Source organism: Acinetobacter johnsonii CIP 64.6, from assembly GCF_000368045.1.
Lineage (GTDB): Bacteria > Pseudomonadota > Gammaproteobacteria > Pseudomonadales > Moraxellaceae > Acinetobacter > Acinetobacter johnsonii.
In genome coordinates this window covers 257,016-487,701 of the sequence record NZ_KB849235.1, presented here as the reverse complement: position 1 = coordinate 487,701, position 230,686 = coordinate 257,016, and the positions used below count along the sequence as shown (strand labels likewise).

Annotated in this window: 229 protein-coding genes, 4 tRNA genes, 7 pseudogenes and 1 other annotated feature (1 of these 241 running past the window's edge); of the genes and pseudogenes, 145 read left to right on the top strand and 95 right to left on the bottom strand. The window is 40.9% G+C overall.

Translation table 11 applies throughout. From position 1 onward, the window contains the following. Together F986_RS08195 and F986_RS08190 are read right to left on the bottom strand one after the other, a co-directional pair. A protein-coding gene (locus F986_RS08195; protein ID WP_004693936.1) for a PepSY-associated TM helix domain-containing protein crosses the window boundary here: on the bottom strand, positions 1-103 show its 5' portion. Its footprint begins 1,625 nt before the window's first position; the window shows 103 of its 1,728 coding nt (coding positions 1-103); it begins with the start codon at positions 101-103; its stop codon lies off the left edge, out of view. 7 nt (positions 104-110) lie between these two features. After that, complete coding sequence (locus F986_RS08190) at positions 111-461, bottom strand: hypothetical protein (protein ID WP_004693934.1); 351 nt, start codon at positions 459-461, stop codon at positions 111-113. A 275-nt stretch (positions 462-736) separates the two neighbouring features. Between F986_RS08190 and F986_RS08185 the strand changes: the two genes are divergently transcribed. Continuing rightward, positions 737-997, top strand: coding sequence for a hypothetical protein (locus F986_RS08185; protein ID WP_004693932.1), 261 nt, complete (start codon positions 737-739; stop codon positions 995-997). Positions 998-1,094: 97 nt separating this feature from the next. Here the strand turns inward: F986_RS08185 and F986_RS08180 are convergent, their stop codons facing one another. Both F986_RS08180 and lipA read right to left on the bottom strand, forming a co-directional pair. Next, complete coding sequence (locus F986_RS08180) at positions 1,095-3,569, bottom strand: acyl-CoA dehydrogenase (protein WP_004693930.1); 2,475 nt, start codon at positions 3,567-3,569, stop codon at positions 1,095-1,097. 291 nt (positions 3,570-3,860) lie between these two features. Continuing rightward, positions 3,861-4,874 (bottom strand): lipoyl synthase, encoded by a 1,014-nt coding sequence (gene lipA / locus F986_RS08175; RefSeq protein WP_004693928.1) that lies wholly within the window; start codon positions 4,872-4,874, stop codon positions 3,861-3,863. A gap of 208 nt (positions 4,875-5,082) precedes the next feature. Between lipA and sthA the strand changes: the two genes are divergently transcribed. Continuing rightward, positions 5,083-6,498, top strand: coding sequence for a Si-specific NAD(P)(+) transhydrogenase (sthA, locus tag F986_RS08170; protein WP_004693926.1), 1,416 nt, complete (start codon positions 5,083-5,085; stop codon positions 6,496-6,498). Positions 6,499-6,809: 311 nt separating this feature from the next. On the opposite strand, the gene F986_RS18395 is transcribed toward sthA, so the two are convergent. Then, positions 6,810-6,950: a hypothetical protein gene (locus tag F986_RS18395; RefSeq protein WP_004693924.1), complete on the bottom strand. Its 141-nt coding sequence runs from the start codon at positions 6,948-6,950 to the stop codon at positions 6,810-6,812. Between the two features lie 420 nt (positions 6,951-7,370). Next, positions 7,371-8,303, bottom strand: coding sequence for a hypothetical protein (locus F986_RS08165; protein WP_004693922.1), 933 nt, complete (start codon positions 8,301-8,303; stop codon positions 7,371-7,373). A gap of 265 nt (positions 8,304-8,568) precedes the next feature. Between F986_RS08165 and F986_RS08160 the strand changes: the two genes are divergently transcribed. Further along, a complete protein-coding gene (locus F986_RS08160) occupies positions 8,569-9,039 on the top strand; it encodes a YaiI/YqxD family protein (RefSeq protein WP_004693920.1) in 471 nt (156 codons plus the stop codon). 13 nt (positions 9,040-9,052) lie between these two features. Beyond that, complete coding sequence (locus tag F986_RS08155) at positions 9,053-9,964, top strand: DMT family transporter (RefSeq protein ID WP_004693918.1); 912 nt, start codon at positions 9,053-9,055, stop codon at positions 9,962-9,964. A gap of 15 nt (positions 9,965-9,979) precedes the next feature. Here the strand turns inward: F986_RS08155 and F986_RS08150 are convergent, their stop codons facing one another. Beyond that, positions 9,980-10,549, bottom strand: a complete 570-nt coding sequence (locus tag F986_RS08150; RefSeq protein ID WP_004693916.1) for a PilZ domain-containing protein — start codon at positions 10,547-10,549, stop codon at positions 9,980-9,982. 24 nt (positions 10,550-10,573) lie between these two features. Between F986_RS08150 and F986_RS08145 the strand changes: the two genes are divergently transcribed. The 3 genes from F986_RS08145 to F986_RS08135 all read left to right on the top strand — a co-directional run bounded on the left by F986_RS08145 (position 10,574) and on the right by F986_RS08135 (position 15,058). Beyond that, entirely contained in the window at positions 10,574-11,809 is a 1,236-nt protein-coding gene (locus tag F986_RS08145; protein ID WP_004693914.1) for a lipoprotein-releasing ABC transporter permease subunit, read from the top strand. After that, positions 11,802-12,485, top strand: coding sequence for a lipoprotein-releasing ABC transporter ATP-binding protein LolD (gene lolD, locus F986_RS08140; RefSeq protein WP_004693913.1), 684 nt, complete (start codon positions 11,802-11,804; stop codon positions 12,483-12,485). The genes F986_RS08145 and lolD overlap by 8 nt, the downstream gene beginning before the upstream one ends. Positions 12,486-12,586: 101 nt before the next feature. Next, positions 12,587-15,058, top strand: a complete 2,472-nt coding sequence (locus tag F986_RS08135; RefSeq protein ID WP_004693911.1) for a DNA internalization-related competence protein ComEC/Rec2 — start codon at positions 12,587-12,589, stop codon at positions 15,056-15,058. Here F986_RS08135 and F986_RS08130 read toward each other — a convergent pair. After that, positions 14,958-15,947, bottom strand: a complete 990-nt coding sequence (locus tag F986_RS08130; protein WP_004693909.1) for a lysophospholipid acyltransferase family protein — start codon at positions 15,945-15,947, stop codon at positions 14,958-14,960. The genes F986_RS08135 and F986_RS08130 overlap by 101 nt on opposite strands. 127 nt (positions 15,948-16,074) lie before the next feature. Between F986_RS08130 and sppA the strand changes: the two genes are divergently transcribed. Both sppA and F986_RS08120 read left to right on the top strand, forming a co-directional pair. Further along, positions 16,075-17,094 (top strand): signal peptide peptidase SppA, encoded by a 1,020-nt coding sequence (sppA, locus tag F986_RS08125; RefSeq protein WP_004693907.1) that lies wholly within the window; start codon positions 16,075-16,077, stop codon positions 17,092-17,094. Continuing rightward, positions 17,091-17,891 (top strand): alpha/beta fold hydrolase, encoded by an 801-nt coding sequence (locus tag F986_RS08120; RefSeq protein WP_004693906.1) that lies wholly within the window; start codon positions 17,091-17,093, stop codon positions 17,889-17,891. The genes sppA and F986_RS08120 overlap by 4 nt, the downstream gene beginning before the upstream one ends. Before the next feature lie 54 nt (positions 17,892-17,945). Here F986_RS08120 and purN read toward each other — a convergent pair whose 3' ends face one another. Together purN and purM are read right to left on the bottom strand one after the other, a co-directional pair. Further along, entirely contained in the window at positions 17,946-18,575 is a 630-nt protein-coding gene (gene purN, locus F986_RS08115; protein ID WP_004693903.1) for a phosphoribosylglycinamide formyltransferase, read from the bottom strand. Between the two features lie 5 nt (positions 18,576-18,580). Continuing rightward, a complete protein-coding gene (purM, locus tag F986_RS08110) occupies positions 18,581-19,651 on the bottom strand; it encodes a phosphoribosylformylglycinamidine cyclo-ligase (protein WP_004693901.1) in 1,071 nt (356 codons plus the stop codon). 132 nt (positions 19,652-19,783) lie between these two features. On the opposite strand from purM, the gene cxpE reads away from it, so the two are divergent. The 4 genes from cxpE to F986_RS08090 all read left to right on the top strand — a co-directional run bounded on the left by cxpE (position 19,784) and on the right by F986_RS08090 (position 26,089). Continuing rightward, positions 19,784-21,004: a chloramphenicol efflux transporter CxpE gene (gene cxpE / locus F986_RS08105; protein WP_004693899.1), complete on the top strand. Its 1,221-nt coding sequence runs from the start codon at positions 19,784-19,786 to the stop codon at positions 21,002-21,004. 15 nt (positions 21,005-21,019) lie between these two features. Beyond that, the gene (gene hda / locus F986_RS08100; protein WP_004693897.1) at positions 21,020-21,724 is read left to right on the top strand and encodes a DnaA regulatory inactivator Hda; all 705 of its coding nucleotides are present in this window, start codon (positions 21,020-21,022) and stop codon (positions 21,722-21,724) included. A 122-nt stretch (positions 21,725-21,846) separates the two neighbouring features. Further along, entirely contained in the window at positions 21,847-23,652 is a 1,806-nt protein-coding gene (gene rbtA / locus F986_RS08095; RefSeq protein WP_004693895.1) for a rhombotarget A, read from the top strand. Positions 23,653-23,716: 64 nt separating this feature from the next. Further along, on the top strand, positions 23,717-26,089 hold the full coding sequence (locus F986_RS08090; protein ID WP_227555139.1) for a CSLREA domain-containing protein: 2,373 nt from the start codon (positions 23,717-23,719) through the stop codon (positions 26,087-26,089). A 78-nt stretch (positions 26,090-26,167) separates the two neighbouring features. Here F986_RS08090 and F986_RS08085 read toward each other — a convergent pair whose 3' ends face one another. The 5 genes from F986_RS08085 to F986_RS08065 form a co-directional block, all read right to left on the bottom strand. Further along, complete coding sequence (locus tag F986_RS08085; RefSeq protein ID WP_004693891.1) at positions 26,168-26,572, bottom strand: DUF3106 domain-containing protein; 405 nt, start codon at positions 26,570-26,572, stop codon at positions 26,168-26,170. Continuing rightward, entirely contained in the window at positions 26,562-26,879 is a 318-nt protein-coding gene (locus F986_RS08080; RefSeq protein ID WP_004693889.1) for a hypothetical protein, read from the bottom strand. The genes F986_RS08085 and F986_RS08080 overlap by 11 nt, the downstream gene beginning before the upstream one ends. Beyond that, positions 26,876-27,490, bottom strand: a complete 615-nt coding sequence (locus tag F986_RS08075) for an RNA polymerase sigma factor (protein WP_004693886.1) — start codon at positions 27,488-27,490, stop codon at positions 26,876-26,878. Before F986_RS08075 ends, F986_RS08080 begins: the two co-directional genes overlap by 4 nt. 161 nt (positions 27,491-27,651) lie before the next feature. Beyond that, positions 27,652-28,428 carry a TrmH family RNA methyltransferase gene (locus tag F986_RS08070; protein ID WP_004693884.1) on the bottom strand — a complete coding sequence of 259 codons (777 nt, stop codon included), beginning with the start codon at positions 28,426-28,428 and terminating at the stop codon, positions 27,652-27,654. 52 nt (positions 28,429-28,480) lie between these two features. Continuing rightward, positions 28,481-29,455, bottom strand: a complete 975-nt coding sequence (locus F986_RS08065; protein WP_004693882.1) for a class 1 fructose-bisphosphatase — start codon at positions 29,453-29,455, stop codon at positions 28,481-28,483. Positions 29,456-29,636: 181 nt separating this feature from the next. On the opposite strand from F986_RS08065, the gene F986_RS08060 reads away from it, so the two are divergent. Continuing rightward, positions 29,637-29,837 (top strand): NF038105 family protein, encoded by a 201-nt coding sequence (locus tag F986_RS08060; RefSeq protein WP_004693880.1) that lies wholly within the window; start codon positions 29,637-29,639, stop codon positions 29,835-29,837. Positions 29,838-29,897: 60 nt separating this feature from the next. Here the strand turns inward: F986_RS08060 and pal are convergent, their stop codons facing one another. From pal to ybgC, 6 genes are all read right to left on the bottom strand, one after another. Then, on the bottom strand, positions 29,898-30,467 hold the full coding sequence (gene pal, locus F986_RS08055; RefSeq protein ID WP_004693879.1) for a peptidoglycan-associated lipoprotein Pal: 570 nt from the start codon (positions 30,465-30,467) through the stop codon (positions 29,898-29,900). 52 nt (positions 30,468-30,519) lie between these two features. Then, positions 30,520-31,803 (bottom strand): Tol-Pal system beta propeller repeat protein TolB, encoded by a 1,284-nt coding sequence (gene tolB, locus F986_RS08050; protein ID WP_005399723.1) that lies wholly within the window; start codon positions 31,801-31,803, stop codon positions 30,520-30,522. A gap of 360 nt (positions 31,804-32,163) precedes the next feature. Next, positions 32,164-33,399, bottom strand: a complete 1,236-nt coding sequence (tolA, locus tag F986_RS08045; RefSeq protein WP_004693874.1) for a cell envelope integrity protein TolA — start codon at positions 33,397-33,399, stop codon at positions 32,164-32,166. Positions 33,400-33,402: 3 nt separating this feature from the next. Further along, complete coding sequence (tolR, locus tag F986_RS08040) at positions 33,403-33,855, bottom strand: protein TolR (RefSeq protein WP_004693872.1); 453 nt, start codon at positions 33,853-33,855, stop codon at positions 33,403-33,405. Further along, positions 33,855-34,553 (bottom strand): protein TolQ, encoded by a 699-nt coding sequence (tolQ, locus tag F986_RS08035; protein ID WP_004693871.1) that lies wholly within the window; start codon positions 34,551-34,553, stop codon positions 33,855-33,857. The genes tolR and tolQ overlap by 1 nt, the downstream gene beginning before the upstream one ends. A 26-nt stretch (positions 34,554-34,579) precedes the next feature. Then, positions 34,580-34,987, bottom strand: coding sequence for a tol-pal system-associated acyl-CoA thioesterase (ybgC, locus tag F986_RS08030; protein ID WP_004693869.1), 408 nt, complete (start codon positions 34,985-34,987; stop codon positions 34,580-34,582). Positions 34,988-35,208: 221 nt separating this feature from the next. On the opposite strand from ybgC, the gene F986_RS08025 reads away from it, so the two are divergent. Next, on the top strand, positions 35,209-35,790 hold the full coding sequence (locus F986_RS08025) for a hypothetical protein (RefSeq protein ID WP_004693867.1): 582 nt from the start codon (positions 35,209-35,211) through the stop codon (positions 35,788-35,790). Between the two features lie 76 nt (positions 35,791-35,866). Then, positions 35,867-36,655, top strand: a complete 789-nt coding sequence (locus F986_RS08020; protein ID WP_004693865.1) for a hypothetical protein — start codon at positions 35,867-35,869, stop codon at positions 36,653-36,655. Positions 36,656-36,683: 28 nt separating this feature from the next. Here the strand turns inward: F986_RS08020 and ruvB are convergent, their stop codons facing one another. The 3 genes from ruvB to F986_RS08005 all read right to left on the bottom strand — a co-directional run bounded on the left by ruvB (position 36,684) and on the right by F986_RS08005 (position 40,071). After that, the gene (gene ruvB, locus F986_RS08015) at positions 36,684-37,688 is read right to left on the bottom strand and encodes a Holliday junction branch migration DNA helicase RuvB (RefSeq protein WP_004693863.1); all 1,005 of its coding nucleotides are present in this window, start codon (positions 37,686-37,688) and stop codon (positions 36,684-36,686) included. Between the two features lie 313 nt (positions 37,689-38,001). Beyond that, on the bottom strand, positions 38,002-38,604 hold the full coding sequence (gene ruvA / locus F986_RS08010) for a Holliday junction branch migration protein RuvA (protein ID WP_004693861.1): 603 nt from the start codon (positions 38,602-38,604) through the stop codon (positions 38,002-38,004). Positions 38,605-38,730: 126 nt separating this feature from the next. Further along, positions 38,731-40,071 carry a deoxyguanosinetriphosphate triphosphohydrolase gene (locus F986_RS08005; RefSeq protein ID WP_004693859.1) on the bottom strand — a complete coding sequence of 447 codons (1,341 nt, stop codon included), beginning with the start codon at positions 40,069-40,071 and terminating at the stop codon, positions 38,731-38,733. Between the two features lie 436 nt (positions 40,072-40,507). On the opposite strand from F986_RS08005, the gene purL reads away from it, so the two are divergent. The 4 genes from purL (at position 40,508) to F986_RS07990 (ending at position 45,899) form a co-directional block, all read left to right on the top strand. Beyond that, positions 40,508-44,344, top strand: a complete 3,837-nt coding sequence (gene purL, locus F986_RS08000) for a phosphoribosylformylglycinamidine synthase (protein WP_004693857.1) — start codon at positions 40,508-40,510, stop codon at positions 44,342-44,344. Positions 44,345-44,559: 215 nt separating this feature from the next. Next, complete coding sequence (locus tag F986_RS18685; RefSeq protein WP_004693854.1) at positions 44,560-44,688, top strand: KGW motif small protein; 129 nt, start codon at positions 44,560-44,562, stop codon at positions 44,686-44,688. A gap of 124 nt (positions 44,689-44,812) precedes the next feature. Beyond that, a complete protein-coding gene (locus F986_RS07995; RefSeq protein WP_004693852.1) occupies positions 44,813-45,583 on the top strand; it encodes an abortive infection family protein in 771 nt (256 codons plus the stop codon). Between the two features lie 4 nt (positions 45,584-45,587). Continuing rightward, complete coding sequence (locus F986_RS07990) at positions 45,588-45,899, top strand: YqfO family protein (RefSeq protein WP_004693851.1); 312 nt, start codon at positions 45,588-45,590, stop codon at positions 45,897-45,899. Positions 45,900-46,146: 247 nt separating this feature from the next. Here F986_RS07990 and F986_RS07985 read toward each other — a convergent pair whose 3' ends face one another. Both F986_RS07985 and F986_RS07980 read right to left on the bottom strand, forming a co-directional pair. Next, entirely contained in the window at positions 46,147-46,902 is a 756-nt protein-coding gene (locus F986_RS07985; RefSeq protein WP_004693849.1) for a nitroreductase family protein, read from the bottom strand. 103 nt (positions 46,903-47,005) lie between these two features. Further along, positions 47,006-47,806, bottom strand: a complete 801-nt coding sequence (locus F986_RS07980; RefSeq protein ID WP_004693847.1) for an enoyl-CoA hydratase-related protein — start codon at positions 47,804-47,806, stop codon at positions 47,006-47,008. A 104-nt stretch (positions 47,807-47,910) separates the two neighbouring features. Here F986_RS07980 and F986_RS07975 point away from each other — a divergent pair, with 104 nt between their 5' ends. Together F986_RS07975 and F986_RS07970 are read left to right on the top strand one after the other, a co-directional pair. Beyond that, positions 47,911-48,480 carry a nicotinate-nicotinamide nucleotide adenylyltransferase gene (locus F986_RS07975; RefSeq protein WP_004693846.1) on the top strand — a complete coding sequence of 190 codons (570 nt, stop codon included), beginning with the start codon at positions 47,911-47,913 and terminating at the stop codon, positions 48,478-48,480. Positions 48,481-48,523: 43 nt separating this feature from the next. Beyond that, the gene (locus tag F986_RS07970) at positions 48,524-49,120 is read left to right on the top strand and encodes a YceI family protein (protein ID WP_004693844.1); all 597 of its coding nucleotides are present in this window, start codon (positions 48,524-48,526) and stop codon (positions 49,118-49,120) included. A 37-nt stretch (positions 49,121-49,157) separates the two neighbouring features. Here the strand turns inward: F986_RS07970 and F986_RS07965 are convergent, their stop codons facing one another. Further along, a complete protein-coding gene (locus F986_RS07965; protein WP_004693842.1) occupies positions 49,158-50,048 on the bottom strand; it encodes a LysR family transcriptional regulator ArgP in 891 nt (296 codons plus the stop codon). Positions 50,049-50,166: 118 nt separating this feature from the next. Between F986_RS07965 and F986_RS07960 the strand changes: the two genes are divergently transcribed. After that, positions 50,167-50,766: a LysE/ArgO family amino acid transporter gene (locus tag F986_RS07960; protein WP_004693840.1), complete on the top strand. Its 600-nt coding sequence runs from the start codon at positions 50,167-50,169 to the stop codon at positions 50,764-50,766. Positions 50,767-50,841: 75 nt separating this feature from the next. Here the strand turns inward: F986_RS07960 and F986_RS07955 are convergent, their stop codons facing one another. Continuing rightward, positions 50,842-51,300 (bottom strand): peroxiredoxin, encoded by a 459-nt coding sequence (locus F986_RS07955; protein WP_004693838.1) that lies wholly within the window; start codon positions 51,298-51,300, stop codon positions 50,842-50,844. A gap of 9 nt (positions 51,301-51,309) precedes the next feature. Then, positions 51,310-52,002, bottom strand: a complete 693-nt coding sequence (locus F986_RS07950) for a Dph6-related ATP pyrophosphatase (protein WP_004693835.1) — start codon at positions 52,000-52,002, stop codon at positions 51,310-51,312. 114 nt (positions 52,003-52,116) lie between these two features. On the opposite strand from F986_RS07950, the gene F986_RS17840 reads away from it, so the two are divergent. Continuing rightward, positions 52,117-53,354 (top strand): IS3 family transposase gene (locus F986_RS17840; protein WP_115613872.1). Its coding sequence is split into 2 segments (ribosomal slippage): positions 52,117-52,453 and positions 52,453-53,354, totalling 1,239 coding nucleotides; the frame shifts between segments, so codons are not numbered across the junction. A 50-nt stretch (positions 53,355-53,404) separates the two neighbouring features. Here the strand turns inward: F986_RS17840 and F986_RS07935 are convergent. The 4 genes from F986_RS07935 to dapD all read right to left on the bottom strand — a co-directional run bounded on the left by F986_RS07935 (position 53,405) and on the right by dapD (position 56,168). Then, positions 53,405-53,812: a hypothetical protein gene (locus F986_RS07935; protein ID WP_004693833.1), complete on the bottom strand. Its 408-nt coding sequence runs from the start codon at positions 53,810-53,812 to the stop codon at positions 53,405-53,407. Between the two features lie 16 nt (positions 53,813-53,828). Then, the gene (queC, locus tag F986_RS07930; protein WP_004693831.1) at positions 53,829-54,497 is read right to left on the bottom strand and encodes a 7-cyano-7-deazaguanine synthase QueC; all 669 of its coding nucleotides are present in this window, start codon (positions 54,495-54,497) and stop codon (positions 53,829-53,831) included. A 43-nt stretch (positions 54,498-54,540) separates the two neighbouring features. Then, complete coding sequence (gene queE, locus F986_RS07925) at positions 54,541-55,251, bottom strand: 7-carboxy-7-deazaguanine synthase QueE (protein ID WP_004693829.1); 711 nt, start codon at positions 55,249-55,251, stop codon at positions 54,541-54,543. Positions 55,252-55,346: 95 nt separating this feature from the next. After that, entirely contained in the window at positions 55,347-56,168 is an 822-nt protein-coding gene (gene dapD, locus F986_RS07920) for a 2,3,4,5-tetrahydropyridine-2,6-dicarboxylate N-succinyltransferase (RefSeq protein ID WP_004693827.1), read from the bottom strand. Between the two features lie 302 nt (positions 56,169-56,470). Here dapD and carO point away from each other — a divergent pair, with 302 nt between their 5' ends. Next, positions 56,471-57,217 carry an ornithine uptake porin CarO type 2 gene (carO, locus tag F986_RS07915; RefSeq protein ID WP_004693825.1) on the top strand — a complete coding sequence of 249 codons (747 nt, stop codon included), beginning with the start codon at positions 56,471-56,473 and terminating at the stop codon, positions 57,215-57,217. A 56-nt stretch (positions 57,218-57,273) separates the two neighbouring features. Here carO and F986_RS07910 read toward each other — a convergent pair whose 3' ends face one another. The 7 genes from F986_RS07910 to F986_RS07880 all read right to left on the bottom strand — a co-directional run bounded on the left by F986_RS07910 (position 57,274) and on the right by F986_RS07880 (position 64,165). Continuing rightward, the gene (locus tag F986_RS07910) at positions 57,274-58,470 is read right to left on the bottom strand and encodes an outer membrane protein transport protein (RefSeq protein WP_004693823.1); all 1,197 of its coding nucleotides are present in this window, start codon (positions 58,468-58,470) and stop codon (positions 57,274-57,276) included. A 189-nt stretch (positions 58,471-58,659) separates the two neighbouring features. After that, entirely contained in the window at positions 58,660-59,583 is a 924-nt protein-coding gene (locus tag F986_RS07905) for a CysB family HTH-type transcriptional regulator (RefSeq protein WP_004693821.1), read from the bottom strand. Between the two features lie 57 nt (positions 59,584-59,640). Then, positions 59,641-60,702: a sulfate/molybdate ABC transporter ATP-binding protein gene (locus F986_RS07900; RefSeq protein WP_004693820.1), complete on the bottom strand. Its 1,062-nt coding sequence runs from the start codon at positions 60,700-60,702 to the stop codon at positions 59,641-59,643. A gap of 12 nt (positions 60,703-60,714) precedes the next feature. Next, entirely contained in the window at positions 60,715-61,596 is an 882-nt protein-coding gene (cysW, locus tag F986_RS07895; RefSeq protein WP_004693818.1) for a sulfate ABC transporter permease subunit CysW, read from the bottom strand. Continuing rightward, positions 61,593-62,426 carry a sulfate ABC transporter permease subunit CysT gene (gene cysT, locus F986_RS07890; protein WP_004693816.1) on the bottom strand — a complete coding sequence of 278 codons (834 nt, stop codon included), beginning with the start codon at positions 62,424-62,426 and terminating at the stop codon, positions 61,593-61,595. The genes cysW and cysT overlap by 4 nt, the downstream gene beginning before the upstream one ends. Positions 62,427-62,511: 85 nt before the next feature. Further along, complete coding sequence (locus F986_RS07885) at positions 62,512-63,117, bottom strand: RBBP9/YdeN family alpha/beta hydrolase (protein ID WP_004693814.1); 606 nt, start codon at positions 63,115-63,117, stop codon at positions 62,512-62,514. 37 nt (positions 63,118-63,154) lie between these two features. Next, the gene (locus F986_RS07880; protein WP_004693812.1) at positions 63,155-64,165 is read right to left on the bottom strand and encodes a sulfate ABC transporter substrate-binding protein; all 1,011 of its coding nucleotides are present in this window, start codon (positions 64,163-64,165) and stop codon (positions 63,155-63,157) included. Between the two features lie 164 nt (positions 64,166-64,329). Here F986_RS07880 and pabC point away from each other — a divergent pair, with 164 nt between their 5' ends. From pabC to F986_RS07860, 4 genes are all read left to right on the top strand, one after another. Then, on the top strand, positions 64,330-65,142 hold the full coding sequence (pabC, locus tag F986_RS07875) for an aminodeoxychorismate lyase (protein WP_004693811.1): 813 nt from the start codon (positions 64,330-64,332) through the stop codon (positions 65,140-65,142). 1 nt (position 65,143) lies between these two features. Continuing rightward, on the top strand, positions 65,144-66,199 hold the full coding sequence (mltG, locus tag F986_RS07870; RefSeq protein WP_004693810.1) for an endolytic transglycosylase MltG: 1,056 nt from the start codon (positions 65,144-65,146) through the stop codon (positions 66,197-66,199). Continuing rightward, on the top strand, positions 66,200-66,799 hold the full coding sequence (tmk, locus tag F986_RS07865) for a dTMP kinase (RefSeq protein ID WP_004693808.1): 600 nt from the start codon (positions 66,200-66,202) through the stop codon (positions 66,797-66,799). 88 nt (positions 66,800-66,887) lie between these two features. Then, on the top strand, positions 66,888-67,304 hold the full coding sequence (locus tag F986_RS07860) for a PaaI family thioesterase (protein WP_004693806.1): 417 nt from the start codon (positions 66,888-66,890) through the stop codon (positions 67,302-67,304). A 45-nt stretch (positions 67,305-67,349) separates the two neighbouring features. Here the strand turns inward: F986_RS07860 and nadB are convergent, their stop codons facing one another. Beyond that, on the bottom strand, positions 67,350-68,984 hold the full coding sequence (gene nadB, locus F986_RS07855; RefSeq protein ID WP_017397087.1) for an L-aspartate oxidase: 1,635 nt from the start codon (positions 68,982-68,984) through the stop codon (positions 67,350-67,352). Positions 68,985-69,213: 229 nt separating this feature from the next. Here nadB and F986_RS07850 point away from each other — a divergent pair, with 229 nt between their 5' ends. The 4 genes and pseudogenes from F986_RS07850 (at position 69,214) to F986_RS07840 (ending at position 72,828) form a co-directional block, all read left to right on the top strand. Beyond that, positions 69,214-70,593 (top strand): Do family serine endopeptidase, encoded by a 1,380-nt coding sequence (locus F986_RS07850; protein ID WP_004693802.1) that lies wholly within the window; start codon positions 69,214-69,216, stop codon positions 70,591-70,593. A 111-nt stretch (positions 70,594-70,704) separates the two neighbouring features. After that, positions 70,705-71,181 (top strand): acyl-CoA thioesterase, encoded by a 477-nt coding sequence (locus F986_RS07845; RefSeq protein ID WP_004693800.1) that lies wholly within the window; start codon positions 70,705-70,707, stop codon positions 71,179-71,181. A gap of 145 nt (positions 71,182-71,326) precedes the next feature. Continuing rightward, positions 71,327-71,392 (top strand): annotated as a pseudogene (locus F986_RS18765) (hypothetical protein); the annotation flags it as partial. A 212-nt stretch (positions 71,393-71,604) separates the two neighbouring features. Next, positions 71,605-72,828, top strand: a complete 1,224-nt coding sequence (locus tag F986_RS07840) for a tyrosine-type recombinase/integrase (RefSeq protein ID WP_004693798.1) — start codon at positions 71,605-71,607, stop codon at positions 72,826-72,828. Here F986_RS07840 and F986_RS07835 read toward each other — a convergent pair. The 10 genes from F986_RS07835 to F986_RS07795 form a co-directional block, all read right to left on the bottom strand. Then, positions 72,817-73,068: a hypothetical protein gene (locus tag F986_RS07835; protein WP_004693796.1), complete on the bottom strand. Its 252-nt coding sequence runs from the start codon at positions 73,066-73,068 to the stop codon at positions 72,817-72,819. The genes F986_RS07840 and F986_RS07835 overlap by 12 nt on opposite strands. After that, entirely contained in the window at positions 73,065-73,274 is a 210-nt protein-coding gene (locus tag F986_RS07830; RefSeq protein ID WP_004693794.1) for a hypothetical protein, read from the bottom strand. The genes F986_RS07835 and F986_RS07830 overlap by 4 nt, the downstream gene beginning before the upstream one ends. Beyond that, positions 73,267-73,629 carry a hypothetical protein gene (locus F986_RS07825; protein ID WP_227555138.1) on the bottom strand — a complete coding sequence of 121 codons (363 nt, stop codon included), beginning with the start codon at positions 73,627-73,629 and terminating at the stop codon, positions 73,267-73,269. The genes F986_RS07830 and F986_RS07825 overlap by 8 nt, the downstream gene beginning before the upstream one ends. 75 nt (positions 73,630-73,704) lie before the next feature. After that, positions 73,705-73,869, bottom strand: coding sequence for a hypothetical protein (locus F986_RS18390; RefSeq protein ID WP_004693792.1), 165 nt, complete (start codon positions 73,867-73,869; stop codon positions 73,705-73,707). A gap of 16 nt (positions 73,870-73,885) precedes the next feature. Continuing rightward, entirely contained in the window at positions 73,886-74,257 is a 372-nt protein-coding gene (locus tag F986_RS07820) for a hypothetical protein (RefSeq protein ID WP_004693791.1), read from the bottom strand. A gap of 16 nt (positions 74,258-74,273) precedes the next feature. Then, positions 74,274-74,468: a hypothetical protein gene (locus tag F986_RS07815; protein WP_004693790.1), complete on the bottom strand. Its 195-nt coding sequence runs from the start codon at positions 74,466-74,468 to the stop codon at positions 74,274-74,276. Continuing rightward, positions 74,468-74,707 (bottom strand): hypothetical protein, encoded by a 240-nt coding sequence (locus F986_RS07810; protein WP_004693788.1) that lies wholly within the window; start codon positions 74,705-74,707, stop codon positions 74,468-74,470. Before F986_RS07810 ends, F986_RS07815 begins: the two co-directional genes overlap by 1 nt. A 130-nt stretch (positions 74,708-74,837) precedes the next feature. Beyond that, positions 74,838-75,965 carry an ATP-binding protein gene (locus F986_RS07805; protein WP_004693787.1) on the bottom strand — a complete coding sequence of 376 codons (1,128 nt, stop codon included), beginning with the start codon at positions 75,963-75,965 and terminating at the stop codon, positions 74,838-74,840. A 12-nt stretch (positions 75,966-75,977) separates the two neighbouring features. Then, complete coding sequence (locus tag F986_RS07800; RefSeq protein WP_004693785.1) at positions 75,978-76,283, bottom strand: hypothetical protein; 306 nt, start codon at positions 76,281-76,283, stop codon at positions 75,978-75,980. Beyond that, the gene (locus F986_RS07795) at positions 76,283-76,711 is read right to left on the bottom strand and encodes a hypothetical protein (RefSeq protein WP_004693783.1); all 429 of its coding nucleotides are present in this window, start codon (positions 76,709-76,711) and stop codon (positions 76,283-76,285) included. The genes F986_RS07800 and F986_RS07795 overlap by 1 nt, the downstream gene beginning before the upstream one ends. A gap of 279 nt (positions 76,712-76,990) precedes the next feature. Here F986_RS07795 and F986_RS07790 point away from each other — a divergent pair, with 279 nt between their 5' ends. Then, positions 76,991-78,274 carry a DNA cytosine methyltransferase gene (locus tag F986_RS07790; protein WP_004693781.1) on the top strand — a complete coding sequence of 428 codons (1,284 nt, stop codon included), beginning with the start codon at positions 76,991-76,993 and terminating at the stop codon, positions 78,272-78,274. Here the strand turns inward: F986_RS07790 and F986_RS07785 are convergent. From F986_RS07785 to F986_RS07770, 4 genes are all read right to left on the bottom strand, one after another. Then, positions 78,248-80,386, bottom strand: coding sequence for an ATP-binding protein (locus F986_RS07785; protein ID WP_004693779.1), 2,139 nt, complete (start codon positions 80,384-80,386; stop codon positions 78,248-78,250). The genes F986_RS07790 and F986_RS07785 overlap by 27 nt on opposite strands. A 134-nt stretch (positions 80,387-80,520) precedes the next feature. Beyond that, positions 80,521-80,823, bottom strand: a complete 303-nt coding sequence (locus F986_RS07780; protein WP_004693777.1) for a hypothetical protein — start codon at positions 80,821-80,823, stop codon at positions 80,521-80,523. Between the two features lie 27 nt (positions 80,824-80,850). Continuing rightward, complete coding sequence (locus tag F986_RS18565; protein WP_004693775.1) at positions 80,851-81,066, bottom strand: hypothetical protein; 216 nt, start codon at positions 81,064-81,066, stop codon at positions 80,851-80,853. A 77-nt stretch (positions 81,067-81,143) separates the two neighbouring features. Continuing rightward, on the bottom strand, positions 81,144-81,809 hold the full coding sequence (locus F986_RS07770) for a LexA family protein (protein WP_004693773.1): 666 nt from the start codon (positions 81,807-81,809) through the stop codon (positions 81,144-81,146). 126 nt (positions 81,810-81,935) lie between these two features. Here F986_RS07770 and F986_RS07765 point away from each other — a divergent pair, with 126 nt between their 5' ends. The 42 genes from F986_RS07765 to F986_RS07565 all read left to right on the top strand — a co-directional run bounded on the left by F986_RS07765 (position 81,936) and on the right by F986_RS07565 (position 113,755). Then, positions 81,936-82,154, top strand: a complete 219-nt coding sequence (locus F986_RS07765; RefSeq protein WP_004693771.1) for a YdaS family helix-turn-helix protein — start codon at positions 81,936-81,938, stop codon at positions 82,152-82,154. A gap of 9 nt (positions 82,155-82,163) precedes the next feature. After that, positions 82,164-82,520 carry a helix-turn-helix domain-containing protein gene (locus tag F986_RS07760; RefSeq protein WP_004693768.1) on the top strand — a complete coding sequence of 119 codons (357 nt, stop codon included), beginning with the start codon at positions 82,164-82,166 and terminating at the stop codon, positions 82,518-82,520. 62 nt (positions 82,521-82,582) lie between these two features. Next, positions 82,583-82,873, top strand: coding sequence for a hypothetical protein (locus tag F986_RS07755; RefSeq protein ID WP_004693766.1), 291 nt, complete (start codon positions 82,583-82,585; stop codon positions 82,871-82,873). Further along, the gene (locus F986_RS07750) at positions 82,870-83,178 is read left to right on the top strand and encodes a hypothetical protein (protein ID WP_004693764.1); all 309 of its coding nucleotides are present in this window, start codon (positions 82,870-82,872) and stop codon (positions 83,176-83,178) included. The genes F986_RS07755 and F986_RS07750 overlap by 4 nt, the downstream gene beginning before the upstream one ends. Further along, the gene (locus F986_RS07745; protein ID WP_004693761.1) at positions 83,175-84,098 is read left to right on the top strand and encodes a hypothetical protein; all 924 of its coding nucleotides are present in this window, start codon (positions 83,175-83,177) and stop codon (positions 84,096-84,098) included. Before F986_RS07750 ends, F986_RS07745 begins: the two co-directional genes overlap by 4 nt. Beyond that, positions 84,095-84,841, top strand: coding sequence for an ATP-binding protein (locus F986_RS07740; RefSeq protein ID WP_004693759.1), 747 nt, complete (start codon positions 84,095-84,097; stop codon positions 84,839-84,841). Before F986_RS07745 ends, F986_RS07740 begins: the two co-directional genes overlap by 4 nt. After that, complete coding sequence (locus F986_RS07735) at positions 84,838-85,104, top strand: helix-turn-helix domain-containing protein (RefSeq protein ID WP_004693757.1); 267 nt, start codon at positions 84,838-84,840, stop codon at positions 85,102-85,104. The genes F986_RS07740 and F986_RS07735 overlap by 4 nt, the downstream gene beginning before the upstream one ends. After that, positions 85,101-85,286, top strand: coding sequence for a hypothetical protein (locus F986_RS07730; protein WP_004693755.1), 186 nt, complete (start codon positions 85,101-85,103; stop codon positions 85,284-85,286). Before F986_RS07735 ends, F986_RS07730 begins: the two co-directional genes overlap by 4 nt. Next, positions 85,279-85,479 (top strand): hypothetical protein, encoded by a 201-nt coding sequence (locus F986_RS07725; protein WP_004693752.1) that lies wholly within the window; start codon positions 85,279-85,281, stop codon positions 85,477-85,479. Before F986_RS07730 ends, F986_RS07725 begins: the two co-directional genes overlap by 8 nt. Then, positions 85,457-85,861, top strand: coding sequence for a DUF559 domain-containing protein (locus tag F986_RS07720; RefSeq protein WP_004693750.1), 405 nt, complete (start codon positions 85,457-85,459; stop codon positions 85,859-85,861). The genes F986_RS07725 and F986_RS07720 overlap by 23 nt, the downstream gene beginning before the upstream one ends. Further along, positions 85,858-86,346 carry a hypothetical protein gene (locus F986_RS07715; protein WP_004693748.1) on the top strand — a complete coding sequence of 163 codons (489 nt, stop codon included), beginning with the start codon at positions 85,858-85,860 and terminating at the stop codon, positions 86,344-86,346. Before F986_RS07720 ends, F986_RS07715 begins: the two co-directional genes overlap by 4 nt. A gap of 159 nt (positions 86,347-86,505) precedes the next feature. Continuing rightward, positions 86,506-86,745 carry a hypothetical protein gene (locus F986_RS07710; RefSeq protein ID WP_004693409.1) on the top strand — a complete coding sequence of 80 codons (240 nt, stop codon included), beginning with the start codon at positions 86,506-86,508 and terminating at the stop codon, positions 86,743-86,745. A 636-nt stretch (positions 86,746-87,381) separates the two neighbouring features. Beyond that, positions 87,382-87,458: transfer RNA gene (locus F986_RS07705), tRNA-Arg, on the top strand. Between the two features lie 401 nt (positions 87,459-87,859). Next, on the top strand, positions 87,860-88,033 hold the full coding sequence (locus F986_RS18385; RefSeq protein ID WP_004693744.1) for a hypothetical protein: 174 nt from the start codon (positions 87,860-87,862) through the stop codon (positions 88,031-88,033). Positions 88,034-88,297: 264 nt separating this feature from the next. Next, entirely contained in the window at positions 88,298-88,735 is a 438-nt protein-coding gene (locus F986_RS07700) for a PDDEXK family nuclease (RefSeq protein WP_004693741.1), read from the top strand. Continuing rightward, positions 88,695-89,336 carry a putative metallopeptidase gene (locus F986_RS07695; RefSeq protein WP_004693738.1) on the top strand — a complete coding sequence of 214 codons (642 nt, stop codon included), beginning with the start codon at positions 88,695-88,697 and terminating at the stop codon, positions 89,334-89,336. Before F986_RS07700 ends, F986_RS07695 begins: the two co-directional genes overlap by 41 nt. Before the next feature lie 52 nt (positions 89,337-89,388). After that, entirely contained in the window at positions 89,389-89,895 is a 507-nt protein-coding gene (locus F986_RS07690; RefSeq protein WP_004693735.1) for a DUF2280 domain-containing protein, read from the top strand. After that, positions 89,892-91,568, top strand: coding sequence for a terminase large subunit (locus F986_RS07685; RefSeq protein WP_004693733.1), 1,677 nt, complete (start codon positions 89,892-89,894; stop codon positions 91,566-91,568). Before F986_RS07690 ends, F986_RS07685 begins: the two co-directional genes overlap by 4 nt. Positions 91,569-91,582: 14 nt before the next feature. After that, positions 91,583-93,049, top strand: a complete 1,467-nt coding sequence (locus tag F986_RS07680; RefSeq protein WP_004693732.1) for a phage portal protein family protein — start codon at positions 91,583-91,585, stop codon at positions 93,047-93,049. 3 nt (positions 93,050-93,052) lie between these two features. Beyond that, a complete protein-coding gene (locus tag F986_RS07675) occupies positions 93,053-94,258 on the top strand; it encodes a phage head morphogenesis protein (protein ID WP_004693730.1) in 1,206 nt (401 codons plus the stop codon). Positions 94,259-94,481: 223 nt separating this feature from the next. Further along, positions 94,482-95,444 carry a hypothetical protein gene (locus F986_RS07670; RefSeq protein WP_004693729.1) on the top strand — a complete coding sequence of 321 codons (963 nt, stop codon included), beginning with the start codon at positions 94,482-94,484 and terminating at the stop codon, positions 95,442-95,444. A gap of 3 nt (positions 95,445-95,447) precedes the next feature. Then, on the top strand, positions 95,448-95,822 hold the full coding sequence (locus F986_RS07665) for a hypothetical protein (RefSeq protein ID WP_004693727.1): 375 nt from the start codon (positions 95,448-95,450) through the stop codon (positions 95,820-95,822). A gap of 5 nt (positions 95,823-95,827) precedes the next feature. After that, positions 95,828-96,907 (top strand): major capsid protein, encoded by a 1,080-nt coding sequence (locus F986_RS07660; protein WP_004693725.1) that lies wholly within the window; start codon positions 95,828-95,830, stop codon positions 96,905-96,907. 10 nt (positions 96,908-96,917) lie between these two features. Further along, positions 96,918-97,271: a hypothetical protein gene (locus F986_RS07655; RefSeq protein WP_004693723.1), complete on the top strand. Its 354-nt coding sequence runs from the start codon at positions 96,918-96,920 to the stop codon at positions 97,269-97,271. 8 nt (positions 97,272-97,279) lie between these two features. Beyond that, positions 97,280-97,735 carry a gp436 family protein gene (locus F986_RS07650; protein ID WP_004693721.1) on the top strand — a complete coding sequence of 152 codons (456 nt, stop codon included), beginning with the start codon at positions 97,280-97,282 and terminating at the stop codon, positions 97,733-97,735. Positions 97,736-97,743: 8 nt separating this feature from the next. Beyond that, entirely contained in the window at positions 97,744-98,292 is a 549-nt protein-coding gene (locus tag F986_RS07645; RefSeq protein ID WP_004693719.1) for a phage virion morphogenesis family protein, read from the top strand. Next, the gene (locus F986_RS07640; protein WP_004693717.1) at positions 98,285-98,737 is read left to right on the top strand and encodes a phage tail terminator protein; all 453 of its coding nucleotides are present in this window, start codon (positions 98,285-98,287) and stop codon (positions 98,735-98,737) included. The genes F986_RS07645 and F986_RS07640 overlap by 8 nt, the downstream gene beginning before the upstream one ends. A gap of 8 nt (positions 98,738-98,745) precedes the next feature. Continuing rightward, a complete protein-coding gene (locus F986_RS07635; RefSeq protein ID WP_004693715.1) occupies positions 98,746-98,925 on the top strand; it encodes a hypothetical protein in 180 nt (59 codons plus the stop codon). Continuing rightward, on the top strand, positions 98,918-99,661 hold the full coding sequence (locus F986_RS07630; protein ID WP_004693713.1) for a phage tail tube protein: 744 nt from the start codon (positions 98,918-98,920) through the stop codon (positions 99,659-99,661). The genes F986_RS07635 and F986_RS07630 overlap by 8 nt, the downstream gene beginning before the upstream one ends. 72 nt (positions 99,662-99,733) lie before the next feature. Beyond that, positions 99,734-100,300, top strand: coding sequence for a hypothetical protein (locus F986_RS07625; RefSeq protein WP_004693712.1), 567 nt, complete (start codon positions 99,734-99,736; stop codon positions 100,298-100,300). 65 nt (positions 100,301-100,365) lie between these two features. Next, the gene (locus tag F986_RS07620) at positions 100,366-100,650 is read left to right on the top strand and encodes a DUF2845 domain-containing protein (protein ID WP_004693710.1); all 285 of its coding nucleotides are present in this window, start codon (positions 100,366-100,368) and stop codon (positions 100,648-100,650) included. 9 nt (positions 100,651-100,659) lie between these two features. After that, a complete protein-coding gene (locus F986_RS07615; RefSeq protein WP_004693708.1) occupies positions 100,660-101,196 on the top strand; it encodes a hypothetical protein in 537 nt (178 codons plus the stop codon). A 35-nt stretch (positions 101,197-101,231) separates the two neighbouring features. Further along, positions 101,232-104,408: a tape measure protein gene (locus F986_RS07610; RefSeq protein ID WP_004693706.1), complete on the top strand. Its 3,177-nt coding sequence runs from the start codon at positions 101,232-101,234 to the stop codon at positions 104,406-104,408. Further along, a complete protein-coding gene (locus tag F986_RS07605) occupies positions 104,408-104,821 on the top strand; it encodes a hypothetical protein (RefSeq protein WP_004693704.1) in 414 nt (137 codons plus the stop codon). The genes F986_RS07610 and F986_RS07605 overlap by 1 nt, the downstream gene beginning before the upstream one ends. After that, positions 104,811-108,422, top strand: a complete 3,612-nt coding sequence (locus tag F986_RS07600) for a hypothetical protein (RefSeq protein WP_004693702.1) — start codon at positions 104,811-104,813, stop codon at positions 108,420-108,422. Before F986_RS07605 ends, F986_RS07600 begins: the two co-directional genes overlap by 11 nt. Positions 108,423-108,474: 52 nt before the next feature. Beyond that, on the top strand, positions 108,475-109,734 hold the full coding sequence (locus F986_RS07595) for a hypothetical protein (RefSeq protein WP_004693700.1): 1,260 nt from the start codon (positions 108,475-108,477) through the stop codon (positions 109,732-109,734). 4 nt (positions 109,735-109,738) lie between these two features. Then, positions 109,739-110,026, top strand: coding sequence for a hypothetical protein (locus F986_RS07590; RefSeq protein ID WP_004693698.1), 288 nt, complete (start codon positions 109,739-109,741; stop codon positions 110,024-110,026). Beyond that, positions 110,023-110,409: a hypothetical protein gene (locus tag F986_RS07585; protein WP_004693696.1), complete on the top strand. Its 387-nt coding sequence runs from the start codon at positions 110,023-110,025 to the stop codon at positions 110,407-110,409. Before F986_RS07590 ends, F986_RS07585 begins: the two co-directional genes overlap by 4 nt. A gap of 18 nt (positions 110,410-110,427) precedes the next feature. Further along, a complete protein-coding gene (locus F986_RS07580; RefSeq protein ID WP_004693694.1) occupies positions 110,428-112,506 on the top strand; it encodes a hypothetical protein in 2,079 nt (692 codons plus the stop codon). Beyond that, positions 112,499-112,729 (top strand): hypothetical protein, encoded by a 231-nt coding sequence (locus F986_RS07575; protein WP_004693692.1) that lies wholly within the window; start codon positions 112,499-112,501, stop codon positions 112,727-112,729. Before F986_RS07580 ends, F986_RS07575 begins: the two co-directional genes overlap by 8 nt. A 64-nt stretch (positions 112,730-112,793) precedes the next feature. Then, positions 112,794-113,165, top strand: coding sequence for a hypothetical protein (locus tag F986_RS07570; protein ID WP_004693690.1), 372 nt, complete (start codon positions 112,794-112,796; stop codon positions 113,163-113,165). Positions 113,166-113,176: 11 nt separating this feature from the next. Further along, positions 113,177-113,755, top strand: a complete 579-nt coding sequence (locus F986_RS07565; RefSeq protein WP_004693688.1) for a lysozyme — start codon at positions 113,177-113,179, stop codon at positions 113,753-113,755. A 104-nt stretch (positions 113,756-113,859) separates the two neighbouring features. Here F986_RS07565 and F986_RS07560 read toward each other — a convergent pair whose 3' ends face one another. The 4 genes from F986_RS07560 to F986_RS07545 all read right to left on the bottom strand — a co-directional run bounded on the left by F986_RS07560 (position 113,860) and on the right by F986_RS07545 (position 117,767). Continuing rightward, the gene (locus F986_RS07560) at positions 113,860-115,122 is read right to left on the bottom strand and encodes a GNAT family protein (protein WP_004693686.1); all 1,263 of its coding nucleotides are present in this window, start codon (positions 115,120-115,122) and stop codon (positions 113,860-113,862) included. A gap of 41 nt (positions 115,123-115,163) precedes the next feature. Then, a complete protein-coding gene (locus F986_RS07555) occupies positions 115,164-116,462 on the bottom strand; it encodes a Y-family DNA polymerase (protein ID WP_004693684.1) in 1,299 nt (432 codons plus the stop codon). After that, positions 116,459-117,025: a LexA family protein gene (locus F986_RS07550; protein WP_004693682.1), complete on the bottom strand. Its 567-nt coding sequence runs from the start codon at positions 117,023-117,025 to the stop codon at positions 116,459-116,461. Before F986_RS07550 ends, F986_RS07555 begins: the two co-directional genes overlap by 4 nt. Before the next feature lie 91 nt (positions 117,026-117,116). Next, positions 117,117-117,767: an SOS response-associated peptidase family protein gene (locus F986_RS07545; RefSeq protein WP_004693680.1), complete on the bottom strand. Its 651-nt coding sequence runs from the start codon at positions 117,765-117,767 to the stop codon at positions 117,117-117,119. Positions 117,768-117,830: 63 nt separating this feature from the next. Here F986_RS07545 and F986_RS07540 point away from each other — a divergent pair, with 63 nt between their 5' ends. Continuing rightward, the gene (locus F986_RS07540) at positions 117,831-118,088 is read left to right on the top strand and encodes a hypothetical protein (protein ID WP_004693678.1); all 258 of its coding nucleotides are present in this window, start codon (positions 117,831-117,833) and stop codon (positions 118,086-118,088) included. Positions 118,089-118,201: 113 nt separating this feature from the next. Here F986_RS07540 and chrA read toward each other — a convergent pair whose 3' ends face one another. After that, entirely contained in the window at positions 118,202-119,551 is a 1,350-nt protein-coding gene (gene chrA / locus F986_RS07535; protein WP_004693676.1) for a chromate efflux transporter, read from the bottom strand. Continuing rightward, positions 119,548-120,474, bottom strand: coding sequence for a chromate resistance protein ChrB domain-containing protein (locus F986_RS07530; RefSeq protein WP_004693674.1), 927 nt, complete (start codon positions 120,472-120,474; stop codon positions 119,548-119,550). Before F986_RS07530 ends, chrA begins: the two co-directional genes overlap by 4 nt. Positions 120,475-120,831: 357 nt before the next feature. Between F986_RS07530 and lepA the strand changes: the two genes are divergently transcribed. Genes lepA through miaE form a run of 9 tightly spaced genes read left to right on the top strand, consistent with a single transcriptional unit; the run spans position 120,832 to position 127,962 of the window. Continuing rightward, positions 120,832-122,649, top strand: a complete 1,818-nt coding sequence (gene lepA, locus F986_RS07525) for a translation elongation factor 4 (RefSeq protein ID WP_004693672.1) — start codon at positions 120,832-120,834, stop codon at positions 122,647-122,649. A gap of 20 nt (positions 122,650-122,669) precedes the next feature. After that, complete coding sequence (lepB, locus tag F986_RS07520; protein WP_004693669.1) at positions 122,670-123,497, top strand: signal peptidase I; 828 nt, start codon at positions 122,670-122,672, stop codon at positions 123,495-123,497. A 21-nt stretch (positions 123,498-123,518) separates the two neighbouring features. Further along, positions 123,519-123,893: a DUF4845 domain-containing protein gene (locus F986_RS07515; RefSeq protein ID WP_004693667.1), complete on the top strand. Its 375-nt coding sequence runs from the start codon at positions 123,519-123,521 to the stop codon at positions 123,891-123,893. Then, a complete protein-coding gene (gene rnc, locus F986_RS07510; RefSeq protein WP_004693665.1) occupies positions 123,865-124,557 on the top strand; it encodes a ribonuclease III in 693 nt (230 codons plus the stop codon). The genes F986_RS07515 and rnc overlap by 29 nt, the downstream gene beginning before the upstream one ends. Before the next feature lie 6 nt (positions 124,558-124,563). Beyond that, positions 124,564-125,592, top strand: a complete 1,029-nt coding sequence (gene era / locus F986_RS07505) for a GTPase Era (RefSeq protein WP_004693663.1) — start codon at positions 124,564-124,566, stop codon at positions 125,590-125,592. A gap of 35 nt (positions 125,593-125,627) precedes the next feature. Then, the gene (locus F986_RS07500; protein ID WP_004693662.1) at positions 125,628-125,825 is read left to right on the top strand and encodes an NF038104 family lipoprotein; all 198 of its coding nucleotides are present in this window, start codon (positions 125,628-125,630) and stop codon (positions 125,823-125,825) included. Between the two features lie 10 nt (positions 125,826-125,835). Further along, entirely contained in the window at positions 125,836-126,546 is a 711-nt protein-coding gene (gene recO, locus F986_RS07495) for a DNA repair protein RecO (protein ID WP_004693661.1), read from the top strand. A gap of 13 nt (positions 126,547-126,559) precedes the next feature. Further along, positions 126,560-127,285, top strand: coding sequence for a pyridoxine 5'-phosphate synthase (gene pdxJ / locus F986_RS07490; protein WP_004693660.1), 726 nt, complete (start codon positions 126,560-126,562; stop codon positions 127,283-127,285). A 23-nt stretch (positions 127,286-127,308) separates the two neighbouring features. Further along, positions 127,309-127,962 carry a MiaE family protein gene (miaE, locus tag F986_RS07485; protein WP_004693658.1) on the top strand — a complete coding sequence of 218 codons (654 nt, stop codon included), beginning with the start codon at positions 127,309-127,311 and terminating at the stop codon, positions 127,960-127,962. A gap of 829 nt (positions 127,963-128,791) precedes the next feature. Here miaE and F986_RS07480 read toward each other — a convergent pair. After that, positions 128,792-128,867, bottom strand: a tRNA-Asn gene (locus tag F986_RS07480). 251 nt (positions 128,868-129,118) lie between these two features. On the opposite strand from F986_RS07480, the gene F986_RS07475 reads away from it, so the two are divergent. Further along, positions 129,119-129,577: a hypothetical protein gene (locus tag F986_RS07475; protein WP_004693656.1), complete on the top strand. Its 459-nt coding sequence runs from the start codon at positions 129,119-129,121 to the stop codon at positions 129,575-129,577. A gap of 69 nt (positions 129,578-129,646) precedes the next feature. Here the strand turns inward: F986_RS07475 and F986_RS07470 are convergent, their stop codons facing one another. Continuing rightward, positions 129,647-130,081 (bottom strand): PaaI family thioesterase, encoded by a 435-nt coding sequence (locus tag F986_RS07470; protein WP_004693655.1) that lies wholly within the window; start codon positions 130,079-130,081, stop codon positions 129,647-129,649. Between the two features lie 341 nt (positions 130,082-130,422). Here F986_RS07470 and F986_RS07465 point away from each other — a divergent pair, with 341 nt between their 5' ends. Both F986_RS07465 and F986_RS07460 read left to right on the top strand, forming a co-directional pair. Then, positions 130,423-130,845, top strand: coding sequence for a GFA family protein (locus F986_RS07465; RefSeq protein ID WP_004693653.1), 423 nt, complete (start codon positions 130,423-130,425; stop codon positions 130,843-130,845). Positions 130,846-130,973: 128 nt separating this feature from the next. Further along, a complete protein-coding gene (locus tag F986_RS07460; RefSeq protein ID WP_004693650.1) occupies positions 130,974-131,843 on the top strand; it encodes a DMT family transporter in 870 nt (289 codons plus the stop codon). Positions 131,844-131,945: 102 nt separating this feature from the next. On the opposite strand, the gene F986_RS07455 is transcribed toward F986_RS07460, so the two are convergent. Next, the gene (locus tag F986_RS07455; RefSeq protein WP_004693649.1) at positions 131,946-133,172 is read right to left on the bottom strand and encodes a pyridoxal phosphate-dependent aminotransferase; all 1,227 of its coding nucleotides are present in this window, start codon (positions 133,170-133,172) and stop codon (positions 131,946-131,948) included. A gap of 217 nt (positions 133,173-133,389) precedes the next feature. On the opposite strand from F986_RS07455, the gene F986_RS07450 reads away from it, so the two are divergent. Next, positions 133,390-133,569, top strand: coding sequence for a hypothetical protein (locus F986_RS07450; protein WP_004693646.1), 180 nt, complete (start codon positions 133,390-133,392; stop codon positions 133,567-133,569). A gap of 43 nt (positions 133,570-133,612) precedes the next feature. Here F986_RS07450 and F986_RS07445 read toward each other — a convergent pair whose 3' ends face one another. From F986_RS07445 to F986_RS07435, 3 genes are all read right to left on the bottom strand, one after another. Beyond that, complete coding sequence (locus tag F986_RS07445; protein ID WP_004693645.1) at positions 133,613-135,079, bottom strand: sensor domain-containing diguanylate cyclase; 1,467 nt, start codon at positions 135,077-135,079, stop codon at positions 133,613-133,615. A 234-nt stretch (positions 135,080-135,313) separates the two neighbouring features. Next, positions 135,314-136,021, bottom strand: coding sequence for a hypothetical protein (locus tag F986_RS07440; RefSeq protein ID WP_227555137.1), 708 nt, complete (start codon positions 136,019-136,021; stop codon positions 135,314-135,316). Positions 136,022-136,287: 266 nt separating this feature from the next. Next, positions 136,288-137,079, bottom strand: a complete 792-nt coding sequence (locus F986_RS07435) for an A1S_2505 family phage non-structural protein (RefSeq protein ID WP_017396815.1) — start codon at positions 137,077-137,079, stop codon at positions 136,288-136,290. Between the two features lie 175 nt (positions 137,080-137,254). On the opposite strand from F986_RS07435, the gene uvrB reads away from it, so the two are divergent. The 6 genes and pseudogenes from uvrB to F986_RS07405 all read left to right on the top strand — a co-directional run bounded on the left by uvrB (position 137,255) and on the right by F986_RS07405 (position 144,517). Next, positions 137,255-139,276 carry an excinuclease ABC subunit UvrB gene (gene uvrB / locus F986_RS07430; protein WP_026056433.1) on the top strand — a complete coding sequence of 674 codons (2,022 nt, stop codon included), beginning with the start codon at positions 137,255-137,257 and terminating at the stop codon, positions 139,274-139,276. A 103-nt stretch (positions 139,277-139,379) separates the two neighbouring features. Continuing rightward, the gene (locus tag F986_RS07425; protein ID WP_004693638.1) at positions 139,380-139,964 is read left to right on the top strand and encodes a lipocalin family protein; all 585 of its coding nucleotides are present in this window, start codon (positions 139,380-139,382) and stop codon (positions 139,962-139,964) included. A 147-nt stretch (positions 139,965-140,111) separates the two neighbouring features. Next, a complete protein-coding gene (gene rarD, locus F986_RS07420) occupies positions 140,112-141,047 on the top strand; it encodes an EamA family transporter RarD (RefSeq protein WP_004693635.1) in 936 nt (311 codons plus the stop codon). A gap of 322 nt (positions 141,048-141,369) precedes the next feature. Continuing rightward, entirely contained in the window at positions 141,370-142,827 is a 1,458-nt protein-coding gene (locus F986_RS07415) for a glyceraldehyde-3-phosphate dehydrogenase (RefSeq protein WP_004693633.1), read from the top strand. 283 nt (positions 142,828-143,110) lie between these two features. Beyond that, positions 143,111-143,826: pseudogene (locus F986_RS07410) on the top strand (MFS transporter). Positions 143,827-143,834: 8 nt separating this feature from the next. Beyond that, a pseudogene (locus tag F986_RS07405) lies at positions 143,835-144,517 on the top strand (hypothetical protein). Between the two features lie 54 nt (positions 144,518-144,571). Here F986_RS07405 and F986_RS07400 read toward each other — a convergent pair. Continuing rightward, entirely contained in the window at positions 144,572-145,423 is an 852-nt protein-coding gene (locus tag F986_RS07400) for an SDR family oxidoreductase (RefSeq protein WP_004693626.1), read from the bottom strand. 112 nt (positions 145,424-145,535) lie between these two features. Here F986_RS07400 and F986_RS07395 point away from each other — a divergent pair, with 112 nt between their 5' ends. The 3 genes from F986_RS07395 (at position 145,536) to proB (ending at position 148,590) form a co-directional block, all read left to right on the top strand. After that, positions 145,536-145,916 (top strand): winged helix-turn-helix transcriptional regulator, encoded by a 381-nt coding sequence (locus F986_RS07395; protein WP_004693624.1) that lies wholly within the window; start codon positions 145,536-145,538, stop codon positions 145,914-145,916. Positions 145,917-146,215: 299 nt separating this feature from the next. Further along, positions 146,216-147,430 (top strand): Obg family GTPase CgtA, encoded by a 1,215-nt coding sequence (gene cgtA, locus F986_RS07390; protein ID WP_004693620.1) that lies wholly within the window; start codon positions 146,216-146,218, stop codon positions 147,428-147,430. A gap of 26 nt (positions 147,431-147,456) precedes the next feature. Further along, entirely contained in the window at positions 147,457-148,590 is a 1,134-nt protein-coding gene (proB, locus tag F986_RS07385; RefSeq protein WP_004693618.1) for a glutamate 5-kinase, read from the top strand. A 56-nt stretch (positions 148,591-148,646) separates the two neighbouring features. Here proB and F986_RS07380 read toward each other — a convergent pair whose 3' ends face one another. The 3 genes and pseudogenes from F986_RS07380 to F986_RS07370 form a co-directional block, all read right to left on the bottom strand. Then, positions 148,647-149,243 (bottom strand): phosphatase PAP2 family protein, encoded by a 597-nt coding sequence (locus F986_RS07380; RefSeq protein WP_004693616.1) that lies wholly within the window; start codon positions 149,241-149,243, stop codon positions 148,647-148,649. 128 nt (positions 149,244-149,371) lie between these two features. Continuing rightward, positions 149,372-151,572 (bottom strand): annotated as a pseudogene (locus F986_RS07375) (TonB-dependent receptor family protein). Positions 151,573-151,765: 193 nt separating this feature from the next. Then, positions 151,766-152,467 (bottom strand): SIMPL domain-containing protein, encoded by a 702-nt coding sequence (locus F986_RS07370; protein WP_004693610.1) that lies wholly within the window; start codon positions 152,465-152,467, stop codon positions 151,766-151,768. A 473-nt stretch (positions 152,468-152,940) separates the two neighbouring features. Here F986_RS07370 and F986_RS07365 point away from each other — a divergent pair, with 473 nt between their 5' ends. From F986_RS07365 to sohB, 8 genes are all read left to right on the top strand, one after another. Further along, complete coding sequence (locus F986_RS07365) at positions 152,941-154,314, top strand: diaminobutyrate--2-oxoglutarate transaminase (protein ID WP_004693606.1); 1,374 nt, start codon at positions 152,941-152,943, stop codon at positions 154,312-154,314. A 2-nt stretch (positions 154,315-154,316) separates the two neighbouring features. Next, positions 154,317-155,849 carry a pyridoxal phosphate-dependent decarboxylase family protein gene (locus F986_RS07360; RefSeq protein WP_004693604.1) on the top strand — a complete coding sequence of 511 codons (1,533 nt, stop codon included), beginning with the start codon at positions 154,317-154,319 and terminating at the stop codon, positions 155,847-155,849. Continuing rightward, a complete protein-coding gene (locus F986_RS07355) occupies positions 155,821-156,480 on the top strand; it encodes a hypothetical protein (protein ID WP_004693601.1) in 660 nt (219 codons plus the stop codon). Before F986_RS07360 ends, F986_RS07355 begins: the two co-directional genes overlap by 29 nt. Before the next feature lie 982 nt (positions 156,481-157,462). Next, positions 157,463-158,488 carry a substrate-binding domain-containing protein gene (locus tag F986_RS07350; protein WP_004693599.1) on the top strand — a complete coding sequence of 342 codons (1,026 nt, stop codon included), beginning with the start codon at positions 157,463-157,465 and terminating at the stop codon, positions 158,486-158,488. Positions 158,489-158,592: 104 nt separating this feature from the next. After that, positions 158,593-159,972 carry a phosphate ABC transporter permease subunit PstC gene (pstC, locus tag F986_RS07345; protein WP_004693596.1) on the top strand — a complete coding sequence of 460 codons (1,380 nt, stop codon included), beginning with the start codon at positions 158,593-158,595 and terminating at the stop codon, positions 159,970-159,972. Beyond that, positions 159,972-161,360: a phosphate ABC transporter permease PstA gene (pstA, locus tag F986_RS07340; RefSeq protein WP_004693595.1), complete on the top strand. Its 1,389-nt coding sequence runs from the start codon at positions 159,972-159,974 to the stop codon at positions 161,358-161,360. The genes pstC and pstA overlap by 1 nt, the downstream gene beginning before the upstream one ends. 13 nt (positions 161,361-161,373) lie before the next feature. Continuing rightward, entirely contained in the window at positions 161,374-162,288 is a 915-nt protein-coding gene (gene pstB, locus F986_RS07335) for a phosphate ABC transporter ATP-binding protein PstB (RefSeq protein WP_004693593.1), read from the top strand. A gap of 281 nt (positions 162,289-162,569) precedes the next feature. Beyond that, positions 162,570-163,541 carry a protease SohB gene (sohB, locus tag F986_RS07330; RefSeq protein WP_303620934.1) on the top strand — a complete coding sequence of 324 codons (972 nt, stop codon included), beginning with the start codon at positions 162,570-162,572 and terminating at the stop codon, positions 163,539-163,541. A gap of 79 nt (positions 163,542-163,620) precedes the next feature. On the opposite strand, the gene F986_RS07325 is transcribed toward sohB, so the two are convergent. Then, positions 163,621-164,832: an aspartate aminotransferase family protein gene (locus F986_RS07325; protein WP_004693590.1), complete on the bottom strand. Its 1,212-nt coding sequence runs from the start codon at positions 164,830-164,832 to the stop codon at positions 163,621-163,623. Positions 164,833-164,994: 162 nt separating this feature from the next. Here F986_RS07325 and grxD point away from each other — a divergent pair, with 162 nt between their 5' ends. After that, complete coding sequence (gene grxD / locus F986_RS07320) at positions 164,995-165,336, top strand: Grx4 family monothiol glutaredoxin (protein WP_004693588.1); 342 nt, start codon at positions 164,995-164,997, stop codon at positions 165,334-165,336. Positions 165,337-165,392: 56 nt separating this feature from the next. Here grxD and F986_RS07315 read toward each other — a convergent pair whose 3' ends face one another. Further along, entirely contained in the window at positions 165,393-168,026 is a 2,634-nt protein-coding gene (locus F986_RS07315) for a Lon protease family protein (protein WP_004693586.1), read from the bottom strand. Between the two features lie 181 nt (positions 168,027-168,207). Between F986_RS07315 and F986_RS07310 the strand changes: the two genes are divergently transcribed. The 4 genes from F986_RS07310 (at position 168,208) to rpmE (ending at position 172,456) form a co-directional block, all read left to right on the top strand. Next, positions 168,208-170,349, top strand: a complete 2,142-nt coding sequence (locus F986_RS07310) for an AmpG family muropeptide MFS transporter (protein ID WP_004693584.1) — start codon at positions 168,208-168,210, stop codon at positions 170,347-170,349. Between the two features lie 124 nt (positions 170,350-170,473). After that, complete coding sequence (gloA, locus tag F986_RS07305; RefSeq protein WP_004693583.1) at positions 170,474-170,875, top strand: lactoylglutathione lyase; 402 nt, start codon at positions 170,474-170,476, stop codon at positions 170,873-170,875. A 167-nt stretch (positions 170,876-171,042) separates the two neighbouring features. Beyond that, positions 171,043-172,023, top strand: a complete 981-nt coding sequence (locus F986_RS07300; protein ID WP_004693581.1) for a bile acid:sodium symporter family protein — start codon at positions 171,043-171,045, stop codon at positions 172,021-172,023. Between the two features lie 205 nt (positions 172,024-172,228). Next, positions 172,229-172,456, top strand: a complete 228-nt coding sequence (rpmE, locus tag F986_RS07295; RefSeq protein ID WP_004693579.1) for a 50S ribosomal protein L31 — start codon at positions 172,229-172,231, stop codon at positions 172,454-172,456. A gap of 145 nt (positions 172,457-172,601) precedes the next feature. Here the strand turns inward: rpmE and F986_RS07290 are convergent, their stop codons facing one another. From F986_RS07290 to epmB, 3 genes are read right to left on the bottom strand one after another with little or no spacing between them, the layout of a single operon-like run. Further along, entirely contained in the window at positions 172,602-174,728 is a 2,127-nt protein-coding gene (locus F986_RS07290; RefSeq protein WP_004693577.1) for a sensor domain-containing phosphodiesterase, read from the bottom strand. Further along, positions 174,710-176,455, bottom strand: coding sequence for a hypothetical protein (locus F986_RS07285; protein WP_026056434.1), 1,746 nt, complete (start codon positions 176,453-176,455; stop codon positions 174,710-174,712). The genes F986_RS07290 and F986_RS07285 overlap by 19 nt, the downstream gene beginning before the upstream one ends. A gap of 17 nt (positions 176,456-176,472) precedes the next feature. Continuing rightward, entirely contained in the window at positions 176,473-177,489 is a 1,017-nt protein-coding gene (epmB, locus tag F986_RS07280; RefSeq protein ID WP_004693575.1) for an EF-P beta-lysylation protein EpmB, read from the bottom strand. Positions 177,490-177,798: 309 nt separating this feature from the next. Between epmB and efp the strand changes: the two genes are divergently transcribed. From efp to F986_RS07240, 8 genes and pseudogenes are all read left to right on the top strand, one after another. Next, positions 177,799-178,368, top strand: a complete 570-nt coding sequence (gene efp, locus F986_RS07275; protein ID WP_004693574.1) for an elongation factor P — start codon at positions 177,799-177,801, stop codon at positions 178,366-178,368. Between the two features lie 168 nt (positions 178,369-178,536). Continuing rightward, the gene (locus F986_RS07270; RefSeq protein ID WP_004693573.1) at positions 178,537-180,639 is read left to right on the top strand and encodes a carbon starvation CstA family protein; all 2,103 of its coding nucleotides are present in this window, start codon (positions 178,537-178,539) and stop codon (positions 180,637-180,639) included. 10 nt (positions 180,640-180,649) lie between these two features. Then, positions 180,650-180,952: a YbdD/YjiX family protein gene (locus F986_RS07265; protein WP_004693572.1), complete on the top strand. Its 303-nt coding sequence runs from the start codon at positions 180,650-180,652 to the stop codon at positions 180,950-180,952. A 252-nt stretch (positions 180,953-181,204) separates the two neighbouring features. Beyond that, positions 181,205-182,224, top strand: a pseudogene (locus tag F986_RS07260) (2-dehydropantoate 2-reductase). Positions 182,225-182,344: 120 nt separating this feature from the next. Further along, positions 182,345-183,301: an AAA family ATPase gene (locus F986_RS07255; RefSeq protein WP_004693570.1), complete on the top strand. Its 957-nt coding sequence runs from the start codon at positions 182,345-182,347 to the stop codon at positions 183,299-183,301. A gap of 16 nt (positions 183,302-183,317) precedes the next feature. Continuing rightward, entirely contained in the window at positions 183,318-184,217 is a 900-nt protein-coding gene (locus F986_RS07250) for a DUF58 domain-containing protein (protein WP_004693569.1), read from the top strand. Positions 184,218-184,227: 10 nt separating this feature from the next. Then, a complete protein-coding gene (locus F986_RS07245; protein WP_004693568.1) occupies positions 184,228-186,219 on the top strand; it encodes a transglutaminase TgpA family protein in 1,992 nt (663 codons plus the stop codon). Between the two features lie 43 nt (positions 186,220-186,262). Next, positions 186,263-186,339: transfer RNA gene (locus F986_RS07240), tRNA-Val, on the top strand. Positions 186,340-186,539: 200 nt separating this feature from the next. Here F986_RS07240 and F986_RS07235 read toward each other — a convergent pair. The 3 genes from F986_RS07235 to F986_RS07225 all read right to left on the bottom strand — a co-directional run bounded on the left by F986_RS07235 (position 186,540) and on the right by F986_RS07225 (position 190,300). Next, a complete protein-coding gene (locus F986_RS07235) occupies positions 186,540-187,865 on the bottom strand; it encodes an ISNCY family transposase (protein WP_080631517.1) in 1,326 nt (441 codons plus the stop codon). A 161-nt stretch (positions 187,866-188,026) separates the two neighbouring features. Then, positions 188,027-188,695, bottom strand: coding sequence for a hypothetical protein (locus tag F986_RS07230; RefSeq protein ID WP_004693567.1), 669 nt, complete (start codon positions 188,693-188,695; stop codon positions 188,027-188,029). A gap of 385 nt (positions 188,696-189,080) precedes the next feature. Further along, positions 189,081-190,300, bottom strand: a protein-coding gene (locus F986_RS07225; RefSeq protein WP_100222796.1) for an IS3 family transposase whose coding sequence is annotated in 2 segments (ribosomal slippage) — positions 189,081-190,024 and positions 190,024-190,300 — 1,221 coding nt in all. Because the reading frame shifts where the segments join, the coding sequence is not laid out codon by codon here. After that, positions 189,909-190,025: a sequence feature (AL1L pseudoknot), on the bottom strand. (Overlaps the previous gene by 117 nt.) 381 nt (positions 190,301-190,681) lie before the next feature. On the opposite strand from F986_RS07225, the gene F986_RS07215 reads away from it, so the two are divergent. Together F986_RS07215 and F986_RS07210 are read left to right on the top strand one after the other, a co-directional pair. Continuing rightward, positions 190,682-192,664 carry a TonB-dependent receptor domain-containing protein gene (locus F986_RS07215; RefSeq protein ID WP_004693564.1) on the top strand — a complete coding sequence of 661 codons (1,983 nt, stop codon included), beginning with the start codon at positions 190,682-190,684 and terminating at the stop codon, positions 192,662-192,664. 334 nt (positions 192,665-192,998) lie between these two features. Then, a complete protein-coding gene (locus F986_RS07210) occupies positions 192,999-195,860 on the top strand; it encodes an autotransporter domain-containing protein (protein ID WP_004693563.1) in 2,862 nt (953 codons plus the stop codon). Between the two features lie 96 nt (positions 195,861-195,956). Here the strand turns inward: F986_RS07210 and F986_RS07205 are convergent, their stop codons facing one another. The 7 genes and pseudogenes from F986_RS07205 to F986_RS07175 all read right to left on the bottom strand — a co-directional run bounded on the left by F986_RS07205 (position 195,957) and on the right by F986_RS07175 (position 201,045). After that, positions 195,957-196,310: a hypothetical protein gene (locus tag F986_RS07205; RefSeq protein WP_004693562.1), complete on the bottom strand. Its 354-nt coding sequence runs from the start codon at positions 196,308-196,310 to the stop codon at positions 195,957-195,959. Between the two features lie 209 nt (positions 196,311-196,519). Further along, positions 196,520-197,026, bottom strand: coding sequence for a GNAT family N-acetyltransferase (locus F986_RS07200; protein ID WP_004693561.1), 507 nt, complete (start codon positions 197,024-197,026; stop codon positions 196,520-196,522). A 61-nt stretch (positions 197,027-197,087) separates the two neighbouring features. Then, entirely contained in the window at positions 197,088-198,383 is a 1,296-nt protein-coding gene (locus tag F986_RS07195) for a Y-family DNA polymerase (protein ID WP_004693560.1), read from the bottom strand. A gap of 20 nt (positions 198,384-198,403) precedes the next feature. Next, a complete protein-coding gene (locus tag F986_RS07190) occupies positions 198,404-199,027 on the bottom strand; it encodes a LexA family protein (protein WP_004693559.1) in 624 nt (207 codons plus the stop codon). A gap of 230 nt (positions 199,028-199,257) precedes the next feature. After that, positions 199,258-199,911: pseudogene (locus F986_RS07185) on the bottom strand (linear amide C-N hydrolase); the annotation flags it as partial. A 40-nt stretch (positions 199,912-199,951) separates the two neighbouring features. After that, positions 199,952-200,473 carry a chromate transporter gene (locus F986_RS07180; protein WP_004693555.1) on the bottom strand — a complete coding sequence of 174 codons (522 nt, stop codon included), beginning with the start codon at positions 200,471-200,473 and terminating at the stop codon, positions 199,952-199,954. Next, positions 200,470-201,045, bottom strand: coding sequence for a chromate transporter (locus F986_RS07175; protein ID WP_004693553.1), 576 nt, complete (start codon positions 201,043-201,045; stop codon positions 200,470-200,472). The genes F986_RS07180 and F986_RS07175 overlap by 4 nt, the downstream gene beginning before the upstream one ends. 108 nt (positions 201,046-201,153) lie before the next feature. Between F986_RS07175 and F986_RS07170 the strand changes: the two genes are divergently transcribed. Further along, a complete protein-coding gene (locus F986_RS07170) occupies positions 201,154-202,038 on the top strand; it encodes a LysR family transcriptional regulator (protein ID WP_017397050.1) in 885 nt (294 codons plus the stop codon). A 153-nt stretch (positions 202,039-202,191) separates the two neighbouring features. Then, a complete protein-coding gene (locus F986_RS07165) occupies positions 202,192-203,946 on the top strand; it encodes an amidohydrolase (protein ID WP_004693549.1) in 1,755 nt (584 codons plus the stop codon). Here F986_RS07165 and F986_RS07160 read toward each other — a convergent pair. After that, positions 203,937-204,572, bottom strand: a complete 636-nt coding sequence (locus F986_RS07160; protein WP_004693547.1) for a TetR/AcrR family transcriptional regulator — start codon at positions 204,570-204,572, stop codon at positions 203,937-203,939. The genes F986_RS07165 and F986_RS07160 overlap by 10 nt on opposite strands. Positions 204,573-204,682: 110 nt before the next feature. Here F986_RS07160 and F986_RS07155 point away from each other — a divergent pair, with 110 nt between their 5' ends. The 8 genes from F986_RS07155 to F986_RS07120 all read left to right on the top strand — a co-directional run bounded on the left by F986_RS07155 (position 204,683) and on the right by F986_RS07120 (position 214,985). Further along, positions 204,683-205,705, top strand: a complete 1,023-nt coding sequence (locus tag F986_RS07155; protein WP_004693545.1) for an HlyD family secretion protein — start codon at positions 204,683-204,685, stop codon at positions 205,703-205,705. 17 nt (positions 205,706-205,722) lie between these two features. Further along, a complete protein-coding gene (locus tag F986_RS07150) occupies positions 205,723-207,534 on the top strand; it encodes an ATP-binding cassette domain-containing protein (RefSeq protein WP_004693542.1) in 1,812 nt (603 codons plus the stop codon). A gap of 10 nt (positions 207,535-207,544) precedes the next feature. Further along, entirely contained in the window at positions 207,545-208,675 is a 1,131-nt protein-coding gene (locus F986_RS07145) for an ABC transporter permease (protein ID WP_004693541.1), read from the top strand. 19 nt (positions 208,676-208,694) lie between these two features. Next, complete coding sequence (locus F986_RS07140) at positions 208,695-209,810, top strand: ABC transporter permease (protein ID WP_004693538.1); 1,116 nt, start codon at positions 208,695-208,697, stop codon at positions 209,808-209,810. 176 nt (positions 209,811-209,986) lie between these two features. Continuing rightward, positions 209,987-210,631, top strand: coding sequence for an RluA family pseudouridine synthase (locus F986_RS07135; RefSeq protein ID WP_019509732.1), 645 nt, complete (start codon positions 209,987-209,989; stop codon positions 210,629-210,631). 136 nt (positions 210,632-210,767) lie between these two features. Then, positions 210,768-213,605, top strand: a complete 2,838-nt coding sequence (gene rapA / locus F986_RS07130) for an RNA polymerase-associated protein RapA (RefSeq protein ID WP_017397052.1) — start codon at positions 210,768-210,770, stop codon at positions 213,603-213,605. Between the two features lie 160 nt (positions 213,606-213,765). Then, on the top strand, positions 213,766-214,032 hold the full coding sequence (locus F986_RS07125) for a PAAR domain-containing protein (RefSeq protein ID WP_004693532.1): 267 nt from the start codon (positions 213,766-213,768) through the stop codon (positions 214,030-214,032). A 137-nt stretch (positions 214,033-214,169) separates the two neighbouring features. Beyond that, complete coding sequence (locus tag F986_RS07120) at positions 214,170-214,985, top strand: alpha/beta fold hydrolase (protein WP_004693529.1); 816 nt, start codon at positions 214,170-214,172, stop codon at positions 214,983-214,985. Positions 214,986-215,023: 38 nt separating this feature from the next. Here F986_RS07120 and fabR read toward each other — a convergent pair whose 3' ends face one another. Then, positions 215,024-215,719 (bottom strand): HTH-type transcriptional repressor FabR, encoded by a 696-nt coding sequence (fabR, locus tag F986_RS07115; RefSeq protein WP_004693528.1) that lies wholly within the window; start codon positions 215,717-215,719, stop codon positions 215,024-215,026. Between the two features lie 140 nt (positions 215,720-215,859). Between fabR and F986_RS07110 the strand changes: the two genes are divergently transcribed. Both F986_RS07110 and F986_RS07105 read left to right on the top strand, forming a co-directional pair. After that, positions 215,860-216,927 (top strand): ferredoxin reductase, encoded by a 1,068-nt coding sequence (locus tag F986_RS07110; RefSeq protein WP_017397054.1) that lies wholly within the window; start codon positions 215,860-215,862, stop codon positions 216,925-216,927. Positions 216,928-216,941: 14 nt separating this feature from the next. Next, positions 216,942-218,036: a fatty acid desaturase family protein gene (locus tag F986_RS07105; protein ID WP_004693525.1), complete on the top strand. Its 1,095-nt coding sequence runs from the start codon at positions 216,942-216,944 to the stop codon at positions 218,034-218,036. A 36-nt stretch (positions 218,037-218,072) separates the two neighbouring features. Here the strand turns inward: F986_RS07105 and F986_RS07100 are convergent, their stop codons facing one another. From F986_RS07100 to F986_RS07090, 3 genes are all read right to left on the bottom strand, one after another. After that, positions 218,073-218,273, bottom strand: a complete 201-nt coding sequence (locus tag F986_RS07100; protein WP_004693524.1) for a hypothetical protein — start codon at positions 218,271-218,273, stop codon at positions 218,073-218,075. Between the two features lie 160 nt (positions 218,274-218,433). Next, entirely contained in the window at positions 218,434-219,090 is a 657-nt protein-coding gene (locus tag F986_RS07095) for an HAD family hydrolase (RefSeq protein ID WP_004693522.1), read from the bottom strand. After that, positions 219,057-220,262 carry a DUF1615 family protein gene (locus F986_RS07090; RefSeq protein ID WP_004693521.1) on the bottom strand — a complete coding sequence of 402 codons (1,206 nt, stop codon included), beginning with the start codon at positions 220,260-220,262 and terminating at the stop codon, positions 219,057-219,059. The genes F986_RS07095 and F986_RS07090 overlap by 34 nt, the downstream gene beginning before the upstream one ends. A gap of 416 nt (positions 220,263-220,678) precedes the next feature. Here F986_RS07090 and F986_RS07085 point away from each other — a divergent pair, with 416 nt between their 5' ends. Next, positions 220,679-221,860, top strand: coding sequence for a type I restriction endonuclease (locus F986_RS07085; RefSeq protein WP_004693519.1), 1,182 nt, complete (start codon positions 220,679-220,681; stop codon positions 221,858-221,860). A 27-nt stretch (positions 221,861-221,887) separates the two neighbouring features. On the opposite strand, the gene F986_RS17820 is transcribed toward F986_RS07085, so the two are convergent. Next, a protein-coding gene (locus F986_RS17820; protein WP_115613872.1) for an IS3 family transposase occupies positions 221,888-223,125 on the bottom strand; the annotation gives its coding sequence in 2 pieces (ribosomal slippage) (positions 221,888-222,789 and positions 222,789-223,125; 1,239 coding nt in all). 330 nt (positions 223,126-223,455) lie between these two features. On the opposite strand from F986_RS17820, the gene F986_RS07070 reads away from it, so the two are divergent. The 7 genes from F986_RS07070 to F986_RS07045 all read left to right on the top strand — a co-directional run bounded on the left by F986_RS07070 (position 223,456) and on the right by F986_RS07045 (position 226,938). Continuing rightward, positions 223,456-223,671 carry a hypothetical protein gene (locus tag F986_RS07070; protein WP_004693517.1) on the top strand — a complete coding sequence of 72 codons (216 nt, stop codon included), beginning with the start codon at positions 223,456-223,458 and terminating at the stop codon, positions 223,669-223,671. A 278-nt stretch (positions 223,672-223,949) separates the two neighbouring features. Then, on the top strand, positions 223,950-224,159 hold the full coding sequence (locus tag F986_RS07065) for a cold-shock protein (RefSeq protein WP_004693516.1): 210 nt from the start codon (positions 223,950-223,952) through the stop codon (positions 224,157-224,159). Positions 224,160-224,377: 218 nt separating this feature from the next. Beyond that, positions 224,378-225,142 carry an IS5 family transposase gene (locus F986_RS07060; protein WP_004693281.1) on the top strand — a complete coding sequence of 255 codons (765 nt, stop codon included), beginning with the start codon at positions 224,378-224,380 and terminating at the stop codon, positions 225,140-225,142. Between the two features lie 217 nt (positions 225,143-225,359). Further along, entirely contained in the window at positions 225,360-225,647 is a 288-nt protein-coding gene (locus tag F986_RS07055) for a head-tail connector protein (RefSeq protein WP_004693515.1), read from the top strand. Positions 225,648-225,899: 252 nt separating this feature from the next. Further along, positions 225,900-226,169 (top strand): hypothetical protein, encoded by a 270-nt coding sequence (locus F986_RS07050; protein ID WP_004693514.1) that lies wholly within the window; start codon positions 225,900-225,902, stop codon positions 226,167-226,169. Positions 226,170-226,273: 104 nt separating this feature from the next. Further along, positions 226,274-226,399, top strand: a complete 126-nt coding sequence (locus F986_RS18560; RefSeq protein ID WP_017397253.1) for a hypothetical protein — start codon at positions 226,274-226,276, stop codon at positions 226,397-226,399. A gap of 462 nt (positions 226,400-226,861) precedes the next feature. Continuing rightward, positions 226,862-226,938: transfer RNA gene (locus tag F986_RS07045), tRNA-Met, on the top strand. A 190-nt stretch (positions 226,939-227,128) separates the two neighbouring features. Here the strand turns inward: F986_RS07045 and F986_RS07040 are convergent. Next, complete coding sequence (locus tag F986_RS07040) at positions 227,129-227,500, bottom strand: winged helix-turn-helix transcriptional regulator (RefSeq protein ID WP_004693511.1); 372 nt, start codon at positions 227,498-227,500, stop codon at positions 227,129-227,131. A gap of 99 nt (positions 227,501-227,599) precedes the next feature. On the opposite strand from F986_RS07040, the gene F986_RS07035 reads away from it, so the two are divergent. After that, the gene (locus F986_RS07035; RefSeq protein ID WP_004693509.1) at positions 227,600-228,601 is read left to right on the top strand and encodes a zinc-binding alcohol dehydrogenase family protein; all 1,002 of its coding nucleotides are present in this window, start codon (positions 227,600-227,602) and stop codon (positions 228,599-228,601) included. Between the two features lie 380 nt (positions 228,602-228,981). Here the strand turns inward: F986_RS07035 and F986_RS07030 are convergent, their stop codons facing one another. Then, positions 228,982-229,563, bottom strand: a complete 582-nt coding sequence (locus tag F986_RS07030) for a hypothetical protein (protein ID WP_004693507.1) — start codon at positions 229,561-229,563, stop codon at positions 228,982-228,984. 436 nt (positions 229,564-229,999) lie between these two features. Between F986_RS07030 and F986_RS07025 the strand changes: the two genes are divergently transcribed. Both F986_RS07025 and F986_RS18555 read left to right on the top strand, forming a co-directional pair. Further along, positions 230,000-230,209: a cold-shock protein gene (locus tag F986_RS07025; RefSeq protein WP_004693506.1), complete on the top strand. Its 210-nt coding sequence runs from the start codon at positions 230,000-230,002 to the stop codon at positions 230,207-230,209. 106 nt (positions 230,210-230,315) lie between these two features. Then, the gene (locus tag F986_RS18555; RefSeq protein WP_017397251.1) at positions 230,316-230,546 is read left to right on the top strand and encodes a hypothetical protein; all 231 of its coding nucleotides are present in this window, start codon (positions 230,316-230,318) and stop codon (positions 230,544-230,546) included. Here F986_RS18555 and F986_RS17810 read toward each other — a convergent pair. Then, positions 230,514-230,686 (bottom strand): annotated as a pseudogene (locus tag F986_RS17810) (IS5/IS1182 family transposase); the annotation flags it as partial. The gene F986_RS18555 and the pseudogene F986_RS17810 overlap by 33 nt on opposite strands.

Below are 230,686 nucleotides of genomic sequence, written 5' to 3'. Positions count from 1 at the left end.
TCACAAAAATTGCATACAGCAGCCACCCTAAAATGAGACTGGCCCATGTATGCAACCATGACATGGATTGGCGCGGTCCTTCCGCTTTTTGATCAACACGCATTGAAAAACTATCCTAAAAATTTGAGTAGGGCATACAGTGCAATACATGGCACAGCAATGCCGAGCGTTGCTTTTAAGGTTTTTGGAACCATAAAGACCCAAATAAAGGCAGCACAGTTAAGACAAAATGCAATGAGTGTGGCGCTCATGGCCGCATTCACAGGATTTGCAATAAAGACTTTAGCAATGGTTAACGCAGAGAGCGCAGCAAGGAGATAACCTCCGAGCAACGCAAGTGCAAATCGATACAACACCATTAGACGGTAGCTAAGTGGTGTGTCGACTTTCTTCTTTTTGGCAGGCTTCGGACGGACTTTTTCCGAATGAACCAAGGCATCAATTTGAGTGGTGCTATTCATGAGAAGAGAGTTGGTGTATTTAGTAAACAATATTGCAAATGATAACAATTATTATTTAAATAAAATAGATGGTAACTTTATTTATTTTTTCTGTAACGGTAAGTGAGTTTGGTGAACAGAAAAATTTGGGTTGTAGTGGATGACTTTTTAAATAGATTTGATTCTTATTGTTATTTCTCTAAGGAATGGCTACACAGTGTTACCAAATCACGTTATACGTTGTTTTGATCTGCGTTAGTTTCATAGTCAATACTTGGGCGAATTTGGAGGAAAAGATGGCTGCTTTTATTAATGCCGAACAGGCAAAAATTATGTCCAACCAAGCGTATTTAGATATTGAAATCTATAAATTACGTTTAGCATCACTAATTGAGGAGAGTGCGAAACAGGGAAATACTGCGGTATTTACCGTATTGCCAAAACATTTACCCTTAGAAGATATTCGTCATCTTTCAGCAGAACTGACCCAACTGGGATATCAAGTCCGTTTGGAAGTGGAAGAGTTCTATTACCGTTTAAACGTATATTGGATTTAAAACTTCGCTTTGATGTCTTGGTTTATATTGTGTGGATAAAATAAAAGCCCGTAAACGGACTTTTATCTTTTAGGAGTTTCGAAAACCGATGAGATGGTTATGGTTGAATATCGGAAGCCTTTGTATGGTAGGGATTCTTTAAAGCGAGTGTTTGTTCAAGCTCATGGTCGAAAATATCGGTGAGCATACTATCGAAGCGTTGAGCATTGTAATGAATCAACTGATCTGCTTCTTCAGGACTGATGAATCCTATTTCAAGTGCATGTTGAATATGTGATTCAAAATCTAAGCCTTTAAATTGTCCTCTAGACTCCGCTTTTTTAAACTTCGTCCACAGTGGATCAATTTTTAATGCTGCTTGGAACGCATTTTCCATACGCCCAAAGACGTCATTGGGATCGGTATTGTAAAAAACATGCTGCTTTAGTTGTTCACGGAAAGGATTATTTTCCATGATCGCACGTCCTAATTGTGTTTTTAGCTGATCACTTGGTTGCTGGGCAACACGACCAAAAGGGAAACAGATGAATTTGGCTACACAAGCTGCGGCTCGCATAGGAAAGTTTGCGAATAGTCCATCAAATGCATCCTGAATTTGGACAAATGCTTTTTCTAAAGCCAGTTGAGCATGTTGTTGTTCAGCTTCACTACGTTGTCCTTTTTCATAAAACTTCAAAATAGCGGTCGCGATAAATAGATGGGCATGAATGTCAGCCAAACGTCCTGAAAGCATTTCTTTGCGTTTAATATCGCCTGCAAGTAAGCCTAAACACAGGTCTGCGGTTAAGGCGAAGTTTGCACTGTAACGGTTAATGGTTTTGTAAAAAGGACGTGAAAAAGCATCTGTCTGTGCGGAAGCATCTGAAGGACCACCGAATATGCCATAACTCAATGAACGTGCTGCGCGGTTAAAAGTATAAGCTAAATGTTTAAAAAGTAGCGTGTCGAAAGGCGCTAAAGCTACCTTTGTATCTTCTGCTTGGAGGAGTTGTAGCTCTTCATATAAATAAGGATGACAGCGCATTGAGCCTTGACCAAAGATCATTAAAGAACGGCTTAAAATATTGGCCCCTTCAACGGTAATTGAAATGGGGATGGCCTGATAATTCAGTGCTAAAAAATTGCGCGGACCCATTTGTACCGCCCGTCCACCAACGACGTCCATCCCATGATTGACAATTTTACGCATGGTTTCGGTGGCATAGTATTTGGCCATAGCTGTCATAACAGCAGGTTTTCCACCTTCATTTAAACCACAGGTCACCATATAGCGAAAAGCTTCTAACATATACGCACCACTAGCAATATCACTGGTGGCTTCTTGCACGCCTTCAAAATGTCCTACAGAAATTTTAAATTGTTGGCGGACTTTGGCAAAAGCACCGACACTTAAATAGGCCATTTCAGCGGAAGCAGTGGAGAGCGCTGGCAAAGAAATCCCACGACCTACGGCTAAGCATTCCATCAGCATGCGCCAACCTTTACCTGCATTTTCCACCCCACCAATAATCCAATCGAGTGGAATAAAAATATCTTGTCCATCGACCGTGCCATTCATAAAGGGTGAACCAGGATTATGTCGTGCACCGACTTGGACACCGTCATGACTGGCAGGTAATAATGCGCAGGTGATGCCGTATTCAGTTTTGCTTGCATCGCCTAATAGTCCATCAGGGTCATAGAGTTTAAAAGCGAGACCAATCACAGTCGCAATAGGCGCCAGTGTAATCCAGCGTTTTGAAAAGTTCATACGTAAACCAAGCACTTCTTGGCCTTCAAACACACCATAGCAGACCACGCCTGTATCCGGTATTGCACCCGCGTCTGAACCAGCCTCAGGACTGGTTAAACCAAAGCAGGGGATTTCTTCGCCTTTGGCGAGTCCGGGTAAGTAGCGTTGTTTTTGTTCCTCAGTTCCATAATGTAAAAGCAATTCACCTGGGCCTAGAGAGTTGGGCACCATACAACTGACGGCAGTGGTCAGTGAACGTGAAGAAATTTTGCTCATGATGCGGCTTTGTGCAAAGGAGCTAAAGGCACGACCGCCGTATTCTTTGGGAATAATTAAACCTAAAAAGCCTTGTTCTTTGATATATTGCCATGCTTCAACAGGAAGATCTTTTAAGTGATGATGAATTTCCCATTCATTGAGTAAACCACAAAGGTGTTCAACTTCATGATCTAAGAAGGATTGCTCTTCAGCAGACAGAGTAGGGTAGACATAACCATCAAATTTTTTCCAGTCAGGCGCGCCCATAAATAACTCTTTTTCCCACCAACTGGTGCCTGCATCCAATGCTTCACGTTCGGTACTGCTCATACTCGGCATTGCTTTGGCTAAAGCTTTATAGGCAGGTTGAGTGATTAAAGACTTTCGTAATGGATCAATAACCACAATCAGGCTGAGAATAATTAAGGGCAGACCTAGAAGTAATGACCACGGACTGATAAAAATAGCAGCGAAGAGGGATGCAAAAATAATGATTGCAGTTGCCATTAAGCGACTGAGTTCAAAATAAAAAATAGCCCAGAGGATACAGATTAAAAACAGAATGGCGAAAATGAAACCCATTGAAACCTCCCGTTGTTTACACCGTGAGGTGAGTCATACGTTTTATAGAATTCCACGGAAAATAAGGCAAAACGTAGACTAAAAAGGTGTAATAAAATGAATTTGATGTGATGTGTAGCATCACGATTATTTTAGACTTTGAATTAGATTAGGGTGTTTATTGAACAATGACTGTGTTAGAAATGTATGAATACGTAATTGAAAAATATAAAGAACGAAGATCGTAATAAAAAAAGCCCTCATATGAGGGCTTTTAATTTTTGCGTTTTAACTGTTTAACACCACAGCAAATTAAGCTTCAATTGTTTGAACAGCAATCTTTTTCGCAGGATCTGCTTTGCGACGTACTGCTGGTACAGGTTCACCATAGTATTGGCGGTCAGCGAAGTAGCTTGAACGAACCATCGGCGCTGCCCAAATATTTCTAAAGCCCAGCTTTTGACCATGCGCAGTGTAGCGTTCAAATTCTTCTGGTGTAACGAAGCGGTCAATCGGCGCATGCTCTTTTGAAGGCTGTAAATACTGGCCAATTGTTACATAGTCAACGCCGTGTGCATGCAAATCATCTAAAAGTGAAATGACTTCTTCTTCAGTTTCACCAATACCGACCATCAAACCACATTTGGTTGGAACGTCAGGGCAATATTCTTTAAACATTTTCAGCAAATTTAAAGAGTGTTGGTAGTCTGAACCTGGACGCATCGCTTTGTATAAACGCGGCACAGTTTCAATGTTATGGTTAAACACATCAGGTGGACACTCAGTCATAATGCGAAGCGCAATGTCCATACGACCACGGAAGTCAGGTACCAAAATCTCAAGTAAAGTATTCGGGCTTAATGCACGTGCTTCTTTAATACAGTCAACAAAGTGCTGTGCGCCACCGTCAAGTAAGTCATCACGGTCTACAGAAGTGATCACGGCATATTTTAAACCTAAGTTTGAAATCGTTTCAGCCATGTGACGTGGTTCGTCTGCGTCAAGTGCATTTGGACGGCCATGTGCCACGTCGCAGAAAGGACAACGACGTGTACAAATGTCACCCATAATCATAAAGGTTGCAGTACCGCCACCAAAACATTCGGGGAGGTTTGGACATGCAGCTTCTTCACAAACGGTATGTAGTTTTTGTTCACGTAGGGTTGATTTAATGCGTTGTACTTCTTCGGGTGCTGCCATTTTCACGCGAATCCAATCCGGCTTGCGTGGCGTTTCAACCGTAGGAATAACTTTTACAGGTATACGCGCGACCTTTTCTGCGCCACGAAGTTTGATACCCTGCTCAGGTTTACGGTTTTCAGACATATTCAACTATTCCACTGTTTTTGACGGGGGAGATGCTAAAAATAGCAGTATTAGTATAGCGGAAATGCGAATTGATAGGGCGGAAATACTATTCATTTACTAAATGTGGTTATCACTTAATATATGTAAGCTAAATACAGCAAATTGCCTGCAATTACGTCATAATATGCCCAAGATAAGTAATAAGTTTTTGAAGAAGGAGCGTTGAATGCCACGTAAAAAAGAGGTCGTTGGTGGAACTTTCGTTAAGTACGATGCGGTCGTTCTAGGTTCAGGCCCTGCGGGTGAAGGCGCGGCAATGAAACTTGCCAAATCTGGAAAGCGTGTTGCGATTGTAGATGTACGTGAGCAGCTCGGTGGTAACTGTACCCACGTGGGGACCATTCCAAGTAAAGCTTTACGTCAAACGGTATCGAGTATTATCCGTTATCGCCGCGACCCAATGTTTAAAAAAATGGGCGACTGGCGTCAGTTTACAATGAAGCAAGTGCTTCAAAATGCACATAAAGTGATTCAACAACAGGTTGATACACACTCACGTTTTTATGACCGCAATAAAATCGATATTTACCATGGTCGTGCTTACGTTCAAGACCAAAATACGGTTTTAGTATTTAGCCCTGAAGGCATCAAAGAAACGATCATGTGCAAACAAATCGTGATCGCAACGGGTAGCCGTCCATACCGTCCTGCGGCGCTTGATTTTAATCATCCGCGTGTATTCGATTCGGACAAAATTTTAGACCTTGATTATTCAATCCAAAAAATCATCATTTATGGTGCGGGTGTCATTGGCTGTGAATACGCGTCTATTTTTATTGGACTAGATCATAAAGTTGACCTGATTAATACACAGCATAAATTGCTGAGCTATCTAGACGATGAAATTTCTGATGCTTTGTCTTATCACTTACGTCAACAAGGGGTCTTGATTCGCCATAATGAGCAGATTGATCATCTTGAAACCTATGATGATCACGTGGTGCTACATTTGCAAAGTGGTAAGAAAATTAAAGCAGATGCTATTTTGTGGTGTAACGGTCGCTCTGGAAATACGGATGGCTTAGGTCTAGAAAATGTGGGTATTACGCCAAACAGCCGTGGTCAAATTACAGTCAATGATCAATACCAAACCGAAGTGGAAAACATTTACGCGGCGGGTGATGTGATTGGTTGGCCTTCACTGGCTTCTGCTGCATATGACCAAGGTCGTTGCGCAGGTGCAAACATGAGCGGTGAAGTGGGTGTAGAACCTGTGGTTGATATTCCGACAGGAATTTATACCATTCCAGAAATTTCTTCAATTGGTAAAACTGAACAAGAGTTAACCGAAGAAAAAATTCCATATGAAGTGGGTCAGGCTTCTTTCCGTCATTTGGCGCGTGCGCAAATTACGGGTGACACAGTAGGTGAATTGAAAATTTTATTCCACCGTGAAACTTTGGAAGTGCTGGGTGTTCATTGCTTCGGTAATAACGCTTCGGAAATTATTCATATTGGTCAAGCGGTGATGAATAGTCCAAACAATACCATCAATTATTTCGTAGAAACGACGTTTAACTATCCGACGATGGCTGAAGCGTATCGTGTAGCGACTTTAAATGGTATGAACCGTTTGTTCTAATTTTTATAGTATTTTCAGAGACCTGTAAGTTTAGGCTTGCAGGTTTTTTTATATCTAAAATTGCTATTTTGTAAGTGCAGGCATATCTAAATGCTTAAAACTTTTTCACGATTAGTGCGGTGGTAGGTGAGTGCGACAAGTAAGGGGGAGGGAGCAACTTTGCTTATGAGATACAAGTAATTTTGTGGGTGCCATGTTTCTTAGCTTAGAACATGGAGAGAATGACCAGTGATACGTCATAGCAGATATTTTTAGGCATAAAAAAACCAACAAAGTTGGCTTTTTTGAATTAGGCTGCTACGTGAAATCAGTTACAGGATGAACTGATGTAAGAAGTAGGCAGAAATCATCATGCCTAACACAAAAAACATGCACGAATAAGCGTCAAGCTGATAACGCTTTTCTAATTGATGTTCAACATGCTGTATATTTTCTTCTTGCATAATTTTCATGGAAGTTTTTATTCCGATTTAATTATCGTTAAAATCCTATTGCATGTTTGTATTTTTAACATAAAAAAATGCTTAAATAAAGTACTAATTAAAAATAATCAGATCTCCACTATACATAATCACTTAAATATTCAAGTTTATGCTCTGTTAACCCAGAAGCCAGTAGCTACCAATAACTAACTATCTGAAAGTCATAGAACTTAGGATTTTATTATTCATCGTTAAAATAATATAATTGAATTTAAAACTGTGGATAAATGTGCTTTTAAATGAATTTAAAATACCAAAAGATAATAAAATATGTGGATAAGTTTTATACAAATGAATTCAAATTAAAATAAATCGTACTGATATAAATAAAAAAGCCAACGCAACCTATACATCATTCTGGCATAGGCTGAGTTGGCTTATTTTTATAAATTATTGATTTAATGCATAAATATTGGCTTGAATCCAAATGTTGCCGCGAATGTATTGTCCAATATTAAAGTTGGAGTACTCTGGATTTTTAGTGGCAATACGAATCAGTGTTGCAGGTTGGTTGTCTTCATGAATCAAGGCAACATCAAGCAGAGTGTAATCTTGTTCCATAAATTGCATGCTGGTTTTGCCCACAATATTCCCTTGGAACCATGCTTCATCTTCCTGACCGATCTTTTCGCCATACAAATAAGCGACCATTTTTGAAAAATCGACAGTCACAGGTTCTTTATCATCATCCGACTTTGGTTCCCATGCATCAATCTGTTCTTGCAGGTTTGCAGGAGCAATGCCATTGTTTGCTGCCAAAATATCGTTCAAGGCACGATGATGTTTAATCGATGCGGGATCATCAACCACCAGTTGCTCGTGTTCTGCGACCGCTTCTAGTTCATATGCCCATGCGTTGAGATGTGCAATATAGGTTTGGTCTTTTTGGTATTGAGCATGATTAACGCTATATAAGCTGTCATAAGCGTAGACGATACTGTTATTGCCTAAGTTTAAACGTAAAACGGCTTGTGTGTTGGATTGACCGCGAATGATGCGTTCAACCACAGCAGACACTTTATAGGGGCTATTAAAACTTGGAAATGCAGTTTTAACAGCCTTGGGTTTATTGTCTTCAACCGCGATGACTTGAGTCAGTTGAACAGCCGCTTGACTTGGACCTTGAATGAGCCAGCAACCCGCATCCATATCTTGTTCAGTCTGGCATAAACCCATCGGCATGATTGGTGCATTTAAAGCTAAACCTAACCATTTAGGGACATCTTGTGCAGGGTTATCGGTGAGTAAATTCCAATGCTCGACGTGGCTACCAAAGTTTTGGTCATCAATGGTGATTATTTCTGGACTATTTTGATTGTTCATATGCACGATTGAATGAGGTTATATATCCCTATTAAATCGAGGGTTATTTCTATATTTCAAGTCCTATATTTTATTTTTACTGGAAAATCATCAAAAAAGAGGAAAGCCTTACTTTATTTGCGAGATAAAAGAGCAAAGTATTTCCTTGTGATACTTAAAAAGTATTACGCAAGCTTTGTATTAGGGATTTTGAGCGGTTTTATCTATTATGCTAAAGCACTGAGTTTGTTAGACTAAGGCAGTTTCTTTTGTTTATGGATGTGCAGTGCTGCCATTTAAACTCTGGGTCGATGCAGATGCATTGCCTAAAATTTTACGTGAAGTGATTTTACGTGCTTCAGATCGTTATCAGCTTGAAGTGACCTTTGTGGCCAATCAAAATGTAGGGATTACGCCTTCCGTTCGCATTAATTCAATTCAAGTGATGAGTGGGGCGGATGCCGCGGATAAAGAAATCATCGAACGCATGAAAGAGAATGATATTGTGATGACACAAGACATTCCGCTGGCGGCGCAGGTGATTGAAAAGGGTGGAATCGCAATTCATCCACGTGGTGAAATCTATACTACAGCCAATGTCAAAGCGCGCCTACATTTACGTGATTTTATGGATTCACTACGTGGCGCAGGTGTAAACACGGGTGGGCCACCACCTATTTCTGAGCGTGATAAACGCGAATTTTCTAGTTCTTTAGACCAAACCATTCAAAAGCAAAAACGCAAAACTGCCATTTAGCATCGAGCTGATTATGTCTTCTAAAGCCAATCTGATGGCAACCTATGGATTATTGGTTTTTATTTGGTCCACAACGCCTTTAGCGATTGTGTGGAGTGTGACCGATTTACATATGCTGTGGGCATTGGTATTACGTTTTTTCATTGCTTTGCCTTTGGCGATTTGTTTGTTATTGGTCTTAAAGCGACAGTTCCCCACCGATAAAGTCGCTTGGCATAGTTATTTGGCTGGTTCTTTTAGCTTGATTGGTTCGCAGTTTTTTACCTATGTTGCCACCAATTATATTAGTTCAGGCATGATTGCATTGATGTTTGGCTTAGCACCGATTATGGCAGGGCTGATCGGACGTTTTTACTTTAAGAGCTATTTGAGTGCAATGCAGTGGTTTGGAATGTGTATTGCACTGCTAGGACTTGCGATAATTTGCCTTGCAGGTACAGCACAGCATGTCCATCCATTTGGAATTGGGTTGATGTTACTGAGTGTATTTTCTTATGCAGCCTCTATTTTCTGGGTGAAAAAAGTCAATGCGAATATTGAACCCGTTGCACAAGCGACAGGTTCAATTTTGGTGTCGACATTGGCTGCTATATGTATTGTGCCGTTTATTTGGCAGCATGCACCGCAGCAAATTCCCGATTTGAAAACTTGTTTGGCGCTGCTATATACGGTCATCATGGCGTCATTGATTGCGATGTTCTGTTATTTTAAATTGGTGCAGAAAATTCAACCCACGACTTTATCGCTGACTACTGTCATGACGCCGATGATTGCTCTATTTATAGGTGCTGTACTGAATCAGGAAAAACTCTCGATGATGGTGATTTTGGGTGTAGCGGTTTTACTGTCAGGTTTATTCGTTTACTTTTATAAAGATCTTCAGGCAAGTCGGAAACTTGCCCAAAAGTTAAAAAGCCAAAACTAGTCCAAGGTTCTGGTTTTAATGATCTTCGACCGTCAAAGAAATACAGTCGGCCAATTTGACACGATCTTGCGGGTGCAAGGTAATAAAGTATGCTCCCGTACGGCACTTGCCATTTTCCTCTTCATTGCTGTACACCACTTGTGCAATCGCTGCAATATGGAAGAAGTTTTCAGGGTGGCTCAAGGTTAAGTGGATATAGGTACCATCTTGAATTTGTTTTTCGCTATAGAAACTCAAACCACTTTCTGAAAAGTTCACATGTTCAGGCGTAGGTAACATGGTTTGTACAATTGTGTCGTACAAAGACCCCGTGATCAGGTTTAATTTCTGGTTAAATAGGGATAAGATTCGAGCAATTTGTTGATCTTTTTCAGATAATTGTTCTAATTCGTAGTTTAGTGCATGATCAAATTGATCTAATTCTGCGAGTAGTAGAAAATAGCGCGGTAAAACAAAATTAGGATCGTAAGGGTCATTCAGGGCAACATCATCAGAAATGATCTGATAGTTAATTCTCAAGGCCGCATCGATTCGTGACATCACACGACGTTCTGTTTGAACGTTTTGATGCTGTAAATTTTCCATAATTATGACCTCGGACTAGATGGTATGTTTAAACCAATCTCGCTGTATATAGGGTTGAGATATACTCGCGCACGGCGTAGCAACCACTTTATTTCTTTTATTGCACTGGTTTCGATGATCGGTCTAACACTGGGTGTGGCTGTACTTATTACAGTCTTATCTGTAATGAATGGTTTCGACCGAGAGCTGAAAACACGTGTACTTGGAATGATACCTCAAGCCACTGTTTCTTCAACACAAATTTTAACAGATTGGCCTGAACTTGCAAAAAAAATTGAGACAAAGGAACACGTCACAGGCGTAGCGCCGTTTACTCAATTGCAGGGGATGCTTACGGCACAAGGCCAAGTGGCTGGAATTATGGTCACGGGGATCGAACCTCAATATGAAAAAAAGGTTTCGATTATCCAAGACCACATGGTTGAAGGCGGTATTGATAACTTAAAAAAAGGTGAGTTTGGTATTGTTCTAGGCAAACAAATGACCGATGCCTTAGGTTTAGGTTTAAATGATAGTGTGACTTTGGTTTTACCTGAGGCAACACCATCACCAGCGGGTGTGGTACCGCGTTTTAAACGTTTCAAAATTGTGGGCATTTTCAGCATTGGTGCTGAGGTCGATTCGATGATGGGCTATATTGCCTTGAATGATGCATCAACGTTGTTACGCTTACCTGATGGAGCGCAAGGCATTCGCTTGAAATTGGATGATATTTTTGCAGCACCTAAAGTAGCTGATGAAATTGTGATGGATCTGCCAAGCGGTTTTTATGCTTCGAATTGGACCTATACTCATGGCAATTTGTTTAGTGCGATCCAAATGGAAAAGGCTATGGTGAGCTTATTACTCTTCCTGATTGTCTTGGTGGCTGCATTTAATATTGTGTCATCCTTGGTGATGGTTGTGACCGATAAAAAATCGGATATTGCCATATTACGTACCCTTGGCGCCTCACCTGCGACCATTACTCGTATTTTTATGGTTCAGGGCACGATTATTGGTGTGATTGGGACGGTATCAGGCGCGATTCTCGGCATTGTTTTCGCCTCTGGAATTAGTGGTTTTGTGGGTTGGTTAAACAATGTGATGGGACTTCATCTGTTTGATGCCTACTTTATCAATTACCTACCTTCGTATTTAAGATGGCAAGATGTATTAACCATTGTGTCACTGTCTTTAATTTTAAGTTTCCTTGCAACAATTTATCCTGCAATGCGTGCTGCAAAAATCCAACCCGCGGAGGCATTACGTTATGAGTAAAATTGTTTTAGAAGCACAAAATATTGAAAAACATTTTACCGATGGTAAGTCGACCGTTGAGGTGATTAAAGGCCTCTCTCTACAAGTCAAAGCAGGTGAATTCGTTTCGATTGTGGGGTCGAGTGGTTCGGGAAAAAGTACTTTGTTGCATGTCTTGGGCGGTTTAGACCGTCCGAGTTCTGGGCAGGTTTTTTTGCAGGGTAGTCGTTTTGACAGTTTAAATGAAGCTGAACGTGGTTATTTACGTAATCAACACTTAGGTTTTGTTTACCAGTTCCATCATCTGTTGCCTGAGTTTACCGCTTTGGAAAATGTGGCAATGCCACTGATGTTACGTCAAGGTACTAACTTTAAAGATGTACAAAAGCAAGCCGAATATTTACTCGAACGTGTCGGATTGACGCATCGTTTAACCCATAAACCAGGTGAGCTTTCAGGTGGGGAACGGCAACGTGTTGCATTAGCGCGTGCATTGGTGGCCAAGCCTGCGTTGATGATGGCAGATGAACCGACAGGCAACCTAGATCGTAAAACAGCAAGTAAAATTTTTGAGCTGCTGATGGATTTACGTCAGGAGTTCAATATGGCGATGTTGATCGTGACACATGATGAACAACTGGCTCAGTCCGCCGATTCTATTTTGCATATGCAAGATGGTCTTTGGGTCAATGATTAGGCTGAGTGCCGATAAAAATATGAGATAAAGCCACTATCTATTGAAGCCCACCTCGGTGGGCTTTATTATGGCACCAATAAAAAAAATAACTGAATAAAAGAATGAAGCTTTTATATGCTGCTGCTTGGATTGTAGGAATTGCATTGATGGGGCAGACCGTTCCCATTCTAAATCACCTTTTTTATCCAGCGCTGATTTTAGTCATCGTCCTTTTGCCTTTACAGCTTTTTCTCTTTCAGCACAAACACGCCTTTATTTTGCAGTTTATAGGTGGACTGATTTATTCCATGTTGTTTTTAACTGCGGGATATCATTATGCACAATCGGCTTTGCAACAGCGTCTAGCCTATAAAGAAACAAAAGTTGAAGATGCTGAAGTCATTGTTTATATAGAAAAAATTAACCAACTGGGTGCTGAGACTATTCAGCAAGAAATACAGGTCTTGAACCGACATGTGAAACCAGTGCAATGGTTGAGTTTTCAAAAAAGGATCTCGGATGAGCAAGAGGTCTTGGAACTTGGGAAATACTACCGACTGACAGGGGAAATACGTCCTGCACATAGTTATTCGGTGCAAGGTGTATTCGATGTTGAGCAGTGGTATCTGCAACGTAATCTTATGTCGGGTTTTAAACTCAAGCACATACAACCCTTGTCTGAATCAGAAATTTCTGCATTAGGCTATACTAATTATTTAAGAAAACAGCAGGGCATACTCAATAAAATTCAACTGGGTATAGAACAACAGCGATTAAATATTCGTTATTTTATTTATAACCAGCCTTTAAGTCATAAGGGTCTAATTCTAGCGCTCCTGACTGGGGATGAAAGTTTCTTAGATAAGGAGACGACAGCACTTTTTCAACGCTTTGGCATTAGCCATTTATTAGCGATTTCTGGGCCACATGTGCTGATCTTTGCCGTGATGCTGTGTTGGCTTTTACAAAAGGTGCTAAATCGTTATTGGCCACAGATTTTTCTAAAAATCCCACGACCTTATGCATTGTTATTGCCATTTTGTTGCTGCGTATTGCTGTATTGTGCCTTTGTAGGTTTTGAGATTCCTGCACTTCGTACTTTACTCAGTTGTTTCTGTTTTAGTGTGTTGATTTGGCTCAGACAGAAAATTTCAGCTTTGACGTTACTCTTATTGAGTGCATCACTCCTTTTACTGTTTGATCCTTTTTCAATTCTATCAGCTGCCTTTTGGTTGTCCTATGGTGCGTGCTTTGTGCTTTTACGCATTTATCAAACCACTATTCGGCTTGATTTGAGTCGCCCGCAGTCTTGGCAGAAAAAACTCGTTTTTAGTCTAAAATTTTTGGTTGAGTCACAGTGGAAAATATTTGTGGCTCTGATGCCTTTGGTGATTATTTTCTTCAAGCAAATCTCATGGGTGAGCCCGATCAGTAACCTTGTCGCTATTCCACTGATCAGTTTACTGGTTGTACCACTGGAGGTTTTGGCAGCATTTACTTTTTATCTTTTTGAACCGCTGAGCAGCCTTTTGTTTCAGTTGGCAGATTGGGTGCTGGTATTTTTATTGGGCATACTCAATGTACTGGATGCGCTACTGCCGATTAAGTTGTATCCGATTGCGCTCAATACTTGGCAAGTCATTTTACTGATTTTGCTCTTAATCATTGTTTTTATGCCCAAACCGAGTCTACCAAAATCATGGCTCGTGCTAGGTTTGATTCCTTTGTTGGGGTTCAGTAGCCAAAACCGTCCTTTTGAGTTGATCGTATTGGATGTCGGTCAGGGACAAGCGGTGTATATGCAACATGGGCAACAGCATGCCATGATTGATGTTGGTGGCTCCTATGATGAATCGAAGTTTAGCGTTGCTAAGCAGATTATTCAGCCATTTTTATCGAAGCAAGGCGTGAGCCAATTAGATCAGCTGATACTTACACATTTGGATCAAGATCATAGTGGAAGTTATGCCACATTAAAAAATGAGTTGTCGATCAATCAAATCTATTCCAATCAGCAATTGGATGTGGCAAATAGGTCAAATTTTAACTATTGCCAACAAGGTCAGATCTGGCACTGGTCTGAACAAGTGGAAATTAAAATTTTGTCACCGAAAGCCAATCAATTGGCACAAGTGCCATATCAGCAAAATGAGCTATCTTGTGTGGTCTATATACAGGTGAAGGATGTACAGTCTTATCAGTATTTTCTGATTATGGGGGATGCGGGCTGGCAAACCGAGTTTCAATTATTGCAGGATTATCCAGACTTAAAAGTTGATGTATTGGTCTTAGGGCATCATGGCAGTCGGCATAGTTCAGCCTATGCATTTTTAAAACACTATCGACCAAAATTAGCAATTGCTTCAGCAGGTTTCAATAACCGTTATGAACATCCAAGTACAGTAACGCAAGCCCGTTTGAAAGCTTTAAACATCCCATTCTTAACAACAGCAGGACAAGGCAGTATCGGTTTTATTGCACAGCCTACAGGGTTTATTGAACTGACGACACAACGTCAGACTCGACAGTGGTTGCAGTCGACTGAATCTGTTGTTCCATACGCAGTTGCTCTAAACGCGTCACAGCCTCATTAAAAGGGAGGTTATACAGCGTTCGAAGCTCAGGATTGGCTTTAAAGCGCTTATAGGTCCAATGATAATGCTCTGGATGACGACGAATCAGGTCTTCAATGGCTTGGTGAATGACGAAAGTGCCATCATTCGCTGTACCTTGATAAATACTTTCACTGATTTCTTCAATGTACATATCAAAGCCATCATCATTACGAATAGCATAGAGCAGTAAAGCCTTGGCTTTGGTTTTTTGAATGAGTTTGGCGCTCAGGTTGCTTGAAGCCAAAGGGAAGCCAAAATAAGGAATCATTTCCCCACCTTGTTTTGGAGTGTGATCGGGTAGAATTACGGTCGTACCCCCTTGTTTGAGCGCCTTAAAAATCTGGCGTACCCCAGATTCATCGGTAGGGACAAGATGAGCACCTTCACGGCTGCGCGCCTCGCGAACAAATAAGTCAGCACCAGGGTCTTTGACCGGTTTGTACATAATGGTCATTTCGGTAAATTGAGCCAAATACGTGTTCATGATTTCCCACGTGCCAAAATGCGGGACAATCAATACCAAGCCCTTTTTAGCTGCAAGTGCTTCATGTATGAGATGCTCACCATACACTTTTTGAATGCGTTCAATGTTTTTCTGATTACTTGAACCCCAAATACTAAAAAACTCAAAATAGGTGGTCAGTTCATTACGCACTGCTTGCTTCGCAATCACTTCACGTCGCTCGTCACTCAGCTCAGGCAGTGCAATTTGTAAGTTGAGTCTGAGAGCATCATTATTTTTACTGATTTTTAAAAGATTGACTAAGCCTGCTAAACCCTTAGCAAAAAAACGTGCAAATTTAATAGGTTGTTTGCTTACAAAACGCAGTAAACGATAAGTCGAGTTTTGCTCTTGTGCTTTAGTCATTCTTTAGAGTCAATGGTACATGTGGATAAAAACATAAAATATTATAGGCTAAAATAAACTGTTTCGACAGTTTTCTACAAATCAGTGTATATAATGAGGGCAATTTTATTCAAGTTTGGATTGTTATATGTCCGATTGGCCACCAAAACCAGAAAATGAAATGCCTAAACAACAGCCTGTACATGAACAACCGACAGGAAACGAATGGAAACTTTTAGAGAAAGCAGTTTTAGCTTCCGTCGAGGAACAACGTCGTGCACGTCGTTGGGGCATCTTTTTCAAATGTCTAACTTTTGCCTATCTTTTGTTTATTCTATTTGCCATGACCAAGAGCTGTTCGACCAGTGGTACGGATGCAACAGCATCTAAACACATAGCTGTAGTTGATATTGTGGGTACCATTGCCGCTGATGAGCAAAGCGTAAACAGTGATGACACTATTAAGTCATTAAAGAAAGCTTTTGAAAATAAACAAAGCCAAGCGGTGGTGCTCAATATTAATTCACCGGGGGGGTCTCCGGTTCAGTCGGATGAAATCTGGCAAGAAATTCAATATTTGAAAAAAGCGCATAGCGATAAAAAATTGTATGCGGTGATTGGTGATACAGGTGCATCAGGTGCTTACTATATCGCATCTGCTGCGGACGAAATCTTGGTGAATCCTTCGAGTTTAGTGGGTTCAATCGGTGTGATTATGCCGAACTATGGCGTGAATGGCCTCATGCAAAAACTAGGTGTTGAAGACCGCACCATGACCTCTGGTCAAAACAAAGCTTTATTGTCAATGACACAACCCGTTAACCCTGCGCAGCGTGCACATGTTCAAGGTGTACTTGATAATGTACATGAGCATTTTATTAATGCTGTGAAACAAGGTCGTGGCAAAAAGTTAAAGTCGAACGATCCTGCACTCTTCTCAGGTCTTTTCTGGACAGGGGATCAGGCGGTCAAACTGGGTATTGCGGACCGGATTGGTAATTTACATACTTTAAAACGTGAACTAAATACCGATAAAGCGATGGATTATACCGTAGTACATAGCCCACTAGATGCTGTATTAGGCCGTTTAGGTGCATCGATGGGAGCTGGTTTTGCATCTTCACTTTCCAATCAAATGCAATCTGAACAGACTACGAAACTCCAATGAAACCATTAATTCATTTTGCGCACGCCAATGGTGTGCCTTCTAAGGTCTATCAGAAACTATTTGATTTATTGTCAGATCAGTATGATGTGATCTATGTACCTTTATTAGGGCCAGATAAAAGCTACCCGATTGATAACCATTGGAAAAGCTTAACTCAGCAAGTGATTGACAGTATTGTTCGTCAGGCACAGGGTCGTAAAGTGATTGGTTTAGGGCATTCATTAGGATCCGTGCTGATGTTTCAGGCAGCATTACAGCGTCCTGATTTATTTGAACAAGTCATCATGATGGACCCGCCTTTGATTATGGGCAAAGCTTCGTTTGCATTACACTTTGCGAAGATGCTGAAGTTAAAAATGGTCGATACTATGTCTCCAGCAGCGCTATCTTTACGGCGTCGTGACCATTGGGAAAGCCGTGAACAAGCAGCTGAACTTTTACGTCCGAAAGGCTTTTATAAAGACTTTGATCCAGACTGCTTTCAAGCCTATATCGATTATGCTTTAACGGAAGATCGTGTCCGTGGTGGTGTTGAACTCACCATTTCCAAAATGGATGAGGTACATATTTTTAGAACCAACCCATCTTTGTGGTGGTTGCCGCAGCCTAAACCTACTGTACCAGTAAATTATGTAGCTGCTGAAATGGGACCATTTATTGGTCATGGTTTCCCGAAAATGGTGAAAAAGAAATTTGGCATTCCTTATCAAATTGTTAAGGGAAGCCATATGTTTCCTTTGGAGCGACCAGAAGAAACGGTTGCTTTGATTAAGATGCTGATTCAAGAAAATGTTTAATAGTACTTTTCAGCAGCCATAAAAAAAACGCCTCCAAGGAGGCGTTTTTTATTTTTAAAATTTGCAAAACTGAATTGGCTCGTGCATCAGTGTATTGCGGTAGAGAACACCTTGGTCTGTATGCTGAATCGTTTGTGTACAAATCCACTCTACCACTTGCGGGTAGATGATATGCTCAAGCGTATGTACACGCTGGGCCAAACTATTCACACCATCATGTGAACCAACTTTCAGTACACCTTGTGCCAAAGCTTGACCTGCATCAAGCTCAGCCGTCACATAGTGCACGGTACAGCCATGCAGTTGATCGCCAGTATTCAAGACGCGCTGATGGGTATGCATACCTTTGTAATGCGGTAGAAGAGAAGGGTGAATGTTGATCATTTTCCTTTCCCAAGCACTGACAAATTTCTCACTTAAAATACGCATAAAGCCAGCAAGAACCACCAAGTCCACATCCCAATCGAGCAATTGCTGATGCATGACATCATCAAAAGCTTCACGATGAGGATACTGTTTGTGCTCAATGACCGCTGTCGCAATACCTGCATTTTCAGCACGCTGTAGCGCATAGGCTTCAGGTTTGTTGGAAATGACACCCACAATTTGCCCTGACAGATTGGCATCAATCAAGGCTTGAAGGTTTGATCCACTTCCTGAAACCAGAACAGCAATTTTAATCATACGAATTAAGCGAATACCACACGGATTTTTTCGTCTGCGCCTTCAACTGACTCAGCATTGTCTGCGATATGCCCCATAGTGAAAGCTTTTTCACCAAGGCTATTGAGTCGTTCAACTGTTTTATCCGCATCAGCAGCATCGACAACTAAGACCATGCCTACGCCACAGTTGAATGTGCGATACATTTCGAACTGTTCAACACCGCCTTCGCGCTGAAGAAGTTTAAACAATTCTGGCCATTCCCAAGATGCTTCATTCACAACAGCTTGAGCACCATTCGGCAATACGCGTGGTAAGTTACCTGGTAAACCACCACCAGTAATGTGCGCCATTGCGTGTACATCAACTTCTTTTAACAGTTGAAGAATAGGCTTCACATAAATACGTGTTGGTTCTATTGCAACATCAGCAAGTGGACGACCATCAACGATTTGCGTCAAGTCAACGTTTTTCACGTCTAAAATTTTACGAAGTAGAGAGTAACCGTTTGAGTGAGCACCACTTGATGCAACACCAATTAAAACGTCACCCGCTTTGACTTTAGAGCCATCAATAATTTTGCTTTGCTCAACTACGCCTACACAGAAACCTGCCAAGTCGTAATCTTCGCCTTCATACATGCCAGGCATTTCGGCAGTTTCACCACCAACCAATGCACAACCAGCAAGTTCACAGCCTGTACCAATACCAGTAACTACGTTTGCAGCTACATCTACATTAAGATGGCCAGTTGCATAGTAGTCAAGGAAGAATAATGGCTCAGCGCCACATACAAGAAGATCGTTTACACACATTGCAACCAAGTCTTGACCAATCGTGTCATGACGGTTCAAATTTAATGCTAAACGTAATTTTGTACCAACACCGTCTGTGCCAGATACGAGAACAGGTTCTTCATAACCTTTAGGGATTTTACAAAGTGCACCGAAGCCACCTAATCCGCCCATTACTTCAGGACGAGTAGTACGCTTCGCGACAGATTTGATACGATCGACTAACGCGTCGCCCGCTTCAATGTCGACACCTGCATCTTTGTAGCTTAAACCAGTGTTTGGGGTAGAAGTTGAGTTGCTCATAATGAAGTCTCCGCATTCGCGGGGCGATTATACCTGAATATACGAAACACATATGTTATTTCTGCGCTAAAATGTTATCTTTACTAAAATATTTTTCTCAATAACGATTAAATCTGACAAAGGCGAGATTGCATGCAAGATCGTACACTTAAACGTATTTTTATTTTGGCAGGAATCGCGCTCATACTCTGGGTGTTGTATCTACTCAAGCCTGTTGTTTTACCTTTTATTGGTGCATTTTTAGTCGCTTATCTGTTTAGTCCACTGGTTGATAAACTGCATAAAATTGGCTTACCACGTTGGTTATCTATTAGTGCTGTTTTTATCGGTATTGGCGTTGTCATTACATTGGCATTTTGGTATTTGGTTCCACTGGTGTGGGAACAGCTGATGTATGCGAAGAACAGCATTCCTTCAGGCATACATTGGGCGAATTATAAATTCCTGCCTTGGTTATCTGACAGTTTTAATTTGGTCCCAATGGAATTAGATGTTGATCAGATTTCAGCCGCGATTATGGAATATGTACAGACCAACTATAGTGCAGACAGTATTCAGGCTATGATTGCCAAGTTGGCTCAGTCTGGACTGAACTTCATTCAGATTGGTGGTACTGTTGTGCTGATCCCAATTATTGCATTCTATTTTTTATTAGATTGGGATCGCATGCTGGACAGTTTCCGTCGTCTTATTCCACGGCGATATGAAGAACAGACCTTAGTCATTGTTAAAGAATGTCATAGTGTACTTGGTGCTTTTGTCAAAGGTCAGTTCTTGGTCATGGTGCTCTTGGGCGTGGTCTATGCAATGGGCTTACAGTTGATTGGACTTGAAGTAGGTTTGATTATTGGGATGGTGGCTGGATTATGCAGTATCATTCCGTACTTAGGTTTTGCTGTCGGGATTATTGCCGCAGTGATTGCAAGTTTATTCCAGTTTGGTATTGATTGGATGCAATTACTCTTGGTTGGCGTGGTCTTTATGATTGGTCAGGCAGTGGAAGGTTATATCCTACAACCGTTCTTGTTGGGCGATAAAATTGGCTTGTCTCCAGTTGCTGTGGTATTTGCAGTGCTGGCTGGTGCACAATTGGGCGGTATTTTAGGAATGTTAATTGCATTGCCTGTCGCTGCTGTGATTGTGGTCTTATTAAGACATGCACGTGAGTTTTATGAAAACAGCCCAATGTATAGTACATCTACTTATGTTTTGCAAGATTCATCAGCGGGTTCAATTACGATTGAAACAGATGAAGTCGATGTTGATATTGAACTAAAAAATCAAACGGTAAAAGCTCAGCAAGCATCTGAAAATTCAAGTAAGATTGATCAGATAGACCATAAAGAACTTTAGGATATACAAACCAGCATGCGTCAATTGCAACTAGATATTGAACCCCAACTCGATGCCCGAATCAGTGATTTTTCTGGGCCGGGATGGGGGCCTGTTATCGATGCGATTCGTCAGTTACATGCAGGTTTAATGAATCGTTTTTATGTGTATGGTGGTGCGGGTTCTGGAAAAAGCCATTTACTTTCAGCAATTTGTGATTCTTATTTGGATGTGGGGAAAACAGCGATTCAAGTCTCTCTACTTGAGTTGTTGGATGCGCCAACAGAAGCAATTACTTCTTTAGAGCGTTTTGATCTTGTCGCTTTAGATGACATTGAAGCCATAAGCGGTGTGCCGCATTGGCAGAAAGCGGTTTTTCACCTGATCAACTACAATAATGAAGAAGGCGGGCAGTTGGTGTTCTCTTCTCGTGTTGCGCCGATTGAATTAAAACTTGAACTACCCGATTTACAATCTCGCCTGACGCAAGCTGTAAGTGTGAAAGTACCAAACGGAAGTTTGTATGCCGATCGTTCTACATTGGTGATGTCGGTTTTATCACGTCGTGGGATTCATATTGATCAACAGATTATTGATTATTTACTCTCGCATGGGCCACATCAAACCTCGGTGTTATTGCAAAGTTTAGAACAACTGATTCAACTGCTTAAAGGTGAGAAAACCAAACTGAGTAATGCAAACCTCAGACAAATTTATGCGCTAATTGACGAATATCGGTAAATCATAATATTACTTGAGAAATTGTCCGAGCTGTGACAGAGTACGAAAAATTGTTAGATATTGCAGGGATTTTGCAATCTAAGAATAAAAAGAAAAGATAAAATAAAAGCAAGGAGATCGTTATGCTCAAGAAGAGCATAGGTGTAGCTACGCTATTGGTGGCGAGTCATGCCTATTCGGACAATATTAAGGTGACCATCACTGACGATATTGTCAAAAATGACACGGAATGTTCACTTCGCGAAGCTATCGACTATATTAATCAAGGTATGCCTGAGGCGGGTTATTATGGCTGCGGGGGCAAAGATGCGATTTCCACCGTCATGCTTGAGAAAAATAAAACCTATTTGCTAAATACCCATCTTGCGATCAAAAAAGATTTAACACTCAGAACAAGTTATGACAGTTCTGTGGGGGAAGAAACTGTTCAGGGTTTAAGTAATGCCATCTTAAAAATGAATGGTTCTGACAACTTATTAAGGGTTGATAATGCTGAGAATGCTTTAATTCGTGTGTTAGTAAAAGAGGTTACTCTACAGGGCTGTGCGAAAGACTGCGGTGTGAATCAAGGTGGTTTAATTTATAACAATGAATATTTAGGTCTTGAGTACGTCAAATTAACAGGTGGTTTTGCAGGGCAAGGGGGGGCGATTTACAATGTCGCAACCTTGCTCGAAGATGGTACCAGTCGTAGTCTAGTTGAAATTCGCTCTACTCTGGTTGAGCAAAACCAAGCGGTACAAGGTGCTATTTTGTATGGGGACGCGCCTTCTTTTCGGATTTATAATTCAGTTTTCAAAGAAAATAAAACAACAGATGCAAGCAGTGCCAATATTTACTCTGTCAATAATGCAACGGTTAAAGAAGATACAACCTTATCCAGTTTAGCATCACGTCTGGTCAGTAGTACCTTTGTGAAAAATACAGGTTATGTCGTTAATGTTCGAGATGGCATGGCTTTGAATAACTTAACGGTGGTGGGAAACAGTAAAGGGATTTATTTCAATCCATCTACAAACTTGGCTTATCTGGCCAATAGTATCGTTTTAGGGAATGCTGAAAATACCATCACACAAAACTGTGCTGGGGATTTAAGTAAAGCAGTTCTTCAGAACAACTTAGTCACGCAAAGTGACTGTGGCAGCGGTGCGAGCTATTATCCGAATGAGTTTTGGTCTGGCGCTTTGATTGCAGGCAGTGATGTGGTGGGTGAGTGTAAAACCATGTCTGCAGATACTGACAGTTTATTGTGTCCTTATATTGTTCCCAACCAAAAATTTTTAGGCTATATCCGTCCACGCATTTTAATGAGTCAGACACATTGGTTAGATTCTCCAATTGTGAACAAGGGTAAAGTGGTTGTAAACACAACGGATTCTTTAATTGGCTGTGAAAATTCAGATCAACGTGGTGTGAATCGAAATACGAATAATACCTTTTGTGACCGTGGAGCAATCGAAATTGAGGTTCCAACGACGATTAGCTTAATTGGTGAAGATCTGATTGCGGGGCAAGTAGCTAAACTTTCAGTTGCAGATTTACTTGGAGATAGTGATCTACTGTCCAAAACCGAATGTGCAAGCTTATTCAAATCGGCTAAAGCGCCAAACGGTGAAGAATGGCAACCCGGTTGTATGCGGGTACAGCAGACTCAAACGGTATCGAAAGGCAAAGTAGTGATTGATGAGCTAGGAAATATTACTTACACGCCAAATGGAGCATGGCATGGTGCTGATATTTTCAGGTTACAGCTGGTCACAACCACGACACGTTTTGATGAACATATTCCGTTCGTTGAAGTGAATGTACAAATTGTACAAGAACCGCAAAATCATATGGAAAGTGACAAAATTAAAACCTCTGGGGGAAGCACGGGTATTCTGAGCTTACTGGGGTTATTTGCTTTAATTTTGCTGCGTCGAAAATAAAAAGAAAAGGGCAAACATGAAACACTTTAAAAAAGGACTATTGGGTGTCATGGTAATAACTGCTATGACATTAATGGCTGCAGAAGATAGAACAATTCATGTCAACACATTTGAAGATGAAGATAATGTAAACATGAATCAATGTTCACTCCGTGAGGCAATCAAAACAGCCAGCTTAAACAAGGCTTATGGGGGCTGTAGTGCTGGGAATACCGGTTCAGGTCAAACCGATTATATTCAGTTAGCAGCTGGGACGTATAAACTGAATAAGGAAATTGTTCCCGAGTCTAAAGTGGTGATTTTTGGGAAAAGCCCATATTTAGATCGTGAAAAAAATCCCATCACTTTTAAGTATCCAGCGCTAGGTGAGTTGACTTCACGGATTGATGCGGGTGGAAAGTCACGTTTATTTAATACCATTAGCAAGACCAGTTTGACGCTAGAGAATGTGATTTTAGAAAATGGTTATTCGGCAGATGAAGGCGGTGCTTTATTGGTCGGTGGAGCATTAACCTTAAATAATGCACAAATTCTAAACTCAAAGTCCGATAAAAAAGGTGGAGCACTCTATCTCGTTGGTCCTGGTGAGCATCAGGTGACTGTAAATAATAGTGTATTACAAGGCAACCAAGCGACTGTGGGTAGTGTTCTTGCAATGCAATGTTATGCAGGGCTGTTGGATGTAAAAACCAATATAGAGTTTAGAGCGAATAGTATTATTTCGAATGGTCAGATATCGAATCTAAATGCATTCGATTTTTGTGGTAACCCAAAAGTTGCTATGGCGAATAATACCATTGCAAAAAATACGGTAAATGCAACAAATGGAAGCATTTTGTATGCCGTCAATACCCGAGAGCATAATCTAAGTCTTGAAAGTAGTTTCTTATTGTCAAATAACACTATTGTAGAAAACAGTGCAGCGAGTGTTTTGGATTATGATGATTTTGGTATGAAGTCAATGTATTACAATGTGCTTGCATATAATGGAAACACATCATGCCGCTATGTCGGTTCTCAGACACTATCCGATAAATATGATGCAGGTGTGACAGCCGGTTACAATGCGCTTGATACGGTGACCAGTCAGTGTGAACTGGCAGCAAGTGCACGAATACTCGATGGTACGACAGATACTAATATTGATGTGAAAAATGTAGCTATAGGAAGTCTACTCAGTTCCTTAACTTCGCCATCAAAATATAATTTATTCCGCCCAATGTATTTCCCGAAAGTGAATAGTGGTGGAGTTGATTTACTCGATACCAACAGTAAATTGAGCTGTAATGATAGTGACCAGCGTGGTCTAGATCGTATTGTCGACGGAACATTGATGTTAGCACCTGCGGAAGCTAACAGCTGTGATATTGGATCGGTTGAGTTGCGTCGTTTAGCAGCAGCTGATATTGCTGATTTGAAAAATAGCTCGCAGGCAGAACGTCTTCAGGCTTATGAGAATAATATTAAGGAATTGGAAGAATTAATCGCCAATAAAAACACCAATCCAGACTTTTTGATCGAGTTTAATGAAGAGTTAAAGCGTTATAAAGAGCTTTTAGCGGCAACCAAACTACATCAAAAGTACCGAGCGATTTATGTCGATCCTTTCCAGTTTGTCTTGCAAGATGAGGCTGTGGTCAACACTGCTGATGGAACGTCTGCTTTAAAAGAAATGAACACTGAGAATTATACCATTACTGAAACTCAGGTATTAGGTGTAGGTGTGCTCAGTGCCAAAGATGGTGTGCTGGATACCTCAAAGCTCAGAGCGGATCCAACTTTACGCTGTGAGTGGAAGGATGATTTAAAACAAATCATGATTTATCGCACCGATGGTAAGCCTACAACAAGCACGGAATATGTGTATTGCCAATATAGTGTAAAGAGTAAGGCTACGCAGGCAAGCTCTTCGGGGATTCTAAAAGCGGAGTTTAGCAATATACAACCGATTGCCAAAACGGATGAATACACCCTGAATTATGGTGGCATTTTAAAACTCAATGTAAATCCACTGGCAAATGATAGTGATGATGGTGATGGGCCAATTAGTACAGTCGCGGCAGAACATCAGCGTCCAGCATTTCACCGTGATGCGAATGGAAAGGATCTTGCTATTCGTATTGTACGTCAGGATGCAGGCATTAATATTAAGCCAGAACGTACAGGTTCTTGTCCGGGAGAGTATGAAAAATATGTATGTTATGGCGGCAATATTGAAGTTGAAGTCCGCAATAATTTCAGTCCATTCCCTTATGAAATTGAATATGTGATCTATGATGCAGAGGCTGAAGAGTCTAAATCTGCGATGATGTATTTTACGAACACCGCTAAAAATACCAATACGGAAGCGAGTGGCGGTGGTGGTGGCTCAATGGGTAGTGTTGGGGTGCTTGGATTGTTGTCATTAGCGTGGCTTAGACAACGACGAAAAATATAAATGTAAGCATAAAAAAATGCCTCACATGAGGCATTTTTTTATGAGCGTTTCTATACTATTTATATTCGGCTAGGCATCTTAATGTGTAGCAGTGTTACTATGGATGTATTTATTGATATATTCATTTCGAATATTCACACGTTCATCTGCATCTGCTTTTTGCATGCGTACACGTAAATCACGTCGTTCTTGGGTGCTCATCTGTTGCCAAGTCTCACGCATTTTTTGCTTTTCTTGCTCAGGTAGCTGAGTAAACCAGTCCATACGTTGTTGCAGGGCTGCACTTTGCGCATCGGGCAGTTCTTTAAGAGATTGGTAACGTTGAATCAACGCACGCTGTTCTTCTTCAGACAACGATTCCCATGTTTCAGACACTTGGGTGTCTGCATCTTTGGAAAAAATCCAAAAACGATCAAAACCTGCAAAACTGGTTTGTAAAAAACCTAGCGTGCAAAGTGCGAAAGCGACACGTTTAGCTGCCATGTGGAACAGTGTCCTCACCTAAAACCAATAACATTTCTAAATCTTCAACCATTTGAGGTGAAAGTTTAGGAGTCGAAACCACTTGGTTGTGTGGTTTTTCATCAAGGGTTACAGAGTTCGGAAGTACGACAAAACCAGCAATAGCCGCAGCTAAAGCAAAACCTGACATTTTCCAAAGGCCATAACGTGAGGACTTTTGATCTTGAATGTCATCAAGAACATGTTGCATCACCACGGGTTTGTTTTTGTGGTGTTGCGCGAGCCCATCAAGTTTGGAGGTTACTTGCTTTAAGAAATCATCTTTCATTCGGATGATCCTCCTAGATGTGGATTCAAATGTGCGAGAGCATTGCGTAAGCCTTGAATCGCACGGTGGTAATGAGTTTTAACACTGCCTTCAGAGCAATTCATGATTTGCGCAGTGGTTGCAGTATCAAAACCTTCCCATGCACGTAACATAAATGCTTGCTGCTGACGAACAGGAAGACCCGCAATGGCTTCTTGAATTTCATCCGCAGTGACAGCTTGACTTAAAAAGTCTGAAGGATTCAGCGCTCTTTCATCGACCACCTCATTGACTTCAAAATCGTCATCATCAAGACTGACTTTTTTAAAGAAAGAAAACGGTTGTGCTCGACGTGCTTCTTTACGACGCCAATCCTGTAACTTGTTGGTTAGAATGGTATAGAACAGGGGATACCATTCTTCCGTAGATCGATCGGAATAAGATTTGTGTAATGAAATAAAGGCTTCTTGCACCAAATCCATGGCGATACCCTGCTGGTTTTGGGTAGCACTTTCCATCATTACTAACGCACGACCAGTCACTTCTTGCATGAAGTTTTTTAGGCGAGACTCGGCGGTACTCTTAAGAGTACTAGAATCCTGCGTTTTAGACTGTTTGGGTGCTAAATCCATAGAGATGGAAAATCCTGTCATCGGATACCCACCATTATTTCCTCGATCATGTGCTTATAACGTTGGAAATAATGGTTTGGTTGACAACACAAGTAATTATTTTGTCTAGTGTAATCTATTTTTTCTGCTGAGCCGACTTTAGTTAATATAACTTAACGATTTTAAAGTCGTTGTCGTACCATTTCAAAAAAGCAGATTGAACCCGCAATAGCGACATTGAGAGATTCTTGGCCACCGGGCTGTGGGATGCTCAGTGCTTGAGCATGTGCTAAAGCAAAGTCAGAAACTCCTTGGCCTTCATTGCCTAAGATCCAGACACAAGCTTGTGTTAAATCTTTTTGATATAAACTTTCAGCCTGATGTGAGCTGGTTACATACACTGGAATTTCAAAGCGTTCGAGTACATCTTCGATGGCAACGTTTTCATAGGTGTTGAGTGAGAAGTGTGCACCCATGCCTGCGCGTAATACACGTGGTGACCAGAGTGCAGCAGAACCTTTGGTACAAATAACTTGCTTAATACCCGCTGCAGCAGCAGAGCGGAGTAGTGTACCTACATTGCCTGGATCTTGAATGTTTTCCAAAATCAAGGTATCTAAGCTAAAGTCTACACTTTGGCTTGAACTTGGTAAGTCTACAACTGCCAAGAAGGGTAAAGTCGTTCCTAATGTGCTTAAGTCACGATATAGGCTTTCAGCAATGACAAAAACAGCACCCTCATATTCATCTAGAATATCGCAAATATCAGGGTGTTCGAGTGCATTTTCAGTGGTGAAAATAGAATTGAGTTTCTTCTTTTTTTCAACCCAAGCTAAGCCTAAGTGTGTCCCTTCAAGCACAGTTTGACCTTGCTTTTTACGGTAGCTACTTTGCTCTATTAAACCACGGAGATGTTTAATCTTTGGGTTGTCTTTTGATTCAAGGAAAATAATCGACATGGAGGAGACTCATGCGCATAACGCGTCAGATGGCTATGCGCATTTAAAAAAATTAGTTGTGGTAGCCAGTCACTAAATCGACTTCGTTTTTAGAACCAATAATAACAGGGACACGTTGGTGTAGGTCAGTTGGTTCGATGTCTAAAATACGAACGCGACCCGTTGTAGATGCACCGCCAGCTTGTTCAATTAGCATACTCATAGGGTTTGCTTCATACATTAAACGTAGGCGACCTGCTTTTTTCGGATCTTTGAGGTCGTATGGATACATGAAAATCCCGCTACGGCAAAGAATACGGTGAATGTCGCCCACCATACAAGCCACCCAACGCATATTGAAGTCTTTCTCACGTGGACCTGTTTTACCTGCGAGAAGTTCTTCAATATAACGTTTTACTGGGTTTTCCCAGTGGCGTTGGTTTGATGAGTTAATGGCATATTCTTTGGTATCTACTGCCACTTGAATATTTTCAGAGGTGAGCAAGAATTGTTGAGTTTCTGGGTCAAAGGTAAAGAACACCGTACCTGCGCCGACTGTTAGTGCCAACATGGTTGATGGGCCATAAAGTACATAACCCGCAGCAACTTGCTGGTTGCCTGCTTGCATAAAGTCTTCAGCTTGTGTCACTGCATTTTTTGCAGGCAAGATTGAGAAAATAGTACCCACACACATATTGATGTCGATGTTGCTTGAACCATCAAGTGGGTCAAATAAAACTAAATATTTGCCATTTTCTTGAGCTGGCGTGAATTCATCCAATTCTTCAGACGCTAAGCCACCAACTTGTGGGTGAACTTTTAGAGCATCAATCAAATAATCATTTGAAATCACATCCAGTTTTTTCTGTTCTTCACCTTGCACGTTTTCATGCTGTGCGCTACCTAAAACACCTGCTAAAGCGCCTTTTTGTAAAGCTTGATCGATAGTTTGGCAAGTAGCAGCAATGGTGCTAATCACTTGTGCCAATTCAGGCGTAAGATTTCCCATTTGTTGTTCTAAAAATTGGGACAGATTGAGATATGACATAAGGGGGAGGACTCCACTAAAACTTGAATACGTAACAAAATCAACATTGCGCTATATTTTAGTCGAGAACGAGACAAAAGAACAATTAAACTCGACTATTTGCTGCGATTTTACCCTTGCAAGTCTTGTGGAAAGTGCTATGTTGATGGAAGGAATATCAGGTAAAAATAGGAGCACAACAATGACAACGCAAAAATTTGATGCGACTCCAACGCCGAGCGAAGGGATTAACTTAGATGATATTTCAGACGATAGCGTAAAAAAAGCGTGGAAAGACTACGAAGCAAAAGCTGAGTATAAAAAGTTCAATAAACATGACATGATTGAATCTATGCAACATGCTGAAGAATCTGATGAAAATCCCAAGCCTGTACAAGTTTAAGTCATAAAAAAAGCGCTCATCGAAAGGAGCGCTTTTTTTATTTCAGTTGTAATACCAGCATTATTTTAAAAGTGGTGGAACTGCTTCGTAGTTAATTTCTACGCGACGGTTTTCTTTCCATGCATTTTCGTCATGGCCTGCATTGATTGGCATTTCTTTACCATAACTAACGGCTTCAAGTTGGTTTGGACTCACACCTGTGGTGATTAAGAAACTTTCAACCGCCTTGGCACGGCGCTCACCCAATGCCATATTGTATTCACGTGTACCGCGCTCATCGGTATGACCTGTTAACGCCACACGCGAATTTGCATTTGCCATTAAGAACTGCGCATGAGCTTGTAGCGTTTGGTAATCATCATTGCTGAGGTCGCTACTGTCATAGTCAAAATGCACAACGCGTTTTGCTAAAAATGCTTTGTTGGCTTCAGTTACGCCTTTTGCCGATGCACCTGCAAGATTTTGTGCATTTAAAGCAGCATCTTCACTTAGACCTTGAGTATTGACTGTGGTTGAACCATTTGGGTTTTGACCCGCTTCAATTGTCGCAGCGGGTTTGCGGCTCGCACATCCTGTAACTACAAGAGCAGTCGCTAAGATTGGAAGGGCTAAAAGTTTGATCGATTTCATTCTTCATCTCCATGAAAATTGATGATTATTAAATGACTAGTCATTAAAAAAGTTATTTGGGTGCCCAAGCGGGTTCACGGACTTCACCTTGTTCACTTGGTAAATTCATACGGAAACGGCCATCCAGTGACATGATCGATAACAAACCACGTGAACCTTCACGCGTTGCATAGACCACCATCTGCCCATTTGGGGAAAAACTTGGTGACTCATCCAAACTGGTTGGCGTTAAAATATTTGTAACACTTGAGTTTAAATCTTGAATAGCGACTTTATAGTTACTACCGCTTGGGCGGTGGACCAGTGCCAGCTTTTTGCCATCGGCACTGAGCGTACCACGTGCATTGAATGCGCCACGGAAGGTCAGGCGGTTATAACTGCTATTTGCCAAGTCATAACGGTAAATTTGTGCAGAACCACCCCGGTCAGAAGTAAAGATAAATGACTTACCATCTGGTGCATAACGTGCTTCAGTATCAATAGCACTGTCATTGGTCATACGTTGCAGTTGACGGGTTTCCAAGTTCATTTGGTAAATTTCTGGGTTGCCATGCATAGAAGCGGTGAACAACATACTTTTCCCATCTGGAGAGAAGCTTGGTGCGCCATTTAGACCACGGAAGCTAGCAAGCTTTTCACGCGCACCTGTCGAAAGGTCTTGGACATAAATTGCAGGGCGTTTGGTTTCAAATGAAACATAAGCAATTTTCTTGGCATCTGGTGTCCAAGCAGGCGATAAAATTGGATCGCGTGACGTTAAAATTGTACGTGGTTGCTCACCATCAGTATCCGCGATTTGTAGTGTATAGCGTTGTTCCGGTGTAGCTGGATTACGTAGCACATAAGCAATACGACCGCTAAAGTCTCCTGGAATACCAGTTAATGCTTGATAAATGGCATCACTAATCATGTGTGCAGCAGAACGAACGCGTGATGCTGGAACAGTTAATAATTCATTTAAAAGATATTGTTGTTTTTGGACATCATACAGTTGGTAATGAACCTCGTAGCTACCATTTTCAGTGGTTTTTACTGTTCCTGTAACGACATATGGAACACCTGCAGCCTGCCAGTTGGCTGCGTTCGGATTATTCATGCTGGCGGTTGCAGGTAAATTTTTTGAAGCGCTGGTAAATTTCCCTGAGCGGTTTAAATCCGTTTCAATAATGGGATAGAGGCTACTGTCATTGCTAAAAGGTACGATTGCAATTTTAGGCGCTTCTTCAGGTGCTTTTGCAATTTCTAAATGAAGCTGAGCATGCGCTTGAGTCACTAAGACTGGGCTGAAAGCAGTTAAAATGGCTAGGCTAAGAAGGTGTTTACGCGTCATTTCCATCATTCGTTATTTACTCAAACAAACGGCTTTTATTGTGGGTTTAATTGTTCTACATAATGGCATGATTTTCTAATATTAAAAGCATGAAATTATGACTGATCTGTTATAACACTGTGAAAAATGAGTAAGAATTAAGTCGTTGAAGCGTAAATGCAAAAACGCATAGGTAGATATGTGTGATAAGGGGGGAGTGGCGATTTGCTTATATGGAGTGCAATATCGACTGAAATTAAAGATATTGCACGGATTGTTATTGAAAGCTAAAACAGATTAAACGTATATAAAATAAGTTATTTGAGTATATAAAAGTACTGAGATTTAGGCTAAAAAAATCCCCCTGACTGTTCAGAGGGATTTGGGTTATTTTGCAGTAAAGGATGAGGTAAAGCTTTGTGCTTGCCGGCGCGCTTCTGGATCTGAAGGCATTGGATAGGGTGCAGCAGAACGAACAGCTGCTTCGACGCTGGCTTTCATGTCAGGGTCACTGGAGCTTACGAGCACAGATCGTACAGCACCACTATCCGAAAGCGTGACACGTGCAGTCGCGGTTTTACCCGTTGAACCTGCTGGGGTATCCCAAGCACGCTTAATTTTATTCTCAAAGTCGCGCTTAGCCGTTGAAGCAATTTGCTTTGCTTCTGCTTTCTTTTGCGCGGCTTCTTCGGCAGCTTGTTTTGCAGATGAAGCACGTGCTTCTTCAGCCGCACGCTCTTTCGCTTCAGCATCAGCTTTACGTTTTGCATCAGCGGCAGCCTTGGCTTTTTCGGAATCAGCTTTGGCTTTTGCATCAGCATTTGCCTTAGCTTTATCAGCATCAGCTTTACGTTTCGCATCAGCGTCAGCTTTGGTCTTCGCAGCATCTGCTTTAGCTTTAACATCAGCGGCGGCTTTCGCTTTGTCTGCATCGGCTTTACGTTTTGCATCAGCGGCAGCCTTGGCTTTATCTGCATCTGCTTTGGCCTTTGTATCAGCGTCTTGCTTCTGCTTTTTAGCGAGATCCGCTTTCTTTTGTGCCTCTAGCTTCGCTTTTTGTACTGCCTCTGCTTTTTTCAATGCTTCTAAGTTTGCTCGGCGTTTGGCATCTGCTTCGGCTTTCGCCGCTGCATCTGTTTTGGCTTTCTCTGCATTTTTAGCTTGCTCCGCTGCACGGGCAGCAGCACGTTCTTGCTGAGCTTGTAGTTTTTCAGCTTCAGCCTTCGCTCGTGCCTCTAACTGCTTTTGCATTTCTGCTTTACGCGTTGCCGCTTCAGCAGCTTTGGCATCCGCTGCTGCTTTTTGAGTGTCGACCTTTGGCACAACGGGTGTTATAGGTGGTGCAGTTGGGATCACAGGTGCAGGCTCTACAGCGGGCGGAGCAGTTTGTGTGACCTCTTTTGCTACATTTTCATGCGCTGTTTCAGTAAACTCTGTTTCTTCAAGCGTAACAGGCTTTAAGTCCTCAGGTTTGATGAGCACAGTTCTAATTTGCTTCGGTGGCTCTGGTGGTTTACTCATACCAAGATAAAGTAAGCCAACAACAGCAATCACATGGACACCAAAGGTAAATCCAAGCGCGATGGCTTTTTGTTTAAAAGGTGGCTTTTTAAAATCTTTCATAAATTACTTTAATGGCTCTGTGAGTAATCCAACTTGGCTGAGACCCGCTTCTTGTAGGCTGTTCATGAGCGACATGACTTCGCCATAAGAGCGTGACTGTTCACCTTCCACAACAACGGTTAAAGTTTTATTTTCAGCCTGAGCTTGTTGCTGTGCTTCACTTAAAATAGAGGTCAATTCAGATAAAGCCAAAGGTTCAGCTGAACTGTGTGTTTTATATTTAAGGAAATAGCGACCTTCTTTATCTAAGCTGACCATTGCAGGTGCATCTTTTGATTCAATGGGGTTGCCATTGGCCTGAGGAAGATCGACATTGATGCCGCTGGTAATCATGGGTGCGGTGACCATAAAAATCACTAATAATACGAGCATGACGTCAATATATGGGACGACGTTCATCTCACTTTTTAGTGGTTTCTTAATGCGCTCGAAGCGTCCTGAACGTTGAATTGCCATTAGTCATGTTCCTTAGTTTCACCCAAAGACTGACGTTGTAATAACGCAACCATTTCTTCTGCAAATAAAGCACGATCGGAGTAAACTGTTTCGCCTTTTCCGGTGTAATGGTTAAATGCCAATACCGCAGGAATCGCTGCAAATAAACCAATCGCTGTAGCAATGAGGGCTTCAGCAATACCGGGTGCAACCGTGGCAAGGGTGACTTGATCTACGTCTGCTAAACCGATGAATGCATTCATGATGCCCCAAACGGTACCAAATAAGCCAACATACGGGGCAACAGAACCAATGCTGGCCAAAGCACCTAAGCCTTGTTCAAGTTGGCTTTGGTCACGACTTAGACCGACGCGTAAAATACGTTCTGTGCCTTCAATGGTTTGTGCTGGAGCAGCATTGCGTTTTTTGAGTTTTAAAAACTCGCCTAAACCTTGATAAAAAATATCCTCAAGGCCGACACGTTTGGAGTTAAGTTGCGCATTGTTATATAGCGTATTCAGTTCAGCACCCGACCAAAAGATTTTTTGGAAATGGTCATCGTCTGCCTGTGCTTTTTTATAACTCATGTGTAACTTGGCAATCAGATACCAGCTAAACAGCGAGGCCAAAAGTAAAGCCAGCATTACCAGTTGTACGACTGGGCTTGCTTGTAATATTAGATCTGAAACTTGAAGAGATGATTCGAGTTGAGTTGCCATAGTTACTACATGTGCCAATAATTTTTTTAGTCTTGTCCTAATTCTTTTAGAATCAGTTCGCGGATTTCATCGGGAAGTCGACGTGGTTTCATTTCTGAACTGATACATGCCAATTCGACCTCACCAGATGCAAGCATGATTTCACCACGATAAATATTTTGTTGCAACACAAATGACGTAGCCTTACACGAAACAACACTTGCTGTAACAGTAATTAAATCATCCATTAAAATTGGACGTGAATATTTCACATTAATTTTGTGTACAACGAAGTTATAGTCTTTTTGATGCCAGTAATGATCTACACCAGAAGCACGTAACCACTCAGTACGGGTACGCTCCATAAAGCGAATATGATTGGCGTGGTAAACAATGCCACCTGCATCAGTATCTTCAATATAGACACGAATGTTGAATTCAAATTTATTCGCCATGAGAGTATTCCGTTTTTCCAGTTGTACGAGTCGATTTAGATTGACTTGGCGCTTTTATATTTAAGGACAGGGTCTTAAAATTGATGCACGTCAAAGTACTAATGCGTCGCAGTTTAGCATTATGAGATTTCACTCCAATGGCACAAGATGTCAAATATTGTGATTCATAACTGTTGGGGGAGTTGAACGCTGTATGGCTATAAAAATATAAGGATAAGGGAATGAATGGTTATTTTAAACTGCTGCTTATTTTGGCTGTGGCATTTGCGCTGTGGACATATTGGCTTAAGCCTGAGCAAGGAAGCAGAAGTTTAGAGTTATATTCACCGATTGAAAATGTACAGCAAGTTGAAGGCTACACAATTACTTCCTTAGAACCATATGCGGGAGAGTTTCGTGTGTTGGCGCGTGAAAACTATAGGATGGGTCGTGAAGCAGAGCTGAGTCCTGTGGATTTTGCTTTGGGTTGGAACGAGATGGCGAAGCCTGAAGTCTACAAGCAACTATCTATTACACAAAGTAATCGTTGGTATTATTGGCGTTATGAGAACAATCCACCCATTCCAGTAAATGACATTGCCTCGAGTAGTGCCAATACGCATTTGATCCCAGCCAATAAAGTTGTTGCACAAAAGCTTGCAGATATTGATGTGGATGACATGGTTTATTTAAAAGGGCAACTGGTTGAAGTTAAGTCGGCTGATGGTTGGACGTGGCGCAGTTCACTGAGTCGGACAGACACAGGAAATGGGGCGTGTGAGTTAATGCTGGTGGAGGATGTGAGAGAAATTTCTTCTTTATAAACCTTACTTTGTGTTCAAGCCTATTTGAAGTTTAGTATGATAAAGCCACTTGATAAGTTAAAAATAAGTTTGAAATATGCCTAAGCAAGATTCTAACGATATAGTAATTCAACTTCCTTGGACAGTGCCTCAACAACCAAGTGTGCAAACAATAGTTTTCCAGCAGCCTGCTAAAACACATATGGAATTAAATGCTTCTACAGACAAAACGGCTATTTTGTCTTTTGCACTTTCTGTTGTGATTGCATTAGCTTTAGGTGGCTTAGCTACTTGGTTGGCATATTGGTATGGACGAAAAAGTTTTGATTTAACGAAGCAGTCTTTTGATGCGGTAATTAAGCAAATAGAAAGTTCTGAAAGACTAATGATGGAATCAAATAGTAATTTAATTGAAAATCAATATAAACAATTACTTATGAAGAATAAAATAGATGGTTTTAATAAGGATAGAAATGAATTTAAAAGATTGGTAGTTGATTTTCTAACTGAGGCGGAAAATTTATCAACATTTATTGGATTTACTGCGATGGAAAGTATAAAGATTGATTTATCAAAGCATGTTCAAAAGGGTACGTATGGTTATGAAATATATAAAGAACTCCAAGGAAGATTGAAAAATATGCAGGCTTTAAAGGTGAAAATATCATTTGAAGTTTTTTACTATACTGCTGATTTTCAAACTGAGGTAAATCTAATTTTAAGAGACATTGTTTTAGATGGTGCTTTATTAAATAATGCTCTATTACGTAAAAGTAGTACATTGCAGGAAGACATTAAAGCATATAGAAATCACATTGCAAAATTTAAACTCATTGCAAAAAAACTTTTAAAAAATGAGATGGTTTTAGATAAATTCATAAACTAAGCCTATTTTTCAGGCTTAGTTTTTTTGCTTAATGTTTCGGTTCAGGCGGTGTCATACCAAACTGTAAATATGCCATATTGGTGGCAATACGACCACGGGCTGTCCGCATCACATAACCTTGTTGAATCAAATACGGTTCAATCACGTCCTCTAATGTACCTGAGTCTTCAGCCATTGCAGCTGCCAAAGCTTCTACACCACCAGGGCCGCCATCAAAACGTTCAAGTAACATACTCAAATAACGACGGTCTAAAGTGTCTAAACCATCTTTATCGACATTGAGCATATCGAGTGCACGCTGAGCCATATCTTGTGTCACTTCACCAGTACCTTTGACTTGTGCATAGTCACGAACTCGACGTAGTAAGCGGTTGGCGATACGCGGCGTACCACGTGAACGACGTGCAATTTCTGCTGAACCTTCACGTGTAATAGGTACATCCATCAAATTGGCAGAACGAGTCACAATATGCGTCAAGTCAGCGACGGAATAGAATTCAAGGCGTTGCACGATGCCAAAACGGTCACGTAAAGGAGAGGTGAGGAGTCCAGCACGTGTGGTTGCGGCAACTAAAGTAAAAGGGGGTAAGTCGAGCTTAATTGAACGCGCTGCAGGACCTTCACCAATCATAATGTCGAGTTGGTAGTCTTCCATGGCAGGGTAAAGAATTTCTTCAATCACGGGGGAAAGACGGTGAATTTCGTCGATGAATAGCACATCACCTTCTTCAAGGTTGGTCAGCATGGCTGCCAAATCCCCAGCCCGTTCTAGTACGGGGCCTGAAGTCGACTTGAGGTTTCCACCCATTTCACGCGCAATAATATTGGCAAGTGTGGTTTTACCTAGTCCCGGTGGACCAAAAATTAAGGTGTGATCGAGTGCTTCACCACGACCACGGGCTGCGCCAATAAAAATTTCCATTTGCTCACGAACCACGGGCTGACCGATGTAGTCATCGAGTGAGGTCGGGCGGATAGCGCGGTCGATATGATCTTCGGGTTTTTCGGAACCACCGATGAGACGGTCTTGCATATATTATTTAAACTTTAGGTGAATATGCTTTGTAGCAAAATGTCAGAAAAGAAAGTATATACCTTGGCGGAGTCTTTCCATTTTCAAGCGAAACTCAGGAATAACCTGCGGTTCGCCTTACTTTTGTTTTGCAAAATGAGAAGCAATGCTTCGCAAGAAAACCACTTGCGGTGCAATGCACCTCATCGCAAAACTCATCGAATGAAAGTTCTTATCGACTATATCGCAGAAACATTGATCTGCAAATGTCTCCTGACTCGAACAGTTGCCAATGACACTTACGTGTATCAAATGTCGTCTTGATTGAGATGCTTTATTTATTCATCGATTTGAGTGCAGCACGGATGATGTCGCTTGCTTCAGTGAAATCACCTTTTGCTGCATTGACCAATTTCTGTGCTTCTAAAGGTTTATACCCTAAAGATTGTAAGGCCGCTTCAGCTTCTGCCACGGCAGAGTTACCTGTGAACTGAATTTGTTCAACGGTTGAGTTGCTTGGTGCTGTACCTGAAGACATCGCTTTAAAGCGATCACGTAGTTCAATCATGAGGCGTTCAGCGGTTTTTTTACCCACACCAGGTACTTTAACCAGTGTATTAATATCTTCATGCTCAACAGTATGAATCAGCATATCGACACTAAGCGTGGATAAGATACCTAAAGCCATTTTAGGGCCGACACCGTTGACCTTTAATAGGGTGCGAAAAATGATTTTTTCTTGTTGATGTAGAAAACCATAGAGCAGTTGAGCATCTTCACGCACGGCAAGGTGCGTCCATAAGGTAATCTTCTGGCCTTTTTGTAGTTGGCAGAAGGTTGTCAGTGGTGTATCAATTTCATAACCGACACCATTTACATTTAAAAGTACGGTGGGTGCTTCTAGTGCGAAGACTTCACCAATAAGACATCCGATCATGTTGTGTGATTCACTTTTTTATCAATGGTTGCATAGTAGTGAGCATTGCGCAGAAAGGCAAAAGGCTCACGGAAAATTGAGTTCGGATTGATGGCTTTATCATCAAACTGGATGTTGATGACACATTTAAATCAATCCTGCCTTATTGCCTTGTAACTCTTGAGACAAGTTGTACGCTTGGTGGTCTGAAAATTTAGAAATAATATCTAAGACCTGCATGATATTTTCATAATGGTTGCTACCAAAGTGCGCACCAGAACGACATAAAATAGCCATTAAGCGTTGTTCTTTAAAGCTCAATGTTTTATGCGGTGTAGTGAGCGGAATAAAGGCATCTAAAATGTTTTGTAAACTTTGATGGGCAATAATTTCCAAACCAGCTTTTTGTGGGTGTTCAAATATTTTATTGCGGGCTAAATCTTTTGCACGGTTAATGCCTAACTCAATATCAGCAGCGCAGTATTGCAGTAAGCTGCCAGCCAGTTGTCCGTTTAAAATTTCAAAATGATGCTTAGCAAAAGCCGATGTGACTTCTTCAACCAGACGTTTCATCACGCGCCCGCGCAGGGCTGCAATTTTTTGCTGCCAAGTCGTATCTGGCATCGACAGTTCAGTTGGTGCGCTATATTCACCAAGCAAGCTTAAAAAAATCGGTTCAACTTCTTCATAAGACAACATGTTTAAAATAATGCCATCTTCAAGGTCAATCAGGGCGTAGCAAATATCATCTGCTGCTTCAAGTAAATAAGTCAGTGGATGACGACAATAATGATATTCACCCAGTTGAATCAGTCCGAGTTGCTCTGCAATTTGTTGAAGGATTTCTTTTTCTGCCTGATAGCAGCCAAATTTGGCACGTTTACTGGCAGGGGTATTGCCTTGTGATTCGATGGTTTTAGACAGCCACGGATATTTTAAATAAGCGCCCAGTGTTGCATAGGTTAGACGCATGCCACCATCATTAGGGTGATAGTCAATTTTAGTCAGTAAGCGTAGACCTTGGGCATTACCTTCAAACTGACGCACATCGGCTTGTTCTTCTGCGGAAAGTTTCTCTAAAAAGTTTCCATGTGATGCATCGTCAAACCATTCGCGAATGGCGTATTCACCTGCATGGCCAAACGGGGGGTTCCCAATATCATGTGCTAAACAAGCTGCTTGAATAATGGCTCCAACATCGGCAGGGGAAATCCAAATTGGCAGTTCGTCCTTGATCTTTTCCGCTGCGAGCATGCCAAGAGAGCGTCCAATGCAGGAGACTTCGAGCGAATGAGTTAAACGGGTGTGAATGCCATCGTGTTGAGTCAGTGGATGGACTTGGGTTTTTCGGTTCAGTTGGCGAAAACTTTGGGAAAAAATAATTCGATCATAATCTTTGTGAAATGGGCTACGTGCCAATTCGGTATTTTGTTTTTTACTTCCAATACGAACTGTTGAGAGCAGTTCCAACCAACGCATTTGCATCATTTATCGTTATTCAGTGAGTTATTGGCTTCATCATGCCAAAAAAGTGTGACGAGCTCTAGAGGGCTGCGACATAAGTTGTCTTTTAATTTATGCAGTATGAAGTTTTCAGAAATAGAACATCTTAAAGCAGTCCTGTTTGTTCTCAAGCAGGCTGTCAACTTCGTTATTTGCAGCTTAAATATCAATTGAAAATGGTTTTTAGAACCCAACAAAAGCCTAAAAGTCGGGCATCTTTGAAATTTATTCCTTAAAACATTTGTTACTAATCATGTTTGATTTTTAAAGTCAAAGTAAATTGATCTTTTAAAACAAAGAAATCTCACTTTTTTAAGTCGTAGACGACTAGCTGATTTTGGCAATACACAGTAGAATATGCGCTCTCTTCAAGTCACATTGAGGTAGGTTGTCTAGACCTGCCCGTGGAGCCAAAAACAGCATGTTTATCGTTGCCGGTGCACCTGCACACTCTTCTTTTAAGCAAACACAACTTTTAACACGTCTATCGTCTATCAGTTCTGTTCAATCAATAGAAAGCCAATGGGTTTACCTTTTCGACCAAGCGCTCGACGAGCAACAACAGCAATCTGCTTTGCAGCTATTAAATGATGGCGCAACCTTCCAAGTTCGCGAAGCGACAAGTGATGAAGTTCAAGTCCTTGTGACGCCACGTGTAGGTACAATCTCGCCGTGGTCATCAAAGGCAACGGATATTTTTGCTAACTGTAATACCCCGATACACCGCTTAGAACGCGGTGTTTTGTTTACTTTAAAAGGTATTTCTGAAGTATCGGATGCAGTAAAACAAGTTTTACATGACCGTATGACTGAAAGTGTGTTCAATCAAATTGAAGACGCTGCTGCATTGTTCTCTGAAACTGCACCAAAGCCTTTAAATGCAATTGACATATTAGGTCAGGGTAAAGACGCTTTAGTAAAAGCGAACTCTGAGTTTGGTTTTGCACTCTCTGATGAAGAAATTGATTATTTAGTTGCTGCTTTTAACAAGCTCGGTCGTAATCCGCACGATATTGAACTGATGATGTTTGCTCAGGCAAACTCAGAGCACTGTCGTCATAAAATCTTTGGTTCTGAATGGACAATTGATGGTGAAAAACAGCCATTGTCATTGTTCCAAATGATTAAAAATACTTATAAAGAATCACCGACAGATGTATTGTCCGCATATAAAGACAATGCTTCGGTGATCGTTGGTTTTGATACTCAGCGTTTCTATCCAAAGAAAGATGAAGCGACGGGTCACCACGTTTATAAATACAAGAGCCAAGCCGCTCACATCTTGATGAAAGTGGAAACGCATAACCACCCAACAGCGATTGCGCCATTTGCGGGTGCTGCGACTGGTTCGGGCGGTGAAATCCGTGATGAAGGTGCAACAGGTCGTGGTGGTAAACCAAAAGCAGGTTTAACAGGCTTTACGGTTTCAAACTTAAATATTCCGGGCTTTGAACAGCCTTGGGAAGAAAACTACGGTAAACCATCTCGTATGGCATCTCCGCTTCAAATTATGATTGAAGGCCCATTGGGTGGTGCTGCGTTTAACAACGAATTTGGTCGTCCTGCTTTAAATGGTTACTTCCGTACATTTGAACAAAATGTAAATGGCGATGTAAAAGGCTTCCATAAGCCAATTATGATTGCGGGTGGTTACGGTAACATTCGTCCAGACCACGTGGAAAAAGATGCGATTCAACCGGGTGACTTGCTGATCGTTCTTGGTGGGCCTGCAATGCTGATCGGCCTGGGTGGCGGTGCTGCATCTTCTGTAGACAGCGGTAAACTCGGTGAAAACCTAGACTTCGCTTCTGTACAACGTGAAAACCCTGAAATGGAACGTCGTTGCCAAGAAGTGATTGATGCATGCTGGCGTATGGAAGACTTCAACCCAATCGTGTCTGTGCATGACGTGGGTGCAGGTGGTATTTCAAACGCAATGCCTGAGTTGGTGAATGACCACGAACTGGGTGCGATTCTTGATTTACGTAAGATTCCATCACTTGAGCCGGGCATGTCTCCAATGGAGATCTGGTCAAACGAAGCGCAAGAACGTTATGTATTGGCGATTCGTCCAAGTTCTTTAGAATTATTTGAATCATTATGTGCACGCGAACGTTGTCCGTTTGCCGTTTTAGGTGAAGCAACTGAAGCGCGTCAATTGACAGTGAACGATCCATTGTTTGATAACAAAGCCGTGGATATGCCAATGCAAGTCATGCTGGGCGGCACACCTCGTATGAGCCGTTCGTATGAAACGATTGAACGTCAAGGCGACGACTTTGATGCTTCTAAAGTCACAGATTTGAAAGATGCGATTTACCGTGTACTTAAAAACCCAACGGTTGCATCGAAATCATTCTTGATCACCATTGGTGACCGTTCAATTACAGGTATGGTTGCACGTGATCAGTTTGTAGGTCGTTGGCAGGTTCCTGTTGCAGATGCAGCAGTGACCACAACAAGCTTACAAGGCTATACAGGTGAAGCAATGGCGATGGGCGAACGTCCACCTGTTGCATTGTTAAACCCTGCGGCATCTGCACGTTTATCGGTTGCAGAGTCGATCTCGAATATTATGTCTGCAAAAATCGACCAGATCAGTGACATTAAATTGTCTGCGAACTGGATGGCGGCGGCAGGGCAAAAGGGTGAAGACCAAGCTTTATTTGAAGGTGTAAAAGCCATCGGTATGGAAATGTGTCCTGCACTCGGTATTGCAATTCCAGTGGGTAAAGACTCATTGTCTATGCGTACTACTTGGAATGATGAAGGCGAAGACAAATCGGTGACTTCACCGATGTCAGGTGTAATCACAGCCTTTGCGCCTGTGACTGATGTACGTAAAACCTTAACGCCTGAATTGAAAAATGAAGAATCAGTACTTGTGCGTATTGATCTTTCTAAAGGTCAGTTCCGTCTAGGCGGTTCTATCCTTGCTCAGGTCTATAAAGCTATTGGTTCAGTGACACCAGATGTGGATAGTTTTGACGACTTCAAAGCTTTCTTTGTCTTGGTTCAAGACTGGAACAACCGCGGCTTAATTAAGGCTTACCACGACATTGGTGATGGTGGTTTGCTTGCAACTGTTGCGGAAATGATGTTTGCAGCACGTCTCGGTGTGGCTTTAGAAGATCAATCAACTGAAAGTTTATTTGCAGAAGAAATTGGTGCAGTGCTTCAAATCAGCACGTCTGATTGGGCAACACTTGCAGAAGAAGTTGCGGCATCTACATTATGCGATGCAATTACGGTCATTGGTACGGTAAACAACACCGATCAGTTGACTGTAAATGGCTTAGTGCTTGAACGTGCAGACTTGCAAGTGGCGTGGACTGAAGTGTCACATCAGATCCAACGTTTACGTGACAACGTAGAAACAGCGGATCAAGAATTTGCATTGATCACGGATAAATCACATGCAGGTATTATTGCAAAACCTACATTTGATTTGAACGAGCCAATCGAAGCGCCGTACATCAACGAACGACGTCCAAACATGGTGATCTTACGTGAACAAGGCGTAAATGGTCATGTTGAAATGGCTGCGGCATTCGACAAAGTTGGTTTCAACACTGTAGATGTGCACATGAGCGACTTACTTGCAGGTCGTATCAGCCTAGATGACTTTGAAGGCCTTGTGGCATGCGGCGGCTTCTCTTATGGTGACGTCATGGGTGCAGGCGGCGGCTGGGCGAAATCAGTTTTGTTCAACCCAAAACTTCGTGACCAATTTGAAAAATTCTTCAACCGTGACGAAACGTTCTCTCTTGGTATTTGCAACGGCTGCCAAATGTTGTCGCAATTGGCTCCACTGATTCCGGGTGCTGAAGCTTGGCCGCGATTCCATCGCAACACTTCTGAGATGTTTGAAGCGCGTGTGGTCAATGTTCGTGTTGAAAAATCGAACTCTGTCTTGTTAGATGGTATGGAAGGTTCAATCCTACCGATTGCAGTTGCACATGGTGAAGGTCGTGTAGTGACTAGTGCAGATAACTTGGCTGCATTAAATACAGGTAATCAAGTAATCTTGCGTTATGTCGATAGCCAAGGTAACCCAACTCAACACTATCCAATGAACCCGAATGGTTCTCCAGAAGCGATTTCAGGTGTTACATCGAAAGATGGTCGTGCAACGATTATGATGCCGCACCCTGAACGTAACTTCCGTGCAGTACAGCATTCTTGGAAGCCTGAAGAGTGGACGGAAGATGGTGCATGGTTACGTATGTTCCGTAATGCACGTAAGTTCATTGGTTAATCTGAAGTCTGGGTTTTGAAAAGCCACCTTCGGGTGGCTTTTTTATTGAATCGTTTTTTATTTTTTTAATTCTCCCGCTGAAGTTGGTTTAGATTTTGCTTTTATATTTATGTAAAAGTGATATTGTGTAATAAATGCACAAATATCATGCACAATAGAAGAAAGATGGATCACTAAACAATTTCAGTATCAACACTCATGTATGAGGTGATGACATGATTAAAACAGTTACATACGAAGCAGTAGATAAGTCTGCATTGCGTAAAAAAGGATGGAAGTTGTTTGCTGTGATTTTGAGCTTGCAATTGATCTTTTTGATTTTGGGTTATGCATTGCAGATGTGATTTTTGAAAGTTAAAGAACCAACGAAAGGTGGATTTTTATTGATGATAAGATATTCAAAAATATTTATGGCTTTATTTTTATATACTTATAAAATATTTAAAGTTTGAATATTTAAGATTAAAAATGACAGATTTAATAAAAACAGTTTCATTATTACAAGAGTTAATCATCTCTAGAGTCTTAGACAAATTAGAGCAAGGCTCTGACGAAGCATTTATTCAATTGAGAAATGAGCTGATTAAAATTAATAATCTAAAACCTTATCTTCCAACATTAGTGAAAAATTCTAGATCTTTAGATCAGGCGAATGACTATTTAAAAAATACTTTTAATGGTTATGAGGAATGTAAACAACATATCTATGATGATTTTAATGAATTGTTCGATGTCTTGGAAAGTTTAGATACAACTCCATTAGACCATCTAGTGATGAATAAAATTGAAGGTTTAAGTTCTGATTACATTCATCAAATATGGGGTAAAGCTTTAGAAAGACGAAGTACAGATCCCGAAGGGGCAATTACGTTGTCGAGAACATTATTGGAATCTACTTGTAAGCATATATTGGATGACTTCAATGTTGATTATGGAAATAGTCCTGATATTAATCATTTGTACCGTCTATTAAACAAAAAGTTGAACCTATCTCCATCACAACATACAGAGCAAACTTTTAAGCAGATTTTGGGCGGTTGTAGTTCTATTGTTGAGGGATTAGGTGCATTAAGAAATAAAGTTGGTGATGCACATGGACAAGGGCAGAAGAATTTTAAACCATCTTCGAGACATGCAGAATTAGCAGTGAATTTAGCAGGAACCATGTCGGTGTTTCTTTTCTCAACTTGGGATATAAGAGCCGAGTCCGAAAAATTATCAAATTCTCATAAAGAGTAGTTCCATGCTCAAACTTATTTACTATGTTCCCGAATCACATCTTGAATCTACCAAACTTGCGATTTTTGAAGCAGGGGCAGGTGGTATAGGAAACTATGAACACTGTGCATGGCAGGTTTTGGGTACAGGCCAGTTTAAACCTGTAAAAGACGCAAATCCGTTTATAGGTGAGTTGGATGCTTTGGAGAAAATTCCAGAGTGGCGGGTAGAAACCATTGTTCCAGAGGAGAAAGCTGTCACTGTGGTAAAGGCTTTAAAATTAAGTCATCCCTATGAAGAACCAGCTTTTGAGTTTATTCAAATCGTGGATATTTAATCTTAAAAGAAGTTTGTGGCGGAGTCTTAAGGTTTAATATTTAATTGAGACTTTAACCTTCGGTTCGACCTACTTTTCTTTCGGGAAAAGTAGGCAAAACCATTGTCATCAGCAAAACTCGATTGCTTTTATCATATGATTAAATAAGTCGCAGAAACTCTATGATAGGTATTTAGGTTAGCTCGAACAGTTGCTGATGACCTTAACGCGTATCAAACTTTTGCAATCACTATAATTAAGGTAGCAACTAAACCTTCTGAATAAATAACTCACGATCAAAACGGTACTGCGGGAAAAATACACCGTCTTCTGCACGCTCACCTGCACCAATCACCATCACAGGGTATTGTTGATCATTCAGATTTAACAGTTTACGCACCAAAGGCTCATCAAAACCTTCCATCATACAACTATCGAAACCATAGGCACGTAAAGCTAGCACTAGGTTCTCACAAGCTAAAGCTGTAGTTTTACTTGCCCAAAGCTTAGCATCGGCTTGATTAAATGCAGTAACAGGAAGTTGTTTATCAAGTGTACGGGCTACTTTAAATGCAACTTTTTTGAAGTTACCCAATGCATTGAAATAACCTGTTTTATAGTTGTATGGAATAAAGCGGTAATACTTTTGAATCGCTGGTGGTGCTTCGGGAAATGGAAACTCGGTGATATTTAGTTTCGCCATCTCATCAACACGATCTGTTCTAGCGACACATACGATTAATTCGGATGCGGTTTTAGCAGCAAGTTGTCCTAAACACGCTTTAACCAGCTGCTTTTTCTTACTCGGATTTTGCACCACATAGAATGTCCAAGGCTGTAAGTTTGATGAATTGGGTGCAAGCAACGCTAAATCTAAGCATTCATCTAAAATTTCACTTGGAATCGGTTTATCCGTGAACTTACGTACTGAACGACGGCTTTGGATGACTTTCTTAAAATTTTCAACATCGATGTCTTGTGGGGCAGGCTCAAAGTAACGCTTTTTTTCTGTAGTGTTTGACATAAGAAGTTTTCCGAATAGGTTCTTAAATATTTTGGGACGGAAAATAAAAAAACAACTGTGTAATATGAAACACAGTTGTTTTTAGTGATTCAACGATGAACGATTAGTTGAATTGGGTGAAATCAGGTTTACGCTTTTGCATAAATGCTGATACGGCTTCCATCATTTCTGGAGAGCCGACACGATCCATGAAAATTTCAGCTTCATGATCAATCCAAGCCACAATTTCATTTACATTGTGCTTCATTAATGCCTTAGACTGCACTAAAGAGGCTAAAGGTAAAGCAGACAACTGTGCCGCTTTTTTAGCTGCTGCTGCATACACATCATCTTCAATACTATTCACAAGGTTTGCAGCAACTGCAGTTGCACTGTCAAACTTCTGAGCGGTCAGCAGTAATTCAGCAGCTTTGTGATAACCTGCTTGTTCTACCAATAATTTGCTTGAAGCACCTTCTGGAGATAAACCAAGGCTTACAAATGGAATCTGGAATAGGGCAGTGTTGTCGCTATAAACCAAGTCACAATGTAACAGGATCGTTACCCCAATACCAATCGCCACACCACGTACAGCCGCAATCAACGGTTTAGAAAATTTTGCCGCAGATTTAAGTAAAATAAATGGAGGGCCTTCAGCCGCAGGTGCTTGACCTTTTTGCGCTGCAGATTTCATAAAATCTTGCATGTCGTTGCCTGCGGTAAAGTCCGCGTCTTCACCACGTAGAATGACAGCACGAACGCTATTGTCTAGATCTGCTTCATCTAAAGCTTTTGCGATCCATAAATAAAGTTCGCCATACAACGCATTCTTTGCTTCAGGACGGTGAATGGCTAATGTCAGTACGCCATTGTCTAATTTTGCATTCAAATGTTGATGAGGTTGTTGAATACAGCTCAGTGTCATCGTACTATCCTTGCTAGAAAGTTTGATTTAATTTTATGGGCTCATTATGTCGCATAATTTTATGATCGACACAACTGACCAGTTCATAAAAAAGTAAAAGATTTATGCCATATACATTTGATTATCTCGTATTCATTGGTCGCTTCCAGCCATTTCACTTGGCGCATATGCAAACCATTAAGATTGCTTTAGAGCAAAGTGAAAATGTCATTTTGGCTTTAGGTTCTGCGCAAAATGAACGAAATACGAAAAATCCATTTTTAGCATCTGAACGTGAAGAAATGATTTTATCGAACTTTTCAGAAGCGCATCAAAAACGGATTCACTTTGTACATGTAATTGATGTTTATAATGATGTTAAATGGGTGCAATTGGTAAAAAAATTAGTGAATCATGTAGTCACACCTGATTCTAAAGTTGGACTCATTGGCCATTTTAAAGATGATTCCTCCTATTATTTACAGCTTTTTCCTGAATGGAAAATGGTTGAACTCGATAGCCTACAAGATGCGATGTCTGCAACACCTGTTCGAGAAGCTTATTATCGAGGTGATATTTTAGAGCAGGCGTTTCCACTGGGAACCAGTGATTTTTTACATAAATTCCAACAAAGTGAAATATATAAACAGTTACAACACAAATTTTTAACTCAGGACCCATCCAATTTAGACTAAGGTTCTCAGTCGAATAAAAATATTTCGACGAGGATCGAGTTCAATGGATAGAAAACAACAGACGAAACAGATTGCACGTCATGCGGTCATTAGAAATGCTTTGATGATTGCAGGTGTTACATTTGCATTCAGCACTCAAGTGCAAGCCCAGTCATGGACATTGACGCCTCAGAGTAATGTAGGCTTTGAAATTAAATCCTTGGGTGTAACCGTTGTAAGAGCTAAGTTTAATCGGGTGCAATCTAGTATGCAGTTTGATGCCAAAGCACCACAGCATGCTTCGACGCATTTTGTCATGGATGTAAATAGCCTAAGCTTGAGTAAACCTTCACTGAAAAATATGATTTTGGGTGAAGATTTGTTTTATGCATCCAAGTACAAAACCGCTAACTTTAAAAGTACCAGTTTTAAAGATTTGGGTAATGGTCAATATAATATTGCCGGAAACTTAACACTTCGCGGCATCACCAAGCCTGTTAGCTTTAGCACGACCCTAAAACCAAGTGCCAATAATGCCAATCTACTGGATGTCCAGTCCTCAGCCGTAATTAACCGAAGTGATTTTGGCATGAAAAAAGCCATTGCAGGTGTAGGCGAAAAAGTGAATATTCAACTGTCAGGGCAGTGGAAAGTGCAATAGAGGCTTAATATCTTAAAGACCTATATTCAGGGCTTTATTAATTCATCGCTGCGTGAGCCTGTTCAATCAAGAGATCTGTTAGCAGATTTAACTGCACCGACTGCTGTTTCCAATGATGCCAATACAAAGGCAAATCGATATTGAGTTGAGGATCCACCTCAACCAATGAGCCATCCGCCAAACGCGGTTTGGCTTGGTAATAGGGTAACCAACCGTAACCGAGTCCCATCGTAACCGCATCAAAAAATGCACTGGAAGACGGAATAAAGTGATGTGGATATTGAGTTGGATTGAGGCCAAACTTTTGTTGGATATACGCGGTGTGGAGTTGATCTTTTGCGTTAAAGATCAGTGCAGGAGCTGCACGTAGAGACACCCGGTTAACGCCTTGTTTAAACCATTGCTGTGCAAAAGTTGGGGTGGCGACAAAACGATAGTTCATATCGCCAATGTATTCGGCTACACAGCCTTTCATGGCTTGTGATTCATCTGTCACGCAGGCATTCACCAAACCGGCTTCAAGTAAGTGATGGGTTTGTGATTGGTCATCAACCTGAAAATGCACCACGATCTTTTGTTCAATTAATGTTGACTGTAGCAAGGGCAACAACCATGTCGCTAAGGAGTCGGCATTGGTTGCAATGTTGATTTGATAAAAAGCAGAGGTGTTCATATGACCAGTGAGGTTCTGAATGAAACTTTGCTCTAACAGTCGGCTATGTTGCAAATAATGTAGCAGCGATTGACCTGCTTGTGTCGGGCGGCAAGGTCTTTCGCGCACAATTAATAAATGCCCCAAACTTTTTTCTAGGCTTTGTACGCGTAAAGTGACGGCTGAAGCAGTAATGCATAGCTGTTCAGCAGCAAGGTCAAAACTTCCTGTTTCTGCTACAGCTAAAAATGCGTCGCATTGTTTATGATTCAGCATATCGGGACTCACTTTAAACTAAAAATATTTTAGTTATATTGATATTTTCTAAATAATACTTAATTTAACTAAAAATGAAAGATAATCCTGACATCATCAATTAAGTTGAAAAGTCAAAATGTTAAGTACATATGTACAAGGGCTTGCAGTTGGGATGAGCCTTATTATTGCTATTGGGGCTCAAAATGCATTTGTGCTAAAACAGGGGCTTAAAAAGCAGTTTGTTTTTTGGGTATGTTTTGTCTGTGCATTGTCGGATTCTATTCTAATTGTCTTAGGCGTTTCGGGTTTTTCAAAAGTGCTTCAGCACTATCCTGAAATTATTCAGTTTGCCAAATGGGCAGGGGCACTTTTCCTGTTTTGTTATGGATTCCAACATGCACTGCGGGCATTCAAATCACAGCAGGGCTTGGAGGCAAGTCCCATTGAAAAGCATCAACTAGTGAATATTGTTTTGCTGTGTTTGGCGCTGACTTGGCTTAATCCGCATGTGTATTTAGATACGGTTATTTTACTGGGTTCAATTTCAACACAGTTTGAGCAACCTGCGTACTTTGCTCTAGGAGCAGTGTGTGCGTCTTGGTTGTTTTTCTTTGCTTTGGGCTATGGGGCTCGTGTGCTTATCCCTATTTTTGCAAATCCGAAAGCGTGGAATGTGCTAGATGCGATCATTGCTCTGGTGATGTGGGGAATCGCCATTTCACTGCTTGCGAAATGAAAAGCGTGTGCAATAAAAAACTATAAATTAAAAAATCACAAAAAAACAAAGCCCGCATCTGCGGGCTTATGTACATTAAGCTTGTAATGCTTTTAAGTCTTCTAAAACTTGTTCAGCATGTCCCGCAGCTTTTACCTTACGATACTCTTTAACCAGCTTACCGTTATGGAAAATAAAAGTTGAGCGCTCAATACCCATCACTTTTTTACCATACATATTTTTTTCTTTAATCACATCAAAGTGTTTACACAGCACTTCTTCTTTGTCGCTAATTAAATTAATGGTTAAAGCCTGCTTTTCTGTAAAATTCTGGTGCGCTTTAACCGAGTCACGTGAAACACCAATGATTGTGGTTTGTAGGGCATCGAACTGATCTTTTAAACATGAAAAACCAACGGCTTGAGTTGTGCAACCAGGCGTTGAATCTTTCGGGTAAAAATACACAATCAGCCACTCAGTCGGCACTTCAGTTAAGTTCACTTCACCCGTTGTGGCTGGAAAGTTCTGATTTGGAAGTTGGATGGTATCAGTCATGTTCTATCCTTAAATGTCGCATTGTTCTAATTCAAGTGGTAAAAAGGCATAATTTTCGTGATACAGAATATCACCTTTAACGACCGAAAGTGGATGTTTGAAAATTGGGCCATCAATCACCGTGGTGTGGAATTCACCCGCTTCGCCGCATGGATCAATGCCTCTTGCAACAAGTTCATCGACATATTCAAGGCTAAGTACTTGACCTAAGTCTTCAACTTTCATGCCTAAGTTTAAGTTGACAGTAACGATGATGCTTTGAAATCCAAGTCGAATAAACTCATGCACAATGTCTAAACGTGGACATTGCCATAGTGGCATACATAAACTGAGCTTACTTTTATCACACACAGATTGATTCCATTCAGCATGTGCCATTAAATCAATATCGCCTGTGACTAAGGTTTCTGCTCCAAGAGCTTGAGCTTTTCGTAACAGTTGAATGAACTGGTTTTCATAGTCTTGCCACGTTGCAGAGGCACTGTAGATGGGAAGTCCAATTGCTTTTGCCTGCGCATGAATAATATCGAGAGACATCCCATGTGAGCGTGATTTCAGACCTTGCTCTTCTAACATGACAATTAATGCAACAGGTTCACCCATTTGCATAGCTTGGTATAAAGCAAGGCTGCTGTCTTTTCCACCACTATATGACGCAACAAATTTGCGATTTTGGGCGCGTGTATTCCATTCGGTGAGCATATTTTCAGGTTCTATCTATTTTGAACATATAAAAAAGCCTGCATAGAGCAGGCTTCATTCACATTCAGTGTGTCCCGTCCTGAAATAAGTTTACACCTTTAAGAGGCTTATTTTATGGAACATGAACGAGAACAAAGAGTTAAACGTACACAAGGTGATTATAGCTTTGCCTTTAAAATGATGGTTGTACATGAAGTAGAAAAAGGGCAAATTACTTATAAACAAGCTCAGGCAAAATATGGTATTCAAGGAAGATCAACTGTGCTGGTATGGTTACGCAAGCACGGACAACAGGACTGGACTTCGAATATGCCGCCTTCTTCTAAACGCCAATTAACACCCCAACAACGAATCCGCCAATTAGAAAAGCAGTTAGCCGCAGAAAAGCTTAAAACTGAATTTATTCAGGATGTGATTTATCACATTGATAAAGAATGTGGGACTGATCTTGGAAAAAAGTATACCGAGCACGTTTCAAAGATTGGCAAAGCCAAAGAGGACTAAGCGTTTCACGTTATTGTCAGTGGTTGGGAATCACCCGACAAGCTTATTATCAAGCAGAAAAACGTGCTCAAATGACTGCACAAGCAACTGAACAAATACTTGAGTTGGTTATGGAATATCGTTGTCTCATGCCAAGTATCGGAACACGTAAGTTGTATTGGCTTATTAAAGGCAAATTGTTGCAGCGTGGTTTAAAGTGTGGACGGGATCAGTTATTTAAAATATTGAAAGAGCATAATTTATTGATTCGCCCCAAGCGTCGCTATACAAAAACTACGGATAGCAAGCATTGGATGAAGAAGCATCCAAATTTATTAAAGGATTATTCAGCAGTGCAAGCCAACGAAGTCTTTGTTAGTGATATTACTTATGTTGAGAGTGCTGAAGGCGTACATTATTTATCATTGGTGACAGATGCTTATACCCGTCAGATTAAAGGTTATAAGTTATCGAATGATATGCGTGCGGAGAATGTTATGCAGGCTCTACATATGGCGATGCAGCATGTGACGGATCGAGCGACTAGGATGATTCATCATTCAGACAGAGGCTCTCAGTATTGCTCTGAGCTATATCAATCGGCATTGCACCATTATGGGATATGTCCTTCCATGACAGATGGATACCTTGCGAAACAGTGTTTCTCATATCAAAATGCATTAGCAGAGCGGATTAATGGAATATTAAAGCAGGAGTTTTTAACTACACGATGTCAAACCATGAAGGAGTTAGATCACTTAATTACGGAATCTATCATGATTTATAATTGCTATAGACCACATTTAAGTTTAAATATGAACACCCCGAATCAGATGTATGAGCAAACTAAAACCGAGCTAATTGCTTAACTCGGTTTGAAGTGGAATACTGTCAATCTATTTCAGGACAAGACAGTGAATTATTTTTTCGGAGCAGCTTTCATTGCTTCTTCAGTTAAAGATTTTAATTTACCTGTTAACTGTGGACCGAAACATGTTTGCAAGTCTTTATTTTGCTTTTGTACAAAAGCTAAAGTAGATGGGCTTTTCTTTTGGTTGATCGCACTTTGGATTTCCCATTTTTGTGCATTGGTCAACTTACCATCAGCTTCAACTGCACAAGTACAGTATTTGCTTACTTCTGCTGCGCTAAGCTTTTTGCTTTTTGCAGTTTCTTCTTTACAAACATTAATTAATGCCGATTTTACATTGCTGCTTTTATACGCTTCTTGTAATTTGTTCGATTCAGCAGCATTTGAAGCTGTAGCGAACAATGCAGCTGCAGACACCAATGTAGAAAGCAAAATGTTTGATTTTAAATTTTTCATAAACTGTACCTTGTCGTTACGGTATATAACGCGTTGGGTCTGTTACGCCAGCATCTGCAAAACCTTCTTTACGAAGACGGCAGCTGTCGCATTTCCCACAAGCACGTCCTTGGTCATCTGCTTGGTAGCAAGACACCGTTTGACTATAGTCTACGCCATGTTCTATACCTAAGCGAATAATATTTGCTTTGGATAAATGTAACAGAGGTGTTTCAAATTTAAGAGGTTTTCCTTCAACGCCAACCTTGGTTGCAAGGCGAGCCATGTTGGCAAATGCCTCAATAAATTCAGGACGACAGTCAGGATACCCTGAATAATCAACAGCATTAATACCAATCACAATGGCTTCGGCATCTAAAACTTCTGCTGCTGCTAGGGCATAAGATAAGAAAATCGTGTTACGTGCTGGAACATAAGTTACAGGAATACCGACTTGTTCATGATCTGGAACATCAATGCTATGGTCTGTTAACGCAGAACCGCCCAAATTACCTAAGTCGATATTAATGACACGATGTTCTACGCCTGCTTTTTTTGTCAGTTCGCGTGCAGCATCGAGTTCAGTGGTTGAGCGTTGACCATACATAAAGCTGAGCGCTGTACAGTCATACTGTGCTTGCGCCCATGCTAAACAAGTTGTTGAGTCTAAACCGCCAGATAACAAAACTATGGCACGAGGACGCATACAAATTTCTCCAAATATAAATTAAAGATGAATAGGCAATGTATTAACGACCAGTTTCGTCATTCCAAAGCAACTTGTGGAGTTGGAGTTGGAAGCAAACAGGGAGATGGTCTTCTAATATCCATTGCGCTAAGTCACGTGCAAGTTGAGGTAAACGAGCAGCACCTTTCTCAACGGCAAAAGCAGGAGAGAACCATACTGTGCTGACTTTTTCATTCAGTTTATAGTCTTCAACTTGCTGTTTTGACCACTCATAATCCTCACGGTTACAAATTACAAATTTGATTTGGTCGTGCTGGGTTAAATGGTCGAGATTCGAAAGCAAATTTCGTGCAACTTCGCCTGAAGTTGGGGTTTTCAAATCTAATACTTTTGAAACACGTAGGTCAACCTTAGACACATCTAAAGCGCCACTGGTTTCCAAAGAGACTTCACAGCCGAGGTCAGCAAGACGTTGCATTAAAGGCAAGGCATTGGGCTGTGCAAGAGGTTCACCACCTGTCACGCAGACATAAGGGGTTTTAAAATCAAGCGTGGTTTGAATAATCTGATCTAAAGATTGGCGTTCGCCACCTTCAAACGAGTAGGTCGTATCGCAGTAGGTACAACGTAGTGGACAACCGGTTAAACGAATAAAAACTGTTGGCAGTCCTGAGGTGTTGGCTTCTCCTTGCAAAGAATAAAAGATCTCCGTGATACGTAGACCCGCAGAAGGATCAGAAACAGGGATAGCAGAAGATCGAAGCGTATTCATAGCAAAATTAAACCACAGGTTAGAAAAACAAAAATCTCTACGGCTAGTCTTAACCGTAGAGATGAGGAACTTTAGTTCCGAACGACAACGAAAAATTATTCGTCGCGTAGTAAATCGTTCAAGCTCGTTTTAGAACGTGTTTGTGCATCTACTTTTTTCACGATGATTGCAGCATACAGACTATAAGTACCACATTTAGAAGGTAAGCTACCTGCAACTACAACAGAACCTGCTGGTACACGGCCGTAGTGAATTTCGCCAGTTGCACGGTCAAAAATCTTAGTCGATTGACCAATGAACACGCCCATAGAAATTACAGAACCTTCTTCTACGATCACGCCTTCTACGATTTCAGAACGTGCACCGATGAAGCAGTTGTCTTCAATAATCGTTGGGTTCGCTTGAAGTGGCTCAAGAACACCACCAATACCTACACCACCAGATAGGTGAACATTTTTACCAATTTGAGCACATGAACCAACAGTCGCCCATGTGTCAACCATGGTGCCTTCGTCAACATATGCACCAATGTTCACATAAGAAGGCATTAACACCACGTTTTTCGCTTGGAAAGAACCTTTACGGGCAACCGCAGGAGGAACAACACGTACGCCAGCCGCTTTAAACTGTTCTTCAGTCCAACCTGTAAATTTAGTATCTACTTTGTCGTAGAATTGAAGGTCACATGACTCAATTGGTTTGTTGTCATTTAGTTTGAATGATAAAAGCACAGCTTTTTTCACCCATTGATGAACAACCCACTCACCATCAATTTTTTCAGCAACACGTAATGTCCCGTTATCTAAACCAGCAATGACTTCTTCAACTGCTGCACGAACTTCAGCAGGACAGTCCGCTGCTGTAAAATTCGCACGGTCTTCAAACGCTTGTTCAATAATTGTTGAAAGCTGAGACATGATCTTCCTTCCAGAAAAAAAATTTTCCTGATTTTACACTAAATTGTGCAGAGAATAGATGAAAAAACAGCATAGGATCGGAAATAATAATGAATGATTGGAAATAAGACTTTTAGAGCTGTTTGAGTAGAGGCGTTAAGTAAAGAATTGCGATTTACAACAACAATAAAACCTAAAATGTATCAAAAAATAACAAAAATAGCCCAAATCTTGAATAAAAAACAGTCCAAGACTGTTCTAAGATGACTTCATCAAAAAATGGTAATTGATGTAAAAATATCTTTGCTTGGAGGAGAAAAAACATGAAATCATTACGTTTAGTTGCAATCGCAGCAGCAATGTCGGCGGTCGCAGGTACAGCTTTTGCTGATGATGCAGTCGTAAAAGATGGTTATGCTTTTGACCAAAATAAACTCATTCCTACTGGTGTTCGTGCTGAAGTCGGTACAACAGGTTATGGTGGTGCTTTGTTGTGGACAGCTAACCCATATGTAGGTTTAGCGTTAGGTTACAACGGTGGTGACATTTCATGGTCAGATGATTTGTCTATTAATGGCACTAAATATGACATGGATATGGATAACAAATTGGCTTATTTAAATGCTGAGATTCGTCCATGGGGTGAAAGTACTAACCGTTGGGCACAGGGGATGTACGTTGCAGCAGGTGTGGGCTACGTTGATAATCAGTATGATTTAACTAAGCGCGTGGGTACAAATGCATCGGTAGAAGTAGACGGTAGCCGCTTCAATGGTGGTGCAAACGGTGTTAACATTGATGGTAAATTAAGTTACGATAACCAATTTGCTCCTTATGTCGGTTTAGGTTTGGCGCCAAAAATCAATGAAAACTGGGGAGTGTTTGGTGAAGTCGGTGCTTATTACACTGGTAATCCAGACGTAAATCTAAATTCTAGTAATCCTGGGTTGATCGGAAGTGATGGCCGTACTCTTGGTGCAGCTCTGAGTACTCAAGAAAATGATATTTCAGAAAAAGATAAATATAAATGGTTGCCAGTAGCGAAACTAGGTGTAAGTTACCACTGGTAATATCCATTAGCTTTAGCTAAACCTCAAAAAACGAGCTTCGGCTCGTTTTTTGTGTCTTAAAAGCGGTGTGCCAATTTCAAATGATAAACCCAAGCATCACGTTGTTCGAGTGAAGAAAAACTTGAGATTTGCGTGATTAACGACTGTGGTTGTGTCTTTTCTGGTTTGGTAAAGTACAAATAATGCAGACCCGCAATCATAAACGTTTTAGGGTTAAAGTGATAAACCGCGCCCTTACCCACACCAACATAGCCGTCTACAGGGTTTAAGCTTGAGGCAGGATTACCCGCACCAGAATCCCACAATCCTTCCACCGCAGTGATCCATTTGGATGACCATTGATGGGCAACTCCCAAACGGGTCGACCATTGATTCTTTTGGTAATCAATCAGGTTGAACTGATTACCTAGTCCTTCAGATTGCAGAATTGCAGCAAATTGAGTGGGCTGAATTTTAAAATCTTGCCAATTGACCCATCGCAATGATCCATACAGAAAATTTTGCGCAGGTAAACCTGTGTGAAAATCTAAATTCACCGATTCTGGGGTCTGAATTTCCGTTGCTTGTTGTGGTGCAATCTCTAAAGGAAATCCCCAAAAACTTTCGCTTGCATTGGTCCTGTGTTTGATTTTAGCGCGATAGGTAATTGCTGTATTAAATGCATATTCAGGAATTTGGTAGCTTACACCTGCTAACCAACCCCACGCATGGTCTTTGGGAAAATGCGCGTGATAATCAAAAAAGGTATAGTCAACTTGTGTACCAATTTTCAGATCACCTGAAAATGACTGGTAACTCAGACCTGTAAAGAGGTTCCAATGTTGTGTGGGTTGATAGCCAATGAGCGCTGTAATATTTCTTGAGTCAAACTTAATATCTGCGTTTTCTATAGGTAAGGGTTCACCTGAAAGAATAGGACTATAGTGATAATCCACATCAGCAAAATAAGGTTGGTCAAATAATAACGCCACAGAAATTTGTGGATGTGGTTGTAATTTTAATGCAGCTTGGATGAATTGTTGATGATTGACTAAATTGCCTGTTGAAAAATCTTGAACGCCTAATTCCGCAATATTTTGTTGATGCTGGACCTGACCTGAAATATTGGTATCCACGTGTAGCAAAGCAACTTCCGCATAATTACCTTTTTCAAATAATGCATGTACCGATTGAGCGCTACGTTCTAAAGCTGCGGCAGAGGCATAACTTAGCGGCAGGACATACAGCAATCCGACAAAAATGTGAAATTTCATGTTGCGTCCTTGATCTAAATTATAGAATCGTGTTTAAAATCAAATTACGTTTTTTATTTTTGATTATATTTTATTCACTTTTCTTATGAATTAAAATCATTATTTTGATTATTTCTAGGTGTATAGAATCAGCAAGAGTTTTACTAAAGATCAAAAAAGAGAGCCTAGGCTCTCTTATGTATTACTGTTTTATTCTTCGGGATAGGCTATACGTTTTAAAGCTTTAATATCGGCATTTGGTGCACATAAAGAAATAAACTCATAGCCATAGCCACGTAGTAAATGTCCTTTGCGAACCGCAATCCATGTGGTGTTTAGCCCAAAAATATCAGTTGGAATTTGTTTTAAACGATAGTCACGTTCAACGTCATAAGCCACATTATTGACAATACCAACGCCCATATTCAGTTCAACATAGGTTTTAATCACATCGGCATCTAAAGCAGACATTACGATGTCGACATCCACACCTGCATCTTCAAAAGCTTTGTCAATTTTTGAACGGCCTGTGAAACCGCCGTGATAGGTAATCAGTGGATATTCCGCCAAGTCTGTAATACTAATATTTTGTTTGCTTGCCAGTGGGTGGTTTTGAGGGGTAATAATGCTGTGTTGCCAATTATAGAACGGTACACTAGCCAGATTGTCCTCAGTGGTGAGTGACTCAGTTGCAATACCAATATCAGCTTCACCTTGTAAAAGCATTTCGGTAATTTCAACAGGGCTGGCTTGTTGCAAAATAAGATGAACTTTTGGAAACTCTTTTTTGAATTGATTGACAATCGGCGGTAGCACATAACGCGCTTGCGTATGTGTAGTCGCAATCGTCAAAGTGCCTTCATCGACACGGTTAAAATCATCTGCAAGACGTTTAATATTGTCTGCGTCGACCAACATGCGTTCAACAATGCCCAGTAGTGCTTGACCTGGTTCAGTTAAACCCAGTAAGCGTTTCCCTTTACGAATAAAAAGCTGTACGCCTAATTCATCTTCTAGGTCTTTGATGTGCTTACTGACGCCTGACTGAGAGGTATATAGTGCAGCAGAGGCTTCGGTGAGGTTGAAGTTTTGTCTCACCGTTTCTCGAATAATTCTGAGTTGTTGAAAGTTCATAGTTTTGGATCTCTTTTATGATGAATGAGGCATTCAACATGCCCCATTCAATTGGTCTTAAGCCGCAGGTTTTGCAAATAAATGCAAGTTTGATGGGCTTAACCATACCGTTTGATTCGGTCTAAATTGGTGTAATTTTGCTTCTTCAGAAGTCAGTGAAATTTCAATCAGTTTGCCTTGACGATCATGGAGTTCTGCAACCACTTTGCCCGCGATCCATAATTCTCGAACGAACGTTGCTTGGATGGCATTGTCTTGCGGCTGTGCATGGATCCTTAATTCATCTGGACGAGCAAAAGCAATCACGTCACCCGAAGGTGCATTGCGTAAAGAGTCTAATTGAATACGGTCTTCACCAATTTGGATCGTCCCTGCGTTATTTTGACCTTCAAAACGGTTTGCTTGACCTAAGAAGTCGAACACAAACGGCGTTGCTGGCTTTTCATACACTTCGCGGGGAGAACCAATTTGCTCGACGTTCCCTTTATTCATCACAATGATTTGATCTGCGACTTCCAAAGCTTCTTCTTGGTCATGCGTTACAAAGATTGAGGTGATATGAAGTTCATCATGCAAAGTACGTAACCAACGACGGAGCTCTTTACGTACTTTTGCATCCAAAGCACCAAAAGGTTCATCCAGTAACAGTACGCGTGGTTCAACTGCTAAAGCACGTGCCAGTGCAATACGTTGACGCTGGCCGCCTGAGAGTTGTGCTGGGTAACGATCTGCCAAGAAGCCCAATTGGACTAAGTCCAGCAAACGCGTGACACGTTTTTTAATTTCAGCTTCAGATGGGCGTGTTGCACGTGGGCGAACGCGGAGACCAAAAGCAATATTGTCAAATACGGTCATATGGCGAAACAAGGCATAGTGCTGAAATACAAAACCAACTTCACGTTCACGTACGTGTACATTGGTTGCATCTTCACCTTCCAAGATGACTTGGCCGCCATCTGCGGATTCAAGCCCTGCAATAATACGAAGCAGGGTGGTTTTACCACAGCCTGATGGGCCGAGTAATGCAACCAATTGACCATCAGGAAAATCGAGAGAAATGTTATTCAGCGCATGGAATGCACCAAAGTGTTTTTCAATATTTTTAACTTGAATACTCATGAGGTCATTCCTTTAAACTGTTGAATCATTATGTTTGTTTTGCTTTTCTTGGCGAATCTCAACCCATGTTTTTAAAACAAGAGTCACAATCGCTAAAAGCGCCAAGAGTGAAGACACAGCAAAAGCCGCACTGAAGGTATATTCGTTATAGAGAATCTCGACATGTAAAGGTAAAGTATTGGTTTCACCACGAATATGACCTGAAACGACCGATACCGCACCAAACTCACCCATAGCACGTGCATTACACAGAATGACGCCGTAAATTAAACCCCATTTGATGTTGGGTAGGGTTACTTTCCAGAAGGTTTGCCAGCCTGATGCACCCAGCACAATAGCAGCTTCTTCTTCTTCCGTACCTTGAGCTTCCATGAGCGGAATAAGTTCACGTGCAACAAAAGGAACGGTGATAAAGATCGTTGCTAATACAATGGCAGGAACGGCATACAGAATTTTGATGTCATTATCCATAAGCCAACTACCAAACCAGCCTTGCGTACCAAAAATCAGTACCAGCATTAAACCCGCGATAACAGGGGATACTGAAAATGGCATATCAATAATCGTGGTTAAGATGGATTTGCCACGGAAGTTAAATTTGGCCACACACCAAGCGGCTGCAACACCAAATACGACATTCAGTGGGACTGCAATCACCGCGGTTAATAAAGTGAGTTTGACTGCGGAGAGCGTGTCTGGATGAACCAAGGCTTGTGCATAGACGCCGACTCCTTGTTTAAAGGCCTCAACGAACACCAAAATCAGCGGTAAGATCAAACAGCTCAAAAAGAACAGTAGGGCAATCGTAATTAGTGTGTAGCGAACCCAAGTTGGTTCACGTGTTGCATCACGCGATTGTAGCTTTTCAGCCAGCGCATTACTGTTGATATTCATCGTGCTGTTCTCCCTGTACGACGGCTTGCCCATGCTTGTAACAAGTTAATCAGGAATAAAATGGCAAAAGACAACACCAACATGACGACAGCAATCGTGGTTGCACCTGCATAGTCATATTCTTCTAAGCGCGAAATAATCATGAGTGGTGCAATTTCTGTTTTAAACGGTTGGTTCCCAGCAATAAAGATCACTGAACCATATTCACCGACGCCACGAGCAAAGGCAAGTGCAAAACCTGTGATGAGTGCTGGAAATAAAATCGGCAAAATCACTTTGGTCACAATCTGTAAACGGTTGGCACCTAATGCTGATGCAGCTTCTTCTAACTCTGTTTCCAAGTCACTGAGAACAGGTTGCACAGTCCGTACCACAAAAGGAATACCAATAAAAATTAGTGCCAAGGTAATACCAATTGGGGTGTAGGCCACTTGAATCCCTAAAGGCTCAAGATACTGACCGATCCAACCTGTAGGCGCATAAAGCGAGGTGAGTGCAATACCTGCAACCGCGGTGGGTAAGGCAAACGGCAAGTCGACCAAGGCATCTACAATGCGTTTACCCGGAAAACGATAACGAACCAAACACCACGCTAGAAGGAGACCAAAAACCACATTAATAAACGCGGCGATCAGGGCTGTACTAAAACTGAGCTGCAAAGATTTTAAAATACGTTCTGAACTTAAAATTTCCCATAACCCATCCCAACCAATGCCTAAAGATTTAATGAAAACAGCGGACAATGGAATAAGAACGATTAATGACAAATATGCTAGGGTAAAGCCTAGAGAAAGACCAAATCCTGGCAGCACTCGGGATCGCTGCGACATGATTACTCCTCAAAGAGAGAAAGCTGACCTAAAAAGAGTCAGCTCAAATAAAACTGAATTTCGGCACAAGTATCATTTGCAGCGTTTAAATTGCAAATTTAAATAAATACTTGCTTTCATTGTAAAAACTAATGTTTTTTAGCACATTTTCTGAAATCAAAAAATCATAAATTTCAGGGAATGGCCCAAAACCTGACGCAACATTAATATGTCCGACTTGGCCCAAGTTCTTAGGCCTAATTTTCCATGCTTTTGCCAGTTGCAGCGCATCTTGAAAATTGAGCCAAGGATCATTTTCACTGATGATCATTTGGGTAGGAACTTGTAGCTTGAGTTGGTGGAAATACTGTTGATAGTCATTTTGGCTATCACGAGCAAAACCAGCATCACCAAAGCGAGCAGGGTTGGCCGGTGCAACCAGAACTAAATTTTTAATGTTTTGATTTAGTTCAGGATACTGTGCTAAAGCCGCGACTGTAGTTAAACAACCAAAGCTATGTGCCACAATTTGAATCGGTTCCTGAATGGCTTGAACCGTTTTGATAAATTGCTCAATCCACTCATGGAGTACGGGTTTATTCCAATCCTGCTGCTGTACACGAGAGCATGACTTGAGCTGACGTTGTAACCACGATTGCCAGTGGTCATGTTCACTTCCACCCACGCCCGGTACAATTACAGTATGAATCATGTCGATGCTCCCTTACAGCTATTTACTGAACTCGGTTTTATTTCGTCGTATTGGCTTTCACAATTTGGTCAAATACACCACCATTTTCAAAGTGCTGTTTTTGTACCTTAGTCCAACCGCCAAATTCTTTATCAATGGTCACCAACTTCAACGGTTTGAATGTGGTTGCATATTTTTTCAAGACGCTTGCATTACGTGGGCGATAGAAGTTTTTCGCCGCAATTTCCTGTCCAGCAGGTGAATACAAATAGTTGAGATATGCTTTCGCCAGATTCAGATTGCCATCTTTTTCCGCATTCTTTTCAACAATGGTAACGGGTGGTTCTGCCAAAATAGATAACGAAGGCGTCACGATTTCAAACTTACCTGGTTGTTCACGAATCGCTAAATGTGCTTCGTTTTCCCATGCTAAGAGAACATCACCGATACCGCGTTCAGCAAAGGTTGTAGTTGCGCCACGTGCCCCTGAATCCAGTACTTTGGTGTTTTTATAAATTTTACGCACGAATTCTTGTGCTTTTGCATCGTTACCCGCAGGTTGATGCTTTGCCCAAGCCCAAGCTGCTAAGTAGTTCCAGCGTGCACCACCTGAGGTTTTTGGATTTGGTGTAATAATGCCAACACCTGGCTTAACGAGGTCGCCCCAGTCTTTAATGCCTTGAGGGTTACCTTTACGGACGAGGAATACGATAGTTGAAGTATATGGTGTCGAGTTATTAGGTAGTTTCTTTTGCCAGTTGGTCGGTAAAAGCTTTGCTTTTTCAGCAATTACATCGATATCTGCTGCAAGAGCAAGTGTCACAACATCTGCACCTAAACCATCAATGACCGAACGGGCTTGTTTACCTGAGCCGCCGTGAGACTGTTTGAAGTTAATGTCTTGTCCTGTGCGTTGTTTCCAATAAGCGCCAAACTGTTTGTTGACATCTTCATACAGTTCGCGTGTTGGATCATACGACACGTTAAGGAAATCTTTTGCTGCAACACCAAAAGATGTGACTGAAACTAGCGCTGCTAGTACCCCAATTTTTAACTTAGATAAGCTCATGTGAGACCTCAAATTTTAAACGTTTTTAAACATGAGGCAAGAATACTGCTAGTCTTATTGCTAAAAAAATAATAAAAAATGAACTTTATATGAATAAAAAAGAAAAAGAGTTCGGCTTAGAATTCATTAAACTAAAGCAGAAAATTGTTTCAGGGTAGATTGGCATGCATTGCTATAAAAATGCACAAGAAATCAAACAAATAGAGTTATTAGATCGTGCATTTCACTATGGAGATGGTTGTTTTAGTACAGCGCGTATCCGTGAGGGTGTGATTGAGCTAGAGCCTCTACACATAGCACGCTTGAAATTGGCCTGTGAAAGACTGCTGTTGTCAGCAGATTTAGCCTTTATTCAGCACAGCATCGTGCAATTAAAACAAACCCATGCACACTTAAATGGCACTCTGAAAATTATTATTAGTCGGGGTGAAGGGCAGCGTGGTTATAGTTTGCCCACACATCCTGCTGACGTTTGGGTGTTTTTCTATCCGCAAGCATCAGAGGCTTTGACATACAGCGAAATTGATTCAGGGGTACTGCAACATGCGATTGGGTTGAATATGCCGCAAATGGTGGGTGTGAAAAGCTTAAACCGTTTAGAGCAAGTCTTACTCAAGCATGAAGCAGAACAACACGGTTGGTTGGAAGCGTTGGTCACAGATGTGCAAGGTTCTGTCGTTGAAGGTGTGAGCAGTAATTGTTTCATTCTGCTAAATGATCGATGGATTAGTCCTGAACTTCGTTATAATGGCGTACATGGTGTCATGCGTGCCGAAATATTGGCACGGATGCAGCAACAAGGAATGAGCTGTGAGCTGAGAATGATTGATATGGAAGAAATTCCACGCTTTCAAAGTTTATTTTTCTGCAATGCCTTGAGTCCTATGAAAATAGCCAAAAGTCTGAATCATCAGTATTTAGATGTTCAGCCGTGTATAGATTTGTTCCATCGTCTTCAACTTAATCAGATGCAGTAGTATGTCCGCAGCCAAAACCAAATCGAAAAAGAAAACGCAACCACCCCAACGCAAAGTGAAAGGGTTGTTATTGATTGCTGTGAGCATCATTGTTTTATTGATGATTGTACTGTGGTCGAGTTTGTTTAAATCTTATCCTGTCGAGGGTAAAAAACAGTTATTGGCAATTAACTCTGGCGATACCTATTCCGGTTTTATTGACCGCTTAGCCAAAGAAGACATGGCTAGTTTTCCTATTATTTTAAAGCTTTACCAAAAAATATTTATTCATGACACGTTGAAAGCCGGTGTTTACGAAGTGCGTGAAGGTATGAGCATTCGCCAAGTTTTGGATATGATTTCCAATGTCGATAATGCCGAGATGAACCGTATATTGGTGATTGAGGGGACGACCTTTAAACAGCTGATCGAGGCGTTGAAAAAGGATGCATTGGTTAAAAAGGAAGTCTCCAATTTACCCATGGATCAGCTTTTAAAAGCATTAGATATTCCGTATACGCATGCTGAAGGACTTTTTGCCCCCGATACTTACTTCTTCGCCAAAGGGGAGTCAGACAAAAAAATCTTAACGGATTTATACAAACGCCAAATGAAAGCTTTAGATGAAGCGTGGGCAAACCGTGCGGCAAATTTGCCGTATAAAGACAAATATGAAGCCCTGATCATGGCCTCTATCATTGAAAAAGAAACCAATGTTGACCGCGAACTGGAGCAAGTTTCAGGTGTGTTTGCGCGTCGTCTTCAACTCGGCATGCGTTTGCAAACGGATCCGACCGTGATTTATGGCATGGGCGATAAATATACAGGCAATATTACCCGCCAAGACTTGCGTACTCCAACGGCCTATAATACTTATACCATCAATGGTTTACCTCCTACGCCAATTGCTTTACCAAGTAAAAAAGCCATTGAAGCTACCATGCACCCAGATAACAGTAAAAACATCTACTTTGTTGCAACGGGCAATGGTGGGCACACATTTAGTGAGACTTTAGAGCAGCACAACCAAGCTGTAAAAGAATATCTCAGCGTTTTAAAAACCAAGAAGGATGAATAGATGTTTATTAGTTTTGAGGGCACAGAAGGTGTCGGTAAAACCACACTGATTCGCAAAATTTATGAGCATCTAGAGCAACAAGGTCAGCAAGTTGTTTTAACCCGTGAACCGGGTGGTACTGCGATGGCAGAGCAAATCCGTGCCTTGTTATTGTCAGTCAATCATGAAGAGCCGATGGCAAATGATACAGAGTTACTACTGATGTATGCAGCTCGGGCACAGCACTTACAACAAGTGATCGTGCCTGCATTGACTGAACATAAAACAGTGCTATGTGACCGTTTTACCGATGCGAGCTTTGCTTACCAATGTGCAGGTCGCGGTCTAAGTCGGTCAAAGCTACAACTGCTAAATGATCACTTCGTGAGTTATATGCCGAATATTACGTTTTGGCTTGATGCGCCGATCGAAACAGGCATGTCGCGCGCCCGTGAGCGTGGTGCTTTAGACCGCTTTGAACAAGAAAAAATTACTTTTTTTGAAAAAGTGCGAGCAGGTTATCAAGAGCTCTGGGAGCAGTACCCTGAACGGGTCAAACGTTTAGATGCAACTCAGTCACCTGAACAGGTTTTTGAACAAGCATTACAACATTTGACCTAAAAAAGATTGCCGAATGATTATTTCAGGACTGTAGTGAAATGAGTTTTTCTTTTATAGTCAGGCATAAAGGACTGTAAGTAGCAGGAAAATGAAAAGTAATTTAACTGAAATTGTTGCTTTTTTAGAAAAGGAATTTCCGCAAAGTTTAGAAAAATGTCATATCGAATCTGTCACTGAGCGCGCAGCAACAGTCGTGTATCAGGTAGATGAGCGCGATTTGCGACCGGGTGGAACGGTTTCAGGCCCAACCATGATGACTCTTGCAGACTATGCATTGTATATCGCTATTTTAGGGGAAATTGGGTTGGTCGGTTTAACCGTGACCACCAATTTATCGGTCAACTTTCTAAGTAAACCCGCAGCATCTACAAATATCCGCGGTGAATGTAAGTTAATGAAAGTTGGCAAAGCATTGGTGGTTGGGGATGTGTGGTTGTATTCAGTGGGTAAGGATGAACCCATTGCACATGTGGTGGGAACTTATTCTATTCCACCCAAATCCTAAAAAATGTCTGAATAAAAAAGCCTGACGAATCAGGCTTTTTTTAAATTAGTTATTCACTAAAGGGGTTTCAACTTTAAAATTTAAAGGGGTGAGTACGGTTTTACGCAGTTCATTCGACAGTTCAGGGTAATCTAAAGTGTAGTGTAGACCGCGCGATTCTTTACGCTCCATAGCACAACGCACGATCATTTCAGAGACTAAAACCAAATTACGCAGTTCGATCAGATTTTTGCTGACTTGGTAATCTTGGTAATACTCGGTAATTTCTCGCTTCAACATTTCAATGCGGTGTAGCGCACGTTCAAGACGTTTCGTAGTACGCACAATGCCGACGTAGTTCCACATGGTTTGACGGAGTTCATCCCAGTTCTGCAAAATCACCACATCTTCATCAGGATTCATCACTTGTGAGTCATCCCAAGACGGAGCAGTTGGGGATTGGTAATTTGAATCAAAACTTTTTTCGATGTGCTCTGCTGCACTCATGCCATACACAAAACACTCTAACAGTGAGTTACTGGCCATACGGTTGGCGCCATGCAAGCCAGTATATGAGGTTTCCCCAATTGCATAGAGACCAGTAATGTCAGTTTGACTATGTTCATCAACTACCACACCGCCACAGGTATAGTGCGCAGCAGGAACAACAGGAATCATTTCCTTGGTAATGTCGATGCCGAGTTCGAGTAAGCGTGCATACAAGGTCGGAAAATGTTCTTTAATGAAACTTTCGGGCTTATGGCTAATGTCGAGCCATACGTGACGAATTCCTAAGCGTTTGATTTCATAGTCAATAGCTCGCGCCACAATGTCACGTGGGGCAAGTTCTGCGCGTTCATCAAAGCGCAACATAAAGCGTTCGCCATCGGGTAAACGTAAATAAGCACCTTCACCACGCATTGCTTCAGTAATGAGGAAAGAACGCGCTTGTGGGTGGTATAAACAGGTTGGGTGAAATTGGTTAAATTCCATATTGGCCACGCGGCAACCTGCACGAAATGCCATGGCAATACCATCGCCCGTTGCAATGTCTGGGTTCGAGGTATACAGATAGGCTTTCATGGCACCGCCACACGCCAGCGCGGTAAAAGGGGCTAAAAAGGTATGTACTTTTTCAGTCTTTTCATCGAGTGCATACAGGCCTAAGGCACGATTTTGTTCTTCCAAGCCCAGTTTTTGAGAGGTAATTAAATCGATGGCGATGTAATTCTCAAAAATGGTGATGTTGTCTTTTTCAATCGCACGTTCCACTAAGGTAGTTGAAATGGCACGACCTGTAGCATCTGCGGCATGAATAATACGGCGTTGAGAATGTCCACCTTCACGCGTTAAATGCAATTGCTCTTGATCATCAAGGGTAAACTGCACGCCGTGTTTCAGTAGAAAATCAACAGAAGGTTTACCGCCTTCAACGGTTTGCTTTACGGCCTCGGTCTCACACAAGTGAGCGCCCGCAATCATGGTGTCATCAATGTGCTGTTCGATGGAATCCGTTTCATCTAAAACAGCGGCAACGCCACCTTGTGCATAGAAGGTACTTGCATCGGTCAGGTTTGATTTTGCAAGAACAGCAATATTGAAATGTTGAGGCAACGATAAGGCTAAGCTCAGGCCTGCACCGCCACTTCCCACAATAATCACATCAAAATGATGTGTTGTGTTTAAATTAGACATGTCCATCAGCTAATTTGGAAAAAGTTCGCTAATGACAGCGCTTTTTTCACGAAAAGGCAAGGGTAAAATCTCTACAATTGATGGGAAATATAAATAAAGAACGTATTTTTTAAGCAAATTTTAAGCTCTTGTTTATACAAACATAATAGAACATATTATTACCCAAGATAGACAAAGATTATGCTAAAAACGCTAATACATAAATTGATAACAAACATATAGGTCAATACTTGATATGAAAAGTCGCGCGATACAAACTGGTTTTTTTGCTGTTGCATGCACAATGGCTACGGTGCAAACACAAGCAGCACCTGTTGATTTCTCAAACTTGGTTGAGCAAGTCAGCCCTGCGGTAGTGAGTGTAAATGTGGTTAAAAAGATGACTCAAGAAGAGTTATTGCAGCAGCAAATACCTGAGATTTTGAAGCGTTTTTTTGGTAATCAAGTCATTATTCCGCAGCAGCAAGCGCCGCAAGAAAAAACGGCTTATGGCAGCGCATTTTTTATTAGTAAAGATGGGTATTTACTGACAAACCACCACGTCGTAGAAGATGCATCGAAAGTCACGATTATGTTTAATGACCGTCGTGAACTGGATGCGACTGTGGTAGGTAGTGATGAACGAACTGATGTGGCCTTGCTTAAGGTGAATGGTACGAATTTTCCATCACTCCGCGCAGGCAATGTTGATCAACTACGTGTAGGCGAACCTGTGCTTGCGATCGGTTCGCCCTTTGGTTTTGATTACTCGGCTTCAGCGGGAATCGTGAGTGCGAAAATGCGTAATATGATGGGGGAGACATCGGTACCCTTCATTCAAACCGATGTGGCTCTCAACCCAGGAAACTCAGGTGGTCCGTTATTTAACCAGCAGGGTGAAGTGGTTGGAGTGAACTCGCGTATCTTCAGTGGTACGGGCGGTTATATGGGGCTGTCTTTCTCGATTCCCATTGATGTCGCAATGGATATTGCTGACCAACTTAAGAAAACAGGTAAAGTTACGCGCTCTTATTTAGGCTTCAATCTACAAGATTTAGATCGAAATTTGGCAGAGTCTTATAATTTGCCAAAACCTGAAGGTTCGCTGATTACCAATGTTCAGCCAAATTCACCTGCACAGAAAGCGGGGCTAAAAGCAGGCGATATTATTTTAAAATTCAATGGAACGCCGATTTCGCGTACCTCTGAGTTATTGAACTATTTAAATCGTACCATGCCAAATCAAACGGTACAGCTTGAAGTACTGCGTGATGATAAAAAGCGGAATATATCAGCAACACTCACCACTGCACCAGATGATACACCTGCAAAATCAGATGTAGTTACACAAAGTAAAGGGCCTGTGTTAGGTATTGCTATCCGAAATTTAGCACCTGCTGAATTGTCACAGCTCAATGTGAAAGGTGGTGTGTTAATTCAAGAAGTGAAACGTGGCGGTGCAGCAGCACAGTCAGGTATGGCGGCTGGTGATGTGGTCACTCACATTAATAATAAAGTCGTAAAAGACACCAATGATTTTGTCCAAGCGGCGTCTGAGTTGAAAAAAGGTCAGGTTGCCCGCGTTGGAATCATCCGACAAGGCACACCAGCCATTTTAGGGATGCGCATCCAATAAGCGAAAAAAACCACTCTTCGGAGTGGTTTTTTATTTTTTGCAATTTGATGATGTCTGTTATTTGCGTACACTGCCATCTTCATAGGGATATTTAGATTCAATAGAGTGTTTATGAGTAGTATTTTTGACTTAAGACTTCAGGTACAAGCAGAACATATCGACCAGTTAGGCCATGTGAATAATGTGGTTTATATGCATTGGATGCAGGATGTCGCAACAGCACATATTGATGCATTGGGTTTAGGCTTAAAAGAATATATCGAGTTAAAACATGCCATGGTTGCGGTTGAGCATCATGTACAGTACCGAAAAGCTGCATTTAAAGAGGATGAAATAATCTTACGCACATGGTTTGACGATATAAACGCATTATATTCATCGCGCCAATATGTGTTTTATAGACCCAAAGACAATAGCATTTTATTTGTTGCTCAAACTAAGTGGGCTTGCGTAGAGATTGAAACAGGACGCGCGAAACGTATGTCACCTAGTTTTACCCAAGCTTACCAACCGCTTGCAAAAGATGTGAATGCCTTAGATTTTTCAATGGATTATTCAAAAAGCCCAGTGAAAAGCGAAAACATGTAAAAAAGCGTCAGAGTTGTGAAAAGGAAGCGTATTAATATGGATACTTTAAAAAAACCATCTGTTATAATCCTTCGCAATTTCTATTCGGCTTTTGTTGTGCATCAAAATTTGTCTGCATAACGCTTCATTTTGTTCAAGGTAGCCCATGGCGCAAGCTAAAAAATCTGTTGATATTAAAAATATCCGTAATTTCAGTATTATTGCTCACATTTATGACTGACATTAAGAAGCCATAAGACACAACTCGACGCATTAAGCCATGAAACTCAATAAAAGCCTTTAATTAGGCTTTTTTTATGCGTCACTATAAGACACAATGAAACACTAATGGAAACTATGAGCCAACCTAAATATGTACACAACCGTGTACATATTTAGCAATATGGCACAAGTTTGATGGGTCTAGTGTGTACATGGTGATATATGGCGATTTCAGAAGCTTGGCTAAAAGCTCAACTTGGTAAAGACAGAGAAAAAATAGAAGAGTTCGCCGATCGCGATGCTATGAGCGTTCGTATTACTCCAAAAGGTAAAATCGTCTTTCAACTACGCTACAGGTATAACGGCAAGCAGCATCGAATGGATCTTGGTTCATATCCGAACTTATCATTAAAAAATGCACGCGTAGAATCAGATCGGCTTAGAGCAGAACTTGAAAAAGGACTTGATCCAAAACAGGTAAGATTGAAAGAGAAGGTGAGTATTAGAGATGCATACACACTAGAAACTTTGTTTTATGAATGGTATGAGAAATTCTGTGTACCCAATAAATCTAGTCATAATGAGATAAAGCGCTCTTTTGAGATATATGTGCTTCCAAATATTGGCAAACAGAATAGTGATGATGTAAGCGCATATCAGTGGCTGTCATTACTGGAGGATGTAGCAAAGAAATCACCTTCCATTTCTGCCCGTCTTTTGATTAACGCAAACCAGTGCCTCAAGTGGGGACAGAAGCGCGGTTTAATCTCAGTCAATCACCTAATGAATGTTTCAGCCAAACATGACCTGCGTATTGAAAAAGGCGTAAAAGAAAGAGCGCTGAGCGACAAGGAAATCTATTTAACTTGGTATGCCCTAAAGCGAACCAAGATGACTTATAAAAATAAGTTGTTTCTAACACTCTTGATTATCTACGGCTGCCGCGTGGGTGAGCTTAAGCTTGCTAAAAAATCTCATTTTGATTTAAAAGAGATGATATGGACTGTTCCTCCTGAAAATCATAAAACAGGGAAGAAAAGTAAAAAGCCGATTTTAAGGCCAATTACTGAAAACATTAAACCTTACTTGCTTGAAGCAATGGAATTCAGCCAAGGTTCTGAGTACTTGTTCACAATTGATGGGACTACAAGGCCGCTAGGTGAGACATCCCATCTCACAATGCCAAACAATATTTTCCAATGGCTTAAGAGGCATAAAGGTGTTGATCTGGAGCATTGGTCTGTACACGATCTTCGTAGAACTATGCGTACCAATATGTCAACGATTGCACAGCCTCACGTATGTGAGATCATGTTGGGGCATGCACTTCCAAAGATATGGGGTACATACGATAAGCATGATTATTTATCAGAGCAGAAAGAAGCCTACGAGAAGTGGGTGGATAGGCTGGAATCGATTTGGAAGAATGAAGCGCTAGATAACTAGCGCTTTTTTTTGTAGTGGCCACGATTCATACCAACCCAGTAGTTTGCCTGAATCATAGTTATTTCCTGCGCCTCTGCATTCAGAAAACGGCTTAGGCATTGGGTTTTCATAAAGCTCACCATTCTGCCAACGGTTTAGAGTTCGTGACGACCTACCAAAAATTTCCTCTAAGTCGGGGGTTTTTAGTACTGGGCGTGAACAAAGCGCCTCTTTAATAGTCATTCCTTCAAACTTATTCATAATACCTCCTTCTTAATATCAATTAACTCAAACGGTAATTTGGTATCCAATCCCTTGCATTCATCCTTATATCCAAAACTTACAAGGATGTGATAAAGGGCAGAGGCTTGCTCCGCCGTGAATGTTTTGGTTGTGCCTGATTGACCTATAACAAGTGGTGCGAATTCTTCAGCAAGGTCTTGGGCGATGTGTTGGAGGTTAGTCATTGGTTGGCTCCCTTACTTCAAGCATATCAATGTTGCTTTGAATACATTTCATTGCAGCAAACCAACCCTTATCAAAAAGATCATTCACACTTATCTCAGCAATGGGACTTTCAACCTGTTCCTTAATTGATCGAACCAATAACCGATCATTTAGCGCTTGCTGTACATCAGGCACGGATTGGGCTGTAGCTGCTTGCCACAACTCCCAATCACTTTTAAAATTCCAGCCTGCATACCGATTATTTGGGAATCTTTTCTCGCAATCATCTAAGTCTTTTTTTAATGTTTCATAATCTATGCCTATTTGTTTAGCTTTAAATCTTTCAAACGCCTCTTTTTCGTTTTGAATTTCCATCACACTCTCCTGAGCAAACATCTGCGCGAAATCCTGATTTATTGTTTAAATTGCGCAAATAATTGCTCGAAATATTTATTTAACCACTGGCACAATCGTCAATTGACCGCCTGTTGTTGATTCAACCAATTTAGTGAAATAACCAATTGCATTACCTAATGTTGTTTCATCAGCTTGAGCAGGGCGCTTTATCAAAATATCAATCGCTTCTAAAAGTTTTCGCTTTTCATGCACTTCCATCACGCCACCTCAACCTTTAATAATATTCGTCATCAAGCCATTCACATTCGTCTTCATAGCTCTGATAAAACTTTGAAACACAATCAGGGCAAGCTTCATAAACTGGCCCACACATGCCTTCATCGGGATCACGATATGAACTCAAATAAGGAACAAGATTTCCGCATTTCCTACAGCATTCCCATTGCACAGGATCTTCTTTTTTGGCTTGAATCGCTGCTTGATGCTCATTCCAGCATTGATCACACATGTTGTAATATTCGGCACCAAAGCTATCGGCTTCTGAACAAATACGGTGAGTAGCCTTAATATCGTGGTGTGTGTAGCAAAATGTTCCCCATTCATCATCGTGAATAGAAACGGATTGTCCTGGTAAATGTGCAGACATTTTTAAGCCTCCTTTCTTAATTGGCTAGTACGTTGACAGCATTTAACACAGTGATGTTTGCTAGATTGACAGGCTTTGAACTCAGTAAGTCCATGCAAGTCGCATTTGCCTTCAAAAGTACTTTCACCTTCGCCAAGTTAATCTGACGATGCACTTCCACAAATTTAGCAATCGCTTCCGAATAATCGGGCTTAATTTTTGTTTCAAACATTACGCCACCTTCATTTCAATATAGTTAGAATCTTGGTGATTCACGTATTCTTCATACAGTGACTGGCAAGCTGCATTACCCGTTAAATCATTCTTTACAAACACATAGCTCAGCGATTTCTTTGTGCCTTTGCCTGAGAACGTGCAACTACCATCAGCCAGCACTTTCTTTACGTAGCCCAATAATTCAAGCCAAATCATGAAGGCAAGGACATGCTTGTTTTTAATTCTGAAGATCATCGATACCCCCACGTATTAACAAAGTTTTGGATACAGTCCTCAATCCCAAAGAGATTGATGTCTCTGTAAGTTCTTACCCGCCCGTTGTGCTGAATTAACAGCACACGGGTAATAGAAGAGTAGGTGTAGCTCATGCAATAGCTCTCCCTTGTCCTTGGGTGGTATTGATGATGTGAGCTTTTACATTTTCAAAATGCTGGGCTTCGATGCCTAATAGGCTATCGATCCCTTGATCTTCACAATAGGTCATAACATCAATGCCGGCTTGTGCTAGGAGGTCTTGCAACTCATCACGTTGAGCCTCTGAGATCCCATTAAATTCAGGCGGATTGATCCACTTTTGAAGGTTCGTATTAAAAGTGCAGTTCAATTCTTTTGCCCGAGCTAGCAAGGCTTGGCGCATGTTTTGGTAGTAAAGGTGTTCTTTATCCAATGCCTCAGTCATTTGGTTAAAATCACCAGCATGTTGGGCTTCTGCACAGCTTTGCTTCCAGTTCTCTAAGTCTTCAACAGCTTTAGCTAATGCCAGCTGATCAGGTGTAAGCGTGTTGATATGAGCCTTCGCATCTGCAATTAAGTCTGCAAGAAAAGTAGGGTGTAACTTAAGATCAGGTACCCAAACCTCACCTGTCTCGCCACCTAAAGCACCAGAATTTTTCGCATGGTGTGTTGGGGATGGCTTGAAGTTAATGACTCTCGCATTTTTACCTTCACCAGTAGTTACAGTGGTCAAATAACCCATGATGTCTGCAATACGGTAAAGTTCATTTCGGTTCTTACCACCAAGCTCAGGACGGTAGATGATCTGATCACCGCTTTGGTCTTCTGAGGCATGGGCAATAAAGACGACATCCTTACCAAAACTTAAAAGCGTATTGATGTACTGCTTAAACTTCATGTTTGCTAAGCCTTGGGCTTTTAATTTGAGTGCACCATCTTGTTGACGGTTATTCGCTGTTTTGAGCAAATGTGTCTTGATGGATTCAAGCATTGCGCCTACGGTATCAATAACAACCGTATTGAAAGGTGCTAAGTCCTGTTCTGTAATGTTTTCAATATCCGACCACTGCTGAACTGGAACAACAGCTCCGCGACGAAGTTCACCAGTACGGTGTGCACCACGGTCAAAGTCAAATGAAATAGCTTTATCTGCGGTAAATCCTAGAGACGTTTTACCAAGCCCCGGATCTGCATAGATGTAAGTAATAATCGCGCTTACGTTTAATGCTTGGTCTGCTGGAATAATAGGTATAGCCATGAGTATTTCCCCTTATGCCCAGAACAGTGAGCCTTTAGCTCGTTTAAATGATTTTGGATAAGAACGTGTAAGTGACTTCTGAAGACGAATAGCCATAGTTTTTCTTTGCTGGAAAGCTCGTTCACGTTCAAAGTTTTCACGGATCCAAGGTTTAGCTGCATGAACCTCAAGCGTGATTAGCTGTTCGCTACCATCCTTATTGACCACATAGATATGGCGACCTTTTTCAAAGTAGGTTGAATGGCCTAGACGCATACGAATGTTGCCTTCGTCATCTTGGCTGATGAACTCAGAAAACTTTTGAGTAGAAGTAGTCATTAACCTGCCTCCACTAAACGATGTTTTTCGATATAACCCTTAATAAGAGCATTGAAGTTCTGATGGTCGATGTGGTTTGTGAAATCGCTGTATGGATTGCCTAGGGCATCTGAAACGGTCACTTCATCAAGGCTGGTTACGTCTACAGCGGTGAATTCACCACCTGGTACGCCGTAGCTGTCAGGAAATGCCTCAACTTCAAAACGTGCAGTAACGCGGAAACCATCTAAACGAATAATCGCTTCGCCGTGGTTATCACCAGTCATGCGTAATGCAAGGAGTTGATATTCAGAAGGTGCTACGTTGGCAACGATAGGTTGAGCAGCCTGTGGTGCAGTTTTAAACCCGCAGCTAAGCACACCTATTGTTACAGCAGCTACACCAAGAGATATCTTGATGGTATTGAAAGGGGTTAAGGTTTTGTTCATAATTGATCTCGCAATTTGCAAAAGCCCTGATCCCGTCGAAAGTCTCAGGGCTTTTTGTTGTCTGTGAGATAAATATAAGCAAACTAATATTAGTAGTCAATAAGTATTCTAATATATTTTTATTATCACTAATTTTTTATGTTTTAATAGACAAAAGAAAACCCACCGCTGGGGTGGGTGGAGTCATGGTTTAATTAAATTAACTTTAAAGCATGTTCTTGATGAATAAATTAAGTATCATAACCATGCCGATGGTATGGCAACACTGGGAAAATTAAATTGAACAATCTAGCTTTAAACCTTAATAACTTACAGGAATTCGATACTACTAGTTACTCAGAATTTATGAGCGGGTTTATTCAACCAGAATATAAGTTCAATTATGTAAGCCTATTCTCAAGTGCGGGAATTTCTGATTTTGGACTAAAGTTGCTAGGTGGTAAATGCATAGCAGCATGTGAGTTAGATGCGAATAGAAGATTAGTTCACGAAGCAAATATATCAGGCAAAGTGTTTAGCGACATTAGAGAAGACAAGAATAGATTAATTGAATATGTACTCAAACAAGGTGAAACTCTAGATCTGGTTTTTGCCACACCTCCATGTCAAAGTTTTAGTACAGCAAATTCTAGAAGGGGAAAACTTAAAGATACTATTAGTGCCAATTCAGATCCAAGAAATTTTCTGTTTTTCGATGCATTAGAGGTATGTTGTAAATTAAAGCCAAAATTTATCGTGATTGAAAATGTTCCTAATTTTGGTAGACGTTTGCTACGTAATGAACAAGGTGCAGAAGGGCATGTTGAAGAATTTATTGATGTTATTTTGAGTAATTATATTGGACAAACATTTGTTAAATGTGTGTCGGATTTTGGTGTTCCTCAATCAAGAAAAAGAAGCTTTAGCATTTATATACGTAAAGATATAGCCAAGGAAAATAATATTCATTCTAAAGATGTAAATAAATTAAAATACATTAAGCCTTTAGATGCACCCAAAAATATTGTTGATGCTATTGGACATTTACCTGAATTGGATAGCAGATCAAAAGATAGCAATAGTTATAAAAATGATATCTTTCATCACGTACCAGTTTTAAGTGATAAACATTATTCGTGGATAGCAAATATACCTGTAAATAGCGGTAAATCTGCATGGATGAATTCTTGTGAGCATTGTGGTAGTGCAGCCACGCCAATGTTTGAGATAAAATGTTCATCATGTGGTAAAGATATTAAAGTTAGACCGCATATTATAGAAAACAATGGCACAACTCGGAGTATTAAAGGCTTTAGAACGAGTTACAAGCGAATTCATCCTGATGGACTGTCGTCTGCAATCACAACTAATACTAACGCATTTAGTAGTGATAATAAATTACACCCAAGCCAAAATCGTGTACTTAGTGTTAGAGAATGTATGTTAATTCAAAGCATTCCCGACACTTTTAAATGGCCAGAGCAAATATTTTATAAATCAATGCATTTGGTTAGAGAAATGGTGGGAGAGGCTCTACCACCATTAGTAAGCTATCAATTAGCCAAGGAGCTTTTCAGACTTTAATTTAGGTTCTAATTTACTGATGATCCTTGCTAAATCATCATTATTTTTAGCCATTTGTAATAAAAATTGCTGAACTGGTTCACCACCTAATTCACAAATTTGCTGAACTCTAGCATCGGATGGGTTGATATCGTTTCCAGCCATGATAGTTGCCAAGATTTGCATATGCTCTTTTCGAGACTCAATAAGAATATCAGACCACGATTTAAACTGGACGGTAGTAGGAGCCTGTTTCAAAACACTTTCTTCAATTCCTCTAGCGATTAAGTAACCAGTAACATTTGCATTAGGAAATCTGGATTGGAAGTATTGCATATATGATTGTAATTGATTGAATTCCAACCATGCTACAGTTGCATCAGGACCTTTCAATTCAACGACAATAATATTTTTATCTTCTGCATCTCCTAAAAAAACTACATCTGGTTGTTTGTAATCGTTAGGTGTAGCAACAGCAGCATCTCTGAATTGCCATCTTCCAGTTTCTTTTGCTTCATTAACAATTTTTTTCAACGAGGATCTAGCAGAAAATTTTTCATAATTTGTATGTAATATCCAAGGAAATTCTTCAATTAAATGCTGTAGTTGTGTCTCATTTCCTACCATTATTCTATGTTCTAATTGTGTTAAAGCGTAAATTCTTAAAGAGAACATAACACCTAATGACAACCCCTCAGGGACTAATTCCTGAACAAGTTTATCTACAATTAAAGGGAACTGATTTGGGTCAAATTGTGAAGTCTCATTCCATAGGTTTTTTATAAGTCTTCTTGCTGGCTCATGAACCCAAGCTTTTGCAGCAACTTCAATAAAATTAATTTTATCTTCTTCCGTTAAATCAACATTAGGTGTCACATCTGCAAGTAAGGATGTTAAGTGAGTTTGTTCGTTAGGTGTTAGGTGGTAATCAGTCTTATCTCTTAATGTTACTTCAACGAGTTTCTCAATTTCTTGTAGCGCATTTGATTTTCTGTAAACCAGGAACTGATTTATAAACTTTCTAGTTTCTGTCGCACCCCAATTAAGAAATGATTCAAAGCCAGGGTATTCCCAATTTAGCGTTGTACGATCAGTTGATATAATGTCATCTTTAAATTCATCGATCCAATCAGCCTCAATGACACCATACATATAACGTGTGAAAATCTCAGATCCTTTTAGCTTGAAAAAAAAGGGTCTATCTTGAGCTAATTTCCCATGAGCAAAAATCCCTATTCCTGCCTCTTCTTGTGACCATGTAGCAGAATCTACAAAACCAACCCAATACTTAATTTCTTTTAATTCAGTAACTTCTTCATTCTTGGCGTTTGTATATTTAAAAGGAATCTTTTCTGTAATTTTTCCAACTGGAGGAATACGAAGACCCCATTCAGGAAAACAATCCTGCTCTTCAAGTAAGTCATCATTAATAAAAACCTGGAATTCAGGATCATTTAGAGTGATAGTAAATCTTCTGCCAAGGGATTTTTTGAGAGTTTCAGTAGTCAATACTCTTGTTAGGCTTAAATCATGACCTATTATAATAGTACCCTTAGTGGCTTCTAAAAGATCAGCAATGCGTGTTTTGATTTTACTTCTGAACTCATCATGTTCAGTCACTTTTTGTAATGCAATTTCAGAATTTTCAATTGCAAAATTAGTGCAATCATCAAAATAAACAGTGGGTTCGTATATCTCAAAAGGTTTATCTTGATTAGTCTGAGCCGTTAAATGTTTATAATTTAAGCTTAACCAATTTAATTTTCCATTTTTTAAAGTAATTAGTTCTACTTGCTTAGCAACACCAAAAGGTGCCAACTTCCCAATTCCTTTTCGCCCCATTGGCTTACGTGAACTTTTATCAATTTTTTCTCTTGAGCCTTGCTTTGTCTTTGCAATAACTAGCCAATTATTAATAATTTCCTCGCTAGTCATTCCCAAACCATCATCTGAAACAAGAATACCAATAGGAGTACCTTGTTTGGAAATGAGGTCTATATTTACTGTATTAGCTAAAGCATCCCATGAATTAGATACTAATTCTGCGATTACATTTGTAGGCTTATTTTGATAAAGCTTTAAACCTAGATGTTCAATAATATTATGTGAATACTGCAATTTATATTTAGTCATTTTAAGCCCCTGAAAAATATTAATAATAAGAATTTAGTTAATTATAAAACATCCCTATACAAACCAACAGCCCAACCCAAGCCGCATATAGCGGCTTTTTATTTAATCCAGCCAGCAAAATTGATCAGGGCTATTTATATATCCGAATACTTTTCTAAAAAGTCATCCACCCAACCTTGTGCTGTATCAAGATTGGTTATATCTGCTAGTTTTAGATTGGTGCTTTCTGCTTCGTTAAAGCCCTCAATAATCGCTTCAAAGATGTTTACTTCACCAATAACCTCTCGTGCTATTTCCGCAGCGTCGTAGCTTTGTTTGGCTTTTTTGAGAGCTGCTATTTGTTTATCAATTCCTGCACCAATTTTTTCTAATGCCAATTTGAATTCTTGACGATTAATTGTTAGCGCAGTTTTAGATTTATTAAGTGTTCCGATCATTATGCTTTCCTTCTTTAAGGGCTTTTATTACACAAAAAGTTGAATTCGTTTAAATTTTTTATTCATATCAATTTGGCTTTTATAGAATTTATCTTTATCAATTGCTTCAATAAAATCGTTAAAGGTACTGGCTTCAAGAAGTCTATAAATAAATCTCTCACCAGTCCTAAGAACCACGGTCAACAAGAAGTGCTGATAAAGCACGTAGCTGATATTGCGCGAATTTACTTCAATTCTTTGCATGTTTGGTATTTTGTTTCCTTATATTTGTGTGCTTTAAATAGCTTAAAACCCAAGCTTTGATGTGCTTAGGTTTATTCTTATTTATTAAAGCTTCTTAGGTGTTCAACTACTACTCCAATGATGCGAATCTCTTGCTGAGTTGAGTTCATGGTTGGAAAGTCAGGGTTTAATGGAACTAACTCAAAAGTCTCCCGCCCATGTTCGTCATAACCGATTGCACGGTATTTTTTAAATGTGGCTTCATGACTACCATTCTGAGCAATTACATAACAACCAGGATAGGGTGGTTTTGAGGCATCAACCACTAATTTGTCGCCAGGATTAAAGTCTGGCGTCATGCTTGCACCTGAAACTTCCAGCGAGAATACACACTCAGGTTTTGCACTCTGATAAGTAGTGTAAGTCTCACTTTTGGGATTAAGGCCATCATATCCAACATCATGAAACAGTCCTGCTTGAACGTAATCCAATACGGGAATTTTGCGTAGAGGTGACGTATCTGGGCGAACGTTGCCAAAGCTTGATTCTGGCGTGGTTTGATCTTGCATCTCCCCATTACCAGTTTGCAACCAATATGCATTTACACCAAGAAAGTTAGCTATAGATGGTAAATGAGAGGATGAGTTTACCAACCCCGTTTCTAATTGACTTAAAGCGGATTGGGTTATTCCAATAGCTTCAACCACATCTTTTTGGGATTTACCGGCCATTTTACGAGCCTTCTTCAATCTGTCCTTAAGCATTTGTATCACCTTCTTATGCATTCTTAAGCATATTAGGCAACTAATATTAAATCAAATTAGAATACTTATTGACTGTGTATTAGATTGCTAATATTATTGATTTATTACTAATATTTTGAGATGGCTATGAAAACCATTTACCAAAATCTTGTAGAGCATTTTGGTGGGCAAGTCTCAACAGCAAACGCTCTCAACGTTAGTCAGGCAAATATCAGCGGATATGTAGCTGGCCGATGGAATATGTCTGAGCGCGTAGCAATACGTGCAGAAAAAGCAACTAACGGTAAATTCAAAGCGGTGGATTTATGTCCATCACTAAAAGAATTTCAAACATTAACTGCCTAGGAGCTGCTTATGAGCAAAGTATCCCCTGAATTATCTGCAAGCGCCAGAAATGGAATATCGCGCATTTTGCAATCACTTGCGAATTGCAGACAAAGCGAATTAGCCGAGCAACTTGGCGTTGACCCAAGCACTTTATCTAGAATGAAAACAGATAGAAAAAACAATGACTTGACAGAAATTGAAACCTTTTGCGAGTTATTGAGCTGCTTAGGATTAAAGATTGTACCTAAGGAATATCAAAGTATTGATAAATCTAGAGTTGAAGCACTTTTGGTTATGTCAAAAAGCTGGATGAGCCGCATTGATACTGTCGATGATTTGTTTCATGACGAAATCAGTGTGCAAAAAGAAAAACTCGGATATTAAAAAACCACTTTCTAGGCAAACAGAAAGTGGTCGTGATTCATTAATTATCGGAACCAATGAATATGAAAACAAATTTAGCACAACAAGCAATTCAAGACAATGAAAATAACGATTTCTTACAAGGGGATACGGTGGTGCTAATCGCTCCAGTGACTCTTGTGAATCGTACTTTTGATACAGGTGATTTACTTTCCGTTGAGTACATAACCCCGTTGGGTGGTATTGGCGTTACAACGAATGGTGTGATCGTTGTTGTTGTAGATCCAACAGAGATCCGTCATGCATCAACCTTGGAGCTGAAATTAAAACGCCGTCTCACTCTAGCCGAACAAGCCTTAGCGGAGGTTCCATGATTACTAACATGGCCATTCAAAAGAAGCCTGAGCATAAACAGATGATGCAGCTTCAATCGTGGTACGAGCCAGCACTCCGCACATTAGATGGATTGCTGGAGATTCGTAGGGCAAATCTTCGCAAGGTCAAAGGTGATGAAAAGAATGCTGCCGTCACCCGTGACGAGTTTATGGAAACGCTGATCAATGAACATCATGTTTCAGTTTGGTATGCAGGTGAAATTATTTCAAGCCTACATCGAGCAGGTCATATTTTTATGTTTGGCCGCTTTATTAAAAATATCGAAAAAGGGGATGCTGCATGAGTTTATTCAGCACCGGCCATGATGTTGTGGATCAGGTTGGTAGCGTTCACCTTGAGGGTAATATCTTGCCGACCAGTTGGTTTAGCACATTTGTTTTAGAGAGCGGAAAACCTGATTTAAACGCGATCGTTGTGCTTTCAGAAATCGTTTATTGGCATCGACCTACAGTGGTGCGTGATGAATATTCTGGCCAAGTTGTGCGCGTTAAAAAGAAGTTTAAATCTGATCTTTTGCAGCGTTCTTACCAGAGTTTTTCTGATCAATATGGCTTCTCAAAACAGCAAGTCAAAGAGGCATTTGATCGTCTCGAGAAATGTGGGGTGCTAAAACGTCACTTCCGAACAATTGAAGCTAACAATCAGAAATACAACAATGTTTTGTTTATTGAGCTCATTACACCTGTGCTTTTTGAAATGACCACCCTCCCACTTTCAAAAGGGGGAGGCTCCCCATTTGAAAAGGCAGACCCTCCCCATTTCAAAAAGGGGACAAATACAGAGACTACTACAGAGATTACTACAGATATAAACACACAACAGGAATTGCCTGAAAATTCAGCTCAGGATGATTCATGGAAACCTGATCAAAATTTCCTAAGCACAATTTTGCTTCAAACGAAATTCAGCCATCGCGTAAATGAAATTTTAACCATGCCTGATTTCCAGTTTCACTTGGGTAGTTTCAATGCGCACTGGGAAAACAAAATCCATCTCACCGAAAACCAAAAAACGAGAAAGTTCGCAGCTTGGTTGGTGCAGGAGTTTGAGAAACAAGTGACCAAGGCAGAACGCGAAGGAAGAAAACCAACACGCAAACAATCTTCTGAAAAACCAAACAACCGCAATGTGAACGATCCTTGGGGTGAAGTTCAGAACTATGAACCAGCAACAGGTGATGTGGATACAAGGGGGCTCCTATGAACGCAATCGCACCGCTTAGTTTTGATATTCAGCAATCAACAGAATTTTGCCAGTTGCACCAGGCACAAATGGTTTCTTTCCGTGGTAAATCGTTCTGCAAGCAATGCTCAACAGAAGCGCTTAACAAAGCTCAAGCAGAACATCACAACGCCGTGAATGCGATGGTTCGTGAAAAACACTTTCAAGGCGCAAAACTTCCAACCCGTCATGCGAACAGTGGGTTCAGAGAATACTTGGTAGCGAATAGCGGTCAGCAAAATGCAAAAACTCAATGCGTCACATTTGTGAAAGATTTCACGAAGGGGATCAAGCGCAACTTAATCATGATTGGTCGCACCGGTACTGGGAAAACACACTTAGCTTGCGCCGTGGCGCGAAACATTCTTGAGACCCAAAAGTATGCCCGCTATGTGACCTCTGAAGACATGGCCAATGAAATAGCGAATGCATGGACCAAGGCTGATGATAGTGAAGTAAACGCTGTTCATCGCTTCACTGAATACGATCTATTGATTCTTGATGAATATGGATTGCATGACCGCCATGAAAACCGTCTCCAGCTGGTGCACAAAGTTCTTTACTCACGTTATGACGCTGGTAAGCCAACCATGCTGATTTCAAACATGACAGCACATGAATTGGAACAAGACCTTGGTGATCGTCTCTGGTCTCGTTTTCAGCATGATGGATTGGATGTGGTTGAGTGCAATTGGGCAGATGAACGTGTTGGGGGTGAAGCGTGAAGCATCTAAGTACTCCAGTAAATCAGATTGCAATATTTGAACGTGTGATCCATGCGCTCAAGGCAATTGAAACTACCCCGATAGCAACGGTATCTGAGCTTCGTAAAACAGCCTTAAACAATCTCAGTTTAAGAACAGCACAGCGCTACTTGAAGGGTTTAGAGCAAGCTGGGTATATCAAACGAAAAGATGCAGGTTTTACAGATGAATCACGATTCTTTTTAACGGATAAGGCAAAACAATTATTTGAGGTGAAGGGATGAATAAAGGCGACCGTGTAAAAGTAGATTTTATTGGTGAATCCGCAACAATTTATTCAGGCAAACGCTTCACTGGTTGCGGCGTATTAGACCGAGTTGAAGATGGTCGCGTATTTGGGCGCTTGGATGATGGAACGCCGTTTATGTGTTTGTGTACTGATGTGGAGGTGGTTGAGCATGAGTAATCCATTTCATATTGGTGACAAGGTGATTCATGACGTTGAAGCATGGAAGCAACCAACAAGCACACTAACTGTGACGCATATTAAGAATTTTGCAGTCGCAGCAATTGATGACAGTGGGCAGAAATTTGTTGGAAATTATGGGTGTTTTACCTTGATTAAACGAGGTGCAAGTGACCAGCATCTCCCTCGCTGAATATCGAAAAATCTACAAACCAAAACGCAGGGCTAAACGTCATGCATCGGTCAAGAAGCAGCGTGTTGTTAGTGAGGGTGAGCAAACTCTAAGCCTACAACTCAAGGCGCTTAGAATTGAGTTTGAACAGGAGTTTGAGTTTCACCCTACACGTAAATGGAGAGCTGATTTCCATTTGAAGGGCAAAAAGATATTGGTCGAGGTAGAAGGTGGGATCTGGAGTAATGGCAGACATACACGGGGTAAGGGGTATTTAGGAGACTTAGAGAAATACAACGAAGCAACAATGATGGGTTATCAGGTAATACGGTTTAGCACTGAGCAAGTGAAAAGCGGCAAAGCGATTGAGCAAATAGAGAAGATGGTAGGGGATTTGGGATGACGGCAGCAGTAACGATTATGCAAGCGACAGATTGGTCGAAATACAGTTTTGAAGAATGGTGTCGTCAGCTTGGAGCTTGGATAAATGGCGACAATGAAACAATGGTAATGGTTGTTAAAACCATGCCAACAAAAAGAATAACGCAGCAGCAACGTGAGCGGCTGCTTGCAATGTACATGTCAGACGAGACTCTTAGAGATCGTCTATGCGTACGCCGAAAAGGAACATGCTGCCAATTAGACTGCAACGAAGCACGTGCAATTCAAAGACTATTTCTTGATATTCAACTTGTAGAAGATGTAATCCTTCAGGAGTGGATCTCATCAATTTGGTCTCACTACGTGATAGGTAATTCATTACGCGATATTGCTGGGAGTAATGACACATCTGTGAACCAAATTCGCCAAGATCTAAAATGCGGCCTTGCTTATATCAAAAGCAGACACCCGCATTTTGTATTTGAAACTTTTGAAAAAACCGCTTGAGTGTGCGCACGGGGTATGGCATATTTCAGGTATAGTGGACGTACATATGGAAATTCACTTAATTACCGTAAAAAGCTCATCATTTGATGGGCTTTTTTTTGACATAGTTTGTTCATGAAAATAAGCAATAATGAATTTTTGTTTTGAGCTTTAACTGAAATGGCAATTCTAACTGTCAAGAAATTAGATGATACTCTTAGTGAATTAGTAGTTAACGGCAAAAAACCTGAAAAGATTTTGTTGGGTTATAAAGCGTATGGCGAGCTAATGAATGATCGTAGCTTTTTTGAGGAAGTAGCAGGGTCGGCAATGGATCCAAACAAACGAAAATATAAAAATATTAAAATTAAGGTTACCCAAGACGAATACCAGTTTGAAGTGAAGTGTTCAAAAGAATAGGTTTAAGCATCAAGGAAAGCTCGCCAAATGGTGGGCTTTTTTTTATTCCTAAATAATTTGGAATAAAATGTGAATGAGATCTCAATATAAACCAAGTATATTAGTGGTATTAAGTTCTCCATGATAGTTGATATCAGTTTATACCTGCATCTTCCCCAAGTTGCAGGTTTTTTTTGCTTCATTTTTTGTGAGATTAATGATTTAATTATTTTGTTGTGAATAAAAACAACGATTCCTTGAATCAGCGCACATGACCAAGGGGAAAAGCCTTACAGTGATGTAGGGCTTTTTTTATGGCGGCTTGACTTTAATCGTAGTGGTTTAAATTTTAATGCCGCCACCCAGATTTTACATACATCAAAGCTCGGTCAAATGATCGGGCTTTTTTGTTGCCGAAATTTGGCAACCCTATCCTGTGAGTGTGCCAGCTTACAGAACATGCCTTGAGTAAACGCCTAGATGGTTTAGGCAATTCCAGCTAGGGCTTGGCAACCCGACCTTAAAGAGAATGAAAGCAAGTAAAGTTAACCGTGCATGTAAGGTTGATGTGATTGTGAGTAGCGGTAGATCAGTTGCCGAGCTGATTAATATCGAATCATAGGCAAGGGTGTGGCAGATCACCACATCCTTATTTAAGCGCCATTAGCTCAACTGGAAAGAGCATGGGTTTTCTATACCAATGGTTGTGGGTTCGAGTCCTACATGGCGTGCCAAAATCAAAATACTATTTCAAGCTAGCAAAATACTATTTTAAATGCTCAAAATAATATTGACAGTTTGGTTTTTAATTCCCTCGAATTCGATACCTTTAAAACTACAAATATCGGAATGGATTTAGCTCCACATATAGAGCTCCACACATAAGGAGATCCACATGCTCCAATTTATATTATGTTTATTCGGCCTGCATGGTGCGACTGAGATCGATTACACGATTGATGATGAAGAAATCAAAGTGTGTCGGGATTGTTTGAAAGAAGTTTAAGACCCTTGCCACTTCGGTGGCATTTTGCCGAACGTATTACGGCACATAGAACCCCGATCAATATGCATTATTGGCGGGGTTTTTCTTTTCTTATTTGAACTATCCGGAAATACCGGAGGGTTGGGATTTATGACAGATCGTGTACAAGCTAAAAAGGACTTAGAGTTTTGTGGTGCTGAGCTGTCTAAGTATCAGAATCTCAGTAGATCAGGATTAACACTGAATGAGATGCTGGCGATAGATGGCATCATGATTAAGTTGAAACAGCGGGTTAAGAATCTAAGAACAAGCCTGTACGATTAATTAACAAATAAACCACTATTGTATAATTTCTTACATATCTATCCCTATAAATTGTGAGAAATGTATTCTTTTAGTGTTGATAATTTTTTTAATTGTGAGAGTATAAAAAAAGAACAATAAAGGGAGAAAAGTATGGCTTCACAAGATGTGCTTATAATCTCGGTTTCGGCTTTAGTCCTTACATTAATTATTTATGAGTTTGGGCAGATGTCGATGTTGTTTTAAGCAAACCACCTTCGGGTGGTTTTTTAATGGGCGCAATATATGAATGCAAACGACTACTTCCAGAAAACCAAAAAGCGCCCAACTAAAACCAAACCACGCTCTAAACCTTTACCAAAGGCAAAAGAAAAATACCTAGAAGCTGAAGAAACTCTATTCCAAGAATTAGAAGAACACCTGATTGGCTCTGAGCGCAAATTTCAATTTGAATCCACCAAAAACTGGCGATTTGATTTTTATATTGTGAAGTTGCGACTTCTGATTGAAATAGCGGGTAGTCCTTGGGCTGTCGGGCGTGGTGGACGAAAGATAGCGAATGCATTTAATAAATATGATTTGGCTGAAGATATGGGTTACAAGATTCAACGTTTTGAGCCACATGCAATTGAGTCGGGTAGTGTGATTCGGTGGATCAAGTTGCAGTTAGAGAGATTAGAAGATGGAACAGATCAGACCATTCCCACCGACAGATCTCATTGATCAGGCTGAGGAAGAAGAAGCTATTCGCCTTGCGCCCGCCGTGGAATTAAAAGAATGGGTGATTAAAAACTATTTAACCATTGGTGGCCAACTCCACAATCCAGATCATGACCATATCTCTGAGTTACTACACGACGATGAAACCTTTTTAGCATTTGCTTGGGCTTCATCTGCATGCCAGTCAAAGAAACGCATGGTACTGGGGCAATGTGAAAAAGTAATGTTTAACCAAGGTGGATGGAAGAAAGCCCGGCAAGAACAGCAGATGCGAGATTGGTTTGGTTGTGTACCTGTTTATCTCATTACCATCGATGCGTCATTCTGTGAGCAAGCTTCAGATCATGATTTTTGTGCACTGATAGAACATGAGCTTTATCACATTGGCGTAGAGCGTGATCAAGACGACGAAATTATTTACAGCGACAATACTGGCTTACCTAAGCATTACTTAGCAGGCCACGACGTTGAAGAGTTCTATGGTGTGGTCAAACGTTGGGGTGCAAGTGAGAGTGTTAAGCGCTTAGTCGAAATCACAAAGAATGCACCGTTTGTATCTGATTTTAATGTGTCTGCGTGTTGTGGGAACTGTGTAATAGGTTAGTTTCAAATTTTTTTGCCCACTTACCTTGATGTACCTTGATGGATGGTGAGTTATGGCAAGGCTTAAAAAAGCAGAAAAAGTCTTTATTGTTCGGTCACTTGCACAGTTTATGACACCTACTGAGGTGGTAGTGGCCATCAAGGAAAACTTCAAGATAGATGTATCCCCGCAACAGGTGGAATCATATGACCCAACAAAGACTGCAGGTGCGGATCTATCGCAAGAGTTAGTGGATTTATTCCATGAAGCACGGAAGAAATATATTGATCAACCGATCTACAACATCATCGGTGCAAACGACATTATTCAATTGCAAATCTTGAGTGACCTTTTGGTTTCCAAGAAAGGCAATGTGGTGATGTCGATTAAGCTGATTGATCAAATTCAAAAGATTGTGAAAGGCCACTACGAGCGTAAGTTAGAAATTACAGGCAAAGATGGTGGTGCGATTAAAACTGAAACAGAGCACAGCCAGCGCCCCGCTATGTATACCCCTGAGCAGCTTGCAGGGATGTCAGCGCAGGAGCTATCTCGCTTAGCAATTAATGGCAAATTATGAGTTACGCAATTGAAGAAATAGCGCCCCTCATCAAAGAGTGGACGATTAGCACACGTTTGCCTGAAGTCATTGCTGAGATGACCAGACGTTACTATTACCGAGCAGTAATTGAGCAAAGCGAGCTCAGCATTCAGGCTGAGATATACAAGTGCAAGAATGATCCAGCACATTGGTTTAATCATTGGGTATGGACCTACGATCCAAGGGGGATGCCTTTTGGGTTACCGGCAAATATTCCGTTTGTACTTCGCCCTGGTCAAGTTGAATTGGTCGACTGGTTACTTGAGCGTGAAAGCACTCAAACCCATGGCCTTATTGAGAAGAGTCGTGATGAAGGTATGAGCTATGTTGTGCTGGGGTTTTATCTGCATCGATGGTTATTTGTAGAGGGCTTTGCTGGTGGTGTGGGTAGTCGTAAAGAGGATCTAGTTGATAAGAAGGGAGATCCTAAAACGCTGCTGCACAAGTTCCGAGATATGTTCTCAAAGCTACCTGATTGGATGAAGCCGAAATGTTTTGTCGAAAAGGTCCACGACAACTACATGCGTATTATCAATCCTGATAATGGCGCAACGGTTACGGGTGAGGCTGGAGACAATATTGGCCGTGGTGGACGTACCACAATGTACTTTCTTGATGAATGGGCATTCGTAGAGCGTCAGGAAGCTGTAGATGCAGCTATATCGCAGAACACAAACGTTCATATCAAGGGATCAACGCCAAACGGTATTGGCGACAAGTTTCATCAAGATCGATTCAGCGGACGTTACGCCGTGTTTACGATGGCGTGGCGGGACAACCCAGATAAAAACTGGACTGTCTCACTCCATGGGAAGTTGATTCATCCATGGTATGAAAAGCAAATTGCGACGCTTGACGACATTGTCTTAGCCCAAGAGGTTGATATTGATTACGCCGCTTCAGTTGAAGGTGTATTGATTCCATCAGCATGGGTTGAAGCAGCTGTAGATTTACACCTAAAACTCGATATACAGCCATCGGGTGAGCGTAATGGTGCACTTGATGTGGCGGATGAGGGTAAGGATAAAAACTCCTTTGCCGCACGTCATGGCATTGTTCTGCAGTATTTGGATACTTGGTCAGGCATTGGCGATGACATCTTTGGAACAACCCAAAAGGCGATTGATATTTGCTTAGAGCAAAAACTAAATTTGTTCTTTTACGATGCTGATGGTTTGGGAGCTGGTGTTCGCGGTGATGCCCGAGTCATTAACGAGCAGAACAGTGCTAAAGGAATTGATGAGATCCAAGCGGATCCGTTCAGGGGATCGGGCGCAGTTCATAACCCAGAGCTTGAGATGGTAGAAGCTAGGAAGAATATCGATTTCTTCGCAAATCTAAAAGCTCAAATGTGGTGGAGTTTGCGCATGCGCTTCCAGAACACGTACAGAGCACTACAAGGCATGCAATACGATCCTGATGCACTTATCTCGCTATCGACTGAAGATTTGGATAAGCGCGAACTAGAGCAACTTAAGCGTGAGTTATCACAGCCGACCTACAGTAAAAACGGTGCTGGCAAAATCCTCGTAAATAAGCAACCTGATGGTGCCTTGTCACCTAACCGGGCTGATAGCGTCATGATCTGTTTTAGTGATATCAAGCCGCCTGCACGATTAAGACCAGGAGGGGGAGGTTCACGAAGTTTCTAAAAGGTTTTTAAGATATGGCAAAGAAGTCAGAAAGTAAGAAAACAAAGCCTAAATCAGCTGGCTTAATGACAGAGGTTGCTGTTGAGAACCTTGCATTCACTTTGGGTCGCAAAGCTGATATTGACGAAGTACTTCGTCAGGCTGGGCTAACCCGGCAACGATTATCAGTCCTTATGGTAGATGATGAGATTGCACAGGCCATGGAGACACGCCTTGATGCAGTTCTCAATGCGCCGTGGCGATTTGTTGAAGATCATGGGGAGCAAACGGTTTTTCTAAAGGATTTATTCACTCGTTGGCATGCTGAGATCGTCTCAGGTGCATGGGAAGCTTGCCCTTACGGTTATTCGGTTATGGAGGCTAACTATGCGCTTACCAGTGACAGTAAATTTACCTTAAATGAGATTGTAGTTAAGCCTCTAGAATGGTTTGAACCTAAGAATGATGGACGCCTAATCTACCGACAAAATGCTACCGAAGTTGATGTGAATGCCAAATACCCACTCAAGTTCTTTTTGACACGCCGTAAACCTACATTCAAACAGCCTTATGGTGATCCATTACTGTCGAAGCTTTATTGGCTATGGTTCTTCCGTACCAATACAACAAAGTTTTGGGTCAAGTTCTTAGAACGTTTTGGTACGCCAATCTTATTGGGGAAAGTGGGTGGTAAAGATCGTAAACAGGATGATATTGATGCCATGACATCGGCTTTGCTCAATGCACATGCTCAATCAGTTATGTCTATTGGCGCAGAGGATTCTGTAGAAACTATTGGTGGAAGCTCTTCCAATGGTGGCAGCACAGCATTTGAAGCTTTTGACAATGTATTAACCCGCCGTATTCAAAAGGTAGTCTTAGGTCAAACGCTCACAAGTGGGACTGATGGTGTTGGAAGTCGAGCTTTGGGTGAAGTGCATAACGATGTTCGCTTAGATAAGCGTAATTCAGACCTACGCATGATCACGCCTACGATTCAAGAGCTCATAGACGCACTCTGCCTGCTGAACAACTTTGAAAAGCACACAATTGTCTTGGGTGGTGAGCAGGATCTTAAGGTTGCTGTTGTTGATCGTGATATTAAGCTTAAAAGCTTAGGTGTTGAGTTTAATGATCAGTATGTGATGGAGACATACGGCATTAAAGCTGAGCATTTCAAGATGAATACCGGTGATGCAGTCCCTAACACCAAATTCTCAGCACTACCTCATCAAGCATTCAGCTTTAAGGCATCTATACAAAAGCCATCACCTGAACAGCAAGAAGTGGATGAGCTGACCGATGCCCAAGATGACCTTGAGCTATTGAATCAGGATCAAATTAAGCAACTGGTGGCTGAATCGACAGATCCTCAAGATCTAGCCAGCAACTTAATGCAACTCATCCCAATGGCATCCAAGGCTCAATTCAAAGCCAATTTAGATCAGGCTTTGTATGCAGGAGATGTGCTTGGGTATGTGACAGCACAAGGTGGAAAGTAATCTATGCAACCAGTCACATTTCTTGAAGCGCTGCAGTATGCGCATAGTAAGAAAGTGGTGTTACCTGATGAGTTTTACTCAATGGATCTTAAGACACGGCAGATGGCGACTACAGTTAGTTTTCTGTCGAGTCTTGAGCAAGTTGAGTCGGTGATTAAGTCACTCAATAAAACATTAGCATCGGGTGGTACCTTTAATGATTTTCAAAAGCTCGTAGCTGAGTCTGAAATAGTTTTACCAAAGCATTACTTGGACAACGTATTCCGTACCAATATCCAAAGTGCATATGGTCATGGGCGTTGGCAGCAACAGCAACGGAATAAAGATAAACGTCAGTATCTGATGTATTCGGCTATCAATGACTCACGTGTGCGTCCTGCACATTTGGCATTGAATCGAATTGTACTGCCGATCGATCACCCATTTTGGCTCACACATTACCCTCCCACTGGATTTCGCTGTAGATGCACATGTATAGCCTTAACTGAAGCCCAAGCGCTTAAATACGGCATCACACCGGATGACAAGTTGCCAGAGGTTGCCGAAGCATTGGACTGGAGTTCACATCCTTTGCAATTTGGAGAGTTTGAGGCATTGGTGGATCAGAAGATTTCTAAGTCATTACTTGATAAGGAATATCTACTGGAGCAGAAAGAAGCAATTAAGGCCGAATGGACTGCATCCAAAAAGCTCACCAGTCTGTTAACCCCAATGGATGAAAAATCGAGAGATCTATTTAACACGGTGGCCAACAAGGTTATTCCTTTAGATCCATCCATTAGACCAAGTGCGATTAAGACTTTCTTGGATTACGTGCAGGGAAATGATGCAGCAATCACGAACTACCTAAATGCGTCTGTGAGCTCGAAAGCGGACGATGTTTTAAAGCATTGGCTCAGACAGGACATGCAAGCCTTAAACGCCGTGGCGAGTAATTCAGCTGCAATCGTGACAGGCGGTGTGACCTTGCAGCATGTAGTCGCTTATGAAGTTGGGCAAACGATTCAAATTAATTCGCCATTACTGTTAGCTGAGAATGCTTCCGATGTGGTATTGCAAATTGAGAATGCGAAAGGCTTAGGCATTGATCTAAACGAATTGAATGCCGGTCATGGCGTATTAATTCCAATGGGATTGTCGTTTGAAGTGGTTTCGATTGAAACATTGAATGGCAAGATGATTTACACACTTAAAGCATTGGTAAATTAATGACTGAAAAATGTGAATCGTGTCGACGTGGTTTGAATGGTAGAAATGGTAATGGTTATTCGCCATGTAGCTGCGAGAAAAAAGTAGTTGTGATTGGTAGTCCATCGAGAGTGAATAATCTTGTACGAGCCATGTGTTGCGCGCTATCGCGACCACCAAAGAAACCATGAGTAAAAATTAACTGAAGCCGCCTAAAGGGCGGTTTTTTTATGGAGCATGAAAAATGCCAGATGAACAAAAGCAGGATCATTATTGCTTTCGGCTTGGTGACCTAAGTGTAGATCCTGTTGAGGAAGGTAAAAAGAAACGCACCTTCTCAGGAGTGGCTTATAGCGGTGAGGTTATTACAGATCACTGGTATTGGACACGAGTGATTTTTGATTTGGATAGTATGCAGATTAAGGGTCGCATTCCAGCACTTTTAGAACACAGCTCACGCCAACGGGCAGGTGCAATCAATACTCATACGATTAGCCATCAAGAGGGTTTGGTTGTACATGGGGACTTGATGAGCAATGAGTTTGGTACTCAGGTAGCACAAGACTCAGATGATGGATTTCCGTGGCAGATGTCTGTCCGTATTGAGCCTGCTAAGACTGAAGAAGTTGCAGCTGATCAAACAGTGATTGTTAACGGAAAGACGCTTCAAGGACCTATTACGATATTCCGCGGTGGTCGTATTCGTGAAGTTTCATTTTGTGCCTTAGGTGCAGATGAAAACACGATGGCAGTAGCCGCAAGCCATAACCCTAACCAACCCACAGAGGACACAGACGTGACCGAATTAGAAAAGGCGCAAGCCGCACAGAAGCAAGCTGAAAAAGAGCGTGATGATGCTCAGGAAGAACTTAAAAAGTTCAAAGCTGACAAGCGTGAAGGGGACATCAAAGCGCTTGAGACATCTTTAAATAAGCAATTTAGCGCTGAAGAAAAGACGTCTTATACCAATATGGATGACACTTCATTTGCATTCATGTCTCAGCAATTAACGCAATTCTCAGCAGGTACTCAACCACCAGCTGGTCAACAACAGCAGCAACAAATTCCATCACACCTTACTCACTTGTTCAGTCACCAAGCTACAGGTGGTCAGGGTGGGCAAGGACAAGATGGCAATCAAGGCGCTGGTGATAAACACAAATTCACAGCTGGTGCTCAAGCATTCGCAGAACAAAAGGGGAAATAATTCATGGTTACTCACTATGTACCGCCTATCTCGGTCACGTCAAAACGACTGATTCTGGATAATGAAAAGTTACGTCGTGCTAATGCAAAAGTAACGACTGCCACAGCATATAAATACGGTGATTTGCTAACACTATCCGCTGCCAATGTGCTGACTCATGCTACAGACGAATCTACTTGGGATGTGATCTGTGGTCAGGATGTTACTGCAGCAGAAGCAACAATCAAAGCAGCTGATGGCATTGAAATTCCAGTGTATTACGGTGGTGTATTTAACGTTGAAGCAGTATCACTTGGTGGCACTTTACTTACGACGGCTCAATACGATGCAGCACGCGCCAAAGCAACCAAAAACAAAATCGAACTTTCTAAGGTGTAAATGACATGCCACAAGCTTTTAATATTGAAGGTACCCCACTAGAACTGCTTGATGTGGGTGAGTTAGCACTAATCCACTCAAACTATCGCCCAATGGATACTTGGCTATTAGACCAACTTTTTCCAAATCGCCCATTATTCACACGTGATGATGTACCTTTGGCTGAATTGTCAGCTGAACATGATCTGGCACCACTGGTTTCACCACAACAACCCGGTAAGCCATTTGACACCACTCAATCAGGTGAAGTACGCCATGTGAAACCGGCCTACTACAAGCCAAAAAATCAGGTTAGTCCGGCCGATACATTTGAAATCTCATTACTTGAGCGTTTACGCACCGCTGGCATTATCTCAACTGGAAATCAGCAGTTGTCTCTACAAGAGCAGATGGTTATTTCCCAGATTGCGGTGATGAAACGCAACCATGATGCGATCGATAACTCAGTCCTAATGATGGCGATTGATCTTCTGAAAAATGGTAAATATATCCTTCATTCAGACGACTATGAGTACAACTTAGTTGATTATCGCCGTGATGCCTCTCTGACATATACGCCGTTGACTAAGTGGAACGAAGCGGGTGCTAAACCGGTTTTAGATATCCGCACTATGCTTGAGCGTCAATTGGCAGCTGATGGCGGTGAAGCCAAAAAAGCAATCATGTCTGGCTTGGTATGGGCTGCATTATGGAATAACGAAGAATTCAAGAAAGAATTCATCACGCCGTACGCTGGTATTTCTGTTCCTGTTACACCAAGCTTTGGTGTCAAAGAGTCAGCAACTCTCAAAGGGACATTTGATGGAATCGAGTTCTGGGTATATGACGCAACTTACCGTAACAAAGGTCAGGTGAAGCGCTTTATTCCAAAAGATTACTTCTCTTTGATTTCTGATACTAACGGCTCAGTGGCACATTGTAAGATCAAAAATATGTTGGCCAACGGTGTTGCTCAGCAATACTTTGACCGTCAATGGTACTGTGAAGATCCAAGCGGCATCATGTTGATGACAGAATCTGCTCCATTGGTCGTGCCTTCTAACAAAAATGGTGTAGTCGGTGGTACCGGCTTTATCACCCTATAAGGAGTAAGACATGTCGAAGTACATCGCAAAACAGTCCATCGGGCATTTTATGCCAGGGCAAGAAGTTAAAGGGCTTGAAGAAAAACATCTTCAGGCCCTTTTAGCATCTGGAGCTATTGAAGAAGAAAAAGCTCCAGAACAACCTAAGGCGGATGGTACTGCTGCCCAGCTTGCAAGCCTTACTGCAGAAGTGGCAGAGCTGAAAGCAAATGAGGCAATCCTTATTGAGGGTAAGGATAAAGCCGATGCAGAAGTGGCAGAACTTCAAAAGAAGGTTGAAGGCTTGGAAAAGGCTTTATCTACATCCGAAGCCGCTCTGAAGAAAGCCACCACCGAAGCCAAGAAAGCTACTGCTGATAAGTAGGGTGATCCATGTACGCGACTGAAGCTGATTTAAAAACACGGTTTGGTGCGCAGGTAATTGATGATCTTAAGTTGGGGCGTGAAGGTGGGGCAGATCCTGTTGATGTTGTACAAGTCGCACTGCAGGATGCAGAGGAAGAAATTAACGGTTACATCGGTAGCCGTTATTCTTTACCACTTGCAAGCGTACCCTCCAACTTAAAACGTATAGCGTGTGATATCGCACGTTATCGTCTTTACACTGAAGATCCTCTGGAGCATATCACCAAGCTTTATGACGATGCGATTGCTTTCTTAAAACGCGTCCAAGACAAGAAAGCGGATCTGCAAATCATCGATGAGCAGAGTAAAGAAATTATCGACGATGCACCTAAAAACAAACCATCTACAGCCCCATTAGGCACGACTTATACAGGTGGTGTTTTTGGTGATGATGTCCTTGGAAAAATGCCGAGCATTAAGTGAGGTGATGCATGCCAGGCACATTAATTGAAATCCGTGCCGATGGTGACTCAGCGATCTCTAAAGCCTTAAGTTTGTATGCAGATGTTGAAAAGCGTCAGTTAAGGCTTTACGAGCGCATGGGTGCCACCTTGGTGGAGAATATCCGCGATCGCTGGTCTCGTGGTGAGGGCTTATACGGCAAGTGGCCATTATCCGTCAGGGTGATGCGCCAAGGCGGTACCACGCTTCGTGACACATCGCGACTAATGAACTCTATCACCAACCACAACATCAGCAATGGTTTTGAAGTTGGTACAGACGTTGAGTATGGTGCGATCCACCATTTCGGTGGTGAAGTCAAACATGAGGCTCGTCAAAGCACGGTTTACTTCAGGCAGAACCAAAAGACTGGTGTTGTCGGTAATCGTTTTGTTCGTCAAACACGATCCAACTTTGCACAAGACGTGACCATTGGTGCTTACACCGTGAAAATGCCCGCACGTGCTTGGTTGGGTTTAACTGTAGATGACGAGCAGGATCTATTAACCATTGTTGAGGATGTTGTGCTAGATGAGTGATGAAAATCTATATGCGGTACGAGATGAGATCGTATCGCGCCTCGAGCAATTCATGGATGAGTGGGGTGTAAAGAAAATCTATACCCCTAAAAATCTAGGTATGACGACTGAACTGTCTCAAACCACACCCAACATTCAAGTGAATTTCCGCCGTACCAAAAGTGCAGGAGTGGTGAGTAAGGGGGATGCACTTAAGCTGAAGGTGGTCTGGGAAGTGACAGCTTGTTGCAAGCATGCAGCATCTCAGGTGACAGATGGTTCTAAAGCTTTCGATATGGCTGGTGATCTAACCATTAAGATCATCAAGAAATTGAGTGGCTGGGAACCTGAATCCAGTGCAGAACCACTGATTTATATCAATACAGAGGAAGACATTTCTAAAAGCTGTGTCTACTCAACTGTGGTTTTAGAGTCTGAGCTATTCATTCAAACCGAACCCGATTAAGGAATCTTATGAAAACGCAATACAAAGCCTTAAAGCCGATTGGTCCATGGGTGAAAGGTCAACTTGTGGGTGATTTACCACAAGAAAAAATTAAACAGCTTTTAGATGATGGCGTGATTGAAGCAATCAAGCCTGAGGTAAAAGCAGAAGCTAAACCAAAATCAAAAGAGGTGCCTGCGAATGGCTAAGAAGTACATTTCATTGCGCGGTAAGTTCTCTCTTGCCCCAATTGTTGAAGGCGTTGTTGGTGCCATGCGAGAGCTGGGCAACATCCCAGACTTTACGCTGGAAATCACTGCAGACAAGATTGAGCATACCGAGTCAATGTCAGGTGATGATACGACTGATTTGGTGCTATACAACACCACTGCGGTTTCGTTCAGTGGCACACTTGAGCAAGTTGATGCTGATAACCTGGCATATATCCTGTCGGGTAAAAATGTCGCAGTAGCAACCAAAACCGTAGCTGACCTTGATTTAGGTGCGGTCACGAAAGGTCAGAAGATTAAGCTTGATGGGTTTAATTTGACTGTACCAACAGTGACTGATGGAGCATCAACACCAGTTCCTATTGAATCAACGAAATATAAGCTAGATGCAATTTACGGTACGATTGAGTTTCTTGATGATTTGCCAAAAGTTGTGATTGGTTATACGACTGGCGCCGTGACACATACTACGATCGCATCTGATTTCGGTGCTGAATATGCATTGTTCTTTGAAGGTATTGATAAGATCAGCAAAGACAAAGTGTTCTTAGCTTTGCACCGTACAATTAAATCGCCCGATTCGAGCTTTGGCCTAATTCATGAAGAATTTGGTTCATACGAAATCAGTGGTGATGCCTTAGGTGATCTGACCAAAGATAAAGATGGTGCGCTTGGTTTGTATGGTTATTACACCCAAATCCCAAAAGCTGTATAAACCTACTACAGGCACTTAAACAGGATGCAATAGGCATCTTTTTTTGTGCCTGTACTTTTTTGAGATTTCATCATGAATGATTTTTTTATGGCTTCAAATCGACCTGTCAAAGTTGGTGAGCTATCTGTGCACCAGCTGCAGATGCATAACTTTGATGAGTGGTCTGGTGCAGCGCAGGTCATTAAAGACTTTTTGAATAATCATCCAGATGGAACCACACAAATGATCTTTGATGCTCATTCGTTTGAATCGACACAATTGATAGCCCATTGTTTGCAACACAGCATTGAACAGGTCATCGATCTATTCAAAAAATATGGCTCACTCAATGTCTTGTTATTGGATGCTGTCATTAAAGTGAATGACGCATTCTTTACCGAGCCGAAACCTAAACACCGGGACGATGTAGATCCACGTAAAAAGAGCAGTTGGTTTGATGTATTTCAGCTTCTCGCATCGAATGGCCACTCACATGAAAGCATCATGCAATTGAGCTATGGTGCATTCCGACACTACCTTAAAGCAGCTCAAAAGGCCGAGCGAATTAAAATGCGTAATTTAGCGATTGCAACTCGGGCGCAGAACGCAATCAACAAGAAGTTCAATGAGTTCATTAAGAGTCTTGAGAAAGACCAGTAACATTCACATTGTGATGTGAATTTTAGCAGGTTATGATTTGTCCAATTATAACGAGGGGTAAATTCATGAAAAAATTACTGGCTGGCTTGTTATTAGTCACATCATTTTCGGTTATGGCTGCTGAAACTCGCAGTTTCCGTGTAGGGGGTGATATTGTTCAAGTTGGCGATTCGGTTGGCTCATTGGTAATTAAAGCAGGAAAGCCTATTCATCAACAATCTTATACAGTTGATACTGGCAACAATACTTCGATCTCAGTGACAGATTACATTTATGAAGTTGGAAACGAGATTTATACCGTAACCGTTCGTGAAGGTCGCGTATCTAAAATTACTTGGGAACGTCGCTGAGGATTAGAAATGAAATACGGATTGATTGGGGTTATTGTTATTATTATTGGTCTTTTTTATTTTATGCACAAAAGCAACAAGGACGATGCTGCAAGAGTTGCAGCAAGCGGTCAAGCTTACACGGAGCAGCAGAATAAAACGGTCAAGGTTGCTGAGCTACAGAAGCGCATGCCAGACCTAAGGGATTCAATCGCTATCAAGTTAATTGAATCACCAAAAATGAGCAGTGAAGATATTTTATTTTACAAAAATTTAAGTGGAAAGTGGGCGGACACCTTAAAAGTTGCCGAAGCTACAGCTAGAATCAGCCTATCAGATCCTGTTCAAGAGCTACAAAAACTAAAAAGAGATCTAGATGCGCGACAACCCAAGACAGATTGTGAGGACATAATGAGAAGCAGTCTCCTCAACTCTTATGAATACACAATTGATGGTTTTTTGGAGTTTATGAAGGACAACAAAGAGGAATCGGATATAAACTCAAGAGTCGCGTCATCCTCAATGGATAATGCAATCTTTCTCCTTGATTATTGTAAGCCATCATAAAATGTAAGTTAAAAGCACCTTAGGGTGCTTTCTAAATGTCTAAATTTAACCACCAATTGGTGGTTTTTTTACGTCCAAAAATTGAGGTCGCCATGTCTGGAAAAAATCTAACTTTCAAATTAATCATGGATGGTGATAGCAAAGGCCTTGTAGCCGCTGCCAAGCAATCTGAACAAGTTGTATCTAAAGTTTTTGAGGCTATTAAACAAGAAGCAAACCAAACTCGATTAGCAACTAATAATGCTACACAGGGTATTGATCAGCTTGGCAAAGAATCTACCACAGCAGCGGTGGAGGTTAAAAAGCTTGATTCAGAGCTTGGTAAAACGAATGCAGAACTTCAGAAAAACGAGACATTTGCCAAGCAAGCAAGTGGTGAAATTCAGGGTTTAAAAACTGGATATACGGCACTAACGAGTGCGATGGCTGCATTGGGTATTGGCGCATCTGCAACTGAAATTGCTCGAACTGCGGACGAGTTTAAGGTTTTAGAAGCAAGAATTGGGCTTGTTACATCTAAAAGCGGGAATTTTACTCAAGCTTTTGAGGGTGTTAAAAAGATTGCGATTGAAACAAGATCCAATCTTACGGCTACAGCGGAATTATTTACCCGAGTAAAAACTGCAACTGATCAGCTTGGATATTCGCAAGAACGGGCATTAAATTTAACGGATTTGGTTAACAAGTCATTAATTGTGGGTGGTGGTCTTGCGGCTTCAAATGAAGCGGCTATTTATCAATTTAACCAAGCCTTGCAATCAGGAGTTCTTCGTGGCGAAGAATTCAATAGTGTGATGGAGCAAGCGCCACGTTTGGCGAGAGCTCTTGCAGATGGCTTGGGCGTAAATATTGGTAAGTTACGTGCAATGGCGGGTGAAGGAAAGCTTACATCCGAAGTGATTGTTAAGGCACTTGAAAGTCAATCCAAAGCCTTAAATGCTGAATTTGGGAAAATGCCTGTCACAATAGGTCAGTCAATAGAGAATCTTAAGACTGCTTGGACCTTGTATATAGGTGAGGCGGATTCTGCAACTGGTGCAAGCACAAAAGTAGCTGAAGCAATTAAATTTGTAGCTGAAAACCTTGAAGTTTTAGTTTCAACTCTCACAACAGTGGCTCAAGCATATGTTGCTTATAAAGCACTTGGTATTGCAGCAAGCTTTCTAGAAAAAGCAAATGCTGTCAAAATTGCCCAAGTTGCAATTGCCACTGAAACAGCATCCATTGTTACAAACACTCAAGCACAGTTGGTAAATACCCGAGCAACTCAGGTAGCAATTGTTGCGAAAAATCAACTCACAGCCGCTACAAATGCAAGTAATACAGCGAATGTAGCAGCATCAGGTGTTATTGGAAGAGTATCGACTGCTGCAAATAGTTTAAAGGGGAGTATTGCGGGGGTTCTTTCTCGCTTTGGTGCCTATGGAGCAGCGGCTGCTGGTGTCATTTTAGCAAGTGATTTAATTGTTGATGGATTTAAGAAAACGGATGAGTGGCTATTAAAGCAAGGGTCTGATTTCATTGACTGGGCTGTATCTAGAGCCACTGGTACGAAGTCCTTAGTGGATCAAGAAAAGGAATTTATTGCAGCTGAAGAGGCCTCACGTAAGAAGCAGGAGGAGGTTGCGGCTGTAAAAGCAAAAAATGCCGAACGCACTGAAATGCTTAAAAATGCCTCTCTTGGTCTTAACGAGGCATCTAAAGCAACAGTTGTGGAGTTTGAGAAACTTGTCAAGGAGGGTGCTAAGGTTTCAGATGTTTTGGGGCAAATTGCAAAATCTTTCAATTTTAGCACCACTACAGGTATTAATGATGGACTCACTGCGTTACTGGCACTCCAGACTCAAGGAAAGGCTACCGCAGAGGAAATTAGAAAAGCCCTAACAGGCATTCTTTCTGACGAGGACTTGGTTAAGTTTCAAGGCCGTTTAGCGGCCATTCCAGTCAACATTGAGAAGCAACTTGAAGCAACTAATGCCAAGATAAAAGCCAAACAGGCTGAGCTAGATGCATGGAAGAAAGCCAATTCAGACATGAACCAAAAAGACTGGGACGCTCAAGTCGAGAAGCAGCGAGATGGTATTGAAAAGCTTCAAGCTGAGGCTAGCGCTCTACATGTTCAGTATGCTAATTCCGTGCAGGGCGCAGCAATGGTTCAGGGTGCCATTCTAGACGAGGCTATTCGTCGTACTGGTTTGAGTTATGAGGAATTACAAGGTAAATCCACCAAGGCATTTGAGAAAGCATCTAGTGATGTGAGTATTGTTGCTAATAATATGGATGAGCTTAAGAATAAAGGGGTGGATGTTGGTCGTGCTTTAGATGCAAGTATTTCAAATGCAATCAATACAGCCACCAATCAGCAAGAATTAGATGCTCTAAAACTTAAGATTGAAGGCTTGCGCGGAGTACTTGGGAGTAAAGTGGCTGATGGTTTGTTGCAACAAGCTGGGCAGCAGTTAATTGATGTTAAAAATAAAGCTGATGAGGCTCGATCTGGAATCAACTCCACTGCTGAAGCCTTTTCACTTTTTGGCATGAAAACCCCTGAGCAACTTAAAGGTGTTGCTGAGCAGTACAAACAAGCCTTTACTGAAATGAAGAATAGTGGTCAAGCCACACTTCACCAGCAGCAAGAAGCTTTCAAGCAATATGCTGAAAAAGCCATTGCAGCAAATAAAGGTATTGCGGATAGCACGATTACAACACAAGCCTATATGCTTGATCTTGATGTTCAGGTTGATGCCACAGGTAAAGCCACAGTTACTAAACTGGGTGAGATCCAGCAGGCTGCAATCGAGACTCAGCGTACTGTCAGTCAAGTAAGCCAAGCGACTTCACGAGATCAGCCTGAGATCAGTGCTGAGCAAAAGGCTACCAATGACCATTGGGATGATTTCAAGGCCAAGATGAAAGCGCGTACAGATGAGCTGAATGCAAAATCACAAGCACGTGGTTCAGGTGGTGGTAATGCTTCATTACTGTCGAATAGTGGGGATTCAACTCAACAAATTTCCGCCGTGCCGGATGCTCCACTTATCGCGACTAGTCTTGATATTCAACCAATGGAAGGTATGGAGACAAAGCAAAGTGTGGAAATCAAAATTGATATGGGAACAGGGCAGACAGCGATAGTATCAGCCGCACCTGATCAAGCCACAGCTCTTGAGGAAATGATGCGAGAACTTGAAGCAATTAAAGGAAGATCGTAATGCGATTAACACGAAAGTCGACCGGAGAAACCATCCAACTTGAGGATGGTTTTTTTTGGTCTGATGAAAACTGGTCCGAGATCGAGCAGAACCAGGAGTATGCCATTAGTGGTGCCTTGATTATCCAAGAGGGACGCAAACAAGCAGGTCGACCAATCACATTGCAGCCAGCCAATAAAACTAAAGGCTGGATCAAGTTACGAGACCTGAACACGCTTCGTTTATGGCAGAACCTGCAGGAGCAATTCACGCTTCAGTTTGAGTGGCCACATGACCAGCGTGAGTTCAATGTGATTTGGAATCATAAAGACGGTGCGCTTGAAAGCTCTACAGTCAAAGGCACCCCAGCAACATCACTTGATACTTATTTTAACGTCACTATGCGATTCATTGAGGTAAGCGATGCCAATTGAAACCAAAAATTTAAAGCTCCTTGAGTCAGAACGCATTCGTACAGATGCTGATGATGGTGGGGGTAAATACTCAGGCCGTGAAATTGTCGACGGTCAAAGTAATAACCTGTTCAATGATATTTCTGAGATGGATCGAACCACGGGTCGTACATCTATCCAAAAGATTTATGCTGCAGTCGATACAGCCGATACCGATGCTCTGATGGGGGCGACAGTATTTATCTCTCAGAATGCGCAAGATCCCAATGTCTCCGCCGTGTTATTTAGTACGGATAGCTGGACGGATGAGCGTTCGAGCGCTCAAAATCGGATTGAAAACTATTTGGCTAAAGGTGCACAGATTGCCGGCACACCGTTGGACACGCATTGGCAAGGCATGAAGTCGTTACAAGTGGCCATGTTTCCTCAGGAAGCAGAAAGCGCTATTGGTGCATCAATTGTGTTGATCTCGAATGAGGGCAAAACTTTAGAAATTGAGCAATATCTGCGTATTACCGAAGTATCAACACGAACGGCTTATATGATCATCGACGGCAAACAGGTGGAATATAAGATTGCCACTTATGGCCTCAGTGATGCATTAAAAGCTGACTTTGTCGGCCTGTCTGCGAAGCAGTGGTATGGAGGTGAAAAGAGCACCACCATCATCCGTGACACCATTGTGGCGGATACAGGGAAGTATTACTCCAGTGCGAAATTAAAAGAAGTCACTCAAGTCGGTGATTATTCTGTGGTTGCAGAGGATGTGTATACGCAGTTGGTACCCTCAGCGCAGACAGAAACCCCGATGGTGAATATCAATGCTGCGGGCGACTCTGTGGCTTTAGTGAAAGCCAAGAATGGCGTCCTGAGCAAGACTTTTAATAATGTCACCATTAATACCGTGTCGAGCTTATATGTCGGCTCATCGGTCATGCCAAAATCAGTTGAGTTTACTTTATTTGGTTCGGCGGTTATCGACGTGGGCGGTGAACTTAAAAATGCCGCTGGTACTTCCATTGGTACCATCAACTATCAAAACGGTTCTATTGTGTGGAACGCAAGCGCGGGGACGGGTACTACCAACCTCACGATTAACTTTATGCCCGCAGCTGCAGTAACAGCACCTGTTGAATCCGATCTTATCTATGTCAATCAGGAGAACATCAGTTTTAACTGGATCCGTAACTTGGTTCCGTTGCCATCACCAGGCAGTTTGCAAGTGTCGTACTTGGTGCAGAATCAGGTCTACACGCTTCGAGACAATGGTGCAGGCCAATTACGCGGTGGAGATTCGTCATTTGGTTCAGGCAGTATTGATTACGATACGGGTACCATGTCCCTCACTACAGGTGAACTCGCCGATGTCGGCAGTGCAATTCTGATCACGTGGAGCAACATGATCACGGCTCAGGAACGTTCAGGATTAACCATCAATAAAGTCTATGTCGAGATCCCTGTAAACGACTCGATTGTGGCAGGTACCTTAACCATTGACTGGTTATTGAATGGTATTACCAAGACAGCAACCGATAACGGCCAAGGGCAATTTACAGGGGATGCCACAGGTACCATTGATTATGCGGATGGTATAGCGAAGCTGATGCCAACCTTGTTACCCAATGGCGGTACCACGTTTAATGTATCAGGTCAGAAAGGGTCTAAGTCTTCAATTCAAGTGACTGCGGTACCGACCAGTGGTAGCATCTCAATTGAGTTGGACAATGGATCTGCGGCACTCATTCCTAAGTCTATAAAAGTACGTGTACCCGTCAAGTATATGAGCTACACAGGTGAGGTTGAGCTGCGCGATATGCCGATTGATGCCTCTACAGGACGTTTAATCAATGGTGCAGGTCAGCAACAAGGGACGATCAACTATGCGTCTCGTACCATGAGTATCACCCCAAGTACTACACTTGAAGCGATCGAGCGTGAGAAGATTATGCGCCCTTACTATGGAACGCATAATACGTCTCAGGAGGCAATTGCGGCAGGCATGTTGGGGATGACCATTAAGTATGAAAATACCAGTGAGACCCATACTCTAAGCCTGAATGAAGTCGCAACTGCGGTGACGGTGAGTGTGTCCTATCGAGATAGTTCAGCAGCTCAGTCTTGGTCGGATATCATCATTGGTTCTGTGTTAAAAACGGATTTAACTGAAGGCTTTGCTGAGCAGATTCTTGCAGGTTCGGTTCGATTTATACTGGCTGATTCAACTTATGTTGATAAGCTTGGTTCACTGTATCGTAATCCATCGGTGACCACGGGTGCAGGAACAGTAGCAGGCCAGATCCATTATGGGAATGGTGCCGTTGAGTTAGCCGCTTGGGATGTAGGTGGGGCGAATAATCCGACCTTAGAGACTTTGGTGACTCAACTTGAAAGCGTTCAAACCAACCAAGTGTCATACCGTGCACCGATGATCCCGATCCGGGCGCAGTCCTTAACGCTGTCTGCAACCAAGGTGGAAGGTGGGGTGTTGAATATCACGCCTGATGGTTCAGGTACGATCGATACAGCGGAATGCGATGGCTTCTTTAACTTTGACCAAGGCTATGGCCAGTTTGTTTTCCGACAAAAGATTGAAGTAACCACTGCCAACCGTGCTGAAATTATGGCGCAGGATTGGTATGTAGCAGAACTGGAATACACCAAAGATGGCAAGCAGTGGATTCATAAGCCGATCATGGTTTTACCTGAAACCATTAAATACAGTGCAGTCGGTTATAGCTATATTCCGATTGATGCTGAACTTCTGGGTTTATCTGCAGTACGTTTACCGATTGATGGTCGAGTACCGATTTTCCGTTCGGGTGAAATTGGGATAGTGAGTGCAAGTAAGTCGCAGGAATTACCTGATTATATTGCTGGCCAGATCTATGCATTAGCAGATCAGCGGATCTCTTGGTGTGAACTTGAAGATGCGGATGGCATTAAAATTCCATTTGATCTGTACACAGTGGACTATGACTACGGCAAAGTGACTTTAAACGGTGATTTTGCCTTAGGTAATCTCACAGGACCACTGACAGCCAAGTATCGCTATCAAGATATGGGTTTAGTGCGTGATGTCAAAATCAATGGCCAAGTGACTTTCACCAAGCCTTTGACGCACAACTACGATCCAGCGCATACCATCGTCGGTTCTGCACTGGTGATTGGTGACATGCAAGCGCGTTACACCCGTAAGTTTGTGCAGTCCACGTGGGACAGCCTTTGGAAAGATGAAGCCACTGGTGCAGCCATATCAGCCAACTACAACGACACACTTTATCCGATTGAGGTTAGAAATCAGGGCAATATTCAAGAGCGTTGGGCAATTGTATTCACAGGAAACTCTGCATTCCGAGTTATCGGTGAATATTCTGGACAGATTGAAACTGGTGTAACAACAGAAGATTGCTCACCAATCAACCCAGTCACAAACGCACCATACTTCACGGTTAAAAAAGAAGGTTGGGGCAGTGGTTGGGCGAGTGGGAATGTACTGCGCTTTAACACCATCGCAACCAATCATCCTATTTGGGTGATTCGCACGGTGAAGCAGTCAGAGCCGACAGTATTGTCAGACTCATTCCAAATCATGCTGCGCGGTGATATTGACCGAGTTGCTTAATCTTAAATGCAAATATGACCGCTTCGGCGGTCTTTTTTATGAGTAAATAAAAATGGTCGCAAGTACAGATATCAAATTTTTTGTGCATACCAATAACAATGCACCACAACTACAAAATACTTATGGCTCGATGATTAATGTGCTGGATGCTTGTCTGATAAATGGTATCAATATTGGCACAGTGTCATCCCTTACAGCATCAGGCACAACAGTCACTGCTTTGTTCAGCTCTGCCCATAATTTAATGCAGTATCAGGTGATTAAAATCACAGGAGTAAATCAGCCTGAATTTAATGGTGAACATCGCGTGCTCACTGCGCCAAATGCTCAAACAATCACATTTGAGCTTGCTGCAGTACCAAGCGTGACCGCTGCAACAGGTGTGATTACAGCATCATTACCGCCGCTAGGGTGGGAGAAACCATTCTCTAGCAGCAATCCAAGTGGTGGCGGCAAGGCTGCATATCGCTTTTTAAATCCATTATTGCCAAGTCGTCCATTTTTACGTGTGGTGGATGAATTGGACCCTGCATACACAGCAACTTATGCGAAATATGCGAAGGTCGGCATTGTTGAAGATATGACTGATATTGATACGATGTTTAATCAGGCACCGTACGATCTATCCTCACCAGATAAGAACTGGATTGGAACAGGAAGTGGGTCGTCGGCAGTTAATGGTTGGGCAAGATGGTATTATGCCTCGGATCAGGAGTTTTTTAACGCACAAGCTGATTCCTTAACCGCAACAACAGGAAATAGAAACTGGATTGTGGTGGGTAGTGAATCTTGTTTTTATATACTACCAACAGCCATACCTATGAGTTCGGATCATATTTGCTATGGATTTGGTGAATTTAAAAGCCTAATTGATGTCGATGCTTCAAATAACTTTTTGTCAGCATCCTTATCAAATAACCAAGCGTTTAACGGATTTAATAAAGCACAGGTAAATGGGATTGGGGCAACAGACGCCTTAAACAAAGTCTTACTACAACGGATATACAATCAGAATGCCGCTTCAGCATATGCAGAAAATTTCTCATTAGGGGTTGTAAAAGCAACAATTTACAGTGGATATACCAACTATTTAGCTGCAAGCCCGGCAAATAAACTAACCCCATTCGCACCTATTTTTTTAAAAGAAGATGGTGATGTTCTTCGTGGGGAATTAAACGGTGTTTTCTATGTACTTCAATCCAAACCACTAACGCACCTTTACACCTTTAAAGAAGATAATGAATATTTCATCGCAATTAACATTGCACACAACAACTCATATCGCGGACAAATAGTATTAAGAATAGGGTGATTGTATGAAGATCAATACAAAGATCAGGTTGGCGGTTAATAGTAATTCAGATGCTGTGATGAAAAGTAGCGGGTTTTACATAAAAGGGCAGGTCAAAGTGCAAAACTCGCCAATCGCCTGCCGTGTTCGGCTTTTTGAAAAGCTATCAGGCCGATTAATTGCGGACATACCTACTGATAAAAATGGCAACTATGAATTCGATAATTTAAATAGATTAAAATTTTTTATTGTTGCTCATCACCCGCAAGGCCTTTTTAACGCGGTCATTCAAGATAACGTGGTGCCAAAATGAGCAAATCATCAATCAAATCAAAGCTTGTGATGGCGCAAGCAAAAGCAGCATGGATGGATAGTGGCGCATCAAGCGCCACTATTGTTTTTTATGAAGGTGCACAACCCACAACACCCGAAACCGGAGCGGACTCAAACAAAGCACTTGTCACATGCACATTCCCTGAGCCATGCTTTAAAGAAGTCACAGCAAGCTATGTTGAGCTACACCCAACCAACACGGCGACCGTGATGAAAACAGGCACAGCCACATGGGCGCGGATCTATAATGGTGAAGGTGAGGTTGTAGATGATTTAGCTGTAGGTACAGACATTACGCTTGCAAATACGAATCTCGTACTTGGCGGTACGCTAGGCGTTCAGTCATTTAAAATCAGACCTTAATTTTAAAAAGGTGAGCATGTGAAATTTAAGCGAAAACTTGGCACAGTCGATGCTCACAATGTAAATCTTAACTTCACACCTGATAATACTGACAGTCACGACATCATCTTGAATTTTGAGCATTTAGCGACAGGCTCAACCAATCTAAACTTTGGTGATGATGTTACCGCTGAAATTGATACTCTGCTTGATGTTGATTTCAATTTTGAAGTTGGCGCGGTCTATGCGGATAGTGGTGTCAATACTTCCACGATTGACACGGTTTTAGATGCTGAATTTCAATATAGTGTTCATGCGGTATTTTCAGAAAATACAGATGTTATTGCTCAGATTGATTATGTACTTGATGCTGAGCTTAGCCTTGATGTTCAAGCGGTTTTTGCTGAAAACCTATGTACGGTTGATACGGTTTTAGATACTGAATTTCAATTTCAAATTGATGCTGTATTCGATATTAATCACATCGTCGGGGTGTCTTATGCGTTTGATGCTAGTTATCAAAAGGCAATCGCTGCTTTAAGTGTCGCAGCAATACCATGGGCAAAACCAATTCTAAGAGTCTCTAATGAGGCTCTTTTTTTTGATCAAGGATTAGTGGTCAGTCATGGCAACAAGGTTGCTTTTGAGCGTGGGCTGACTTTATCAGAATCCATCCATGCAGTATTTGACCAGGGCGAGAAACTCAGTCGAAATCTGGGTGTACGTTGGCAAGAAAATCTGAAGATCCGGATTGCACGCGATTTGTATTTTGATGAATCGATCAAGCTTCGATTAAATCGTGAATTCGATCATCAGGAGATGATCCGTAAACGCCGTAATATTTCATTTTCACATCAAGTCGCACACGTCTTTGAAAAGCGCTTCAGCTTTGATTGGGATAAAGGCTTAGAGCTAGTCACACAAGATGTGATCTCTTGGGATAAAGCTAAATCCATTCATTATCGCAAGCATCCGATTGAACCATGGCCAGATCCTGAAATTCCCGAATATCAGGGTACAGGTGATCTTAATTTCGTATGCCTGTGTCATGAGGTGGATTCGCATGATGTTGTTCTCAACTTTGGTGCGGATGATTGCATACCTGGCATACCGAATCGTAATTGGTGGTACATTTTGAATAGTTTATCTGTGACACGCCTAGACAATGGCGTAGAGATTGAAGTCTATGACGGGAATTACAGTACCGATCGCAGCAGCTGGTGCTGGTCCTATAGCTTGACTGTACCAGCTGCTGAGATTGGCAAACTTGAACCGATCAATGGCCAACCTGTGATTTTAAAAATTATCGTGAATGGTACCGAGCATCAAATGTTGCTTGAGAACCGCCGACGTTCTCGTAAATTTGCCCAGGATACCTACACCTTAATTGGCCGCAGTCAAACGGCACTACTTGCCGCACCGACAGCGCCTTTACGCTCCTTCTTACAAGAGAATGATCGAACCTCCGTCCAGTTGTGCCAAGCGGAGCTAGATCGCGTGTTTAGCGATACGGTACTGAATTGGCAGTTGATCGATGCACTGGGCTGGATCGTTGAGCGTGAATGCTTAAGTTATTCCAATTTAGCTCCAATCGATGCCATCAAGATGGTGGTTGAAAGCGGTGGTGGGTTTATTTATAGCGAAAAGGGCAGCAATACGCTGACGATTAAACCGCTTTATAAAAAGACCTTCTGGGATGTGCTGTCAATCGCTGAATATGATCGCTTATTGCCTGAGTCTGTAGTGCTGAGTCAATCAACCGATTATCAGATCTATCCTGATTACAACGGCATTACGCTGACAAATGACCGTAAAGGACCACCAGCTCAGGTAAAACGTACTGGCACTAGTGCTGATATTCTACTTCAACCTGATAACAATCCGTTGTTCAACTATGTCAGCATGAAGGCCTATGGCAAAGCCAAACTTGCCAAAGCAGGGATGGTTGAAACTCATACCTACAGCATGCCGATTTCGCCTGAAGTAGGTGAATGTGTACCAGGAGAGGTGCTGGCATTTAATGCGGAATGGTGGGGCATTGTAGATAGTGTTAGCGTCTCGTTCAGCCACGCAGTGGTCAATCAAACTGTGAAAGTGGAGCGTGTCAATCGTGAGTAATGCATTACAGCGTTTAATTGATTTACTTCCTGCGGCTGCAGAATTTGTAGGAACCATTACCAGCGTGGACCATCCCAATTACAAAGTGTTGGTGGTGGGTGGATCGGGTTTAAATCTGGTGACCAGTTCAACACGTTACAACCTTGGAGCAACAGTATTTGTATCTGATGGTGAGATTAAACGACTCGCACCATTGGGTGAAGTGATTCAAATCGAAGTTTAAGTTTTTAAAAAGTATATGGCGCTCATTGAGCGCTTTTTTATTGCCAAAAAATTAGGAGTGGTCTATGAATGACCCGTTAAGCATCAAGGGCCTACCATGGCTTTTTAAAATTATCGCTGCAGTGGTTGGGGCAATCTTTGCTCTGACGTTATCAGGGGATATCGATACCGAGGGACGAATTAAAATCACGATGGGGGTGATTATGAAGTTCACGTTTAGTGTGGCGATTAGTCTGTATGGTGGTTCAGCATTTATTGAATATTATGGTTGGCATGTCTATTCACATATGACGCAAGGCTTTGTAATGTTGATCTTTGCGATTTTCGGAATGTTGTTAATTGGCATCTGGTATCAAGCGATTCAGCTGTTACGTGGTAAAACCATTGGTGAACTAATCTATGAAATTCGATCAGCTTTTAAAGCAATGTTTAAGTGAGTAAGTGAAAAATGAAACATATTTTTGATTTTTTAAGAAAGATCAGTGGTGGAACACTTACTCAAAAGCAAGTCAATGCTGCCAACCAAGTGATTGCAACGGCTACAGATGCAACGGTGGCTGATATGTTGGGTATTGCGATCGACCAGATGGTGGTTAGTCTTTTTGGTGTGGATCTCATCTGTGGTTTTGAAGGAAAACGGCTTGCTGCATATGACGATGGTGTGGGGGTATGGACGATTGGATTCGGTACCACAGTTTATCCGAACGGCATTAAAGTTATGAAAGGTGATACCTGCACGGAAGCACAAGCTAAGACATACATGGCACATGATTTAAAGAAGTTTGAAGCTACTGTAAATAAGGCAGTCACAGTGCAACTTAATCAAAATCAGTTTGATGCACTGCTATCACTTGCTTACAACATTGGGGCTAGTGCTTTTAGTCAATCAACTTTAGTTAAAAAACTGAATGCCAATGATATTCGCGGTGCAGCGGATCAGTTTGATGTATGGGTGAATGCAGGTGGTAAACGCATGCAAGGACTTGTGAATCGTCGTGCTAAAGAAAAGGCTTTGTTTCTATCATGATCAAAGCATTATTGCTGTGCATCCTGCTTTCAGGCTGCACAGCGCATTCGATTTCGACAAAAGTGCATGTCACTGTCTGTGTTCAGTGTGTGAATTGAGAAAGTCTATAGATATAAATGCATTGGAATTCCAGCTTTAAATACAGATATTCCTTTTCTAGCAACCTCACTATCCTCAACCACAAAGCCATGGCTCTCAAAGAAAGGTATGAGGTCTATATTTGCAGCAGTTAGACTTATTTGATTTATGCCATGCTGTGAACAGTATAATTTTGCGTTCAAAATAAGCTGAGAGAATGCGTTTAACCCCTCATACTTTTGAAGTGTGTATTTTTCCTTTGGTTTAAATATGTTTTGAAAACATACATCATGTATCTTTAGTGCACCATTAAAGGTCGTCGATAAGAAAAGCTCAGCTACGGGAGTAGGGTTTTCATTAATAAAAACTTTCATTGCGATTAAATCATCAAAGATTAAAGCCCCAATTCTTCGTTCGATTTGTTTGTAAAGTATCTTATTATCTGCATTGAATGACTCTCCAATGCGACGTTGTTCTTCAGGTAGTTGATTTCTTACACAATGGTTGTGCCACCCTGATGCACAGTTTTCGTAAAACGCACCTTTAAGTTCAGAGTTTTGTAGAATAGAGTCTAAATCTCTAATATGTTTAATTTTATAATCGTATTGTTCACCAAGAGCTTGTTGTATTGACTCTAATGGCAATATATCACTTAAATGCATCACGTCAGATATAGGTGAGACTCGTTTACTAAAATCCACGTAATTTTCAGTTTGCGCAACCTCTACTAAGCCTTCAGATTGCTTTTTTTGGTTTTCCCAAAAAAAATGTGAATCAATATTACAATACTCTGCTGTACTCTCGAGGTTTTTTATATAAGCCATATCAATACGAGGTATTTTATCTTCAAGTACAGTACAATTTTCTGTGTCTGGCAGAAATAATATTTCTTTGTTGCGCTCTAAATCGAAACTTATTTCGTGTAACTCATTTTTATTATTTTTCCAGACGGCATGTCTTTCAGCCATAATATAAGCATCTTCTAAGTACCAGATTTTATATCCTGCAACCAATGTTCCCCCATCTCTTTGAATTTTATCTCTAACATTGATATCACAATTGTCTAATGTAGATTTTGGTTCGGGTGTAACTTTTAAGTAAAGGGGGGCAATTTTAGAAATTTTATTACAAAAATTTTTAACTTTATCATCAATTATTCTTGGTACTTTTAGGTTAGTTGAATCTTTAAGTAATTCTTCATATTTCTCATTAGAATATAAATTCACAATATTTGCTTCGGCTAATTTTATACGTTCTGCCAAGCTGCCGCGTTGTTTTGCTTGCCCCACAATTTTCTCCAAATTTTATAATAGCTTGATAAGCTATTAGACTAATCATCAATAGTCAACATCCCTTCCCAGCTAAAATAATCCCTCGTCAAACTTCCTCGACTCATCGACCAGCCACGGTTCGGCAATTTGCATGGTCCGATCGCAAGCTTCTTATCCCCAAACCGCTCCTTAACGCCTTCCATAGCAAGCTGCAGCTTCTCATTGCGTTCTATAGATTCAACATCTGAGAGCAGGTCAGGAATATAGGCTGCCTTGTTCTCGATACACGTTAAAATCACACCACATTTTTTAAACTCGATACCTTCTTGAAATAGTTCATCCATTTGCTTCATCACAGCTTTATTCATGACTGCAGCAGAGTCAGTAGGCTCAGCAAACCCAACACTGATAGATTTCTTATAAAACGGTTTGTTCTTATCAAATGGATTGGACTCAGCAAAAGCAATCACGCAGCCACATAAGCTTTTATCCTCACGTAGACGTTTAACAGCTGACTGCAGATAATCACTCATTGCCTCAGACAAAGATTCTTTATCTGTTACACGTTGGCCAAACGACCTCGATGAGATGATTTGTTTTTTAGCGGGTGGGGCATGTTCAATTTCAATGCAAGAAATGCCTTGCAACTCAGCTACCGTCTGGGCCATAACAATAGAAAAGAGGCTTTTCATATTGCGCGGCTCAGTTCGTGTGAGATCCTGAACGGTATGCACACCCATGGCATGTAGTTTCTTACTGTGCTGTCGACCGACTCCCCAAACCTCAGAGACATCGATCAAACTAAAAAAGTAATCTTTATGTTTTGGGTCCATGGATACCAAATTGCAGACACCCGAAAAGCGTTTGGCTTTCTTGGCCATATGGTTGGCAATTTTGGCTTCGGTCTTACTTCGACCAATTCCGATTGATACAGGCAAGCCGATCCATTTAGAGATACGCTCACGCATGTCTTGCGCGTATTCAGTTAAATCGAATTTATGCTCATAAGTGGTTAGATCTAGAAAACATTCATCGATAGAGTAGATCTCATGCTCACCTGGTGCAACATAGTCGGCAAGGATGCTGTGAAAGCGCTCGGACATTTCAGCATAGACTTTGTAGTTGCTCGAAAGCACTTCTACATTGTGCTTCTCAACAATGTCTTTGATTTGGAATAGGGGCACACCCATTTTAATCCCAAGATCTTTGGCTTCCTGCGAACGTGCAACTGCACAGCCGTCATTGTTTGAAAGCACAATGACCGGTCTATTATTCAGCTTTGGATTAAACACACGCTCACAACTGACGTAGCAATTGTTCACGTCAATTAAGGCATAGATCTTGTTTTCACTTCTCATCTGAAGCTCTTTAGAACACGGGTGACAACACCCCAAATAATGAATTCTTGTCCTTCACTGAAATGAATGTCGTCGTAATCAGGGTTTTCAGCTTTTAGCCAACATACTCCAGCATCTTCACACATGAGACGCTTTACGGTGAACTCATTATCAACCAGTGCTATCACGATGTCCCAATGCTTAGCCTCAAGACTACGATCGACAATCAACTCGTCGCCAATATCGATCCCAATATTGATGAGTGATAGTGAATTAACACGCACGATAAACGTAGCGGCTGGATTCTTAATGAGGTGCTCATTAAGGTCTAGTGTCTTATCGACATGATCTTGCGCAGGGGAAGGGAAACCTGCTTGAACGCGCTCAGTGGCCAATGGGATAGCCATATGTGTGACTGGATCAACTTGGCGGATGTGATCAATTTCAGGGTCAGCTTTATCTTTCTTAAGAAAAGCTTTGATTTCTAAAACAGAAGAGTTTGGTACACGGATGAGCGTGGTCAATTCTGAGCGTTTTCGCCCCGCACCGGGTCTCACACCACCATGGTTCTTGATATCGTTCATAGCCAAACTTGATTTCTGTAACAGATTTCAAGATTGTAGATTTCGGTAAAAATAAATTCAAATTTAAAAGCTGTGGATAATCAACGGGCCTTCAAATTAGATTAGGTTGAAGGCCATTTTCGGATAAGCGGGATTTAGGGAAAGTGATGTACTCATCCTGCATTTCAAAGAAGAACTCATGCGCCTCTTTAAAGCTACAATTCAGCCATTCTTCGCGGTATTCATCAGGGATTACGATGATCGAGCGCTTCTCATCATTAGGCTTATGGAATTGCTTCATGAAAGGATGTTTATCGGCATTGATGGTGAGCATACTCATCGATCGAATTTGCTCTCCAGCGATGACAGCATTCTCGTATATGGCCGCCACAGTAAAGGGCATACCATCTTCATGTGCAATGCCATACCAGTGTGACTTCCCATCAATGTATTTAGGTTCAAAAATGGTTTCGACAGGGATTAGGCCAAACTGAGACTTATGCCAAGCATCTCTAAAACTGGGCTTCTCAGCAACCGTTTCAGTCCGAGCATTGTAGGTGTATTTACCGAAACTATTTTCTTTGGCCCACTTAGGAATCATCCCAAAATTAACGGAACGCCATTCGATCTTGCCGTCATTGGAAAAGATCAAAGGTGAGGGGAAGTTAGGAAATATATCTTCAGGGAATTCCAATTGATCAGGCTCAGGAAGATCTAGGAGGAATGCACGATTCTTTCGGATCGCTTCAAAGTTTGCGCACATAGACTTATCTCTTTTTATTCTTTATGATCATCGCTCAAATAATAACCCAACTAAGAATAAAAAATGATTTCAAAACAGTTTAGGATCGTCAATGGAATTCTTGCGGTCATCGGCATTGCTGCATTCATATTTTTCCAGTATCAAATGAGACCTGATACGCTTGGTGGCTTCAAGGAAGGCACAGAAGAGTATTACGGTTATCAATACGCACGTGATAACAACCTAAAGAGTGCGGATCAATGCGATGATGAAAAGGATGATCCTGAAATGAATATCAATGATGCATTTATCAAAGGCTGCAGGAGCTCTTTCGAGAAATAATTGCTTGGCACCTGTCAGAATACGTAAATTTCTCAGAAGGACAATGCATAAAGATAAGTAATAGGATGAGTGATAAAATTGGCTGCGCTACTTATAAGTTGCGCAGCTGTTTTTCAGATTATGAGCTTAATTACTAATCCTAGTAACGCCGAACCGATGATGACTCGGAGAACACTCTGATTAAACTTAAATAATGCGACTATAGCTAAAATAGCAATAATGGCAGAAATATAATCAAAACTTCCTTCAAAGCCCTTTGGCCAAAGCACGTGGTAGCATAAAAAGAGGGCTAAATTCAAAATTACACCCACCACGGCAGCGGTAATGGCTGTTAAAGGGGCTGTGAATCTAATTTGATCATGTGTGGACTCTATGACAGGCGCCCCCGCTAAAATGAAGAAAAATGAGAAAATAAAAGTAAACCAAGTGACAATGATTGCACCTAATGCACCCGCAATAAATTGATGCTCAACACCTAATAGAGATTGATTGTAAGCCGCCAAGAAGCCGACAAAAGCTACCACCATGATCAACGGACCAGGAGTACTTTCACCTAGAGCTAGTCCATCAATCATTTGAGTTGGTGTCAGCCAGTGATAAAAACCGACGGCCCCCTGATATACGTAAGGCAGAACAGCATAAGCTCCCCCGAATGTCATAAGAGCAGCTTTAGTAAAAAACCAAGCAAGTTGAGTATAAGAATGACTCCATCCAAAAATTGCTGTTAAAGAGATGAGCGGAATTATCCATAAAAGTGCTGAGATTACTGCTATTTTGATTAGATGCGACCATTTAAAAATGGCGTGTTCAGGTGTGGGAGTGTCGTCATCAATAATTGCACGACCATAAGATTTTTGACTGGAATGATGTGCATTTACCTGAAATAACTCTGGAAGCTTTTTACCTGCGAAATAGCCTGATATAGCTGCACATAGAACAATTAAAGGGAAAGGGACATTAAAAATAAATATTGCAATAAAAGCGACAACTGCAATTGCCCATAGAAATTTATTCTTTAATGATCGACTACCGATACGATAAGTGGCATGAAATACAATGGCTGCAACTGCTGGCTTAATGCCATAAAACAAGCCCGCAATGATCGGGACATCTCCATATTTAACATAAACCCAAGACAACCCGATCAGGATAAATAGAGAGGGTAAAACAAAGAAAACACCTGCAACGATGCCTCCTTTGGTTTTATGCATTAACCAACCAATATAAGTTGCGAGTTGTTGAGCTTCAGGCCCAGGTAACAACATGCAATAGTTCAGAGCATGCATAAACCGCTTTTCTGAAATCCATTTTTTTTCTTCAACCAGCTCTTGATGCATAACAGCAATTTGCCCAGCAGGGCCTCCAAAGCTGATGAATCCGAGTTTTAACCAAAATTTAAAAGCTTGCCAAAAGCTAATAGATTCAATTTCTATTTCATTTGACAAAGATGGCTTATTGTTCATGCTAAATTCCTTTGAAAGTCTGCATACAAGCCATCAAAAATATGGTTTGAAAGCTGGAGTAATTGATCATCATTTGTGATCGTGCTTCTGAGACCTTGTAAGATTTTTTCAATACCTAATGCTTCAGCAGGCTCATTTCCTCCAACATCTAAAAAATGAACAATTTCAGCGATTTTATTTAAAGCAGGGTTTTGTAATTTAAAGCTATGCATTAACACTTCATAAGTGACTAGATTATTGATATGCGTAAATTTGGCATGATCAAAATCGAAACCTAAGGCATCCTTTGGGCAATCATCGGGGTGCTCTAACCAAATAAATTCTGCCTGAGGGTCTACAAATTTTTGAATGATCCATGCTGATGCCAAACGGTCAACCCAAGGACGCTTTCTAGTTGCCCATGTTTTATTTTGAAAATCTTGCTTAAAAAAGACTTCTAATTGCTCATCAGAATTATTCGGCTCATCGTCTTCACCTAGTCGAGCAATCGTATTCTCTAAACGAGTAAGTTCATTGAGTGTTTTATTTTGTTGAATATTAGGGAAAAAATCGATTTCTATTAGTGAATTGAGATTTTTTCTTAGTTTTCGAGTCTGCTTGAGATGTTCTTTTTTCTTACTTTCTTCAAGCGTACTTTGTATTTGAGAAATTTCAGTTCTGAGTTCCTCATACTCTCCAGTCCGATCAAAAAGTTGTGCCAGATCTAGATGTGCAGGAGCTTCAGCGTGAAAGATATAAGCATGTCCATTTTCATTGAAATGATCATCGATAATAGTATCGAATTTTTCAGAATGTATTGCTGGTAGGAGATAGACGCCATCTCTTAGTGTAGCTGCACCATTCGATTTTAATGAACGCCAAATTCGCATTCTGGCGGCAGTACTTTGACTAGGCAGTGATGATACAAGTAATGATAATTTCATGTTATAAACTCAACATATTTTGTTTAATATATAACATCTTTATTTTTTTGGTAATGGATTTAATTGAATAACAATATGCGTAAAAAGAATAAATAGTTTTTTGACTTAAAGAGGGTGACTATATAAGTACAATTAAAATAAAAAATGCTGACAACCTTATGAATCAGGGCAACGCTATAGCTTTAATGTATGAGTTGTATTCTGTTTGTTCTGTAAGATAGTTTTTCTCAATCACAATATATATTTTTAACACTTATCTGCTTATACTGTGCGAAGTTTTTAGCAACATTCTTTTTGCACGTCGTTTGTACTTTTACAGTTGAGTACATGATTGTGTACATATTTTTAGAGTAGTTTATGGCAGTTGTAAAAAAGTCTGTAGATATCAATAATATACGAAACTTTAGCATTATTGCTCACATTGACCACGGGAAGTCAACGCTCGCTGACCGCTTTATTCAAACCTGTGGTGGTTTGCAAGATCGTGAAATGCAAGCACAAGTACTTGACTCCATGGAACTTGAACGTGAGCGTGGTATTACCATTAAAGCTGCGTCGGTTACTTTGTATTACACCCATCCAAATGGTCAAGAGTATCAATTGAACTTTATTGATACACCAGGGCATGTCGATTTTTCATATGAAGTGTCACGTTCATTGGCGGCTTGTGAAGGTGCATTGTTGGTTGTAGATGCGGCGCAGGGCGTGGAAGCACAGTCGGTTGCGAACTGCTATACCGCAATTGAGCAAGGTCTCGAAGTCCTTCCTGTACTAAATAAAATTGATTTACCACAAGCTGAACCTGAACGTGTGATTCAAGAAATTGAAGACATTATTGGTATTGAAGCAACTGAAGCGCCAACTTGTTCGGCAAAAACAGGTCTTGGGATTGATAGCGTTTTAGAAACCCTTGTTAATGTCATTCCTGCACCTACTGGTGATCGTAACGCGCCACTACAAGCTTTAATTATCGACTCTTGGTTTGATAACTACTTAGGCGTGGTTTCTTTGGTGCGCGTGAAAGAAGGTCGTGTGCGTAAGGGCGACAAGATGTTGATGAAATCAACAGGCCAAACGCACATTATTACTTCTGTGGGGATTTTCAATCCTAAGCATACTGAGACAGACATCCTTGAAGCGGGTGAAGTTGGTTTCGTAATTGCAGGGATTAAAGACATTTTTGGTGCGCCAGTGGGTGATACGATTACCCTTGCCAACACACCAGAAGTCAAAACCTTACCGGGCTTTAAAAAAGTGAAGCCGCAGGTTTATGCAGGTTTGTTCCCAATTGATTCAAGTGAATTTGAACCGTTCCGTGAAGCTTTGCACAAACTTCAGATCAATGACTCGGCGTTATTTTTTGAACCTGAAAGCTCAGATGCTTTAGGTTTTGGTTTCCGTTGTGGCTTCTTAGGCATGCTACATATGGAAATCGTGCAAGAGCGTTTAGAGCGTGAGTATGATTTAGACCTCATTTCATCTGCACCGACAGTGATTTATGAAGCGGTGATGAAGAATGGTGAAACGATTTATATCGATAGCCCATCTAAAATGCCAGATGGTTCAACGGTCGAAGACTTACGTGAGCCGATTGCTGAGTGCCATATCCTTGTACCGCAAGAGTATTTGGGTAATGTGATGACTTTATGTGTGGAACGCCGTGGTGTTCAAAAAGACATGAAGTTTATGGCGAACCAAGTTTCGATCACTTTTGAAATTCCAATGGCGGAAGTGGTGATGGACTTCTTTGATAAATTGAAGTCGTGTTCACGTGGTTTTGCGTCGCTCGATTATAACTTTGTGCGTTTTGAAAGTTCATCATTGGTAAAAGTCGATGTATTGATCAATGGCGATAAAGTCGATGCCTTGGCAATGATTTGTCACCGTCAAGATGCCCGTCACCGAGGTATTGCATTGGTTGAAAAAATGAAAGATTTGATCCCACGTCAAATGTTTGATGTGGCAATTCAAGCAGCCATTGGCGCGCAAATTATTGCTCGTTCAACTGTAAAGGCAATGCGTAAAAACGTATTGGCGAAATGTTATGGTGGTGACGTTTCTCGTAAGAAGAAACTGCTATCGAAGCAAAAAGAAGGTAAGAAACGCATGAAGCAAGTGGGAAGTGTAGAAATCCCACAAGAAGCGTTCTTGGCTGTGTTGAAAGTAGAAAGATAAAAAGGTAGGAATATAAGCCCATGGATTTTGATTTTAATTTGATACTTGTTCCTGTCACACTGATTTTCTTTTTGGTGTGGTTGCTCGATAAGTTTGTATTTAAACAACGAGCGACGAAAGGCAAGGGAAATGAAAATTTTGTCATTACGTGGGCTTATGATTTCTGGCCAGTCCTTGCGATTGTCCTATGTCTACGTTCATTCTTTTATGAACCTTTTAATATTCCTTCCGACTCGATGGTCCCGACTTTAGAAACAGGTGACTTCATCTTGGTCAACAAGTTTGACTATGGTGTACGCCTGCCGATCGTGAATAAAAAAGTGATTGATGTGGGTGAGCCTGAGCGTGGCGATGTGATTGTCTTCCGTTATCCACCGCAACCGACGATCAGCTATATCAAACGTGTAGTTGGTATTCCTGGCGATCACATTGTTTTTGATCATGGCCAATTAACCATTAATGGTCAAAAAGTTGCTAAAGTGCCTGTTGAATTTAGCCGTGAAAAAGACCGTTTAGACACGCCTACTTCGATATATCATAAAGAAACGATTGGCAAGCATACCTTTACCATGCGTGAGTTAGAAGGTGTTAATGTTGCACGCCAAGCACCCTATATTAACTTTGTAGAAAATGGTAAATACTCTGCTGAAAATGGTTTATATTGGGAAGTGAAAGTAAAAGAAGGCGAGTACTTTGCGATGGGGGATAATCGCGATCAAAGTGCTGACAGTCGTTTCTGGGGAATGGTTCCTGAACAGAACCTAACAGGTCGTGCATTTTATATTTGGATGCATAAAGAACCTGGCTTTAAGTTGCCGTCATTTAACCGTAACGGTAGCATTGACTAATATCGATTCGGAAAATAAAAAATGCGTAAGAATCAACAAGGGGCATCTTATATCGCCATTTTATTTGCAATCATGGGGTTTGCATTTATGGCGAAAGTGGCTATTGCAGTTTGGGCTCCCTATTTTGATGATCGGATGATCAATAGCCAAATTGAGGAAGTATTTCAAAGCAGCCCGAAAAATATTCAGCCCGCGGAGTTTGAGAGTCAGCTTTCAAAGCGTTTGGATATGAATGGCATTCGTGATGTGAAGATTAAAGAAATTATGCAAGTCACCAATACCGAAGGGTTGCAGGTGAAAAAGGAGTATGAGGTAAGAAAACCCTTCTTACTGAATATAGATTTAGTATTAAAGTTCGAGAAAAGTTTTGATCAAAGCTCAGTCCAAGCTAAGTGAAGCCCGCTTAGCGAGCCGTATCGGTTATCAGTTTAAACAACCTGAGTTACTTCAGCTTGCACTGACCCACCGATCGGTGAGCCACAAATACAACTATGAGCGCCTAGAGTTTCTAGGCGATTCTTTGTTAGGGATGATTATTGCAAATTATCTCTATAAAGCTTATCCAACTGAGAACGAGGGCCGTTTGACGCGTATGCGTGCAACCTTGGTTCGTCAGGAAGCTTTAGGTAAAATTGCAAATGATTTAAAACTGAGCCAGTCACTCATTTTAAGTACAGGTGAATTAAAATCAGGTGGACATCATCGCGAGTCCATCCTTGCGGATACGGTTGAATCGATTATTGGTGCAATCTATGTGGATTGTAGTGATTTAACGGTGTTGGAGCCGATTGTGTTAAAATGGTACGAGCCATATTTAGACCATATCGAGCCAACCGATCAACTTAAAGATCCTAAATCTCGTTTACAAGAATATCTTCAGGCACGAAAAAAAGCTCTCCCAGTTTATGATGTGGTCGATATTCAAGGTGATGCACCCAATCAGCATTTCAAAGTGGAATGTAAAGTGGATGGATTGTCTGTTGTAAATGGTGAGGGCACCAGCCGTCGTTTTGCTGAACAAGCTGCCGCGGCGGATATTTTAAAACTTTTGGAGCAGTAATCTGCCATGTCAAATTCTTCCGATCACATCGATGCTGATCACGAGTCGCAAAGTGACAGTAATGATTTAATTAGCCAGTTTTTTAGCGAACAAGGCACAGAAATCCCAACGGATTTTCGTAGCGGCTTTGTGGCAATTGTAGGTCGTCCAAACGTAGGCAAGTCTACGTTGATGAACCATTTGTTGGGTCAAAAATTATCGATTACTTCACGTAAACCACAAACCACACGTCATAAGATTGTGGGAATTGATTCACGTGCAAAATCTCAAGCAGTATTTGTTGATACACCAGGGATGCATAAAAAAGAAGTACGCGCCATCAATAAAATGATGAATCGTGCTGCATCATCTGCATTGCGTGATGTCAACTTGGTATTGTTTGTTCTAGATGCAGACAAATGGACTCAAAACGATGAACTCGTTTTGGAAAAACTCAAAAATGCTGAGATGCCAGTGATTCTGGTGATCAATAAAATTGATACACTTGAAAATAAAAATCATGCATTACCGTTAATTCAAGAACGTGCAAAATTAATGAATTTTGCTGAAATTGTTCCTGTTTCTGCACTCCGTGGTGCAAACTTAGACCATCTGCGCGATACCATCGAAAAATATTTACCTTTCCAACCGCCGATGTATTCATTGGATCAACTGACAGATCGTTCTGAGCGTTTCTTGGCATCAGAAATTATCCGTGAAAAGATTATGCGTCAGTTGGGTGAAGAACTACCTTATGATTTAACCGTGCAAATTGAGTCGTTTAAGACTGAAGAAGCAACGGTGAATGAAAAAACAGGTCGTCCAAAACCAGCGTGTACATACATTGATGCAACGATTTTTGTAGACCGTCCAGGCCAGAAAGCGATTGTGATTGGTGAAAAAGGCGCTAAGCTTAAGAAAATTGGTATGGATGCCCGTATCGATATGGAAAAAATGTTTGAACAAAAGATCATGCTGACGCTTTGGGTTAAAGTGAAAGGCGGTTGGTCTGATGATGAGCGTGCATTGAAAAGCTTAGGTTATAGCGATATCTAAGTTTTAAGAAAACAAATTTTTATAGGGATGGTGTTATGGTCAAGGTGTTCGCAGTAATGGCTTGTATGTTGTTTTTGCAAGGTTGTATACACAAGATCGTCACCGTTCCTGTAAAGATTGCTTATAAAACCACAAAAGGCGTGGTGAAAGGAACCGCAGCTGTGGTTGGTGCTGTTATCCCAGATGGGGATGATGAAGACAGCGAACAGAATGATAAAGATAAAAAAGATTAGTTAATTCCTCATGCGCAATGAAGTACTACATGGTTATTTAATTCACCATAGAAAATACCGTGAACGTAGTCATATTGTGCATTTATTTACCCAAGAGCATGGGCGAGTTGATGGTATTCTAAGGCAAACCCCGCCGCCACAATATCAGCCGATTTGTTTACAAGCTTCGGGTAAATCTGAGCTCAAAAATTTTACAAAACTTGAAATTGTCAATCAGCCGATTTTTTTCTTCGGGGATGCTTTTTTTTCAGGTTTTTATCTCAATGAGATCCTACTCAGGCTGTGTCCGCTCGAAGTACAAATGGAGCAAAGTTTTGCTCAATATGCGCATACGCTAACGCAATTACAACAACTGGCGCAGCAAGCCGATCCTAATCAGTTTTTAAAACAAATTCTAAGACAGTTTGAGCATGAACTGCTGGAAGATTTGGGCTATGCCTTAGATTTTTCAACTGATGCCAATCAACTAGAAATTCAAGCATCACTCAACTATATATTCCAGCTGAATGAAGGCTTTATTCCTACTGCACAAGCTTCGCGATCGACCTTAAATGGACAGCAAATTTTAAGCATGTGCCAATATGAAAAGGGTAGGGATTTTGGTTTGGAGCAGTTACAATTACTGACCAAGTTGTATCGACAAATGATCAGTTCCTTGTTGGGCGATCGCCCCTTAAAAAGTCGTCAGTTGTGGATTCAGAACACTCAAACTCAATCGTAATTAGGAAATGAATATGGCTGCATTACTTGGTGTAAATATTGACCACGTGGCAACTTTACGACAAGCGCGTGGGACTTCTTATCCAGATCCAGTTAATGCAGCATTGATCTGTGAGCAAGCAGGGGCTGAAGGGATTACCTTGCATTTACGTGAAGACCGTCGTCATATTCAAGATGATGATGTGCGTCGTATGCGCCCAGCACTTAAAACACGTATGAATTTGGAACTTGCAGTTACAGAAGAAATGATTGCATTTGCCAAAGAAATTAAACCGCACCATGTGTGTTTCGTTCCTGAAAAACGCCAAGAAGTGACGACCGAAGGTGGTTTAGATGTGGTTGGACATTTTGATGATGTCAAAGCGGCGACTCAAGCGTTGTCTGAGATTGGCTGTGATGTGTCCTTGTTTATTGATGCTGACTTTGCACAAATTGATGCAGCAATTGCTTGTGGTGCACCAACCATTGAAATTCATACAGGCGCTTATGCTGATGCAGAAACAGCTGAAGCTCAGCAACATGAGCTTGAGCGTATTATAAAAGGTGCTGAATATGCAGCATCAAAAGGTTTGGTAGTCAATGCTGGGCACGGACTCAACCTTGAAAATGTAACGCCAATTGCGCAAATTCCACAGATTCACGAATTAAACATCGGACATTCACTGATTGCCGATGCTATTTTTGTGGGCTTGGAACAAGCTGTACGCGAAATGAAAGCAGTGATTAAAGCTGCACGTTAATTTAAAGTTTTTAAGATTTGAATATGTCGAATATCAATTATGATGAACTCATGAAGCCCGTCATGGACTTCTTGGGCTGTGAAACACCTAAAGCTTGGTTGACTGAAGCACTGAATAATCTTGATGTGCTGATGCAAGACCACGCGAATTGTGAGAAGAAAGCTGCAGGTACCGCGATGAACCTGATGTTTCGTTATAGCTTTTTTACCGATTTACAGGTCAAGCTTGCGCAACTGGTTCGTGAAGAAATGCTGCATTATGAGCAAGTGCTTGCATTTATGAAAAAGCGCGGGTTAGAGTGGAGCAATCTAAGTGCAGGTCGCTATGCGGGTGGTTTACGTAAAGAAGTACGGACTTATGAGCCTGAGGCTTTAATTGATATTTTAATCATTGGTGCCTTTGTAGAAGCGCGTTCATGTGAGCGTTTTTACGCGTTAGCACCCTTGGTTGATGATGAATTAGGTCGTTACTATCGTTACTTGCTGAAGTCTGAATCACGTCATTTTGAAGATTATTTGGCTCTGGCTTTAGAGGTTGCGCAAACGGGGAAATTGAAAAATCCGAAAGAAGATATTCAAGCCCGTATTGATCATATCCGTAATGTCGAAAAAGAGCTAATTAGTACACCTGATGATGTGTTCCGTTTCCATAGTGGCGTGCCTGTGCAAGCGGCTTAGAAATAAAGCGGGTGAATGCCACAGTTTGTAGACTGTTCGAAAGTTGCAAATTCTCAGTGTAGATAGCCTTGACTCATTAAAAAGCCCAATCTTTATCGATTGGGCTTTTTAATTAAAGATGGGTAGATATGATGTATTGAGAGCTGTAATTTCTTTCAATAAAATCGCGAAATATGAGTTAGTGGAATGAGTTATTTGAGTAGGTGTGCTTAGAATTTAGACGATGATTTATTGTACTTTTTTATATCTTCCACGTTCCACCATTGCACCTCATGAAAAATTGTTGCATCAGAAAGAGTATTTTGCAAAATTTCAGAGACATGACTTAATTGGGTTGAAAGATCTATTTTCTTAAAAAAATGTTTTTTAATGATTGGCTGTAGTGGGTGAATAAAAATTAAAAATAAGTTGTCATTTTGCTCATAACGATTACATCTAATAAGAATATCTTTATAAGTGGGATGACTAAAACTAAGTAAGTATCCTAAATCTTCATTGTGAATTGCAGCGATTGCGAGTTGTTGTTGATTGAATTGTTCAGCAAGATGTTGGGCTAATAGTTCACCAATAATTTATCCTTCCTATTTTTTCATTTCAGTTGCTGTGATCGGGAAGTGATCTGAACGAACATCCATATGTGTTTTAAATGTACTCATGATTTTTCTTGTGAATCATTTTTGGGTATTTTTAAGATAAGTTATTTTCCCAGAGTAGTTTTGTTGTAGCTTTTCGTTGAACTTAGTTCGGGGATTTACATCTTAAGCAGCGAAACTTTTAAGACGTAGAAAAGAAGAAAGCCCACAACATATAGTGTGGGCTTTCTTGAATTTGGCTCTCCAACCTGGGCTCGAACCAGGGACCTGCGGATTAACAGTCCGTCGCTCTACCGACTGAGCTATTGGAGAATCTGCATGCGATTATAAGGACATTTCATAGTGGGTCAAGTCTAAAATGTCATGTTGCTGTCATTTTTACATTGGATGCTTTTTATTTGAACAAAAAAATCATTTTCAAAAAAAATCGTATTGAAGCGCTTGCAATCTTGAAAAGTCGTTGATAGTCTGATTTCAACAACAGAGCGTTTAAGTGAAAACTTAAACAGTGTGGATTTATAACCAACTTGCCAGCACTAAAATGGCTAAACAGGAGAAAGCGAATGAATACGCTTACCATTTCCGATATTTTTGCAAACCTAGCTGATTATCAAGATCAGTATCTTTCTATTATTTCAAACCCTGAACAATACTATACCCCTGTAGAGTTAGCCTATATTGATGTTTGGCCTGTCGGTTATACGGACTTGTATTTGGGTGATTTATTACAACTTTGGTTTAGTGAGCGTTGGCTGGTCAACAGTCCTTGTCAGCTCCTTTCCGAACAGTCAACCAGTACTCTTAAAAAGACTGTGCAGCGAGAGCATGATCTGTATTTGTATCAGTTGTCAGGCAGTGCTTTATCAGGCAATAATCGTTCAAAAGTCTGGTCTGCTGCTGAAGGTAAAAGTTTAGACGTAAGTTTAGACAGCGCGTTTAAATACTATTGTGTCTATAAAGGAGTTGAGCGTCCTGATGCCTCAAAATTGCAGACGCTGAAGACGTTTAAAACCGCAATTTGATCTGTCATGCTGAAGTAAGGTTTGCTTTGGCGCAAAAAAGGCACTGAAATTTATCAGTGCCTTTCATTTTTAGGGACGAATAATCATACAGGTGGCTGTGGCATGGGCGTAGAGTTTACCGTCTTCATCTACAATTTCACCTTCAGAAATACCTAAGTTCTTACTGATGTTGATCACGCTGCCGATGGCAAGCAGTTCTTTGTCTCTTGGAATCGGTCGGCACATTTTAATATTCAGATCAATGGTGCCATAGCCAACACCAGCTTCAAGCATAGTATGTACGGCACAACCCGTCACTGAGTCGAGTACTGTTGCTGCAAAGCCACCATGCACGCCACCAAGCGGGTTTAAATGGCGATGATCTGCTTTTGCTTTAAAGCTAATTTTCCCTTCAGAAACTTCAAAAGGCTGCATGGGAATGGTTTCACTGATACTTGCAGGTGGAATTTTTCCTGTACACATGGCTTCTAAGAGTTGTAGTCCTGTCATTTCTTTGGGATTCATCTTGTTCATTCCTATATTTAGCTAGCAGTTCCTTTTTGGAACTTGTTGTCCAATTAAACAAAATTCAGTCTTTTCGTCAATATTCAGCTTTGGATTGATCAGTACAAAATCAACGAAATCGTAATCACGGATGGAGCTCATGCTGTGAACATATTGTAGAGAAAAGATTTAGGATTATTCATTTTGATAATTTGAGTGTTGATAGAACGGAGCAGCCTAGACGTGATCATTGTTTTAATGTTGTGCACAAAATTTATACACTCTTTTGTTTTTTATTTATATATAAGATAAACAAGGTTTTAGTAATTTTATACAGTCTTCACATGAAGAAGGAACTCACAATGAACGTGTCCTGTTTATGCGGTAAAACCAAGTTCCAAGCCGCACTCAAAAATCATGATGTGCATGCTTGCCATTGTTCTATGTGCCGCCAACAGTCGAGCGGGGTACTCATGAGTATTGATGTTGAACCCAGTAGTTTAAAGTTTGACAATCAAGAATATTTAAAATTATTTAAGTCGTCGGATTGGGGAGAGCGTGGTTTTTGTAGCGAATGTGGCACGTCGCTTTTTTGGCGAACACAGGACGGCAGTTATTGCAATATCAATGTATTTGCAATGGAAGAACAGCCAAAAGATTTAAAGCTTACAACAGAAATTTATATTGATAATAAGCCTGATTTTTACCAATTCAAGTATTCTACCGAGCAGCTCACAGAAGCGGATGTGATTGCCTTATTTTCACCAGATGATGCTAAAAAATGAGGTATTCAGGTTGAATCATCTGAGTTACACATCGAGATTATTGATAAATTGCATGAGAAAAACTCTCTAGATTTAATAAGATATATTCGATATATCTAAAGCAGGCTGTTGAATAAGGATGCTCAAACATGCTGCTTAAAATTTCCATTGCAATGTTGGCCTTTGCAGCCAATTCGGTGCTATGTCGTTTAGCGTTGGCTGAGCAGCAGATTGATCCGATGAGTTTTAGCTTGCTTCGGGTCTGTAGCGGTGCAATGGTGTTATTTCTACTGTATATGCTCTCTACTCATAAGGCCAAAATAGAGTGGAGTATAAAAAACGGATTTTTTCTTGCCTTATATATTGTGGCTTTTTCACTGGCCTATTTGCATATCGATGCGGGTGTAGGTGCATTACTACTGTTTGGGACAGTGCAGTTAAGTATGGTCAGTTATGGCCTGTGTCATGGTGAAAAAATCAATTTGCGACGCAGGTTGGGGCTGTCGATTGCTATTTTAGGTCTTTTGATTTTATTGCTGCCAGGGGCTTCGGCACCTCCTTTGGGTTATGCTGCATTGATGGTGCTTTCAGGCATAGGTTGGGCGATGTATAGCATCGCAGGTAAAAAGATGCATAATCCACTGGCCAGTAGCTTGGCAAATTTTGTAGTGGCGATTCCTTTTGTTGTCTTGGTCTATTTGTTGTTTTACACACAGAGTTTTATTAACCCAAAAGGTATGCTGTTGGCACTCTTATCTGGTGGTTTAGCATCGAGTGGGGCATATGTACTTTGGTATGCCATAGTGAAAAAAATTGACCGGGTCACGGCCAGTAGCGTGCAATTGTCCGTGCCATGTTTGGCGATTATGGGTGGGGCTTTGTTTATTGGTGAAACGTTGAGCTTTCGAATCATTATTTCTGCGACGATTATTCTGGCAGGTATTGCCTTGGTGATCTCGGCGTCATCTCGCAAGAAAGACGTAGATACAATAGATTCTGTTGGTACTACACGGCTCTAAAATTATTTAAACGGGCTTAAGAGCAAATTTTTCAGATTTTATTTAAAAATAAAAAACCCGCGAAGTTCGCGGGTTTCTCTAATCTAACTTTAAAGGGTTAAATCATTTTTCAGCAGCAATTGAAGCAATCGCAGCGTCTACGCCTTCGATTGAGTCAGCCGCTTTCTTGATACGTGCAAGCGCATCTACAAGTACGTCATCAGCAGTTGCATAAGAAATACGCATGAAACCGCCTAAGCCGAATGCATCACCAGGCACTACGGCAACGCCAGTTTCTTCCAATAACCATTCAGAGAATTCTGTGCAAGATTTTAAGCCTTTCGCACGAATTAATGGACGGATGTTTGCATATGCATAGAATGCACCATCAGCAGGTAAGCAAGAAATACCGTTGATGTCGTTCAAACCGCTAACAACTAAGTCATGACGGCGTTTGAATGCTTCAATCATTGGCTCAAGAACGTCTTGAGGGCCATTCAACGCAGCTTCAGCAGCAACTTGTGAAATAGAAGTTGGGTTTGAAGTTGATTGCGATTGGATTTTTTTCATTGCGCCAATAAGCTTAGCAGGGCCCGCTGCATAGCCAATACGCCAGCCAGTCATTGCATACGCTTTAGACACACCGTTTAACACGATTGTGCGGTCATAAAGGTCTGGTGCAACTGTTGCGATATTGTAGAATTCGTCATCCCAACGGATTGGTTCGTACATATCGTCAGAAGCGATATAAACTTCTGGGTATTTACGAAGAACATCAGCCAAAGCTTCTAATTCAGCTTTAGTGTAGATCATACCTGTTGGGTTTGATGGGCTGTTTAAAACCACTAAACGAGTTTTGTCTGTGATCGCAGCTTCAAGTTGAGCAGGTGTGATTTTGAAACGTTGTTCTTCACCACATTTTACAATAACAGGAACACCTTCAGCGATAATCACCATATCTGGGTAGCTTACCCAAAATGGTGCAGGGATGATTACTTCATCACCTTTGTTTAACAAAGCTAATGCTAAGTTAAAGAATGACTGCTTGCCGCCACAAGAAACCAAAATTTGGTTTGCAGCATAATCAAGGTTATTGTCACGCTTGAATTTTGCAATAATCGCTTTTTTAAGGCCAGGCGTACCATCTACAGCGGTGTACTTTGTGAAACCGTTGTTAATCGCTGCAATTGCTGCATCTTTGATGTGTTGTGGGGTGTCGAAGTCAGGTTCACCTGCGCCCAAGCCAATAACGTTCTTGCCAGCCGCTTTTAATTCAGCAGCTTTGTTGGTAACAGCAAGAGTTGGGGACGGTTTGATGGCATTCACACGATCAGAGAGACGTACGTCCACGGCAGTATTCCTTCTTATAGGGTTTAAAAAATAAAAAGCACACTATCTTAGCTTAAAAAACTCAAGCAAGGCGTTTAAAAACACAGATTTTCTGCAAAAAACATAAAAAAAATTCAATTTTGAATTAATGATTTCAAAAATGTACAGAATTAGGAAGTTTCTCGCATCTTTATGAAAAAAACTTTAAAATAAGCGCAATTTGATGAGAGTGATGGTCATGAGTAAGCAACAGCCTACTTCAAAAAAACCTTTGGTGAATCTCCCATTCCCAATGCCAAATGCAGAACAAAGTGCTGACGATGTTGCACATAATCAGGTTCGTCCAAAACCTGAACAGTATGCAGATCGTACTTGGATGCCACCACGTGGCACCCGTCGTTCAATGGGTAAACGTTGATTCGCCATTGAGATAAAAAAAGCGCCCTGTTTAGGGCGCTTTTTTATTGATCATTCGCTGGGTTGTAATTGGTAACCCGTCGATCATTTTCTGCATAGTAGGTTTTTTTGTGCTCATACATCGCAGTGTCGGCACGTTTAAGCATATCTTCAACCCGTTCATTTGGCTGGCTGGTGGCAGTGCCAATCGACACACTAATAGGTTGATGATTATTAAATTGGTTATCTACCATTAAAAGCTCATGCAAACTTTCAATACAATGGTTCAATGCGGCTTCATCGGCGGCAGGTAATAGCACCACAAATTCATCACCACCGATCCTTGAAGCAGAGTATTGCGTATTTTCAATTAACTGATTCAGGGTATTACCCATACGGCGTAATAAGCTGTCACCTTGGTCATGACCAAGGTTGTCATTGATAGCTTTTAAGCCATTCATATCTAAGAAAATACAAGACACAGGGCGCAGGTTATTGCGCTCAAGTCGGTTGATTTCAGTGCTGTAGAAAGAGCGGTTATAAAGTTTGGTTAAGACATCATGTTTGCCCAAGTACTCAAGATAATTTTCGGCTTTTTTGCGCGCGGTAATATCGGTGAGTGCCAGTTGTACCATACCCCAATCGTCTTCGAAGCCTGGAAACACGGCAAAATGTAACAGCACATGGCGAATACTGCCATCGAGTGCGTAATTGACCGCCTCGCAGTTATGTTGAATATTGCCATCCCACAGTTCGAGGAGCTGATGTCGAAAGGTCTGTTGGGTTTCGTTCTGAAAGACTTTATGCAAATTTTTAAGTAAATGGTCTTTGTCACGTGCAGCAAACAAATCGAGTGTGGCTTGGTTGACATCGGTAACCATGATGTCTCTGAGGCATTCATTAATAAAGTCATTGTGGACGTCAAGGAAGGTTTTAAAGTCACTAATCCCCAAACGACGTAAATGATCTAAACGTGCTTTGACTCGGCTAAAGTCTTCAACCCAAAGTGAAGTAGGCGAGTATTGAAAACGTGCCTCAGCAATTAAACGACTTTTTTCTTCTAAACGTTGTGCATTGGCATAAGGCGTGATGTCTTCCGTGGTGATCAAAACCAATGAAAGATCGTGTTCATGACCGGGGAGCACTGTCCCTCGCAGGCGAATGTCAAGGCGATGACCTGTAAGTGTATAATTTACAGCAGTATTTTCAAATAAGGTCTCACCATTCCAAAGTGCGACCAGCTCATTTAGATGAGTGCTTGACATATCTGCTTTAAAAATTTGCGCAAGGTTCGCGGTTAGGTCTTCAAAACTTTGGGCTTCAAATTGTTTTAAGGTTTGCGGGTTGACATGCAGGACTTTAATTTTATGCGCACAACTTAAAATACGTGATTTGTCTTCCAACAGAAAAGAAGCAATATTTTCAACACCTTGACTCCGCCAAAGATCGAATTGTTTTTGTACTTCGCTAAAGTCTTCTAACCACATGGCAATGGGAGATAATTCAAAAATAGGAGAGTCCAATAATTGCATTTATATCTCGTTTTTATGTTGGAATTGAAAGCAGTATAAGCGCTAAAAAAACTTTTTAAAATAATGTGATAAAAAAAGTTATTTTTAAAATTTATGTGAGTTTATGGGGTGATTTAGTCAAAAAATGCATATTTATTGCTCATAGAAAGTGCATAAGCTCCAATGGTTTTGGAGCCTAAAGAGCCTAAAGAGCCTAAAGAGCCTAAAGAGCCTATAGGGTGATATTGATAAGCGCTAAATGCTTTGAGGTCGATAGCGAAAAGTTTGTGATTGTTGATATTGATGGTCGCGCCAAAATAAATTGATCACTAACAGGTTTGGAATCAATACCATGAAGAATAAATAAATCAAAAAATTGTTTCGTTGTTGTTGGTAGATCTGCAGGAAGTCTTGGCTGCTGATGGTTGTATTGTCCGCTGTGACCGATAACACCAAAACTTCTGGGTAGATAAACTGACTGTTGTCTGCGTAATAACGGATACTGACTTTTTGTTGTTGAAAGTCTTCTAAGAGTGGGCAGCTCTTAAAGCGATCCATAAAATTACAAACCAGTCTTAGTGGTTGCTGCTGAGAAGGCTCATTTAACACAACATCTTCATAATGTGATTTATTACGTCCAGAGCCCACAGTGTAGCTATTTAAGAGAATTTGGCCCTCGACGTATTGTGGGTTAGGTATATGTTTTGCAATACGTACAGCCGAATAGTCAGTAAATTTGCTGAGACTGGAAAGTGCAAAAACATTAATGATGAAGAAGGGTGCCGTCATGAATAAAATATTTAAGAGGAGGTTGTTCTTTTTCGGTTGTTCGTTCTTTGTCTTTTTGAGGAAGGATAAGCATACAATGAAGATAAAGTAGACTAGGGATAGATTTATAAAATTAAAATCCTGAAACTGAGGCAGTTGATAAAATGCAATCAGCATGACAACGGCAATAGCCATACTGAAAAGTGCATGCTTGTTTCTTTTGGATTTTAAGGCTTCAAGCTGTCTATTTGTTCTCATGATTTATTTAAGTTTTTGAAAAGTATGATTATGATCCAGAGTGTAAGTGAACTTTTAAAGGTCTAAAAGAGAAAAGCGGAAACAGTACCGTCACATTTTTTTGTAGTAGTAGGCGATTGGGGGATAGGAAAGATTTCAATAACTCTATTATTTTCAATTAAAAAAGCCAATCTGATGGATTGGCTTTTTGAAAAGATTGGGGCTTAACGTAAGGCTTTCCGCGCACGATGTTCGGGCTTCGGTGGTGCGATTTCTCGTGTGCCTTGCCAAACCTCAATGAAGTCTTGTTCATTGATATTATACAGTTCCAACAGCGCTAGAATGGCACCACCAAAAAGCATGCTCCCCTCCGCGTTGGTATCAAAATCAAATATTTTCCCTGACAGCGCATGTAAAATATCTTCAATTTCAAACACACGATCGCGACCATTGCTATCGGTTGGATACATGCGCGTGTTGAGAATAATTTTGGCTAAGCTTTTTTCATTATCGGTTAAGGCCAAATGCTGAATCAGCATGTCATCATTTTGAGTGCTGAAAATCACAGCATCGTTAAAAATAGTATGCAAAAATTTTTTACTTAGGCGTGGCAGAGTTCTTTCCACAAATGGGCGAAATGATGCGGGGAAAATAACATTATGAGAAATGCCTTTAAACATAGGAGCAATTTCTTCAACTTTATAACCCGCAATACCACAGCCGATAGAGGTTAGAAAGTAAGTCATTTTAGGGTGATTTTTAGTATAGATTTTAAAGTCATCAATATAGTGTTGAATTTGCGAGAGCGGCATTTGTTGTAAGTGTTCGTTCATGGTGGGAATGGCATAACTTTGCCCTGACCATCCACGTCCGACGCCTTTGATTGCGCCAAAGTGCTCAAGTGCAGTTCGGGCAGCGCCATCCGCATGTTGACCTGCCATGTTACTACCAAACACAAATACGGTATGTTCATCTAGGTTTTTGACGATGCTTTCGTCATGATATTGGTATGTCATAGGCTCTGATTTTTCGCTCTTCTTCACTTCATGTTGCCCTTGAAATACGGGGGGGTCAAGTGAAAAATCTTTGTAATATTTTCAGTAAATTACATTAAAAATCTAAAAGCAAGAATTGCTCTGGATTGAATCTGTTAAAATAGACGGTTGAAGAAGCAAATCTTGGGATATGTCTGTGAGTGAGAAACAACCTTTTGATTTAGTCACCAATTACCAACCCGCAGGTGATCAGCCGCAAGCCATCGAAAAGCTTGTTGCTGGAATAGAAAAGGGCTATCACGACCAGTTGTTACTTGGGGTTACCGGTTCTGGTAAAACCTATACCATGGCCAACGTGATTGCACGGACGCAACGTCCGACCATTGTCATGGCACATAATAAAACCTTAGCTGCACAGCTTTATGGTGAGTTCAAATCTTTCTTTCCGAACAATGCCGTCGAATATTTTGTCAGTTATTATGACTATTACCAACCTGAAGCCTATGTCCCATCTTCAGACACATTCATTGAAAAAGATTCTGCGATCAATGACCACATTGACCAAATGCGTTTATCTGCAACACGTTCGCTCTTAGAACGTCGCGATGCAATTATTGTTGCTTCAGTTTCTGCTATTTATGGTTTGGGTGATCCTAATGCCTATATGAGCATGTTGTTACATATTGTACAGGGCGATCGTATCGCACGTGATGATATTATTCGTCGTTTGGTGGAAATGCAATATAGCCGTAATGAGCTTGAGTTTTTACGTGGTACCTATCGTATCCGAGGTGAAATTATCGATATTTTCCCTGCGGAGTCAGACCAACATGCGATTCGAATCGAGTTATTTGATGATGAAGTCGATTCGATTCGTTGGTTCGATCCACTGACAGGCAAATTAGTACGTAAAGTTCCGCGTGTAACCATTTATCCAAAAAGCCACTATGTAACACCGAAAGATAATTTAGAGCGCGCCATCGGCACGATTCGTGAAGAGTTAAAAGAGCGTTTAGGTTTCTTTCGTGCACATGACAAATTGCTTGAAGCTCAGCGAATTGAGCAACGTACCCGTTATGACTTGGAAATGATGCAGCAGTTGGGCTATACCAACGGTATTGAAAACTATTCACGTCATTTGTCAGGTCGTCCCGCGGGCGAAGCGCCGCCGACCTTGTTTGATTATGTTCCTGATGACGCCTTACTGATTATTGATGAGTCACACGTGACTGTGCCGCAAATTGGCGCGATGTATAAAGGTGACCGTTCGCGTAAAGAAAACTTGGTGAATTATGGTTTCCGTCTTCCTAGTGCTCTAGATAACCGCCCAATGCAGTTTGAAGAGTGGGAACGGATTACCCCCGCAACAATTTATGTCAGTGCAACACCGGCCAAATACGAGCTTGAAAAAGCCGAGCAAATAGCTGAGCAGGTGGTTCGTCCTACAGGGTTGATTGACCCCGAAATTGAAGTGCGTCCGGTATTGACTCAAGTTGATGATGTTTTGTCTGAGATCAATATCCGCAAAGATCTAGATGAGCGTGTTTTGGTAACGACCTTAACCAAACGTATGGCAGAAGATTTAAGCTCGTATTTGAAAGAGTATGGAGTCAAAGTTGCCTATCTGCACTCAGATATTGATACCGTTGAACGGGTAAAAATTATTCATGACTTACGTTCAGGTGTCTACGATGTTCTCGTCGGGATCAACTTATTACGTGAAGGCTTGGACATGCCTGAAGTATCTTTAGTGGCTATCTTGGATGCTGACAAAGAAGGTTTCTTGCGTTCTGAACGCTCTTTGATTCAAACCATTGGGCGTGCAGCGCGTAATGTAAAAGGCAAAGCGATTTTATATGGTGATCGGATTACCGATTCGATGCAAAAAGCCATCGATGAAACAGCCCGTCGTCGTGAAAAACAAATGGCCTTTAATGAGCTGCATGGCATTATTCCGCGCAGCACCATCAGACAAAATAAAAAGGATATTGATACAGGTGAAGTGCTGACAGATGATCAAGTTGAAAATGGTATCACAGATCAACACCAAACGCTCAGTGCAGATGAGCAGCACTTGCTATCCGATCCAAAACTTCTTGCCAAGCACTTAAGCAAGCTGGAAAAAGAAATGTTAAAAGCTTCTAAAGAGCTACAGTTTGAGCAAGCTGCACGTTTGCGAGATGAAATTTTGCGCTTAAAAGCACAACTTCTAACCTAAGTTGCATTTACATAACGCTACAGTAATTTGGGCAGAAAGCATTATTTTTTAAAGAGATGTTTATTTTTAGATCATAAATTCTGAAATATTAAAGGTACAGTTTATGTCTGCAAATCTTCCAAAGGCGGGTTTTACACTTGCCAAAATTGCTGTAGGTGGTGCTGTTTTAGTCGGGTTAGGCATGGCAACCATGGCTTATGCCCAGAGCAAGCCCTTAGCCGTGGTAGATAAGGTTGAATTAGACCGTTATTTGGGTGTTTGGTACGAAATTGCACGTAAGCCCATGTACTTCCAAAATAAATGCGGAAGTAATGTCTCGGCTACTTATACCCTGAATGAAAATGGCAATGTGACAGTAGATAACCGTTGTTATGCTCAAGATGGCAAGCTGATGCAGTCCATAGGTGAAGCATTTGTACAAAACCCACCTTTTAATAGTAAGTTGAAAGTGAGTTTTTTACCTGAGGCGGTGCGTTGGTTACCTGTGGCACGCGGGGATTATTGGATTTTAAAAATTGATGATGACTATCAAACGGTTTTAGTGGGTGAGCCACGCCGTAAATATATGTGGGTGCTTTCTCGCTCGCCACAACCAGACCAAAAAGTTATTAATGAATACTTAGAATATGCAAAGTCAGTGGGTTATGACTTGAATGATCTGATTCATACCAAGCAATTGCAAAAGTAAAATTTATTAAGTCTTGAAAGCCATGCTGAAGCATGGCTTTTTTAGTTTCATATACGTATTTTAAAACTTGAATAATAAAGCTTTATACAGTCGAACGCTTTATAATCGGCGTCTATTAAAATCGTGTAAATCAATGTGGAGTGAAGGATGTATAAAGGTGTTGCACTATCGGTTTTAGCATCCGTCACTTTTGGGGTTTTGTATTTTTATACCTTTTTTTTAAAGCCCTTAGATAGTGAGCAAACTTTTGCTTGGCGTATGCTTTCGACCTTACCCTTTTTAACCGCATTCATGTGGTGGAGTGGTGATTTAAAACTCATTTCGGAGTTGTTTAAGCGTATCTTTAAACAACCTTGGATGTTTGCTTGGTTATTGTTTAGTTCGGTTTTATGTACCACGCAGTTGTGGCTATTTTTATGGGGACCTATGAATGGTCGCGGACTACAGGTGTCGCTTGGCTATTTTTTGCTGCCTTTGGTCATGGTGTTGGTTGGTTGCATCCTTTACAAGGAAAAACTATCCCGCTGGCAAATGGCCGCGGTAGCCCTTGCAGTGCTAGGGGTGGGACATGAAATTTGGCGTATTGGTAGCATGGCATGGGAAACGGTTTATATCGCTTTGGCTTATCCTTTGTATTTCTTCCTGCGCCGTGTTTGTAAAACGGATCATTTGGGTGGCTTCTGGTGGGATCTGTTTTTAATTTTACCTGTCGCGTTTTATTTGGGCTTTGTGCATAGCGATAGTTTGGCTTTGATACAACAGTTTCCACATCTGATTTTGGCGGTCATTGGACTGGGTTTCTTAAGTGCGATGGGACTTGGAAGTTATATACTTGCGAGTCGTTATTTACCTTTTGTGATCTTTGGTTTGCTGAGTTATTTGGAGCCTGTTTTATTAGCAGGAGCATCAGTTGCCATGGGGGAGCGTATAGAGGCAGGTGAGTGGTTTACCTATATTCCAATTTGGTTCGCAGTCTTATTGCTTATTATTGAAGGTGTGTTGCATTTATATAAACAGCAACAAAATAAAAAACAGCTCGAACGAAATATTGAGCATTTTGAAAAAAAGCAACATTCAGACTAATTTGATGATGTTCGGAGCTGTCATTGCGCTGGAATTTGGGCGATAAGCAAGTTTCTTATTTGTTTCTTGCCCTTTAAGAATAGTTGACTGTTTGATAAAACATCATTTGCGTAACTGTTTATTTTTTATCTAAAAAATATTTTTTTAATTTTTATACTGCAAAATCATAAGACTAAATGCAATCATTTCTTAAATTAATAATGGATATACGACAAAAAACATCATGCATTTGCAGCTTTCGATTCAAACTTGGCGCTAAATCCTTTACAATTGTTGGGTTTTAAAATTTACGCTTAGATTAAATTAATTAGAGGACGTATCTGTGAGCAAAGAGACTATCATCGCCCTACACGCAGAACACCAAGGTCGCTGGAAAAACCGTGAAGAAATCGCGGAACAAATGATCGCTTTGATCGGTCAGCTTTACCGTGAAAAAAATATTGTGGTTTCAGTGTTTGGACGTTCTTTAGTTAACCGTTCAGTTATCCAAATTTTAAAAGCGCACCGTTTCACTCGTATGATGGACGTTGAGCTTTCAGTTGTACACACGTTCCCAATTCTTGAAGCGTTGGCTAAAATTGAAAATATTGGTACTGCTGAAATTGATCTAGGCAAATTAGCCGTTGCTTTTAAAGAGCAAGGTGGTGATGTTGATGCATTTGTTGCAGCAGCTGTTAAATCAGTAGAAGGTCGTGCGACTTCAGTAGAAGGTCGTGACGTTGTTCTTTATGGTTTTGGTCGTATCGGTCGTATTCTTGCACGTTTAATGATTGGTCAGTCTGGTCTTGGACGTGGTTTGAACCTAAAAGCGATTGTGGTTCGTAAGTCATCTGATGGTGATTTGGAAAAACGTGCATCTTTATTACGCCGTGACTCAATCCATGGTCCATTCTCTGGTACGATTTCTGTTGATGAAGAAAACGAAGCAATCATTGCAAACGGTCAATTCATCAAAGTGATTTATGCGTCGAACCCAACTGAAGTTGATTATACCGATTATGGTATTAGCAATGCGTTAGTGATCGACAACACAGGTAAATGGCGTGATGCTGAAGGTCTTGCTCAACACCTTAAGTGTCCAGGTGCTGCACGTGTGATCTTGACTGCACCAGGTAAAGGCGACATGAAGAACGTTGTATTTGGTGTGAACCAAGCAGATATTCTTGATGAAGATACCATTATCTCTGCTGCAAGCTGTACAACCAACGCAATTACACCAACACTTAAAGTTTTGCATGACAAATACACAGTGTTGAATGGTCATGTTGAAACAGTTCACTCGTTCACAAACGACCAGAACTTAATCGACAACTACCATAAAGCAGACCGTCGTGGTCGTGCTGCAACATTGAACATGGTAATTACTGAAACTGGTGCGGCTAAAGCGGTTGCTAAAGCACTTCCAGCACTTCAAGGTAAACTGACAGGTAACTCTGTACGTGTTCCAACACCAAACGTTTCACTTGCGATTTTGAACTTAACTTTAGATAAAGAAGTTGATCGTGATGAAGTGAACGAATACATTCGTAAAATTTCAATCAGCTCTAGCCTTCAAGGTCAGATCGGTTATACAAACTCGACTGAAGTTGTATCATCTGACTTTATCGGTTCGCGTACTGCTGGTGTATTTGATGCGCAAGCAACCATTACTTCGGGCAACCGTTTAACTGCGTATGTTTGGTACGATAACGAAGTAGGTTATAGCTGCCAAGTATTACGTATTGCAGAGCAAATGGGTGGCGTAAGCTATCCTAAAATTCCTACTGAAACAAATGCATAATTTGTAGTAGTGATCAAAAAGAGCCTCATATGAGGCTCTTTTTTTACTTGCTGATTTATAAAATTTGTACATATATGTCAGGATTGGCATAAGTATTGAATTTCATGGTAAGAGTTGCCAATGCTTAATTCTGACTTATTTACTTAGAATAATTGGAACGTTTTTATCGAAATAGACATTTATATATTTATCGAGTCGGGTTGGAATAACCTGTAAACAGACTGGGCTGACAAAAGGATTAGGCTTGTCAGATGAAGAATCAAAATAAAAAAGGAATTTGACTTTGCAAGTGAAACACCTGCTCAGTGGATTGGTATTTATTGTGTTAGCAATCATCTGTGGTGTATTCATCGCTATTTGGATATTTAAACACTTTAATATTTATATTCCATTAGAAAATCAAAAGTCAGTATTGATCTGCAAGAGCCTTTACAAGCTGAGGTTAAAATTCATGATGCCTTAGATGTGGATGTCACAGGGTGCGTCAATGCAGAAATTCCAATTCGTGAAAACCTGAATATTCCCCTGACCCAAACACTGACTCCACAGGTATATTTTGATAATTAGGTTCTGATTAAAACCACCATTCCAGTGCGTTAAACCTTGAAAATTAATCAGAGTATGCCTGTAGATACCAAGGTACAAGTGAAAGTCATGGGGCGAGATGTGACTTTGCCTTTAAAAGGCAATATTCCTATTCAGTTGGATGTGCCGATTCATATCGATGTGCCACTTGAACAGCAGGTACACCTCAAATTTGATGCACCTGTGAAAACCGTGCTGAAAGAAAACCTACATATTCCAGTCAATAGAGTGGTTAAGACCAATATTCCAATACAGGGCCATTTAAACGTTCCAATTAAAACGGCATTGAAAGCTTCGGTGGATGTGCAAAATACATTACCAATTGAAATCAAGCAGGGTGAGTTGAAAATTCCACTTAATAGCTTGCAATTACTGCGTGAAAAACCTCTACCTCAAGAACACGTGAAGCCATAGGAGGGAGTATGTGGATATTCCAGTCTGCGAAGCGGCTTATACTGAGTTTTGTGTGCGTTGTAATTTTAGTGGGTGCGCTGTTTTGGTTGTACCTGAATATTCAAGCCAGTATGCAAGTGTCTGCGAGTGAAGCCCAAATTCAACTATCAGACTCCTTACCGACAAAAATCCAAGTGGGTAATTATTTAGAAACCCAATCCGTTGGGACTTTGGATACGCAACTGAAAATCGATCAAAAAATCAACCTTTACCTTTGACTGGGAAATATTTGGCAAATTTAGAGTTTGGAGTAGAAGTACCCGTTTCAGTATCTGTTGATTATCAAACTGAGGTGCTCATTGATGAGAACATGCCGTTGGAGACAACTACAGATCTAATTTATCAAAATAAACTATTGCCTAAGTTTCCACTCACTTTAGATATTCCGATTAAGCTGGCTATACCATTTCATTTAAAGGGGGACTATCAGATCCCAATCAAAATTATGTTTAATGGTTTGGTCTATTTTGAGTTTGATGAGCAAGTACGACTGCATGTGTTGCATCAGTTTGCGCCACAGTTAAATTTGAATGACCCAATGACTATGCGCAAAATAGCAAGCTTCAATGCCACCATGTACAACATAGAGCGAAGTACGACAGCGAACTTGGAGATGAATATGACACTACCTGTGAAGAATATTCATCCATAAAGAAAACACCACCAATCATTGGTGGTGTTTTCATGTGAAGATTAAAAGGGTGGCTTAAAGTGCAGCTTTGATCGCATCTTGAATGTTCGTAGTTTTACGTCCAATCAATTGTTCTAGGTCTTGACTGTCACTATACATTGCACCTTGTATAGTTTGAATGTCTGCATCAACGATGACCTCAACTAAGCCAGCAGGTAAGCTCGCCTGAATTAGGCCTTGAGTGTATTCTTCCGCACTTAGGTTTTGATAATTAATGGTTTTACTCGCTGCTTGACCAATCAATGTTGCAAGCTCTGAGAGGCTAAAGCTTTGTGAACCTGCTAGTTCATAGGTTTGATTATCATGGACAGTTGACGTTAAGACTCTCGCTGCAGCTTCAGCATAATCTATGCGTGATGCCGAGCTAATGCGACCATCTTGAGCTGCTCCAAAAAGCGTCCCAATTTCAATGGTGTGAGCAACACCTGCAAGGTAGTTTTCGCTATACCAGTTATTTCTTAAGAAGGTGTAGCGTAGTCCACTATCTTGAATCAGTTTTTCAGTTTCACGGTGTTCTTGGGCTAAGCCGAGTGGCGATGTATCTGCACGTAGTAAGCTAGTATAAGCAAGATAAGGAACACCGACCACTTTTGCAGCATCAATCACTGCCTTGTGCTGAGGTGTACGGCGACCGACTTCATTTGCAGAAATGAGTAATAATTTATCTATACCTGATAGAGCAGGGACTAAAGTTTCAGGTCGGTCATAGTCAAACTCACGCACTTCAATATTTTGTGCTGTGAGATGTGTCGCATTGGCTGGGTTTCGCACAAGCGCAACAATGTTGTTGGCCTCAGTTTGTAGTAAAAGTTTTTCTATCACAATAGAACCCAATTGGCCTGTTGCACCTGTGATTGCAATTTTCATAAGTCACCTATATTGGTTGTTTTCTGTACTTGATGGTTTTATCTTAATCTGATAACTTACTAAATGAAAGTACGTACCAAAAAGTAAGTAATAAACCAAATGGAGAGAAATGATGCACACCTATGCAACAAGCAAACTATTAGGTCAAGTTTTATCCACTGAGTGCCCATCTCGTGACATATTGGAACATCTTACGAGCAAATGGTCAGTACTGGTGTTGCGTTGTTTGAGTGATGGCGTACACCGTTTTAGTGAATTGAGACAGCGTATAGAAGGGGTGAGTGAGAAAATGCTTTCTCAAACCCTTAAAACACTTGAGCAAGATGGTTTTATTTTACGGACAGTTTATCCTGTAGTTCCACCTAAAGTTGAGTATCAATTGACGATACTGGGCTCTCAAGCGGCCGAAAAAACCATGTATCTAATTGGATGGATTGAAAAAAGTTTGCCTGAGATCTTGGAAAATAAAGAGCGAGTCTCAGCTTTAAAATAATGACTTAACATCAAAATAAGTAGAATAAATGGTTTGAATTAAGTGAGTTATAGGTTTCACAAAAAGTCATAGATTTGCTTGTAACAGAGTATATGCTGCTTAATTTATGTAAGTTGAGCATGGGATTAGGTTGATTGTTTTCAGGTACAAAACTGAAGAAAATCAAGAGAAAAAGAGCTAAATGCACGTTTTTAAGTGATTTGTCACTAAATTTCATGTTTCGCTCAATAATTCTATTCGAGAAATTTTGTAAAATATGGCAGAATATGCGGTTTTAAAGTATTTAGAGGATTGGCAGCATGCGCTTTGTTGATGAAGCAGTCATTACCGTAGAGGCTGGCGACGGTGGCAATGGCGTAGCCAGTTTTCGCCGTGAAAAATTCGTACCTTTTGGTGGTCCAGACGGTGGTGATGGTGGTCGTGGTGGTAGCATATTTATCGAAGCTGATGATAATACCAGTACCCTTGTAGACTTCCGTTATACTCGCCGTTTCCGTGCGGAACGAGCTAAAAATGGTCGTGGCGCGAACTGCGCAGGCCGTGGTGGTGAAGACACCGTATTAAAGGTTCCTGTAGGTACAACCATTGTTGATACTGACTCAGGTGACATTATTGGCGACTTGGTTGAAAGTGGTCAGCGTGTGCTTGTCGCAGCGGGTGGTGATGGCGGTTTGGGTAATACTCACTTCAAATCATCGACGAACCGTTCGCCACGTAAGTGTACCCACGGTTTTAAAGGCGAATTCCGTGAAATTCGCTTAGAGCTAAAAGTACTAGCCGATGTTGGCTTACTGGGTATGCCAAACGCAGGTAAATCGACGTTTATTCGTGCTGTATCAGCAGCAAAACCTAAGGTTGCAGACTACCCGTTTACTACGATGGTTCCAAACCTTGGTGTGGTCGATGCAGACAGTCACCGTTCATTTGTTATGGCGGATATTCCTGGCTTGATCGAAGGGGCGTCAGAAGGTGCGGGTCTGGGTATTCGTTTCTTAAAGCACTTGGCGCGTACGCGTATTTTGCTTCACATTGTGGATGTTCAGCCGATTGATGGTTCTGATCCTGCATACAATGCAAAAGCGATCTTGGGTGAATTGGAGAAATTCTCTCCGACACTTTCAAAGTTACCTATCGTTCTAGTGTTAAACAAAGTTGACCAACTTGCAGACGATACGCGTGATGAATGGTGTCAGCATATTTTAGATGAAATGCAGTGGGATGGCCCTGTATTTAAAACTTCAGGTTTGATGTCTGAAGGGACAAAACCAGTTGTGTATTACCTGATGGATCAAATTGAGCAACAACGTGAACGTGAGCTTGAAGATCCTGATTATGCAGCAGAAGTGAAAGCATTCCGTGAGCAGCTTGAAGCTGAAACACGCGAACAAACTATTGCCGCTAAAGAAGCATATCGTGAAATGCGTCGCCAACAACGTCTTGCTGGCCTGTTGGCTGATGATGATGAAGACGATGATGAAGATGACGGCGAAATGGAAGTGTTTTACGTACGTTAAGCTCGTAATGAGTAACTGAGGACAAGATGATAGAAGTGGTAGATGGGCAACGTAAGCTCGAAGCTTGTAAACGAATCGTTGTTAAAATCGGATCATCTTTACTCACAGCAAATGGGCAAGGTTTAGATATAGATGCAATTTCGCATTGGGCGAAACAAATTGCAGATCTACACAATGCCGGACATGAGATTATTCTGGTGTCGTCAGGAGCTGTGGCTGAAGGTATGGTTCGTATGAAGCTAGACAGTCGACCCACCGATCTACCTAGTCTTCAGGCGTGTGCTGCCATTGGTCAGATGGGCCTTATTCATACGTGGTCAAGTGTGCTTGAAAAACATCACATTCAGACTGCGCAAGTGTTATTAACCCATGATGACTTGGCAGACCGTCGTCGTTATTTGAACTCATGTGACGCTTTACAGAACTTGATTGAATGGCATGTCATTCCTGTAATCAACGAGAATGACACGGTTTCGACCGATGAAATTCGCTTTGGTGACAATGACACGCTTGCTGCGATGGTTGCAGGTCAAGTCCATGCAGATTTGTTAATTATTTTGACAGACCAGCAGGGTATGTTCGACTCAGACCCACGTTCAAATCCAGACGCTAAATTGTTCCATACTGTGCGTGCTCTAGATGAGAGCTTGTTTGATATGGCTGGCGGTGGCGGTAAGTTTGGCCGTGGTGGTATGTTGACCAAAGTTCGTGCTGCACGCTTGGCTGCAAAGTCTGGCTGTCCAACGCTGATTGCCAGTGGCGAAAGTGATAATGTGCTTGCACGTTTGATGAATGGGGAAATGCTTGGGACATTGTTTATTACTGACAATGACCGCATTACTGCTCATCAACAGTGGTTGGCGGCTCACTTACAAACTGCGGGGCGTTTGGTGTTGGATGATGGTGCTGTCAAAGCGATTAAAGACAATCATCGTAGTTTACTTCCGGTTGGCGTGAAAGCTGTGGAAGGGCATTTTGAACGCGGTGACGTGGTTGAATGTGTTGATATCCAAGGTGGCCGTGTTGCGGTCGGACGTGTCAACTTTAGTTCACGCTCTGCGGAGCTGGTGAAGGGCTTGGCGTCAGATAAAGTTCACCAAGTTCTAGGTGAAGCACGTTCACTTGAGATGATTCATCGAAACCACATGGCGATCTACTGATTTAAATGCATTAAAAATCCCGCTTTCGAGCGGGATTTTTTGTTTTGAAGCAAAAGTTATTTGATATAGCCTTTTTGAATGAGGGGCTTAAATAAGTAAAAGTGAAGGGTGAGTGCCCATTGCATGATTTTATCTTTATAGAGATTCCAAAGCTTTAATCCAAAGAAGTTTAAGGCAAAAGCCAATAGAAAAGCCCCGAGCATATCTAAAGGGAAGTGCACACCAAGATAGACACGTGACCATGCAACCAGCCAAGCCATAATCAAGAGAAAAATTCCCAGTTTACGCTGCGCAGAGAATAGATAAGAAAAGGCGATACTGCTAAAAATCAACATATGGTCACTTGGGAAAGAGCCATTGGGTGCATGGTAAATGAGAGTGCGTCCGACCTCCATGACAAAAGGCCGCGGGTGATAATACACATGAGAAATACATTGGCTGATCAAAATGGCAATGCTGGTAAAAATAAACGCCTTCAATATCTGTTTTTTAGTGTCGTAGTTACCACGTAGCCAAAACCAAGCAAACAGTAAAATCATGCAATAGAGCAGGTCATTGGCGATGAATATGGCAAAATGAATGCTGGTATTACTGGCTTCAGGAGAAGCATTAATCCATGAAAAAAGCGATAAATTAAGTTCTGAAAGAGTCATGAAAGTGGATTGTGTTTATCAAGTACGAAAGAGAGTCATAATTTTGTCATATTGTTAAAATAAAAAAGACCACAAAAATGTAGTCTTTTTTACTAGTTCAATGTAGTTGAACGAATTGGCTTTCAGTTTTAAAAATCAAATGACGTTTGAAGGTAGAAGGTACGTGGTTGTCCTACATATTTTCCGCCTGTTGAGTCAGTAGAACGTGTGAAATATTGTTTATCAAACACGTTTTTAACGCCACCCGCGATTTTTAAACCGTGAAATTGCTCACCAAAGTCATAGGCTGTACGCACGGCAAAAGTGGAATAACCTGGGATATCACCTAATTTTCCATCAGCCGATTCTACAGTTTGATAAATCCCTGATTCTTGGTTTTCTGGTGAATGTTGCTTAGATTGAGCAAACATATCGGCATTAACGCTCCATTGATCTATCTTATAACCTAAACCGATATTGGCGGTATGACGGGAATAGAATGGGAGGTCTTTGTCTTCAAAGTCACCTGCTTCAGCCACAGCTTTGGTGAAGGTGTAGTTGCTATAGAGTTTTAAGCCCTCAAGCGCATCGGTCAAATAAGCAAAGTCATAAGCCAGACCAAGTTCTACACCTTTGTGGCTGGTTGCGCCTAAGTCTGTCCAAATGCCATTGTTCTGGGCATCACGTTCTAAAATTAACTCTTTTTTGAAGTCTAAATAAAACGCGGTTAATTCTGCATTTAGACCATTGCCTAGATACTTTGTACCAATTTCATAGTTATTGGACTTTTCAGGATGCAAGCCATCAGTTGTACTTTGTGCAATACCACCTTCTAAACGTGCCAATTGGTTGTATTGCTGTGGGCCGAATGAAACGCCCGCATTGGCAAAAATGTTCCAATTGTCTGTCGCTTTATACATAACCGATAGGCTGGGTAAAAACTCATCTGAATCAATTTGGGGTGAAACGGTATTAACTGCTACGCCTTGGTTATAGGCAGTAAAATTGTTATGTGTTTCAATTGATTCAAAACGTAGTCCCGGTGTGATGACCCAGTTACCTAAATCGAAGCGGTTATCTGCATAAATCGCATGTGCTTTAGTGCCACCTTCACTCGTGGTACGTGCTTTAATTTCGGTGACAGGTGCATTCAATGCATATGTCGATGAGCGACCTGAGAACTCAGAACTATCTTCATCTAAATAACGATAGCCGATAGTAAATTCGCTATTTGAGTTACCTAATTGGTATGCACGAGACCAGCGCGGTTCAATGGCAAAAACTTTATAGTCGCGTGGAGAGGTATCCATACGCGAAGTCGTTGCACTAACATCTGTCTCTAAGTCACTCGTGCGAAATGAGTCAATATAATAGGTCAGCAATTCAAAGTTGTTTTTTCATCTTGATGTGTATAGCGGAATGACACATCTGAGCGGCGACCAGAGAAATAATTACGTGACTTATTTGACTGATAAGGGTTTTGTGCATATTTTTCGGCAGTTAAGCCTTCAGGCATTTCACCATAACCTTCATAGTGATGTAGGTTTAAGGCAATCGCATCCGCATCTGTAATTTGATAGGCCGTTTTTAACATGACATCATCAATGTCAGTTTTATTATTGGCTTCACGGTAGCCATCACCTTTTGTGCCCGAATAAAGCAGAGCAAGGCCTAAACCATTATCTAAGGTTCCGCCTACAAATAGGTTCGGGCTGTATTTAACTTGATCTGTACCCGAAGCATATTCGGTCGTTAGGCTGACATTACCTGCAAACTCTTGAGGAATCGCGCGAGTTGCAAAATTAATGATACCGCCAACGTTCTGCGGTCCAAAACGTACAGAACCTGCACCACGAACCACATCCACAGATTCAATATTGCCTAAGGATACCGGTGCTAGAGAAAGCTGAGGTTGTCCATAAGGTGCAAATGATAGCGGGACACCATCAAGCAGTACTGTAGAGCGAGGAGATAAACGAGAGGCTAAACCACGGACCCCAATATTGAGTGAAACATCACTACCACCAGTACCATTATTTTCTTGGACTTGAACACCAGGTACTTGCTTCAGGGCATCTTTAATTGAAGTCGCAGCAACTTCATCTAAGCGATTGCGAGTAATAATCGTACGAGCGCCTGCATGCTTTTGCACTTTCTCTGCATTGGCATCTTCTAACCAGTTGCCTTGTGCTTCAAGTTTGATAGTCGGAAGTACATTGCTGCTCGTTGCTTCCGTGAGTTCTTCTGCTTGTGCATAGGTCAAACAGCTCATAGAAAGCCCAATCGCAATACTGAGTTGTTTGGCTTTAAATAATCTGCGATCCTGCAGATGAAGACGTGATGAAATCATTCTTTTGTGCGCAATCCATAATAAATAGCGCGGCTATCATATGCTGAACTTTGATGAAATTAAATAATAACCATTATCACTTATTGCAATTAAAACGCTAAAATTAATAGGCGAATTAAAGTCTTCTTAATGGATCACACAATAAAAAAGCCATGTTTAACATGGCTTTTTAGATGAATTTGAATGAAATCTGTTATTTAAGTTGAACAGTACCATTTGCATTCACAGTGATTTTAGATTCACCGCCAGCTACATCTTGCATTGGTGCATCAGCTGCTGCAAATTTTGCACTTTCTGCACGCATCATGACTGGGCGAGGGTAGTAGTTGCTGGTATTAATGTTTAAGTTAACCAAGTTATAACCTGACTTACTCCATGCTTGTGCTAATGATTGTGCACGCTGTTGAAAGTTTTTCGATGCTTCAACAATCAGCTCATTTTCCACTTTCTTACGTTGTGTGTCGGACACACTAAAGCCGATTGACTGCGTTTGGAAGTTCTGCTGTAGTTCACCAATCAACTGGCTCGCCGCTTTAAAGTCGGTACTTTCTAAATTAATTTCAGCACGACCACGCCATTCTTTTAACTTTTGGTTGTCATCGTTGTAAATTGGGTAGGTGGTTTGAGAACCTGTTTCGACTTTTACGCTTGGATATTTACGAGCTAAAGCTGTGGCTTGATTCATCAGCTGCGTAATTTGTGTAGCGAGTTCGGCAGGTTGTTTGTTACTACGTTCAATGTAAAGTGTTGCATTCATTAAATCATTAGATACTTGGCGTGTTGCCTCGGCCTGAACATTGACAATATTGTAGTTCAATTGGTTCTCAGACTGAGCAAAAACTGCTGAGCTAAATAAAGCACTAAGCGCGATTGCTGGGATGAAGAATTGACGCATTTTTATTCCTTTTTTATTTAGGAGGAGTTTTGCAACATTTGTAAAAAGCTTAAAGCCAATTTGTGGTGAATTTGCGAAAATATTGTGGTTCGATTGTAAAAAAAAGGTATAAAATATTTTTCAGAAAAACCTAGATAAATCTATTTATTTCAAAAACTTATTTTTCAACCAAGGTGAGTATTTTGAATTTTTGTGGCGAAGTTGAAAAATAAATAAATTCATCGGCTTTTCTTTACGTTGTCACACTATAAGAGGATAATTTAAGCTATGGTTTGGCATGATATATTTTTTTAGTAAATTTCTGGCAGATAATGTCCAAAAGCTGTTTATTTTATTGAAAATTTCTGTATCATCCGCCTCCTAGTTATGAAGTATCCAAACGCTATCTGACTAGATTTATAAAGCGCCGAGTCAAAGGACCAAAAGTCACCCGACTTATTTCTTTCAACCCATATCAGAGATGGTAATTCGATATGAGCGTTTCTTCTGTAAACCCTGCCACTAATACTACTAACGAATACTATTTGACTCGCCAAAGTCAGATGGAATCCAATGTTCGTAGCTATCCACGGAAATTACCGTTAGCGATAGCCAAAGCATTAGGCTGCTGGGTTACTGATGTTGAAGGTACAGAGTACCTCGATTGTTTAGCTGGGGCAGGAACATTGGCTTTGGGCCATAATCATCCTGCGGTAATTCAAAGTATTCAAGATACACTTGCAAGTGGTCTTCCTTTACATACTTTGGATTTAACGACACCTTTAAAAGATGCATTTACTGAAGCATTACTTGAACAATTACCAGGCGGTAAGGAAGAGTATTGTCTACAGTTCTGTGGTCCATCTGGTGCAGATGGCACGGAAGCAGCAATTAAATTAGCGAAGACGTATACCGGTCGTAGCACAGTGATTAGTTTCTCTGGTGGTTACCATGGTATGACGCACGGCGCTCTTGCAATGACAGGTAACCTGTCTGCGAAAAATGCTGTAAATGGTTTAATGCCAGGCGTTCAATTTATGCCGTATCCGCATGAATACCGTTGCCCACTTGGTTTAGGTGGTGAAGCGGGTGTGGATGCTTTGACGTATTTCTTTGAAAACTTCATTGAAGATGTTGAAAGTGGTGTAACCAAGCCAGCTGCTGTCATTCTTGAAGCAATTCAAGGTGAAGGCGGTGTGGTCACAGCGCCAACCAAATGGTTGAAAAAAATCCGCGAAGTGACTGAAAAACACAACATTGTGTTGATTCTTGACGAAGTTCAAGCAGGCTTTGCACGTTCAGGCAAAATGTTCGCATTTGAACATGCGGGTATTGAACCTGACGTAGTGGTGATGTCTAAAGCTGTTGGTGGTAGCTTACCGCTTGCTGTGTTGGGTATTAAACGTAAGTTTGATGCTTGGCAGCCAGCAGGTCATACGGGTACTTTCCGTGGTAACCAATTGGCAATGGGTACTGGTCTTGCAACGATCAAAACCATCAAAGAACAAAACCTTGCGCAAAATGCACAAGAACGTGGTGATTTCTTACAAGCTGAATTTAAAAAGCTTGCTCAAGAGTTCCCATGTATCGGTAACGTGCGTGGCCGTGGTTTGATGATTGGTGTTGAAATTGTTGATGAACGCAAACCAGCAGATCATATGGGGTCTTTACCTGCAGATGGTCAATTGGCAGCAGCGATTCAAGCGGCATGCTTTAACAACAAATTGTTGTTAGAAAAAGGCGGCCGTAACGGTACAGTCATTCGTTTACTTTGCCCATTGATCATCACTCATGATGAATGTGTTGAAGCGGTTTCTCGCTTCAAGAAAGCAATTGCTGAAGCACTTGTTGCAACTCGAGGCGCGTAATCATGGTTGATTTTGCAGAACACCGTAAGGCGTTACTCTGCAATGATGCTGCATCTATTGCTGACTACTCGTCAGCAATGGACCAAGCGACTAAAGCAGTTGCAGCATGGTTGCAAAACGACAAAATGTACACGGGCGGTAGCATCAAAGAGCTCCGCAGTGCAATTGCATTTAATCCTTCTAAAGAGGGTTTGGGTGTACAAAAGTCACTTGAACGTATGGTTGAGCTTTTCTTAAACAAAAGCTTAAAAGTCCATCACCCGCACTCGCTCGCGCATTTGCACTGTCCAACTATGGTGACTAGTCAAATTGCTGAAGTACTGATCAATGCAACAAATCAATCGATGGATTCTTGGGATCAAAGTCCTGCAGGTTCATTGATGGAAGTTCAGTTGATTGACTGGCTTCGTCAAAAAGTGGGTTATGGTGCAGGTCAAGCTGGTGTGTTCACTTCTGGTGGTACACAGTCAAACTTGATGGGTGTACTGCTTGCACGTGATGCATGTATTGCGAAAAACTGGAAAGACGAAAACGGTAATCCGTGGTCTGTACAGCGTGATGGCGTGCCAGGCGATGCGATGCGTAATGTCAAAGTCATTTGTTCTGAAAATGCACACTTCTCTGTGCAAAAGAACATGGCGATGATGGGCATGGGTTTCCAATCAGTCGTGACCGTTCCTGTGAATCAGAACGCACAGATGGATGTGGATGCACTTGAAAAAACCATGGCTCACCTTCAAGCTGAAGGTAAGATTGTGGCGTGTGTGGTTGCAACTGCGGGTACGACCGATGCAGGTGCGATTGATCCACTGAAGCAAATTCGTGAAATCACCAACAAATATGGCGCGTGGATGCACATCGATGCGGCGTGGGGGGGTGCTTTAATCCTATCGAATGATCACCGTGATATGTTGGATGGTATTGAGCTTTCTGACTCAATTGCGCTGGATTTCCATAAGCATTACTTCCAAACCATCTCTTGTGGTGCGTTCTTACTAAAAGACGAGGCGAATTATCGTTTCATGCACTATGAAGCTGAGTATTTAAACTCTGCTTATGACGAAGAGCATGGCGTGCCTAACCTCGTGTCTAAGTCACTTCAAACAACACGTCGTTTCGATGCGTTGAAGCTTTGGATGACTGTTGAAGCGCTTGGTGAAGAACTGTATGGTTCTATGATTGACCACGGCGTTACTTTAACTCGTGACGTTGCTGATTATATCAATGCAACTGCTGGTTTAGAGATGTTGGTTGATCCACAATTTGCATCTGTATTGTTCCGTGTGGTTCCAGAAGGCTATCCAGTAGAATTGCTTGATACCTTAAACCAAAACGTTGCAGATGAATTGTTTGCACGTGGTGAAGCGAATATTGGTGTCACTAAAGTGGGTCAAAATCAATCATTGAAAATGACGACTTTAAGTCCAGTTGCGACTTTAGATAACGTGAAGAACCTGCTTGGTCTTGTCCTTGCAGAAGCGGATCGTATCAAAGGTCCAATCGCAGATGGAACCTATACACCTGCAATTGCTTAATCGATTGTTTGTGTTAAAAAAAGGAGCTGATATCAGCTCCTTTTTTATGTGTGATAAAACTATATGTATACCTACGTGGGCAAAAGATAAAAGCAAGCTAAATGTCATGAAAGAAGAACAATATATTTTCGAATATTACTTAACTATTGTTAAACCTACCGTGGAGGAGTTCCTTCAACATAAATCTGACTTAAGAAGGGGGCGTTTAGCCGCAATTGTCTTGGATCATATGCGAGACTATTTGGCGATACGGTTAAACAGAAATCATGAGTGGTCCATTACTGAAAAGCTTCTGAAAGAAGAGATTTATGAATACTGTCCAGATGTTGCATTAATAAGGGATGTTTGTAATGCCACAAAACATGGTGTTTTAAGGGTAGGTAACGAAAATAATAAAATTCCTAAAAACATAAATTCAACAGATCAAATAAAAGCAGAAAGTAATGACGGTATTTTTATAGCTGGTTTTTCATCAGGTATGTTTCAAGAATCAAATTACGTATATATTAAATTTGATAAGGAAATAGAGTATCTAGGGAAGAAAATAGGTTTCAGATTTCTCCACGACTCAATTATAGAAGTTGTCAAATATTGGGATAATTTATTACAAAATTTAGAAAAATCACAATAAGTTTGCACTACTGCAACCAGTAAGCCAGACCCATTTTATGCAGTAATTTTCGACAGATATTTGCAATAGGATCTGCAGGAAAATGAGCTTCAATGCTTAAGTCTAAAGTTAAATATTCCGGCTTTTGATTTTATTCACGAATTTTCAAGTTAAAGGTATGACCTCTACAACAGGCAAGTCCTTGTCATAATCAAGGCAAATTAGGACAAATAAACGTGTTTGGCTAGCTGTCATGGGAAATGTCGCACTCATATGACTTGTCACGCTTCTTACGAAAAATGAATGATTAAGGCGGTAGTAAGAGGAGTAGAAGCCCAAAATCTCCTTCTTTGAGCTATCTTTTAGAAAAAAATAAAGCGGTGTCGTCAGAAATACCCATTATTCGGACAAATATTTCTAAAAATAAGAAAGGTACCTGAGTCTAAAAAGTCATAGATTTGCTCTCGTATTTGAGATGAGCATGCTATTTTCTAAGAAATAAATGGGGGTAAAAGGTAAAAATTAAGACCTAAATGACGCTCAATTTTCTAAATATGACACCACTCATTTGTCATTTATGGGTTATGAAATTCGGACAAATGGCGAAAATTTATATGGATTCTGCATATGGGTATACGCAAATTTTTATAGATTAGAAGGGCTATTCAATGTTGAAGAAATCAAAGTCTATGGAGTTCTTTTTTGCTTTATATGTTGATTCTAAATGTGTTTTATTTTTTATAAAAGCGTAAAGGATATTGATGTAAAATGAATTACGCACTCTCGTTATATCGAAATAAGAAAAATTCTTTAGGTGTTTAAACTGGGTGAAATTGAACAAAGTGTAACGAATCATGGACAAATAAAAATAAACATCATGAAAGTGTCACAATGCTGTAACTTGCTTGTCATATTCTGAAATCAAAATGCAGTTATCCAAAAAAGTACAAGACTGAATAAAAAGTGGCGTACTCCAAAATGTTTAATATGTGAGATAACAAATATGCGCTTAAACCATATCGCACTTGCAGTAGTAGTTTCTGGGGCAGCTGTAGCAACCACGGCAAACGCAGCTCGTGACACAATTCAAATTGCAGGTTCTTCAACAGTTTTACCGTATGCAAGTATTGTTGCTGAAGAGTTTGGCAATACTTTCCCACAATTTAAAGCACCAGTTGTTGGTTCTGGCGGTTCTTCAGGTGGCTTAAAACAGTTCTGTAATGGTGTGGGCGATAACACAATTGATATCGCAAATGCATCTCGTAAAATTAAAGATACAGAATTAGCTGCTTGTAAGAAAGCTGGTGTCAACCAAGTGATCGAAATCAAAATTGGTTATGACGGTATTGTGTTCGCTTCAAATGCAAGCAAAGCAGCATACAAATTACGTCCACAGCACGTCTATGCAGCTTTAGCAGCACAGTTACCATCTAACGGTAAAATGGTTGCAAACCCATATACACGTTGGAACCAAATTGACAAAAGCCTTCCAAACGAACCAATCACTTTAGTGATTCCAGCATCAAACCACGGTACACGTGAAGTGTTCCAAGAAAAAATGGTTGATGCAGGCTGTGAAACTTATGCAGCAATCAAAGCAATGGATAAAGATGCACAAAAGAAAGCATGTTCAACTTTCCGTAAAGACGGCAAAGTGATTGAGATTGCGGGTGACTACACTGAAACTTTGGCGCGCTTAAAAACGTCGCCTAGCGCAGTGGGTGTGTTTGGTTTAGGTTTCTATGACCAAAACCGTGACAAGTTACGTGTAGCGACAGTGAACAATGTTGCACCATCTGAAAAGACGATTTTGAATGGTTCATATCCAGTTTCTCGCCCACTATTCTTCTACGTGAAGGGTGAGCATTTGAAATCAATCAAAGGCTTAAAAGAATACACTGAATACTTCATTAGCAAGAAAGTATCAGGTAAAGGTTCTAAGCTTGAGCGTGCTGGTTTGATCTCAATGTCAGACAAAGAGCGTGCAGCAGTTCTTGCGAACTTCAAAGCAGGCAAAGCGGTTAAGTAATTAAGCGTAGAAACAGTCAACGGTAGGCAAGTCCTACCTTTGACGTTTTTTACTAGGATTAAGTTTTTTCAAATAATGAAAATTGAAAGAACCGTGGAGAATACATGAATCTGCTACTTATAGGTGTGTTATTAGCACTGATTGCCATAGCCTATCAAATGGGCTTAAGTCAGAGCCGTAACTTAGCAGGTAAGGGAAATAATTCTGCAAAATTACACTCACGTCCGGGGTATTACGGTGCGTTAGTGGCTTTGTGGTGTGGTATCCCTGCTTTTTTAATTTTGATTGTTTGGAATATTGTTGAACCAAATGTTTTGAATCATGTGGTGTTAAATCACGTGCCAGCACAAGTCGCTGCAACCTTAGATGCTGCTAGTACGGATGTGTTGATTAACCGTGTAGAAGCGATTGCCTCAGGTTTTGGTGTAACAGATACACCAGCCGCGTATGAGCTTGCTGCAGCGGAGCAACTAGCGAAGTTTCAAAGCATTGGTACATTTGCAAAAATTGCAGTGGTGATTTGTGCAGCACTGGCAGGTTTAGTCGCTGCGAAAAAGCGCATTGCAACTCAGTTCCGCGCTCGTAACCAAGTTGAGAAAACCATTAATGTTGCACTTGCACTCTGTTCTGGTGTCGCGATTCTAACCACGATTGGTATCGTGATGTCGATGTTCAGCGAAGCGATGCGATTCTTCCACTTTGTGAGTCCACTCGACTTTTTCTTCGGTACAGAATGGAACCCAGGCTTTAGTACCTCTGGTAATGCAGAAGGAAGCTACGGCTTACTGCCATTACTTTGGGGTACCTTAATGGTCAGTGGTATTGCACTCTTGGTTGCAGTCCCTGTAGGTTTAATGATCGCTATCTATCTTGCTGAATATGCATCTTCTGGTTTCCGCTCATGGGCAAAACCAACCATTGAAGTGCTCGCAGGGATTCCAACCATTGTTTACGGTGTATTTGCACTGATGATCATTGGTCCATTCTTTAAAATGCTTGGTGAGTCCGTTGGTTTACACATCAACGCAACTAGCGCACTCACTGCTGGTTTCGTCATGGGGATCATGATTATTCCTTTCGTTTCATCGCTGTCTGATGACATTATCACGCAGGTGCCACGTTCATTACGTGATGGTTCATTAGGTTTAGGCGCGACAAAGTCTGAAACCATTCGTCAGGTAGTGATACCAGCAGCACTTCCAGGCATTATCGGCGCGTTCTTGCTTGCAGCATCACGTGCCATCGGTGAGACCATGATTGTGGTGCTTGCAGCAGGGAATAGTCCTTTATTGCATGCCAATCCACTTGAAGCCATTTCAACTGTGACCATTACCATCGTAAACCAATTGACCGGTGATACTGACTTTGCAAGCCCGCAAGCTTTGGTGGCATTTGCACTAGGTCTGACCCTCTTTGTAATTACGCTTGGTTTGAACATTGTTGCACTGTACATCGTGCGTAAATATCGTGAGCAATACGACTAATGACGACTTCTAATAGCACAGCAGATCAAGTATTTGATCCACAACATGCGGCAGAATTACGAGAAAAGCGTAAGCAAACGATCAGTAATTCATTGGCAAAACGTCACCGTAAAGAAAAAACCTTTCGTTTCTTTGGTTTCTCGGCAGTGATTGCAGGTTTATTCTTTGTCGCGTTACTTTTTGGCAGTATTTTATCGAAAGGTTTACCTGCTTTTTGGCAAAGTAGCATGAGTTTACCCGTGTACTTTGACCCTGCCATTATTACGACAGGTGCAAAACCTGTACAGCGTGCAGGCGAATCTCCAGCGCAGTTTGAGGAGCGTTTTATTGCTTGGCAAACTGAAATGGGCATGGTGGATTGGGATGCTTTAATCGTGAATGCCATGATTGCAAAAGACCCAGCACTTGCTTCTAAACGAGATGATTTGGCTTCTTTGTACACCAGTTCGGAAGCGTATCGCTTACGTGATATGGTGATGAAAGATCCATCATTGGTCGGTAAAAAAGAAGACATTAAAGTGCTTGCCGATGCAAACGTTGATGTGTGGCTCGCAGGAAATATTGACCGTAGTTTGCCTGATGAACAGCAACAGTTGAGCCCAGAAGTTCGTCAACTTGCCGATGAAATGAAAGCTTCAGGGGTAATGGAAAATACTTTCAATACCAACATCTTTGTCAGTCCAGACTCTCGTAGTTCTCCTGCAACTTCAGGTTTAGCAGGGGCATTCATGGGGTCGCTGTTCATGATGCTGATTGTGATCATTATTTCGATTCCAATTGGTGTGGCATCTGCAATTTATCTTGAAGAATTTGCACCTAAAAACTGGATCACTGACGTCATTGAAGTCAACATTAACAACCTTGCGGCTGTACCATCGATTGTTTTTGGTTTGCTCGGTGCTGCGATCTTTATTGGCTGGATGCATTTACCGCTTTCTGCGCCATTGGTCGGTGGTTTAGTGCTTAGCTTAATGACTTTACCAACGGTGATTATTACGACACGTGCATCGTTGAAAGCTGTACCACCATCAATTCGTCAGGCCGCTTTAGGGCTAGGTGCTTCACGTGTACAAACCGTATTCCATCACGTTTTACCACTTGCACTACCGGGGATTCTAACGGGTGCAATTATTGGTGTAGCACAAGCATTAGGTGAGACTGCACCGCTGTTATTAATTGGTATGAGTGCATTTGTTGCAAGTGTACCTACAACTCCATTTGATCAATCGAGTGCTTTACCTGTACAGATTTTCTTGTGGCAAGGTAATGAGCTGCGTAACTTCTTCGAAGGACGTACAGCGGCTGCGATTATTGTTCTGCTTGCAATGATGATTGGACTGAACAGTATTGCAATTTGGTTACGTAAGAAATTTGAAGTCCGTTGGTAAGTGAGGGCAAAATATGAATACCGTTGTTAAAAATTCCTTAGATCAGGATCAAACAGTGAATCAAGAACACACTCAATTTACAAACCCGAATACGACCTCAGGTCAGCAGGGTACTTCTTTTGTGTCGCAGTTTGATACACAGACTTCTGCTAAGAAAGATCAGGCACAAGGACAAGTCAAACTCAGCACTTCAGATGTACATGTTTACTATGGCGAAGCTGAAGCGATTAAAGGGATTGATCTGAATATCTACGAAAATGAAGTGATTGCATTTATTGGGCCATCGGGCTGCGGTAAATCGACCTTCTTACGTACTTTGAACCGTATGAACGACACCATTGATAGCTGTCGTGTGACGGGTAAAGTGATGTTGGATAATCAAGATATTTATGACCCAAACCTCGATGTGGTGTTGCTTCGCGCTCAAGTAGGTATGGTATTCCAGAAACCAAACCCATTCCCAAAGTCAATTTTTGATAACGTGGCTTATGGCCCTAAACTGCATGGTTTAGCACGTGATAAGTATGACTTAGAAGAAATTGTAGAAAACAGCTTACGTAAAGCGGGTCTTTGGGATGAAGTCAAAGACCGTTTAAATCAACCGGGCACGGGCTTGTCGGGTGGTCAGCAGCAGCGTTTATGTATTGCACGTACCATTGCGGTAAGTCCAGAAGTGATTCTGATGGATGAGCCATGTTCAGCGCTTGACCCGATTGCAACAGCGAAAGTGGAAGAGCTTATTTCTGAGCTTTCAACGCAGTATACGATTGCGATTGTGACGCACTCAATGCAGCAGGCTGCACGTGTATCAGACCGTACCGCTTACTTCCATTTAGGTGACTTGATTGAAGTGAACTCAACCGAGAAAGTCTTCACTCAGCCAGATCATCAGTTAACTGAAGCCTATATTACAGGTCGTTTCGGTTAATACGCACAACTTGAAATATTTGAAAAAACAGAGCCTAAGTGCTCTGTTTTTTTATGAGCGAGCATTTGGTTTGGTGATTAAATAGCCATGATAATGGACATTGTGTATTAGAGTCATATTGGACAATAGATGCGAAGATGTGCTGTCTGAGATATTGACTCATCTTATAAATGATTAAATGTGAAAGATAACGCATTACAGAATAAAACAAAAAATGGCTATTGAAAAAAAATGCCATTGACCTAATCTAGGTCATATACCGACGTATTATTTTAGAGAATATAATTTCTATGTTATTTCATTTACCGAAACTTCCCGCTGAAATTCGAATTACACATTTAAATGCGCGTATTAATGAACAACGTAAAAAAATAGCGCAAACAACAGCCTCTAAACTAGAGTTACTGCAACTGACTCAGCAGTTAGCGAAAGAGTCACGTCATCGTAAAAAGGCCAATCAAAAAGTTTATATTCTAGATTTTAAAGGTGATACTGCGGCAACAGCGGTAGAAAGCTTACGTGAAGAAATCACCTTGATTTTAGCGACAGCCAAAGCAGGGCGTGATCGCGTTGTGGTGCGTTTAGAAAGCCCAGGCGGTATGGTGCATAGTTATGGTTTGGCTGCTGCACAATTGGTACGTTTACGTGATGCAGGTTTCAATCTCACTATCTGCGTCGATAAAGTTGCAGCGAGTGGCGGTTATATGATGGCATGTATCGCCAATCAGATTATTGCTGCACCTTTTGCGGTTGTCGGTTCAATTGGTGTGGTCGCGCAAGTTCCTAACTTTAATCGTCTGCTAAAAGAACACAATATCGATTTTGAGTTGTACACAGCAGGCCAATATAAACGTACAGTGACGATGTTTGGTGAAAATACAGCAGAAGGTAAGGCGAAGTTTGAAGAAGAGTTACAACAGACGCATGTGCTGTTTAAACACTTTGTTGAAAAATATCGTCCACAGCTCAATGTTGAGAAAGTGGCGACAGGTGAGCACTGGTATGGACAAGATGCTTTAGATTTGAATTTGGTCGATCAGTTACAAACTTCAGATGCTTATTTGCTTAATTTGCTGACCGATCATGATGTTTATGTCATCTCAACGCGTAAGAAACCGACTTTAGGTGAGAAGTTAGGCTTACAAGCTGCGCAAATGGCAGATGCCTTGGTACCAGCAGTCATGAATAAAGTGATAGAAACCTTAACTAAAACCAATGCAAGTTTGGTGCAAATGCGTGATCCAAAACTTTAATATTTAGTTGGCCGATTTATTTCAAAAAGTCTGGTTCCGAAATATGCAAAAAGCAATTTTAGAACCAGACTTTTTTGTCTTAAGCTAAGTACGCTTTAATCATTTTCACTAGACGTTCAATCAGTTGATCCGCCTGATCTTTGGTAATATTCAAGGTCGGCAGTAAACGCACCACAGAACCCGCAGTAACGTTAATGATGGTGTGGTATTCATCACGAGCAATGTTGACCAAGTCACCACATGCTTTTGGTAGCTCCACACCAATCATCAAACCAAAGCCACGGACAATCACATTTTGATCGGCAAGTTGGTTACGCAGTTGTTCTACGATGTACGCACCTTGTTCAGCCGCATTTTGAACGATGTTTTCTTTTTGCATAATGTCGATGATGGTATACACCACACGCGAACCCAATGCTGAACCACTGTACGTAGAACCGTGGTTACCCGCGGTCAATACGCCTACACCACGGCCTTGAGTCATCACCGCACCAATGGGGAAGCCATTGCCTAAACCTTTGGCTGTGGTGAGTACATCAGGAATGATGTTGGTGTGTTGGTAAGCAAAGTATTCGCCCGTACGACCATTACCTGTTTGAACTTCGTCCAACATCATCAGCCAGTTGTGTTGATTACAGATTTGACGAATCTCTTCCAGATAGCTAAAGCCTTGCGGAGCAGTGTTGACCCCACCTTCGCCCTGAATTGGTTCGACAAAGATTGCGACGATGTCTGGATGTTGAATTGCAGCTTCTTCAATGGCTTCAATGTCGCCGAATGGGACACGAATAAAACCTTCAACCAATGGACCAAAGCCTTCTTGGACTTTTTTGTTGCCTGTTGCTGATAACGTTGCCATGGTACGACCATGGAAAGAGTGTTCTGCAACAATGATTTTTGGATTGGCAATGCCTTGCATGTAGCCAAATTTACGGGCAATTTTGATTGCACCCTCATTGGATTCTGCACCACTGTTTGAAAAGAACACTTCTTCCATGCCAGCAACTTCAGCAAGTTTTTGTGCTGCAGCCGTTTGCCAAGGCACTTCAAACAAGTTGCTAGTATGAATGAGCGTTGCAGCTTGTTCTGCAATCGCTTCCGCAATGACAGGATGAGCATGGCCTAAACCACAGACTGCAATGCCCGTTAGCGCATCAAAGTATTCAGTACCATCTTCAGTGTACAGATAAGAGCCTCGACCTCGGACAAAGCTGATCGGCTGACGGCCAAATACTGGCATCAAATGAGAGGGTTGATCAGTTTGTACAGGAGCAAGGGTAATGTTATTCATGACTAACTCTTATCTGTTAGAGGGTAAGTGAAATCCAATATTAAGCAATTATGCTTGTAGTTTTAAAGCCTAAATCTAAATAAAAGTCGAAATATTGCTTTAGGCATACTGTTTTTCTACGTTTTGGGTATAATGCGGGTTAGATTAGTTGAGGATTGATCAATGACTGAACAAGCACGCGATACCGAAGCGTTAATTCGTGACCAAATTGCAAAACACGCTGTACTTCTTTATATGAAAGGCACCCCACAGTTTCCACAATGTGGTTTCTCTGCACGTGCTGTAGAAGCGCTTAGTCAAATTGGTCGTCCGTTTGCTTATGTGAATATTCTTGAAAATCCAGATATTCGTGCTTTGTTACCACAAATTGCAAACTGGCCTACATTCCCACAGTTATGGATCAACGGTGAGTTGATTGGTGGTAGTGACATTATTCTAGACATGTTCCAAAAAGGTGAATTACAACCTTTAGTTGAACAGCATAGTCCAGCACCTGAAGCTTAATCTTCAGTTGTAAAAAAAAGCGCCATTGAGGCGCTTTTTTTGTTTGAGGGAAAGGGTTAATGCGCTGTAGTTGCTGTGCTTATGGCTTCAGGAGTTTGTTCCGCTGCACTTTCAGTTGCAACGGTCTTCTTTTCAGCTTTTGCCTTTTTTTTGTCCTTCTTCTTTTTTTTCTTTTTCTTCGGTTCTTCTTCAAACTCAGCACCGTCTTCAATGGCTTGCCAATAATCTAGCTGATCCATCACCGCCGCATAAATAGACTTCTTGGTGTAGCGTCCTTTTTTGTCTAAAGTGCCGACTGGTCGAGCCATAAGTAGTTCAAGCGCTTGATCAATCGTATCTATAGCATGAATGTGGAACTGGCCATTTGAAACCGCGTCAATCACATCTTTACGTAACATTAAATGCTGCATATTTTGACGCGGAATAATCACACCTTGTTTACCAGTCAGACCTTGGAGTTTACATGCATCGAAGAAACCTTCAATTTTCGCATTGACACCACCAATCGGTTGAACTTGACCCAATTGGTTCATTGAGCCAGTAATCGCCCAAGATTGATCAATCGGGAGCTGGCTAATCGCTGAGATTAAAGCAGACAGCTCTGCAACCGTAGCACTGTCACCATCGACTTGACCATAGCTTTGTTCAAAGGCAAGCGCGGCAGAAAAGTGTAGGGTTTGTTCACGCCCAAAATGTGCTTTTAAGAACGATGACATCAATAGCACACCTTTCGCATGCAGAGAGCCACCGAGTTCGACGCTACGCTCAATATCCAGAATATCGCCGCCGCCTTGATACACGGAGGCTGTTAAACGTGACGGTAAGCCAAATTCAACATCTGCATAGTGAATGACGGAAAGCGCGTTAATTTGGCCAAGGCGGTGTCCACGCGTTTCGATGAGCTGTGTACCACGAGATAAATCCTGCCAATAGAGCTCACGTAAATAGCCTAAGCGATATTTACGATGATCTAATGCCATATTAATGTGTTGATCCGAGACCATCTTATCACCTGATTGGAAGGCATGATGATGCGCTTCACGAATCAAATCACCCAATGTGAGGGCATGTAGGGATAAGGAGCTTTGATCTTCTGCTTGACGACTAGAGTCAGTCAAAAGTGCAGAAAGGGCAGATCGATCAAAAGGAAGCAGTTTATCAGCCTGTACATAGTCTGCAATCAGCTGCATGTAGGCTTGTTCATTCACTTCATTACGCTGCAACGTATCAGTAAAGTCGGCACGAATTTTAAAGACACTGCCAAGCTCAGGTTCTACTTCGAGTATTTCATAGTAAATTTCAGGCTCAGCGAGTAAAACCACCTTCAAATTCAGCGGGATTGCTTCAGGCTCAATCGAGATACTTCCTGTCAGCGTTAGCATATGCTCAAGTGAAGAAAGTTTTAACTGGCCTGATTTTAAAGCGCGTTTTAGACCTTGCCATGCATAAGGCTGTTCAAGCAGTTGTTCTGCTTCTAACATTAAAAAACCACCATTGGCTTTATGCAATGTCCCTGGGCGGATTAAAGTAAAATCTGTAGTAATGGTGCCATGTTGAGTCAGTTGCTCTACGTGGCCAAGCAAATTGTAGTGAGTTGGGAAGTCTTCAAAAATAACCGGTGCACCAGCATTGGGTTTATGCGACACAATCACATTGGCTTGGTAGCGTGAAGGGATACGACTAAACAGGCCTGGGGTAAAGTCATCTTCTTCTTGTTCGAGCACCACCTCGACATTGTTAATAATGTCTTCAGCATAATATTTTAAATAGTCTTTTAAGCCTTCAACCTCAGCAAATTTAGTCAGTAACTGTTCGACTTTAGGTAATAAAACTTGCTTGGCAATATCGCGGTTCAACACTTGAACTTTATCGCGGGCATCTTCTTCCAAGTCGCCTAAATGCATGCCTAAACGTTCAAGTTTTTTGTCCATGTGGCGTATATTGGCATTAATTTCAGAACGTTCTTTCGAGCTTAAAGCATTGATGTCGGCCTGCGTCATTTCCAATACTTTATCGTCTACATACTGGACGGGAATAAAGCAGTGCTCATCATTACGAGAGATCAGTTTGAGGTCGAGTTCTTCACCTTCTTTGGTCAGTTCAATTAGTGCTTGTTGTTGTACATCACCCGTTTGTTGGCGAATGGCTTCGATACGGTTGTGGTAGGTTTCAGCAGTAAAACGACGTTCAAGTTGTTTTAGTGTGGTTTGCCATGTTTGATGCAACATGGTTTGAAATTTTACTGCCTGACCTGCAGGTAGCTCTAAAGCAATCGGTTGACGTGGACTTTTAAAATTATAGACGTAAACCCAATCGTTTGGTGTTGGCATATTCTTGGCGTGTTGCTGGAGTAAGCGTTTCACCATGGTTCGCTTACCTAGTCCAGCAGTACCTACTGCAAAAATGTTATAGCCTGAGTAAGGTAAGGAAATACCAGCTTCAACTGAGGCACGTGCGCGGTCTTGCCCTAAAAAATTATTGAGTGGTTTTATACGACGCGTTGAGGCTGGAATCTTATCCAGAGCAGGGCTATGCGTCAGTTGCTCTGCTTGAAGTTGAGTCTTTGCTAAAGTCGTTTGAATTTCGGGTTGGTCAAATGCTGAACTAAGGTTATTTTCTAGAGTTTCTGGAGGATTTAATTGGATACTTGCAGATAAAGAAGAGTTCATTTGATCGTGTTTTTGGGTCACTTTGAAATCCGAAACGAAAGATTGCGTTAGAAACTTAAAGGTATACAGGTTTAATGCAAAAGATCAAGCAAAGTCGCAGTGTTTGTCGACAAAAATAGAACATTGATTTTATAAATCAGGTTGAAACAAATTGTATTAAGGGTTTGAATAGCAGCATTGGTTTTAAGACAACAAAAACGTAATGACAACACAATCTTCAGGATGGAAATCCGCCTTTACTGCATTTTTAGATCGCCGTGCGTTGATCATGCTGTTTTTGGGTTTCTCAGCAGGTATTCCAATCCTGTTAATTTTCTCGAGCTTATCTTTATGGTTAGGTGAGGCAGGTATCGATAAGAGCGCTGTGACTTTTTTTAGTTGGGCAGCTCTGGGTTATTCATTCAAATTTGTTTGGGCCCCTTTGGTTGATGAATTACCTGTACCAGTGCTGACCAAATTATTGGGTCGTCGCCGTGCTTGGTTATTGATCGCGCAACTGTTAATTATCTGTGCCATTTCTATCATGGCTTTTTCAGATCCGTCTCTTGGTCAGAGCTATCTTTACCAAATGGCTGCGGGTGCTGTGCTTTTAGGTTTTTCTGCTGCGACACAAGATATTGTGATTGATGCCTATCGTATTGAGCTTGCAGAAACGCAAATGCAAACAGTGTTGGCTTCAACCTATAACGCAGGCTACCGCATCGGCATGATCGTTGCGGGTGCGGGTGTGTTATTTTTAGCGGCTTATTTGGGTACAGCTAAGGGCAACTATATTTATGAGGCATGGAAGTGGACGTATTTGGCAATGGCGGCGGTCATGTTGGTCGGGATCGCAACCACATTGTGTATACGTGAGCCACAAGTTGATCGGGTACGTAAAGAATATAAACGAGTAGATTATTATCGTTTAGTGGCAGTTTTCTTTGTGTCTGTGGTGAGTTTTGTACTGAGTTATATTTACTCAGGCAAGTTAACAGAAATGCTGATCCAGCTCTGGTCGATCAAAGATAGTTTTGCATTGTTTTGTTTTGAAGCTTTACGTTTTATTGGCTCTGGTGCGGTTGCATTTGTGGTGGGTTCAAGCCTTGTTAAAATGGGTGCTGTGAACAAACAAATGGCCTATGAAACATGGGTGAATCCTGTTGCTGACTTCTTTAAGCGTTATGGCGTGAAATTGGCGTTGGTATTGCTATTGTTGATTGGTTTTTACCGTATTTCCGACATTATTGCAGGTGTGATCTCCAATGTGTTCTATCAAGACTTAAACTTTACCAAAGAACAGATTGCCGAAGCGGTGAAAGTTTATGGGGTGATTTTTAGTTTGGTGGGTGGATTTTTAGGAGGACTACTGGCGCAGCGCATGAACATCATGAAGTTGATGTTTGTCGGAGCAATCTTGGCCAGTTCAACCAATCTCATCTTTATTGGTTTGGTCAAATCAGGACAACCTTTAAATGATGTTGTGATCAATGTTGGTGAGCAAAGTTTCAAAGCTCAAGCAGATGAGACTGGTGCATGGGCAATTAAGGTTCCTGTTGAGCAGCTCAAGGCAAATCAAAGTCTAACTGCAACCGCTAGTTTTCAGAATAGTACTTCACAGCCTGTCTCGGTCACATTGCCTTATATCAGTCAAACGGGTGCATCTACGGCATTACTGTTGTTTCCGATCACGGCTGATAACGTGATTGATCAACGAGAGTCTGAAGGAAGTATCGTGGTACGAGGTCAATACCTTGCTACACTGGCTGAAAACCAAAGTATTCAATTGAGCTTAGATGGTCAAAGCTTTGATGCAAAGTTAGACAAAGAAGGTGTGTTTAGCGCAGCAATCCCTGCTCAACTGCTTCTTGATTCAAACTCTAAAAAGCTGAATGCCATATTGATGCAAAATGAGCGTGCGCAACAACACACTGCGCTGAATTATCAGGTGGATCCCGCAGCTGCAAAATCTGTAACTTTAGATTTTGATCTTCAACCGATTAATTTGAATAAAGCAGTTGATGGGCAGTTAGAAGTTAAAGGGAAGGTGATTAAGGAATATAGTTCAAACTGGCTGTATTTTGCGATTATTGTCGACAACTTGGCATCAGGTTTAGCTGGTGCTGCATTTATTGCATTTCTATCAAGTTTGACCAGCGTATCTTTCACTGCTGTTCAGTATGCGATTTTTAGTTCATTGATGACGTTGACACCTAAAATACTAGGTGGATATTCAGGGACAATTGTGTCCAATATTGGCTATCCAAATTTCTTCTTGCTGACCACACTCATTGGAATCCCAATTTTAATCTTAGTGGTCTGGGTGGCGAAACTTCTACGTGAGCATGCCGCTGAGCAAAGTTAAAGCATCGATTTGTTTCGAATGAAAAAAGTAGCCCTTGTGGCTGCTTTTTTTGTGGTTGAGGTTTGAAATATAGGACGGCTTTGCCTATATTAGGGGCTGAGAATAAATCATGAGGAAAATTCCAATGCGCATGCTACATACCATGCTACGTGTAGGCAATTTAGAACAATCTTTGGCGTTCTATACTGAAGTGCTTGGTATGACTTTGCTTCGTAAGCGTGATTATGAAGAAGGTCGTTTTACTTTGGCATTTGTGGGTTATGGCGATGAAGAAAATCATACGGTTTTAGAGCTGACGCATAACTGGGATACGGACAGTTATGAATTGGGCAATGCTTATGGTCATATTGCCATTGCTGTAGACGATGCATATAAAGCTTGTGAGGAAATCAAAGCACGCGGTGGCAATGTCGTGCGTGAAGCTGGACCAATGAAGGGTGGTGTAACGGTTATTGCCTTTGTAGAAGATCCGGATGGTTATAAAATTGAACTGATTCAACAAGATAATAATGCACGTAATAACTAAGCCGTTATTAGGTCATATGCAGCGTGTATGCACAGTATTAATTAAAAAAATATTGAACATATCCTGTAAACGCTAGCTTTATTTATATAGCTCAGTAAGATGAATTTACCCAAAGGTAAATTAGTCACTGGGCTTTTTCATTTTTAGAGGAATGACAGGATGTTGGTATGTTGAAATTATTGGCACTCGATCGGTTTACGTTATTGCTATTTGTTATGGTGCTCTTAGCCAGCTTTGTCCCTGTTTCAGGTCAAGCTGCCAGTGTATTTGGTGTACTGACGACGGTCGCGATTGCGATATTGTTCTTTTTGCATGGCGCTAAACTATCCCGTGAAGCCGTGATTCAGGGCATGATGCATTGGAAACTCCACGCGTTGGTTTTTGCATTTACCTTCATCCTTTTTCCAGTTTTAGGTTTACTTGCTAAACCTGTATTGGTACCACTACTTGGGCAGGAGTTATATTGGGGCTTTTTGTTTATGTGCTTTTTGCCATCGACAGTACAGTCTTCAATTGCGTTTACTTCGGTCGCGCAAGGCAATGTGGCTGGGGCGGTATGTAGTGCTTCATTCTCGAATTTGATCGGGATGTTTATTACCCCTGTGATGGTGGCCTTTTTCATTTTGGGGCAATCAGAGCATGGTTTTGATCCAACCTCGTCTATACTTCAAATCACTTTATTGCTGTTGGTTCCATTTGTCCTTGGACAGTTACTTCGACCATATGTATTTCCGTATATGCAAAAAATGCCAAGCATTGTCAAAGCATTCGATCAGGGGTCGATATTAATGGTGGTGTACGGTGCTTTCAGCGGTGCGGTGGTAGCGGGCCTATGGCAAGAGGTGAGTGTCGGTACTTTAATCCTATTGATTATTGTGTGTTCGGTCCTATTGACGATTATTATGTTACTTGGGTTGTTTTTACCACGTTGGTTGGGCTTTAATCGTGCTGATCAGAAAACCATTTTTTTCTGTGGTTCAAAAAAGACCTTAGCCAGTGGCGTTCCAATGGCACAGATTCTTTTTATTGGACAACCTTTGGGGATGATTGTTTTACCGATTATGATTTTTCATCAAATACAGCTGATGGTGTGTGGGATTATTGCTAACTATTGGGCCAAGCAATCTGAAATTGAAACGAAAGAATAATTGGCTATCTGATACTATATCTCGTATAATATTTGCCACTTGTTGTGCTTAGCTCTGACGGTATCCGTCTCGGTGGGCCAAAAGAATGGTCTGTTATGGTGTTGATCTGCAACTTAATTTAATTAAGTGGCCCTTTCCTCAATTTTGAGAGTGATCAATTGCGATGACAGCAAAACCTTCTTTAATTTTTATGGAGTAATCGACGATGCGCGCCGATATTCACCCAAAATACCAAACTTTAGTTGCTACATGTTCTTGCGGTAACGTAATCGAAACTCGTTCAGCACTTGGTAAAGAAACTGTTTACCTAGACGTATGTTCAGCTTGCCACCCATTCTACACTGGTAAGCAAAAGAACGTTGACACTGGCGGTCGTATCGACAAGTTCAAACAACGTTTTGCTGGCATGTCACGTTCTATCAAACGCGACTAATAGCAAAAGAAAAAAACGGGCATTTGCCCGTTTTTTTATGCCTATGATTTGGATACAGAGTCATAGGACCGATAGCTAGATCATAAATAAAAAGACCTCATATAGAGGTCTTGAAATTTAGAGGCTATGATCCAAGGTTTAACCTTTACTGATCCTGAACGTCAATCAGATGATCGAGTTTCTTCTGGAAATAATCGCCTTGAATAAAGCGGGCATCGACATTCCATGCATTGGCAAACGAAGTCATATCATTCAGATCACGCAGCATAATTTGAATGTTTTTCAATTGATGGTATACCGCAACTTTTTCTTGCAACTCTTCCGTGTTGGCGTCGCTACTGAGCATGCGAGTTAAGTTTTCATGTAAAGTGAGATTGTTGATATCGAGCTGACGTAGGATCGATTCACTATAAATACTATTACCAAAGTCACGAATCGAAACTTCAGCACCATATTGGCGAAGCTGGGCAATGTATTTTTGTGCTTCAGCAATGTTCTGGCTGATATCATCCTCAGAGAACTGAAGGGTAATTGGGTGACTTAACTTACTGCGTACAATGGTAATCAGTTTGGCGATAAACTCAGGGAAAGAGCGGTCATTCAACAGTACGGCTTTGTTTAAGTTTACAATCAACTTTGCTTCAGGATACTGAGTGATAAAATTGTGTAGCTGTTTACACGACTCAACTAAAATCCAGCGGTCAAGTTTAATAGACAGTTCGTGGTCTTCACTTAACTCTTTGAGGCTTGATATATCTTTCCACGTATTACCATAAATAAAGCCACTGGTAACCTCATAGGTGTATAAATTAGTGTCTTCTTTGTCGTAAAGCTGTTGATATTTAAGATGAATCTCACCACGCTCTAAAGCTAGATGTAAAGCTTTAAGTACCGTAGGTTCATTTGCTGTTTTTTGAGTGTCTAAAATATCGCTGACTGTAGGATTAATCAACTCAATCACAGGCATGTCAATACTGGCTTTTTGCTCAATTTCGCAATCGTCTTGATTGGTCGGTAAAGCGGTTTTAAAGGCTGAGCACAGTAAGTGTTCAAACTGATCTTGATTTGAAATTTCACCTTTCAATAAAGTGTAGCCAATGCGCAAATTTACTGGATAGCTATTGTTTTCTACCGTGATGAGCTGTGGTTTGGTGAGCGCATTTAACGCAATCAGCTTGGATTCGAGTTTGGCCTGTGATTCTGCTTGGAATAAACCAACGATAGTTTGCCCACTCGCCTTAAATAGAGGAATATGAGTCTGTTCATTTAAAAAGCTGTAAATATTGTTAAAATAATCACGCGTAGTTGCCCAGTTGGCTTTAAAAATTTCATCTGGACAAGAGCTGAGTGCAAAGCTAACCAAAGCATTCTGATCAGAGGGTTGCTTGGTCATGGCACGGTTAATTTGTTGATACGTATTAGGTTTTATTACGTGTTTTTCAGTGTTGACCGATGGAGCAGCGGTGCGTTCAGATTCGACTTCAATCGTCAGTTGGAGTGCATCATCTTCAGGCGCGGCTAAAAATTCAACTTTTAAAGGATTTTTAGCTTGGGCATTATTATTGAGAGTAGCAACTTCAAAAGCACCTAAATCAAACTGACCTTGTGAAATTTTCTTAAAACGGATTTTGAAATCGTTTACATCTTTCGGCTGGAGAATATCAAGCAGGGGTTGACCAATAATATCATCTTCAGAGCTTAGGCCGAACAGTTGTAAGTATTCAGCATTGGCTGAAACATGAATCCCTTCTTGAATTAAAGCAATGGCTTTATTGCTTTCTTCAACTAAAGCCTGTGCTTGGCTTTGCGCTGTTTCAAGCTCATTCATGAGTTGTTGTTGGCTTTGCAATAAACGACTTAATGACAACGCACGTAGTAGACCTAAGTAAAAGTTATCCGCTTCTTCTAAGTCCAAAATATCATAGACCCCTTTACGAATAAAACTTGCGTATTGGGTTGATTGATATTCATCGGGCTTTAATAAAATCAGTGGTAAATTGACTTGGTTAGAGTTGCGAATCAAAGTCAGTGCTTGTTCATACTTTAGGTCATAAGCACGACCAAAAATCACCACATCCCAAGGCAGATGAAGCTGTTTTTCAAAGTTTTGTAAGTCATCCAGTAAAGTGGCATGAACTTGATGATCGCTAGAAGTTAAAAGGTCACGAATTTGGTTATAACGGATCTGATTATCATCAATAATGAGTAAACGTGTTTCCGTACGTTTTAACTTTTTAGATAATAATGGATTTCTCACTTCAATGCTTCCCATAAATCGTGATTCTTAATAGCATTCATTTGCTTTTGAATAAAACTTTGAACCAATGGTTCTTGTTGGTCATTCAACAATTCATAATCAAAACGAATAAAACTTTGTGTAATTAAATGTGCTTTTACTAAATAAATTTTAAGATCTTCATCACCTAGGCGTAAGTGAATGGTTTGTTTTTCTCGGTACATATTCGAACCCGGGACAATAAGACTAGTCTGTAGTTCATCAAGCTGGGACGTTTGTACCAATAACGCAGGTTGATAGTTCTGAGTGGTTCGGTCTGTTTTTACCATTACGGCACATGGGAAAAGATCTTGCGCTAAGATTTCTAACCCTAGTTCCAAGCTTTTTTCACTTGATTGTTTAATCCAGCGAATCACACCACCGCGCCATTGGCTATGCGCATTTTCTTGGACCAAAATAAACTCACCTGTTTTTAAATGTGCAGGTGTTGGTCCAGTCCAACGAATACGGTAACCATTCACGCTAATATCTAAAACTTCGGCAGGGTAGATTTGTTTCGATTCACGATCAATCATACGAGCAGAACTTGTCTCCACAGGAATATTACTGTTCATGGAGTTGATCACGTGACTTTCATTCTGAAAGTTGTAGTTACTTTCTAGCTCTAAAGTTTCATTAAAATTTTTGCCTTTAGACAAATAAAAATGTGCGACTGACAGACCAAAACAAATTTGTAATTGGGCTGAGTATTCATAACGTTCATGCTTACGTTCAATATTATTGGTCAATAAGTTATGAATGTGAAAATGCAAAGCAGGGGTAAGGAAAATCTTCTCATCGCGAGACAGTGGCTCAGCGCGTTTAGTTTGCATCTCTGAGAGATGATCAAGCAGGGCTTGCGTCGAGATAAAAATATTGGGTTGAATATGACTGTTTTTTTGAGAATTATAGGTCGGTGGATAGTCTTTTGATGCATCGACAATATAGCGAGATAAGGTGGTTTCTTTAGGTAATATTTGAATCAGTTTCGCCCAATCAAAACTACACAAAAATAGCCCTTGAATCTCACCTGGACGGATTTGATGGGTATTAAAAATATCCAATAGAATGAGCTGCGCATAGGCTTGGCTAATATTGTTGAGTTGATGCTGTGTACCTTGTATTTGATTAATGTTGGTCAAATAGAAGTTATTTTGGATAGCAGAATCTAAGAGCTGATGAGCCGCTAGCCACTGACCCGGAATAGGGGAACTATAGAGCAAGTGTTGTTGGTACAACAACAGTGACAGTTGTTGTAAAGCATAATAACTCGATACGGTTCGAGCCGTTTGTAGGTTCTTTTTTTGATTAAAAGCAAATAGAGAAAACTTATTTTGAGTGATTTGCTGAGAAACACGTTTTGCAATGTCGATATAGACTTTAGCAAAATGACTACGCATTAATAAGGCAAGCTCAATAATATGGTCATTTCGGTCAGTGGTGATGAGGCCTTGATTAAAAAAATGTTTTTCTAAGCTGGTAAGCACATTTTCCAAATTCGGATGCAGTACTTGAACCAAATCAAAGCGAAGTGTTTCACTGACTTGAAGTTCGGAGACTTCAAGTAATGCTTGAAATAAGGAGCGAGAAGAGTCACCCAATTGTAAAATGGATAAGTTTGCCAACCATTCTTGTAAGCCTTTGACTGTGCTTGGGCAGAAACTAAGCTTATCCAACTTTAATTCGGTTGGTTTTTGGAAGATATCTGAAGTACTCGTCGTCATCATCGTTATTATTTAACTCAAAAAGTTGAAACCCCGAAAAGTGGTGTCTTATTCTTTTCTCCCGCAATTTCCCTGACCAGCTTGGGAACCAGATAGCCGGGTAGATTCGCCAATAATCCTTGGTATAAGAAATCAATATCTTGCGGGTTTAAATCAAAATGGTGAGCCCCTTTTACTTTATCTAAAACATGTAAATAGTATGGCAATACACCTGCATCGAATAAACGGTAGCTCAAATCTGTCAAAATTTGAACGTGATCATTGATCCCTTTCAATAAAACCGCCTGATTGAAAACGGTGATTTTTTCTGCGACTAATTGCTGTAATTGACGGCAGGTAAAATCATCCAATTCCGATGCATGATTTGAGTGTACCACTAGAATAATGCGCAGCCTACTGTTTTTTAAGATGGAAATTAGCTCATCATCGACACGGTTAGGCATTACGATAGGAACTCGTGAGTGAATTCTCAAAAATTTAAGTTGAGGAATACTTTCTAAGCGTTCAATCCATAATTTTATTTTACGATTGGACAGCGTTAAGGGGTCTCCACCACTCAAAATGACTTCATTAATGTCAGGTTGCGACTGAATATAGTGTTGAATATTGATCCAATCTTCTGACTTTGGTAGGTTCTCTTGATAGGGGAAATGTCGACGAAAACAGTAACGACAATGAACGGCACATGCCCCAGTCAGTGTCAGTAAGAAACGAGTTTTATATTTGTGTAAAACACCGGGTTGTTGGTTGGCTTGTTCCTCACCCAAGGGGTCGGTCACGAAGTCGGGATGTTCTTCAAGCTCAAGATGATGGGGCAGGACTTGAAGGAGTAAAGGATCAAGCGGATTACCTTTTTGCATTCTTGTCACAAAAGCACGGGGAACACGGAGTTTAAATTGGATTGATGCAAGCAGTGCGCCTGACAGCAGTTGCTCAGGAGAAAGCTCTAGAATGTTAAGTAATTCTAAAGGGTCAGTAATTAAATCACTGAGTTGAGCTTGCCAATTTTGCTCTTGGTACAAATAATGAGTCATGCAATAAGGGGTCAAATACTATGTCAAAAGAAAGTTAGGTCATCAAATCGAGTGATGTCAAAACGAGTTGTTCGGATGTGTGCGGTCTAAAAAGGCTTTTTCAATACACAAAAACACGCGGAACGGGGCTATTTTATCAAGATCTTCGGCTTATAGGCAGTGGATTTTCATTGCTTCATAACACCTTGCTCATTTACAATACGAGGCATCAAAAAAGATGCCCTATCTTTACAGCCCAGCTTTTCAAAGCTTTGGTGTCTAAGATAAAGACATAAATATTTAAGTTAGTTAGTTTGGAGTGCGCCAGTCATGGCCTATTATTCTACGAATGATTTCAAGTCAGGCCTTAAGGTTATGCTTGATGGTAACCCATGTTCAATCATGGAAAATGAATATGTAAAGCCAGGTAAAGGTCAAGCATTTAACCGCGTAAAACTACGTAATTTACGTTCTGGTAAAGTTTTAGAAAAAACATTTAAGTCTGGTGATTCTTTAGAAGCGGCTGACATTGTAGAAGTAGAAATGGAATACTTGTACAATGACGGCGAAATGTGGAATTTCATGGATCCTGTATCATTTGAACAGATCGCTGCTGACAAAACAGCAATGGGCGATGCTGCAAAATGGTTAAAAGATGATTCAAATGAAAAATGTACCATTATGTTGTTCAATGGCGTGCCGTTAACAGTAAACCCACCAAACTTCGTAGTTTTGAAAATTGTTGAAACTGATCCGGGTGTACGTGGTGATACTTCTGGCGGTGGTGGTAAACCTGCAAAATTGGAAACAGGTGCTGTAGTACGTGTTCCATTATTTGTACAGCAAGAAGAAAGCGTTCGTGTAGATACTCGTACTGGCGATTATTTAGAACGTGCATAATGGTTTAAAAATAGACTATTATCGGAAGGGATGATGAAAATCATCCCTTTTTTTATGCCAAAGTATTAGATCAAAACAAGGAGATGCAGAGTAAAGTCGCAAAGGAAAACAGCAGTACCTCGAATAATTAAAGACGCTGATTGAATGCAACAAATATGAGGGATTGAAATGGAATCTGTTCGGCCGAAGTCAACCCTGACTTCAAAAATCATCTGGCTACTGGTAGCCATCGTCGGTGCAGTCTCTTTTGGGATATTGGCACTCAGTCGTGGTGAGCATGTCAATGCCATCTGGCTCGTACTTGCTGCGGGCTGTATTTATAGTATTGCTTATCGCTTCTATAGTTTATTTATTGCAAATAAAGTTTTTGAGCTTGATGAACGTCGCTTAACTCCCGCGCATCGTTTGAATGATGGTCTGGACTATGTTCCAACCAACAAAAGTGTTCTATTTGGACATCACTTTGCAGCGATTGCAGGTGCAGGTCCATTAGTAGGGCCTATTTTAGCAGCGCAAATGGGCTATTTACCGGGCACGATTTGGTTACTTGTCGGTGTAGTGCTTGCAGGTGCAGTACAAGACTTTTTGGTGTTGTTTATTTCTACTCGTCGTGATGGACGTTCACTCGGTGAAATGGCAAAGCAAGAGCTTGGAACTTTTGCAGGTATTGTGGTCATGCTTGGTGCATTGGGGGTAATGATTATTATCCTTGCAGTTTTGGCATTGGTCGTGGTCAAAGCACTTGCACACAGTCCATGGGGCGTATTTAGTATTGCGGCAACGATTCCAATTGCGCTCTTTATGGGGATTTACATGCGTTTTATCCGCCCAGGTAAAATTGCAGAAGTATCTATTATTGGTTTCGTTTTGATGATGCTCGGTATTGTCTACGGTGAAAATATTGCACAGCATCCATATTGGGGTGCGTTCTTTACACTGTCGGGCACTCAGTTGACTTGGGCGCTGATTATTTATGGTTTCGTGGCTTCAGCACTACCTGTGTGGTTATTGCTTGCACCACGCGATTACTTATCAACCTTCCTAAAGATTGGTGTTATTGCAGGTTTGGCAGTCGGTATTATTTTCGCAATGCCAGAAATGAAGCTGCCAGCATTCACGCAATTTATTGATGGTACAGGCCCTGTGTTTGCAGGTTCAATGTTCCCGTTCTTATTTATTACCATTGCTTGTGGCGCAATTTCAGGTTTCCACGCTTTAGTGTCGTCAGGCACCACGCCGAAACTTGTGAACAATGAACGTGATATTCGAATGATCGGATATGGCGGTATGCTCATGGAGTCATTTGTTGCAATCATGGCTCTGATCTGTGCCGCAGTGCTTGATCCGGGTGTGTATTTTGCGATTAACTCACCAGCCGCTTTACTGGGTACAAGTGTAGACACCGCAGCTGAAGCTGTTCGTAACTTAGGTTTTGTTGTTACTCCAGAAACATTAACTTTACTGGCTCAAGAAGTGGGTGAAAGTACCATTCTTTCACGTACTGGCGGTGCGCCAACTTTTGCTATTGGTATGGCACACATCATTACGGAAATTTTCAATAGCCGTGAAATGATGGCGTTTTGGTATCACTTTGCCATTTTATTCGAAGCACTATTTATTTTAACAGCAGTTGATGCGGGTACGCGTGCATGTCGTTTCATGGTGCAAGATACCGTGGGTATTGTGATTCCTGCGGTGAAAAACTCACATAACTTCTTCGGAAACTTGTTGGGTACAGCAGTTGCGGTTTCAGGTTGGGGCTTCTTTGTTTACCAAGGTGTCGTCGATCCGCTCGGGGGCATCAATAGCTTATGGCCACTGTTTGGTGTGGGTAACCAGATGCTTGCGGCAATGGCATTGATCTTAGGTACGGTTATCCTCTTCAAAATGAAGAAAGAGAAATATGTATGGGTCACGATTATCCCGACGGTATTCTTGTTGGTAACCTGTATGACCGCGGGCTGGCAGAAAATTTTCCACGAAAATCCAAAAATTGGTTTCTTGGCACAAGCTGAACGCTTTAACAATGCAATTGCAAACAATGAAATTTTAGCACCAGCAAAAACAGTTGCTGAAATGCAAACCGTTGCGATGTCGAATCAGATCAATGCTGCACTGTGTGGATTCTTTATGATTGTGGCGATTGTGATGCTCTTTGCTGCGATTAGAGTGATTCGTCGTGCATTGGCAAGCCCAGTTCCGACTGTGCATGAAGCAGAAGCCATTTATCGTGATCCTGAAGACATTCAGCCATCAAAAGCTGGACATTAAGGAGAGTCAGATGAATCTAAAATTTGCTAAAAGTGGAAAAACGATGATTTATAAAATCATTAAAATGACCGTGATGTCGCAGAAAGATTTGATTCTGAACCCTAAAAATTGGTCTCGAATTGCGACATTGTGGCAACGTTTGCAGCAAAGTTTTCGCTTGATGGTGGGGGTGCCTGATTATCCAAACTATTTGGAGCATATGAAAAAGCACCATCCTGATTTAGAAGCGATGGATGCTAAAACTTTTTATCGTCATTGTGTGGATGCACGTTATCCATCTGCAACGAATGGCATGAAAAAGTGCCCTTGTTAATGTAATGAATCAATTGAAAGACGGCACTTCGGTGCCGTTTTTTTGTGAAAAATCGAGTGAAAATACTCAATTACATGCGGTTGCTCGTGTTAGATTCGACAGTGTACTTTTTGCATGAAGCAAGTTGTTACATCACGGCTTAAATCATAACGCAACACGGAGTGTGAGGCATAAAAGGTTCATGTCGTATATTTGACAGCTTTTGATTGTTATAGTTCTTAAAATACTGGAATGTTTGCAAAGGGAAATTGAATGAAAATATATATTTATGGTGCTGGAAGCATTGGGTGTTATTTAGGCGGAAGGTTGGTTGTTGCAGGTAATGATGTTACTTTTATCACGCGTCCACGTATTCATGCAGAGCTTTCCCAATTCGGCTTAGTCTTAACTGATTATTTAGGTAAAAAGATCAAACTTGCACCTCATCAACTCAAACTAACGACTGATCCTACTCAGATTGTGGATGCTGATGTTGTTTTTATTTGTGTGAAATCGGCAGCAACGGAACAAGTTGCGCATGAAATCAAAGAATATTTAGGGGCTAAAACACCGCTGATCATCGGTTTTCAAAATGGCTTAAGCAATGTCCCTATTTTAAAAAGAGTTTTGCAAGGGCAGATGATTTTAGAGGGGATGGTTCCTTTTAACGTCGCCACGCAAGAAGCTGGGCATTATCATCAAGGTACCTCTGGTGCATTAAGTGTTAAGCAATATCCGAATCAAAATTTGCTTGAGAATGCATTTCAAAAAGCAGGTTTAGAGATTGTTTTTGAAAAAGACATGCTGGCTGTGCAGTGGGCCAAGCTCTTACTTAATTTAAATAATTCAATCAATGCATTGTCAAAAAAACCGTTAAAGGAACAATTGTCGATTCGTAAATATCGCCAATGTGTGGCAATGGCGCAGCAGGAAGCTTTAGCACTGCTTGATTCTGCTCAGATTAAACCTGCAAAGTTAACCGCAGTTCCGACCCATTTGATTCCCAAATTGCTGAGTTTACCTAATCCATTATTTAAATTATTAAGTCGTAAAATGTTGGCAATCGATCCATTGGCTCGGTCATCTATGCAAGATGATTTAATTGCAGGTTGCCCTACAGAGGTTGACTGGATTAATGGTGAGGTTCTAAAACTCGCAGAGCAATGTGGTAGACAGGCTCCAATCAATGCGTGACTCATAGAATTGATTAAGCAAGCAGAGAAATCATCTCCATCATTTTCAATGAGCGGAGATGCTTTAAAAGATCAGTTGAAATCTGCAGCGAAACAATAGCTTGAGGCGAGGGAAGTCATTCATACGCAAATCATTGAAGATTTATAAGGATCACCTTTGAGTATGGTTGAAAAACCTGTATGTTAAACCTTGATTTATATTTTGATTGGGGAGAATAAGGTGCTTTGGGGAAAAGAAAAAACGGTAGAAACGCAGCAACATAGCATGCTCGATGAATCACAGTTAAGTGTTTTTTATCCAAAAGTCCAAGAATTCCTCAATCAAGTCAATCAAATCGTTTTAGATAAAGATCAACAAACCCAATTGGCTTTATGCAGCCTGTTAGCAGGTGGGCATATCTTGTTTGAAGACTTGCCCGGTTTAGGCAAAACCACATTGGCCAGTAGCTTGGCACATTTGGCCGGCCTTCAATTTAAACGGATTCAGTTTACCAATGACATGCTGGCAAGCGATGTGATTGGGGTGAATATGTTTAACCAAAAAGAACATCAGTTTGAGTTTAAGCAAGGGCCAATTTTTACTCAAATTTTACTTGCAGATGAAATTAACCGCTGTAGTCCGAAAACACAGAGTGCACTTTTAGAGGCGATGGAAGAGGGTGTGGTGACGATTGATGCAAGTCGTTATGTACTACCGCAGCCTTTTTGGGTGATTGCAACGCAAAACCCACTTTTTCAAAGTGGAACCTATGCACTACCAGAGTCTCAGCTCGACCGTTTTCTTATGCGTTTATCTTTGGGTTATCCATCACGTCAGGCAGAAAAGGCTTTATTGCAGCATCAATCCCGTCATGATTTGATTCAGCAGTTGATGACTGTATTCTCTGAACAAGACATTCTCACCTTACAAGTGTTGGTGCCACAGATTTATTTATCTGAAGAAGTCTTGGATTATATTTTAGATTTGGCGGCTGAGACCCGTAAAGGTCGACATGGTTTATCGACTCGTGGCGTACTGGCTTTGAAGAAAGCAGCACAAGCATATGCTGTGGTTAAAGCCCGTGCATTTGTTACACCCGATGATGTACAGGCTGTATTTGTCGCAGTGACCGCGCATCGAATAGGGCTGGGTGAAGCTGAAACTGAGCAACTGATGAAGCAAGTCAAAGTTCACTGATAGGATAAGCTGACGCATGCTGTGGCAAAACTGGATCAATAAACGCTTTCAATTTAAAGCTGAAAAACAACTGACCCAAAAAGATGTACTGGTGTTTATTTATCAGCAAGGATATTTGTATGTGGTGCTGATTTTAATCACCTTTATTGCTGGGGTGAATTATGCCAATAACTTAATTTTAGCGTTTTGTTTTTTAATCAGTGCTGTGCTATGTATGAGTTTTTATTTGACCTTTAAACAGCTACATGGGTTAAGTATTGACCTTGTATTGCCTGAAATAGGGCAGGTTGAGAGTGCATTGCAATTACAAATGCATTTCAAACAACATCATTCACAGCCTCGATATCTTTGGCTCGCTTATGCTGATCATATAGAACAGTTGTTTATTCAAGATACCCATCAGGTGTTCGATTTAAATTTTTTTCCAAAAGCGCGCGGACAGTTTAGTTTTCCAGAGATTAAAATATATTCGACTTATCCATTTGGCCTCGTTCGTGCATGGAGTTATTTTTTTATCCAAGCACCTGTGTGGATCGCGCCTAAAACTAAGTCTTTAGCGGCTGAAAATAAACAGCAACAGCACAGTTTTGAACCGGACATGGATGAATTCCGAGAATTACGAAATTTTAAAGAGGGTGACTCTTTACAGGCGGTTTCATGGAAACAAGTGGCACAAGGACAAGGTTTATTTATTAAAGTCTTTGAGCAACATCAGGATCAACACAGTTTAGACATCCACTATGCACATATGCCGAGTCCTTCGCATGAAGAAAAGTTAAGCTTGATGATGGGCTTGGTTGAACAATGTGAGCAGTTGCAGTATGCCTATGCACTGTATTTCCCCCATACTGAACTAGCCAAAGGGATAGGACGAGAACAATACCTTCAAGCCAAATTACTTTTGGCGCAGGCATAGCGAGAACAGTATGCATTCTTCTATTCGTATTGCCATTGTACTGACACTAAGTTTGATTTGGATCACACAACTAAGTTTTAGTCCTGTGCTATTGAGTGTCATTTTCGCTATTTGTATCGGTTGTCTATGGTATTTCATGAAATCCACGGGCAACCATTTCCCGAAATGGGCAATTTACATTTTGACCCTTGTTGCTCTAGCGGTCACTTTTTGGAGCTATCAAAGCTTTTTAGGGGTAGAAGCGGGCGTAGCTGTTTTAAGCATCTTTCTCTTTGCGAAAGCCTTAGAAACAAAAACGCAGCGTGATGTGATCATTTTGTTTAACTTTGCTTTATTTGTTGAGGCGAGTATGTTTTTACATAGTCAGTCATTTATGACGGCTGCCATGGTTTTGCTGTGTTTATTGAGTTGTTTGTTGGGGCTGTATCGAGTGCAAACCCATGCTTTTGCATCTGAAAACTCGAATCGTATGGCATTAAGGCAAGATGCAAAACACGTCATTAAATTTGTAGGTCTCGCACTGCCTTTTTTTGTGCTGCTGTTTATCTTTTTTCCGCGTTTACCCCCACTTTGGCATATTCCAATTCCTGAAAATAAAGCAGTGACAGGCATGAGTGACAGTATGTCACCTGGAGATATTGCGCAATTATCCCAGTCCAGTCATTTGGCTTTTCGTATTATTGGTGATGTCACTCAGCTCCCAAATCGTTCAGAGCTTTATTGGCGCGCGATGGTCTTAGATCAGTATGATGGTCAAAAGTGGACCGGTAGTTTGATCAATCAGCAAAGTATTGCAAATGAGACGCTAGGCCAAATATCTGCATCTAAAAAATGGAACTATCAATATTTACCCGCTGATGCCGCGATTCCTTGGATCATGGGATTGGAATATTCACAACCTTTAGAGCGACGTTATCAGCTACGTCAGGATTGGAGTATTCAGGCTTATCGTCAAGTACAGCGTGTAGAGCCGATTTCACTACAATGGATGGGAAATGTCCAACTTACTCAAACTAAATTATCCAATGTGCAACGAAGTATTAACTTAAAAGCGCCTGAGCAAATAGATCTGAAAGCACAACAATTTGCACAACAACTCTTTAAACAAAGTAATGACAATCCGAACCGTTATATCCAAAATGTTTTGCAATGGTATCGTAATAATGGCTTTAGCTATACCTTGCAGCCAGGCTTGTTGGGGCAGCATCGTATTGATGAGTTTTTGTTTCAGTCCAAACAAGGGTTTTGTGAACATTATGCCTCTAGTTTTGCGATGCTGATGCGTTATGTGGGAATTCCTGCCCGTATCGTGGTTGGTTATCAAGGTGGTCAGCCTTCACCAGATGCAAAAAGTTGGGAAGTTCGACAGTTAGATGCGCATGCATGGACGGAAGTCTTTGTGGATGGACGCTGGAACCGCTATGACCCAACAGCCATGATTGCACCACAGCGTATTGAACAGGGTATGCAAGATTTAATGAGCCAAGATGCCAGTGTTTGGGGTGATAGTAGTCGATGGCATGTACAGCGCTATTCGGTATTAAACAAAATGCGCATTTGGAGTGATTATGCAAGCTACCAATGGCAAAGTAAGGTGGTTGGCTATAATGCAGAGACTCAACGAGGATGGTTACAGAAGCTAGGACTCCAATCTAGTTATTCATTGGTATTGCTGATTATGATTAGCATTGGTGGATTAGTTTTACTGTACTGGGGCGTTATATTTTGGCATAAACGTGCTCAAACTTCTGAATATGACATTGTCGTTCAGTCTTTTTCTCGAAGCCTAATAGCAGAGCAGCGTAAACAAGATGCCGAAACGGTAAACAAATGGTTGTTGCGTTTAGCTCAAGATGTTAAACCTGAACAGCAAGTTTTATTTCATCAGGCAGCTGATTATTATCAACAAATGCGTTATTCCAATACGTTGAATTCAAAAAATATTCAACAATTTAAACGGATGCTTAAAACTTGTGCATCTGCTTTAAAAAACAAGAAATAGCGCTTGTCATACTTTTTAAAAGTGAATATTATGCTTTTACTTCAGGTGTATAGCTCAGTTGGTTAGAGCGCTACGTTGACATCGTAGAGGTCAGCAGTTCGAGTCTGCTTATACCTACCAAAATTCGTTGATATTTCAACACATTAAAGCCCACTTAAAAAGTGGGCTTTTTGTTTTCGGGGTATTTTCGGGGAATGGCGTAATTCCCCAATGTGGAAAACTCGCTCATTTAAACTTAAAAGCAATTATTAACGGTAGCTAAATCAATTGATGTTATTCCAAAGTAGAAATGTCCTACCTTAAAACCAAATAGAAATGTCCTATATGGACATTTCCAAGTCAAGCACAGGATTTAGATTTCGTTGTTCAATCGCTGTTTTCTGTGCACGTCTGCTTGGCATCTTTTGAGAACGATTACGTTTGTTTTGCTGTTCCAGTTCTTCATGCTGTTGTTGGATATGATTCAGAACAGCACTCAACCGTTTATTCTCAACAATCTCTCGCTGATTCAGCTGACTTAATTTATCGAAGAGGCTGTAATTGATCTTTCGGCTATTATGCATGATGGCTACAGTACCATCCGGGTATTCCAGGAACTCAAGATACTTACCGATCAACCTCTGATTTTCTTCGGTGTTTTCCAAGAGATATACGCATTTATCATAAGTAATCGTCAGGCTATTCGTGACTCTGCGGGGTTCACGCCAGGTAAAAATATCATCTAATTGCTCGGCTGTTTCAGTGACAGAGCGGTGTAAGTTCTTAGGATTAAAGGCCATCTTTGCAAACTTGAGATTGAACTGCTCAATAAAGCAGGGCAACCACTTATTCGCATCTGCAATCGAACTGATACCTTCCAGACGCATCTCCTTAATCAGACGATCCTGAAGTGTCCTGTTGGCCCGTTCCACACGTCCTTTGGCCTGCGGTGAATTGGCGAAGATGATATCGATATTCAGGGTGCTGAGTACACGTCCAAACTGGGTAATCTTGGTGTCTTTCTTGCTGCTTTGATTCACTCTAAAGACTGAATGTTTGTCGCTGTAAAACGCTAAAGGCTTACCGTGCTGTTCGACATATAAACGTGTTGAAATCATATAGTCAAAAGTTGATTCTGACTCACAGAAGCGTAAATGCTGTAATTTGCCTGTGGCATCATCAATGAACACCAGTAGGCAGCATTTAGCAGCGCGTCCTTCAAACCAGTCATGGTGTGAGCCATCAATTTGGATCAGCTCACCAAAGCAATCCCGGTTGTAACGAGGCTGATACGGGCGCTTCAGGCGCTTGGATCGAGGAATCCATAAGTCAGCTGCAATCATCCAGGAACGCAGGGTTTCTACTGAAAGATCGAATCCATGCACGGTGGTGAGCTTTTCATGCGCTAAAGTGGGTCCGAAACCATGGAGTTGGTCAGAAATAATATTGAGGCATTTGAGTCTGAGTTCTTCAGGAAGTTTGGAATTGCTGATTTGGCCACGACCGGCATGGGCTAATGCAACTGGACCTTGGGCTTTGTATTTCTGCAGTAAGCGTCTGATCTGACGTTCTGAAATATGAAGTAGCTGAGCAGCCTGGGATTGAGTTATGCGTTGATCGCAGATTTCCTGCAAGACCGACAATCGTTTAAGTTCTTTATCCGACATAGACACCAACATATCAAACCGTCCGCTAAGGAAATCGCAAAAGTGCATATTCTAAAAGCGGACATTTTTACTTTGGAGAAACCGGACATTTCTATTTTGGAGTTACAATTGAATTACGTATAACGCGTATTATGTTAATTTTAGTCATTCTTATAGAAAGTCTAAAGCAAAAAAAAGATGATATAAAAAATAAGGATTAAACCGACAAAACCGATAACGATTTTAATCCCATTTTTTTGGGGCTCTTGATAGATGGGTTTTTCTATAATTATTGGTTTTTCTATAATTTGGAGTTCTTGCCAAGCTTTCAGCTCTTGAGAGCTCAGGTACCAATTAGTTTTATTTCTCTGAGAAAATTTAGAATTTTTTTGTGCTGGATTAGAGGAATCAACTTGAATTATTAGTGAATTAATAAATTTCCAACCATATTTTTCAAATTCCTTTATTTCTTCTTCATTTAACTCCATTTCCCATGAATATTCTCCGTGGGTATTACACAATACTCTAGTATCTAAAATATATTCACCATTTTTTTCAGCAAAGCAATGATCTCTATCCATATGTAATATCTTGGGTTCATTGGGGTGATCAGTGGTAATAATCCGACATAAATATAAAAATTTAAGACAAGCTTTATACTCTGAGTCATAAGCTTGAGTTTCTATAACCTTCCCTGTATCAATTACTAAGATTAGCCATTTACCATCAATTAACCTAATACACCAAGCCTTTAGGTTGTTTTTAAAGCATAACTCGTTGCCATGTCTATTAAGCAATTTTGCTTTGTTAGAAGGAAATAAAGTTTGAATATTATTTATATTAAGAGACATACAATACTGATTTCCACTTCTACATTGATCAATGCAATTTATCTTAAACTAATTGTTTAGATATTCCATTTAACATACTGGCGCTTATATGAAATCAAAAGCTGATGATTCAAGTTGTGAAAGCATCAGCTTATTGGCATGATGAACGATAGCTAATCCGCACTGGTTTAGGTGCTTCATGACCCTAGCGATCCGTTATCTTCACAGTTGCATGGCCAGCCAGTGCCTGCGCATATTTCTTCCCATACTTTTGTGTAATGTTATAAATACCCAAAGCACGTAAGTCATGCAGCGATGGTCGTTGGTTTAGTTCTAAATGATCATACGCACCAGATAAGTCCCGATACTGAACCGTACCGACTATATCGGAGACAGTTTATTTAAGTTATGCAACACAATCTAAGGTGTTGATTTTATCATAGTACATATTTTCAAACTCAAATGGTGAAACATAGCCAATAGAACTATGTAGCCGCTTTTTGTTAAACCAGTCTACCCAATTCAATGTAGCTAATTCAACATCAGCTAAGCCTAACCAATCAGATTTCAAATATTCAATCACCTCCGTTTTATATAAACCATTCACTGTTTCAGCCAGTGCATTATCATACGAGTCTCCCGTTGTTCCTACAGAGGCTCTTAAGTTCGCAGTTTCCAATCGCTGAGTATAGCGGATTGAAAGATACTGCACCCCTCGGTCACTATGATGAATCACATTCTTAGGCATACCCCGACTATTGAGTGCATGCTCAAGGGCATGAAGTACCATATCGGTATTCATTCGGGTGGAAACTTTCCAACCAACGATTGCTCGTGAGAACACATCAATGATAAATGCCGTATATACCCCCCCAGAATGAGTCTGAATATAGGTAAAGTCAGCGACCCAAAGGTTGTTGGGATGCTGAGCTGTGAAATCACGCTTAACTAAATCATCAGCTCTTTTTTGCTGATCATCATGATGTGTCGTACGCTTATTCTTACCACGCCATACACCTTGTATTTCAAGTTGTTTCATCAAGCGTGTTACCGTGCAGCGGGCAATAGAATATCCTTCTTGTTTAAGTTGTTGCCAAACTTTACGAATGCCATAACGCCCATGGCTCTCTTGCCAAATTAACTTAATTTGCTCAGCATAATGTTGATCGTGTAAATCTCGTTTCGAACGCTTTTCAGGGTTCTGTACTAGATCAAGCTGGCGATAGTAAGTGGATGAGGCAATTGGCAATATTTGACAAATCGCTTCAACACCATACAGGGCTTTATGATCACGAATGAAATCAACCATTATTTGTGTGGGCGGCCTAACTCCGCCTGTGCGAAAAAAGCAGCTGCCTTACGAAGAATTTCATTGGCTCGTTGTAGCTCTTTGTTTTCACGTTCTAGTTGTTTGATACGCTGTTGATCTGACAGAAGTTGCACTACGGCTGGATTCTGTAGTTGTTTATGTTTTTGATGCCAAGCACGCAAAGTTTCAGGGGTACAACCGATTTTAGGAGCAATAGCTGTAATTGCAGCCCAAGTAGAAGGATAATCTTGTTCAGATTCAAGCAGCAAACGTACTGCTCGTTCTTTGATTTCTGCGGTGTATTTTAATCTTGTCATAGCGACATTCTCTCAAGAAAATGTGTCTCCTACAATCTCGGTACGGTTCAGTTTTTAATCTCGCTGTTGCAGCTGGTGGTATTGCAGGCGGGATATTACTTGATAAGGTTAGGATAGATTCATTTTTTGTAAGCATGGTTGCTTTATCATTAACAGGTTTATTGATTGTATATTTATTTTGTGAGAATGGATTTAAAGCTGGAGCCCGTCTACTAGGGTGAGCCAAGAAATGTAACGTTTACAGTCCGCGCAAAATTTTAAATTTTATTTAGTCAAAAAAACCGCCTAAAAGGGCGGTTTTTTTATACAAAAATGTTGCAAATTATTTACCAATCATTATAATTGCGAACGATTATCAATTATAATTGTGGTCTTAATAATATGTTAAATAAAATATTTTTCAATCAGAAAGTTCTGAATGTTGCGATTCAAAGTATTTTAGGGGGAAGTCTCTTTTCGAGCATGGCTTATGCTGAAGACACTCAGCCAGAGAAACTAGCAACGATTACAGTGACAGCCAGTCAAACCGAACATGACCAAAAAAGTGCACCAGCAACGATTAGTGTTATCACACAAGAAGATTTAGCAAAACGTCCTGTTTATGACTTAGCAGATGCTTTACAACAGAGTGCGGGGATCCATACCAATACGTCGTCTGCGTATGGTCGTAAAGAAATTAAAATTCGTGGATTAGACTCGGACTACACATTGATATTGGTCAATGGACGTCGTGTGAATTCTAGAGACGCATTAACCTCTAATTATTCAAATGATTTTGATTTGTCATCTATTCCTTTGGCTGCAGTAGATCGAATTGAAGTGGTGCGTGGTCCAATGTCATCCATTTATGGTGCAGATGCTTTGGGCGGCGTGGTTAACATTATTTTAAAGAAACCTAGCGAACAATTAGAGACCGCGTTTAACTATAGTTATGAGTTACCAACTGAAGGAGATGATGGGGCAATTCATAAAGCAAGTGCTTACATTGGTGGTAGTTTGATTGAAAATAAACTCTTGGCAAATTTGGTACTTGAGGGTGTAGATCAACAGGCTTGGCGTTCTGAACAAAGCATCTATAAAAATACGGATGCAGCGGAAAAACGTAAAGGTTTCAGCATCCTCTCAAATGTCAGTTGGCTGATTAATGATAACCAGACTTTAGATGTTGATTTAACCCATCGTTCTGATGACCGTAAAGCGGTATGGAACAACTATGGTTTGTCATTCCCGACCAATATCCAAGAAATGGATCGTACCAGTGTTGGACTGACTTATTCTGCAAATTGGAATGATATCAATAGCAGACTGCGCTATTACTATGAAAACGTGGACTTGATGGATAACTCAGAAATCATCACCAATTTATATAAAAAGACGGGAGATATTCAGCAAACTAACCATACATTTGATGCTCAAGTGAGTGGACATATTGGAGAACAACATTTAGTGACTGGTGGAGCCGAATTCCGTAAGACCGAATTAGAACATAATCAAAACTTGAATGGTTCCGCGTCGGTAAATCAAACAGCATTATATCTACAAGATGAATGGAAACTTGATCGACTATCTCTGACCTTTGCTGGACGTTTTGATGACTATGACAGCTTTGGTAGTGAGTTTAGCCCACGCTTCTACAGTGTGTATCAAGTCACGGATCAATTTAACTTTAAAGGGGGGATTGGTAAATCATTTAAGGCTCCAAGTTTGTCACAATCAGATCCGACCTATTCTGTATTGGCCTGCCGTGGAATGTGTCAGGTGATTGGAAACCCTGACTTAGAACCTGAAAGTGCAACAAGTTATGAGTTCGGTGGTGTGTATGAAAATGATCAGTTTTATGCAAGTTTAATGTACTTCGATAATGACATTAAAAACATGATTGTAAGCGATGGTTGGAGAGCGGGATATCGTCCTCAAGTCATGACTTATACCAATGTACATTCTGCATCAGTCAAAGGGGTAGAACTTGAAAGCCAATATGATGTAAATGATGCTTTAGGGGTGAAATTTAATTACACTTATTCAGATGGTAAAAATAAAGATACAGACAAAGAACTAGACTATAGCCCACGTCATACAGGTAACATGGCTCTAGATTGGCGTGTGAATGATGCGTTGGGATTGAACCTGAACTATCAATATATTGGTAGCCAAATGCTCTATGTACCTGCCATTTCTAAGAGTCAGAAATCAGATGATTACCATGTTTTAGGCCTAAGTGGGCAGTATCAATTTAATCCGAGTTTTACTATGCAAGCGGGGATTAAAAACTTAACCAATACTAAGCGTGATGATGTCGCACGCTCAATTGATTACATTTTAATGGGACGAACGGCTTTTGTTGGATTTAATTTTAAGTATTAATTGAAACGGTTATAAATTAAAAAAGCACCTTTGGGTGCTTTTAAATTTCGCTTTGTAAGATGCATTTCCTCTAAATAATGTCAGAGACTGTGGATGAGCATATGGTTGAATATTCATCATTATCACGTGATAGGGTCAATATTGGTCTGAGTGTTTTTTGTTCTATTAACTTTGTGAGGTGCAGATAAAGTTGCTTCAGGCTTTCGAAAATATCTTTCACTAAGGTATGATGACTGGCCTGTGATTGCTGGGGCAAAAATCCCAAAACTGTACCAACAGTAAAAAATAATCACTTGCTTTTTATAATAATTTTTATTTTTATTGGGTAAATTAGATGACCAAAAGTCACAATTTTGGGGGTTTAAAACGCCAATTTTTTCCTTCTGTTTTAGCGCTTGCGATTGGTAGTGTCCTCGTGGGTTGCGGAGGAGGAGGTGGGGGAGGTTTGGCTGCAACGAGTTCTCATATCACCCAACCACCAACTAAAGGAGAAAATAATCCTGGTTCTGGTGGTCAAGATACGGGTACTGGCGGTGAGCAAAATCCTAATTCAGCATATATCTATGATCCGCAAAAATTTAATGTTGAAGAGCCTGATACTTCCCTAAATAAAGTGGGTGTGGGGGTGCTAGATTCTGGCGTGGGTATCAATGACTATTTAGAAGATTCTGTCAAAAAGGTTTTCCGTTATATTGAGGACTATCAAGCGGGGAGTCTTACACGTGAAGACTTAACCCATCGTGGGATTGACATTCAAGATATTGATCCTGGAACGCATGGCACAATTGTCGCGCAAATTATTGCGGGTAAAATTCCTGCGAATGCAAAATATCCATTAACAGAAAGTATTGAAGGAATCGCTAAAGATATTACTGAAATTTATGGCGTTTCTACAAGCGAGAGCAATAACGGTATTGGTTATGCAACCACAGCATATTTGGCAGCACTGAATCTCAATCAAGAGTATGGAGTGAAGTTATTTAATGGTTCCTTCGGTACTGTGGGTATGCGCGGGATTTTCCATGATGACGTTACTCAATATGCAGCGCGTTTAGCCGATGGCGGCTCCTTAGTGGTCATGGCAACAGGTAATGCTGGTCTTGCTGTTCCAAGTGATGAGGTGTTGTTGCCAACCCGAAATAGTACAATTGAAAAAGGCTGGTTGGCTGTTACAGGCTTAAATGCTGCGCATACTGACTTGTATCGCAATACCAAAGGCGAAGGTGCGAATAATTGCGGACTTGCTGCACGTTGGTGCTTAGCTGCTGATTATATTGTTGGCCCTATTCAAAGTGATAAAGTTGGTAGTTTGATTTGGTTCTATGGAACATCGGGTGCAACACCACAAGTTACCTCAGCTGCGGCGTTGGTATGGAGTAAATATCCATGGATGAGCAATGACCAAGTACGACAAGTATTACTGACCAATGCCGACTATATGGATGATGGTTCTGGTCTCAATCAACTCTATAACGAGCGCTTTGGCTGGGGTGCACTGGATATCTGGAATTCTTTAAGTGGCCCGCAGTCCTTTTTAACAGTGTTTAATGAAAACTTCGAAGCAAACGTGACATCCAATGTTGCGATTTTTTCTAATGACATTGATGGCGATGCAGGTCTTATTAAACAAGGAGCTGGTACTTTGGTAATGGCTGGTGACAGCAATTATACGGGAGCAACAGATGTCCAATTAGGCAAGTTACAAGTCACTGGAAATATTGATTCTATTGTGCGTGTGGGAACGCATGGGACTTTATCTGGTACGGGTCAGACAGGAGCTGTGGTCAATCAAGGAATTGTTTCAACCCAAGATGGTCGTTTAACGGTAAACGGTAACTATACGCAAGAAAGTACAGGAACTCTTGCTTATGGTTTAGAGCACTATTTAACCGTGAAAGGTGATGCCACACTTGCTGGAAAACTCGAAGTTTCTGCACAGAATAAAGGCATGGTGACAGAAGGAACGCATCAAGTATTGAATGCAAATCATGTTGCAGGTCAGTTTGATAGTTATAGCTCGACCAGTGCATTTTTAACTGTGAAAGGGTTGAGTCAGACCAATCAAGATGTTGCGGTAGATGTTGCACTCGCGGATGCAAAAACAGCAGGAACGCTGAGTGGTGGAATTTCTGATGCCTCTGGTGAGTTGCTGAATAAACTGATGGCAAAAGCCAATACACAAGCAGTTTCAGGTCAATCGACGCAGTTAACGGACTATGTTGCTAATGTACAAAAAGTGGCAACGGCAGCGGCTGCACAAGCAGTGTTGAACTCAAATGCGGGTGCTTTATTTGCAGAGACGCCATCAGTATTGCTTCGTAATGACACCTTGGTTAATGCACAAATTGCACAGCGCTCATATCAAGTGAGTAAACAAGGGCTAACAGGAGCATGGGTAACAGCAGGCTATCTAGATAATACCAGTGAAGCAAAAGGTTGGGATACTGTTGAGTCTGAAATTAAGACCCTATCTGCAGGTGCTGACTTCAAAGTGACAGACCATGCTATTTTAGGTGCCTACATTTCGGACTACAACGAAGACTCTAAATTTAGTGCATCGAATGGCAAGAGTGAAACTGAGCTGACAACAATAGGTATATATGGTCAGTGGTTATCAGATCGCAACTATTATGCTGCTGCAAATGCACAATATGGCTTTGGTGATACAACTTTTGACAGAACGGTGACCGATGGCATCAAGACTGATGCAAGTCATGCTAAAGCTGATTTAGATAAATATGGTATTTATACTGAGTTTGGCTATGCTCTGCCAATGGAGCAATTCTCAATTTCACCATACTTTGCACTCAGTCATAATGCGGTATCTCTAGATCAAGTGAAAGAGTCAAGTGATCTAGGGGTGACGGTTGGTGATACGACTGCCAAAGAAAGCAAAGCACATGTTGGAACTCGCGCAGATTATCAAGTGACACAGCAGCTGAAACTAGGTGGTTATGCAGAATACGCATATGCCTTTGATCGTTCATTGCCAAATGTAAGTTTGACATCAAACATTGATCATTCAGTAGATGTTCGCTATCGCGCACCGTCATTTGACAAAGACTTTTTACTTTATGGCCTAGGCTTTAATTATTTAACAGCAAACTCTAAATGGAATATTTTTGGAGATGTGGCTGGGAATGCACTTAATGCAGAAGACTATCAAATGCAGCTTGGTCTGAAATATGCATTTTAAGTTTTTTGCTAAATAAATCGTGATTTGAAAGTAAAATAAAGGTCATGTAGGACTTGTCCCACATGACCTTTTCTAATAAACGCTTAGATATGACGTTTATTTCTTAAACTCAGTAATCTGGATTGGCTTGTCTTTGACAAACTCGACAATGCCTTCACTTCCTTTGATGTGAATAGAAACACCTTTGCCGTCAGTCATGAGCATACCACTTGCTGCTGGTGCACTTTTCAGCATGAATGTTCGATCTGAGTTATCCGTCATCATCGCTGTTTCAAAATTATCAGATGACTTCAGTTCAATGGTTAAATCCATTGGGCCAGTGAAGTGAATCACTTGTGTTTCTGCAGCATTACTGCCTGATGTATTTTCTTGAGTGACTTTTCCCGTTGGTGCAGAAGTACAACCCACTAAGGCTAAAGTAACGAGTGTTGCACCTAAAGCATTTTTCATAAAAATGACCTTTTTATATATAAATCATAAGTCCATATATACTATTTGTTATATCTTAAGTTTAAAAGTTTGCTTTACATTCGCTTTACATAAATGGAATTTTACGCTGTATAAACGTACTGTTATTCACCTTAAGCGGTTCAAAATACGGTTTAAAGTATTCATTCAAACCTTACACAACAGAGTAAATTGATATTTAAAAGTTCAATTTATTCAGTGGCATTAAATGCGTCATGATAACTGACAACGCCCTGCGGTATTTCTCCATTGAAACTAAGGGCTTGAAAGTATTCGCTAGGAACGCTAGGTAAAACCAACTCTAGATTAGGCCGAAACCCAAAGCGATGATAATAATTGGGGTCGCCTAATAGAACACAGCCTTTGGCACCCAGTTGTTTTAATTTTTCAATGGATGCCTGCATCAGCTGTGACCCAATGCCCAAACCTTGTTTAGTTGGGCAGACAGAAATTGGGCCTAGGCCATACCAACCTGTTGTACCTGTCGAGATAGATACAGGTGAAATGGCGACATGACCGATAATTGAATCATCTTCAACAACAACCAAAGAAATCGTAAGTTGACCGCTTTTTCGGAGGTTGTTCACAATGAATTGTTCAGTATGGCTGGTATGTTCTGCATTTAAAAATGCAGTGCGAGTCAAGGTCTCAATGCTTTCAATATCTTCTGGCTGTTCGTCTCGAATCGTGATGTTCATTAAAAAATCCTTATGAGTATTCGTGTAGTGTAAAGTGATCTACTTTTATGAAGACTTAACTTCAACCCACTCTAAATAGCTCCGACCAGTTGCTCAAATAGGCAGGAGAGCGATTGCACTGATTCATTTGCCAAGGTTCTTTTTTCTCATGGCAAACCCCTAAAGAAATCATATTTTTACCAAAACGTTCAGTAATGGCATCCATGGTATTGAAGAGTTCTTCACGGTCATTTTTATGGCTATAGTCGGTAAAAAGATCATGCACAAATTTAGATTTATCTATAATTTCCAAAAGGACGATGCCCGCCTTTTTGTATTTAAACCCTGACTTGTAAATTTGGTCAATGCCTTTCATGGCCGCCTGTGTAATTTCAAGTAGATCATCGGTGTGTTCATGCATGTGTACAATGGTATAGGGCGAGTAATGTTCATTTTGGCTAAAACGACCTGTTTGAATATATACCCCGATCATTTTACAAATAGAGCCATCATGACGTAAGCGTTTAACAGCACTGGCAACATATAAGCGTACAGAGGCTTTGATGTCATCAATTTCATACACAGCTTGACCATATGAGCGACTACTAATAATTTGCTTATGCGCAACCTCATCACTTTCAATATTGATGCAAGACATCCCTTGAAGCTCACGGACAGTCTTTTCCATCACTATGCTAAATTGCTTTTTAATTTCACTCGGCTTGGAGTCGATCAAATCTAAAACCGTATAAATACCCATCGAGTTTAGCTTTTTGCAGTTCTGTCGACCGACGCCCCAGACTTCACCGACCTCCACATCTGCAAGCATGTATTCAGCAGTACATGGGTCCATGTGTGCCAAATTGCACACGCCATTTAACGCCTTATTTTTCTTGGCTAAATGATTGGCAATTTTGGCTTCTGTTTTAGAACGACCAATTCCAATACAGCAGGGAAGACCAAGCCACTGCCATGCCTTGTCTTTCATGTCTTTGGCATAGTCAGTGAGGTTAAATAAATGCTCATAAGCGGTTAGCTTTAAAAAACATTCATCAATGGAATAGATCTCTTGTTCATCGGCTGCCACATATTGCCCCAATAACTGCATGAAGCGGCGAGACATTTCCCCATATAAAGCATAGTTACTCGAAAACACTTGAATATTATGCTGCTGGACAAGTTCTTGAATTTGAAAAAAAGGGACAGCCATGCCAATGCCGAGATCCTTGGCTTCTTGGCTTCGAGCAACTACACAACCATCATTATTACTTAATACAATCACAGGGCGGTCATTGAGCTTTGGATTAAAGACGCGTTCACATGAGACATAGCAATTATTCACGTCAACGAGCGCGAATATTTCAGTTTCATTTTTCATATTGCTTCTTCTTATTATTCTTAACGGTGGTACAGACGTTTTAAGTTAAACGTCACCACTCCCCAAATGACAAAGGTTTGATTTTCTGTAGGAATAATATGTTCATACTCGGGGTTTTCAGCTTTTAGCCAAAGTTGAGGCAAAGGGTAGTTTTCATCTCCAAAAATGTCTTTGATGTCCGACTTTGACATTTTGTTTGTCATCATCAGTCTTTTAATAGTGGAGTCATTATTATCAATTAAAGCCACCACAATGTCGTAGTGTTTGGCTTCAATACTCCGATCAATAATAATCGGGTCATTTACTTCAAGACCTACGCCCAACATTGACTCACTGTCTACATGAGCGATGAACGTTGAAATGGGGTTTTGTATTAAGAATTCATTGAGATCGATGGCTTTGCCTTGCTCATCTTTAGTGCTGAACGCTGGGCCTGCTGGAATGCGTTCTAAAGAAACAGGAATAGAGACTTTGGACTGAGGTAGAACAGGAGTCAGCCTAAGTTGATCCGCAAGTTCAGCTTGCTGCACAATTTGTTCGAGCATGCTATTGATGGTGGGACTGGGTTTACCTTCTGGCCCCATGAGATCTTGTAAAGACGACCATGCATCGTCCGAGAAGTAGATAGGTAACTTCTTTGACATGGTGAATACTCCTACGCTACAAGGCGTGTTTGGAAGTGGAATCTGTCTGTTTAGAATATGCTGATGTGGGTGAAAACTCAAATTTAAAAACACTGAATAAATAATGCTCCGTCAATTTTGGTCGCGGATAAGAAAAAGTAAGAAACTTTCTTTTAGATGATGAGTAGCCCTTTGATCAGGGCTATTATTGATGGTGATTATATTTTTAAGCCGATGATATAACTGAAAACTTAGGGATTAGTTCCTAAAAACTCAAAAGGTTTGGTGACTTTAAAGGATGCATTGGCTTTGCCTGCATATGTCATCGCTTGGTCTGGGCCAAGTTCTAACTTCTTGGTTTGACCATCTTTAAAGTTAATTTCCTTTAAATCGACCCAAAACACATTTGGTGAAACGGCAGATTCAAAGAAATATAAACCACGTTTATGATTGACCACCGTACGCCAACGGGTTGAGGAAATATTCGGCTCTTCTTCAGTGTTTAGGCCAAAAGGGACTGAGGTATTGCGGATGACACTAAATACACTGGCGAGCGAATGGTCTGGAGTTGCATTTTTTGGAATCGCATTGATATAAAAAGAAGCACGGGCAAAACGATCAGATGCGCGGTTAGTGCCTGGAAGCATGGTTGTGCCACCAATTTGCTTCCAATAGCTATTTAAAGCGAGCTGTTGATCAAAGGTTGGCGAGTTGGTCATCACTTGATACTGTCGACCATGATGAATGACTTGTTTACCGTTAATATACTCAATAATGGCACTATCACCCGTGGCATCGGAAATGGATAAATGCAGGGTAGCTAAACGTTTCTCACCCGTAACTTGGTCAGTCACAACGATGAAAGGCTCTTTTTCGAGTGCCTGAATGGCTTCATTCACTGTGGCATTTATCTAGGCTCTAGACTAGCAGAATAGATATGTTAGTCTAGAGCCATAAAAAAAGTGCGCCTGACATTGCTCCAAAGAGCATGACCCATAGTGGATGAATTTTTTTCACTAAGCTTAACCCCGTTGCCACGATAACGATCGCGATAAGTAACCAGTTCTGAGCAGATGCTGCGGCAATAATATAGGCACTGACCAAAACCAAGCCGACAGTAATTGGTTTCAGTGCTTTTTCAAACATGCTACGTAGCGGATGATCCTTAAACTGATTCCAAAACTTGAGTGCAAATATAGTCAGTACAGAAGAGGGCCCAAACTTCGCCAGTGAAGTCACAAACAGTCCAGCAGGTCCAGCCACATGCCAGCCGACCAGTGGCACAATCATCATATTGGGGCCTGGAGCCGCTTGCGCCATGGCAAACATGGTGCTGAACTCTGTAGCAGTAAGCCAACGATGCACTTCGACCACTTGATGTTGCATTTCAGGCAAAATGGCATTGCCGCCACCAAAGGCCAATATAGAAAGCTGGGTAAAAACGATAGCTAAGGTGATTAAAATCATGCGTTTTTTCCTCTTTTTTTCAAGCTTAAGACTGCGACATTGATGCTGACTAAGATCAGTAACGTTAATGCCAAGGGAATCTTAATAATCAGCATAAAGACAATGGTCAGCGCAATGGTAAAGATCGTGAGGTAACTTTTCAGAATGGGTTTCAGCATTTTTAGCCCCATGGCAAACAGTAAACCTGCTGCTGCCGCTGCCAGTCCCTGTATCATATGCTGAATCACGGGGATACTTTGAAATTGGCTATAGAGCTGATACAGCAAAATCACAATCACCGTCGGTGCAAAAATTAACCCGAGAACGGCACTAATCGCACCTTTAACCCCCTGAAACTCATAACCAATCGCAACGGCCATATTAATGATGTTTCCTCCAGGGAGGATTTGACAGACACCCAATAAGTGCGTGAACTCTTCCGTGTTGAGCCATTTTTGGTCTTCTACAACCATTTGATGTGCAAGTGGCAATACGCCACCAAAGCCCATGAGTCCCAGCTTCATAAAGCCTGCAAATAATTCCCGTGAAGTTGGATGGGTTATTTGTTCAGCAGGGAGCACTTCAGTGTTCATGTCTTTCGCCTTTTGTTGAATGAGCTCAGTATGAACCTGTAGAGATATGTTGAAAAATGCTATTTTTAACGTTATATATACTAAAAAAGTATGTTTAATGGGGCAGACATGATCGATATTCATAAACTCAGAGCATTTGTTGCAGTGGTAGAAGAAAGTAATATTTCGCATGCTGCGGTACGTTTGAATATGCAACAACCACCGTTAACACGGATTATCAAAAGCTTGGAAGAGGAGCTGAATACTCAACTGCTAAAGCGTTTGCCACGCGGTGTTGAGGTGACAGAAGCAGGCAAGGTTTTGTACAAAGAAGCCCTTGCGATATTAGCGCATGCACAGTTGATTCCCAAACGTGTGCAGGATATTTCTTTGGGGGTCGAAGGTCAGATTAATATTGGCTTTACCAACTCGGTTGGCTTACATCCATTTTTACCGGCCTTGCTGCGTAACTTTCGGGAAACTTTTCCACGTGTTTCAATTCATCTGGAAGAAGATGGCAGTAGCTCGCTGATTGATTCCATTAGTAATGAAAAAAATGACATTGTGTTCTTACGCAAACCTGCACCGATTGGCCTTGGTTTAACCAGTCTACATGTACTAGATGAGCCGCTCATTGTGGCCTTACCCAACAATCATCCTTTGGTTGAACACGCCGAACCAATTCACTTGCTGGATCTTGAACCGCATGATTTTGTGTTATACCGACGTTTAGCTGGACAAGATTTATTCGATAATATTTTGGCCAGTTGTTACCAAGCTGGATTTAGTCCCAAAATTGTACAAGAAGCGCCACGTTTAACCTCAAGCTTAAACTTGATTGCTGCAGGGATTGGTTTATCCATCGTGCCTGAGGCCATTCGTGACTTTTGGAATAAGCAGATTGTTTATAAAACGCTTAAGGCCAATAACCCATGTATTGCGCCGATTTATGCAGTGTATAAAGAAAATATAGACAATGTCCGTTTGCAACACATCTTAAAGCTATTGCAATAATCTGTTGAATATTGAGCACCTTATTCTGCCTGACAAGAGCCGGCTTAAAGTACTAAGGTAGAGTGATGATGTGTTGTATTTAAAGTTTTATACCTATAACGAATGCTCGTATGGAGCAAAATATAATATTTAGCAATATGAGGTGTTTAACCCATGCTTTTTAATAAAGTTTCTTTTGTACTTACGGCTCTACTTTCTTCCTCTGTGGTACTGATGAGTGGTTGTACAACCAGCCCGTCTAGCAGCGTTTCAAGTACACAACAACAGACGCAAAATGCCTTATTGGTCTATGGTGGCCCCATTTTAACCATGCAAGGCATGCAGCCCAGCTATGTCGATGCCATGTTAATTCAAGATGGAAAGATCCGTTATACAGGCACATTGTCTGAGGCTGAAAAGCTTGCGCCACAGGCGAAACGCTTAAACTTGAATCACAAGACTGTCATCCCAGGCATTATCGATGCACATAGTCATTTAAACTCTGTCGGTATGCAGCAAACTGTGGCTAATTTATATCCGCCGCCAGATGGCAAGGTGGTAAGTATTGCCACACTTATCCAAGAAATGAAGGCGTGGGCGAAGCAAAATCCAACCTTTGTCCAAGCGACTTCTGGCTGGATTATTGGCAATGGTTATGATGATGCCCAGCTACAAGAGAAAGCTCATCCAACAGCCACAGATTTAGATCAGATTTCAACGACTCAACCGGTGCTGATTTTGCATCAGTCAGGGCATTTGGCCTCTATGAATCACAAAGCGTTAGAGTTGTTAGGTATTAATGAAAAAAGTAGTAACCCTAGTGGTGGCGTGATTCGACGCGTAGTCGGGACAAATATTCCAAATGGTGTACTGGAAGAAAGTGTTGTGATTGAGGCCATGTTACAGGCTTTTAAAACGGTTCCACCTGAAATGATGCAGCAGATGGCGTTGACTGCGGTACAGACCTATATGAAAAATGGTTACACCACGGTACAAGAAGGACGAGCTGATCGTGGTACTTCAGAACTTTGGCGTAGTTTGGCTAATCAAAACAAATTAGCGATTGATGTCGTCTCTTATCCTGATATTAGTTCTGAACAGGCGTATATGCTCGAAAAAGGTGTAAGTAAAAACTATGTCAATCACTTTAGAATTGGTGGCGTGAAAATTAGCTTAGATGGTTCACCCCAAGGTAAAACAGCATGGTTAACTGAACCCTATGTGGTTCCACCTGAAGGGAAAGATAAGAACTATCGTGGCTATCCTGCATTTCCAGAGCAAAAAACAGTCCAGCAAATGATTGATTTGGCTTTTCAACAACAATGGCCAATTTTGGCACATGCCAATGGTGATGCCGCGATTGATCAATACCTTAATGTGATTGCCAATGCGCAAAAGAAATATGATGCCTCACAGCGACGAGATGTGATTATTCATGCGCAAACTATGCGAGAGGATCAACTGGATCGGGCAAAGCAGCTTCATTTGATTCCATCCTTCTTTTCTTTGCATACCTACTACTGGGGCGACTGGCATGTAGCACAAACCTTAGGTGAAAAGCGTGCTGAACACATCTCACCAACAGGTTCGGCCTTAAGAAAAGGTATGATTTTCACCGAGCATCATGATGCTCCTGTTATTCCACCGAAAAGTATGATGGTGCTGGATGCAACGGTTAATCGCACCACGCGAACAGGCAAAGTTTTGGGTGAGGTACAAAAAGTCAGCCCGTATATCGCACTTAAAACGATGACGGACTGGGCTGCATATCAGTATTTTGAAGAAGATATTAAAGGCACTTTAAGTACAGGTAAATACGGTGACTTTGTTATTTTAAGTGCCAATCCAATCACCACTGAACCATCTAAAATCAAAGACATCAAAGTTCTTGCAACCTATAAGCAAGGACAGTTGGTTTATCAAAGATAAAGTTGTTTAGCGGCTTGTAAACCTGCGACTGAAAAGGTCATGAGATGTTTAACCAAAAGTGCAGGTTCAAGCTTGGAGACATTTTTAAGTGGGCTTGGACCATTTGCATCTGCCAAAATCAGCATCATACAAGGCGCGACCGTGCTGAGTACACAAGGCAAAAGTGCAGGGTGGTTTTCATCAATGCCTGAAACTTGGCTAATAATTTTTTTGACCAAAAGAAACTTTCGCGCACCATCATTTTGCATAAACGTGTATAGGTGGGTAGTCGGTGAAAAAAGTTCGCGAACAAACACTTTGCTATGCCAGACATCGGTTTCAACCAGTTTACCGATCAGGCTTTCAAAAAAAGCTTCCAGTTTTTCAGTAGGCGTTTTAGAGCTGTTAAGCAAGGTCAAGAGTTCTTGTTCATCAATATAATGCGTATGTGCTTCGGCAAGTACGGCACGATATAAGCCATCACGACCATCGAAGTGATAGTTAATGGCAGCCAAATCGACTTCGGCCAGCTTGGCAATGGCTTTACTCGTGGTTTTTGCAAAACCATCCTGAGCAATTAGGCGGCCAGCAGCATCCAAAATTTTCGATTTGGTTAAATCACCATCGCTACGTCCAGCTCTAGACATTATTTACTCTGCATCAAAATTTAGACTTGAAGTATATCTTTCTTAATTGAATTGTTATAGTTTAAATTAAATTTAAACTTGTATTAAAACTAAGCGAAGGTTTGGTGTACATGAACAAAAGTAAGTTCATACTGCTGGTTGGGGTATTGCTGATTGCTGTAGCGGCTGCATTTTTGTGGTTCAGTCGAGACAAAGCCGATCCCGATCATCTGGTGCTATATGGCAATGTCGATATTCGACAAGTCTCGCTGGCATTTGAAACGGCTGGACGTATTCAAAGCTTGGCTGTTCAAGAAGGTGATCGCGTTCAAAAAGGTCAGGTTCTTGCCGAACTGAATACCGACTCGCTGACTATACAAGCACAGCAAGCCCAAGCACAGTTACAAGTTCAACAGCAAACCTTAAATGAACAAGCTGCGGGCAATCGACCTGAAGAGATTACCCAAGCGAAAGCGAAAGTACAGTCTGCCCAAGCCCAATTTGAAAATGCCGATAAACAATACCAGCGTTTAAATGTCTTAAATCGGAGTACTGCGGGTCAAGCGGTGAGTAAGCAAGAGGTTGATGCTGCAAAAAGCAATATGAAAATGGCGGAAGCGGCTGTAGGTGAAACCAAAGCCAACCTAGAGCTACTTTTGAAAGGTGCGCGCACAGAAGATCGTGAAGCGGCTAAAGCACAATATGAATCGACCAAGGCCAATCTTGATTTGATTGATTACCAAATTACTCAAAGTAAGCTGCTGGCACCTGTTAATGGCGTAATTCGTGCACGTTTACAAGAAGTCGGCGACATGACGACTTCAAACAAGTCCGTCTATACCATTGCTCTGATCCACCCTAAATGGGTGCGTGTTTATGCCAGTGAAATGGATCTTGGATATATCAACATGGGCGCAGCAGCACAAGTCATTCGTGACTCACAACCGAATCAGCCCATCACAGGAAAAATTGGTTATATCTCATCTGTGGCAGAATTTACCCCGAAAACGGTACAGACCGAAGATATTCGCACGACTTTGGTGTATGAAGTCCGAATTTATGTCGATGACCCGAATGACCAACTGAAGATGGGACAACCTGTAACGGTGAACATAGCCAAATCATCGCGTCCAACTGCCACGAACAATCCTTAAGGCAGGGGAGTATGTCGATGTCAGTAGAGAGCATTGTAATTGCCACAGATTTAAACAAAACCTTTAAAGCAGAACAAAAAGGTTTGGATGATGTGCAGGCTTTGCAAGGCATAAATATGCAGATCAAGGCAGGACAACTGACGGCTTTGGTTGGGCCTGATGGTGCAGGTAAAACCACATTTTTAAGATTGATCGCAGGTTTATATGAGCCAACCACTGGAAGCTTAAAAGTCTTAGGAATGGATGTCGCCAAAGATCCACAATCTGTGCAAGATCGTATCAGCTACATGCCGCAAAAGTTTGGTTTGTATGAAGACCTCAGCATTCAAGAAAATTTAGACTTGTATGCGGATTTGCATGGCGTGCCAATGGACGTTCGCAAGGAGCGTTTTGCACGTTTGCTCAAGATTACCGACTTGGCGCGCTTTACTGAACGTCCCGCAGGAAAACTCTCTGGAGGCATGAAGCAGAAGTTAGGTTTGGCCTGCACTTTAGTCCGTTCACCTGAACTATTGCTGTTGGATGAGCCAAGTGTCGGTGTCGATCCACTCTCACGCCGTGATTTGTGGATCATCATTGAACAGTTGGTGAGGGAGGAGAACTTAAGTGTCATTCTCAGTACGGCGTATATGGATGAAGCTGAACGCTGTCATCAGGTTTATGTCATGTTGGATGGGCAAGTCTTAAAGCAAGGTACACCTGACGAATTGACGGCTCAGGCACAGGGACAAACATGGCAAGTAAAACCCAGTCCCAACATGAAGGCACGGGTGTTACAAGCACATTTACTCGATAATCAACATTATATTGCCGATGCAGTTCCCAAAGGAGATGTAGTCCGTTTTATTACGCGAGCTGAAAGCTCAACACTTCCTACAGATCTGTTACCCAAAGGCGTTGTTGCGGAACAGAGGCCAGCAGAGTTGGAAGATGCATTTATGTTGCTTTTACATGAGGCGAAGCATACTCAAAAAACGGTATTGGCGCAGGAAAATTTAGCTTTAGACCCTTCAATAACTTTGATCGAAAACTCTGATCCACCACAAGTGAAAACAGAGCAGAATGTAAAACAGCAGCTCGAAAAACCTGTGATTGTGGTGAAGGATTTGGTACGCACCTTTGGTGATTTTACCGCCGTGGCCAGTACCTCGTTTGATGTATCTCGAGGCGAAATTTTTGGTTTACTTGGCCCTAATGGTGCAGGTAAGACCACAACGTTTCGTATGCTTTGTGGTTTGCTGCCCGCCAGCAGTGGTGTGTTGGAAGTGGCAGGCATGAATTTGCGCACAGCTCGTGCACAGGCAAGGGCAAAAATTGGTTATGTATCGCAGAAGTTTGCCCTGTATGGCAATTTGAGTGTGCTGGATAACTTAAAGTTCTTTGGTGGTGCTTATGGCTTATCGGGCAAACAGTTAAAGCAGCAAATTGATAAAGCATTGCTTCAGTTTGAACTTAAGCCATACGCAAAAAGCGCTGATCTACCAAATGGTTTTAAACAGCGTTTGTCGATGGCAGCAGCACTGTTACATCAGCCTGAAATTGTATTTTTGGATGAACCGACCAGTGGTATTGATCCGTTAGCAAGGCGCTCTTTTTGGTACACCATTGGAGAGCTAGCGAACCAAGGCATGACCATTATTGTGACTACACACTTTATGGAAGAAGCTGAATACTGTGATCGGATTGCGATTCAAGATGCAGGGAAATTGTTGGCGATTGGCACACCTCAACAGATTCGTGGGATGGCACAGTTAGAGGGTGTAAACGATATGAATAGCGCTTTTATTGCCATCGTTGAACATTCCCGTGCAGACATGCAGGCTTACTGAGGAGCGTCAGATGAATCATTTCTCAGCTTTCTGGACACGACTGTTTGCCTTGACACGTAAAGAATCCAAACAGCTGCTTCGTGATAAAAGTAGTATGGCGATCGGTTTCATACTACCGATTATTTTAATTTTGCTGTTTGGTTATGGACTGTCTTTCGACTTAACCAACGGACGAGTAGGGGTGGTGGAGCAACAACCCACGCCACAGAGTCAGCAACTGATGAGTGGCTTAAACGGTTCTAGATACATTACCGTCAAGCAGTATCCAAGCTTTAGCCAAGCTGAAGCCGCAATGGGCAAGGCTGAAATTGATGCCATCGTCAATATACCCAGCAACTTTGCGGAGCAATATGCAAAGGGAGCGGGTGCAGTTCAGCTCATTACGAATGGCCGTTCGACCAGTATTGCTTCGGCTTTGCAGGGTTATATTACCAGTGCGCTCAATACCGCCAGCTTGATACAAGCAGACCGAACAAATGCAGCTTCGGTGGGTAGCGTCATCACGGTTGAACAACGTATGTGGTTTAACGAGTCCGCAAATAGTACGTGGTTTTTAGTGCCGGGTTTAATTGTCTTGATTTTGACCTTGGTTGGCGCATTTTTAACTGGCTTGCTGATTGCACGAGAGCGCGAGCGTGGCACTTTAGAAGCATTATATGTTACGCCCGTACGTCCTCTAGAAATTGTACTTTCAAAACTGGCGCCCTATATCGTGATTGGGATGATCGATATTGTGATGTGCTTAGTTGCAGCACATGTTCTGTTTGATGTACCCATTCGCGCATCACTGCTCTCTGTCATGAGCGCTTCTTTTTTATATTTAATGGTGTCGTTACTGCTGGGTCTGATGATTTCAGGCCTATCAAAAAGTCAGTTTCAAGCCAGTCAAATGGCACTCCTTGCCAGCTTCATGCCCGCTTTGATGCTTTCAGGTTTTGTGTTCGATACACGGAACTTACCGCTAATTGTGCAAATCATCAGCAATGTTTTACCTGCAACGCACTATATGACTTTGATTAAAACGCTATTACTCGGTGGCGATGATTGGTCTTTGTGGTTCAAGGAATGTGGCATTTTACTGATCTATATCGTGCTATTTACAGTAATGACCGCGCGTACGCTGAAAAAGCGTTTGGGCTAGCGAAAGGAAAAATGGTGTTATGGCAACGTTAATACGCTGGTTTCTTTATCTTTGGGTGCTGATCCGAAAAGAGTTTTTAGCCATTTTAGTCGATCCTGCCAATCGGGTGACCTTAATCGCGCCTGTATTTATCCAAGCGGTCTTGTTTGGTTATGCCGCAAGTTATGATGTGAATCATGTTGATTATGCTGTGCTGGATCAAAGCCGAAGCCAAAGCTCACAACAAGTTTTAGCACATTTAGATGGTTCAGGAATTTTTAAACGAACAGCAGATTTGCAAAATAATCAACAAATCCAACAGGTGATTAATGATCGAACAGCCTTGGCGGTCATCATCATTCCTGCTGATTTTGAGGATAAGCTCAATAATCAAGAGTCTTCCCCGATTCAAGTGATTCTAGATGGGAGAAACTCATCGACCGCAAGTATGGCGGGCTCCTACATCAGCAGTGTGGTGGGGCAGGTCAATCAAAAACGTTTGGGAACCAACTCCGCGATCACGGTACAAGCGCGGACATGGTATAACCCGAATGTCGAGTCGAGATGGGGCATCATGCCGTCTCTGATTGCAACTTTAAGTATGATGCAGACACTGTTACTTTCGGCACTTTCAGTAGCACGCGAGCGTGAACAAGGGACTTTTGATCAGCTCTTAGTTACACCTTATACCCCGACGCAGATTATGATTGGGAAGGCCATTCCGCCGATTATTATTGGGGTTATTCAATCTTCCATTATTTTGGCAATTATTCTGTTCTGGTTCCAGATCCCGATGAATGGCTCCTTGGCCTTACTTTATTTTGGATTATTTGCCTTTAATATTGCTGTTGTGGGTGTGGGACTGTCGATTTCAGCAATTGCACTCAATATGCAACAAGCCATGCTGTATACTTTCTTTTTGATCATGCCTTTAACGCTTTTATCAGGTTTACTAACTCCTGTACAAAATATGCCTGAAGTGCTGAATTGGCTGACTTATGCCAACCCACTACGCTTCGGCATAGACTTGGTACAACGGGTGTATTTGGAAGGTGCGAGTTTTGCGCAAGTGAAATGGGACTTTGTACCGATGTTGGTATTAGCCATAATTACCTTGCCTTTGGCTGCGTGGTTATTTAGAAATCGTTTGTCATAAGAGAGTGATATCTCTTATGTCTCACTTATCGATACAGACTGTGACTCCGCGTTTGACGTTAAATAATGCAATCAATATCGGTTCATGATTAAAAAAAAACGATTTTTGCATTGTATTTCTGGCTTAAGCTTTTTATTATTGCCCGCTTGTTTTCGCGATCAGCTTGGAATGGAACCTTGAGTAATTTTCTAACCGAACACCTGATTCATCGAGATGAAGACTTTATGGTCATCCATAAGCCTGCAGGTATACTCACCGTTCCGGGGAAGACAGAAGACTTACAAGATTGTATGATCAATCGTTTAGTCAAACTAGAACCTAAAACTCTACTGATCCACCGTCTTGATCGTGATACCTCAGGTATCTTGGTTTTTGGTCTCAGCCGTTGGGGACAAAAATCCATTTCTCGTCAGTTTCAAGAACGCCAAACCGATAAAACCTATCAAGCGATTGTGGCTGGTCATTTAGATGGTCAGGGCACTGTTGATGTGCCTGTGATTTATGATCCATCCCGTCCACCGTTACATATTGCAGAGCCCAGCCATAACAAGCCTGCTGTGACAGAGTGGAAAGCCATTGAACATTTTGAGATACAGGGTCAGCCCGTGACTCGTGTGGCGCTCACACCCATTACAGGACGTTCGCATCAACTTCGTGTACATATGCAGTTTTTAGGTCATCCTATCGTGGGAGATACGCTTTATGCTGCGCCTGAACAGCAAGCTCTCATACCAAGATTGTGTTTACATGCAGAGCGTCTGAGCTTTCATCATCCCCAAACCAATGAACGTATCGAATTTATTTGTCCAGTACCATTTTAAGTACGTGGAATCATCAAATTTGCTCACTTTTTTAGTGAGCTTTATGTCAAAATATATTGCTTAAAGGTGTATAATTTTGCTCAAATATCAAACAATGTTTGAGCATTAAATTTGCAGTCCTAACTTGTAGATAAAGGTGGAAAAATTGCAGCAGTTTGCTATTGGTCAACGTTGGTTATCAGATACTGAAACGGAACTAGGTCTAGGAGTTCTTATTGATGTAGATGAGCGATCTGTCAGCATCTTATTCCCTAAAAGTGATGAAACACGTGTTTATGCACGGAATAATGCACCTTTATCACGTATCATTTTTAACGTGAACGATGAATTACAAGATCAAGAAGGCACCAAGTGGACGGTTGAATCACATGAAGACCGTCATGGTGTGGTGCGTTATAACGTTGTTCGTCGCTTAGAAGATGACACGGAAGAACGTAAATCACTGAATGAGACTCGTATTGGTGCTCAAATTCAGCTGTCTAAACCGCTTGATCGCTTATTGGCAAGTCAAATTGACTATAAAGAATGGTACGACTTACGTATTGAAGCGATGCTGATGCAAGCCAATATGAAGTCGAGCCCTTTACGCGGTATGGTCGGTTCACGTGTCGGTCTGATTCCTCATCAGTTGTATATTGCACACGAAGTGGGTCAACGTTTTGCACCCCGTGTCCTTTTAGCCGATGAAGTGGGCTTAGGTAAAACCATTGAAGCTGGATTAATCATCCATCAACAGCTTAAAACAGGCCGTTCAGAACGCATTCTAATTTTGGTACCTGATTCACTGCAATATCAGTGGATGATTGAAATGCGTCGTCGTTTCAATTTGAACTTCTCATTATTTGATTTAACCCGTACGGCTTCAATCAAAGAACATGACCCTGAACTGAATCCATTCTTAACTGAACAATGCATTATTGCGTCAATCGATTTGATGATTGACCATGATGACTTGCGTGAACAAGCCCTAGAAGCTGGTTTTGATCTGTTGGTGGTCGATGAAGCGCATCACTTGATGTGGAATGAAGAAGACGGTGGCAATGACCGCTATGACTTGATCGAAGAGCTAGCAGAAAAAACTCCGGGTGTTTTACTGTTAACGGCAACTCCAGAACAGCTGGGTGTGGAAAGTCACTTTGCACGTTTACGTTTACTTGACCCACAGCGTTTTAGTTCGCTAGATCGTTTCTTGGATGAAGAAACCCAGTATCAACAAACTGCAAAAATTGCTGAAGTGCTCATGTCAGATATGCCACTTGAAGAAGGGCATTTGACAGCGCTTGAAGGTTTGTTGGGGCACCGCATTGAAGATGCACCTGAACAACGCTTCCGTGCTATTCATGAGCTTTTAGACCGTCATGGTACAGGGCGTATTTTGTTCCGCAACACCCGTGAAGCTATTCAAGGCTTCCCAGGTCGTGACTGTCAACCGGCACCTTTGCCTGCCCCAGAAAACTGGTCTAAAGACGGTAAATTACGTGAACAAATGTGGCCAGAAGAAGCACAACTTGACGGTGCTTGGATGGAAGCTGACCCACGTGTCATGTGGCTCATGGAAAAACTACGTACAGACTTAAAACACAAAAAAGTGTTGCTGATTGCACGTAGTGGTCCAGTGGTTGAAGCACTTGAAAATGTACTCCGCTTACATGCAGGTATTCGTACCGCGATGTTCCATGAAGGCATGAGTTTACTTGAGCGTGACCAAGCCTCGGCTTACTTTGCCGAAGAGTCTTATGGTGCACAAATTTTACTGTGCTCTGAAATTGGTTCTGAAGGTCGTAACTTTCAGTTTGCATCAGATCTGATTTTATTTGATTTGCCTGCAAACCCAGATGTACTTGAACAACGTATTGGTCGTTTGGATCGTATTGGTCAAGAAAACCGGATTCAAATTCATGTGCCATATCTAATTGGCACAGCGCAAGAACGCATGTTCCGTTGGTATAACGAAGCATTAAATATTTTCAGTAATATCTCTCCAACTGCGCAAACTTTACAAGAAAACTTTATTGTTGAATTGAAAGATTGCTTACTGGCAGATAAAGGTCAGCAGTTTGATGACTTACTCGAAGCAGTTAGCGTACAACGTGAAGCCCTAGAAGCAGAGTTACAATCAGGTCGTGACCGTTTACTTGAATACAACTCTTGTCGTCCAATTGTGGCGCAAGAAATTGTACAAGCGCTTGAGTCTTATGATGACAACACCACTTTGCCAATGTTTATGAAGCGCTTTATGGCGTCGACAAACATTGATTTTGACGAGCAAAGCAACGGTACAGTCATCATTAAACCAACCGATCAAATGCAAGTTCAAGGTTTAACCTTGGACGAAGAAGGCATGACTGCGACCTTCTACCGCGATCAAGCTCAGATACGTGAAGATGCTCAGTATTTAACTCTTGAGCATCCATTTACTGAAAGCGTAATGGAAATGATCAACACTCAAGGTTTTGGTAGTACCAACGTTGCAGTGTTGAAGTCAGCTGCTTTACCGCAAGGTTCAGTATTGTTAGAAGTGTGGTTTAAGGTCGATGTGGTTGCGCCGAAAGCATTGAATTTACCTTCAAGCTTACCGCAGCAGCTGGTTCGCGTCTTGCTGAGTGAAAAGGGTCAAGACCTGTCGCAGAAAATTGCCCCTGAAATCTTAAAACCATACTTGCATCATTTGGATGGTAATAGCTGTCGTCAAGTCGTGAAAGCACGCCGTGAAGTGATTGAGCAGCGTTATGTACAAGCATTAGAGCTTGCACGTGCGGCTTTACCAAGCTTTGTGCAACAAGCGAAAGAAGTCTACGGTAGCAAGTGGCAATACGAAATTGACCGCCTGACTTACTTAAAGCAGTTTAATCCGAGTATTCGTGAAGATGAAATTTCACGTCTACAAAAACTGCAAAAAGAAGGTCTTGGTTTGCTAGATGGCCTATCGGTTACACCAGAAGCAATTCAAGTGATGGTTGTGGTTAAACCATAATTCGAATCGCTATATGAAAGCACCTTCGGGTGCTTTTTTTAATGGATCCTTAAAAAAGGGATGTTTAAGTTGTATTTGAAAAGTAATCCATTGAAATTTTAAGCGCTTGCTTATGCTAGAATTTTCGCCATTAAAACTCTAATGTATCGAACAATAAATTATGTCTAAAGCTCTAGTAACAATCGGTTCAAAAACAACACATGGTGGCATAGTCACTGAGTGTGAAAATAGTTTTGTGATCAACGGTATTGCTGTGCATTTAAATGGAATGAAGCACTTTTGTCCTAAGTGTCGAATGGTGGTTTCTGCGATAGCAGCAGATCAGAGTACAACGGTCTTGGGACGTGCTGTGGTGATTGCAGGAGACAAAACCAACTGTGGCGCTACTTTTTTAGCTAATCAGAACTTAACTGTTTCTGCAAAGTGATCTCAGATCTATCACGGAATATTTTTAAAAATTGGCGGAAGTGATCAAAGTTCATGACTTAGGGTTCATCCTGCGTCATTTTGTTTAGATTAAAAAACGATTATGGTAAATAGGCTATAAAAATAGATTTGAATGACATGAGCAAACCAGCCTTACACTTTACCCATGCAAACGGCATTCCCTCGGGCAGCTATCAAAAATTTTTCCAATTTTTAAATAAAGATTTTGATGTCAAAGCGATCCCGATGATTGGTCTAGATCCGCACTATCCTGTGGAATACCGTTGGGAAGCGTTGGTGGACCAAGTTATTTCAGATATTGAGCAGCAGTTTCCACGGCAACAAGTGATTGGTTTAGGGCATTCTTTTGGTTCTTTACTTACGCTTATGGCGGCTTATAAAAAACCACAGTTGTTTTCTCAAGTGATTATCATGGATCCACCGTTTGTGATTGGTTCCAAGGCCTTTTTATTTGAAGCGTTACAAAAGCTAGGATCAAAGTCTATTGAAAAACTTACCCCAGCTGCGGTGACCGTCAAGCGGCGTGATCATTGGGAAAGTATAGAACAGGCCAGTCAGGCGCTCAGACTGAATCGTATTTTTAAAGATTTTGATGAACAGTGTTTTGCGGACTTTATAGAGTGCGGTTTAAAAAGTGATCCGATTCGAAATGGAGTGACACTAACCATTCCCAAACATACTGAAGCAGAGATCTTCAGGACTGTGCCTGCATGGTGGTGGCGTACCCCACGCAAAGCACCTGATATGCCGATTCATGTGTTGACTGCAAAAGATAGCCATTTCTATAAGCAAGTTTTACCCCAAGGGATGAAAAAAACCTATGCGATTGACTATAGCTTGCTTGAAGGTGGGCATATGTTTCCGCTAGAACAACCGAAACAGACCGCAGAATTTGTGCACCAGCTCATTAAAGAGCAACAGGGAAACAAATAAGAAGATATTTCAGCGAATCTGTTGGGTGTAATCACAGATTAGCGAATCATCGCTTCATCCAAATGGCGTGAGCCTTCCAAAATCATGCGAATCATGATCATGGTTTGTTCAGCCATTTTTTTACGCTCTACACTTGGCATATCAATCACTTTGGCACCCATATTGAAGACCAATTGGGTGATTGCCATGGACACCAATTCAGGGTGGAAGAGTTTGCTGTTATTTAAACGTTCTAAACGAATTAAATCATCTTTGAGTTCTTGCTGGAAATAATTCAACTGTCTTTCGACCGCATTTTTATAAGATGCTGAACCGGTATATGCTTCGCGTAATAGTAGGCTTAAGTTGCCATCATCCGCATCGAGTTGTTCAATAAAAACTTCGACTGAGCTACGAATAATACTTTCTTGGCGAATGGCCTTAATCCGTGCTTCATGCAAAATTTGGCGTAGCACAACACCTGCACGTTCAATCAACTCGATAGCTAGTTCATCGGTATCTTTAAAATGACGATAAAAACTATTCGGTGCAATGCCTGCTTCACGTGCGACTTCACGCAAGCTCAGGGATGCAATACTTTTTTCAGGACCAATCAAATTTAAAGCAGCTTGAAACAGTTCATCTTTTGTAATCGTTGCTTTTCGACCAACACTACGTGCAAGCACTGGTGCATGTTTTTTTGAAGCTTCATGCTCTGTGTTGGTTGTATGGGTTTGAATGGTGGTCGGTGTCATATTTATCAAGCAATTAAATCAATCGGTTCATTATAGCCCCACTGGTCGGCATTGTGAAACGAAACGAAACAATCAGAGTATATATACAAATATATATACATGTGTATAATAATTCAAAATCTATGGCGTGGTCCTTTACTATGCAGATCCTTGAAAAAACTAAATCTCCTTTAACTGAGTATGCTGAGAGTGTTATAGACCGACACACAGCTAACTTTTGGCTTCAAAAAATCAACCCACTTTGGTCGATACACCAAGCTTTGGGTAAAGTGGTAAAAAAAGAGCAAGTTGCACACGATATGGTGAGTTTAACGCTGCAAACCAATCGTCATTTTCAAATGGGGCAAGCGGGGCAACACCATCCTGTATATGTCGTGGTTCAAGGCGTACGTTATGAACGTACCTATAGTTTGACCCAGATTGATGCGCAACATGTCTTACTGAATGTAAAAATGGTAGACCAAGGTAAGGCAAGTCATTGGCTATGTGAGCAGGCTCAAATCGGCGATGTTTTAGAATTCGGCCAGCCTTATGGCGATATGCAATTGACTGTAAATGATCAACAGCTAATTTTACTTGCTGCGGGCAGTGGTATTACCCCCATGCTGAGTTTACTGAAATGTTTAGAAAAGACCGCCAAGCTTAAAAAGCAGCCTGTACATTTGATGTATTGGGTGAAAAAACATACTGATGCAGCTTTCAAAGCCTATTTTGAACAGTTGGCAGCACAATACTCAAACTTCACATTCAGCATGTTTTATACCCAAGAGTCAGATGAAGGTGAGCGTTTAAACCAAAACCATATGTCTGGATTGGATCAGATTGAAAATGCAACGGTATATGCATGCGGCCCTTCAGGGTTTGTGGCTACGGTTGAGCAGCTTTTCACTCATGCCAACACCTTAAAAACTGAAGCGTTTAGCATGAGTCCATTTGCAAATGATGATGTTGGTTTTGTGAATATTACCTTAACAAAGTCGAAGAAAATTTTAAGCATTCCAAAAGGCCAATCCATTCTTGCAAGTTTGGAACAGCAAAATGTGAAACCTCAACATGGCTGCCGTATGGGAATCTGTAATAAATGTGCCTGTAACAAAGTGGAAGGTTCGACCAAAAACTTGGTCAATGGTGCACAAAATTCTGAGCCTGGAAATTTTCTAAAAATCTGTGTCAATACGGCACAAACCGATCTTATTGTCGATTTATAAGGGGAATAAATACAATGAATATGCCTGTTAAAGTTGAATATTTTAAAAACCCGAAGAATCGTGAGTTAACGACATTTGAGTTAGATGAACTTGCACGTGAGCTAGATGCCATCAAGCAAGAAGTACTGGATGATATTGGCGAGAAAGATGCGCAATATATTCGTCGAGTCTATGCAGCGGTGCGTTATGCATCTATCGCAGGTCGTGCATGTTTATTTGCAGGTTGGTTTCCACCTGCATGGGTGCTGGGCACGGGTTTACTGAGTTTTGCCAAAATCATGGAAAACATGGAATTAGGTCATAACGTGATGCACGGTCAATATGACTGGATGAATGACCCTAAGTTTAATGGTCAAAACTATGAGTGGGACATCGTAGGTACAGCAGACAATTGGCGTCAGACTCATAACTACAAGCATCATACCTATACCAATATTAAAGGGATGGATGATGACATTGGCTATGGTCTGCTTCGATTATTCCCAGAACAACGTTGGAAACCGGGCTTTTTATTCCAACCGATTTATAGCATTCCATTTTGTTTGTTGTTCCAATGGGGGGTTGCCATCCAAAACTTGGAATTAGGCAAATACTTCAAGGGACGTAAAAGCAAAGCACAGACTTTAGCTGAATGGAAACCTATGCAGCGCAAAATTGGTAAACAATTGTTTAAAGATTATGTGTTTTTCCCACTCATTGCAGGACCTGCGGCATTGCCTGTCTTTACGGGAAATTTGGTTGCAAATGGTATTCGTAACATGTGGACATTTAGTGTGATTTTTTGTGGTCACTTCACCAAAGACGTGGAAGTTTTCCCGAAAAAAGTACTGGAAAATGAAAGCCGTGGTCACTGGTACATGCGCCAAATTCGTGGTTCGTCGAATTTAACTGGTTCAGAAGCATTCCATATTTTGACAGGGCACTTAAGTCATCAAATTGAGCATCACTTATACCCAGACGTACCCGCGCGTCGTTACCGTAAAATGGCGCCGAAAGTACAAGCAGTGTGTGAAAAGTATGGCATTAACTATAACAATGCCAGCTTAGTAAAACAGTATGGTAGCGTCATCAAACGTATTGTGAAATATGCATTTCCCTTTAAAAAGTAAGTAAAAAAGCCACTTCATTTGAAGTGGCTTTTTTTGTTATTTACTAAATTGACGTAAGGTCTTTACCAGATGATGGTAATCACCTTGTTTGGCGATATTGAGCACATGTTCAATTTCGTGTTTTAACCATTTTTGTTTTGAAGCATTAAAAGCGAACTGCGCCAATAATACAAAGGGGCTTTCACCAAATTTGATTGAAAGACCTTTGACATACTTGGGTGGAGATAACTGTTCCATACTGATGCCTTTTTATAATTTAAGTGGAATGGTTCTCAAAATATTTTTATTAGGCAAAATTTATCATAAATATATTTTTTGGTAAATAAAACATACTGAATTTTAATAATAAATATTTTTAAAAATTTAACATGGCTAATTATTAACCTACACTTAATAATTAGCTTATTTGACGATTATTTGATGTATTTGACAAGTCAGGAAGACTTAAATCTGTCCCTACCAAGTAGCTAAAATCAGCCAAAGACAACATTTGTTTATCTTCAATGCTATTTCCATAAGCATAAACGGCATGGTAATTATCTAGCTCATATTTTTCTTGGATACGTTGAGCTTTGTACTCACAGCTACAGTCAGCAGTCAGATAGCGCCCTGTATAGCGTTGCTGGTCTTGTTCAACTTGGGTACAGATCAGATCAATTGAGAGTATTTCACACACATATTTTAAATAGATATCAATTGAAGCAGAGACCAAAACCACATCATCACCCAAACTTTGGTGTTGTTTCAGTTGGCTATAGAGTGCGGGGTTAAGTCCTTTGATTAAGAGTTCTGCATAGCGTTTTGCATAAGCGTCAATTTCGCTCACTTCAGCTTGCTTAAACATCGCATGGAAGAGTTTAGAGCGCATATGATGCGCAGGATAAAAACCCAAATAATAACTTTGAATATAAGGCAGTACTTTTAAGCCTTGTAGGGCAATATGCCGTTTCGAGTGTACGTAGAAGATGAACCCCGTAAAACTGTCTTTGTCATACAGGGTGCCATCAAAGTCAAATAAGGCTAGATTTTTATGCGCTTTGCACGTTGCATGCATGTTTGATAACGTCCATTGACACGAGTGGCAAACCAGTTGGTATTATAGTCACGGCTGAGCTTTGGGCCAGAAATGACGACTTCTGGCATCATGGCATAGAAAGGTTCTTTTTTAGTGACTTCTTGATACAGTTTAGCCACAGCGCGATAGGTTGCTGTATCTTCAAATTTCTTCTCTTTCTCTTTTTTCAGGTCAGAGCGAATTTGACGTGGAGTAACCAAAATATTGTGCTGAGCAAAAACACTGATGAGTTCACGCTCTGATTGACTCTTTGCAGATTTTGGTGAGCCATCTTTGCCATAAAGTAACAAGTCACCGTCTAAATCAAGTTCTGCTTCAGTTAAGTCATTCAACATACTTTGGAAAGCGGCATTTCGACTTGAGTACATGCCTGAGTTATAGTCGGCGAAACGGTAGAGCGGTTTGTCATAGTCAGCAGGGTACATCATTAGTCGGTGAATGCCGTAGTACAGACCACCATATTGGCTATAAAGGTCGGTACGTAAGTCAGCCATACTGCCACCTTCACGTTTATTGTCTTTGGCATAACCGATATGCACTTGCATTGAACCCAACGTGGTAATCGGGTTCATTTTTTCACCTACGTCCTGACCGACAAGTTTGGCTGCACCTGTGAGTGCACTGACGTGATAGTGCTTTGACATATAGTCAAAAATTTTACGGTACAGTTCATCCAGTTCACGTTCTGTTTTAACGCGGCGCATTTGACTTAAATAGTTATCTTCAGGGCTTGGCTGTTCTTTTAAGACCTGTTGGAAATAGCCCGCAATCGTGCCACCGATAGCATCGCCGAGCTTATCTTTAAATTTTTCATCTAAACGATCTTGGACTTCTTTAACCGCTTTTTCACCTAAACCATAAACTTGTGGATCTGCAACAAAGTTAGACTCTTGATCAACCACGGCAATGATCGAACACATATTCTCTTTATTTTGAGGAATACCAAACTGCTCTGAAATATCGTAAATATCTTCAGCCCATGAACGACGGTCATTTACGCGTCCGGGAATGATGCGTGCGATTTGTTCAGCATTGAGCTTAGGCTCATCATCTGTCCACCATGAACGATCACCGCAGGCGGTTAAGCCTATAGATATGGCCAAGACACTTAGTGTTTTTAAACCAGAAGAAAGAAACAGCTTTTTATTCATAAACAGAGAACACATGATAAAAGGTGAGCCGAAACAGCAGGTGCAGTATACTATGTCGGTCGAAAAAGTGATGAATTTATATGTATATTGGTCGGTATCAACTGTCAAATCATTTGATTGTTGTTCCGATGGCAGGTGGGTTCGATTATTAAGAATAATGAATATTATTCAGCCTGTTATCTGTTTTATTATGACGGATGGCGCAAAATTAGTGTAATAGATTGAGGAGAACTTAACTTATGATTCTTCCATTTTTTGAACTTCTTTTTTTAATAAATCAAACAGAAAATAGTCCAACGAATAGACTGTAATGAGATTCTAAAAACAAATTTAAATTAATATTTGAAAAATAAAGTAAAAGGGTTAAGATCTAAAATTAGATCAAAAAATATACTTGTAATAATAATGAGGGGAATATGGAAAATTTTATTAATAGACTAAGAAGCCATATTGAGCATGTGAAAAAAGTAGGGGGCCACTGTACTACAGAAGAAACAACTAAGCAGGCTTTAATCCTTCCTCTATTAGATATTTTAGGTTTTAGCCCTTATGACCCGACCAAGGTGCTTGCAGAATTTGCAGCTGATTTTCCAGGTGTGAAATCTACAGAAAGAGTTGATTATGCCCTTTACTGTAATGGGCAACCTGTAATGTTTATTGAAGCAAAACCTTATGTTGCTAATTTAACGAATCATGCTCCGCAGCTATCTAGATATTTTAATAGTAGTTTAGGGGTGACGATTGGCGCGATCACAAATGGTAAAGAATGGAGATTTTTTACTGATTTAATTAATCCAAATGTGATGGATGATAAGCCATTTTTAACAGTTGATTTTACGAAGAATAAAGCCGAGGATTTGACACAGCTAGCTGAGTTTAAACATGATAATTTTCATGTAGAAAAGCTACGCTTTTTTGCTGAAGAAAATCAATATATCCAGCAGTTTAAAACTGTAATAAAAAGAAGTATTAATGAAGTTGATATTGATTTTGTTCGCTATGTGGCTCAACAAGCAAGTATTCCTCGTCAATTAAACACTAAATTTTTAGAGTCAATTCAGCCTTTTGTAAAACAAGCTGTTGAGCAGTCAATTAGTGATACCGTTGTTAAAGGACTATCCTCGCCTACAATTATTACTGCCCAGCCAGTTGAACAAAAAGTAGAGGAGACTATTGAGATTGTGTCCGAAAGCTCAACGCTAGCTGACATTGTTAACTCTGAAAATGAAAGAATTGTGACTACTGTTGATGAACAGGAGTTAAGTCGTATTGTGACAGAGCTCTTTCCTGAAGTTGAATTGGTGGCTAAAGACACAGAAAGCTATTTTAGCGTGCTGTTTCAGAATAAAAATAATCGCTGGTTATTTAGATATGATGTAAATCGTAAGAGACCAACCATTCAGTTTGCAGTAGCAATTGATGACTATCGAAAAAAAGAGTTAGAGCGGGCAGGATTGGAAGTGCAAAATAACGGTCAAGTTTTTTTAGATAAACCTGAACACATATATAGAGCCGTAGGCATTTTAAAAGATTGCTTGGATTACTGTAGTAATGATGACAACTTTAAAAGAGCATCTAATTGTCTTGTCCTGAAATAGATTGACAGTATTCCACTTCAAACCGAGTTAAGCAATTAGCTCGGTTTTAGTTTGCTCATACATCTGATTCGGGGTGTTCATATTTAAACTTAAATGTGGTCTATAGCAATTATAAATCATGATAGATTCCGTAATTAAGTGATCTAACTCCTTCATGGTTTGACATCGTGTAGTTAAAAACTCCTGCTTTAATATTCCATTAATCCGCTCTGCTAATGCATTTTGATATGAGAAACACTGTTTCGCAAGGTATCCATCTGTCATGGAAGGACATATCCCATAATGGTGCAATGCCGATTGATATAGCTCAGAGCAATACTGAGAGCCTCTGTCTGAATGATGAATCATCCTAGTCGCTCGATCCGTCACATGCTGCATCGCCATATGTAGAGCCTGCATAACATTCTCCGCACGCATATCATTCGATAACTTATAACCTTTAATCTGACGGGTATAAGCATCTGTCACCAATGATAAATAATGTACGCCTTCAGCACTCTCAACATAAGTAATATCACTAACAAAGACTTCGTTGGCTTGCACTGCTGAATAATCCTTTAATAAATTTGGATGCTTCTTCATCCAATGCTTGCTATCCGTAGTTTTTGTATAGCGACGCTTGGGGCGAATCAATAAATTATGCTCTTTCAATATTTTAAATAACTGATCCCGTCCACACTTTAAACCACGCTGCAACAATTTGCCTTTAATAAGCCAATACAACTTACGTGTTCCGATACTTGGCATGAGACAACGATATTCCATAACCAACTCAAGTATTTGTTCAGTTGCTTGTGCAGTCATTTGAGCACGTTTTTCTGCTTGATAATAAGCTTGTCGGGTGATTCCCAACCACTGACAATAACGTGAAACGCTTAGTCCTCTTTGGCTTTGCCAATCTTTGAAACGTGCTCGGTATACTTTTTTCCAAGATCAGTCCCACATTCTTTATCAATGTGATAAATCACATCCTGAATAAATTCAGTTTTAAGCTTTTCTGCGGCTAACTGCTTTTCTAATTGGCGGATTCGTTGTTGGGGTGTTAATTGGCGTTTAGAAGAAGGCGGCATATTCGAAGTCCAGTCCTGTTGTCCGTGCTTGCGTAACCATACCAGCACAGTTGATCTTCCTTGAATACCATATTTTGCCTGAGCTTGTTTATAAGTAATTTGCCCTTTTTCTACTTCATGTACAACCATCATTTTAAAGGCAAAGCTATAATCACCTTGTGTACGTTTAACTCTTTGTTCTCGTTCATGTTCCATAAAATAAGCCTCTTAAAGGTGTAAACTTATTTCAGGACGGGACAAATTCCTAATAGAAAAAGCCACTTTATAAGTGGCTTTTTCATAGCACAGTAAAACTTCATACTTGAGAGATAGGATAGATCTTATTTTGTCATTACAAGTCATCCTTGGACGTGACCGTCGTGCAAAGATATCAAAATGATGTTTCTAATTTTCGATGAACTATGAATAAGAGTTATGGAGTACAGCCAAAGGCTCGGCAATGAGCCTCAAAAGCTTATCAAAGAGTAGGCTTCTTTATTTGTGCTATACACTATAGTTTAATTGTTACTTAGCAGGTAGAACAATATGAATATCTGTATTGGTGGTGACTTGGATGGTCAAGTAGTGATTTTAAATAAGATGCGATTTAATGCAAAAGAGATAGATCAAAATAAATCATCGAGCTATATCAAGCAAAAGTATGTTAAGGGCGATCAAGTCTTTAATTTTTGGCGACATGCAGAAATGAAAATATGGGATGTTACTCATCAAGTTGAGTTGATTTTAGGAAAGAAAAATTAGCTAGAAGTGGGCAAATAAGCTTTATTCGCTTTTAGTGAAGATTTTCTTATCAATATGGATGAAAAAGCATTTCATGTGGGGTTGGGTGGTAGCAATAAAATAATATGTTAAGGTCTATCTATTGCACGCTAAAAAGCTTATAGTGATAGTGTATTAGAATTATTTATTTTATTGTATTTACTAAAGTTATTTCGCAATTGATTCAACTCTGCGGTTTATCCGATGTATATGATTTAAAAGATTAATTCTTATATTTTTCAAAATTTAAGAGAATATTTATGTCAAACATTACAACTGGTACCGTTAAGTGGTTTAATGAAACTAAAGGCTTTGGTTTTATTTCTAGCGATACTGGAGAAGACGTTTTTGCACACTTTAGCGAAATCCAATCAAACGGTTTCAAAGTGTTGAATGAAGGTCAACGTGTTCAGTTTACGATTGTAGCTGGCAAGAAAGGCCCTCAAGCAAGCTCTATCACAGTAATCTAAGAATATTGTGAATTAAAAAACCCGCTTCAGTTAGCGGGTTTTTTAATGGCAGCTTATTTACTATTCGGTTGTTCAGGCGTCATACGCGCATTATCTTTAGGCGGTGAATGGCTTATTTAAAAAATATATGAACAAATATTAGGGCCTGTTGACATTTTCTGTTCAAAAAAATAGCGAGAAAGTAAAATTTAATCGCCAAACCAAATTTACTTCTCGCTATGCCTCGTACAATGCTGAATGATCAACACTGGTCTAAGTTACTTTCTATTTTCCGAAATTTTGATATCTATTCCAAATCTAATTTGAGAAATTTTGTCGAAGCAATACTTTATAGAATAAGAACAGGCTGCCCATGGCGTGATTTGCCTAAAGAATTTGGTTCGTATAACTCAATCTTTAAAAAATATAATCGTTGGTGTAAAAATGATAAGTTAATGAAAATATTTAAATTAATTTCTTCAAATGCTGATATGGAATGGGTTTTTATTGATGCTAGTCATGTTCGGGCACACCAACATTCTGCTGGAATAAAAGATCAGGATATTTCTAAAAGCATTGGTGGAAATAGTTCTAAAATACACTTAGCTGTTGATGCGGATGGTAATCCAATCGAAATTATTATCTCCGATGGAACGATACATGATGTCAAGATTGCTCCCAAAATGATTGAAAAACTTGATTTGAGTGAAACGGAAGTATGTTGTGCAGACAAAGGATATGACTCTGAATCATTAAGAGAACAAATATCTGTGAAAAAAACTAAAGCGAATATTCCAAGAAAATCAAATACTCAGTCAAATAATGATCATATGGATTGGTATTTATATAAAATCAGACACTTAGTTGAGAATGCATTTTGTAGGTTAAAGCAGTTCAGAGGAATAGCAACACGATATGATAAGCTAAAGTGTAGCTATGAGGGGGCAGTTGCATTAGCTTGTATATTTATTTGGCTACCTTTATCGGGTAAATTCTATACTTGAAATGTCAACAGACCCTAATTGATCTATAAGAAATTTTTTGAAGGACTTATTAAGAATAGTAGAAAAATCCCTAGATAAAGGGATTTCAATGCCAAGTAATCAATATGAGAATAGGAATGAGGTGAAATTGTGATATTTGCTATGACACCGTAAAAGACTCTAGGAACGAGTTTAGTGATGAAAGTGTAAAAGCTGACTCGGAAAAATGGAGTGATCTATGAGTATTGTTGACTTACATGAAGTGAAGCGTCACTTACACTATGCCGATGATAGCAATGATGTTTCATTAAAAAGCTTTATTGTTGCTGCTAACGCTATAATTAAAAATTACATTACAGATAATTTTGGATCGGAATATCCATCTGCCATTAAACAAGCAGCTTTATTATTAATCGAATACTGGGAACAGCACAGAAAAGATGGGGGAGAGGTATCTGTGAATGGTAACTACCTCCCAATACCCGTACTCTCTTTGCTTAATCTATATCGTAAGCCCACTGTTTGATAGGTGATGTAGATAATTGTATATCTTTAGGTAGGCATATTTGAAACCATTATATTGTAATTGAGAATCATTTGCACCAAATGATTTTGTACGTTAAAATCGATTTCAAGAATAAAATAAAATTCAACAATGATGTTTCATTAACCCAGCTCTATTGATTCTCCAGAGGTTGGGTTTTTTATCTGCTTTAACAAAAAATAAAATTAGGTTAAATTATACCGATTGTTAAAATAATTATGAGAATAAAAGATCATGAACAAAAAATTTGAATTACATGTACTCAGCCAAATCTATGACTTTCTAATTGAAAGAGAAGGATTCACTGCTCTGAATCTTCATTTTAAAGTTATGGAATTCTTTAGGGAGTTACATGTAGGGGATAAGAGGGATTTTGTTGTTTTGGCACCGAATAAAATTTCAGGTAATTTCGGTGAGGTTACTCATATTCATTTATTAAATATTCCACATTTCCATGAAAAGGACAAATTCATTCATTGGGCACATAAAGCTCTAAATCGCTAAGCGTCTCATCTGTAAAGAAAGAGAATGGGGTTGTTTCATAAATTCAACATTGAAATCTTTAGATTTTGATAAGTTATATTTTTAAATCGTGCTAGGCAAAAATGATGAAAATATTTGCAATAGTAAGTTTAGTTTTAATGCTGGGATTAACGGCATGCCAAAAAAGAGATACAGATACGAAAGAGCAGGATAAAACTACAACGCCACATTCCATGGATAAAGATCAGTAAGAAAAAGCTCGCCAAATGGTGGGCTTTTTCAAGAGTTAAAATGGTATAGTAGCGCTGTCCTTTAAGTACTTTTTTCTATGTCTGAAACCTATAAATACATTTACACCCAAATTAGTACATTTGGATCATTACCTACACATAAAGTTCTTATAAGTAGTGTAGGAAGGAAGACAAAATTAGTTTTCGCTGATAATACTTTTGTTTATAGTACAGTTTCAGATTGGGCTTTAAGTCATTCGGGTCTTGATTCTAGGAAATCAATATGGTCTGAAGAGCCTAAGTCATTTTTAGACAGTGAAAAAACAAGATTAAGCGTCTATAGAGCCTCACATCCCGCTTTTATCACTGAAGCAAGCATTGGCTAAGCACTAGTATTTTGTATGCTGCTTATGTAATAACTGCTTATATTACAAATAAAGTTTGCTTTGTGGGTGCTTAGGGCGTATAAAGCTAACTCGTTGATGCGGGATGGAGCAGTCTGGTAGCTCGTCGGGCTCATAACCCGAAGGTCGTTGGTTCAAATCCAGCTCCCGCTACCAACGAAAAAAGATTCAAAGTTTATAGCCTAGTCTTCACAGATTAGGCTTTTTTTATGGCTAGTTAATTTTATACATAGCTGTTTCTAAGAACGTAATTTTTATACAAGTCACTGGAATGGTGTGTAAGTCATGAAAGTACAGTATTTCTAGAAAACAATTGACTTTAAGTGACTTAAAACAGGTTTAAGTCTTATTCTGATTCTAAAGGCATAATGGGTTTCCCAAATAAACCAATATTTTTATCCCCCCATTGTTTTAATGCAACCAAAATAGGGGCTAAAGAAGTGCCGAGTGTTGATAATCGATATTCTACTTTAGGAGGAACAACGGCATAAACCTTTCGTAGAATCAGTTGATCCTCTTCAAGTTCACGTAATTGTCTAGTGAGCATTTTTTGAGTGACATTTGGAATTTTCTTTCTCAGTTCATTAAACCTTAAAACGTCGTCTTCTAATAAATGCCACAAGATAATACTCTTCCATTTACCATCAAGTAAGCCTATGGCAGCTTCAACAGAACATCCTGGTGTGCAATCAAAACGCGAATGTTTTAGCTTACCCATTTCAATAGTATCCTTTTGGTAACTATAAGACGAATTTGTCTGTATAACTTAAAAAAGAATATTAAGTAAACTCAAATAACAAAACAAGAGGATAAGTGAATGAAGGCTATTTCTTATATTGACGGTATGGATCATGGATTTCAAAATCCACTGGTAGATATTGAAAAAACGATGCCGAGCTTAAAAGATCGGGATTTGTTGGTTAGAATCAAAGCGATCTCGGTTAATCCTGTCGATACTAAGGTTAGACGAAATCCTGTCGTAGCAGGCAATACGCGTATTTTGGGGTGGGATGCAGTGGGTGAGATTGTTGAAGTCGGTTCTGGCGTGCAACACTTTAAAGTCGGAGATCAGGTCTGGTATGCGGGTGATTTAACTCGGGATGGGAGTAATGCTGAATATCAAGCAGTCGATGAGCGTATTGTTAGTTTAAAACCTCAAAGCCTGAGTGATGCTGAAGCTGCTGCACTGCCATTAACTGCTATTACGGCGTGGGAAATGTTATTTGATCGTTTCAATGTTGATTTAGACAAATTTGATAATATTTTAGTGATTGGAGGCGCTGGCGGTGTAGGGTCTATTGCGATTCAATTACTCAAAGCGAAGACAAATTTAAAAGTTATTGCTACAGCATCGAGGGAAGAGACTAAAGCATGGGTTAAGTCTTTAGGGGCTGACTATGTCATCGATCATACAGAAGATTTAAACACGCAAATCAAAGCATTGGGTTTAGATGCACCTCGATATATTTTTTCAACTAATCAAACACACACGTATCTTCCTCAAATTTCTAAGCTTATTGCTCCACAAGGTAAGTTTGGCTTAATTGATGATCCGAAATCACTAGATATCAGTGAGTTTAAGTCTAAGTCTGTTTCTGTGCATTGGGAGTTCATGTTTACACGTTCAATGTTCAATACAACAGATATTGAACAACAATCTCAGCTCTTACATCAGGTTGCAGAACTAGTAGATAACCACAAAATTAAAACCACGCTGAATCAAACTTTAGGCAAAATTAATGCGAAAAATTTAAAACTTGCTCATGAACTGATTGAAACTGGCCGAGCGAAAGGAAAAATCGTTTTGGAAGGCTTTTAACTAGTTTTAAGCTCAACTTAAATAAATGGGTTAATTTTTAAGTTAAACACTTGAAACTATACAATTAGGATCAATATTCTCAGCAAGGCCATTCTAGGGTTCAGCGCACTAGGATGGCTGTCCTCTTTTCGAAATCCGTTTCACTCATGTACACATAATAGAGAGCTTTTGGAATAATTTTTTCAATTCATTAAGTATTATGTTGTAAAGAATGAAACACACAACTTTGATTTAATATATTATCCTCAGCATAAGTCTAGATAGAGCGCCGTGTGGCGCTTTATCTTTATTTAAGTTAAATCAAAACAGTGCTTTGTGAGTATTAAAAATCTTAAGTATGGAGGATTTTGTATAGTTGTGATTATTTGAATACCCAAGAGCTATTTCACTGTTCCTGCTTTTTGCATTTCTTGGTAAAGCTGATCAAGATAATGTTGTTGTTGGACGTTATCTTTAAAGTATCGTTGATAATTCACACTACAACTATCGATATCGGCGATATTATTGAGATTGAATGTCCAATCATCCGTATTTTTAACACGAATGCCTAAGTCATCACTACATTTCTGCCAAAGTTGAGAAAATCGTGTCTGCTTATTGCTAGGGAGTTGGTTGAAGCGTGCATAAACGCTGAAGCCTTTCATTTCTGAGTTAAAATATTTGTGAATAAAACCAATGGGTACACCAGCCCAATTCATTGATTGATCTTCTGGGAAGAAAATCCTGATGAGTTTTTTTTCGTTCAGTAATGAATCTTGTTGGCCTGATTTAAAATGTTGTTCTTCATATTCTAGTTTTGTGCCTATAGGTACATTGATCTTTTTCACGATCATTGGTTGTGTCGTGATGTAATAGGGATAATCAGGCCTACTATTGCCGCCTGTAGGGTTCATATTGCCAACACATGCTCCCAAATTTGAGAGTAGGGCGATGCAAAAGATTAATCTAACTTTATTATTCATTATTGATCCTAAAAAACTTTCTTTAAAGGCTATTTTATTTATCCAGAATGAACCCATAGTACACCTTATGCGAAACGTTTGAAATTTCACCTCTAGCCTCAATATTTTGGTTCAAGCTATTCTAAGGCTCAGCACACGACTAGGGCTTTTTTTTAGATGCTACAACTACTATTTTTAAGGACGTTTCAATTGATTGCAGGAAACACCTAATATAATTAAAATTTATGACAGCTATAAATAACTTGAATATTTATTTTTTTCATGTATACTTGGCGTAACTAGAAAAAAGTAATGTTTAGTAAATCTTCTTTAAGTATCGCAGTTTTAGTCATAATCCTCCGTTGTTTCAGATCTTAAGCTCCACTTTTATTATTTTCAAAGTTACATCTAGTCATTTATTTTTGACTAAAATTATTAAAATTCAGCAGGATATATTATGTCTACTACAGTTACCGGTACAGTAAAATGGTTTAATGAAACTAAAGGCTTTGGTTTCATTCAACAAGAATCTGGTCCAGATGTTTTTGCTCACTTTCGCGAAATCGCTAGTTCAGGCTTCAAAACATTGCATGAAGGGCAACAAGTGTCATTCAGCATAGAGCAAGGTCAAAAAGGCCCAAATGCTGTAAATATTGTTGCTTTATAAGAAGCATTAAATATAAAAAAGCACTGAACAGTGCTTTTTTAATGACTAAAAATTATTGATTAAATATTTATTCCTTGTTGGAATATATGAAAAAAACTGGTGAAAATTGAAAAAACTTAATACCTTAATTGCTAAATCTTCAAATGGTACTGAAATTATAGTCTCGTTAATTCCTCTAAATAAAATGCAAAATACCCGTGATGGCTTGAAATCTATTGAGGTGGGTAAGCGTGTGCTGCTTCAGTCTGGAATGGCTTTGTTGCACAAAGTTTTGAAATGCAAAGCGCCCCGAATTGAGCCAAATTTAAGGCGTAACTTGGGTAAGTGGTCGACCTAATTCCGTAAATCTGTTAAGGACTGCTACACGTGCATGGATCTCATTGACTTGGCTACCAAAACTCCTTGCGCTGAGTTTATCTCCTAATAATTTAATGCAGTGCATCTTAGTTTCAACCAAACTTCGCCGATGATAGCCTG

What these genes read in the sequence shown, in the direction of transcription:
- F986_RS08190 (WP_004693934.1), bottom strand. Translation starts at nt 461, where the DNA reads ATGAATAGCACCACTCAAATTGATGCCTTGGTTCATTCGGAAAAAGTC.
- F986_RS08185 (WP_004693932.1), top strand. Translation starts at nt 737, where the DNA reads ATGGCTGCTTTTATTAATGCCGAACAGGCAAAAATTATGTCCAACCAA.
- F986_RS08180 (WP_004693930.1), bottom strand. Translation starts at nt 3,569, where the DNA reads ATGGGTTTCATTTTCGCCATTCTGTTTTTAATCTGTATCCTCTGGGCT.
- lipA (WP_004693928.1), bottom strand. Translation starts at nt 4,874, where the DNA reads ATGTCTGAAAACCGTAAACCTGAGCAGGGTATCAAACTTCGTGGCGCA.
- sthA (WP_004693926.1), top strand. Translation starts at nt 5,083, where the DNA reads ATGCCACGTAAAAAAGAGGTCGTTGGTGGAACTTTCGTTAAGTACGAT.
- F986_RS18395 (WP_004693924.1), bottom strand. Translation starts at nt 6,950, where the DNA reads ATGAAAATTATGCAAGAAGAAAATATACAGCATGTTGAACATCAATTA.
- F986_RS08165 (WP_004693922.1), bottom strand. Translation starts at nt 8,303, where the DNA reads ATGAACAATCAAAATAGTCCAGAAATAATCACCATTGATGACCAAAAC.
- F986_RS08155 (WP_004693918.1), top strand. Translation starts at nt 9,053, where the DNA reads ATGTCTTCTAAAGCCAATCTGATGGCAACCTATGGATTATTGGTTTTT.
- F986_RS08150 (WP_004693916.1), bottom strand. Translation starts at nt 10,549, where the DNA reads ATGGAAAATTTACAGCATCAAAACGTTCAAACAGAACGTCGTGTGATG.
- F986_RS08145 (WP_004693914.1), top strand. Translation starts at nt 10,574, where the DNA reads ATGTTTAAACCAATCTCGCTGTATATAGGGTTGAGATATACTCGCGCA.
- lolD (WP_004693913.1), top strand. Translation starts at nt 11,802, where the DNA reads ATGAGTAAAATTGTTTTAGAAGCACAAAATATTGAAAAACATTTTACC.
- F986_RS08135 (WP_004693911.1), top strand. Translation starts at nt 12,587, where the DNA reads ATGAAGCTTTTATATGCTGCTGCTTGGATTGTAGGAATTGCATTGATG.
- F986_RS08130 (WP_004693909.1), bottom strand. Translation starts at nt 15,947, where the DNA reads ATGACTAAAGCACAAGAGCAAAACTCGACTTATCGTTTACTGCGTTTT.
- sppA (WP_004693907.1), top strand. Translation starts at nt 16,075, where the DNA reads ATGTCCGATTGGCCACCAAAACCAGAAAATGAAATGCCTAAACAACAG.
- F986_RS08120 (WP_004693906.1), top strand. Translation starts at nt 17,091, where the DNA reads ATGAAACCATTAATTCATTTTGCGCACGCCAATGGTGTGCCTTCTAAG.
- purN (WP_004693903.1), bottom strand. Translation starts at nt 18,575, where the DNA reads ATGATTAAAATTGCTGTTCTGGTTTCAGGAAGTGGATCAAACCTTCAA.
- purM (WP_004693901.1), bottom strand. Translation starts at nt 19,651, where the DNA reads ATGAGCAACTCAACTTCTACCCCAAACACTGGTTTAAGCTACAAAGAT.
- cxpE (WP_004693899.1), top strand. Translation starts at nt 19,784, where the DNA reads ATGCAAGATCGTACACTTAAACGTATTTTTATTTTGGCAGGAATCGCG.
- hda (WP_004693897.1), top strand. Translation starts at nt 21,020, where the DNA reads ATGCGTCAATTGCAACTAGATATTGAACCCCAACTCGATGCCCGAATC.
- rbtA (WP_004693895.1), top strand. Translation starts at nt 21,847, where the DNA reads ATGCTCAAGAAGAGCATAGGTGTAGCTACGCTATTGGTGGCGAGTCAT.
- F986_RS08090 (WP_227555139.1), top strand. Translation starts at nt 23,717, where the DNA reads ATGACATTAATGGCTGCAGAAGATAGAACAATTCATGTCAACACATTT.
- F986_RS08085 (WP_004693891.1), bottom strand. Translation starts at nt 26,572, where the DNA reads ATGGCAGCTAAACGTGTCGCTTTCGCACTTTGCACGCTAGGTTTTTTA.
- F986_RS08080 (WP_004693889.1), bottom strand. Translation starts at nt 26,879, where the DNA reads ATGAAAGATGATTTCTTAAAGCAAGTAACCTCCAAACTTGATGGGCTC.
- F986_RS08075 (WP_004693886.1), bottom strand. Translation starts at nt 27,490, where the DNA reads ATGGATTTAGCACCCAAACAGTCTAAAACGCAGGATTCTAGTACTCTT.
- F986_RS08070 (WP_004693884.1), bottom strand. Translation starts at nt 28,428, where the DNA reads ATGTCGATTATTTTCCTTGAATCAAAAGACAACCCAAAGATTAAACAT.
- F986_RS08065 (WP_004693882.1), bottom strand. Translation starts at nt 29,455, where the DNA reads ATGTCATATCTCAATCTGTCCCAATTTTTAGAACAACAAATGGGAAAT.
- F986_RS08060 (WP_004693880.1), top strand. Translation starts at nt 29,637, where the DNA reads ATGACAACGCAAAAATTTGATGCGACTCCAACGCCGAGCGAAGGGATT.
- pal (WP_004693879.1), bottom strand. Translation starts at nt 30,467, where the DNA reads ATGAAATCGATCAAACTTTTAGCCCTTCCAATCTTAGCGACTGCTCTT.
- tolB (WP_005399723.1), bottom strand. Translation starts at nt 31,803, where the DNA reads ATGGAAATGACGCGTAAACACCTTCTTAGCCTAGCCATTTTAACTGCT.
- tolA (WP_004693874.1), bottom strand. Translation starts at nt 33,399, where the DNA reads ATGAAAGATTTTAAAAAGCCACCTTTTAAACAAAAAGCCATCGCGCTT.
- tolR (WP_004693872.1), bottom strand. Translation starts at nt 33,855, where the DNA reads ATGGCAATTCAACGTTCAGGACGCTTCGAGCGCATTAAGAAACCACTA.
- tolQ (WP_004693871.1), bottom strand. Translation starts at nt 34,553, where the DNA reads ATGGCAACTCAACTCGAATCATCTCTTCAAGTTTCAGATCTAATATTA.
- ybgC (WP_004693869.1), bottom strand. Translation starts at nt 34,987, where the DNA reads ATGGCGAATAAATTTGAATTCAACATTCGTGTCTATATTGAAGATACT.
- F986_RS08025 (WP_004693867.1), top strand. Translation starts at nt 35,209, where the DNA reads ATGAATGGTTATTTTAAACTGCTGCTTATTTTGGCTGTGGCATTTGCG.
- F986_RS08020 (WP_004693865.1), top strand. Translation starts at nt 35,867, where the DNA reads ATGCCTAAGCAAGATTCTAACGATATAGTAATTCAACTTCCTTGGACA.
- ruvB (WP_004693863.1), bottom strand. Translation starts at nt 37,688, where the DNA reads ATGCAAGACCGTCTCATCGGTGGTTCCGAAAAACCCGAAGATCATATC.
- ruvA (WP_004693861.1), bottom strand. Translation starts at nt 38,604, where the DNA reads ATGATCGGATGTCTTATTGGTGAAGTCTTCGCACTAGAAGCACCCACC.
- F986_RS08005 (WP_004693859.1), bottom strand. Translation starts at nt 40,071, where the DNA reads ATGATGCAAATGCGTTGGTTGGAACTGCTCTCAACAGTTCGTATTGGA.
- purL (WP_004693857.1), top strand. Translation starts at nt 40,508, where the DNA reads ATGTTTATCGTTGCCGGTGCACCTGCACACTCTTCTTTTAAGCAAACA.
- F986_RS18685 (WP_004693854.1), top strand. Translation starts at nt 44,560, where the DNA reads ATGATTAAAACAGTTACATACGAAGCAGTAGATAAGTCTGCATTGCGT.
- F986_RS07995 (WP_004693852.1), top strand. Translation starts at nt 44,813, where the DNA reads ATGACAGATTTAATAAAAACAGTTTCATTATTACAAGAGTTAATCATC.
- F986_RS07990 (WP_004693851.1), top strand. Translation starts at nt 45,588, where the DNA reads ATGCTCAAACTTATTTACTATGTTCCCGAATCACATCTTGAATCTACC.
- F986_RS07985 (WP_004693849.1), bottom strand. Translation starts at nt 46,902, where the DNA reads ATGTCAAACACTACAGAAAAAAAGCGTTACTTTGAGCCTGCCCCACAA.
- F986_RS07980 (WP_004693847.1), bottom strand. Translation starts at nt 47,806, where the DNA reads ATGACACTGAGCTGTATTCAACAACCTCATCAACATTTGAATGCAAAA.
- F986_RS07975 (WP_004693846.1), top strand. Translation starts at nt 47,911, where the DNA reads ATGCCATATACATTTGATTATCTCGTATTCATTGGTCGCTTCCAGCCA.
- F986_RS07970 (WP_004693844.1), top strand. Translation starts at nt 48,524, where the DNA reads ATGGATAGAAAACAACAGACGAAACAGATTGCACGTCATGCGGTCATT.
- F986_RS07965 (WP_004693842.1), bottom strand. Translation starts at nt 50,048, where the DNA reads ATGCTGAATCATAAACAATGCGACGCATTTTTAGCTGTAGCAGAAACA.
- F986_RS07960 (WP_004693840.1), top strand. Translation starts at nt 50,167, where the DNA reads ATGTTAAGTACATATGTACAAGGGCTTGCAGTTGGGATGAGCCTTATT.
- F986_RS07955 (WP_004693838.1), bottom strand. Translation starts at nt 51,300, where the DNA reads ATGACTGATACCATCCAACTTCCAAATCAGAACTTTCCAGCCACAACG.
- F986_RS07950 (WP_004693835.1), bottom strand. Translation starts at nt 52,002, where the DNA reads ATGCTCACCGAATGGAATACACGCGCCCAAAATCGCAAATTTGTTGCG.
- F986_RS07935 (WP_004693833.1), bottom strand. Translation starts at nt 53,812, where the DNA reads ATGAAAAATTTAAAATCAAACATTTTGCTTTCTACATTGGTGTCTGCA.
- queC (WP_004693831.1), bottom strand. Translation starts at nt 54,497, where the DNA reads ATGCGTCCTCGTGCCATAGTTTTGTTATCTGGCGGTTTAGACTCAACA.
- queE (WP_004693829.1), bottom strand. Translation starts at nt 55,251, where the DNA reads ATGAATACGCTTCGATCTTCTGCTATCCCTGTTTCTGATCCTTCTGCG.
- dapD (WP_004693827.1), bottom strand. Translation starts at nt 56,168, where the DNA reads ATGTCTCAGCTTTCAACAATTATTGAACAAGCGTTTGAAGACCGTGCG.
- carO (WP_004693825.1), top strand. Translation starts at nt 56,471, where the DNA reads ATGAAATCATTACGTTTAGTTGCAATCGCAGCAGCAATGTCGGCGGTC.
- F986_RS07910 (WP_004693823.1), bottom strand. Translation starts at nt 58,470, where the DNA reads ATGAAATTTCACATTTTTGTCGGATTGCTGTATGTCCTGCCGCTAAGT.
- F986_RS07905 (WP_004693821.1), bottom strand. Translation starts at nt 59,583, where the DNA reads ATGAACTTTCAACAACTCAGAATTATTCGAGAAACGGTGAGACAAAAC.
- F986_RS07900 (WP_004693820.1), bottom strand. Translation starts at nt 60,702, where the DNA reads ATGAGTATTCAAGTTAAAAATATTGAAAAACACTTTGGTGCATTCCAT.
- cysW (WP_004693818.1), bottom strand. Translation starts at nt 61,596, where the DNA reads ATGAATATCAACAGTAATGCGCTGGCTGAAAAGCTACAATCGCGTGAT.
- cysT (WP_004693816.1), bottom strand. Translation starts at nt 62,426, where the DNA reads ATGTCGCAGCGATCCCGAGTGCTGCCAGGATTTGGTCTTTCTCTAGGC.
- F986_RS07885 (WP_004693814.1), bottom strand. Translation starts at nt 63,117, where the DNA reads ATGATTCATACTGTAATTGTACCGGGCGTGGGTGGAAGTGAACATGAC.
- F986_RS07880 (WP_004693812.1), bottom strand. Translation starts at nt 64,165, where the DNA reads ATGAGCTTATCTAAGTTAAAAATTGGGGTACTAGCAGCGCTAGTTTCA.
- pabC (WP_004693811.1), top strand. Translation starts at nt 64,330, where the DNA reads ATGCATTGCTATAAAAATGCACAAGAAATCAAACAAATAGAGTTATTA.
- mltG (WP_004693810.1), top strand. Translation starts at nt 65,144, where the DNA reads ATGTCCGCAGCCAAAACCAAATCGAAAAAGAAAACGCAACCACCCCAA.
- tmk (WP_004693808.1), top strand. Translation starts at nt 66,200, where the DNA reads ATGTTTATTAGTTTTGAGGGCACAGAAGGTGTCGGTAAAACCACACTG.
- F986_RS07860 (WP_004693806.1), top strand. Translation starts at nt 66,888, where the DNA reads ATGAAAAGTAATTTAACTGAAATTGTTGCTTTTTTAGAAAAGGAATTT.
- nadB (WP_017397087.1), bottom strand. Translation starts at nt 68,984, where the DNA reads ATGGACATGTCTAATTTAAACACAACACATCATTTTGATGTGATTATT.
- F986_RS07850 (WP_004693802.1), top strand. Translation starts at nt 69,214, where the DNA reads ATGAAAAGTCGCGCGATACAAACTGGTTTTTTTGCTGTTGCATGCACA.
- F986_RS07845 (WP_004693800.1), top strand. Translation starts at nt 70,705, where the DNA reads ATGAGTAGTATTTTTGACTTAAGACTTCAGGTACAAGCAGAACATATC.
- F986_RS07840 (WP_004693798.1), top strand. Translation starts at nt 71,605, where the DNA reads ATGGCGATTTCAGAAGCTTGGCTAAAAGCTCAACTTGGTAAAGACAGA.
- F986_RS07835 (WP_004693796.1), bottom strand. Translation starts at nt 73,068, where the DNA reads ATGAATAAGTTTGAAGGAATGACTATTAAAGAGGCGCTTTGTTCACGC.
- F986_RS07830 (WP_004693794.1), bottom strand. Translation starts at nt 73,274, where the DNA reads ATGACTAACCTCCAACACATCGCCCAAGACCTTGCTGAAGAATTCGCA.
- F986_RS07825 (WP_227555138.1), bottom strand. Translation starts at nt 73,629, where the DNA reads ATGGAAATTCAAAACGAAAAAGAGGCGTTTGAAAGATTTAAAGCTAAA.
- F986_RS18390 (WP_004693792.1), bottom strand. Translation starts at nt 73,869, where the DNA reads ATGGAAGTGCATGAAAAGCGAAAACTTTTAGAAGCGATTGATATTTTG.
- F986_RS07820 (WP_004693791.1), bottom strand. Translation starts at nt 74,257, where the DNA reads ATGTCTGCACATTTACCAGGACAATCCGTTTCTATTCACGATGATGAA.
- F986_RS07815 (WP_004693790.1), bottom strand. Translation starts at nt 74,468, where the DNA reads ATGTTTGAAACAAAAATTAAGCCCGATTATTCGGAAGCGATTGCTAAA.
- F986_RS07810 (WP_004693788.1), bottom strand. Translation starts at nt 74,707, where the DNA reads ATGATCTTCAGAATTAAAAACAAGCATGTCCTTGCCTTCATGATTTGG.
- F986_RS07805 (WP_004693787.1), bottom strand. Translation starts at nt 75,965, where the DNA reads ATGGCTATACCTATTATTCCAGCAGACCAAGCATTAAACGTAAGCGCG.
- F986_RS07800 (WP_004693785.1), bottom strand. Translation starts at nt 76,283, where the DNA reads ATGACTACTTCTACTCAAAAGTTTTCTGAGTTCATCAGCCAAGATGAC.
- F986_RS07795 (WP_004693783.1), bottom strand. Translation starts at nt 76,711, where the DNA reads ATGAACAAAACCTTAACCCCTTTCAATACCATCAAGATATCTCTTGGT.
- F986_RS07785 (WP_004693779.1), bottom strand. Translation starts at nt 80,386, where the DNA reads ATGACTAAATATAAATTGCAGTATTCACATAATATTATTGAACATCTA.
- F986_RS07780 (WP_004693777.1), bottom strand. Translation starts at nt 80,823, where the DNA reads ATGATCGGAACACTTAATAAATCTAAAACTGCGCTAACAATTAATCGT.
- F986_RS18565 (WP_004693775.1), bottom strand. Translation starts at nt 81,066, where the DNA reads ATGCAAAGAATTGAAGTAAATTCGCGCAATATCAGCTACGTGCTTTAT.
- F986_RS07770 (WP_004693773.1), bottom strand. Translation starts at nt 81,809, where the DNA reads ATGCTTAAGGACAGATTGAAGAAGGCTCGTAAAATGGCCGGTAAATCC.
- F986_RS07765 (WP_004693771.1), top strand. Translation starts at nt 81,936, where the DNA reads ATGAAAACCATTTACCAAAATCTTGTAGAGCATTTTGGTGGGCAAGTC.
- F986_RS07760 (WP_004693768.1), top strand. Translation starts at nt 82,164, where the DNA reads ATGAGCAAAGTATCCCCTGAATTATCTGCAAGCGCCAGAAATGGAATA.
- F986_RS07755 (WP_004693766.1), top strand. Translation starts at nt 82,583, where the DNA reads ATGAAAACAAATTTAGCACAACAAGCAATTCAAGACAATGAAAATAAC.
- F986_RS07750 (WP_004693764.1), top strand. Translation starts at nt 82,870, where the DNA reads ATGATTACTAACATGGCCATTCAAAAGAAGCCTGAGCATAAACAGATG.
- F986_RS07745 (WP_004693761.1), top strand. Translation starts at nt 83,175, where the DNA reads ATGAGTTTATTCAGCACCGGCCATGATGTTGTGGATCAGGTTGGTAGC.
- F986_RS07740 (WP_004693759.1), top strand. Translation starts at nt 84,095, where the DNA reads ATGAACGCAATCGCACCGCTTAGTTTTGATATTCAGCAATCAACAGAA.
- F986_RS07730 (WP_004693755.1), top strand. Translation starts at nt 85,101, where the DNA reads ATGAATAAAGGCGACCGTGTAAAAGTAGATTTTATTGGTGAATCCGCA.
- F986_RS07725 (WP_004693752.1), top strand. Translation starts at nt 85,279, where the DNA reads ATGAGTAATCCATTTCATATTGGTGACAAGGTGATTCATGACGTTGAA.
- F986_RS07715 (WP_004693748.1), top strand. Translation starts at nt 85,858, where the DNA reads ATGACGGCAGCAGTAACGATTATGCAAGCGACAGATTGGTCGAAATAC.
- F986_RS07710 (WP_004693409.1), top strand. Translation starts at nt 86,506, where the DNA reads ATGGCAATTCTAACTGTCAAGAAATTAGATGATACTCTTAGTGAATTA.
- F986_RS18385 (WP_004693744.1), top strand. Translation starts at nt 87,860, where the DNA reads ATGACAGATCGTGTACAAGCTAAAAAGGACTTAGAGTTTTGTGGTGCT.
- F986_RS07700 (WP_004693741.1), top strand. Translation starts at nt 88,298, where the DNA reads ATGAATGCAAACGACTACTTCCAGAAAACCAAAAAGCGCCCAACTAAA.
- F986_RS07695 (WP_004693738.1), top strand. Translation starts at nt 88,695, where the DNA reads ATGGAACAGATCAGACCATTCCCACCGACAGATCTCATTGATCAGGCT.
- F986_RS07690 (WP_004693735.1), top strand. Translation starts at nt 89,389, where the DNA reads ATGGCAAGGCTTAAAAAAGCAGAAAAAGTCTTTATTGTTCGGTCACTT.
- F986_RS07685 (WP_004693733.1), top strand. Translation starts at nt 89,892, where the DNA reads ATGAGTTACGCAATTGAAGAAATAGCGCCCCTCATCAAAGAGTGGACG.
- F986_RS07680 (WP_004693732.1), top strand. Translation starts at nt 91,583, where the DNA reads ATGGCAAAGAAGTCAGAAAGTAAGAAAACAAAGCCTAAATCAGCTGGC.
- F986_RS07675 (WP_004693730.1), top strand. Translation starts at nt 93,053, where the DNA reads ATGCAACCAGTCACATTTCTTGAAGCGCTGCAGTATGCGCATAGTAAG.
- F986_RS07670 (WP_004693729.1), top strand. Translation starts at nt 94,482, where the DNA reads ATGCCAGATGAACAAAAGCAGGATCATTATTGCTTTCGGCTTGGTGAC.
- F986_RS07665 (WP_004693727.1), top strand. Translation starts at nt 95,448, where the DNA reads ATGGTTACTCACTATGTACCGCCTATCTCGGTCACGTCAAAACGACTG.
- F986_RS07660 (WP_004693725.1), top strand. Translation starts at nt 95,828, where the DNA reads ATGCCACAAGCTTTTAATATTGAAGGTACCCCACTAGAACTGCTTGAT.
- F986_RS07655 (WP_004693723.1), top strand. Translation starts at nt 96,918, where the DNA reads ATGTCGAAGTACATCGCAAAACAGTCCATCGGGCATTTTATGCCAGGG.
- F986_RS07650 (WP_004693721.1), top strand. Translation starts at nt 97,280, where the DNA reads ATGTACGCGACTGAAGCTGATTTAAAAACACGGTTTGGTGCGCAGGTA.
- F986_RS07645 (WP_004693719.1), top strand. Translation starts at nt 97,744, where the DNA reads ATGCCAGGCACATTAATTGAAATCCGTGCCGATGGTGACTCAGCGATC.
- F986_RS07640 (WP_004693717.1), top strand. Translation starts at nt 98,285, where the DNA reads ATGAGTGATGAAAATCTATATGCGGTACGAGATGAGATCGTATCGCGC.
- F986_RS07635 (WP_004693715.1), top strand. Translation starts at nt 98,746, where the DNA reads ATGAAAACGCAATACAAAGCCTTAAAGCCGATTGGTCCATGGGTGAAA.
- F986_RS07630 (WP_004693713.1), top strand. Translation starts at nt 98,918, where the DNA reads ATGGCTAAGAAGTACATTTCATTGCGCGGTAAGTTCTCTCTTGCCCCA.
- F986_RS07625 (WP_004693712.1), top strand. Translation starts at nt 99,734, where the DNA reads ATGAATGATTTTTTTATGGCTTCAAATCGACCTGTCAAAGTTGGTGAG.
- F986_RS07620 (WP_004693710.1), top strand. Translation starts at nt 100,366, where the DNA reads ATGAAAAAATTACTGGCTGGCTTGTTATTAGTCACATCATTTTCGGTT.
- F986_RS07615 (WP_004693708.1), top strand. Translation starts at nt 100,660, where the DNA reads ATGAAATACGGATTGATTGGGGTTATTGTTATTATTATTGGTCTTTTT.
- F986_RS07610 (WP_004693706.1), top strand. Translation starts at nt 101,232, where the DNA reads ATGTCTAAATTTAACCACCAATTGGTGGTTTTTTTACGTCCAAAAATT.
- F986_RS07605 (WP_004693704.1), top strand. Translation starts at nt 104,408, where the DNA reads ATGCGATTAACACGAAAGTCGACCGGAGAAACCATCCAACTTGAGGAT.
- F986_RS07600 (WP_004693702.1), top strand. Translation starts at nt 104,811, where the DNA reads ATGCCAATTGAAACCAAAAATTTAAAGCTCCTTGAGTCAGAACGCATT.
- F986_RS07595 (WP_004693700.1), top strand. Translation starts at nt 108,475, where the DNA reads ATGGTCGCAAGTACAGATATCAAATTTTTTGTGCATACCAATAACAAT.
- F986_RS07590 (WP_004693698.1), top strand. Translation starts at nt 109,739, where the DNA reads ATGAAGATCAATACAAAGATCAGGTTGGCGGTTAATAGTAATTCAGAT.
- F986_RS07585 (WP_004693696.1), top strand. Translation starts at nt 110,023, where the DNA reads ATGAGCAAATCATCAATCAAATCAAAGCTTGTGATGGCGCAAGCAAAA.
- F986_RS07570 (WP_004693690.1), top strand. Translation starts at nt 112,794, where the DNA reads ATGAATGACCCGTTAAGCATCAAGGGCCTACCATGGCTTTTTAAAATT.
- F986_RS07565 (WP_004693688.1), top strand. Translation starts at nt 113,177, where the DNA reads ATGAAACATATTTTTGATTTTTTAAGAAAGATCAGTGGTGGAACACTT.
- F986_RS07555 (WP_004693684.1), bottom strand. Translation starts at nt 116,462, where the DNA reads ATGAGAAGTGAAAACAAGATCTATGCCTTAATTGACGTGAACAATTGC.
- F986_RS07550 (WP_004693682.1), bottom strand. Translation starts at nt 117,025, where the DNA reads ATGAACGATATCAAGAACCATGGTGGTGTGAGACCCGGTGCGGGGCGA.
- F986_RS07545 (WP_004693680.1), bottom strand. Translation starts at nt 117,767, where the DNA reads ATGTGCGCAAACTTTGAAGCGATCCGAAAGAATCGTGCATTCCTCCTA.
- F986_RS07540 (WP_004693678.1), top strand. Translation starts at nt 117,831, where the DNA reads ATGATTTCAAAACAGTTTAGGATCGTCAATGGAATTCTTGCGGTCATC.
- chrA (WP_004693676.1), bottom strand. Translation starts at nt 119,551, where the DNA reads ATGAACAATAAGCCATCTTTGTCAAATGAAATAGAAATTGAATCTATT.
- F986_RS07530 (WP_004693674.1), bottom strand. Translation starts at nt 120,474, where the DNA reads ATGAAATTATCATTACTTGTATCATCACTGCCTAGTCAAAGTACTGCC.
- lepA (WP_004693672.1), top strand. Translation starts at nt 120,832, where the DNA reads ATGGCAGTTGTAAAAAAGTCTGTAGATATCAATAATATACGAAACTTT.
- lepB (WP_004693669.1), top strand. Translation starts at nt 122,670, where the DNA reads ATGGATTTTGATTTTAATTTGATACTTGTTCCTGTCACACTGATTTTC.
- F986_RS07515 (WP_004693667.1), top strand. Translation starts at nt 123,519, where the DNA reads ATGCGTAAGAATCAACAAGGGGCATCTTATATCGCCATTTTATTTGCA.
- era (WP_004693663.1), top strand. Translation starts at nt 124,564, where the DNA reads ATGTCAAATTCTTCCGATCACATCGATGCTGATCACGAGTCGCAAAGT.
- F986_RS07500 (WP_004693662.1), top strand. Translation starts at nt 125,628, where the DNA reads ATGGTCAAGGTGTTCGCAGTAATGGCTTGTATGTTGTTTTTGCAAGGT.
- recO (WP_004693661.1), top strand. Translation starts at nt 125,836, where the DNA reads ATGCGCAATGAAGTACTACATGGTTATTTAATTCACCATAGAAAATAC.
- pdxJ (WP_004693660.1), top strand. Translation starts at nt 126,560, where the DNA reads ATGGCTGCATTACTTGGTGTAAATATTGACCACGTGGCAACTTTACGA.
- miaE (WP_004693658.1), top strand. Translation starts at nt 127,309, where the DNA reads ATGTCGAATATCAATTATGATGAACTCATGAAGCCCGTCATGGACTTC.
- F986_RS07475 (WP_004693656.1), top strand. Translation starts at nt 129,119, where the DNA reads ATGAATACGCTTACCATTTCCGATATTTTTGCAAACCTAGCTGATTAT.
- F986_RS07470 (WP_004693655.1), bottom strand. Translation starts at nt 130,081, where the DNA reads ATGAATCCCAAAGAAATGACAGGACTACAACTCTTAGAAGCCATGTGT.
- F986_RS07465 (WP_004693653.1), top strand. Translation starts at nt 130,423, where the DNA reads ATGAACGTGTCCTGTTTATGCGGTAAAACCAAGTTCCAAGCCGCACTC.
- F986_RS07460 (WP_004693650.1), top strand. Translation starts at nt 130,974, where the DNA reads ATGCTGCTTAAAATTTCCATTGCAATGTTGGCCTTTGCAGCCAATTCG.
- F986_RS07450 (WP_004693646.1), top strand. Translation starts at nt 133,390, where the DNA reads ATGAGTAAGCAACAGCCTACTTCAAAAAAACCTTTGGTGAATCTCCCA.
- F986_RS07445 (WP_004693645.1), bottom strand. Translation starts at nt 135,079, where the DNA reads ATGCAATTATTGGACTCTCCTATTTTTGAATTATCTCCCATTGCCATG.
- F986_RS07440 (WP_227555137.1), bottom strand. Translation starts at nt 136,021, where the DNA reads ATGGCTATTGCCGTTGTCATGCTGATTGCATTTTATCAACTGCCTCAG.
- F986_RS07435 (WP_017396815.1), bottom strand. Translation starts at nt 137,079, where the DNA reads ATGACATACCAATATCATGACGAAAGCATCGTCAAAAACCTAGATGAA.
- F986_RS07425 (WP_004693638.1), top strand. Translation starts at nt 139,380, where the DNA reads ATGTCTGCAAATCTTCCAAAGGCGGGTTTTACACTTGCCAAAATTGCT.
- rarD (WP_004693635.1), top strand. Translation starts at nt 140,112, where the DNA reads ATGTATAAAGGTGTTGCACTATCGGTTTTAGCATCCGTCACTTTTGGG.
- F986_RS07400 (WP_004693626.1), bottom strand. Translation starts at nt 145,423, where the DNA reads ATGAAAATTGCAATCACAGGTGCAACAGGCCAATTGGGTTCTATTGTG.
- F986_RS07395 (WP_004693624.1), top strand. Translation starts at nt 145,536, where the DNA reads ATGCACACCTATGCAACAAGCAAACTATTAGGTCAAGTTTTATCCACT.
- cgtA (WP_004693620.1), top strand. Translation starts at nt 146,216, where the DNA reads ATGCGCTTTGTTGATGAAGCAGTCATTACCGTAGAGGCTGGCGACGGT.
- proB (WP_004693618.1), top strand. Translation starts at nt 147,457, where the DNA reads ATGATAGAAGTGGTAGATGGGCAACGTAAGCTCGAAGCTTGTAAACGA.
- F986_RS07380 (WP_004693616.1), bottom strand. Translation starts at nt 149,243, where the DNA reads ATGACTCTTTCAGAACTTAATTTATCGCTTTTTTCATGGATTAATGCT.
- F986_RS07370 (WP_004693610.1), bottom strand. Translation starts at nt 152,467, where the DNA reads ATGCGTCAATTCTTCATCCCAGCAATCGCGCTTAGTGCTTTATTTAGC.
- F986_RS07365 (WP_004693606.1), top strand. Translation starts at nt 152,941, where the DNA reads ATGAGCGTTTCTTCTGTAAACCCTGCCACTAATACTACTAACGAATAC.
- F986_RS07360 (WP_004693604.1), top strand. Translation starts at nt 154,317, where the DNA reads ATGGTTGATTTTGCAGAACACCGTAAGGCGTTACTCTGCAATGATGCT.
- F986_RS07355 (WP_004693601.1), top strand. Translation starts at nt 155,821, where the DNA reads ATGGAACCTATACACCTGCAATTGCTTAATCGATTGTTTGTGTTAAAA.
- F986_RS07350 (WP_004693599.1), top strand. Translation starts at nt 157,463, where the DNA reads ATGCGCTTAAACCATATCGCACTTGCAGTAGTAGTTTCTGGGGCAGCT.
- pstC (WP_004693596.1), top strand. Translation starts at nt 158,593, where the DNA reads ATGAATCTGCTACTTATAGGTGTGTTATTAGCACTGATTGCCATAGCC.
- pstA (WP_004693595.1), top strand. Translation starts at nt 159,972, where the DNA reads ATGACGACTTCTAATAGCACAGCAGATCAAGTATTTGATCCACAACAT.
- pstB (WP_004693593.1), top strand. Translation starts at nt 161,374, where the DNA reads ATGAATACCGTTGTTAAAAATTCCTTAGATCAGGATCAAACAGTGAAT.
- F986_RS07325 (WP_004693590.1), bottom strand. Translation starts at nt 164,832, where the DNA reads ATGAATAACATTACCCTTGCTCCTGTACAAACTGATCAACCCTCTCAT.
- grxD (WP_004693588.1), top strand. Translation starts at nt 164,995, where the DNA reads ATGACTGAACAAGCACGCGATACCGAAGCGTTAATTCGTGACCAAATT.
- F986_RS07310 (WP_004693584.1), top strand. Translation starts at nt 168,208, where the DNA reads ATGACAACACAATCTTCAGGATGGAAATCCGCCTTTACTGCATTTTTA.
- gloA (WP_004693583.1), top strand. Translation starts at nt 170,474, where the DNA reads ATGCGCATGCTACATACCATGCTACGTGTAGGCAATTTAGAACAATCT.
- F986_RS07300 (WP_004693581.1), top strand. Translation starts at nt 171,043, where the DNA reads ATGTTGAAATTATTGGCACTCGATCGGTTTACGTTATTGCTATTTGTT.
- rpmE (WP_004693579.1), top strand. Translation starts at nt 172,229, where the DNA reads ATGCGCGCCGATATTCACCCAAAATACCAAACTTTAGTTGCTACATGT.
- F986_RS07290 (WP_004693577.1), bottom strand. Translation starts at nt 174,728, where the DNA reads ATGGGAAGCATTGAAGTGAGAAATCCATTATTATCTAAAAAGTTAAAA.
- F986_RS07285 (WP_026056434.1), bottom strand. Translation starts at nt 176,455, where the DNA reads ATGACGACGAGTACTTCAGATATCTTCCAAAAACCAACCGAATTAAAG.
- epmB (WP_004693575.1), bottom strand. Translation starts at nt 177,489, where the DNA reads ATGACTCATTATTTGTACCAAGAGCAAAATTGGCAAGCTCAACTCAGT.
- efp (WP_004693574.1), top strand. Translation starts at nt 177,799, where the DNA reads ATGGCCTATTATTCTACGAATGATTTCAAGTCAGGCCTTAAGGTTATG.
- F986_RS07270 (WP_004693573.1), top strand. Translation starts at nt 178,537, where the DNA reads ATGGAATCTGTTCGGCCGAAGTCAACCCTGACTTCAAAAATCATCTGG.
- F986_RS07265 (WP_004693572.1), top strand. Translation starts at nt 180,650, where the DNA reads ATGAATCTAAAATTTGCTAAAAGTGGAAAAACGATGATTTATAAAATC.
- F986_RS07250 (WP_004693569.1), top strand. Translation starts at nt 183,318, where the DNA reads ATGCTGTGGCAAAACTGGATCAATAAACGCTTTCAATTTAAAGCTGAA.
- F986_RS07245 (WP_004693568.1), top strand. Translation starts at nt 184,228, where the DNA reads ATGCATTCTTCTATTCGTATTGCCATTGTACTGACACTAAGTTTGATT.
- F986_RS07235 (WP_080631517.1), bottom strand. Translation starts at nt 187,865, where the DNA reads ATGTCGGATAAAGAACTTAAACGATTGTCGGTCTTGCAGGAAATCTGC.
- F986_RS07230 (WP_004693567.1), bottom strand. Translation starts at nt 188,695, where the DNA reads ATGTCTCTTAATATAAATAATATTCAAACTTTATTTCCTTCTAACAAA.
- F986_RS07215 (WP_004693564.1), top strand. Translation starts at nt 190,682, where the DNA reads ATGTTAAATAAAATATTTTTCAATCAGAAAGTTCTGAATGTTGCGATT.
- F986_RS07210 (WP_004693563.1), top strand. Translation starts at nt 192,999, where the DNA reads ATGACCAAAAGTCACAATTTTGGGGGTTTAAAACGCCAATTTTTTCCT.
- F986_RS07205 (WP_004693562.1), bottom strand. Translation starts at nt 196,310, where the DNA reads ATGAAAAATGCTTTAGGTGCAACACTCGTTACTTTAGCCTTAGTGGGT.
- F986_RS07200 (WP_004693561.1), bottom strand. Translation starts at nt 197,026, where the DNA reads ATGAACATCACGATTCGAGACGAACAGCCAGAAGATATTGAAAGCATT.
- F986_RS07195 (WP_004693560.1), bottom strand. Translation starts at nt 198,383, where the DNA reads ATGAAAAATGAAACTGAAATATTCGCGCTCGTTGACGTGAATAATTGC.
- F986_RS07190 (WP_004693559.1), bottom strand. Translation starts at nt 199,027, where the DNA reads ATGTCAAAGAAGTTACCTATCTACTTCTCGGACGATGCATGGTCGTCT.
- F986_RS07180 (WP_004693555.1), bottom strand. Translation starts at nt 200,473, where the DNA reads ATGATTTTAATCACCTTAGCTATCGTTTTTACCCAGCTTTCTATATTG.
- F986_RS07175 (WP_004693553.1), bottom strand. Translation starts at nt 201,045, where the DNA reads ATGAACACTGAAGTGCTCCCTGCTGAACAAATAACCCATCCAACTTCA.
- F986_RS07170 (WP_017397050.1), top strand. Translation starts at nt 201,154, where the DNA reads ATGATCGATATTCATAAACTCAGAGCATTTGTTGCAGTGGTAGAAGAA.
- F986_RS07165 (WP_004693549.1), top strand. Translation starts at nt 202,192, where the DNA reads ATGCTTTTTAATAAAGTTTCTTTTGTACTTACGGCTCTACTTTCTTCC.
- F986_RS07160 (WP_004693547.1), bottom strand. Translation starts at nt 204,572, where the DNA reads ATGTCTAGAGCTGGACGTAGCGATGGTGATTTAACCAAATCGAAAATT.
- F986_RS07155 (WP_004693545.1), top strand. Translation starts at nt 204,683, where the DNA reads ATGAACAAAAGTAAGTTCATACTGCTGGTTGGGGTATTGCTGATTGCT.
- F986_RS07150 (WP_004693542.1), top strand. Translation starts at nt 205,723, where the DNA reads ATGTCAGTAGAGAGCATTGTAATTGCCACAGATTTAAACAAAACCTTT.
- F986_RS07145 (WP_004693541.1), top strand. Translation starts at nt 207,545, where the DNA reads ATGAATCATTTCTCAGCTTTCTGGACACGACTGTTTGCCTTGACACGT.
- F986_RS07140 (WP_004693538.1), top strand. Translation starts at nt 208,695, where the DNA reads ATGGCAACGTTAATACGCTGGTTTCTTTATCTTTGGGTGCTGATCCGA.
- F986_RS07125 (WP_004693532.1), top strand. Translation starts at nt 213,766, where the DNA reads ATGTCTAAAGCTCTAGTAACAATCGGTTCAAAAACAACACATGGTGGC.
- F986_RS07120 (WP_004693529.1), top strand. Translation starts at nt 214,170, where the DNA reads ATGAGCAAACCAGCCTTACACTTTACCCATGCAAACGGCATTCCCTCG.
- fabR (WP_004693528.1), bottom strand. Translation starts at nt 215,719, where the DNA reads ATGACACCGACCACCATTCAAACCCATACAACCAACACAGAGCATGAA.
- F986_RS07110 (WP_017397054.1), top strand. Translation starts at nt 215,860, where the DNA reads ATGCAGATCCTTGAAAAAACTAAATCTCCTTTAACTGAGTATGCTGAG.
- F986_RS07105 (WP_004693525.1), top strand. Translation starts at nt 216,942, where the DNA reads ATGAATATGCCTGTTAAAGTTGAATATTTTAAAAACCCGAAGAATCGT.
- F986_RS07100 (WP_004693524.1), bottom strand. Translation starts at nt 218,273, where the DNA reads ATGGAACAGTTATCTCCACCCAAGTATGTCAAAGGTCTTTCAATCAAA.
- F986_RS07095 (WP_004693522.1), bottom strand. Translation starts at nt 219,090, where the DNA reads ATGCATGCAACGTGCAAAGCGCATAAAAATCTAGCCTTATTTGACTTT.
- F986_RS07090 (WP_004693521.1), bottom strand. Translation starts at nt 220,262, where the DNA reads ATGAATAAAAAGCTGTTTCTTTCTTCTGGTTTAAAAACACTAAGTGTC.
- F986_RS07085 (WP_004693519.1), top strand. Translation starts at nt 220,679, where the DNA reads ATGGAAAATTTTATTAATAGACTAAGAAGCCATATTGAGCATGTGAAA.
- F986_RS07070 (WP_004693517.1), top strand. Translation starts at nt 223,456, where the DNA reads ATGAATATCTGTATTGGTGGTGACTTGGATGGTCAAGTAGTGATTTTA.
- F986_RS07065 (WP_004693516.1), top strand. Translation starts at nt 223,950, where the DNA reads ATGTCAAACATTACAACTGGTACCGTTAAGTGGTTTAATGAAACTAAA.
- F986_RS07060 (WP_004693281.1), top strand. Translation starts at nt 224,378, where the DNA reads ATGCCTCGTACAATGCTGAATGATCAACACTGGTCTAAGTTACTTTCT.
- F986_RS07055 (WP_004693515.1), top strand. Translation starts at nt 225,360, where the DNA reads ATGAGTATTGTTGACTTACATGAAGTGAAGCGTCACTTACACTATGCC.
- F986_RS07050 (WP_004693514.1), top strand. Translation starts at nt 225,900, where the DNA reads ATGAACAAAAAATTTGAATTACATGTACTCAGCCAAATCTATGACTTT.
- F986_RS18560 (WP_017397253.1), top strand. Translation starts at nt 226,274, where the DNA reads ATGAAAATATTTGCAATAGTAAGTTTAGTTTTAATGCTGGGATTAACG.
- F986_RS07040 (WP_004693511.1), bottom strand. Translation starts at nt 227,500, where the DNA reads ATGGGTAAGCTAAAACATTCGCGTTTTGATTGCACACCAGGATGTTCT.
- F986_RS07035 (WP_004693509.1), top strand. Translation starts at nt 227,600, where the DNA reads ATGAAGGCTATTTCTTATATTGACGGTATGGATCATGGATTTCAAAAT.
- F986_RS07030 (WP_004693507.1), bottom strand. Translation starts at nt 229,563, where the DNA reads ATGAATAATAAAGTTAGATTAATCTTTTGCATCGCCCTACTCTCAAAT.
- F986_RS07025 (WP_004693506.1), top strand. Translation starts at nt 230,000, where the DNA reads ATGTCTACTACAGTTACCGGTACAGTAAAATGGTTTAATGAAACTAAA.